This window comes from Shewanella xiamenensis (assembly GCF_024971755.1).
GTDB lineage: Bacteria > Pseudomonadota > Gammaproteobacteria > Enterobacterales > Shewanellaceae > Shewanella > Shewanella xiamenensis.
In genome coordinates this window covers 3,402,615-3,633,300 of record NZ_CP079718.1, presented here as the reverse complement: position 1 = coordinate 3,633,300, position 230,686 = coordinate 3,402,615, and the positions used below count along the sequence as shown (strand labels likewise).

General features: G+C 47.0%; 176 protein-coding genes and 1 pseudogene (2 of these 177 only partly in view). 105 read left to right on the top strand and 72 right to left on the bottom strand.

Annotated elements, in window-relative coordinates:
• The 9 genes from malQ to KXJ80_RS17060 all read left to right on the top strand — a co-directional run.
• Window positions 1-2,174, top strand: partial view of a 4-alpha-glucanotransferase gene (gene malQ, locus KXJ80_RS17100; RefSeq protein WP_218738240.1) — the 3' portion only. It extends 232 nt beyond the left edge of the window; only the last 2,174 of its 2,406 coding nucleotides appear in the window; the start codon falls outside the window, past its left edge; its stop codon occupies window positions 2,172-2,174.
• 17 nt (window positions 2,175-2,191) lie between these two features.
• Window positions 2,192-4,429: a 1,4-alpha-glucan branching protein GlgB gene (gene glgB / locus KXJ80_RS17095; RefSeq protein ID WP_218738241.1), complete on the top strand. Its 2,238-nt coding sequence runs from the start codon at window positions 2,192-2,194 to the stop codon at window positions 4,427-4,429.
• Window positions 4,426-6,684, top strand: coding sequence for a glycogen debranching protein GlgX (gene glgX / locus KXJ80_RS17090; protein ID WP_218738242.1), 2,259 nt, complete (start codon window positions 4,426-4,428; stop codon window positions 6,682-6,684). Before glgB ends, glgX begins: the two co-directional genes overlap by 4 nt.
• A gap of 2 nt (window positions 6,685-6,686) precedes the next feature.
• Window positions 6,687-9,200, top strand: a complete 2,514-nt coding sequence (locus tag KXJ80_RS17085) for a glycogen/starch/alpha-glucan phosphorylase (protein ID WP_218738243.1) — start codon at window positions 6,687-6,689, stop codon at window positions 9,198-9,200.
• 118 nt (window positions 9,201-9,318) lie between these two features.
• Entirely contained in the window at window positions 9,319-10,581 is a 1,263-nt protein-coding gene (glgC, locus tag KXJ80_RS17080) for a glucose-1-phosphate adenylyltransferase (protein WP_011717793.1), read from the top strand.
• Window positions 10,582-10,648: 67 nt separating this feature from the next.
• Complete coding sequence (locus tag KXJ80_RS17075) at window positions 10,649-12,238, top strand: glycogen/starch synthase (RefSeq protein ID WP_218738615.1); 1,590 nt, start codon at window positions 10,649-10,651, stop codon at window positions 12,236-12,238.
• A 108-nt stretch (window positions 12,239-12,346) separates the two neighbouring features.
• Window positions 12,347-15,370 (top strand): EAL domain-containing protein, encoded by a 3,024-nt coding sequence (locus tag KXJ80_RS17070; RefSeq protein WP_218738244.1) that lies wholly within the window; start codon window positions 12,347-12,349, stop codon window positions 15,368-15,370.
• A 201-nt stretch (window positions 15,371-15,571) separates the two neighbouring features.
• The gene (locus KXJ80_RS17065; protein WP_055648007.1) at window positions 15,572-16,942 is read left to right on the top strand and encodes a DEAD/DEAH box helicase; all 1,371 of its coding nucleotides are present in this window, start codon (window positions 15,572-15,574) and stop codon (window positions 16,940-16,942) included.
• A 106-nt stretch (window positions 16,943-17,048) separates the two neighbouring features.
• On the top strand, window positions 17,049-18,152 hold the full coding sequence (locus KXJ80_RS17060) for a CobW family GTP-binding protein (protein ID WP_218738245.1): 1,104 nt from the start codon (window positions 17,049-17,051) through the stop codon (window positions 18,150-18,152).
• A gap of 10 nt (window positions 18,153-18,162) precedes the next feature.
• On the opposite strand, the gene KXJ80_RS17055 is transcribed toward KXJ80_RS17060, so the two are convergent.
• Entirely contained in the window at window positions 18,163-18,939 is a 777-nt protein-coding gene (locus KXJ80_RS17055; protein ID WP_069454558.1) for a substrate-binding periplasmic protein, read from the bottom strand.
• 342 nt (window positions 18,940-19,281) lie between these two features.
• On the opposite strand from KXJ80_RS17055, the gene KXJ80_RS17050 reads away from it, so the two are divergent.
• The gene (locus KXJ80_RS17050) at window positions 19,282-19,803 is read left to right on the top strand and encodes a DUF3087 domain-containing protein (RefSeq protein ID WP_218738246.1); all 522 of its coding nucleotides are present in this window, start codon (window positions 19,282-19,284) and stop codon (window positions 19,801-19,803) included.
• A gap of 114 nt (window positions 19,804-19,917) precedes the next feature.
• On the opposite strand, the gene KXJ80_RS17045 is transcribed toward KXJ80_RS17050, so the two are convergent.
• A complete protein-coding gene (locus tag KXJ80_RS17045) occupies window positions 19,918-21,462 on the bottom strand; it encodes an MFS transporter (protein ID WP_218738247.1) in 1,545 nt (514 codons plus the stop codon).
• A gap of 422 nt (window positions 21,463-21,884) precedes the next feature.
• On the opposite strand from KXJ80_RS17045, the gene KXJ80_RS17040 reads away from it, so the two are divergent.
• From KXJ80_RS17040 to KXJ80_RS17030, 3 genes are all read left to right on the top strand, one after another.
• Window positions 21,885-23,231, top strand: coding sequence for an MATE family efflux transporter (locus KXJ80_RS17040; protein WP_169547025.1), 1,347 nt, complete (start codon window positions 21,885-21,887; stop codon window positions 23,229-23,231).
• A 229-nt stretch (window positions 23,232-23,460) separates the two neighbouring features.
• Complete coding sequence (gene bdpA / locus KXJ80_RS17035) at window positions 23,461-24,972, top strand: BAR domain-like protein A BdpA (protein WP_037416051.1); 1,512 nt, start codon at window positions 23,461-23,463, stop codon at window positions 24,970-24,972.
• Between the two features lie 352 nt (window positions 24,973-25,324).
• Complete coding sequence (locus KXJ80_RS17030; protein ID WP_218738248.1) at window positions 25,325-25,834, top strand: hypothetical protein; 510 nt, start codon at window positions 25,325-25,327, stop codon at window positions 25,832-25,834.
• A 243-nt stretch (window positions 25,835-26,077) separates the two neighbouring features.
• Here KXJ80_RS17030 and KXJ80_RS17025 read toward each other — a convergent pair whose 3' ends face one another.
• The 7 genes from KXJ80_RS17025 to nadK form a co-directional block, all read right to left on the bottom strand.
• Window positions 26,078-27,256 carry an AAA family ATPase gene (locus KXJ80_RS17025; protein ID WP_218738249.1) on the bottom strand — a complete coding sequence of 393 codons (1,179 nt, stop codon included), beginning with the start codon at window positions 27,254-27,256 and terminating at the stop codon, window positions 26,078-26,080.
• Between the two features lie 523 nt (window positions 27,257-27,779).
• Window positions 27,780-28,349, bottom strand: a complete 570-nt coding sequence (locus tag KXJ80_RS17020) for a LutC/YkgG family protein (RefSeq protein WP_144375517.1) — start codon at window positions 28,347-28,349, stop codon at window positions 27,780-27,782.
• A gap of 1 nt (window position 28,350) precedes the next feature.
• Window positions 28,351-29,745: a lactate utilization protein B gene (locus tag KXJ80_RS17015; RefSeq protein ID WP_218738250.1), complete on the bottom strand. Its 1,395-nt coding sequence runs from the start codon at window positions 29,743-29,745 to the stop codon at window positions 28,351-28,353.
• Between the two features lie 10 nt (window positions 29,746-29,755).
• Window positions 29,756-30,499 carry a (Fe-S)-binding protein gene (locus tag KXJ80_RS17010; protein WP_218738251.1) on the bottom strand — a complete coding sequence of 248 codons (744 nt, stop codon included), beginning with the start codon at window positions 30,497-30,499 and terminating at the stop codon, window positions 29,756-29,758.
• Window positions 30,500-30,800: 301 nt separating this feature from the next.
• Window positions 30,801-33,605: an FAD-binding and (Fe-S)-binding domain-containing protein gene (locus tag KXJ80_RS17005; protein ID WP_069454564.1), complete on the bottom strand. Its 2,805-nt coding sequence runs from the start codon at window positions 33,603-33,605 to the stop codon at window positions 30,801-30,803.
• 66 nt (window positions 33,606-33,671) lie between these two features.
• Window positions 33,672-35,315, bottom strand: coding sequence for an L-lactate permease (locus KXJ80_RS17000; protein ID WP_047535865.1), 1,644 nt, complete (start codon window positions 35,313-35,315; stop codon window positions 33,672-33,674).
• 750 nt (window positions 35,316-36,065) lie between these two features.
• Entirely contained in the window at window positions 36,066-36,944 is an 879-nt protein-coding gene (gene nadK / locus KXJ80_RS16995) for an NAD(+) kinase (RefSeq protein ID WP_086023973.1), read from the bottom strand.
• 99 nt (window positions 36,945-37,043) lie between these two features.
• Here nadK and grpE point away from each other — a divergent pair, with 99 nt between their 5' ends.
• Window positions 37,044-37,664, top strand: coding sequence for a nucleotide exchange factor GrpE (gene grpE, locus KXJ80_RS16990; RefSeq protein WP_037416074.1), 621 nt, complete (start codon window positions 37,044-37,046; stop codon window positions 37,662-37,664).
• A 120-nt stretch (window positions 37,665-37,784) separates the two neighbouring features.
• On the opposite strand, the gene dxs is transcribed toward grpE, so the two are convergent.
• From dxs to xseB, 3 genes are read right to left on the bottom strand one after another with little or no spacing between them, the layout of a single operon-like run.
• Window positions 37,785-39,653: a 1-deoxy-D-xylulose-5-phosphate synthase gene (dxs, locus tag KXJ80_RS16985; protein WP_218738252.1), complete on the bottom strand. Its 1,869-nt coding sequence runs from the start codon at window positions 39,651-39,653 to the stop codon at window positions 37,785-37,787.
• A 21-nt stretch (window positions 39,654-39,674) separates the two neighbouring features.
• Entirely contained in the window at window positions 39,675-40,556 is an 882-nt protein-coding gene (ispA, locus tag KXJ80_RS16980; protein WP_037425840.1) for a (2E,6E)-farnesyl diphosphate synthase, read from the bottom strand.
• 2 nt (window positions 40,557-40,558) lie between these two features.
• Window positions 40,559-40,798, bottom strand: a complete 240-nt coding sequence (xseB, locus tag KXJ80_RS16975) for an exodeoxyribonuclease VII small subunit (RefSeq protein ID WP_011623480.1) — start codon at window positions 40,796-40,798, stop codon at window positions 40,559-40,561.
• Between the two features lie 314 nt (window positions 40,799-41,112).
• Here xseB and pomA point away from each other — a divergent pair, with 314 nt between their 5' ends.
• From pomA to thiI, 3 genes are all read left to right on the top strand, one after another.
• Window positions 41,113-41,880 (top strand): flagellar motor protein PomA, encoded by a 768-nt coding sequence (pomA, locus tag KXJ80_RS16970; protein WP_047535853.1) that lies wholly within the window; start codon window positions 41,113-41,115, stop codon window positions 41,878-41,880.
• A 3-nt stretch (window positions 41,881-41,883) separates the two neighbouring features.
• A complete protein-coding gene (locus KXJ80_RS16965) occupies window positions 41,884-42,804 on the top strand; it encodes a flagellar motor protein MotB (protein WP_037425837.1) in 921 nt (306 codons plus the stop codon).
• Window positions 42,805-43,020: 216 nt separating this feature from the next.
• Window positions 43,021-44,475, top strand: a complete 1,455-nt coding sequence (thiI, locus tag KXJ80_RS16960) for a tRNA uracil 4-sulfurtransferase ThiI (RefSeq protein WP_055647997.1) — start codon at window positions 43,021-43,023, stop codon at window positions 44,473-44,475.
• A gap of 130 nt (window positions 44,476-44,605) precedes the next feature.
• Here the strand turns inward: thiI and KXJ80_RS16955 are convergent, their stop codons facing one another.
• Window positions 44,606-44,839, bottom strand: a complete 234-nt coding sequence (locus KXJ80_RS16955) for a hypothetical protein (RefSeq protein WP_037416521.1) — start codon at window positions 44,837-44,839, stop codon at window positions 44,606-44,608.
• 176 nt (window positions 44,840-45,015) lie between these two features.
• Between KXJ80_RS16955 and KXJ80_RS16950 the strand changes: the two genes are divergently transcribed.
• From KXJ80_RS16950 to rlmM, 4 genes are all read left to right on the top strand, one after another.
• Window positions 45,016-45,927: a transcriptional regulator GcvA gene (locus KXJ80_RS16950; protein ID WP_037416523.1), complete on the top strand. Its 912-nt coding sequence runs from the start codon at window positions 45,016-45,018 to the stop codon at window positions 45,925-45,927.
• Window positions 45,908-46,573, top strand: a complete 666-nt coding sequence (locus tag KXJ80_RS16945; protein ID WP_218738253.1) for an alpha/beta fold hydrolase — start codon at window positions 45,908-45,910, stop codon at window positions 46,571-46,573. Before KXJ80_RS16950 ends, KXJ80_RS16945 begins: the two co-directional genes overlap by 20 nt.
• A 93-nt stretch (window positions 46,574-46,666) precedes the next feature.
• Window positions 46,667-47,059, top strand: a complete 393-nt coding sequence (locus KXJ80_RS16940; RefSeq protein ID WP_037416529.1) for a DUF423 domain-containing protein — start codon at window positions 46,667-46,669, stop codon at window positions 47,057-47,059.
• A 153-nt stretch (window positions 47,060-47,212) separates the two neighbouring features.
• Window positions 47,213-48,298: a 23S rRNA (cytidine(2498)-2'-O)-methyltransferase RlmM gene (rlmM, locus tag KXJ80_RS16935; protein ID WP_037416532.1), complete on the top strand. Its 1,086-nt coding sequence runs from the start codon at window positions 47,213-47,215 to the stop codon at window positions 48,296-48,298.
• A gap of 413 nt (window positions 48,299-48,711) precedes the next feature.
• Here the strand turns inward: rlmM and KXJ80_RS16930 are convergent, their stop codons facing one another.
• Complete coding sequence (locus KXJ80_RS16930; protein WP_037416541.1) at window positions 48,712-49,722, bottom strand: isocitrate dehydrogenase; 1,011 nt, start codon at window positions 49,720-49,722, stop codon at window positions 48,712-48,714.
• Between the two features lie 254 nt (window positions 49,723-49,976).
• Between KXJ80_RS16930 and KXJ80_RS16925 the strand changes: the two genes are divergently transcribed.
• Window positions 49,977-52,793 carry a S9 family peptidase gene (locus KXJ80_RS16925; protein WP_218738254.1) on the top strand — a complete coding sequence of 939 codons (2,817 nt, stop codon included), beginning with the start codon at window positions 49,977-49,979 and terminating at the stop codon, window positions 52,791-52,793.
• 461 nt (window positions 52,794-53,254) lie between these two features.
• Here the strand turns inward: KXJ80_RS16925 and KXJ80_RS16920 are convergent, their stop codons facing one another.
• From KXJ80_RS16920 to KXJ80_RS16895, 6 genes are all read right to left on the bottom strand, one after another.
• On the bottom strand, window positions 53,255-53,704 hold the full coding sequence (locus KXJ80_RS16920; RefSeq protein ID WP_218738255.1) for a hypothetical protein: 450 nt from the start codon (window positions 53,702-53,704) through the stop codon (window positions 53,255-53,257).
• A gap of 1,315 nt (window positions 53,705-55,019) precedes the next feature.
• Window positions 55,020-55,448: a DUF3192 domain-containing protein gene (locus tag KXJ80_RS16915; RefSeq protein ID WP_037416564.1), complete on the bottom strand. Its 429-nt coding sequence runs from the start codon at window positions 55,446-55,448 to the stop codon at window positions 55,020-55,022.
• 110 nt (window positions 55,449-55,558) lie between these two features.
• Complete coding sequence (xni, locus tag KXJ80_RS16910) at window positions 55,559-56,341, bottom strand: flap endonuclease Xni (protein ID WP_144375540.1); 783 nt, start codon at window positions 56,339-56,341, stop codon at window positions 55,559-55,561.
• Between the two features lie 14 nt (window positions 56,342-56,355).
• Window positions 56,356-57,711, bottom strand: coding sequence for a nucleotide 5'-monophosphate nucleosidase PpnN (gene ppnN / locus KXJ80_RS16905; RefSeq protein WP_218738256.1), 1,356 nt, complete (start codon window positions 57,709-57,711; stop codon window positions 56,356-56,358).
• A gap of 56 nt (window positions 57,712-57,767) precedes the next feature.
• A complete protein-coding gene (locus KXJ80_RS16900; RefSeq protein WP_218738257.1) occupies window positions 57,768-59,324 on the bottom strand; it encodes a GGDEF domain-containing protein in 1,557 nt (518 codons plus the stop codon).
• A gap of 149 nt (window positions 59,325-59,473) precedes the next feature.
• Entirely contained in the window at window positions 59,474-61,636 is a 2,163-nt protein-coding gene (locus tag KXJ80_RS16895) for a tetratricopeptide repeat protein (protein ID WP_218738258.1), read from the bottom strand.
• Between the two features lie 140 nt (window positions 61,637-61,776).
• Between KXJ80_RS16895 and KXJ80_RS16890 the strand changes: the two genes are divergently transcribed.
• Window positions 61,777-63,588, top strand: a complete 1,812-nt coding sequence (locus KXJ80_RS16890) for a M61 family metallopeptidase (RefSeq protein WP_047538682.1) — start codon at window positions 61,777-61,779, stop codon at window positions 63,586-63,588.
• A 181-nt stretch (window positions 63,589-63,769) separates the two neighbouring features.
• Here KXJ80_RS16890 and rdgC read toward each other — a convergent pair whose 3' ends face one another.
• Complete coding sequence (rdgC, locus tag KXJ80_RS16885) at window positions 63,770-64,684, bottom strand: recombination-associated protein RdgC (protein ID WP_218738259.1); 915 nt, start codon at window positions 64,682-64,684, stop codon at window positions 63,770-63,772.
• Window positions 64,685-64,976: 292 nt separating this feature from the next.
• On the opposite strand from rdgC, the gene KXJ80_RS16880 reads away from it, so the two are divergent.
• The 5 genes from KXJ80_RS16880 (at window position 64,977) to KXJ80_RS16860 (ending at window position 71,719) form a co-directional block, all read left to right on the top strand.
• Window positions 64,977-65,945, top strand: a complete 969-nt coding sequence (locus tag KXJ80_RS16880; protein ID WP_037416585.1) for a porin — start codon at window positions 64,977-64,979, stop codon at window positions 65,943-65,945.
• Between the two features lie 185 nt (window positions 65,946-66,130).
• Window positions 66,131-66,820: a phosphate regulon transcriptional regulator PhoB gene (phoB, locus tag KXJ80_RS16875; RefSeq protein WP_011071727.1), complete on the top strand. Its 690-nt coding sequence runs from the start codon at window positions 66,131-66,133 to the stop codon at window positions 66,818-66,820.
• 80 nt (window positions 66,821-66,900) lie between these two features.
• Window positions 66,901-68,199 carry a phosphate regulon sensor histidine kinase PhoR gene (gene phoR / locus KXJ80_RS16870; RefSeq protein WP_218738260.1) on the top strand — a complete coding sequence of 433 codons (1,299 nt, stop codon included), beginning with the start codon at window positions 66,901-66,903 and terminating at the stop codon, window positions 68,197-68,199.
• Between the two features lie 219 nt (window positions 68,200-68,418).
• Complete coding sequence (locus KXJ80_RS16865; protein ID WP_011623458.1) at window positions 68,419-69,390, top strand: PstS family phosphate ABC transporter substrate-binding protein; 972 nt, start codon at window positions 68,419-68,421, stop codon at window positions 69,388-69,390.
• A 511-nt stretch (window positions 69,391-69,901) separates the two neighbouring features.
• Window positions 69,902-71,719, top strand: coding sequence for a M1 family metallopeptidase (locus KXJ80_RS16860; RefSeq protein WP_218738616.1), 1,818 nt, complete (start codon window positions 69,902-69,904; stop codon window positions 71,717-71,719).
• A gap of 597 nt (window positions 71,720-72,316) precedes the next feature.
• On the opposite strand, the gene KXJ80_RS16855 is transcribed toward KXJ80_RS16860, so the two are convergent.
• On the bottom strand, window positions 72,317-72,802 hold the full coding sequence (locus tag KXJ80_RS16855; protein ID WP_037425797.1) for a glutathione peroxidase: 486 nt from the start codon (window positions 72,800-72,802) through the stop codon (window positions 72,317-72,319).
• Between the two features lie 147 nt (window positions 72,803-72,949).
• Between KXJ80_RS16855 and KXJ80_RS16850 the strand changes: the two genes are divergently transcribed.
• From KXJ80_RS16850 to KXJ80_RS16840, 3 genes are all read left to right on the top strand, one after another.
• Window positions 72,950-74,320, top strand: a complete 1,371-nt coding sequence (locus KXJ80_RS16850) for a magnesium transporter (protein WP_037416602.1) — start codon at window positions 72,950-72,952, stop codon at window positions 74,318-74,320.
• A gap of 28 nt (window positions 74,321-74,348) precedes the next feature.
• Entirely contained in the window at window positions 74,349-74,858 is a 510-nt protein-coding gene (locus KXJ80_RS16845) for a GNAT family N-acetyltransferase (RefSeq protein ID WP_037416604.1), read from the top strand.
• Between the two features lie 162 nt (window positions 74,859-75,020).
• Window positions 75,021-75,560 carry a YfaZ family protein gene (locus tag KXJ80_RS16840; protein WP_037416607.1) on the top strand — a complete coding sequence of 180 codons (540 nt, stop codon included), beginning with the start codon at window positions 75,021-75,023 and terminating at the stop codon, window positions 75,558-75,560.
• Window positions 75,561-75,617: 57 nt separating this feature from the next.
• Here KXJ80_RS16840 and KXJ80_RS16835 read toward each other — a convergent pair whose 3' ends face one another.
• A complete protein-coding gene (locus KXJ80_RS16835; protein ID WP_218738261.1) occupies window positions 75,618-76,469 on the bottom strand; it encodes a DMT family transporter in 852 nt (283 codons plus the stop codon).
• A gap of 197 nt (window positions 76,470-76,666) precedes the next feature.
• Between KXJ80_RS16835 and KXJ80_RS16830 the strand changes: the two genes are divergently transcribed.
• Window positions 76,667-78,334, top strand: coding sequence for a diguanylate cyclase (locus KXJ80_RS16830; protein WP_218738262.1), 1,668 nt, complete (start codon window positions 76,667-76,669; stop codon window positions 78,332-78,334).
• A 58-nt stretch (window positions 78,335-78,392) separates the two neighbouring features.
• On the opposite strand, the gene KXJ80_RS16825 is transcribed toward KXJ80_RS16830, so the two are convergent.
• The 5 genes from KXJ80_RS16825 to KXJ80_RS16805 all read right to left on the bottom strand — a co-directional run bounded on the left by KXJ80_RS16825 (window position 78,393) and on the right by KXJ80_RS16805 (window position 85,398).
• A complete protein-coding gene (locus KXJ80_RS16825; RefSeq protein WP_218738263.1) occupies window positions 78,393-81,518 on the bottom strand; it encodes an NAD(P)-binding protein in 3,126 nt (1,041 codons plus the stop codon).
• A gap of 239 nt (window positions 81,519-81,757) precedes the next feature.
• On the bottom strand, window positions 81,758-81,916 hold the full coding sequence (locus KXJ80_RS16820) for a small highly charged protein (RefSeq protein WP_037416614.1): 159 nt from the start codon (window positions 81,914-81,916) through the stop codon (window positions 81,758-81,760).
• Window positions 81,917-82,484: 568 nt separating this feature from the next.
• Window positions 82,485-83,861: an RsmB/NOP family class I SAM-dependent RNA methyltransferase gene (locus KXJ80_RS16815; RefSeq protein WP_218738264.1), complete on the bottom strand. Its 1,377-nt coding sequence runs from the start codon at window positions 83,859-83,861 to the stop codon at window positions 82,485-82,487.
• A gap of 180 nt (window positions 83,862-84,041) precedes the next feature.
• Window positions 84,042-84,710, bottom strand: a complete 669-nt coding sequence (locus KXJ80_RS16810; RefSeq protein WP_037416621.1) for a glutathione S-transferase family protein — start codon at window positions 84,708-84,710, stop codon at window positions 84,042-84,044.
• Window positions 84,711-84,771: 61 nt separating this feature from the next.
• On the bottom strand, window positions 84,772-85,398 hold the full coding sequence (locus tag KXJ80_RS16805) for a glutathione S-transferase (protein ID WP_037425779.1): 627 nt from the start codon (window positions 85,396-85,398) through the stop codon (window positions 84,772-84,774).
• 154 nt (window positions 85,399-85,552) lie between these two features.
• Between KXJ80_RS16805 and KXJ80_RS16800 the strand changes: the two genes are divergently transcribed.
• The gene (locus KXJ80_RS16800) at window positions 85,553-86,164 is read left to right on the top strand and encodes a TetR/AcrR family transcriptional regulator (RefSeq protein ID WP_203431982.1); all 612 of its coding nucleotides are present in this window, start codon (window positions 85,553-85,555) and stop codon (window positions 86,162-86,164) included.
• Between the two features lie 73 nt (window positions 86,165-86,237).
• Here the strand turns inward: KXJ80_RS16800 and KXJ80_RS16795 are convergent, their stop codons facing one another.
• Complete coding sequence (locus tag KXJ80_RS16795; RefSeq protein WP_156143189.1) at window positions 86,238-86,945, bottom strand: DUF2461 domain-containing protein; 708 nt, start codon at window positions 86,943-86,945, stop codon at window positions 86,238-86,240.
• Window positions 86,946-87,175: 230 nt separating this feature from the next.
• Here KXJ80_RS16795 and KXJ80_RS16790 point away from each other — a divergent pair, with 230 nt between their 5' ends.
• The 4 genes from KXJ80_RS16790 to KXJ80_RS16775 all read left to right on the top strand — a co-directional run bounded on the left by KXJ80_RS16790 (window position 87,176) and on the right by KXJ80_RS16775 (window position 91,884).
• Window positions 87,176-89,389 (top strand): TonB-dependent receptor domain-containing protein, encoded by a 2,214-nt coding sequence (locus tag KXJ80_RS16790; protein WP_261737564.1) that lies wholly within the window; start codon window positions 87,176-87,178, stop codon window positions 89,387-89,389.
• A gap of 134 nt (window positions 89,390-89,523) precedes the next feature.
• Window positions 89,524-90,087 (top strand): PhnA domain-containing protein, encoded by a 564-nt coding sequence (locus KXJ80_RS16785; RefSeq protein ID WP_037416634.1) that lies wholly within the window; start codon window positions 89,524-89,526, stop codon window positions 90,085-90,087.
• Between the two features lie 174 nt (window positions 90,088-90,261).
• Window positions 90,262-90,801, top strand: a complete 540-nt coding sequence (locus KXJ80_RS16780; protein ID WP_037416635.1) for a MarR family winged helix-turn-helix transcriptional regulator — start codon at window positions 90,262-90,264, stop codon at window positions 90,799-90,801.
• A gap of 69 nt (window positions 90,802-90,870) precedes the next feature.
• Window positions 90,871-91,884 (top strand): succinylglutamate desuccinylase/aspartoacylase family protein, encoded by a 1,014-nt coding sequence (locus tag KXJ80_RS16775; protein ID WP_047533440.1) that lies wholly within the window; start codon window positions 90,871-90,873, stop codon window positions 91,882-91,884.
• Window positions 91,885-92,003: 119 nt separating this feature from the next.
• On the opposite strand, the gene KXJ80_RS16770 is transcribed toward KXJ80_RS16775, so the two are convergent.
• Window positions 92,004-94,031 (bottom strand): methyl-accepting chemotaxis protein, encoded by a 2,028-nt coding sequence (locus KXJ80_RS16770; protein WP_047533443.1) that lies wholly within the window; start codon window positions 94,029-94,031, stop codon window positions 92,004-92,006.
• Between the two features lie 208 nt (window positions 94,032-94,239).
• Here KXJ80_RS16770 and KXJ80_RS16765 point away from each other — a divergent pair, with 208 nt between their 5' ends.
• From KXJ80_RS16765 to KXJ80_RS16755, 3 genes are all read left to right on the top strand, one after another.
• The gene (locus KXJ80_RS16765; RefSeq protein ID WP_037425761.1) at window positions 94,240-94,866 is read left to right on the top strand and encodes a fumarylacetoacetate hydrolase family protein; all 627 of its coding nucleotides are present in this window, start codon (window positions 94,240-94,242) and stop codon (window positions 94,864-94,866) included.
• Window positions 94,867-94,872: 6 nt separating this feature from the next.
• The gene (locus KXJ80_RS16760) at window positions 94,873-95,475 is read left to right on the top strand and encodes a Crp/Fnr family transcriptional regulator (protein ID WP_047536293.1); all 603 of its coding nucleotides are present in this window, start codon (window positions 94,873-94,875) and stop codon (window positions 95,473-95,475) included.
• A gap of 136 nt (window positions 95,476-95,611) precedes the next feature.
• On the top strand, window positions 95,612-96,118 hold the full coding sequence (locus KXJ80_RS16755; RefSeq protein WP_047536295.1) for a YgjV family protein: 507 nt from the start codon (window positions 95,612-95,614) through the stop codon (window positions 96,116-96,118).
• Window positions 96,119-96,133: 15 nt separating this feature from the next.
• Here the strand turns inward: KXJ80_RS16755 and KXJ80_RS16750 are convergent, their stop codons facing one another.
• Entirely contained in the window at window positions 96,134-96,376 is a 243-nt protein-coding gene (locus KXJ80_RS16750) for a hypothetical protein (RefSeq protein WP_037416640.1), read from the bottom strand.
• A 262-nt stretch (window positions 96,377-96,638) separates the two neighbouring features.
• Here KXJ80_RS16750 and KXJ80_RS16745 point away from each other — a divergent pair, with 262 nt between their 5' ends.
• Window positions 96,639-97,448, top strand: coding sequence for a hypothetical protein (locus KXJ80_RS16745; protein ID WP_047536297.1), 810 nt, complete (start codon window positions 96,639-96,641; stop codon window positions 97,446-97,448).
• 123 nt (window positions 97,449-97,571) lie between these two features.
• Window positions 97,572-97,982 carry a DUF3224 domain-containing protein gene (locus tag KXJ80_RS16740; RefSeq protein ID WP_047536299.1) on the top strand — a complete coding sequence of 137 codons (411 nt, stop codon included), beginning with the start codon at window positions 97,572-97,574 and terminating at the stop codon, window positions 97,980-97,982.
• Window positions 97,983-98,124: 142 nt separating this feature from the next.
• Here the strand turns inward: KXJ80_RS16740 and KXJ80_RS16735 are convergent, their stop codons facing one another.
• Both KXJ80_RS16735 and KXJ80_RS16730 read right to left on the bottom strand, forming a co-directional pair.
• A complete protein-coding gene (locus KXJ80_RS16735) occupies window positions 98,125-98,673 on the bottom strand; it encodes a BON domain-containing protein (protein ID WP_037425750.1) in 549 nt (182 codons plus the stop codon).
• A gap of 271 nt (window positions 98,674-98,944) precedes the next feature.
• Window positions 98,945-99,409, bottom strand: coding sequence for a hypothetical protein (locus tag KXJ80_RS16730; protein ID WP_047536301.1), 465 nt, complete (start codon window positions 99,407-99,409; stop codon window positions 98,945-98,947).
• Window positions 99,410-99,662: 253 nt separating this feature from the next.
• Between KXJ80_RS16730 and KXJ80_RS16725 the strand changes: the two genes are divergently transcribed.
• The 3 genes from KXJ80_RS16725 to KXJ80_RS16715 all read left to right on the top strand — a co-directional run bounded on the left by KXJ80_RS16725 (window position 99,663) and on the right by KXJ80_RS16715 (window position 103,089).
• On the top strand, window positions 99,663-101,036 hold the full coding sequence (locus KXJ80_RS16725) for a sigma-54 interaction domain-containing protein (protein WP_047536303.1): 1,374 nt from the start codon (window positions 99,663-99,665) through the stop codon (window positions 101,034-101,036).
• A gap of 107 nt (window positions 101,037-101,143) precedes the next feature.
• Complete coding sequence (locus KXJ80_RS16720) at window positions 101,144-102,220, top strand: L-dopachrome tautomerase-related protein (RefSeq protein WP_172591388.1); 1,077 nt, start codon at window positions 101,144-101,146, stop codon at window positions 102,218-102,220.
• Window positions 102,221-102,432: 212 nt separating this feature from the next.
• On the top strand, window positions 102,433-103,089 hold the full coding sequence (locus tag KXJ80_RS16715; RefSeq protein ID WP_047536305.1) for a hypothetical protein: 657 nt from the start codon (window positions 102,433-102,435) through the stop codon (window positions 103,087-103,089).
• Here the strand turns inward: KXJ80_RS16715 and KXJ80_RS16710 are convergent.
• From KXJ80_RS16710 to KXJ80_RS16700, 3 genes are all read right to left on the bottom strand, one after another.
• Window positions 103,082-104,776 (bottom strand): diacylglycerol kinase family protein, encoded by a 1,695-nt coding sequence (locus KXJ80_RS16710; protein WP_047536307.1) that lies wholly within the window; start codon window positions 104,774-104,776, stop codon window positions 103,082-103,084. The genes KXJ80_RS16715 and KXJ80_RS16710 overlap by 8 nt on opposite strands.
• 154 nt (window positions 104,777-104,930) lie before the next feature.
• Window positions 104,931-105,125 (bottom strand): hypothetical protein, encoded by a 195-nt coding sequence (locus KXJ80_RS16705; RefSeq protein WP_023267356.1) that lies wholly within the window; start codon window positions 105,123-105,125, stop codon window positions 104,931-104,933.
• Between the two features lie 22 nt (window positions 105,126-105,147).
• Complete coding sequence (locus KXJ80_RS16700; protein ID WP_011626732.1) at window positions 105,148-105,324, bottom strand: DUF1328 domain-containing protein; 177 nt, start codon at window positions 105,322-105,324, stop codon at window positions 105,148-105,150.
• A gap of 759 nt (window positions 105,325-106,083) precedes the next feature.
• Between KXJ80_RS16700 and KXJ80_RS16695 the strand changes: the two genes are divergently transcribed.
• Window positions 106,084-107,244 carry a hypothetical protein gene (locus KXJ80_RS16695; protein WP_047536310.1) on the top strand — a complete coding sequence of 387 codons (1,161 nt, stop codon included), beginning with the start codon at window positions 106,084-106,086 and terminating at the stop codon, window positions 107,242-107,244.
• 342 nt (window positions 107,245-107,586) lie between these two features.
• On the opposite strand, the gene pfaD is transcribed toward KXJ80_RS16695, so the two are convergent.
• The 5 genes from pfaD to KXJ80_RS16670 form a co-directional block, all read right to left on the bottom strand.
• Window positions 107,587-109,254 carry an eicosapentaenoate synthase subunit PfaD gene (gene pfaD / locus KXJ80_RS16690; protein ID WP_047536312.1) on the bottom strand — a complete coding sequence of 556 codons (1,668 nt, stop codon included), beginning with the start codon at window positions 109,252-109,254 and terminating at the stop codon, window positions 107,587-107,589.
• A gap of 128 nt (window positions 109,255-109,382) precedes the next feature.
• Window positions 109,383-115,310, bottom strand: a complete 5,928-nt coding sequence (locus KXJ80_RS16685) for a hotdog fold thioesterase (protein ID WP_173944745.1) — start codon at window positions 115,308-115,310, stop codon at window positions 109,383-109,385.
• 8 nt (window positions 115,311-115,318) lie between these two features.
• Window positions 115,319-117,583: a PfaB family protein gene (locus KXJ80_RS16680; RefSeq protein WP_445772416.1), complete on the bottom strand. Its 2,265-nt coding sequence runs from the start codon at window positions 117,581-117,583 to the stop codon at window positions 115,319-115,321.
• 104 nt (window positions 117,584-117,687) lie between these two features.
• Window positions 117,688-125,601 carry a type I polyketide synthase gene (locus KXJ80_RS16675; protein ID WP_241406837.1) on the bottom strand — a complete coding sequence of 2,638 codons (7,914 nt, stop codon included), beginning with the start codon at window positions 125,599-125,601 and terminating at the stop codon, window positions 117,688-117,690.
• Window positions 125,598-126,467, bottom strand: coding sequence for a transcriptional regulator (locus KXJ80_RS16670; RefSeq protein WP_047540437.1), 870 nt, complete (start codon window positions 126,465-126,467; stop codon window positions 125,598-125,600). Before KXJ80_RS16670 ends, KXJ80_RS16675 begins: the two co-directional genes overlap by 4 nt.
• 369 nt (window positions 126,468-126,836) lie before the next feature.
• Here KXJ80_RS16670 and KXJ80_RS16665 point away from each other — a divergent pair, with 369 nt between their 5' ends.
• Both KXJ80_RS16665 and KXJ80_RS16660 read left to right on the top strand, forming a co-directional pair.
• Window positions 126,837-127,835 carry a 4'-phosphopantetheinyl transferase family protein gene (locus KXJ80_RS16665; RefSeq protein WP_172590986.1) on the top strand — a complete coding sequence of 333 codons (999 nt, stop codon included), beginning with the start codon at window positions 126,837-126,839 and terminating at the stop codon, window positions 127,833-127,835.
• 159 nt (window positions 127,836-127,994) lie between these two features.
• Window positions 127,995-128,540, top strand: a complete 546-nt coding sequence (locus tag KXJ80_RS16660; RefSeq protein ID WP_047537003.1) for a hypothetical protein — start codon at window positions 127,995-127,997, stop codon at window positions 128,538-128,540.
• A gap of 64 nt (window positions 128,541-128,604) precedes the next feature.
• On the opposite strand, the gene KXJ80_RS16655 is transcribed toward KXJ80_RS16660, so the two are convergent.
• Complete coding sequence (locus tag KXJ80_RS16655; protein WP_172590990.1) at window positions 128,605-130,596, bottom strand: alkyl/aryl-sulfatase; 1,992 nt, start codon at window positions 130,594-130,596, stop codon at window positions 128,605-128,607.
• A 122-nt stretch (window positions 130,597-130,718) separates the two neighbouring features.
• Here KXJ80_RS16655 and KXJ80_RS16650 point away from each other — a divergent pair, with 122 nt between their 5' ends.
• On the top strand, window positions 130,719-131,663 hold the full coding sequence (locus tag KXJ80_RS16650; protein WP_047537009.1) for a LysR family transcriptional regulator: 945 nt from the start codon (window positions 130,719-130,721) through the stop codon (window positions 131,661-131,663).
• A gap of 47 nt (window positions 131,664-131,710) precedes the next feature.
• Here the strand turns inward: KXJ80_RS16650 and queF are convergent, their stop codons facing one another.
• Complete coding sequence (gene queF / locus KXJ80_RS16645) at window positions 131,711-132,571, bottom strand: NADPH-dependent 7-cyano-7-deazaguanine reductase QueF (RefSeq protein WP_037416675.1); 861 nt, start codon at window positions 132,569-132,571, stop codon at window positions 131,711-131,713.
• 59 nt (window positions 132,572-132,630) lie between these two features.
• Here queF and syd point away from each other — a divergent pair, with 59 nt between their 5' ends.
• Window positions 132,631-133,281, top strand: a complete 651-nt coding sequence (syd, locus tag KXJ80_RS16640) for a SecY-interacting protein (protein ID WP_047537012.1) — start codon at window positions 132,631-132,633, stop codon at window positions 133,279-133,281.
• Between the two features lie 85 nt (window positions 133,282-133,366).
• Here syd and KXJ80_RS16635 read toward each other — a convergent pair whose 3' ends face one another.
• Together KXJ80_RS16635 and KXJ80_RS16630 are read right to left on the bottom strand one after the other, a co-directional pair.
• Entirely contained in the window at window positions 133,367-134,140 is a 774-nt protein-coding gene (locus KXJ80_RS16635) for a Zn-ribbon-containing protein (protein ID WP_047537015.1), read from the bottom strand.
• Entirely contained in the window at window positions 134,140-134,523 is a 384-nt protein-coding gene (locus KXJ80_RS16630) for a hypothetical protein (protein ID WP_172588835.1), read from the bottom strand. The genes KXJ80_RS16635 and KXJ80_RS16630 overlap by 1 nt, the downstream gene beginning before the upstream one ends.
• Window positions 134,524-134,670: 147 nt before the next feature.
• Between KXJ80_RS16630 and KXJ80_RS16625 the strand changes: the two genes are divergently transcribed.
• The gene (locus KXJ80_RS16625; protein WP_047534614.1) at window positions 134,671-135,069 is read left to right on the top strand and encodes a DUF3192 domain-containing protein; all 399 of its coding nucleotides are present in this window, start codon (window positions 134,671-134,673) and stop codon (window positions 135,067-135,069) included.
• A gap of 39 nt (window positions 135,070-135,108) precedes the next feature.
• Here the strand turns inward: KXJ80_RS16625 and KXJ80_RS16620 are convergent, their stop codons facing one another.
• The gene (locus KXJ80_RS16620; protein WP_037416690.1) at window positions 135,109-135,342 is read right to left on the bottom strand and encodes a DUF2789 domain-containing protein; all 234 of its coding nucleotides are present in this window, start codon (window positions 135,340-135,342) and stop codon (window positions 135,109-135,111) included.
• A 145-nt stretch (window positions 135,343-135,487) separates the two neighbouring features.
• Here KXJ80_RS16620 and KXJ80_RS16615 point away from each other — a divergent pair, with 145 nt between their 5' ends.
• Together KXJ80_RS16615 and KXJ80_RS16610 are read left to right on the top strand one after the other, a co-directional pair.
• Entirely contained in the window at window positions 135,488-136,126 is a 639-nt protein-coding gene (locus KXJ80_RS16615; RefSeq protein ID WP_037416694.1) for a GNAT family N-acetyltransferase, read from the top strand.
• On the top strand, window positions 136,119-136,424 hold the full coding sequence (locus KXJ80_RS16610) for an Mpo1-like protein (protein ID WP_037416696.1): 306 nt from the start codon (window positions 136,119-136,121) through the stop codon (window positions 136,422-136,424). Before KXJ80_RS16615 ends, KXJ80_RS16610 begins: the two co-directional genes overlap by 8 nt.
• A gap of 1,831 nt (window positions 136,425-138,255) precedes the next feature.
• Here KXJ80_RS16610 and KXJ80_RS16605 read toward each other — a convergent pair.
• Both KXJ80_RS16605 and KXJ80_RS16600 read right to left on the bottom strand, forming a co-directional pair.
• Entirely contained in the window at window positions 138,256-138,642 is a 387-nt protein-coding gene (locus tag KXJ80_RS16605; protein WP_047534621.1) for a DUF3301 domain-containing protein, read from the bottom strand.
• On the bottom strand, window positions 138,639-139,652 hold the full coding sequence (locus KXJ80_RS16600) for a DUF3549 family protein (protein ID WP_037416706.1): 1,014 nt from the start codon (window positions 139,650-139,652) through the stop codon (window positions 138,639-138,641). Before KXJ80_RS16600 ends, KXJ80_RS16605 begins: the two co-directional genes overlap by 4 nt.
• A gap of 147 nt (window positions 139,653-139,799) precedes the next feature.
• Here KXJ80_RS16600 and KXJ80_RS16595 point away from each other — a divergent pair, with 147 nt between their 5' ends.
• Both KXJ80_RS16595 and truC read left to right on the top strand, forming a co-directional pair.
• Window positions 139,800-140,120: a YqcC family protein gene (locus tag KXJ80_RS16595; protein ID WP_047534624.1), complete on the top strand. Its 321-nt coding sequence runs from the start codon at window positions 139,800-139,802 to the stop codon at window positions 140,118-140,120.
• Window positions 140,107-140,943: a tRNA pseudouridine(65) synthase TruC gene (truC, locus tag KXJ80_RS16590; RefSeq protein ID WP_047534626.1), complete on the top strand. Its 837-nt coding sequence runs from the start codon at window positions 140,107-140,109 to the stop codon at window positions 140,941-140,943. The genes KXJ80_RS16595 and truC overlap by 14 nt, the downstream gene beginning before the upstream one ends.
• Window positions 140,944-141,031: 88 nt before the next feature.
• Here truC and KXJ80_RS16585 read toward each other — a convergent pair whose 3' ends face one another.
• The gene (locus KXJ80_RS16585; protein ID WP_052183963.1) at window positions 141,032-141,205 is read right to left on the bottom strand and encodes a hypothetical protein; all 174 of its coding nucleotides are present in this window, start codon (window positions 141,203-141,205) and stop codon (window positions 141,032-141,034) included.
• Between the two features lie 127 nt (window positions 141,206-141,332).
• On the opposite strand from KXJ80_RS16585, the gene KXJ80_RS16580 reads away from it, so the two are divergent.
• The 4 genes from KXJ80_RS16580 to KXJ80_RS16565 all read left to right on the top strand — a co-directional run bounded on the left by KXJ80_RS16580 (window position 141,333) and on the right by KXJ80_RS16565 (window position 146,378).
• Window positions 141,333-141,797 carry a flavodoxin gene (locus KXJ80_RS16580; protein WP_099457816.1) on the top strand — a complete coding sequence of 155 codons (465 nt, stop codon included), beginning with the start codon at window positions 141,333-141,335 and terminating at the stop codon, window positions 141,795-141,797.
• Window positions 141,749-143,230 carry a PTS transporter subunit EIIC gene (locus tag KXJ80_RS16575; RefSeq protein ID WP_099457817.1) on the top strand — a complete coding sequence of 494 codons (1,482 nt, stop codon included), beginning with the start codon at window positions 141,749-141,751 and terminating at the stop codon, window positions 143,228-143,230. The genes KXJ80_RS16580 and KXJ80_RS16575 overlap by 49 nt, the downstream gene beginning before the upstream one ends.
• 213 nt (window positions 143,231-143,443) lie before the next feature.
• Complete coding sequence (gene purU / locus KXJ80_RS16570) at window positions 143,444-144,259, top strand: formyltetrahydrofolate deformylase (protein WP_037416965.1); 816 nt, start codon at window positions 143,444-143,446, stop codon at window positions 144,257-144,259.
• Window positions 144,260-144,449: 190 nt separating this feature from the next.
• Window positions 144,450-146,378 (top strand): HD domain-containing phosphohydrolase, encoded by a 1,929-nt coding sequence (locus KXJ80_RS16565; protein ID WP_047534633.1) that lies wholly within the window; start codon window positions 144,450-144,452, stop codon window positions 146,376-146,378.
• A gap of 71 nt (window positions 146,379-146,449) precedes the next feature.
• Here KXJ80_RS16565 and dapD read toward each other — a convergent pair whose 3' ends face one another.
• The 3 genes from dapD to map all read right to left on the bottom strand — a co-directional run bounded on the left by dapD (window position 146,450) and on the right by map (window position 150,758).
• Window positions 146,450-147,274: a 2,3,4,5-tetrahydropyridine-2,6-dicarboxylate N-succinyltransferase gene (dapD, locus tag KXJ80_RS16560; protein ID WP_055648601.1), complete on the bottom strand. Its 825-nt coding sequence runs from the start codon at window positions 147,272-147,274 to the stop codon at window positions 146,450-146,452.
• Between the two features lie 18 nt (window positions 147,275-147,292).
• Entirely contained in the window at window positions 147,293-149,878 is a 2,586-nt protein-coding gene (gene glnD, locus KXJ80_RS16555; protein WP_099457818.1) for a bifunctional uridylyltransferase/uridylyl-removing protein GlnD, read from the bottom strand.
• Between the two features lie 82 nt (window positions 149,879-149,960).
• On the bottom strand, window positions 149,961-150,758 hold the full coding sequence (map, locus tag KXJ80_RS16550) for a type I methionyl aminopeptidase (protein WP_037416730.1): 798 nt from the start codon (window positions 150,756-150,758) through the stop codon (window positions 149,961-149,963).
• Between the two features lie 309 nt (window positions 150,759-151,067).
• Here map and rpsB point away from each other — a divergent pair, with 309 nt between their 5' ends.
• From rpsB to tilS, 17 genes are all read left to right on the top strand, one after another.
• Complete coding sequence (gene rpsB, locus KXJ80_RS16545; RefSeq protein WP_011071784.1) at window positions 151,068-151,796, top strand: 30S ribosomal protein S2; 729 nt, start codon at window positions 151,068-151,070, stop codon at window positions 151,794-151,796.
• A gap of 119 nt (window positions 151,797-151,915) precedes the next feature.
• Window positions 151,916-152,767 (top strand): translation elongation factor Ts, encoded by an 852-nt coding sequence (tsf, locus tag KXJ80_RS16540; RefSeq protein ID WP_037429566.1) that lies wholly within the window; start codon window positions 151,916-151,918, stop codon window positions 152,765-152,767.
• 70 nt (window positions 152,768-152,837) lie between these two features.
• The gene (gene pyrH, locus KXJ80_RS16535; protein ID WP_037416734.1) at window positions 152,838-153,566 is read left to right on the top strand and encodes a UMP kinase; all 729 of its coding nucleotides are present in this window, start codon (window positions 152,838-152,840) and stop codon (window positions 153,564-153,566) included.
• Window positions 153,567-153,596: 30 nt separating this feature from the next.
• On the top strand, window positions 153,597-154,154 hold the full coding sequence (gene frr / locus KXJ80_RS16530) for a ribosome recycling factor (protein ID WP_037416738.1): 558 nt from the start codon (window positions 153,597-153,599) through the stop codon (window positions 154,152-154,154).
• A gap of 82 nt (window positions 154,155-154,236) precedes the next feature.
• Complete coding sequence (gene uppS, locus KXJ80_RS16525; protein ID WP_037416741.1) at window positions 154,237-155,064, top strand: polyprenyl diphosphate synthase; 828 nt, start codon at window positions 154,237-154,239, stop codon at window positions 155,062-155,064.
• A gap of 20 nt (window positions 155,065-155,084) precedes the next feature.
• Entirely contained in the window at window positions 155,085-155,942 is an 858-nt protein-coding gene (locus tag KXJ80_RS16520; RefSeq protein WP_037416744.1) for a phosphatidate cytidylyltransferase, read from the top strand.
• Between the two features lie 4 nt (window positions 155,943-155,946).
• Window positions 155,947-157,137, top strand: coding sequence for a 1-deoxy-D-xylulose-5-phosphate reductoisomerase (ispC, locus tag KXJ80_RS16515; protein ID WP_218738285.1), 1,191 nt, complete (start codon window positions 155,947-155,949; stop codon window positions 157,135-157,137).
• A gap of 51 nt (window positions 157,138-157,188) precedes the next feature.
• Window positions 157,189-158,559: a sigma E protease regulator RseP gene (gene rseP / locus KXJ80_RS16510; protein WP_144375578.1), complete on the top strand. Its 1,371-nt coding sequence runs from the start codon at window positions 157,189-157,191 to the stop codon at window positions 158,557-158,559.
• A 31-nt stretch (window positions 158,560-158,590) separates the two neighbouring features.
• Window positions 158,591-161,071, top strand: coding sequence for an outer membrane protein assembly factor BamA (gene bamA / locus KXJ80_RS16505; RefSeq protein WP_218738286.1), 2,481 nt, complete (start codon window positions 158,591-158,593; stop codon window positions 161,069-161,071).
• 65 nt (window positions 161,072-161,136) lie between these two features.
• A complete protein-coding gene (locus KXJ80_RS16500; protein WP_037416754.1) occupies window positions 161,137-161,634 on the top strand; it encodes an OmpH family outer membrane protein in 498 nt (165 codons plus the stop codon).
• Between the two features lie 3 nt (window positions 161,635-161,637).
• Window positions 161,638-162,663 (top strand): UDP-3-O-(3-hydroxymyristoyl)glucosamine N-acyltransferase, encoded by a 1,026-nt coding sequence (lpxD, locus tag KXJ80_RS16495; RefSeq protein ID WP_047534654.1) that lies wholly within the window; start codon window positions 161,638-161,640, stop codon window positions 162,661-162,663.
• Between the two features lie 32 nt (window positions 162,664-162,695).
• Entirely contained in the window at window positions 162,696-163,160 is a 465-nt protein-coding gene (gene fabZ / locus KXJ80_RS16490) for a 3-hydroxyacyl-ACP dehydratase FabZ (RefSeq protein ID WP_037416758.1), read from the top strand.
• On the top strand, window positions 163,157-163,927 hold the full coding sequence (lpxA, locus tag KXJ80_RS16485; protein WP_037416761.1) for an acyl-ACP--UDP-N-acetylglucosamine O-acyltransferase: 771 nt from the start codon (window positions 163,157-163,159) through the stop codon (window positions 163,925-163,927). The genes fabZ and lpxA overlap by 4 nt, the downstream gene beginning before the upstream one ends.
• A gap of 133 nt (window positions 163,928-164,060) precedes the next feature.
• Window positions 164,061-165,218: a lipid-A-disaccharide synthase gene (gene lpxB, locus KXJ80_RS16480; protein ID WP_099457821.1), complete on the top strand. Its 1,158-nt coding sequence runs from the start codon at window positions 164,061-164,063 to the stop codon at window positions 165,216-165,218.
• The gene (rnhB, locus tag KXJ80_RS16475) at window positions 165,218-165,847 is read left to right on the top strand and encodes a ribonuclease HII (RefSeq protein ID WP_037416766.1); all 630 of its coding nucleotides are present in this window, start codon (window positions 165,218-165,220) and stop codon (window positions 165,845-165,847) included. The genes lpxB and rnhB overlap by 1 nt, the downstream gene beginning before the upstream one ends.
• Before the next feature lie 117 nt (window positions 165,848-165,964).
• Window positions 165,965-169,444, top strand: a complete 3,480-nt coding sequence (gene dnaE / locus KXJ80_RS16470) for a DNA polymerase III subunit alpha (RefSeq protein WP_218738287.1) — start codon at window positions 165,965-165,967, stop codon at window positions 169,442-169,444.
• A 57-nt stretch (window positions 169,445-169,501) separates the two neighbouring features.
• The gene (gene tilS, locus KXJ80_RS16465) at window positions 169,502-170,899 is read left to right on the top strand and encodes a tRNA lysidine(34) synthetase TilS (protein WP_218738288.1); all 1,398 of its coding nucleotides are present in this window, start codon (window positions 169,502-169,504) and stop codon (window positions 170,897-170,899) included.
• 50 nt (window positions 170,900-170,949) lie between these two features.
• On the opposite strand, the gene dgcS is transcribed toward tilS, so the two are convergent.
• Window positions 170,950-171,840 (bottom strand): diguanylate cyclase DgcS, encoded by an 891-nt coding sequence (gene dgcS, locus KXJ80_RS16460; RefSeq protein ID WP_069454614.1) that lies wholly within the window; start codon window positions 171,838-171,840, stop codon window positions 170,950-170,952.
• A gap of 171 nt (window positions 171,841-172,011) precedes the next feature.
• On the opposite strand from dgcS, the gene KXJ80_RS16455 reads away from it, so the two are divergent.
• Window positions 172,012-173,958, top strand: coding sequence for a monovalent cation:proton antiporter family protein (locus tag KXJ80_RS16455; RefSeq protein WP_069454615.1), 1,947 nt, complete (start codon window positions 172,012-172,014; stop codon window positions 173,956-173,958).
• A 115-nt stretch (window positions 173,959-174,073) separates the two neighbouring features.
• Here the strand turns inward: KXJ80_RS16455 and cspE are convergent, their stop codons facing one another.
• Window positions 174,074-174,283, bottom strand: a complete 210-nt coding sequence (gene cspE, locus KXJ80_RS16450) for a transcription antiterminator/RNA stability regulator CspE (protein ID WP_011071803.1) — start codon at window positions 174,281-174,283, stop codon at window positions 174,074-174,076.
• Between the two features lie 526 nt (window positions 174,284-174,809).
• On the opposite strand from cspE, the gene KXJ80_RS16445 reads away from it, so the two are divergent.
• The 8 genes from KXJ80_RS16445 to KXJ80_RS16410 all read left to right on the top strand — a co-directional run bounded on the left by KXJ80_RS16445 (window position 174,810) and on the right by KXJ80_RS16410 (window position 185,775).
• Window positions 174,810-176,633 (top strand): DUF885 domain-containing protein, encoded by a 1,824-nt coding sequence (locus KXJ80_RS16445; protein WP_218738289.1) that lies wholly within the window; start codon window positions 174,810-174,812, stop codon window positions 176,631-176,633.
• Between the two features lie 191 nt (window positions 176,634-176,824).
• Window positions 176,825-180,100: a DEAD/DEAH box helicase gene (locus KXJ80_RS16440; protein ID WP_218738290.1), complete on the top strand. Its 3,276-nt coding sequence runs from the start codon at window positions 176,825-176,827 to the stop codon at window positions 180,098-180,100.
• 121 nt (window positions 180,101-180,221) lie between these two features.
• The gene (locus KXJ80_RS16435) at window positions 180,222-180,980 is read left to right on the top strand and encodes a phosphatase (RefSeq protein ID WP_218738291.1); all 759 of its coding nucleotides are present in this window, start codon (window positions 180,222-180,224) and stop codon (window positions 180,978-180,980) included.
• A gap of 37 nt (window positions 180,981-181,017) precedes the next feature.
• Window positions 181,018-182,097, top strand: coding sequence for an SDR family oxidoreductase (locus tag KXJ80_RS16430; protein ID WP_218738620.1), 1,080 nt, complete (start codon window positions 181,018-181,020; stop codon window positions 182,095-182,097).
• Window positions 182,098-182,443: 346 nt separating this feature from the next.
• Window positions 182,444-183,250 carry a 3'(2'),5'-bisphosphate nucleotidase CysQ gene (gene cysQ, locus KXJ80_RS16425; protein WP_218738292.1) on the top strand — a complete coding sequence of 269 codons (807 nt, stop codon included), beginning with the start codon at window positions 182,444-182,446 and terminating at the stop codon, window positions 183,248-183,250.
• A 62-nt stretch (window positions 183,251-183,312) separates the two neighbouring features.
• Entirely contained in the window at window positions 183,313-184,233 is a 921-nt protein-coding gene (mak, locus tag KXJ80_RS16420) for a fructokinase (protein WP_037416796.1), read from the top strand.
• A gap of 107 nt (window positions 184,234-184,340) precedes the next feature.
• Window positions 184,341-185,075 carry a YdcF family protein gene (locus tag KXJ80_RS16415; RefSeq protein ID WP_256931077.1) on the top strand — a complete coding sequence of 245 codons (735 nt, stop codon included), beginning with the start codon at window positions 184,341-184,343 and terminating at the stop codon, window positions 185,073-185,075.
• A gap of 4 nt (window positions 185,076-185,079) precedes the next feature.
• On the top strand, window positions 185,080-185,775 hold the full coding sequence (locus KXJ80_RS16410; RefSeq protein ID WP_037416799.1) for a DUF2982 domain-containing protein: 696 nt from the start codon (window positions 185,080-185,082) through the stop codon (window positions 185,773-185,775).
• 92 nt (window positions 185,776-185,867) lie between these two features.
• Here KXJ80_RS16410 and KXJ80_RS16405 read toward each other — a convergent pair whose 3' ends face one another.
• The 6 genes from KXJ80_RS16405 to galU all read right to left on the bottom strand — a co-directional run bounded on the left by KXJ80_RS16405 (window position 185,868) and on the right by galU (window position 192,951).
• Window positions 185,868-188,165 carry an OmcA/MtrC family decaheme c-type cytochrome gene (locus KXJ80_RS16405; RefSeq protein ID WP_218738293.1) on the bottom strand — a complete coding sequence of 766 codons (2,298 nt, stop codon included), beginning with the start codon at window positions 188,163-188,165 and terminating at the stop codon, window positions 185,868-185,870.
• A 421-nt stretch (window positions 188,166-188,586) separates the two neighbouring features.
• Window positions 188,587-189,576: a LysR family transcriptional regulator gene (locus KXJ80_RS16400; protein ID WP_259474466.1), complete on the bottom strand. Its 990-nt coding sequence runs from the start codon at window positions 189,574-189,576 to the stop codon at window positions 188,587-188,589.
• 391 nt (window positions 189,577-189,967) lie between these two features.
• Window positions 189,968-190,393: a bactofilin family protein gene (locus KXJ80_RS16395; RefSeq protein WP_047539190.1), complete on the bottom strand. Its 426-nt coding sequence runs from the start codon at window positions 190,391-190,393 to the stop codon at window positions 189,968-189,970.
• A 74-nt stretch (window positions 190,394-190,467) separates the two neighbouring features.
• Window positions 190,468-190,953: a ferredoxin-type protein NapF gene (gene napF, locus KXJ80_RS16390; protein ID WP_144375587.1), complete on the bottom strand. Its 486-nt coding sequence runs from the start codon at window positions 190,951-190,953 to the stop codon at window positions 190,468-190,470.
• A gap of 76 nt (window positions 190,954-191,029) precedes the next feature.
• A complete protein-coding gene (galE, locus tag KXJ80_RS16385; RefSeq protein ID WP_037416814.1) occupies window positions 191,030-192,043 on the bottom strand; it encodes a UDP-glucose 4-epimerase GalE in 1,014 nt (337 codons plus the stop codon).
• Complete coding sequence (gene galU, locus KXJ80_RS16380) at window positions 192,043-192,951, bottom strand: UTP--glucose-1-phosphate uridylyltransferase GalU (RefSeq protein WP_037416817.1); 909 nt, start codon at window positions 192,949-192,951, stop codon at window positions 192,043-192,045. The genes galE and galU overlap by 1 nt, the downstream gene beginning before the upstream one ends.
• Before the next feature lie 137 nt (window positions 192,952-193,088).
• Here galU and phhA point away from each other — a divergent pair, with 137 nt between their 5' ends.
• The 7 genes from phhA to ompW all read left to right on the top strand — a co-directional run bounded on the left by phhA (window position 193,089) and on the right by ompW (window position 200,172).
• On the top strand, window positions 193,089-194,087 hold the full coding sequence (gene phhA, locus KXJ80_RS16375; protein WP_308219579.1) for a phenylalanine 4-monooxygenase: 999 nt from the start codon (window positions 193,089-193,091) through the stop codon (window positions 194,085-194,087).
• Between the two features lie 85 nt (window positions 194,088-194,172).
• On the top strand, window positions 194,173-194,511 hold the full coding sequence (locus KXJ80_RS16370; protein WP_037416823.1) for a 4a-hydroxytetrahydrobiopterin dehydratase: 339 nt from the start codon (window positions 194,173-194,175) through the stop codon (window positions 194,509-194,511).
• 260 nt (window positions 194,512-194,771) lie between these two features.
• Window positions 194,772-196,310: a transcriptional regulator TyrR gene (gene tyrR / locus KXJ80_RS16365; RefSeq protein ID WP_011071819.1), complete on the top strand. Its 1,539-nt coding sequence runs from the start codon at window positions 194,772-194,774 to the stop codon at window positions 196,308-196,310.
• Window positions 196,311-196,652: 342 nt separating this feature from the next.
• Window positions 196,653-197,639: a fumarylacetoacetate hydrolase family protein gene (locus KXJ80_RS16360; RefSeq protein WP_218738295.1), complete on the top strand. Its 987-nt coding sequence runs from the start codon at window positions 196,653-196,655 to the stop codon at window positions 197,637-197,639.
• A gap of 83 nt (window positions 197,640-197,722) precedes the next feature.
• Window positions 197,723-198,373, top strand: a complete 651-nt coding sequence (gene maiA / locus KXJ80_RS16355) for a maleylacetoacetate isomerase (protein ID WP_037416829.1) — start codon at window positions 197,723-197,725, stop codon at window positions 198,371-198,373.
• Window positions 198,374-198,473: 100 nt separating this feature from the next.
• Window positions 198,474-199,061, top strand: a complete 588-nt coding sequence (locus KXJ80_RS16350; RefSeq protein WP_218738296.1) for a nucleotidyltransferase family protein — start codon at window positions 198,474-198,476, stop codon at window positions 199,059-199,061.
• Window positions 199,062-199,524: 463 nt separating this feature from the next.
• Entirely contained in the window at window positions 199,525-200,172 is a 648-nt protein-coding gene (gene ompW, locus KXJ80_RS16345) for an outer membrane protein OmpW (protein WP_218738297.1), read from the top strand.
• 85 nt (window positions 200,173-200,257) lie between these two features.
• Here the strand turns inward: ompW and KXJ80_RS16340 are convergent, their stop codons facing one another.
• Entirely contained in the window at window positions 200,258-201,001 is a 744-nt protein-coding gene (locus KXJ80_RS16340) for an SDR family NAD(P)-dependent oxidoreductase (RefSeq protein ID WP_218738298.1), read from the bottom strand.
• A 117-nt stretch (window positions 201,002-201,118) separates the two neighbouring features.
• Between KXJ80_RS16340 and KXJ80_RS16335 the strand changes: the two genes are divergently transcribed.
• From KXJ80_RS16335 to KXJ80_RS16285, 11 genes are all read left to right on the top strand, one after another.
• The gene (locus KXJ80_RS16335; protein WP_172588860.1) at window positions 201,119-201,553 is read left to right on the top strand and encodes a YbaY family lipoprotein; all 435 of its coding nucleotides are present in this window, start codon (window positions 201,119-201,121) and stop codon (window positions 201,551-201,553) included.
• 70 nt (window positions 201,554-201,623) lie between these two features.
• Window positions 201,624-202,565, top strand: a complete 942-nt coding sequence (gene metA, locus KXJ80_RS16330) for a homoserine O-acetyltransferase MetA (protein WP_218738299.1) — start codon at window positions 201,624-201,626, stop codon at window positions 202,563-202,565.
• Between the two features lie 696 nt (window positions 202,566-203,261).
• The gene (locus tag KXJ80_RS16325) at window positions 203,262-204,452 is read left to right on the top strand and encodes a thiolase family protein (RefSeq protein ID WP_218738300.1); all 1,191 of its coding nucleotides are present in this window, start codon (window positions 203,262-203,264) and stop codon (window positions 204,450-204,452) included.
• Window positions 204,453-204,584: 132 nt separating this feature from the next.
• The gene (locus tag KXJ80_RS16320; RefSeq protein ID WP_218738301.1) at window positions 204,585-206,084 is read left to right on the top strand and encodes a CoA-acylating methylmalonate-semialdehyde dehydrogenase; all 1,500 of its coding nucleotides are present in this window, start codon (window positions 204,585-204,587) and stop codon (window positions 206,082-206,084) included.
• Between the two features lie 160 nt (window positions 206,085-206,244).
• Window positions 206,245-207,402: an acyl-CoA dehydrogenase family protein gene (locus tag KXJ80_RS16315; RefSeq protein WP_218738302.1), complete on the top strand. Its 1,158-nt coding sequence runs from the start codon at window positions 206,245-206,247 to the stop codon at window positions 207,400-207,402.
• Window positions 207,403-207,466: 64 nt separating this feature from the next.
• Entirely contained in the window at window positions 207,467-208,240 is a 774-nt protein-coding gene (locus tag KXJ80_RS16310; RefSeq protein ID WP_037416854.1) for an enoyl-CoA hydratase, read from the top strand.
• The gene (locus tag KXJ80_RS16305; RefSeq protein ID WP_218738303.1) at window positions 208,240-209,391 is read left to right on the top strand and encodes an enoyl-CoA hydratase/isomerase family protein; all 1,152 of its coding nucleotides are present in this window, start codon (window positions 208,240-208,242) and stop codon (window positions 209,389-209,391) included. Before KXJ80_RS16310 ends, KXJ80_RS16305 begins: the two co-directional genes overlap by 1 nt.
• Before the next feature lie 99 nt (window positions 209,392-209,490).
• On the top strand, window positions 209,491-210,393 hold the full coding sequence (mmsB, locus tag KXJ80_RS16300) for a 3-hydroxyisobutyrate dehydrogenase (protein ID WP_144375600.1): 903 nt from the start codon (window positions 209,491-209,493) through the stop codon (window positions 210,391-210,393).
• Window positions 210,394-210,412: 19 nt separating this feature from the next.
• Window positions 210,413-211,171, top strand: a complete 759-nt coding sequence (locus KXJ80_RS16295; protein WP_055647775.1) for an SDR family oxidoreductase — start codon at window positions 210,413-210,415, stop codon at window positions 211,169-211,171.
• A gap of 207 nt (window positions 211,172-211,378) precedes the next feature.
• A complete protein-coding gene (locus tag KXJ80_RS16290) occupies window positions 211,379-211,621 on the top strand; it encodes a hypothetical protein (protein WP_037416867.1) in 243 nt (80 codons plus the stop codon).
• Window positions 211,622-211,680: 59 nt separating this feature from the next.
• Window positions 211,681-213,717: a S9 family peptidase gene (locus tag KXJ80_RS16285; RefSeq protein ID WP_218738305.1), complete on the top strand. Its 2,037-nt coding sequence runs from the start codon at window positions 211,681-211,683 to the stop codon at window positions 213,715-213,717.
• An 86-nt stretch (window positions 213,718-213,803) separates the two neighbouring features.
• Here the strand turns inward: KXJ80_RS16285 and KXJ80_RS16280 are convergent, their stop codons facing one another.
• A complete protein-coding gene (locus KXJ80_RS16280; protein WP_011717642.1) occupies window positions 213,804-214,193 on the bottom strand; it encodes a MerR family DNA-binding protein in 390 nt (129 codons plus the stop codon).
• A gap of 137 nt (window positions 214,194-214,330) precedes the next feature.
• On the opposite strand from KXJ80_RS16280, the gene KXJ80_RS16275 reads away from it, so the two are divergent.
• Together KXJ80_RS16275 and KXJ80_RS16270 are read left to right on the top strand one after the other, a co-directional pair.
• On the top strand, window positions 214,331-216,592 hold the full coding sequence (locus KXJ80_RS16275) for a heavy metal translocating P-type ATPase (RefSeq protein WP_218738306.1): 2,262 nt from the start codon (window positions 214,331-214,333) through the stop codon (window positions 216,590-216,592).
• A gap of 356 nt (window positions 216,593-216,948) precedes the next feature.
• On the top strand, window positions 216,949-218,541 hold the full coding sequence (locus tag KXJ80_RS16270) for an ABC-F family ATPase (protein ID WP_203431939.1): 1,593 nt from the start codon (window positions 216,949-216,951) through the stop codon (window positions 218,539-218,541).
• Between the two features lie 104 nt (window positions 218,542-218,645).
• On the opposite strand, the gene KXJ80_RS16265 is transcribed toward KXJ80_RS16270, so the two are convergent.
• The 10 genes and pseudogenes from KXJ80_RS16265 to KXJ80_RS16220 all read right to left on the bottom strand — a co-directional run.
• Entirely contained in the window at window positions 218,646-219,176 is a 531-nt protein-coding gene (locus KXJ80_RS16265; protein ID WP_088585804.1) for a lipocalin family protein, read from the bottom strand.
• Window positions 219,177-219,218: 42 nt separating this feature from the next.
• Window positions 219,219-220,124 (bottom strand): DMT family transporter, encoded by a 906-nt coding sequence (locus KXJ80_RS16260; RefSeq protein ID WP_203431938.1) that lies wholly within the window; start codon window positions 220,122-220,124, stop codon window positions 219,219-219,221.
• A 323-nt stretch (window positions 220,125-220,447) separates the two neighbouring features.
• Complete coding sequence (locus KXJ80_RS16255; protein ID WP_203431937.1) at window positions 220,448-221,458, bottom strand: LamG-like jellyroll fold domain-containing protein; 1,011 nt, start codon at window positions 221,456-221,458, stop codon at window positions 220,448-220,450.
• A gap of 61 nt (window positions 221,459-221,519) precedes the next feature.
• On the bottom strand, window positions 221,520-222,539 hold the full coding sequence (locus KXJ80_RS16250; RefSeq protein WP_188871745.1) for a sensor domain-containing diguanylate cyclase: 1,020 nt from the start codon (window positions 222,537-222,539) through the stop codon (window positions 221,520-221,522).
• Between the two features lie 266 nt (window positions 222,540-222,805).
• The gene (locus KXJ80_RS16245; RefSeq protein WP_203431936.1) at window positions 222,806-223,855 is read right to left on the bottom strand and encodes a transposase; all 1,050 of its coding nucleotides are present in this window, start codon (window positions 223,853-223,855) and stop codon (window positions 222,806-222,808) included.
• Between the two features lie 88 nt (window positions 223,856-223,943).
• Window positions 223,944-224,189 (bottom strand): annotated as a pseudogene (locus tag KXJ80_RS16240) (transposase); the annotation flags it as partial.
• Window positions 224,190-224,556: 367 nt separating this feature from the next.
• Entirely contained in the window at window positions 224,557-224,934 is a 378-nt protein-coding gene (locus KXJ80_RS16235; RefSeq protein WP_099457853.1) for a DP-EP family protein, read from the bottom strand.
• Between the two features lie 21 nt (window positions 224,935-224,955).
• Window positions 224,956-228,207 carry an nSTAND1 domain-containing NTPase gene (locus KXJ80_RS16230; RefSeq protein WP_218738308.1) on the bottom strand — a complete coding sequence of 1,084 codons (3,252 nt, stop codon included), beginning with the start codon at window positions 228,205-228,207 and terminating at the stop codon, window positions 224,956-224,958.
• A gap of 368 nt (window positions 228,208-228,575) precedes the next feature.
• Window positions 228,576-229,904, bottom strand: coding sequence for a DUF4785 domain-containing protein (locus KXJ80_RS16225; protein WP_172590977.1), 1,329 nt, complete (start codon window positions 229,902-229,904; stop codon window positions 228,576-228,578).
• A 10-nt stretch (window positions 229,905-229,914) separates the two neighbouring features.
• Window positions 229,915-230,686 carry the 3' portion of a lipase family protein gene (locus tag KXJ80_RS16220; RefSeq protein WP_037431013.1) on the bottom strand. The gene runs 86 nt beyond the window's last position, so the window shows 772 of its 858 coding nt (coding positions 87-858); the start codon falls outside the window, past its right edge; the stop codon is at window positions 229,915-229,917.

The following is a 230,686-nucleotide window of genomic DNA, read 5'->3' as shown; positions in this document are numbered from 1 at the left end:
TGTTGCCGGCGTTTCATTGGTGCTATGTCGACGAACCTTGGGTCTGCCTGTATTTACCTCAATCTTACCGTGGCGATCTGCTGCTCACCTTTACCTGTGAAAAAGGGGACAGGGTTATCCTCGAGGTACCGTTTTCGGCGCTAAAACCGATCGGGGATTATCGTATTCAGGCGCAGGAGTTGGCGAAATTTGGCACTAGCCCCTTTGCCAATGAGTGTCAGTTCCTGCAATACCGCCTTGACCTCTTAGGCCATGAGTTTTATTGCCGTGATGTGGACGATACCAGTGAGCCATATATCGATTCAGAGACTCGCCGTTCATGGGAAAATGTTAGCACCGCGCCAAATACATCTGACAATAAAGACAACTTAAGTGATTTATCTTGCCTGGGGCTTGGGTATCACACCCTGAGCGTCAGTTTGCTTGGGCTGGTAGATGCTCAGCAAGGCCTTGCATCGGCAAGCACTTCAGCAGCAAGCAACTCATCAGCAAGCATTTCTGCTGCAAGTAAGGCGACTGAGTTCCATGGCACTTTTATGGTGGCGCCTAGAACCGCCTATCAAGGGGTGATGAGCGCTGTGGCTCAAGGAAAGCGCCATAAACCTTGGGGCGTGAGTCTTCAGCTGTATAGCCTGCGCAGCGAAAGCCAATGGGGGATCGGCGACTTTGGCGATTTAGAGCAACTTATTGGTTTAGTGGCCGAGTATGGCGCCGATTTTATTCAACTCAATCCATTACATGCCTTAGATATTGCCGCGCCGGAACATCCGAGTCCCTATAGTCCCTGCGATCGTCGAAGGCTTAATCCGCTGTATATTCATTTACCTAGCGTGCCTGAATTTGAGTCATTAAAGACGGAGTTTGCGGCGAAGGAATGGCAAGAAGCCATCGCCCTACTCAATGCGGAGAACTGGCTCGATTATCCCAAGGTGAGTGAACTTAAATACCGCGCCTTTGCACGTTTATACGCTGTCTTTTGCGAACACCATTTACAGCCAAACACCCCCAGAGCGCAGCGTTTTGAGGATTTTGTGGCAGAGCAGGGGGCGCCGCTTAGGGAATTTGCCCAAGCAGAATCGCTACGCAGTCCAAGGGCCATCGCACAGGATGAAGGCTTTTATTTGTACCTGCAGTTTGTGGCCGAAGATCAACTGCAATTGTGCCAACTCAAAGCCAAAGAAGCGGGAATGGGCATAGGGCTTATCCGCGATTTGGCCGTGGGCGCCGCGTTGCAAGGCGTTGAGGTTCAAGCCAATTCGCAGCAGTTCTGCTTAAACTCCAGCATAGGTGCACCGCCAGATCCCTTCGCGCCGCAGGGACAAAACTGGGGTCTTACGCCCCTCGACCCCGTCAAGCTAAAACAGCATCAATATCGTCATTTTATTGAGCTTATCCGCGCCAACATGACCCACTGCGGTGCGCTGCGAATCGACCATGTGATGGGACTGTTGCGGCTCTGGTGGTGGCCACTGGATAAGCGCCTCGGCCATGGCGCCTATGTGTATTACCCCGTCGAAACCCTGTTGGCGATTCTCTGCCTTGAGAGTCAACGTGCCCGCTGTGTGGTGATTGGTGAGGATTTAGGCCTAGTGCCGCCCGATATTATTCATCGCCTGTATCAGGCGGGGATCTATTCCAACGAGTTGTTCTACTTCTGCAAAGACCATCAGGGCTTTAAACCGCCGAGCCAGTATAAGTTCCAGAGTTTGATGATGCTGGCAAATCACGATGTGCCGACCTTAGTCGCCTGGTGGACGGGCAGCGATTTGCACCTGAGGCGACAACTCGAACTGCTCAATACCGACGAGCAATTAGGTGAGGCCTTAGCCGGACGTGAGCAGGAAAAACACCAGCTCGCGCAGTGCTTAATCTCCCAGGGCTTATTGCCGGAGACAGATATTCAACAGATTGATATTGAAGATTTATTAACGGCGTGGATGCCCTTTGGCGCCTCGGGCAACAGCGCACTTTACAGCGTGCAGTGGTGCGATCTGCTCGGGGATCGCCATGCGGTGAATATTCCCGGCACTTGGCTCGAGTACCCGAATTGGCAGCGGCGATTGCCCATCAGCCTAAGCGAAGCTGCAGCTAGGCCTGCGCTGGCTGAGCGTTTGCAACGCATTGCTGCGGCAAGACATTTGCCAGAGACGGCTGCGCATACAGATACCCTTTGACTAAAAATGGAAGCCAAATGATGACTCAAGCCCAGACTTACTTCTATGACGGTAGCGATGTCGCGCTGTTAAACGGTCAATATACGGATGTGTTTTCCCTGCTTGGTATGCACAGTATCAACGAGGGCAAGGCCTTGGTGGTGCGCTGTTTTTTACGCAATGCCCAAAAGGTTGATGTGATAAGTCTTAAGGATGGCCGCAAGGTGGCGAGCCTTGAGCGCGTCAATGAGGCGGGGCTATTTGCGGGTACGCTTGGCAGACGGGTTAAGCCCTTTTTGTATGCGCTACGGGTGACTTATCCCCTCTGTGAGCTGGATATTATCGACCCCTATCAGTTTGGCTCCCTCCTCGATAGTCAGGACTTATATCTCTTCGGTGAGGGAAGTTCTGAACAGGCTTATCGTTTTTTAGGTGCCAACTGGCGCCAAGTTGATAGCGTTGAAGGCGTGCATTTTTGCGTATGGGCCCCCAATGCTAAACGAGTCTCTGTGGTGGGGGATTTTAACCACTGGGACGATACTCGCCATGTGATGCGCCAGCATCTGGCCAACGGCTTGTGGGAGATTTTCCTGCCTGATGTTGCCGAAGGCGTGCACTATAAGTTTGATTTGATTTATCAAAATGGCGAGCGCCACGCCAAATCCGACCCCATGGCGACCCAAATGGAATGTGCGCCGCACAATGCCTCCATAGTGCCGAAAAAACACCAACATCCTTGGGCAGATACACAATGGATGGACAAACGGGCGACCACGGCTTGGCATCGCGCCGCTATGTCTATCTACGAAGTGCAGTTAGGCTCTTGGCGCCGAAAAGGCGAGTTTGGTGAGCAATATTTTGATTATCAAGACTTAATCGAGCAGTTGATCCCCTATGTGAAGGAGCAAGGCTTTACCCATATCGAGTTGATGCCGATCAGTGAGTATCCCTTCGACGGCTCTTGGGGGTATCAACCCGTTGGCCTGTACGCGCCGACCCATCGTTTTGGTGATGCCAATGGCTTAAAGGCCTTTATCGATGCCTGCCATCAGGCCGACATTGGCGTGTTACTCGATTGGGTCGCGGCGCATTTCCCTAAGGATCCCCACGGCCTTGTGCGTTTCGATGGCACTTGCCTCTATGAACATGAAGACCCGCGCAAAGGCACGCACCCCGATTGGGATACGCTGATCTATAACTACGACCGTGGTGAGGTGCGCAGTTTTCTGCTCAGCAATGCCTGTTATTGGCTGCGGGAATTTCACCTCGATGGCCTAAGGCTCGATGCGGTGTCATCCATGTTGTACCTCGACTACAGCCGCGAACCCGGGCAATGGCTGCCCAATGCCTATGGCGGACGGGAGAATCTAGAGGCGATTCATTTTCTGCAAATGTTGAATCAACGCTTGTATCAAGCCTTCCCCGGCATTTGCATGATAGCCGAAGAGTCAACCGCCTTTGCAGGCGTGACTAAGCCGACGGATAGCGGCGGGCTGGGGTTTGGTTTTAAGTGGAATATGGGTTGGATGAACGACAGCCTAAGTTACTTGGGCCGCGATCCCATCTATCGCCAATATCACCATAACCAGCTGACCTTTAGCCTGATGTATGCCTATTCGGAGCAATTTATGCTGTCGATAAGCCACGATGAAGTAGTGCACGGCAAGGGCTCTTTACTGCATAAAATCCCCGGCGATGATTGGCAAAAATTCGCTACCCTCAGGGCCTATTACGGCTTTATGTGGGGGCATCCGGGCAAAAAACTACTGTTTATGGGCAGCGAGTTCGCCCAGCGCGACGAATGGAACCATAACCATAGCCTCGATTGGCATTTGCTCGCCTTCGAGCCTCACCAAGGCGTGCAGCGCTGGCTTCGGGATTTGAATCAGCTCTATCGCCAATTCCCCGCCTTATCCGTGCTCGACTATGACTCGCAGGGTTTTCGCTGGCTCGATTGTGACAATGGCCGCGACAGTATTTTTAGCTTTGTTCGCTATGGCGAGGGCAGTGATGTGCCCTTAGTGTTTGTGGTGAATATGACACCAACCCTGCACCAAGGATTTCGTATTGGCTTGCCCCAAGGCGGGGATTTCTGTGAGTACCTCAATAGCGACAGCCATCTCTATGGCGGCAGTAATCAGGGTAATGCGGGCAAGGTGATTGCCGAAGATTTACCTTGGCAGGGTATGGCATCGAGCGCGTTGATCACTGTGCCGCCTCTGGGTTGCTTGATCCTCGGGCCTGCGACAGAGGCGCCAAGAGATACCAGCCTATGACGAATCCTGTGCCTGTAAATGCTGATGGCTCAACCGCCTTTAACCTAAGTGTGGGGCAGCCTTTTCCCTTAGGGGCGACGGTCGATGATGGCGGGGTGAATTTCGCCCTGTTTTCGGCCCATGCCACTGGGGTGGAGTTATGTCTGTTTGATGCCCAAGGCGAGGTGGAAATTCAGCGCATCGCCTTGACGGAGCAAACCCAGCAAATCTGGCATTTGTATGTGCATGGGCTGAGTGCCGGCCAGCTGTATGGCTACCGTGTCTATGGTCCCTACGAGCCGCAATTAGGCCACAGATTTAATCCGCATAAGTTGTTATTAGACCCTTACGCACGCCAGCTTGTGGGGCGTTATCACCACCATATCGCCAACTTTGGCTATGAGATAGATAGTCCTAATGAAGACTTATCTTTCAGCACCTTAGATAACGCGGCTTTTGTCCCCAAATGCAAAGTGGTCGATACTCGCCCTCTTTTTAATGCCGCTAAGGCGCATACTATTCGGCCTCTCTCGAGTAAGCGTGAGCCACTACCGCTTGAGCAGTGCATTATCTATGAGATGCACATAAAGGGTTTTACCGCACTGCACCCTGAGATAGATGCACCGCTGCGGGGCACCTTTGCAGGGCTCTCCTCCCAAGCCGCGATAGATTACTTAGTTAATCTCGGCGTAAATTGCGTCGAGTTACTGCCAGTTCAGGCATTTTTCTCCGAGCCTTTTTTACTTGAAAAACAGCTATCTAACTATTGGGGTTACAACAGCATTGGCTTTTTTGCGCCTGAGCCGAGTTATCTCTCGAGTGAGGATATTGCTGAGTTTCGTAACATGGTGGATGCGCTGCATGGCGCGGGTATCGAAGTCATACTCGATGTGGTCTATAACCACAGCGCCGAGGGCAGTCGCCTCGGGCCGACCTTTAGCTTTCGTGGTATCGACAATCTGAGTTATTACCGCCTGCATCCAAATGATAAACGCTTTTATATCAATGATACTGGCTGCGGTAATACCTTAAACCTCAACCATCCGCGCATGTTGCAGTTGGTGTTAGATTCGCTGCGTTACTGGGTCGAAGTGATGGGCGTCGATGGTTTTCGTTTCGATTTAGCCGCCTGCCTTGGCCGTGAAGCCTATGGATTTGACCCAGGTAGCGGTTTTTTTGATGCGCTGCTGCAAGACCCTGTGTTATGTCGGGTGAAGCTGATTGCCGAGCCTTGGGATATTGGCCCTGGTGGGTATCAGCTCGGCAATTTTCCGGTGGCTTTTAGTGAGTGGAATGACAGATACCGCGACACTATGCGGCGTTTTTGGCGCGGCGATCATGGCATGTTGCCCGAGTTTGCGCGGCGTTTTCATGGCTCGGGGGATTTCTTTGAGCATAGCGGCCGGCCTCCTGCCGCCAGTATCAACTTTTTAACCAGTCACGATGGTTTTACCCTCAAAGATTTAGTGAGTTATTGCGAGCGGCACAATTGGGCCAACGGTGAAGAAAACCGCGACGGCCACCATGAGAACTTCAGCTATCACTATGGGGTAGAGGGCGACACTGAGGATGCCACCATTCTTGCGCTGCGCGCCCGCCAGCAACGCAATCTATTGACCACGCTATTTCTCTCCCAAGGAGTGCCTATGTTACTCAGTGGTGATGAGGCGGGCCGCACCCAAGGCGGGAATAATAACGCCTATTGCCAAGATAACCCCTTGAATTGGTTCGATTGGTCAGCGGATGGCATGGATAGCTCATTGCTGAATTTCACCTCACAGCTCATTGCCTTGCGTAAACGCTTCCCGCTGCTGTGCGCCAAACGTTTTATCCATGAGCAGCTAGTGGCCAATGCCTTCAATTGGTCGCCTGAGGCATCTGCAATCCAAGCGGCAAGCCCTGTCTCAACCCCAACGGGGGTGAGGCTGGATTGGTTTAGTCGTCAAGGGGAGCCCATGAGTAAAAGCCTGTGGAGCGAGTCCATTGGGCGCAGTCTTAGTGTGGTGTTATCAGGCAATTTAACCGCCACTCAGCCGCAGACTCAGGGTGACAACCTTCAAGCACTGCTGTTGATGGTTAATGCTGATGAGCACCCTTTGGCCTTTACCCTGCCGGTTTTTGACGGTTTAGGGCCGTGGCAATGCCTGCTGCATACCCAAACGGACCCACAATTTTTAACTCCCACTGAGCCGCTGGATGCTCAGTCCTCACCGACGCGGTACTTGCTACAGGATCGCAGTCTTATGCTGTTTCATGCTGATTTTATAAGGAATTAACTATGAGTCATAACAGTGAGCTGAGCCCAAATACCAGCGGCGTTACTCCCAAAAAACGTTCAACAAAAGCCGTTGAAACTAAGAAAAAACCAGCACCCGAACCCTGCGAGCCCTGTGATGCCTTGCCCGCTTCGTTTACTCGCCATGTTCGCTATGGATTAAGCCGCGGCGAAGGGGCGCGTGGTGAATTATTTCAAGCGCTGGCTCTCAGCGTAAAAGAGCAAATGTTGGATGATTGGCGTGAGACGCGCATCAAAGATAGCTGCTACGACAACAAACAAGTGGCCTATTTGTCACTCGAGTTTTTAATGGGCAGGACACTGGGCAATGCTTTGTTAAATCTAGAGTTAGAGCAAGATAGCCGCGAGGCGTTAAGCCATTACTCTGTTTCCCTCGAGGAGATAGAAGAGGCCGAACATGACGCGGGCTTAGGCAATGGTGGCCTTGGGCGGCTTGCTGCTTGTTTTCTCGATAGTTGCGCCAGCATGGACTTATCCGTGACTGGCTATGGCATTCGTTATGAATACGGCATGTTCGCCCAAAAGATAGTTGATGGTTATCAGGTTGAGCGCCCTGATCGCTGGTTACGTGAGGGCAATCCTTGGGAGGTGCGTGTTCCGCACCATAATGTGACGGTAAAGTTCTTTGGTCACACCGAATCCTATGTCGATAAACAAGGGCGCAGGCACATGATTTGGGTCGATACCCAAGATGTGCTCGCTGTTGCCTACGATATGCCTGTCCCCGGTTATCGTAATGGTCGCGTGAATAGCTTAAGACTTTGGAAGGCTGAAGCCACCGATGATTTTGACTTAGCAGAATTTAACCAAGGGGATTACACAGAGGCGGTGGCGCGTAAAAACCTCGCCGAGCAGATCACTATGGTGCTTTACCCCAATGATGCCAGCGAGAACGGTAAGGAGCTGCGGCTGCGTCAGCAATATTTTTTGTCTTCCGCTAGCTTACAGGCAATTTTAAAACGTTGGGTACATCACCATGGCAATGATTTCACTCATTTTGCTGAAAAAAATGTGATGCAATTGAATGACACCCACCCAAGTATTGCGGTTCCCGAGTTAATGCGGCTGCTGGTGGATGAATATGGTCTCGAATGGGATGCCGCTTGGTCGATCACCAGTCAAACCATTGCTTATACCAATCATACGCTGCTACCCGAGGCATTAGAGCGCTGGCCTGTGCGTATGATGGCATTGATGCTGCCGCGTATTTTAGAAATCATCTATGAAATCAACGCCAGATACCTCGATTTAGTTGCCCACCACTGGCCGGGGGATGGTGCCAAACTGGCCAGCATGTCGATTATTCAAGATGGCCCCGATCCCCATGTGCGCATGGCCTATTTAGCCATAGTGGCCAGCTTTTCGGTGAACGGTGTCGCTGGATTACATACCCAATTGTTAAAGTCGGGTCTGTTTAAGGATTTTTATAGCCTGTGGCCGGAGAAGTTTAACAATCGCACTAACGGGGTGACACCAAGACGTTGGTTAGCCCACTGCAATCCCGCGCTCGCCAAACTGTTAACCAACCATTTAGGCAAAGGTTGGGTGACGGACTTAAGCCAACTGACGGCGCTCAATGCCTTAACCCAGGACGCCAGCTTTATTCAAAAGTGGCGTGAAGTGAAACAAGCCAACAAGGCGGTGCTGGCCAAGATGATTGCTAAGGAATGTGGCGTCGAGTTTGACCCTTCAATGCTGTTTGATGTGCAGGTCAAGCGGATCCACGAGTACAAGCGTCAGCTACTCAATATTCTGCATGTTATTCATCTTTACCATCAAATCCAGCAGGGGCATACAGAGCATCTGGTGCCACGCTGCGTGCTGATCGGTGGCAAGGCTGCACCCGGTTACTTTATGGCGAAGCTCATCATCAAACTCGCCAGTAATGTTGCCCATATGGTCAATTGCGATCCTGTGGTGGCGCCTTATCTGCGCTTTGCGTTTCTGCCCAATTACAACGTCAGTGCGATGGAAAAAATCTGCCCCGGCACCGATGTCTCCGAACAAATCTCCACCGCGGGTAAGGAGGCCTCTGGCACGGGCAATATGAAGTTTATGATGAACGGGGCACTCACCATAGGCACCTTAGATGGCGCCAATATCGAGATGCTCGAAGAGGTAGGCGAGGATAACTTCTTCCTCTTTGGCCTCAACGCCGAGCAAGTGGCCCAAATGCGCTGTGATTACCAACCTCAGCGCATTATCGCCGAGTCCCACGCCTTATCCGAAGTCATGGCTTTACTCAAGAGCGGCCATTTTAACCTACTGGAACCGGGAATTTTCGACCCGATTATTGCCTCGATTGAAAGCGCGGACGATCAGTGGATGACTGCGGCGGATTTCGATAGTTATCGCCTCGCCCAAGAGGCTGCGGCTAAGGCTTATAAAGATCCGAAAAAGTGGACGCAAATGAGCATTCGCAACACGGCGGCCAGTGGTCGCTTCTCCAGTGATGTGACGATTGCAGGCTATCGGGATGAAATTTGGAAACTGTAAGGGAGTCGTTAATGAGCGAAGGAATACGCAGTTGTATGCAATCCTGCGGCCTTAGGGCGGCAGGGAAGAGTGGTTGTGAAGCAATCGGCACTGATGTGCTATTTGGGGAGTAGAGCCTATGTCTAATGTACGTTATATCAGTAATTTAACTCGTGAAACCTATGCATTGATTCTGGCTGGTGGCCGAGGCTCGCGTTTACATGAACTCACCGACTGGCGTGCTAAACCCGCGCTGTATTTCGGTGGTAAGTTTAGGATCATCGATTTTCCGCTGTCGAATTGCATTAACTCGGGGATCCGCCGCGTTGGGGTGGTGACCCAATATAAGTCGCACTCGTTAATTCGCCACGTGATGCGTGGTTGGGGCCACTTTAAAAAGGAATTAGGTGAGTCGGTAGAAATTCTGCCCGCCTCACAACGTTACTCTGAGAATTGGTATCAAGGCACGGCTGATGCGGTATTCCAAAATATCGACATCATCCGCCATGAGCTGCCCAAGTACGTGATGGTGCTCTCGGGTGACCATGTGTATCGCATGGATTATGCTGGCTTACTGGCCGCCCATGCCGAATCTGGCGCCGATATGACAGTCTCCTGCCTTGAGGTGCCCGTGGCCGAAGCGGCGGGCGCATTTGGGGTGATGGAAGTCGATGACGAGATGCGCATCCTAGGATTTGAAGAAAAGCCCAAGCATCCTAAACACTCCCCAGGTAATCCCGAGAAGTGCCTCGCCTCGATGGGCAACTATGTGTTTAACACTGAGTTTTTGTTCGAACAGTTGAAGAAAGACGCGCAAAACGCCAATTCCGATCGGGATTTTGGCAAAGACATTATTCCCTCGATCATCGAAAAACATAAAGTGTTTGCCTATCCCTTTAAGAGCGCCTTCCCGAATGAGCAAGCCTACTGGCGCGATGTGGGCACCTTGGATTCTTTTTGGCAGGCCAATATGGAATTGCTATCGCCCACGCCCGCCTTAAACCTCTACGATGCCAAATGGCCGATTTGGACCTATCAGGAGCAATTGCCTCCAGCCAAGTTTGTGTTCGACGATGACGATAGACGCGGCATGGCGGTGGATTCGATTATATCCGGCGGCTGTATTATCTCGGGCGCGACCGTGCGCCGCAGCGTATTGTTTAACGAGGTGCGGGTTTGTTCCTACTCCGTGGTTGAGGATTCAGTCGTGCTGCCCGATGTGGTGGTGCTGCGCCACTGCAAGATTAAAAACGCCATCATCGATAGGGGTTGTATTATCCCCGAAGGCACAGTGATCGGTTATAACCACGACCATGACAGGGCAAAAGGCTTTAGGGTGTCCGAGAAAGGCATTACCTTAGTCACCCGCGATATGTTAGGGCTGCCGGTGGGCTACGAGTAAGGTAAACCCATTAATTAGCTTGAATATTAACCCTGTTGGAGTATGAAGTTAGGTGAAACGCATATTAATGGTCGCGGCGGAAAATGGGGCGCTGAAAGGGGCGAAAGTGGGCGGCATGGCGGATGTGATCCGTGACTTGCCCCAAGCGCTGGCGGGGGTTGAGATCCAAGCTGATGTCATTATGCCAAGCTACGGATTTTTAACGGGCTTTGAAGCCAAACTTATCCATGAGTTTGAGGTGAGTTTTGCCGGGCGACAGGAGCCGATTAAGTTGTATTGGCTGGCGCACCCCAAGGTGCTGGGCGCCAATATTTACTTGCTCGAGCATGGGCTCTGGCAATCGAGCCCCGGGCAGATTTATAGCCAAGGCACAAGTGATCGCCCCTTTGCCGATGATGCGACTAAGTTTGCGCTGTTGTGTGCAAGCGTAGCCAAGACCTTAGTGGCAGGGCTTGTGCCTATGCCTGAGCTTTTACATCTGCATGACTGGCACACGGGATGTTTAGCTATGCTGCGAGCGCTGGCGCCTGAGTATCAAGCGTTAAAAAGCATAGAATGTGTGTTTTCGATTCATAATCTTGCCCTGCAGGGCATTAGGCCGCTGAGCCATGATACGTCAAGCTTTGCGGCTTGGTTTCCTCACTTATTTGCCCAGTTGGATGAGGGCCAACGCGCCCAGATTATCGACCCCCGTTATCCCCATTGCATTAATCCGATGCGGATGGGGATTAGGCTGGCGGATAGGGTGCATTTAGTCTCACCTACCTACGCGAAGGAGGTGTTGCTTCCCTCTCGCCCAGAGTTGGGCTTTTTCGGTGGAGAAGGGCTTGAGGCCGATTTGCAACATAAAACTGATCAAGGTCGAGTACTGGGGATTTTAAACGGTTGCGAATACCCAGAGGCTTTAGCTCAAACCTCCCTCGAACGTATGGAATTAACGGATTTTACGAAGCTACTGAGTTGCATCGAGTCAGCTTTAGCCCAGTGGCAGGGTGGGCGAACTCAGGTGAGTGGCGTCGATATGATTGCTTTTACGCGGCTGCAAGCCCTGTGGCGCCAAGCCTCTGTGGGGGAGTTCCCGAACTTTCTGTTGACGTCTGTTGGTCGGCTTACCGATCAAAAAGTATTGATCCTGCGCCATATTTTACCTTCTGGCTTATCGGTATTAGAGACATTACTGCAACAGTTGCAGCTGACGCAGCCCAAGGCGCTATTTGTGCTGCTTGGCAGCGGCGACCCAGAGATAGGGCTGTTTTTTCAAACCCTTGCGGCTAAGTATGCCCATTTTGTATTTCTGCAGGGATACCATGAGGAACTCTCCAGGTGTCTTTATCAAGTGGGTGATTTGTTCCTGATGCCGAGTTCTTTTGAGCCCTGTGGTATTAGCCAAATGCTCGCCATGCGTAGCGGTCAGCCTTGCCTTGTGCATGGTGTGGGCGGATTAAGGGATACGGTCGAGGACAATATCGATGGTTTTGTGTTTTATGGCGAAGATATCAAAAGCCAGGGCGAGGCTATGCTGGCAAAGCTGGCTGAAGCACTCGATAAATTTAATACGCGTGATTGGACGCAATTAAAACGCAAGGCGAAAGCGCGGCGCTTCGATTGGCATAGCATCGCCCTTGATTACCAGAAACAACTTTACAACATTTTGTGAATTACCCCATGTAATTAGATCATGATTTGTAAGCAATTCTGCTACACTTTTGGGGGAGAGTTTTCGTAAGATAGACCATTTCCTCATTTTGGAGTTGCTTCCACATCCATGGATAAAAGCATTTTCTTACCCTTAGTACAAAATGCAGCGTTACTGCTCGCCTTAGTGTTTTTGTACGATGCGATTCCTAAAAAGCATCAGCGGCAGTATTTTTTACTATGGCGGCTGGGGATTGGCTTATTTATCGGTGGCATTGGTGTCGCGATTATGAGCACCCCATGGATGTACGAACCCGGTATTATCTTTGATACCCGCTCTGTGCTGTTATGTGTTTCGGGCCTGTTTTTTGGTGGTTTGCCGACGGCGATTGCCGTTGTTATCACTTCGCTGTACCGACTCAGTATTGGCGGTGTCGCCATGTGGGTTGGCGTTGGCGTAATTATCAGTTCCGGTCTTATCGGTGTGATATGGCGGCATTATCGTAAGTCCTATCTTGCCAATATTTCCGGTAAAGAAGTCTTTGGTTTTGCTTTTTTAGTGCATTTAGTGATGTTGTCATGGTTTTTTCTGCTGCCTAACCAGCTTGCATTGCCCGTATTGTCGAAAATCGCCTTACCAATATTATTGATTTATCCCCTTGCTACCTGGCTGCTAAGTCTTTTGCTATCTCGCCGTTTTGAGCTGGAGCGGGACGAACAAATTCGCCTGCAAGATGATTTTTTATTCCGCAGCCAATTTAACGTCGGCAATATTGGGATTGCCATTACTGGCGTCGATCAAAAGTGGATCAAGGTGAATCCAAGGTTATGCCAGATGCTTAAATACTCAGAGGATGAGTTGCTGCATATGACTTGGAAGCAGCTCACTCACCCCGATGATGTTGAAGCTGATCTATTAAAGTTTGAGCTAATGCTTGAAGGAAAAATTGATAATTACGAATTAGATAAACGCTTTATTGCCAAGGATAACTCGATTGTTTACACCCATATGACTGTGGCCTGTAAGCGAGCAAATCATCAGGTATTATTAGTGATTGCAGGCTTTTTGGATGTCACGGCGCAAACATTAGCTGACATGGAGGTACTCGCCAGTCGTGAGCAACTTGAGTTGGTACTGAGCAGTAGCGATCTTGGGGTATGGGACTGGGATATTCGTAATGACCATATCGAGCGAAATGCCCGAAGCGCCGATATTTTAGGCTGCGATATCGATATGCTCAATGCCAATAGTCGCCAATGGATGGACTCGATAGTGGCTGAGGATAGGCCCAAAGTATTGCATTCTATCGAGGCCCATATTCGTGGCGAAACGCCGCAACATAAGATGGAATATCGCTTAAAAACCCTTAACCGCGACATCCGCTGGATTTTAGATACCGGTAAAGTGGTGAGCCGTGATGCCAATAACAATGCGCTCAGAATGTGCGGTACTTATACCGATATCACCGATGCTAAGTTGATTGAAGAGTCTTTAAAACTTTCTGCGTTAGTCTATAACAATAGCTCCGAAGCCATGAGTGTACTCGATGAAAACGGAGTGATTATTACCGTAAACGCCGCATTTACCGATATCACTGGCTATAGCGAGTCTGAAATTCGTGGACAGCATATTCGTATGATGTATTGCGACCTTAATGGTCACGATTTTTATCAGCGCATGAATCATGACATTCGCGAAAAGGGCGAGTGGCAGGGGGAAATGCGCCAACGGCGTAAGAATAATGAAGAGTATGTCATTTGGCTAACCATTAATACGATTAATAATGCCGAGGGTTTGCCTTATCGTCGTGTTGCGCTTTTTTCTGATATTACCGATAAAAAACAAAGTGAACATTTAATCTGGAAACAAGCCAACTACGATACCTTGACTGGCCTGCCTAATCGACGCATGTTGCTCGAATATTTAAGTGCCGAAATCAAGAATGCCGACCGTAATCGCAATCACTTTGCGCTGATGTTCCTCGATCTCGATTACTTTAAAGAGGTTAACGATACCTTAGGTCACGCCATGGGGGATCAATTACTGATCGAAACCGCCAGTCGCTTAAAATCCTGTGTGCGGGATGCCGATGTGGTGGCGCGACTTGGCGGTGATGAGTTTACCGTAGTATTAAGTGCTATGGCTGATCATAAGGGGATTGAGCGAGTTGCCGAACATATTTTAAGGCGTATTGCCGAGCCCTATCTGCTCGGTGAAGAAACTGCTTATATTAGCGCCAGTATTGGTATCACGCTTTATCCCGATGATTCGACCAGTATTGAAGGTTTACTTAAACATGCGGATCAGGCTATGTATGCGGCCAAAGATCAAGGCCGCAACCGCTTTAACTATTTCACGCCTTCGATGCAGGAATACGCTAAGTACCGCATGCGATTAATTCACGATCTCCGTCAAGCCGTACTGAATAAAGAATTTGAACTGCATTATCAACCGATAGTAGCGATGGCGACAGGGGAAGTGACTAAGGCAGAAGCCTTATTGCGCTGGTTCCATCCGGAGCGCGGCTCTGTATCGCCAGCAGAATTTATTCCCGTTGCTGAAGATACTGGGCTGATTGTTGAAATCGGTAACTGGGTATTTGAACAAGCAGCACGCCAAAGCGCCCAGTGGCGCAAGACGTTGGGCGTGGAAATTCAGATCAGTGTTAACAAATCGCCTATACAGTTCCGTGACGAGGGCACACTGTTACACAATTGGCTTGAATTACTGCAGCAGTTAGATGTCACTGGTACTGGCGTTTGTGTGGAAATTACCGAGGGGCTATTGCTTGATGCTAGCATGGGCGTGACCGAAAAATTGTTAGCCTATCGGGATGCGGGCGTGCAAGTTTCCTTAGATGACTTTGGTACCGGGTATTCATCACTGGCCTATTTGAAGAAATTCGATATCGACTATTTGAAAATAGATCAATCATTTACACGTCATATTGATACGGATGAAAATGACCACACCCTGTGTGAAGCCATCATTGTGATGGCCCATAAATTGGGCATGAAAGTCATCGCCGAAGGGGTTGAAACCGAGGCGCAGCGGCAGGTGTTGCTCAATGCAGGCTGCGACTATGGCCAAGGTTATTTATTCTCTAAACCCGTCAGTGCCAGTGAGTTTGCCAGCAAGTATTTGCTGACATAAACACCTAGGCGAGAAAGGTTTATCAGGCGTGCGACGTTTTGCCTATAAATCCGCCGCGAATTTTGCTAGACTCCGCGGCCCCATTTAAGGGCATGATGCAGAAAATTAATAATGTTGAAGAGTACAACAAGTCATCTCTTCGATTCGTCTCTTTTTTGCTGCGCATTGAGCAATTCCACCGACTAACACCTAAGAGTTCCTATGAAATTTGACACACTCGGCTTATCTTCACCTATTTTGAATGCGATAACTGAGTGTGGCTATCAGCAACTCACTCAAGTGCAACAACAGGTTATTCCTCTCGCCTTAACGGGGAAGGATATTATGGCCTGTGCTCAGACTGGAACAGGTAAAACCGCTTCCTTCGCCTTGCCCGTGCTTGAGCAACTTGCTGCCCAGCTTGCCGATAAACCCTTGCTGCGCGCCTTAGTGATGACGCCAACCCGTGAGTTGGCAATTCAAGTTTGTGCGAATATTCAAAAATATAGCCAGTTTTTGCCCCTTAAAACCTTAGCGGTTTATGGCGGTGCGAATATGAATCCGCAGCGTAAAGGCGTCGAGCAGGGCGTCGATATCCTCGTCGCAACGCCAGGGCGACTATTCGATATTATTGGTCAGTTCAATTTAGACCTGTCCAGTGTAACGACCTTAGTGATCGACGAAGCGGATCGTATGCTCGATTTAGGCTTTGTACGCGACATTGAAAAGGTGAAGCGCCTTATTGCCCCAGTACATCAAACGATGTTGTTTTCAGCCACCTATAGCGATGCGGTGAAGCAACTCTCCCATAAGATGCTCAATCAACCTGAATGGGTAAATGTTGCCGAAAATACCACGGCATCGACCGTAGAACAGTTAGTGTATCGGGTCGATAAGCGCCGCAAAGCAGAGTTATTATCTGAGCTGGTGGGGCGCAATAATTGGCGCCAAGTGTTGGTGTTCGCCAGTACTAAGGAATGCGCTGAGCATTTATTGCAGGAGTTAACACTCGATGGGATCAGCGCGGGCGTGTTTCATGGGGATAAAACCCAAGGGGCGCGTAATCGTGTGCTCGATGATTTTAAAGCCGGAAAACTGCGCGTGTTGGTGGCAACCGATGTGGCGGCCCGCGGGCTTGATATTCAGGCGCTGCCCTTAGTGATAAACCTAGAGTTGCCTTTCCTAGCGGAAGATTATGTCCATCGTATTGGCCGCACTGGCCGTGCGGGCCTGTCAGGTCGAGCGATTTCATTTGTCAGCCCAGCAGATGATGAAATGCTCGCTGAGATTGAAGCTTTAATTGGTCAGCAACTCCCTGTCACCGTGCAGCCTGGTTACGAGGAGGGCACGCCACTGCCTGCACGTTACCGCGATGCTCCCGCGGCAACCACTAAAACTAAATGGAGTTATAAAGCTCCAAAAGATCGCACTATTGGCAAAGTCAGTGCTGCCGGAAAGTCGAGTGAGAGCCAAGCTAGAGCAAGAAAATCTCCTACCCGCGAGGGTAAGTATTCAAAAGATAAGGCTAAATTTAGCCCATTTCAAACTCAGCGTTCTGGTGGTAAGCCGCAGGGCGGCAATAAAGTAAAATAGTGCAGTACTCAGCGCGCCCAAGGCGCGCTTTTTGTTGAGCTTTAACTAGAATATCCCTACACTCGAATGCCCCTAAACGTTGCCCGTTACCCTGCGAGTGTTGTCCATGATCGTCAAAGCCATTCCCACCAATATCATCACAGGTTTTTTAGGTGTCGGTAAAACAACGCTTATAAAACAACTTTTGAAGACTAAACCTGAGGGCGAAACTTGGGCGATATTAGTCAATGAATTTGGTGAAGTCGGTATCGATGCGGGCCTCTTAGAGGCAAACAACAGTGGGGTGCAGATTCGTGAAGTTGCTGGGGGCTGCATGTGCTGCGCGGCGGGCGTACCCACGCAAGTGGCAATCAATCAACTGATCGCCCGTGCTAAGCCTGATCGCTTGCTGATTGAACCTACGGGACTTGGGCATCCTAATGAAATTATTAAAGTCCTCAGTGCGCCCCATTATCAACATGTTATCCGCCTTCAAAGCACTTTATGCCTAATTGATGCCCGTAAATTAATGGATGAACGCTACCGCGGACATGATAATTTTGTGCAGCAGTTGCAAGTAGCCGATGTGATCGTTGCGACCAAAACCGATTTATATCCTGAGTTTGAGGCATTGCAGGGCAGGCAATTAGCTCAGGAATTAACTCATTATCTCAATGCCTTACAACTCGATAATACGCCAGTGGTGGAGCATAGTTTGCCTCAAGGCTTATCGGCTCAATTACTTGAGATCCTTAAGCAACCACACCGTGATTTACCTAAACCGGCCATTAACCTAGCCGCTAGCATTAACGCATTGAGCCAATCTCGCAGTGTGTTGCGTAAGACTGCCGACACTTTGGGTTTGCAGGGGCTGTTTACCGAGGAGGCAAGCGAGCAGGTCTACCAGTTTGATGCGCGTGGCATAGTACGTAAGCAAAATCAGGGGGAGGGCTGTTTTAGCTGCGGCTGGGTTCTTGAACCTATGCAAGAGTTTGATTTTGATAAATTAATGCAATTTATTACCCTCCAGACCCAAACAAATCCTACTTTACTGCGTTTAAAAGCGGTGATGATTACCAGCGATGGTATTGCAGGGATCAATTGGAGCAGTGGGGATATGACTGTCACTGAACTTGATGATTGTGTTGATTCTCGGCTTGAAATGATTGCAACCCAAGAGCTGGATTGGGACCACATTGAACTGGCCTTAATGGAATGTTTAGCTGGTTAATTGAAGGGGATTAATCGGTGAGCATTGAGGTGGGAATGGTGACGCCACGTACTTTTGCCAGTGTAGCCAATTCGCCTGTCTCAACCATATGTTGCATAAATAGATCGAAACGTTGTTGAAGTGGTTGAAATTTTACGTCTTTTGGAAAGGCCATAAAGCCATCTTGGATATCAATTCTGGGCATTATAGGGGTGATTGCCTGTGGAATTTTGATTTGCGCGAGCACTGCTTGAGTATTGCGTATGTTGGTGGCAAGCAAATCGAGATCGCCACGGGATAAGCGTTCAATACCACTTTTGAGATCTGCAAATTCATTAATTGTGAGCGTTTTGGTGCGTTCGTTAAACAAATAGCCGTAACTCCAGCCTTGCATTTTGCCAATTCTTAATCCATGGATACTGGCATAACTACCATCCCAAGGCGTGGGGTGATTGACTCTGGCGTAAAAAACGATTTCATCGCGATAAAAGGGTTGGGCCGAGAAGGCTAAGTGCTTTTGCCGTTCTTCCGAAAAATAGGGACCAATTAAAATATCTGCTTGGCCACGCTCAACCATAGATTGCGCTCGGCGCCAAGGCGCTATTTGATAATGAATGGTCACTTTTTGTTGCTGGGCAAAGCGATTGAGTATATCTACCCCTAAGCCGATGTATTCGCCGTTCGGTTTTTGTTCAAAAATTTGGCTAAAACGAGTCCCCACCGCAAAGAGCTCCTCTGCTTTTATAGGGGCGACTAAGCAAATGAGGGTGAGCAAAACTAACCTTCGCAAGGTGTTCTTTAATGCCATTTCATTCCTGTGATGGTTGCTTCATTCCAAGTGGAATGTGGTGCAAGTAAGGGGAGTTTGTTAAATAAATCGTTACGTACTTTGAATATCAGCAAATTGTACACTGATTTAGATCCCTATCTGCACGTACCTGTCATCAATGCGGATAACCGTGCCTCAATAACCGGAAGATAACTAAATAAAAAGATTGGTAATTTTATAATATAAATTCTTAACCATATTTGTTTCAAATTGTATCCTTTGTGGTTGGTGTGATGGCGGAAGACTTATATTATTCAGGCAAGCTCAAGCAAACTGGGTTATGCTGCGCCGCCAATGCGTATTTTGATTAAAAGAGAACCCATGAAGTTACAGCAAATTGATAAATCCCTTTATCGTAGCAATATGAACCTGTTTATGGTGGCCTTAGTGTTGGCCTTGATCGTTTGCTCCCTTGGCTTTGGGGCTGGATTAATTGCGCTCTTTGGCGTTGAGGCTTTACCCGGTGAGCCTACAGGAAATTTCCACTGGAATTTACTCGGGGTGATTTTGGCGGTATTACTTTGTAGTGCCATTGTCTATCAGCTAAAAACTCAGCCCTTTTTTAAAGAGATTTATTATGTGTGGCAGTTAAAGCAACTGCAAAATCGCATTTATCGCAAGCTGGCTAAAGTCAAAGCAGCTGCGGCGGATAATGATATAAATGCGTTGATTACATTGCTATTTTACTTCACCAGTTTACGCCAGGTGTATTTGCTGGATGATAATACCTTGACCTTATCAGCGGTTGATAAGGAGCTTACACAGTTACAGGCACAATGCGACGTTTTAGGATTAGCGCTATCGGCTGAACAATTTGAGGTCGAACTGTTAGCGGGTTTTTAAGGCTAGATTTAATGACTTAGTCGCGTATCAAGGCCGTTAAATAAAAAGTGAGTGCATGCACACTCACTTTTTAATTGGAATCGATTAGCGGCTTAGATAACGCAGTTAAGGTATTTAGTTCGCTGCCTTCTGCGCACGTTGCAGCGTCAGTAACCACTTACCATAGAAATAAATACCCACCGCCGAAATGGTGCCAATCGCCGCAATAATATACCAAGCCATACCAATGTTGTGGCTGTGGTAAAGCAGCTGAGTCAGATCATGGGCATTTTCACCGGTAAAGCTGACTAGGGTGGTAAAAGCTTCCCCTTGCGGGATGGCATTCACATCCGTTGCGCTCATGCCGCGCTCGAGTAATAAGTCGCGTGAGAACAATTCTTTCGAGGCAAAAATCTCATAGAGTTTTGGGCCAAAATAACCTTCTAAGCCCCAACCAATCCCTTGAGGTAGCATGACAAAACCAAGGTACATGGCTTTTTTACCTTCGGGGGCTATGTTACCCATAAATTCGTTTTTCTTTGGGCTAATCATCATTTCGCCGATGGAGAACATCGCGATGGCGAGCACAATAAACCAAGCCGCATGGAAGGCACCGATAAACACAAAGGCTAAGATACTGAGTAAACAGCCAATCAACATGGCAGTAGTTATGCGGTATTTGGCGGTCAGGGCGGCAATTAAAAAGCAGCTCGTCATAATCAAGCCGGCGTTGAGGTTAAGCATGCCCTCAGGCATCACTTTCGTGCCTTCATTATTTAATCCGAGCCAGAATTGTAAAATACCGTTGCTGGTGCCTTCACTACCAAAGAGCGAAGTGACAATCACACTGGTATCGACCCACTCGGAAATATGAATCGGTAGTACATCAAACAGCGCATTAAACAAGAACCAAAAACCTGAAAATACCAGCATGTAATAGAACACAATTGGCTTTTTAAGCTCATGCCAAGCGTCTCGCCATAGGGACTCTTGTTCGACTTCACCTGATTTAATTTGTTGATTACGGATGAGGCGCTCGGCTTTTCCTGGCTCGGTATATGTCAATAAAAACAGGAAGTTTAGTGAGATAATCGCAGCGCAGGCATAAAACACATTATCCCAAGAAAGTTGACGCATATGCACGGCAACCAATGGGCCTAAGAAGCCACCGATATTCACGACTTGGTAAAATATCCCCCAAGCCATGGAGGTATTATTACGATTGGTGGAGAGCACTAAGGTGCCTTGAATACCGGGTTTAAAGATACCCGTGCCGATGGCGAGTAGCAGTGCCCCCGATAAAAAGCCCCAAAAGGTAGGGAAGAACGCCATAGTCAGGTAGCCCATGATTTTAATCACGGTCGAGCCGAAAATGGTTTCCTTGTAGCCGACTCGGTCGGAAATCCCACCAGTAAACACGGGTACAAATGTCTGCATAATCGCCCAGAGCGAAATAATAATGCCATAGTCGCTGAGGCTGATCCCCAGACCTCCAGCCGATTCTGGCGCTTTGGCGTATAAGCCCGCACTGGCTTTTACGCCGTAATAGGCGATTCGCTCGACCAGCTCCATGCCGCCCACTAACCAAAAAATATAACTTAGGCTAGTGATGGAGGCCCACATACCTAACTGTTTGACTTCGCGCAGATCATTCTCTGCATTTGGACTATTGTGACTCATGTCCTTCCCTTTATTATTGTTATTGACTTTAATTTAACTAATTCATTATTAATTAAATGGTTAGCTAAATTGCAGAGACAAATAATGCCTCGATAATTAACTCATTTCGGGCAATATAAACCTACACTTTACCTAATTAAGGGGTAAATACCAAAAAAGTAGTGAAAAATGATGAGTTTCGCCACATCTGTTATTGAGTAGTGTTTTATTTGTCGTGATGGGTTGGTAAAAGTGTGCCATCAGTAAGATATTGTGTAGATTAGTTTTTGTTATAAATTTATCCTGCTAATCGGGTTTGGTATTAAAGTAAAATTTAGGTACAATCCATTGCCGCATTTTTGTTCATCATTCTATTTATCTAAGTGAATACCGCTAGAACAATCTGAGTGCGCACCCTGCCTTTATTTTTGTGAGATTTGGTTATGACTGCTGTTTCCCATAGCGCAACGGATCAACGCCTGCTGCAAGAGCCGATTTCGAAGCTTTTCTGGCGCTATACCATTCCAACAATCGCTTCCATGCTGGTGACTGGGGTGTATGTCACCATAGATGGTATCTTCGTCGGCCATTATCTCGGTGAAACCGGGCTTGCTGGCATGATGCTGGCTTATCCCGTGGGCGCGATTCTCTACGCCGTCGGTGCCATGATTGGCATGGGCAGCGCAGCTTTAGTCTCGATTAACTTGGGGCAAGGTAATGTCGCCAAGGCGCGTAAATTGCTCGGTAATGCCTTTAGTTTATGCTTACTCGCGGGGGCATTTTTTGCCTTAATCGGCGGGATTTTTTCGCGAGATATTTTAATCGCCCTCGGTGCTGAGGGGGAAATACTCGAAAATGCTAATGAATACCTGTTCTGGTATTTTGCCTTATGTCATTTCCCTATTATCTCAATGACATTTACCACCTTGCTGCGTAACGATGGTCGCCCCTCCATGGTGACCTTTGTGCTGATCTTAGGTGGCGTGCTGAACACCTTTTTAGATTGGCTGTTTATTGTGGTGTTTCCCTTCGGTTTAGCAGGGGCGGCGATTGCTACCATGTTGTCGCAGGCTGTGACTGGCTTGCTCTGCCTGCAGCATTTTTTTGGGGCGCGCACTCAGCTCAAAATCAACCTAGAGCAGATGAAGCTTAAGCTTGATAACTGCATCAACATCGCCCGTGTTGGTTTGCCAAGCTTTTTAATGAATCTGTATCTGTCGATTGTATTGACTCTGCATAACACCGCATTTTTATGGGTTGGTGGCCCTTTGCATGTGGCAGCATACGGGGTGGTCAGTTATACCGAAGCGTTTTTCTACCTGATTTTTGAGGGGATTGCCCTCGGTACTCAGCCGATTTATAGCTTTAATGCGGGAGCAGGGCGCTTCGATAGGGTTAAACAGGCACGCAATATTGCCTTTGGCATGACCCTACTCACCGCCGCACTCGGTCTAGTGTTGATTTATTCCCGCCCTGAATGGTTGGTGTACCTGTTTGCCGGTGATAACCCAAGCCTTACGCCCGTCGCGATTGAAGGCATGCGATGGTATTTCTGGGGCTTGCCGATGGAAGGCCTCATTTTAGTGGGGGCGAGCTTCTTCCAAGCGATTAATTGTTCGAAACAAGCATCGATTCTAACTGGCGCAAAACTCATACTGATTGCTGCGATTATCTACTGTTTTGCTTGGGCTTTTGGCGTGATCGGTGTGTGGATATCGCTCGCGACCTGTAGCACGCTATTGGTCATTTGGATGTTCATTGCCATGCAGCGGCTTAAGATTAAAGCCTAATTTTTGTTTAGTTATTATCTTAGTCTTGAAACCGACTTAATACTGGCGTGTCGGCATGGGCTCTGATACATTTCGCTGGTTTAAACCCCGCTTAAAATGAGCTCAGTCTGTAGTATGAGTGTTGTCGATAAAATACCGTTACCGACTGACAGTAATGCGGGGGGATAGGATAAATTCTGGGCCATTTTGTCTGGCTTTTCGTTTGTTATTTAAGTTTTAAGAGGCTCTTATGCGCACCGCTGCAGTCATCTCTATGCTGTTGTTTGGCGTGTTAACCAGTGTTAACGCCAGCGCCAAGGATAATGAGTTAGTGTTTGCTAGCGATTTTGAGGGTAACCGCTTATCACAACCTTGGTCTTGGATCATGGGGTGCCAATTTGAGGGTGCTGAGCCCCATAGTGGCGAGAGTGCGTTGTTATGTGCAGAAGGCAATAGCAGTATTGTCAGTAAATACCCTGTATCGGAAGCGGGTCTATTAGAGTTTTGGGTGAAAACTCAAAATATCCAAACCCAATACCGGATTAATGTGCTCACATCGCCCGTATTAAAACTGGATGCCCAGTGGCAGCATGTGGCGCTTATCGATGTTACTCCTGGCACAAATGAATATTTAGCCCATCGGGTGTCGATTGATGATCCGAGTCGTCAATATGTTCGCCTCGATATTGAAGCGATTAATGGTCCTATCAGTTTGGATGATTTAACCCTCGATAAAATTCGCTTAGATATTGCCCTGCAAAAAAACGAGCAAAAAATTATCGGCGGCATTTTAGATAAACTTAAAGAAGACAAAAACTACGAGGTTCAGGCTGAATCCTTTAGAACGCTGGGGAAAAACTACGCCGCCCAGCTCGAAAGCCAAAGACAATACCTTGAGTATTCGAACGCGATTTATTCCAGTATCACCTTTGTACTGGCGACCTCTGAGCGCAATAAAATGTCTAACCCTTTGGGTTATAACACCTTTAGGTCGGTGTTAACTGACGCTAAGCGGATTGCGTCGCCGATTCAACAGGCGCGTTTAGGCTCTATGGTCAAGCCCTTTGGTGACTTAGCAACCGCCACCTTAAATGTAGTGAGTGCTGGCGCCTACTCAGCCTTTGCTGAACCTTTTAAATCCTTCCTTGCGGCCACCTTTGACCGCTCAAACTATGACAACAGCGACTTAAGTCGCAGTGATAAAAAGTTTGCTGAGGAAAACGGCCTTAAGATTTACCAGCAGGCCGAGCGCTTTATGTCTGAAATCGAAAAAGAGTTGCAACAGGTGACCGCACTCGATAATGATTTAGTCAGTATGCAGAAGAACTTAGACAATTTCCGCAAGGATTTAGACAAACATCTGCGTAGCTATCTGCAACACGCCAGCATTGCCCGTACGCCCGAAAATTACAGTAAGGTGATGAGTAAAGATGAGCAGACTCGGGCGCAAATCATGGCTGAAGTGAATGCCAATATCAGCGCCAAAGCCGAAGCCTTACTTGCCTCTAATAGTAATGCTGAACTGGTACAGTACATGATTAAAACGACTGAAAAAATGGATGAGTTTCAGGAGTTTAAAGAACGTTTTAATCAAATTACTTCAGCGATGTTAACCTTCTATGACCGCTTTGAGCGCTCGATTGCCGCAGAGCAAAATCCCTTCACCGACCCAAGCGATAGGGCGGTATGGGAACAACATGCTCAAAGTGCACGCAATTATATTCGCCAGTCGAAGGAAGCCTTTACGAAAGCCTTTATGTAGCAGGTTGTTGTAGAAACATAGATTGAGCTTTTTCATCAAAATGGCGGAGAAACAATTTTTCTCTGCCATTTTTATATACGTAATTTACCCAACCGATCGTTTAATAAACCATTTTAATCTGAGCGTGTTGTAGGCAAACCGAAAGTACATTATGTTGTTGATTTAAAATCGCCAGTTGTTTGATTATCTCAGTGATGGAGTCGTGGAGATGGAGTTTCAGACAATCCCAATTATACGGATTTTTGATGAATGCTCAGACTTGTAATAATCAAATTTTATCGCCAGCAGAAGGTGCAGGTGATAACGTCAACCAACTGCGGTGCTTTTCGATCTGAATCTAGGCGTTAATTATATGAATATTAAACGCACCTTTTTCTATTATGAAAGAAACAGAAAACAACAAGCCAAAATGCTCGCTTTTAATATGCTTTTTTTGCCCGTTATCCTTTGGCTTATTTTGATATTCATTCCAAAAAGTGATCCTTTTTATAACGAATTTTTATTTTACGTAAAATATATTGTTGTGGTTTCTGAGCTTGCTCTGTTATCGCTAACAGCATGGTTGCTTACTCATCCTGCGAAATTTTATATCAAGCTGACAAACTCCGAGTTCAGCTCATTTCACCCTACTTTTAAAGAATGGACGTTCAGTGTCAATCCGCAAGACATTATTGAAATTGAGCACAGCACAGATATAGGATCAAACGCTAGCCTTATTTTAGTGAAAATGAATAATGGTTCATCAGTGTTATTGAGCCCTAACTATCCATATAAGCGAAGCGAACTATACGATGCATTGCGGTTAGTTAACCCAAATATAAAAACGCCCAACAACACTGGGTTGTTCCCTTATAAAAAGTAAAAAATCAATTATTGACAGGCTAATCTCAAAAATGGGATGTCATGTCCTGCAACTCACTGTAATCCTGTTTATCTAAACCAATCACTGCTCATTTGTTTTATTGGGTGGGTTAATATTTAAATACACCAATATTTTAATGAGTTAGCTCAATTTCATGTCTCAGCTTTAGCTCGTATAAGTTGTAGACAAACCAAAAGTGCTTATGTTGTTGATCTAAAATGGATAGTCAGATTTTTACTGAAATCACACAGAATTATGGACACTACCATATCTTAACTTCGCTCTGCGATGGAGTTCATAGACTTCACAACCTAACAATGGCTCAGTTCTATTCAGTACTGCGCCAAAACGCTCAAAGTAGTCCTCATTAACTTGCTTTGCACTGATAAGTGGCACTTCAATACTGACATCTACACGACCTTTACGTATCAACGCAGGGTCAAGATGATCGAGATGATTTGTGGTCATTATGACAAGGCAGTCATCAAGAGGAATGACGCCGTCTAACGCGTTGAGTACGCCACCTAAAGTGAGTGGTGGGTTGTCTACGTTGCTTTCAGCTGTACGTGATACCGTAGCCTTTACACAATCACAGTCCTCTATTAACAACATCGCTCCGGGCGCTACTTTTCTAATCGCCTTATGAATAGTGGCATCATTGACAGTCGATAGATTCAATATGTATAGATCGCGATGATACTCAACCGCTAAGGCCCTCGCGATACCCGTCTTACCCGTGCCCGTTTTTCCATGTAGCAGTATGGTTAGCTTACTGACAACCGATTTTCCCCGACTTGCGAAGTTATCAACTTCCCTCATCAAGTCCTGCTTAAACCCTTCATCTAGCACTAAGTCACTAAACCCCGATGATTTTAATGTGCCATAGCGACACCATTCGGTTTCTTCGAAAATATTCACTTTCGGCTCAGTAGAGATGTCTCCACGAGTGTCTTCTAAAAAACTATGTAGTTTATCTTTTGCCCACCATGGTGCTCTTACAGTAATAGAATCGTATGCCATCGTACTATCGACCTTAGTGCGGGTTGCCAACATAAAACAACTATCGTATTTAAACAGGTGCGTACCGTAGCCGATAGATTTAACACTGACACGCCCGTCGTAATTCACACCATAGTCAAAGTACACAGCCTCAGAGATAGAGCGTGAAAAAAACGGAATGGTAGTATTACTGATCAAAAAGGACAGCTTATTGAATATCTCTGTGCGTGCCTGATGGCTATCGTCTATAGTGAGCCGCACAAATAGCAGGCTACTGAGCCAACTTAACAGTTTCGCGGGAACATCTTTTAGTATGTAGCCTATGAGTCCAATTAACGTAAATGTTAATACTCCAACAATGACAGCCGTCAACAAAGGATCACTATTGGTGAGCGCCTTTATTTGTAGTAATACCTCGTTCATTTACTCACCTTTACTATAAATGCCTAATAGATATAGTCGAGAATACGACCAGCCGCGTAGAGGTTACTCGCAAGGCATCCTCAGTATTGCGCTATCGCACTTGGTTAAAGCGACTTGATAAAGATCCCTTACTTATCACTAGCTATTGCTTTGGCTGCGGCACTTATCAAAGAGCAGAACGGCGCGGCCTTACATCCACTGATTGACTTGCACTACATCTGTGTTTAACAGCCCGTTCGCCATCTTATAGGTAGGACGCCTGAATGTCGTGCAATGCAGGGATACGTGAGAACGACCATGGCTCTCGTTCATAAGCTTAGAAATCCTAGATTTCTCTATTCACCGAGTTGGCGGCGAATGCCATGGCAAGCCTGTACCTGTAGGCGAATAACCCTTATAAATCAAATATCTCAAATATTGTTATGCTAAATTTTAAATAAGAAAGCCGCCAATAAAGGTCGGCTTTCATGTTTCGATTGTCCCGTAACCTTTGCGTTTCTTGGTTACATTAAATCTTGAGGCATTACAGCAAGTACACGTTCGAGCTGCAGGCGCCGTGAGCACCGACGACGAGGGCTTGTTCGATATCGGCGGTTTTTGAGGGACCGGCGATAAACACCCCAAACTCACCTGAGGCTAGCGTGATTTCTTTTGCCGCTTGATGCATGTTTGGCACAATCTTATTGGCTGGCAGGGCTAAGATCAGGTTTTCACAGATAAAAGGCGTTACTCTGTGGCCTAAGTTCTTATTGTTTACCCAAATGGCACCATTTTCGGCAACACCAATATCTCCAGGGATCACCGCATAATCGATATCCCTGAGCTCGTGAGCCGTTGGTGGCACATCACGGTTTGCTGTGATGCCCTCAACGAGGGAGATAACCTGTAAGCCTTGGGCGACAAGCTCATCCACTTTGGCTTGCAGTGCCGTGAGGCCGCCTTCACGGTGAAGTGTACCCGCAACGGTTTTCAGATTGGTTTCAAACTGGCCAACCAGATCTTCAACCCTTGGGGCGACATCGATGCTCGGCATAGGATGGTTTGTTAAAGCCGACAGTTTGAGCGCATTGAGAATTTCGTGCTTACTAGACATCTTATAGGCTCCTGTGTTTCTTAAACCAAGCTTCGAAGCTGGAGTTGGGGGCGACTGGCAGTTCACGGTATTTACCCCAGGCACCGCTAAAGGGCTTGAGCAGACTACCGGGCAGAATGCGCAGTGCAGTTCGGGCCGCGCCCATTGAGCAATTGAGCAGAGTAGTGCTTGCCATAAATTTACCCACTAATGGCATATAGCCGTTTTTGCCGTAGGGGAGTTGTCCGGCTTCGGCTTTAAGACGTCTGTGGTGGTGAATAATCTTATCGAGCGGCACCTTGGTCGGGCAGACATAGGTACAGCTACCACACAGGGTACAAGCCCAAGCGATGGAGTTGGTATCGTCATGCTTGGCGCCCACCGCAATCCCAATCGGACCGGGAATGGTGTAGTTGTAGCTGTAACCACCGGAGCGGCGATACACAGGACAAGTATTTAAACAACCGCCGCAACGAATACATTTCAATGATTCGGCAAGGATTTTATCCTTCATCATCTCGGTACGGCCGTTATCGACGATGATCACATGCATCTCTCCATCGACCTGTGGTCCACGGTAGAAGGCGCTATAAGTAGTGACGGGTTGGCCAGTTGCGTTGCGTGCGAGGGTGCGTAGTAACACGGCGGCGCTGTCGATATCGGGGACAATTTTGTCGATCCCCATTGAATGCAACTGCAACTTGGGTAGGTTAGCGCCCATATCGGCGTTACCTTCGTTGGTACAAACGACCACGGCGCCCTTATCGGCAATCGCCATGTTTACCCCTGTCATGGCGGCATCGGCGCTGAGGAATTTTTCACGCAAATGCGCGCGGGCGGCACGGGTTAAATACAAGGGATCTGCTGCCCCCGCTTTAGTGCCGAGTTTCTCATGGAAGAGGTCACCGACTTCTTCTTTTTTCATGTGGATAGCGGGCACCACAATGTGCGAAGGCGGCATTTTCGCGAGCTGAATAATGCGCTCACCTAAGTCGGTGTCGATGACTTCAATTCCACGCTGCTCTAAGTAAGGATTGAGATGACATTCCTCGGTGAGCATAGATTTTGACTTAACTAACTTCTTCACTTTATGGCTAGCTAAGATCTCGTGCACGATACGGTTGTGCTCGGTACCATCTTTAGCCCAATGCACTTTGATGCCGTTGGCAAGACAGTTTTGCTCAAAGGTTTCAAGGTATTGTGCAAGGTTGGTTAAGGTGTGCAGTTTGATTTCAGAACCTAACTGACGCAGTTGCTCCCATTCGGGTAAGCTGCCAGCGGCGCGATCGCGTTTTTCGCGCAGCACCCAAAGGGCTTTAGAGTGCCAGTCAACTCGGGTTTCATCGCGGCAGAAAATATCGGCTTTATGAGCGTGAACCTGTGAACCCGTTGCCTCGTGATTATGTTGATATGCCATAGTGGGTCTCCTAGAGCGCGGCGTTAAGCACTTGCGCTATGTGGCGAATTTCAATTGGCAATTGTTGTCTGCGGATCATGCCATCGAGGTGTAATAGGCATGAAGGGTCGAAGCCAACCACATATTGCGCGCCTGTTGCCGCGTGGGCTTGGGCCTTGTCTTTACCCATCTTGGCGGATACGGCGCCTTCATCAACGGCAAAAGTACCACCAAAGCCACAACATTCATCGCGACGGTCTGGATAGACAATGTCGATTCCGGCGATATTGGCGAGCACGGCTTCAACTTTGTTGAATCGCGGGCCCATTTGCTCGCTTGGCGTGGCAAGGCTGAGCATACGAATGCCGTGACAGCTCAGTTGCAGGCTGATCTTATGGGCAAAAGGCTTGTTAAAGGCGGGAATGGGGGCGATATCGTGGAGGAACTCGGTCAGTTCATAGAGTTTGTCGATAACGGCTTTCGCTTCTGGGCTGCTATCAAACTCGTGGAAATTTTCTTTGGCGGCCACTAAACAAGAGGCAGCAGGGCAAACAATGGCATCACATTCCACACCCTTGAAAGCATTAAGTAATTTCAAGGTAGTACTGCGTGCTGCATCGAAGCAACCCGAGTTGGTCATAGGTTGGCCACAGCAAGTTTGGCCTGCGGGTAGAATCACTTGGTGTCCGAGTTTTTCCAGTAATTCCAGTGTTGCGATTGCGACATCTGGCATCATTTGGTTAACAAGACACGGGATGAAAAGGGCGATTTTCATTGTGCTTTCTCTTTCTTGTTAGTGAACGACATTGCCTTGCACTGTGACCCCAAAGTCCACACAAATGCTAAGGTAGTTGATCCAATATAGGCTTATCTAAAGTAAATAAGTAGCCCTAATTTAGTAAATGATCTACTAGATTTTTGCAAAAATGAGAAGTTTTTAACAATATGATTTTAAATGGTTAATTTGGTTTTTATTTTAAGATTTATTTCGTTAACTTTGCGGAGTTGTCGATAAATGAGAATAGTTTTCTTCTAAAGAAAAACGGGGCTATCTTTAGCCCCGTTTGGTCAGTGTGTTAGCGACTGCACTCTTCGAGCAGATACGCTAAGTGGCGGTAGGAAATACCACTGTGTTGGGTCAAACCGACCTCGCACATACGGTTGGCGTAATAGCCTTCTTTAACCTCAACTGGGATTAACTTCTTAATATTGCGCAGGGCGCTGGCGTTGATTTCTGGCTTATATAAACCTTTTTCACCGGCGTATCCACAACATTCAATACCCGCGGGTTTGAGCACTTGCGCCGAGCAAGCATTGGCAATGGCTTGCATCTTAGGTTCTAACTTCATCTTGCGAGCACTACAACCTAAGTGCAAAGCAACATTGACCTTTTTGTTGATGGTCAGCTTGTCCAGCAGCTTGTCGTGCATAAACTCAACTAGATCCGTTATTTGTACCTTTGGGTTACCCGTGAGGGTGCGATAAGTACAAGATAGGGCATCGACTAACACTGGGATCTTGCCGCCATTGCTCATCTTGCTGAGCACATCGATAAGCTCCTGGCGTTTGGCGTCGGCGTTTTTAAAGTCGCCCTTTGATTCCCACATTTGGCCGCAGCATAAATCGCGGGTCTTTTCTGGCGTGATAACGTTATAGCCCGCGCGCTCTAGTAGGGTTACAACCACTTCTGGCAAGGTGCGATTATCGGGATCCTTAGGTGTTGGACCAAAGGTACGGCCACCACAGGCGGGGAAGTAAACCACGGTTTCTTGGCCTGCTTTGGCGGGTGACGGTTTAGGCAGTTTGCCGCCTTTGGGGAAGTCCGGATTCCAGTAAGGCACTTCTTTAGAAATCAGCCGACCCGTTTTCATCAGCGCATTAGTAATGCCATCGCCAGTGATTTTATGGATAACCCCAAGTACATCAAAGCCCGTACTGATCACTTGGTTTACCGCGCCAAAATGCTTGGCTTGGAAATCCAATACTTTTTGCTCAGTGGTGCTGATATAAGGTGTACGTAGTTTACGGACTAACTGACCCATGCTGTTATCGACTGGGCAGGCGATAGTACAGAGCTGACAGGCGGCGCAGGTATCAATCACATCGTATTTTGCATCGGCGCGCATTTTAGCGGCCGCAGCTTTATCACCGGACTGCTCTAAGCGTTCGATTTCACGCAGAGTAGCGATACGTTGACGTGGCGAGAAGTTAAGTGCTGATGTTGGGCAGGTTTTTTCGCAGAAGCCACATTCAATACATCTATCAACAAAATCATCGACAACAGGGCAGGGCTTAATATTTTTAACGTGGACGTTCGCATCATCGTTAAGAATAACGCCTGGGTTTAGAATACCCTGAGGATCAAATAGTTGTTTGATGCTCTTCATCAAAGTGTAAGCATCTTGTCCCCATTCTTTTTCAACAAACGGTGCCACAGCGCGGCCGGTGCCATGCTCAGCTTTCATTGAGCCGTTGTACTTGTTAATCACCATATCGGCAATATCGTCCATAAAGGCATGGAAGCGGTCGATATCGGCTTGAGTGGAGAAGGTAGGAGTAATAATGAAGTGGAAGTTACCTGCTAGCGCGTGGCCATAAATACAGCCTTCAGGGTAACCATGTTTATGGAAAAGCTCAGTGATATCGTGAGCTGCTGCGGCTAGATGTTCAAGCTCAAAGGCCACGTCTTCGATGATAACTGAGGTTCCTTTTGGACGCTCGCCACCGACAATGGGGAAAAGCCCTTTACGCATCGCCCAATACTTGTCGTAAACCGCGGGATTGGTACTGAATTCCATCGGACGGATGAAGTCAAAACCAGCCAGTTTGGTACTGACATCTTGGGTATAGCGTTCGAGCGTTTGAGCATCATCCGCACGGGATTCAATCAATAGAATCGCCGATAATGCAGGCAGTTCCGACAACCAATCTGGCATGCCTGGCTTGCCGGTTACCGCTTTAATGGATGGCCAGTCAAGGAGTTCGGCTGCAGAAACACTTTCACCATTAATCAGCGGAATGGCGCGTGCAGCATCTTCCATATTATGGAATACAGCCATGGCTGAGGCTTTAAATTTAGCCTCATTTACAGTGTGGTAAGTGACTTCGTTAATGAAAGCTAACGTACCTTCCATCCCGACCATTAAGTGGTTAATGATGTCAAATGGGTCGGTAAAATCGATTAAGGAGTTAATACCGTAGCCAGTGGTATTTTTGATGGAATACTTTTTACGAATGCGCTCGGCCAATACGGTGTTATGGCGTGTCAGATGGGAGAGCTCGCTCAGATCTTGCAGTAATTTCCCGTGGGTCTTAGCAAACTCAGCCTTAGATTTTTCACAGCCAGTATCGAGTTCAGTGCCATCGGCAAACAACAGTTTTGCCGATGCGATGGTTTGGTAACTGTTTTGAGCAGTACCACAGCACATGCCTGAAGCGTTGTTTGCAACAATTCCGCCAATTTTTGCCGAAGCAATTGTCGCTGGATCGGGGCCGATTTTGCGATTCAGTGGCGCAAGCACAGCATTCGCGTCTGAACCAATAACGGCGGCACCTAAGGTAATTTGTTTTGCATCGCTACTGACTTCAATCTTTCTAAAACCATCATGGCCAAGGATAAGTAGTATCCCTTCACCAATCGCTTGGCCAGATAAACTGGTGCCTGCTGCTCTAAATGTGACGGGCGCATTATGCTTGCGGGCAACGGCTAAGGTGAGTTTTACCTGTTCTAAGGTCTCGGCATGGACAACAACTTCGGGCACGATTCTGAAGTAGCTGGCATCGGTAGACCAAGCAAAACGACGGACAGGATCATCCGTCACCGGACGATCACCTAATTGTGTTCTGAGATCATTGATGACCTCTTTGTAGTTAATCGACATAACATCACTCTCTTTATCTTATAGAAGAAAGTCGAAGTCACTCGGCGTGACTTCGAACAAGATGGATTAGAAGCCACCCCAAAGTGTTGCGATAGTGCCTGCAAGTAAGGCGTAGCCAAGGGCAACAGGCATGGTTTTACGAATAATTTCCGACTCTCTACCCGCCATACCTACTACAGTTGCAGCGGCAACCACGTTCATTACGCACATCATGTTACCGGCGTTTGCACCGATACCTTGCAGTGCCAATATCAGCGTATGGTTCATGCCAACATTATCAGCCACACTGTATTGCAGGCTTGAGAACATCATGTTTGAGAACGTCGCTGAACCTGACAGGAAGGCACCAAAAATCCCCACGATAGGCGCCATCCATGCCCATACCGCGCCCATTGAATGGCCCAACATATCGGCTAAGGCCACTGGCATAGAGGCTAGTCCAGCACCATTAGCACCTGAGTTTAAGAAGATTTTCACCATAGGCACTGAAGCACCTAATGAGATAATGGTCGGCAACATCGACTTACATGAAACACCGATGGATTGCTTAATCGCAGGACTTTTCATTTTGAACAGGAAGAAACCGATAATACACACTGCGACGAAGAAGGCGCCAGGGGCGTATAAGGTTGCAAAGCTCGCTTTAAGCTCAGTACCCATCAGGCCTGTCCAGCTAATGTTGAAACTCGATAACCAAGCTTTCAGTGGTGTGACTGTACGAGATAACACTAACAGCGCAGCCATGATGATATAAGGTGTCCAGGCGGCAATTTGTGAAAACTGGGCTTTCGCTTCGATCTTCACACCTTCTTGGTTGTCATTCTCTGCGAAATCATTCCAAGGTGTTTTAGGCAGTAGGTAGCCCTTACGCGCAACAGGGATCACCAGTGCCATACCGATTAATGCACCAATAACCGATGGGAATTCAGGGCCTGCAAGGTAGTTAATAATCCAGGCGGGGACAGTAAAGGCAAGACCTGCGAAAATCGCAAATTTCCAAATGGCTAAGCCTTCTTTAAAGGATTTATTGCGGCCAAAGAACCCGGTCAGCATAGTCACCATAACCAGCGGAATTAATGAACCTGTGATTAAGTCGATAGTGATCATATGCATTACGATATATCGAGCATAACCCGCATAGGTTCCACCATGGGCAGCAAACTGCTCAGCAGCCATACTTACACCACCTTGGATAAGACCCTGTTCCATCCCAAAGAGCACGGGTAAACCAATTGCCCCAAATGATACGCAGGCTGAGTCGGCAATTAAGGCGACTACGGCGGCGGCAACAGGAGGTACTCCCAGTAATACCAGCAGTGGCGCGCCAATGGCGGCTGGCGTACCAAAGCCAGCACTACCTTCGATAAAGGCGCCGAATAACCAACAAATAATAATCACCTGTACACGGGCATCGGCACTGATGTTAGTGAAGCCTGCTCGGATAGTATCCATTGCACCTGAATATTTCAGAGTATTAAGTAGGAATACCGCACCGAAGATGATGGTTAATGGCGTGATCGCTGACAGCAGTCCTTCAAGAACGGATGCGGCCAATAGAGTGGTATCCATTTGCCAAATAAATACGGCGGCGATGGCCGTAACTACCATGGAAATGGGCATAGCTTTTGACGCGGGCATTCTCAGTAATACAAGAAAGATCATTACACTGAGCACTGGCGTCAAGCTGGCGAGGAGTTGGAGTATTGTCATGCTTGCCTCTACATAAAGTGGTCTGTCTTATTTTTTATAGGAATCTTATTGGTGCTTCGATATCAGAACTTATGGTGGATAAATCAGCAGTATTCACTACTAATAATCACTGTTACGACATTCTGTGGTGTGTACTAGACGCTATTCGGGGTTGAACTTATATGATCTAGATCATTTTGACTGCTATATGAAATGCTAATTTACAGTGCTGCGGGAGGCTTCTCTCATAGGATTTCTTCAACTGTGACCAATGTCACCTAAAGAGTGGTTTGTATATTCCTATGCTCAGTAATTAATTTAACTTGTATGCTTTTTAGTTATAAAAAATCAGATCTTCACTAAATTAGCGATCAGTATTGCAATTAACTGATCCATTTATTTCATTAATGGGCACTTAATGAATTTTTAAGACAATATTAAGGTGTGATCTGCGTCACTCAGACTCTCATTAAAAGGAACGGTGGTTTTTAATGATTTATTTTAAATATATGATTTTTATTATTTTATATCATTTTTAGACTGAGACTTTTAGTGTGATCTGACTCACACTTTATCGGGTGGGGAAATTGAGTGTGAGCAATGTCACCTTATGGAATATGAGTTAATCTGAAATTTAATAACGGTTAATAAAGCTGTTTACAGCAATGCAGCTGCACAACTCCATTTTGTTAACAACTATAGTCAGTCATTATCTATATTTTTTATGGTAGGTTGCTTGAGTTAAGCTTCGCATCATCTCATCGTACAAACTCAAAACAACTTACTGCCCCAGCCGAGCTTACTTCGCAACACATGGAAGTAATTATGGCCTTTAGGATGGATAAGCCTAAGTTGCTCAGAGCTGCGGCGCACGATGATCTCATCGCCGGGTAATACTGCTAAATGCACATGGCCATCACAGCTAACCTCAAGGTTTTCGCCATTTTCAGGGGAAACCACCATCTTAATGGTGCTGCAAGCATCGACCACAATAGGGCGGCATGACAAGGTGTGTGGAAACATCGGGACTAAAATTAATGCCTGTAAATTGGGGGTGAGAATCGCCCCACCTGCTGACAGTGCATAGGCGGTTGACCCCGTGGGAGTTGAAACTATCATGCCATCGGCGCGTTGGCTGTACATGAATTGATTGTCAATATAGACCTCAAATTCAATCATGTGAGCGATCTTACCCGGATGCAGCACCGCTTCATTTACCGCGGTATTACTGGCTTTTAGCTGTCCATGGCGATAGACCTCTGCCTCAAGTAAAAAACGGTGTTCGGTATCAAACTCACCATCGAGCACTTTAGCGAGCGCCTCTTCGAATGCATCCGGCGGTAAATCCGTTAAAAAGCCAAGGTTGCCGCGGTTTACACCAATCACGCCCACGTCGAAGCGCGCCAGTACTCTGGCGGCGCCGAGCATATTGCCATCACCGCCAACGACTATCGCTAAATCACAACGCTCGCCAATCTCTAATAAATCAACCGCCACAATTTGTGGGCCTAACTCAGTTGCTACCCGCTCTTCTACGAGGACTTCATAACCTTGCATCGTCAGCCAGTGGTGTAGACGTTTGAGGGTTTGATTTGTCCCTGGATGATGCGGCTTACCAATTAGGCCAATGGTGTGGAACTTTGTGGTCATATTTATGCTAGATCTGGCCTTAGGCCTTGAAACGTCAAAATTGATCCCCATAATATGCCCAGAGTATTTAGAAACAAAGCATTTTTAGCTGGAGTGAAAATGAGCAACGAGTCGATTAAAGCAGAACAGGATCTGATCCAAGAGGGTGTAGAGTCTGAAGTTTCTACCGAAGAAGCAAGTCTGATTGATGAGCTTACCCAAGCCAATTTCCGTATTGAAGAGCTGGAACAGTTACTCGCTGACGCTTTGGCGAAAGTTGATGAGCAAAAAGATTCAGTAATACGTGCAGCTGCCGAAGTGGATAACATTCGTCGTCGCGCTGCGATGGATGTAGAGAAAGCCAATAAGTTTGCTCTGGAAAAATTCGCCAACGAATTGCTGCCAGTGATAGACAATATGGAGCGAGCGCTGCAAGGGACTAATCCGCAGGATGAAACCACTAAAGCTATCTATGAAGGTGTTGAGTTAACACAAAAGAGTTTGTTGACCGCTGTGGCGAAATTTGGTGTAAAACAAATTGATCCTCAAGGACAAGCCTTCAACCCTGATCAACATCAAGCGATTGGTATGCAACCAAGTGCTGAATTCCCAGCCAATACTGTGATGTTAGTGATGCAAAAAGGCTATGAACTGAATAGCCGTTTATTGCGCCCAGCCATGGTGATGGTGTCTCAAGGTGGTCCTAGCCAAGAGTCTGCTTCGATTGATATTGAAGCGTAAGCGATAAAACGTTAAACCAATAAAAAGGACTGCAGATGCAGTCCTTTTTAGTTTAAAACTTTTATTGTAAGTTAATCAGTAGCTTATTTTGTCATAAACAGGAAGCAAGCTCCCTTGAGCTTAATTGGCAAGATAGGCATTAATCTGCACTAACATGCCTTCGGCATCGAGTTGTAAGTCATGGATCACTTCTTCTGGTGATCCATGTTTAATAAACTCATCGGGCAAGCCAATTTGTAGTACAGGTTTAGGCATTTTAAGCTTTTGCAGAAGCTCTAGCACACCTGAGCCAGCGCCGCCCATAATGGCGTTTTCTTCCACTGTGACGAGCACATCGTGGGTTTGCGCCATCTCTTTGACTAAATCCACATCCAGCGGTTTCACAAAGCGCATATCGACCACTGTCGCATCTAAAGTCTCTGCGGCAGTGAGTGCTGCGGCTAAGGTAGTCCCGAAGTTAAGCATCGCGACACGTTTGCCTAAACGCTTAATCACCCCTTTACCAATTGGCAGCGCCGTCATGGCTTCAACTTGAGTCGCACCTGTTGCACTACCTCTTGGATAGCGTACCGCGCTTGGACCTGCATCATAGCAATACCCGGTATACAGCATCTGGCGACATTCATTTTCATCCGATGGCGCCATAATCACCATATTTGGAATACAGCGCATAAAGCTTAAATCGAACGCCCCTTGATGGGTTGGGCCGTCGGCACCGACAATACCTCCACGGTCAATCGCAAATAGTACGGGTAAACGCTGCAATGCGACGTCGTGGATAAGCTGATCATAGCCGCGTTGCAAGAAAGTCGAATAAATGGCGACCACAGGTTTATAGCCCTCACAGGCAAACCCTGCGCCTAAGGTCACCGCATGTTGCTCGGCAATGGCTGCATCAAAATATTGTTTTGGGAAGCGCTGCGAGAACTCCACCATACCCGACCCTTCACGCATGGCAGGGGTAATGCCTAAGACTTTTTCATCCTGCTCAGCGATATCACATAACCATTTGCCAAACACTTGGGAGAAGGTTGGTAGTCCCGGCTTAGTCGCTGGCTTCTTAAACTGTGATGGGTCAAATTTAGGGACGGCGTGCCAACCGATAGGATCTTTTTCTGCTGGCTCATAGCCACGACCTTTTTTGGTCATAATGTGTAGCACTTGTGGCCCCTTTAGATTGCGCATATTGCGCAGGGTTTCCACTAGGGCATCGACATCGTGGCCATCGATAGGGCCGATATAGTTAAAGCCTAACTCTTCAAACAGTGTGCCAGGAACCACCATGCCTTTGAGGTGTTCTTCGGTGCGCTTGGCCATTTCTTTGATAACAGGCATGCCCTTGAGTACTTTCTTGCTGCTTTCACGAATCGTGGTGTAGAAGCGGCCTGACATCAATTGGGCTAAGTGATTGTTGAGTGCGCCGACATTTTCTGAAATCGACATTTCATTATCGTTTAGCACCATCAGCATATCATTGTGCAAATCACCCGCGTGGTTCATTGCCTCGAACACCATGCCGCCTGTCATTGCACCATCGCCAATCACGGCAACCACTTTACGGCCTGCCTGTTCTTTTTCGGCTGCAACGGCCATGGCTAATGCGGCACTGATGGAGGTGCCTGAGTGGCCTACGCTAAAGGTGTCGTATTCACTTTCTTCCCGCCAAGGGAAGGGGTGTAAACCGTTCTTTTGCCTAATGGTGTGCATTCTATCACGGCGACCAGTGAGGATTTTATGGGGATAGGCTTGGTGACCAACATCCCAAATCAAACGGTCAAACGGGGTGTTATAGACATAATGCAGGGCAACAGTCAGCTCGACTGTGCCAAGCCCAGAGGCAAAATGTCCGCTGGACATGCCAACGGACTTAAGAAGGAACTCCCGCAACTCATCGGCCAATTGGGGTAATAGGGCCTGTGGAAGCTGGCGGAGTTCATTAGGTGTGTTGGCCTGTGCCAACACCGGAAACTGAGAAATGTCCAAACTCATAGCGAGATACTTCGTCTCTTTTTATATTCTTCGCTCAATAATATAGCGGGCGAAGTCTGCAATTAACTGGCTATTGTATGGCAATTTAGCCAGCGCTGATAGTGCCTCTTGGATCAGTTGCGCGGCGGTATCTTTTGCGCCTTGCAGTCCAAGTAGTTGCGGAAAAGTACTCTTATTTGACTCGGCATCTGAGCCTTGAGGTTTGCCGAGTTCTTCCGTGGTGGCAATAATGTCCAGAATATCGTCTTGGACTTGGAAGGCAAGTCCTACGGCATGGGCAAATTCCATCATAGTCTGATATTGATCTTTTGGCGCGTTCGCGGCGATCAAGGCTAACTCAACGGCGCAGCTGATCAGCGCCCCTGTTTTCATATTATGCAGTTGAGTTAATGCTTTAAGATCAATGTGCTTATCGGTGGAGGCTAAGTCGATGGCTTGACCGCCGCACATCCCCCGATAACCAGAGGCTTTTGCCAATGCTCTGACCATAGCGATATGTTGCTCGCTGGTAATCCCTGGCACGGCTTCAGTCACAATCTCAAAAGCTAAAGTTTGTAGTGCATCCCCAGCAAGAATTGCGGTGGCTTCATCGAAAGCGATATGCACTGTGGGTTGACCACGGCGAAGTGCATCATCATCCATAGCGGGTAAATCGTCATGGATTAACGAATAGGCGTGGATGCATTCAATCGCGGCGGCGCAGGCATCGAGTTTTTCAAGTGCTACGCCAAACATTTGCCCGACACTGTAAACCAAGAAGGGACGAATGCGTTTTCCTCCTAAAAGGGCGCCATGGGTCATCGCGGCTTTTAACTGAGGAGCTGTATCTTCGAGTGTACTAAAACGTTGTTTTAATTGGTTATCAACTCGTTGTTGATATTCTTTTATTGCATTGACTAACACGCTTATTCGCCCTCAACGGCATAGGGAGAGAGGGGCGCATTTTCATCCTGCTTGAGTAAAATGGCCACTTTTTGCTGAGCTTGTTCAAGTTTTGCCTGGCTGTTACGCACCAGATTGATGCCTCGTTCAAATTGTTTTAACGCATCATCGAGAGAGACATCGCCCTGCTCTAACTCAGCAACGATGCGCTCGAGTTCACCAAGGGATTCTTCAAAACTGAGATTTTCGGGTTTCTTTGCCACGTTAATAATTCCTTTGAAAGAGCGGACACAAGGTATATCAGGGCGGCTCAAGGGTCAAATTCAGTCGATGGATATTTGCTCGATAGCACGCTTTGTTGCTGAATTTTTTTCAGAAAATAGAAATTGCCGCTAAACTTGCTTAGAGCTTGTCCGATAAATGACAATAGTAGCATTATGCTTATAATCATCTTAAGACATCATAAAATAAGGCTTGGGTTAAGACCAAAGTGTTAACCGTTGACGGATGACATTTAGTGTTATTTTGCCAATAGAGTCAGTATCATGTCGTTTATACAGAATATTGAGGAGCCGTTGTGGATTTAGCTACAGTTATTGGACTAGTCGGGAGCTTTGGTTTTATCCTTTGGGCCATGGTAACCAGCGGCGGCATTGCAATTTTTATCGACATTCCTTCCGTCTTTATCGTGTTTGGTGGCTCCTTCTTTGTCGTGATGATGAAATTCAATTTAAAACAGTTTTTAGGTGCGGTAAAAATCGCAGTAAAAGCCTTTATGTTTAAAATTGATAAACCTGAAGATCTTATCGAACAATCAGTGACGATGGCTGATGCGGCGCGTAAAGGTGGATTTCTTGCTCTTGAAGAAGCACAAATTTCCAACAGTTTTATGCAAAAAGCCGTCGATATGTTAGTGGATGGTCATGACGGTGAGGTGGTACGTGCCGCGCTTGAAAAAGATATCGCCCTCACCGAAGAGCGCCATCGCAACGGCATCGCCATTTTCCGGGCTTTTGGTGACGTAGGACCCGCGATGGGGATGATTGGTACCCTAGTGGGCTTGGTGGCGATGTTATCCAATATGTCGGACCCGAAATCGATTGGCCCTTCAATGGCGGTTGCGTTGTTAACTACCCTATATGGTGCGGTAGTGGCTAACATGGTGTGTATTCCTATCGCCGATAAATTAAGCCTTAGAATGGGTGAGGAAATGCTAAACCGTAACTTGATTATGGATGCGGTATTGGCGATTCAAGATGGCCAAAACCCTCGAGTAATTGAAGGCTTTTTGAAGAACTATCTTGCTGAAAAACAGCGGAAAATCGATACAACGGACGGAGAGTAGCCCATGGCTAAGTGCAACTGTCCACCGCCCGGAGCACCACTCTGGTTGGCAACATTTGCCGATTTGATGTCCCTCTTGATGTGTTTCTTCGTGTTGCTGCTGTCATTCTCCGAAATGGATGTGATGAAGTTTAAGCAGATCGCAGGTTCGATGAAGTATGCATTTGGGGTGCAAAACAAAGTCGAAGTTAAAGATATTCCTAAGGGGACCTCGGTGATTGCCCTCGAGTTTCGTCCTGGTCGTCCCGATCCCACGCCGATTGAGATCATCAACCAACAAACCAATGAAATGACCGAACCCACGTTGGATTTCCAAGCGGGGGAAGATGATAGTGCGGGTGGGGTACAACAACAGAACGGTTCGCAGCGAGGTGGTGAAGCAACGGCCACTGCTCAAGAAACCGCTGATGCGGTGAAGGCAGAGGCTGCGGCAGCTCAGGATAAGATCAATCAGCAAGTGAAAAAAATGGCGCAGGAGCTCAATAAAGAGATCACCGATGGGGCGATTGAAATTGAGTCACTTGGACAGCAGATTATTATTCGAATCCGTGAAAAAGGTTCATTTGCCTCAGGCTCTGGTTTCCTACAACCGCGATTTAAACCAGTGGTGCGTTCGGTGGGTGAGTTGCTCAAAGATGTGCCGGGAATTATTACCGTATCGGGTTATACCGACGATATGCAGATAAGTGATGAGCTCTATAGCTCAAACTGGGATCTCTCCAGTAAACGTGCTGTAGCTGTGGCTGATGTGTTATTGCAGGTCAAGGGCTTTGATCCTAAACGGATGAAAGTGGTCGGTATGGCCTCAAATAATCCAATTGTCCTAAATGATTCGCCTGAAAATCGCGCGCGAAATCGTCGAGTTGAGATTGCGATTGAACAAGGTAAAGCAAAAGAATCCGAAGAAATTCAAGTAGGTAAATAGCTTTTAATCCAAATCAGTTATTTGATAAAAACGCCGTGACTTGCTCACGGCTTTTTTATTTGGGCTTTTTTGACTATAAGTTCAACTGTGCGTAAGCGCACGCCACGAGCAGCCCTAGTGTGGAAACAGGTGCGCCAATCGCCGTGAGTTTGTTATAATCCGGCGATTATTCTTTTAACCAATTTTGCTGTTGCCAAAATTGCCCGCGGAAATCCCATGAAGTTTATTGTAAAGCTGTACCCAGAAATCATGATGAAGAGTAAGCCTGTACGCATGCGCTTCACTAAAATGCTTGAAACCAATATCCGTAACGTGCTCAAAAAAGTTGATGAAGATGCTAAAGTGCAACGTCAATGGGACCGTATTTGGGTAAAGGTGCCAAATGATAAACCTGAATTAGCTCAGGCCTTTGGTGAGCGTTTAGCTTGTATCCCTGGGATCGCCCACGTAGTGCAAGTGGATGAATACAGCTTTACGTCAGTTGATGATATCTACCAGCAAGTATTGCCCGTTTATCGCGACCAAATTGCCGGCAAAACCTTCTGTGTACGCGTCAAGCGCACTGGTAATCACGATTTTAACTCTATTGAAGTAGAGCGTTATGTCGGTGGTGGCTTAAACCAGTTTACCGATGCGATTGGCGTGCGCTTAAAGAACCCCGAAGTCACTGTTAACCTCGAAATCGAGGGCGATAAACTGTATATGGTGACTAAGCGTATCGAAGGCTTAGGCGGTTTCCCAATGGCAACGCAGGAAGATGTGTTGTCGTTAATTTCGGGCGGTTTTGACTCGGGCGTGTCGAGCTACCAATTTATTAAGAAGGGCGCTCGTACCCATTACTGTTTCTTCAACCTAGGCGGCGCGCAGCATGAGATTGGCGTTAAGCAGGTTGCTTACCATTTGTGGAAAACCTATGGTGAATCCCACAAGGTGAAGTTTGTGTCCGTGCCGTTTGAGCCTGTGGTGGCCGAGATTTTAGAGAAAATCGACAATGGTCAAATGGGCGTGGTGCTCAAGCGTATGATGATGCGCACCGCGGCACGTATTGCCGAGCGTATGGGCATTCAGGCGATTGTAACAGGTGAAAGCTTGGGTCAAGTGTCGAGCCAAACCTTAACCAACTTAAACGTGATTGATCGTTGCACCGATATGTTGATTTTGCGTCCGCTGATCACTATGGATAAGCAAGATATTATCAATGAATGCCGTCGTATCGGCACCGAAGATTTTGCTAAGTCTATGCCGGAATATTGCGGGGTGATTTCACAAAAGCCGACTGTTAAAGCGGTACTGGCTAAGGTTGAGGCCGAAGAGACCAAATTCTCTGAGGACTTGATTGACCGTATCATAGAGCAAGCCGTGGCTATTGATATCCGGGAGATAGCAGAACAAATGAATACCCGTATCACTGAAACTGAGACCGTTGTTGCTATCGACACCAATGAAGTGGTGATTGATATTCGCGCCCCAGAGGAAGAAGAGAATAAACCGCTGGAGATTGAAGGCGTGGAAATCAAGCGCATTCCTTTCTTCAAATTAGCGACTCAGTTTGCCGATCTCGATAAGCAAAAGACTTACCTGCTGTACTGTGAGCGCGGCGTGATGAGTAAATTACAGGCACTTTACCTGATTGAACAAGGTTATCACAATGTTAAGGTTTACCGCCCTTAAGCGATAGCCAGCAAAGCGTATGCAAGGTCAAGCCTCAGGTTTGACCTTGATATGCAGCAATCTACGGGATTACGAATACAAAAAAGCCGCATTGGAATGCGGCTTTTTTGTTATTGCGAAGCAGTGCAATTTACTCGGTTTTGACCACTTGCTGTGCTGGTAGCACCTCATCGGCAATCAATAAGGTGGGATCTTGCAGCGCTTCTTGGTGCATTTTTTCCATCGTTGCCGTCAGTTCGGCATTGATACTTGTTTGTAAATCACTGGTGTCGATAATAATTTCGGCATTGATAACATTAGCGTAGACATTGGCACTGAGTGCGCTGACTAACACTAACGCAAAAGCAGATTTTAAATTGAACATAGTCGCCTCCGGGCTGACAAAGTATTGCTGTCAGACATTCCCATCACCCGTTCGAGATTGTCCAACTCATGTGTTTCGTTGGCGCAAAATTTAATCAAAAACGCTGGCCTTTACAAACGATTAAATGTAACAATACGGATTAGAAAAACTAATTAAAAATTGAGATAGAGATCACTATGTCAAGACGCTTACCACCACTGAATGCGGTTAAAGCATTTGAGGCCGCCGCACGGCATTTGAGCTTTACTCGAGCGGCTGAAGAATTGTTTGTGACTCAGGCTGCGGTGAGTCATCAAATTAAAGCGCTGGAAGATTTTCTCGGATTAAAATTATTTCGCCGAAAAAATCGTTCACTGCTGCTAACCGAGGAAGGCCAGAGTTATTTTCTCGATATTAAGGACATCTTTATTCAATTGGCAGATGCGACCGATAGGCTGCTCGCACGTAGTGCTATTGGTTCGTTGACCGTGAGCATGTCGCCAAGCTTTGCGATTCAGTGGCTGGTGCCTCGTCTGTCCAAGTTTAGTGAAAAGAATCCTGATATTGACGTACGGATCAAGGCGGTGGACACAGAGGCCAGTTCCTTAACTGACGATGTTGATGTCGCGATCTATTATGGTTTAGGCAATTGGCCTGGGCTGCGGGCCGATAAACTTCGCAATGAAGTGCTTATTCCTGTGTGTTCGCCCATGCTGTTAAATGGCCCTAAGCCGCTGTCAAAGCCGGAAGATTTAAAACACCATACATTGCTACACGATATGAGTCGCCACGATTGGCAGGCGTGGTTTAGACAATGCGGTATTACCGATATCAATGTGAACCAAGGTCCAATTTTCAGTCATTCTTCCCTCGTCTTGCAGGCGGCTGCCCACGGTCAAGGTGTGGCGTTAGGTTATAGCGTGTTGGCTCGGCCCGATATTAAGGCGGGGCGATTGGTATGCCCATTCCAAGAAGTGTTAGTGAGCAAAGATGCTTACTACCTCGTATGCCAACAGAATCATGCCGAGCTGGGTAAAGTGGTCGCGTTTCGTGAGTGGATGTTAGATATGTTTGCCGAGGAGTCACGCAGTGAGTTGTTGCCCGGATAATCCGTTGGTAAATGTTGCACTAAGTGCCCATGTGTTAGAAGGTGAACCCTCAGAGATCTTGATTTTATTTGCCCATGGCGCGGGAGCGAATCGAGACTCAGACTTTATGTGCCAAATGGCAGCAGGTCTTGTCACCAAGGGCTTTCAAGTGATGCGTTTTAACTTCCCTTATATGCAAGCCAATGCTGTGGATGGTAAAAAGCGCCCCCCTGATAGAGCGCCAAAGCTGCTTGCCTGTTTTAGCGAGATGCTCGATGTGGCGCACGCTCAGCCTAAGGTTAAGCGGGTGGTCTTGATGGGCAAATCCATGGGCGGACGCATGGCGGCGTTACTTGCTTGTGATAGCGTACAAGCCAGCCGTATCGATAGGGTTATTTGTTTAGGTTATCCCTTTATTCCGCTTAAGGGCGGTGAGCCTAGGTTGGAACCCCTGAACGACTGCCAAGTGCCCGTGTTAGTGCTGCAAGGGGAGCGGGATAAGTTTGGCGGCAAGATACAAATCCCCACTTGGCCACTTAACAATGATATTCAAATTGAATACTTAGCTGATGGGGATCATAGTTTTGTCCCAAGAAAGTCGTCAGGTACGACTGAAGCGGCTAACCTTGCACTGGCTGTTGATTTATCAGCAAAATTTATTGGCTAATGTTTCTTCTTGATATGACGTAAAGTGCTCAGAGTCTGGATTAACGGCTCGGGCGTCATCCGTTGTAAAGCCTATTGGTTTTTGGAGGTTAAAATGCGTAAAGGATTGTTGTTACTCGCCGCGGTAAGCGGTTTTTTTGCGGTCGCGCTAGGTGCTTTTGGTGCCCACGGTTTAAAAGCCGTGGCGCCCCCAGAGTTGATTGAAGTGTTTAATCTTGGGGTGCAATACCACTTCTACCATACCTTTGCCTTGATTGTGGTTGCTTTTGCGGGGCAGTGGTTAACCTCACGTTTACTCGATTGGGCGGCGTATTTATTTATTGCGGGTATAGTGCTGTTTTCTGGCTCGCTCTACGGTTTGGCGCTGGTCGGCAGCAAATGGTTTGGCCCTATCACGCCGATGGGCGGCGGCTGTTTCCTCTTAGGTTGGTTATTGCTGGCCGCGGCCGTATGGCGCCATAAAGTGGTGGATGGTAACGAGTCATAATGCTTGTATGGCGCAGCTACTGCGCCGTGCGTCCACGCAGCCAATAGCACAAAAGCCCGATAGCAAATCGGGCTTTTGTGTATTGAAATTGCTATACTGGCGCCCAAATCGATAGTCGGCCATGTTTATGGCTTGGATTTCTTAAGGATCTCCATGAAAAACCTATTTTTATTTTGCCGTGCAGGCTATGAGAAAGAATGCGCAGCAGAAATCCAACAGCGAGCGGCTGAGCTCAATGTGGGTGGCTTTGTTAAGGCCAACAATAACGATGCCTATGTGGTATACCAATGTTTTGACGATGATGGCGGCGATACCTTGGCTAAGCAGCTGTCGTTAGATTCGCTGATCTTTGCTCGTCAGATGTTTGCCGCGAGTGAACTGCTAGCCGATTTGCCCGAGTCTGACCGTGTCAGCCCGATTGTGGCAGCGCTCAGTGAGGTGAGTAAAGCGGGCGAGCTGAGGGTTGAAACCCCTGATACCAATGAAGCAAAAGAGCTGTCGGCATTTTGCCGTAAGTTTACTGTGCCTTTGCGCCAGCATTTGAAAAAATCAGGTAGTTTACTGGCGCAGGAAAACCCTAAGCGTCCGATTATTCATGTGTGTTTTGTTGGCCCAGGACGCGCCTACGTTGGTTATTCCTTCAGCAACAACAGCTCACCCTATTTTATGGGGATCCCGCGCCTGAAAATGGCTGCCGATGCACCAAGTCGTTCAAGCCTGAAACTCGATGAAGCATTCGCGCAGTTTGTGCCTAAAGAAGCGCAGGAAGAGCGGGTTCGCAGCGGCATGAATGCGGTGGACTTAGGCGCTTGCCCAGGTGGCTGGACCTATCAGTTAGTGCGTCGTGGCATGATGGTCTCCGCGGTCGATAATGGCCCAATGAACGAAAAACTGATGGAAACCGGACAAGTGAAACATTTCCGTGAGGATGGTTTCCGCTTCGAGCCACAGCGTAAAAACATTTATTGGTTAGTGTGTGACATGGTTGAAAAACCCGCGCGCGTGGCTGAGCTGATTGAGGCTTGGGCCATCAATGGCTGGTTTAAAGAAGCCATTTTCAACCTCAAGCTGCCGATGAAGAGCCGTTATAAAGAAGTGATGGCGATTTTGAATACCATGCAGGAAATCCTCAAGGAAAATGGTATCAACGAATTCCAGTTGCAGTGTAAGCACTTATACCATGACCGCGATGAAGTGACGGTGCACTTATGGCTTAAGCCTAGCCAGCCTTGGAACTAATCTGCGGTTTTTTACCGTTCTGTTAGTGAGTGAAGCCCCAAGTCATGTTTGGGGCTTTTTATTTGGCTGTTCTGCTAGGGCGTGTTGACGTTTCGAGATTAGATTTTGTTCGTTCAGGCAAGCACGTGCTCGCGAAACGAGGAATGATGTGTAGTTATTCTACTCAAATGACGAGCGGCTCTTATGACAGAAAGTAAGAGCAAGGGCTTGCCAGACGAACCCTTCGGGCAGCATTTGGCTGACGTTTCTGCTGCGTTATCGTCCGTTTAGGTAGAATAACTACACTGCACGGACTTTGCCTTGCATAAAAGCCAGCCAGATTGCTGCAAAAATAACCATGAAACGTCAACACGCCCTAATGGCAGCCATAAAAAACGCACCCTAAGGTGCGTTTTTTGTTTCGCGCAAAGCGATTATGACAGACGGTCAAGCACCGCTTGAGTGAAGTCAGTCGTACCGTGGGTGCCGCCTAAATCGCGAGTCGTACGGTCGCCTTCTTCAATCACTGCCGATACGGCTTTACGGATCATGTCGGCTTTATCAGCCATGCCTAAGTATTCCAGCATTTGGATAGAGGCTAAGATCACAGAGGTTGGGTTTGCGAGGTTTTTACCCGCGATATCTGGCGCGCTGCCGTGAACCGCTTCGAAAATCGCTGCATCACGGCCAATGTTGGCGCCGGGTGCCATACCTAAACCACCGACTAAACCGGCACACAGATCCGACAGAATGTCACCAAACAGGTTGGTGGTCACGATGACGTCGAAGTTTTCTGGGTTCATCACTAACTTCATGCAAGTCGCATCGACGATCATTTCTTCGGTTTTGATGTCTGGGTAGCGTTGGCTCACTTCACGGGCCACTTTCAGGAACAGACCTGAAGTTGACTTCATGATGTTTGCTTTGTGCACGATAGTGACTTTCTTGCGGTTTTCTTTACGGGCCAGTTCGTAGGCGAAGGTCGCGATTTGCTCAGCGCCTTGGCGAGTGACGATACTAGTCGCTTCTGCGGTGCTGCCGTCTTCTGACACTTTTTGACCGTGGCCTGAGTACATGCCTTCGGTGTTTTCACGCACTGTGATGATATCAATGTTTTCATAACGGGCTTGAGTGCCTTTGAAAGACAACACTGGGCGCACGTTCGCGTACAGGCCGAATTTCTTACGTAATGTCACGTTGATAGAGGTAAAACCTTCGCCTACAGGCGTAGTCAGCGGGCCTTTTAGGGTGATGCGGTTTTTTTCGATCAGTTCTAAAGTACGCTGCGGAAGTAGTTCGCCTTGCTTCTCGAGAGCGGTTAAGCCGGCATCGGCAAATTCATATTCAAAATCACAACCTGCTTTATCAAGAATTTTTAAGGCTGAATCAATAATACTTGGGCCAATTCCATCACCTGGAATTACGGTTATCGTTCTTTTTGACATGGAGAAGTCCTTCCACGGTTCGTCGTTACTGCAATTGTCCGACCCGGGATCAGCCGGGTAACATGACTATGAATTTGGTGTTTTTTCTCCCTATTATTTTAACCGTCTTTGGTCAAACTTCACAGGAAATAGTGAGCAATATCACGATTTTTTATTGGGTAAAACTTGTAAAAATACTGGGTTATAACGATGATGGAGAGCCAATGGTTAAAAAAGTCTACTTTAGTCTAACAACTACATAAAAGAGGAAGACATTGAAGTTATTACCTATCACATCGCTAGTGCTGTTATCCCTCGGAATATTGCCGCATGCCCATGCTGAAACTAGCACTAAACCGCTTACCCTGACCGACATCATGCATTTTGAGTCCCTCGAAAAGCCCGTTATCGCTGACAATGGTCAGGTGCTGGCGGTTGAGGTGGCGCCGGATCGTGGCGATAGCCATGGTTTAATTAAAAATCTGCAATCAGGAAAAGACTTTCAGATTGAAGGCGGCTCAGATCCTATCGTGAGTCACACTGGCCGTTATGTGGCGATGGCGGTTAAGCCTAGTTTGCTTAAAGTTGAAACCAGCGATGCTAAAGCTAAGAAAAAGCTTAAGGCCGATATGGTGTTGCTCGACACTGAAACGGGCATACAAACCAAATTTGAACGGGTAAAAGAATTTGTCTTTAGTGACGATGGCGCGCATTTAGCCATTTGGTTTGAAGCCGATGAAGAAGCCAAGAAAGACACCAAAGAGAAAACCGAAGGCACTGATGATAAGCCCAAAGCCGAGAAGGTGAAGGTCGATAAGTTTGACCAAGGCCGTCGTTTGAGTTTAGTGAATTTGTCTTCGCCATCGCAGCGGGTGGATCTGGAGCATGTGACCGCCTATCAGTTTGATAAAGACAGTCGCCGCTTGGCTGTCGCTGTCAATGATATCGAGGCGAAACAACATCAACTGCAACTGATTGATTTGAAAGACTACAAAAAATCAACGGTATTTGAATCTCAAACCCAACAAATCGGCGCGCTAGCACTTTCAAAAAATGGTCGCTGGCTGGCCTTTACTCAGGGGGATGCGAGTGAATTACCCTATGGCCGCAGTTATCAGTTAAGCCTAGTCGATATTGCTTCGGGCAAAATTCGCCCTGTGCCAAACACCAAAGAGTGGACGTTAAACCGTTACGCCAGTTTAAACTTTTCATTAGACAGTGAGCGACTTTTCTTTGGCCGAGTGCCTGAGGTGAGCCAGCAGCTTAGCCTGAAGAAAATCGCCGAAGAAAAAGATCTTTACGATAAAGATATTGTGACTGGCCAGCGCAAGCTTAAAGTTTGGCATGGGGAAGATCCGCGGATTAAACCCCATGAAATCAAGCAATATGAAGCAGAGCAAAAGCGTACTTATTTAGCCGTGCTGCATTTAGGCTCTAACAATGTGGTGCAGCTTGGCGATAAAACGGTGCCAGATGTGGCCCTGTCACAGCACAAGCGTTATATGCTGGCAAGCTCTGACTTACCCTATCGCAAGATGATCACTTGGGCTGGGTTCTATCAAGATTATTATTTGGTGGATATCAATACGGGTCGCAAGTTGCCGCTGTTAACCCAACAACCCAGTGATGCTGAGCCAAGCTTATCGGGCGACGGTAAATATGTGGCCTATTATCAGCAAGGTCATGTGTATTTATACGATATTGTCGAAGGTCGCCGCACTAATCTGACCCAGTCTTTAAAGGTGAGTTTTGCCGATGAAGATCATGATTCTCCCTCCAATGCGCCGGGTTATGGTTTTGGCCCTTGGCTTAAGGACGATGCCGGCTTCCTCGTCTACGATAAATTCGATGTGTGGCAGTTTAACACCGCATCGAAAACGGGCTTTGCCTTAACAGCAGGGCAGGGACGCGCTCAAAAAATTCAATATCGTGTTGAAGGTTTAGTCGATAATCCCGATGAGCCAACGACGCTTGCCTACAACGCTACTGTGCTGCTGCATGGTTACAGCGACAAGACTAAGGCCGATGGTTTTTATCAAGCGACCCTTGGCGAAGCGGGCGTTAAGCCCCTGATGGAAGGCGAGTATAAATTAACTGTGCTTGGGCGCAGTAAAGATGCCGATACCTTGGTGTTTTCTAAGGAGCGATTTGATCTCTTCCCCGATTTATACACCGCAAGCTATCAAGCACCACAACAAGCAGTGAAGCAAACCGATTTTGATAAGCAGCGCCAAGCTTTTAATTGGAGCCAAGCTGAATTAGTGCATTGGATCAATGGTGATGGTAAAGCCCTCGATGGTGTGTTGATAAAACCGACCAACTATCAAGCGGGCGAGCGTTATCCTGTGCTGGTGTACTACTATGAATTGATGACCGACAGACTGCATGCCTTTCCGCAAATGAAGGTCAACCATAGACCTAACTTCGCTTGGTATGTGAATAACGGTTATGCGGTATTTTTGCCGGATATTCGTTTCGATATTGGTTATCCCGGTGCCAGCTCAGTACAAACATTGACCTCGGGTGTGCAAAAGCTTATCGATATGGGCGTTGCCGATGCTAACGCCATTGGTTTACAAGGGCATTCTTGGAGTGGTTATCAAACGGCTTTTGCCATCACCCAAACTAAGATGTTCAAAGCCGCGGTGGCTGGTGCGCCAGTGGCGAATATGACCAGCGCCTACAGCGGTATTCGCCATGGCACCGGCATTGCACGCCAATTCCAATACGAAACAGGCCAAAGCCGCATAGGTGCAAGTTTATTTGCAGCGCCACAAAAATACATTGAGAACTCGCCCGTGTTTTATGCCGATCGCATTAAAACGCCGTTGATGATCATGTTTGGCGATAAAGACGATGCAGTGCCTTGGGAGCAAGGTGTTGAAATGTACTTAGCGATGCGCCGTGCGGGTAAAGATGTGGTGTTTTTACAATATGAAGATGAACCACATCATCTGAAGAAATACCCTAATAAGCTCGATTACAGCATTCGGATGATGGAATACTTCGACCATTATCTTAAAGGCAAACCAGCGCCAGCCTGGTTAAGCCAAGGCGAAGCCTATGTCGAATATAAAGCCGATGATGAGTAATCGTCTGTTTTAGGTTTATCTATAAGCAAACGCCACCATAAGGTGGCGTTTTTTATGGCAATAAGGGCGCGAGCTAGCTCATTGAAATAGTCCTTTTATCCCCTTCGAATTACCCTGCTTTAGCAAAGAAGAAGAGGGAGAAATTGAGGTCTAGAAAGACTAAATGACCCGTTGCTAAGTAACTTCAATGCCACCTCTGGTTGATGGGCGAACCATGACATTCACTCAACCGCCCCATCCGTGGAGCGGACGAGCGTCTCGCTAATCGCCATGGCTAGCCTTTTTAGCATTAGCGTAATCTGTAGATCTAATAATCTTACTCAGCACGCTTTGGGACAAAAGCATGTTAGATTCCCAACTCTAATTATTGAGTTTCGGATTAAAATTTCTATGGAGATAACTACCAAAGCAGCGGCGCGCGTTAGCGCGTCCAGCCCGCAGTGCGATGCTGCCTTTGCTTGTTAGTGGTTTTTCACAAATAGCTCGCATTTATAGCCGCCTTCCTCACTTTCCAGGTTTTCACTAACGTAGAGGGTATATTTCCCTGGCTTAGAAAATATCGTCTCATTACCACCTTTGTTATCCCAGCGATACCCAGTCGTGGTTGGGGCTATTTCAATTTCTTTTGCACTTTCAAACTGTTGAGAAGACATTAAAGACTTCATGGTTGATGGCGCTGCGCCAACTACCAAAAATAGCCATAAGTTTTCATCGTGCCTATATAAAGCAAGCTCCTTTCCGTGTTGCCCACTAAGATTAACTCGAAGAACATCGCCACGGCTTAACATGCGTGGAGTGCAAGACAGCATATCATCTGATTCTATCCAGATAGCCTCTGGAGCCTCAGATTCCTCAGCGTTCCCATGCAAGCTAATAAAAGCAAAGATAAAAAGCAGGACTTTATTCATCATTCACCACTAACGCCGCCAACACAGGCGAGCAACTTGTTGCGAGTCCAGCGACAGCTTGCTGGCGCGATTGTGATTGGCCTTGTTAGGCGCATCGAACCCAACTGGACTCATAACGCCTTTTGTATGGCTAGTGCCATTTTCTTCACAGTGGCTCCATCGAGACCCAAAGTGTTTCTGTTCAAGTTGGTATCACTCATACTGCCGATATGGCTCAACCAACCTCGGTAGTAACTCTCGGATCTGTTGATTGTGCTAATACGAGATTTCTGAGTTTTGATCGAATCCCAGTTTTTGTGGGTTGAATCAACATGCCTATGGTATAGATATGAGACGAAAAAAGTGGCGCCAATCGTGGTGAGTTTCTCGCCTCCCTCGAAAGCAAATGCGTGTCTTCCAGATTTTGAATTAGCCATTTTATTCTTCCTCGGAGTCGAATTCACGCCTAACATTTTATTCATGCGCATGCGCGTTTACCTCGTTAGACCAGTGAAAACGCGCACAGTTAACTATCTGTATGCAAAGAACTTATCAGCATTCTATTAAATATACCATCTGGAAAAACGCGCATGCGCGTTTTCCAAACCTATTAACTAAAACTCAGCCTCTATAGTCAATTGATTTTATAGCGTTTTATTTATTGCGCATGGAATTAGTGCGCACTGTTCTTGTCTTAAAATCATACAAAAATACCTAAATTTAAATACGACTGTATACCCATACATTCTTAGCCGATTTCTGGTAAGGCCAAACATAGGCAAATAGATAAGAATTTGTTTGCCAGCAGTAGTGGGAATTTTCGGTTGAGTTAACGAGCCGAAACACACTTTGGGGCAATAGCTTTTTAGCTAAACGAGCAGCGAGAGGGTTAGTTAAGATTGGCATTGTTGCACCTGTGACCTTCTAAAACATGGATGTTTTAGTAGAGCCCTCAGGGATGAGTTTATGGCGTGTCACTGGGGAAACAGTGGCAATGCATATATCGCAATATCCGATTCAGCCGACTTGTTTTGGGGCAATTACTTTTTAGCTGAACAACCGCTAGAGGGATAGTTAGGATTGGCATTGTTGTACCTGTGACCTTTTAAAACATCTAGGTTTTAGTAGAGCCCTTATGGATGCTTCTTGTGAAATAACAGGGTGGCGTGTCACAGGGGAAAATGACAATTCATCCTGCACACCTGACAATAAAGTTATCTCGCTTTTAAGCAGTTCTGTAACAGAAATGGCAATGTATTGATTTACAATGCCATTTTGGGAGATAGCTTAATAAGCTTTGGATATTTAGCTTAGGGATGATGGTGATATCAGAGCAAAATCAATTTTTGCTTGAGCTTTCGACCTCTTTGGCGGTGCGGCTAACAATATCTGTGCCGGCTTCGAGATACTGTTTATAGGTATCATCGCCCCAGGCCACGAGTTTATTATCTTTAAAAATCAGCGGGGTGCATTCTTCTTTGCTGGTCACGCCATCGGATTTTTCATGGTGAGTACGATAAAAGAGCACTTGTAGCTGGCTATCCTTAAGGGATTTTGCCTCTGTAAAATCGGCCTTACCAAATAGGGTTTTGACGGCGGAAATATCTTGCCCGAGTGTTAAATCGTTTAATTTCTGGCTGTTATAGACTTGCCTATCTTCCCAATCCATTTCATCTGGAGTGGGCTCATATACGAGCACCACTACGGCGACGAAGGCGACATAGGCAGCAAATATGCTACCAATAATAACCGAGGTTTTTGATTTCATTGAATCTAATTCCTTTGCATATCCAATGTGTTATTTGGCAAATGAATAAAATACGCCTTTGATGACCTGAGGTAAACGGCTTTATTGCAACTTAGTGTTAACAAGAGGCGCTAGTCGACGGGTGGCGTATGAATAGGGCTATTGACCCGAAAATCTTTTAAGTTGATGTTTAAGGGTAAATCGGTTTGTAGTTGGGCTAACTTATAACTGAGGCGTGCAATATCTCGGCCTTCTGCTAACTTTTTCGCTTGTTTGGCGCCGAGATTGGACAACGAGGAAAACAGTGTCGCTAAGGTTCTAAAGGTTCGGAGTAACTCGGCGGCCGATTTAGGGCCAATACCTGCGATACCGGGGATTTTATTGCCGCTATCACCCGCAAGAGCCATTAAATCGAGAAATTGGCTGCGATCGACTCCCAGTTTTTGTTCAAGCTCAGCGATGTTGAGATATTGCTGATTAAAGTGATCCCACTGGCTGATCCGCGGATGATTGAGTTGGCTAAAACCTTTATCCGTCGACACAATAATGGCTTCACCTTGGGCTTTGGCGGTTTTCATTGCAAGGGTGGCGATAACATCATCGGCCTCAGCAGCGGCATAAATTGATTGGATTTGTAAACTGTTAAGGTGTTCTTGCAATGCCGTTAAGCCCGCCGCCAGTGGCTCAGGCATAGGTTTACGGCCCTTTTTATAATCAGGGTAGAGCTGTTTACGCCAAGAGATCTCATCCCCATCCCAGACGATAGCGACATGGGTTGGGTGGTGAATGCGCAGCAGTTTAGTGCAGGCGACACTCACACGCTCCGTTAAACTGTCCATATCGTTCTCATCTGGGATCGCCGCATAAATCCGGCGGACTAAGTTGAGACCATCAATAATTAAAAACTTATTCATTGGCGGTTTTTGTTTTACTTCACTATTTGATAGCAGGGAACATAAGTGCTTCCCGGCAGTTTCATCCTATGCTGGGCGACAAAGGCACCCAGCAAATTATCCATCAACTCCATTAAATGCGGATCCCCTTTAATGTGGAAGGGACCTAATTGCTCAATTTGCTTGATGGTGTCGGATTTTACATTACCCGCTACGATACCCGAAAAGGCTTTGCGCAGGTTGGCTGCAAGCTCCGCTTTGTTGGTTTGAAAATGTAAATTTAAGTTTGCCATTACCTCATGGGTGGGAGTGAAGGGCAGTTGAAATTCCGGCTCAATTTTTAGCCCCCATTGATATTGGTAAGCATCTCCTGTGGCACGGCGATGGTTTTTCACTTGCTCCATGCCTTGCTTCATCACCCGAGCGACTTCGGCAGGATTATCAATAATGATTTGGTATTTTTGCTGCGCTTCAGGCCCTAAGGTAGCAGCAATAAACTCATCAATTTTAATAAAATAATCTGCGCTTTCGCTGGGGCCAGTTAATACCAGTGGGAAGGGCGTTTGTTGGTTTTCTTTATTGAGCAAAATCCCCAGTATATACAGCAGTTCTTCGGCTGTACCCGCACCGCCGGGGAAGATGATAATGCCGTGACCTAAGCGTACAAACGCTTCTAGGCGTTTTTCGATATCGGGCAAGATCACCAGCTCGTTAACGATTTGGTTAGGCGGCTCGGCGGCGATAATACTTGGCTCAGTGAGACCAATATAACGGGCATTTTTAATCCGTTGTTTAGAGTGACCAATCGCTGCGCCCTTCATCGGGCCTTCCATTGCGCCAGGGCCGCAACCAGTGCAAATATCTAATTCCCTTAGGCCGAGTTGATAACCGACTTCACGGGTATATTGGTATTCGATGGCATTAATGCTGTGTCCGCCCCAGCAGACCACTACATTAGGATCCTTCATGGGCGCAATGGCGCGGGCATTACGCAAAATATCAAACACGACGTTAGTAATGTGGCTAGCATTTGTTAAATTGATATGTTTTAGGGTGTCGTATTTGTCGCTGATGTAGAGAATATCTCTGAGCACCGAAAATAAATGCTCTTGGATCCCAGTGATAATTTGGCCATCAACAAAGGCTTGTTCCGGTGGATTGATAAGCTCGAGCTTAACCCCGCGTTCACGTTGCAGTACATTGATGTCGAAGTCGTGATATTGCTCGAATAGTGCTTTAGAATTGTCTGTCTTTAAACCTGCGGCGAGTACCGCGAGTGAGCAGTTACGATACAGTTGATATAGGGCGCTTTTGGCGCTTTTTTTGAGGCGATCAACTTCAAGTTGTGAAAGCTGATCCATGCTGCCCTTAGGGCTGACTTTTACTATCATTTATCACTCCTTCGTATCGACAGGAGTGATAAGAAACGACGTATAGTCTGACTTAGTTATACGTCAATCACGACCCTGTCTCTGCTTTCATGTTTTGCTTTGTAGAGTGCTGCATCGGCGCGCTCAAAGGTTTCGTGTATGAGCTCATTGCCCATGACTCGTGCAGCCCCTATAGATACTGTAACTGTAATTCGCTGATTTTTAAATTTAAATGGAATATTTTTTACTTTTTCTCTAACTCTGTTTAAAAGTTGAGCGATATCGTTATCGTCAATATCTGGCAAAATGAGCACAAATTCTTCACCGCCGTAGCGGGCGACAAACTCGGTATCCCGTAAAGAATTTTTTAATGCCATGGCGATGACCTGTAGGGTTTTGTCCCCAGTACTGTGGCCAAAACTGTCATTGATGCTCTTAAAGTGATCGATATCTGCAATCGCAATCCATAGCGGAGATTTATAACGTTGGTAATTGCGATACTCAAGCTCCATGCGCTCTTCTAGGGCGGCACGGTTAGGTAATTGAGTTAGGCTGTCCAGCAGATTGAGCTTTTGTTGTTCGAAAAGTCGTTCTTTATAGGTATTGGCCTCGTTGCTCAGCTCGTTAAGCTCTTTGCGCATGGTTTCCATCGATTTACGCAGTAAGGCTTGCTCGCGTTGTTCTAAGGCTTCTTTGCGGGCGAGGGCGGAGCGAATCGAATTGAGCTGTTCGGTTAAACGTGCTTTGAGGTCGACAATATCGTCGGTATCGATAATGGCTTCACCCACATTATCGACTCGAGAATTGATTTCACGATTAAGCTGGGTTTTAAGTTGGAAACTACGCTGGTTGTGATTATAGGATTCACTAACGACTTCCCGCACTGCTGCTAAGGCATCGTTTAAGGCGTAGAGAAATTCCTGAGAGGCGGATTTTTCCCGTGCAATATTATCGAGCAGCAGGGATAAAATCGTTTGATAAGCCTCGAGTAAATTATCGATTTCAATATCGGATGCTAGCATTTCTTTAATGACAAGCACTTGATCGCGTTGATCTTTACGGAATTCAATTTCCGAGATCATTTGTGCCAACTCATGGGCGAGTTGTCTGTGCTTTGGTAACACATCTAACTTTTCAGTTTCATTAAACTGTTGCTGTAGGATGGTGTCGTAGAAGCCGATAATTTGTTTTACTTTAGGAATGTACTCCCACACCGTATGGAACGGTTTAGCGAGATCTTGCTTAAAGTAGTTAATTTCTTTTTTGAGCTTTTCTGGTACAGAGTTAACCCGTTGAATTTGGCGGACGACCTGTGCAAGCCCTGCGCGACTTTCTTCAAGTTGTACCATTACGTGGTGGTATTGGCCTTTTAATAGGCGTTCAACATCGACCAATTCAGGTAGGGCTTCATCGACTCGCTCAAAGGTATTTAAGTTATGGCGAAGTTTGGCAAGCTTATTATCCAATTCTAAGTTTTGACCTTTGCAGGCAAGACTTAAATGACCAATAAATTGGAGTAAAGTTTGTAACTTAGCATTTCTATCTTCATTGACTTCATCGAGGGCAAGTTTTGCCGAATGAAGTTTCTGTTGAAGTAATGCAAGTTGTGTAACAGTCGCGTTGGAATCCTTCATCCGGAGTATTTTCCTAACTCTGCAGGGCTAACAAGCAAGACGTCCTCTGTCCAGATTAGCGTTTAACTCATATGCTTCTAATGTTATAACAATGGTCGTAGAGTGCAAATTGCTTTGCTTGTACGATAGTGATTAATTGTCGATATTGATCAAATATTTTCTAACAAATGCCGATTTTGGTTATTTTCCCAGCAAGGCCATACAATATCTTCCTTTATCGCATTCGTCTCGACTCGGATCAGGCCGCGTTCAATACCTTTCTCTAAGTGCAAAAACAGCGGGTCGGCAAACAGTGTCGGTGGCACAAAATCTAATGCTCTGAGACTCACATAATAGCAAGTGTCATTTGGCAAACTTCGTGCACCAGCGAGCGCCATTTGCACGGTTTCAAACAGCAATTTGGGGGCAATGTTAATCTCCGCTTTGGCAAGCAGGGGCAAATTGATAAAGCCGAGATTGAAACTAGGCGTAAATGCTTGTTTATCGAATTGCTGTTGAAGTTGTGTTAACACTTGCTGTGGTTCTACGGCCTCAGTAAACCTGACCGCAAATAAGCCCTGGCGGATCACATAGACGGGCATAAACAGACTATGGCTAATATGGTTTGTGAGCTGACGGGTCATAGTATTAGCAAAATATTGGCCGTGATTGAGGTCAGTCGATATATGGTCGCGAAATTCAATTAAAGCTAGCGCAGTGGTTTGAGAGCTAGGCGGGTTTAGCGTCAGATCGTTTAATAGTGCAGCATATCCCTTATGATGGGTAAAAGGTTCTTCTAAGCTTAATTGAAGCAGCGATGCGTTTTGCTGTTTGCTCCTGCGTCGTTGATTTAGTAAGAAGATAACTGCTATCACCAACAAGGTTATGATAAGACCACTAAATGCCAGGAATTGATTAGTATCCTTAGCGGTTTGAATGGCATCATTTAACTTGCTTTGAATCATATTGAGTTCTAACTTGAGCTGCTGTTCAGCAAGGACTGAAGCAGTGACGCCAGGATCTTTAGCAGTGTCTTTTAATGAGTTGTTTAACTCAATAATCTTTTTTTGTGTGTTGATCACTTTGGCTTGATCTTGCTGTTTTTCTGCCGAAAGGGCGATTTGTGTCAGTGCTGATTTTTGCTCCTCTGGTAGATTTAAATCTGTCGCCAACACTAAAGCGTTTTCAGCATGCCCCATCATCAACGGCCAATCTTGCTTACCTTGAGCAATTTCACCAATCAGTAATTCGTTATAGACCAAGTAATGATGGCTTTGTTTTTCAGTGAATATTTTATTAGCCATCAACAAATACTTAAGTGCATTCACATCATCATTAAGATGCGAATAAGCTTGACCTAAATTGTGGAAATTAAGCCCTTGAGCGATGTAATTACCGCGTTTAGCATCGAGTTGCTGAGCATTAAGGTAGTAATCAATGGCGCGGTTCCAATCCCCTTGCTCACCATACACCATGGCAATAACTGTCATACAGCTGGAAAGATAAGTATCGTTCCCTAGCTTTTTAAATCCTGCTGCGGCTTCGTGGGCATTTTTTAACGCTTCATCCCATTGTTTTAAATCACGATACACCTTAGCGAGTTGTAACTGAAGATGCGTTTTCATTGACGGATAATTGGAGCGATTTGATAGTCGAATCGCTTCACTATAATGTTGCAATGATTTGGTTAGTTGTTGATTTTTATTATAGTAGTGCCCTAGTTTCGATTCGGCAGCCGCGATGAGGTAGTCGTTTCTGAGCTTATAAGCAATATCGCGATAAGTGTGAAAATGCATTAGTGCAGGTACATCTTGGCGAATAACCAAGTGCAGGCCACCTAAATGTTCATGGATGGTATGTTTTAGCAGCATAGACTCAATATCAACGCTTTCGCTGATCTGTGTCAGTGCTTCGTTATAAAAAGCGATCGCTTCTTGGTATTTTTGTTCGGTGCGGCCGATATAGCGCCCCTTTAGCATGGCGACGGTGGCTTGCTCGAAGGGCGTTTGCGCTATGCTTGCCAGAAGTTCGATTAAGTTGTTTGCGTCTTGAAAACCCACCTTGGTTTTGACATTGGGTTCCAGATTTAACCGTGCGAGGAGTTGCAGTATGTGCTCAAACTCATCACTGCTGTAGCCCTGTTCTTGGGCTGCTCGTTCGAATTGTTCACGGTTCTTAAAGGTGATTGGAAAAGAAATCGACTGATTAAGCCTGTCATACATTTTTTGTGGCGTTTCACGCAATTCTATTTCTTCAGCCTCAAGATCGACCGCCAAGGTTTGAAAAGAAATAGATATTAACAAGGTCACGAAAATAACAATGAGTTTATGCATGTGTAGGTGGCCCTATATTCCCTAAGTCAAGGAACTTATTTTGTTAGCTTTTGTTAGCGCCTAATGAGGATGCTACATCGACTTGTTATACTTGGAAAAAATATAAGAAGCATAATAACAGAAGACGGAAGGAAGTCAGAGTGAAACCCAATAGATTATCTATTTTGGCATTAAGTGTATTAGGGTCGGCTAACGTATTTGCCGATGTGGATTACAAAATTGATTTAAGCCAACCCCAACATCATCTTGCACAGGTGAGTGTAACGTTTCCCGAAGCTAAAGCAGGTGAGTTAACGGTTAATCTTCCTGTGTGGCGTACGGGTAAATACCAAGTGTTACCACTCTCTGATGGCGTGCGTTTATTCACGGCAAAAGACAGTAAGGGCAATCCACTCCCATGGAAACGCAGTGCTAGTGGCGAGTGGAAAATTGCCTTAGATAATCCAACCAATGTAACCGTGAGTTATCAACTTTACGCCAATGAATTAGGCCAGCGCGTGCGTCATATTGATTCAAGCCATGCTTATCTCGATGCCAGTGGCGTATTAATGTATAGCCCGCAATTTCGAGAAGACCCAGTAGCAGTACAATTAACCGTGCCCGAAAACTGGCAGAGTTATTCGGGCATGTCGTCAGGCAAAATGGCGCATTCCTTTATTGCACCTAATTATGATGTGCTAATTGACTCCCCCATTGAAACAGGGGTGAGTACTCACAAAAAATTTAGTGCTAATGGCAAAGACTATGAATTAGTGTTTTGGGGTGAAGGCAACTACGATGCCGATAAGGTGGTGAAAGACTTAACCGCATTGAGTGGCCAAGCCAAAGCGATCTGGGATGATTATCCTTTTGATCGTTATGTGTATATGGTGCATGCCACCAGCGGGGCGGGCGGCGCGACCGAGCACTTAAACTCGACGGTTATCCAACTACCACGCTTTAGTTTTCGTGAGCGTAAGGATTACCTGCGCTTTATTAGCACGGCGTCCCATGAGTTTATTCATACTTGGAACGTTAAAGCTTATCGTCCGGCGGGTCTTGTTCCCTACGATTATCAGCATGAAAATATGACTGAACTGTTGTGGATTGCCGAGGGATCAACTAGTTATTTCCAAGGGCAATTGTTGCTGCGCGCAGGTGTAATGACGCCTAAGGAATTTTTAGAAGACCTCGCCAAACGCATCGAGAAGAGTGAGCTTACACCGGGGCGCGAAATTCAATCCGTTGCCGAAGCCAGTTTAGGCGAGTGGAGCAGCACGGGCGGCGATTATGCCATTAACCACAGTGTGAATATTTACTCCGAAGGTTATTTAGCCTCACTGGCGCTGGATTTCTCTCTGCTGACGGACTCGAATCTTGCCCATTCATACCGCGACGTGCATCGTAAACTCTATCAGGATTACCGCGTTCCTAAGGGGTACACTGTGGCCGATGTGCAGCAAATTCTGAAGGACTTATCGGGTAAGGACTATGGCCCATGGTGGCAAAGTCATGTGAATAGTCCACTGAGCCTTGAGTTTTCAAGCCTGTTGTCTCAGGCGGGATTAGTGATGTCCTACGGTAAAGACGCTAAAGCTGAGCCTTTCACTGGCATGACCTTAAGCAGCGAATATGGTTCTTTGGTGCTTGCCCAAGTATTGCGTAATAGCCCCGCCTGGCAGGCTGGTATCATGGCGGGAGACGAGATTATCGCGATTAATGGCTTAAAGGTGACCGCTCAAGGATTTGATAAGCGCATCAAAGACTTTAAAGTGGGTGATAAGGTCGAAATCACCTTATTTAACAACGACAAAATCAAGCAAGTGGCGTTAACCTTAGGTGAGAAACAAAGCGGCAAGCTAGTGCTCAAAGGCGATGTGAAGGCGACTAAACAGCAAAAAGCCTTCTTCAAGGCTTGGCTGGGCATCGATTGGCCGTTTGATAATAAGGGTGAGCTGCTGACGAAAAGTTAACTTGTTTGCGATTTGAGTGAGTGGGCTTTAGGTTGGCTTATTCGAATCACTACCAATGTGTTACTTCAGTCATAGATACTAAAAAGGCGCCGCAGTGAACTGAGTCCAACTGCGGCGCCTTTTACTTTTCTAATACTGGCTAGGAAGGAGCCTTGGCCAAATACGATCAGCGTTTTAAGCGTTAAGCTTTAGTCTCTTCAATGCCACCCAATGCAGAAACCAGGGCGTGCATTAGTGCGACTAATTCACTGCCCATTAAGGCAAAGTCAGCATCGAGGCGCGCCATCGGATCTTCATTACCCAACTCATCATTACCCGCTCTAAATTCTTCGGAGAATTTTAAGCGTTTCACACTGGCATCGGATTGCAGCAATAGCGCAATCGATTGGCCAAAGTGCAGGGCGAGCTTATGCACTTCTTTGCCGGTTTCTAGGTGGGCAAGTACTTCGTCTTCTTTTAGATCTTGCTGCTTAAAGCGTACTATGCCGCCTTCATCTGCGGCAGATTTCAGCTCAGCTTCATCTTGCATTTCAAAAGGTAAGGGGGCGCTGCCATTTTTAAGCCATTCAGTTAATTGGCTTTCAATCGGTGCTTTAAAGCTTAATGGGATCACTGGCAAGCTACCTAAGGCCTTGCGTAATAAGGCTAATAATTCTTCTGCCTTAGTGGCGCTTGAGCTGTCGACGAGGATCATTTCTAGCTCAGGTAAAATCAGTGCGCGTGTTTGGCTGCGGCGCGAAAAAGCGCGTGGCAATAGGCTAGTGATGATTTCATCTTTTAGCGCATCTTTTTCTTTTTTGGCGAGTTTACGATTTTCTTCGTCTTCAATTTGTGCCACTTTTTCTTCTAATGATTCTTTAATTACTTGACCAGGAAGAATTTTTTCTTCTTTAGTGACACAGATTAGATGACGATTGTTGGCGCTGTGCACTAAGGTGCTGCCCTGTTTACCTAAGGCATTGGAAAACCCAAATTTGCTGATGTCTTGGCTGCCGCACGGGGAAAATGTGAAATCGGCAAGTGCGGTTTCAAGTGCTTCTGTCTCGATGGAAAAAGGTTTATTGAAACGATAAAGAGTAAGATTTTTAAACCACATAAGATGCGCTCATTGGAAAAATAAAGTCGCAGTTTACGGCATAGTTGCGGCGGGGTAAACCTACCTGAAATCGTTAAATTTTGCCTTGGTTGCAGAATTCATCAAAATGTAACATTGAGAAAAACTCAGCTATAACCCTTGGTGTTAATGGGTTTTGTCTTTTGTAGGTGGTGCGGTTTTATGGTGGTAGTCCTAAGTTGTCACAATTGAAATAAAACTGAAACAGATTCATTGCAAACTTTCGGTCGTTCCAAACCAATAACCAAGACGAACATAACGTCGAAAGGATTAAATGATGAACGTTTTTTGTAAAACTCTACTTGCTTCTGCGCTAGCTTCTGCAACTCTGGCTTCTGCTTATGCCGCTGAGCCACTGACTGTTTATGGTAAGTTGAATGTTACCGCTCAATCAAACGATGAGAAAGGTGACGCTACAACAACTATTCAAAGTAATGCTTCTCGTTTTGGTGTGAAGGGTGATTTCGAATTATCAAGTTCACTTACTGCTTTTTATACTGTTGAGTATCAAGTAGATACTGGCAATGCATCAAGCGACAACTTTACTGCGCGTAATCAATTTGTTGGTTTAAAAGGCGACTTTGGTTCGTTCTCTGTTGGTCGTAACGATACTTTGCTGAAGATTTCTCAAGGTGATGTTGACCAATTTAACGATCTTTCTGGCGACTTAACAAAATTATTTAAAGGTGAAGTTCGTGCTGCGCAAACGGCAACTTACTTAACCCCTTCCTTTGGTGACTTCGTGTTTGGTGTCACTTATGTTGCGGAAGGTAATGATGTTAAAAGTCAATTTGCTCAAGATGGTTTCAGTGCTGCCGCCATGTATGGTGACGCTAAGTTAAAGAAAACCGCTGTCTATGCAGCCCTTGCGTACGATTCTGATGTGTCTGGATATGAAATCGTGCGTGCTAGCTTACAAGCCAAGTTAGCTGGCATCAAGTTGGGTGGTATGTATCAGCAGCAGGAACAAACGTACAAATACAATGCAACAACGGGCGAACCAGTTGAGGTGTCTGCAGACAGTGCGACTGGCTACCTGTTAAGTGCTGCTTATGATATCAATGCTGTGACATTAAAAGCACAATATCAAGACATGGAAGACTTAGGTGATTCATGGTCAGTGGGTGCGGATTACAGCTTAGGCAAGCCGACTAAAGTATTTGCTTTCTATACCAATCGCTCTTTAGAAGCGAATACAGATGATGATAAATACATCGGTGTTGGTTTAGAACACAAGTTCTAATCTCAGTATTAAGATTGAATTAAGGAGGCTTCGGCCTCCTTTTTTATTGCGATAAACAAACAGTTATATAAACTTAATATGACAATTATCGCTACTATATAGCTTGTGCGGCACACTTATTCATAAATCTGTAATAAAAATGACTAATAATAGCCGTGTTGACATTCACTGACAGAAAATCACCTATGACTGCAAGGATATTGATAGTAGAAGACGAGTTAGCCATCCGCGAGATGCTGACTTTTGTAATGGAACAGCATGGGTTTACCACCTCTGCGGCAGAAGATTTTGATTCGGCCATTGCGCTGCTAAAGGAGCCTTACCCCGATCTGATTTTGTTGGATTGGATGTTTCCTGGAGGAAGCGGTATTCAATTGGCTAAACGCCTCAAGCAGGATGAGTTTACCCGTCAGATCCCCATTATTATGCTCACCGCCCGTGGAGAAGAGGAAGATAAGGTTAAGGGCCTCGAAGTGGGCGCCGATGACTATATCACTAAACCTTTCTCACCCAAGGAGTTGGTGGCACGTATCAAAGCGGTGCTACGCCGTAGCGCGCCGACCCGTCTTGAAGAAACGATTGACGTACAAGGATTGTTACTCGACCCCGTGAGTCACAGGGTGAGTGTTGGTGATACTGTACTCGATATGGGACCCACAGAATTTCGATTGTTACACTTTTTTATGACACACCCAGAACGCGTCTATAGCCGCGAACAGCTGCTTGATAATGTGTGGGGCACAAACGTATATGTCGAAGACCGAACCGTAGATGTTCATATCCGTCGTTTACGTAAAGCGGTTGAAGAGTCGGGCCATGATCGTCTCATTCAAACGGTTCGTGGCGCGGGTTATCGTTTCTCAACACGTAGTTAGTGCCAAATAAGAGATAGGCACAGGTTAGCTTTTCGGCTATCTTGTGCTCCTCTTATTTAGCCTGATGTTTGGGTTTATTTATGTTCGACTCTTATTCAGGGTACCGGTTGTTTACGCGCTTAGCCGTATTTTTACTGCTTTGTTTGCTCATTGGTTTATTGGTAGGGAAACCCCTCTGGATACTGATCATTGGATTGCTAGGGCTAGTGTTCTGGCATTACCGTCAGTTAGCGCGACTTAATTTTTGGTTATGGCGAGATAGAAAATTAACGCCTCCCCAAGGTACTGGCAGTTGGGAAGGCGTATTTAATGGTATTTACCGCCTGCAAGGTAAAAATCGTCGCCGAGTCGGTCAATTGGCGGCTCTACTTGGGCGTTTCCGTCAAGGCGCTGAAGCCTTACCCGATGCAGCAGTCGTGCTCGACTCAGAGCATAATATCTTATGGTGTAATAAATTAGCTCAGCTGATGTTGGGATTCGTTTGGCCACAGGATAATGGTCAACGAATCGATAATTTAATTCGTCATCCCGATTTTTCTGCCTATATCAAAGCGGCTGAATATAAGGAACCCTTAGAGCTGGCTTCGCCCGTATCGGAGCGGCGTTTACTCGAAATTCGTATCATGGCCTATGGCGATCGGCAGTTACTGTTGATTGCCCGCGATATTACACGGATAAGACAACTCGAAGGCATGCGTAAAGAATTTGTCGCCAATGTGTCACACGAACTCAAAACCCCGCTCACTGTATTGCAGGGCTATTTAGAGATGATGCAAAGCATGGCGGAACCCGATTCGATGAACGCTAAGCCCTTAGCCTTAATGCAGCAGCAGACTCGGCGAATGCAGTCGATGGTCGAACAATTACTGGTGTTATCGCGTATCGAAGATGCGGTGGATATTAATCTTGAGAACACGGTAAACATGTCGCAGCTAATGGAAGCTTTAAAGGAAGAAGCTAAAGCATTAGCGCAGGATAAATATGAGTTAAGTTTCCATTGTGAGCCGGGATTAGATTCCCATGGCAATGAGCTACAGCTTAGAAGTGCTTGCTCTAACCTGATTTCTAATGCGATTCGTTACACTGAACCTGGTGGCAAGATTACGGTGCAGTGGCGTAGCGTTGCTACTGGCGGTCTCTTCAGTGTGACAGATACTGGGGAAGGGATTGCACCGCAGCATATCAATCGCTTAACCGAGCGTTTTTATCGAGTTGACAGCGCGCGCTCACGGCAAACGGGGGGCAGCGGCCTTGGTTTAGCCATTGTGAAACATGCGTTAAGTCATCATCACAGTGAGCTTAATATCAGCAGTGAATTAGGAAAGGGTAGCACTTTCAGCTTTGTGATCCCGCAGCATTTGATTGAACGTAAAAAATAATTGCTATTTAATGTAACGTTATTTTTTATATATTAAAAACAGGTCATTATGGCCTGTTTTGTTTTTTATCGGGTTTGAATCGGCGGATTTTTTATAAAAAGGTGTTTTGTCATCTAAGTGTCATATCTTAGACATAGAATTGTCATTGTAGCGATTGATACTGGCTGCGTCTGAAGAAACTTAAGTTACAAATTAGTTAGCTTATTACTGGAGCACATAATGAAACTGAAAAAGCTTGTCGGCGCGATGACTCTTACTGCCGCTGGTGTATTCTCTGCCACTGCAATGGCATCTGTTGATCAATCTCTGCCAACTTACGAGAAAGCAAGTGGGGTATCGGGCAACCTTTCCTCTGTAGGTTCAGATACTTTAGCCAATATGATGACACTGTGGGCTGAAGAATTTAAACAGATGTACCCTAACGTAAATATCCAAATTCAAGCAGCTGGTTCTTCTACTGCGCCACCAGCATTAACTGAAGGTACTTCACAATTTGGCCCAATGAGCCGCAAGATGAAGCCTAATGAAGAAGAAGCCTTCGAAAAACACTACGGTTACAAGCCAACTGCAGTTCGTGTTGCGATTGACGCTTTAGCGGTGTTCGTACACAAAGATAACCCAATCAAAGGCTTAACTGTCGAACAAGTTGACGGTATTTTCTCCTCTACTCACAAATGTGGTAGCAGCGACATCCAACGTTGGGGCGATTTAGGCCTTGACGGTAACTGGTCAGCTAAAGACGTACAGTTATATGGCCGTAACTCAGTATCTGGTACTTACGGTTACTTTAAAGAGCACGCTCTGTGTAAAGGTGACTTCAAGGCCAACGTAAACGAGCAACCAGGTTCTGCTTCTGTAGTTCAGTCAGTGTCTCAATCACTGAACGCTATCGGTTACTCAGGTATCGGTTACAAAACTGCTGGTGTGAAAGCCGTTGCCATCGCGAAGAAAGGTAACGAGTTTATCGAAGCGACTGCAGAAAACGCCGCTAACGGTACTTACCCATTATCACGTTACTTATATGTGTACGTGAACAAGCAGCCAAACAAAGACTTAGCACCAATGGAAAAAGAATTCATCCGTTACGTGCTGTCTAAGCAAGGTCAGCAAGTGGTAGAAAAAGACGGTTATGTGACTCTGCCTAAGAGCGTCGTTGCTAAAGATTTAGAACAGTTAGGCATCCGCCTCTAATGCTAAATCGCTAAACCTTAAGGGTCTCTTCGGAGGCCCTTTTTGTTTTGGGGACTTAAACCACCAACGTCAGTATGGGGTTATCATGCTAGGTGATTACTAGTTGGCGCTTACGACTGAAAAATGGGCATAAAAAAAAGCAACCTAATTAGGTTGCTGTAAATTCCAATTCGGAATCTGGGGACGGTCGCGCTAGAAACCATCGAAAGGAGAATGATGATGAACGAAGAAACTCATTGCAAAGATTCGGTCCATAATATCTGACTCAAGGGCGCGAAATTAGTTCAGCAAAAATAGAAAATTTTTGAAAATATTTTTACTATTTTTCTTTATGCATTGAAAAATATGTAAATTTTATTTTTATGAGTTAACTAAAGTCGATTATGGCAAAACTTGGATTCAAGCATTGTTACAAAATGCTGATGCGAGGACAGTTTATTCGATTGCGCGTCGGTAAATCTGCGTCCGATAATATGATTAGATAATTTACCGTTCACAGGTTAGCTAAGTGATGTCATCAGAAAGCCAGCAAATGCCAATCGCTCCCGCAGCATGGGATTTAACTCGGGATTACCATTCCTTTGCCAATAGCGACCAAGTGCAGGTCACACACTTATCCCTCGCGTTGAAAATCGACTTTGCGACTCGCACTTTGCTCGGGGAAGCGATTCTGTCACTTCGCTACTTTGAACCACAGACTAGCGAGTTATGGCTCGATAGCCGTGATTTACATATTTTATCGGTCACGACTGATACTCAAGAGCCCCTTGAGTTTGTGCTTGAAGTGCCAAATGAAATCCTCGGGCAGAAATTGGTGATCCAGCTACCTGCTGAAAAGTGTGAGCGAGTCTGTATTCACTATCGCACCTCGCCAGAAGCTGAAGGGTTGCAGTGGCTTATGCCTGAGCAAACGGCCGGCAAACAGTTACCTTATCTCTTTAGTCAATCTCAGCCCATTAATGCCCGCAGTTGGATCCCCTTGCAGGATACGCCAAAGGCGCGGATAACCTTCGATGCGAAAGTCCAAGTGCCCAAGGGAATGCGTGCAGTGATGAGTGCGATGAATCATCCAGATACACCGCTTGAAGGGATATTTACGTTTGAGATGGAGAAACCAATCCCAACCCATTTGCTGGCATTAGCGGTAGGCGATTTGGCATTTCAAGCTATAGGCCCGCGCAGCGGCGTGTATACAGAACCTTGCATGTTGGCCGCCGCAGCAACTGAGTTTGCCGATACCGAACATATGCTAGATGTGGCGCAATCGCTATTAGGCCCCTATGCCTGGGGGCGTTATGACATGATCATCTTGCCGCCGAGCTTTCCGTTTGGTGGCATGGAAAATCCCCGTTTAGCTTTTTTAACTCCAACCTTGATTGCGGGAGATAAGAGCCTTGTGTCAACGGTTGCCCATGAGTTGGCACACTCGTGGACGGGCAATTTGGTGAGCAATGCCACATGGCGTGATCTCTGGTTAAATGAAGGTTTTACGACCTATTTCACCAATCGAATTGTCGAGGAAGTCTATGGCAAGGAGCAGGCTGAGCTAGAATGGGTTATTGAATTTGGTCGACTAAAAGAAGAAATGGCCGTTTTACCGCGCCATAGGCAAACGCTACCCGCCAATGTACAACAGGCCGATCCTAATCTGGCCTTTAACCGCTTTACCTATGATAAGGCGTCGATGTTCGTCCATGAATTAGAGCATCGACTTGGCCGCACCGAATTCGATAAGTTTCTGTTTGCCTATGTGCAGCACTTTGCTTTTAAGGCAATTACCACTGAAGAGTTTGTCAAATACGCCAAAGTCGCTTTAGTTGAAGCCTATTCCGATAAGATAAGCGAAGCCGAATTGCTGGAATGGATTTATGGCGAAGGGCTACCTCAAGGTTATGTTGGGCCCACATCGCGAAGTTTAGATAAGGTCGATAGCGCCTTGGAGGACTTTCTAAAGGGCAAAGCGGCTAGTGAGCTTAAGGTGCAAGGCTGGCGTGTCCATCACTGGCAATACTTTTTGACCCAATTGCCTGAAGTCTTGTCTCAGGTGCAATTAATGGATTTGGACGATACCTTTAAGTTAACCGAGTCGACCAATGCCGAAATTGCCTGCGATTGGTTTAGGGTCGCTATCCGCAATCATTACGATCCCGTGCTGCCCGCTTTAAGCGCTTATTTACAGCGTATTGGCCGCGGCAAGTTTGTCCGTCCGCTTTACGCTGAGTTAAAGATTGCGGGTTATCATGCTGAGTTACAACAGATTTATGCAAGCGCACGCGCAGGTTATCACCCATCCATTCAAGTGCAGTTAGATAGGATGTTTAACTCGTAAAAACAGATAAAAAAAATGGCAACCAAAGGTTGCCATAAGAAAATCAAGCTAGGAGACAAAGGAATTCAGTGCGCTAGCGTGTATTCGATTGCTTCCCAAAAGGGAGATGATGATGAACGACCAACCAATTCGACTCTATGCAATAACTTGAAACTGTTCCATTGAATTAAACGGCATGTTTTATCCATTTAATCCTTTGCTAAACTTTTCATTTAGCAATCAATTGTGCATTAAAGCGGATTTGTTAATCCTTACATATAGTCAGACTAAGGCCTTTTCATAAAGTTCAGTTTGCGGCTAAAAATTTTTGAAATTATTTTCGACCATGCCGACATGCTAAATATAGAAGTCAGTGGGTGACTACATTTATTTTACAAATAAAACATAGACATAAAAAAAGGCAACCAATTGGTTGCCTAGTGACCTCTTCCTAGGTCAAGGGGGCCGCGCTAGAAGCCCCTGGGAGAATGATGAACATGAAAAAGACATTCGCTGTTCAATATGTTTGAGGGGCTTATAGGGTTAAAGTTCCATCGAAAATAAAAAATAACTTAACTTTTTATTTAATAGAAAAGTTTCAACGGGATAGCTCGCTGATTACTTTAAAAGCGTTTCTATTTTGTCGCTAATGTCTTCTGGTTTTGTGGTTGGCGCAAAGCGAGCGACCACTTCTCCCTGACGATTCACTAAGAATTTAGTGAAATTCCACTTAATCCGTTCTGTGCCCAATAGGCCCGGCGCTGCTTTTTTAAGATACTGATATAAAGGGTGAGTATGCTCACCGTTTACCTCGATTTTTGAAAATAGGGGAAAACTCACGCCAAAGTTGAGTTCACAAAAGCTTTGGATGCCTTTCTCATCGGCTTTTTCTTGGGCACCAAACTGATTGCATGGGAAGCCTAAAACCACAAATCCTTGTGCTTTATATTTTTGATAAAGCGCCTCTAAGCCTTTGTACTGTGGTGTAAAACCGCACTCACTGGCGGTATTTACAATTAAAATTACTTTGCCTTGATATTGTGCCAGTGCCGTTGGATTGCCTTGAATGTCGTTTGCGCTGTGGCTATAGATAGTCGATGTCATCATTACCTCCTTAGGTGTGATGATTAGCATAAATAATAGTTAAGTTGTTATCAATCAATTTGTGTGCAATTTATTCTGTGTGTTTGCCAATCTTCTTCAATATCAATATAGTTACGCTAATTTTTATCTCAGCAGAAGGGCGTTTATGTGACTGAACATGAAGCCGAATACGAAACAAACACACAGGCCGATGTCGGGCAGGTTGTTCAGCAACTCACTGAAGTTGAAGGTGAAGAACAGGCTGAAGTGTTCAGTGAAATCTTAAATGAAGCAGAGCCTGGTACTATTGCATTAGCACTGGAGTCTTTACCCTTAGACGAGCGTTACGAGCGTTGGCAACAGGTTGAGTTTAGTGACCGTGTAACAGTGCTGAGTTTAATGCGTGCCGATCCGCGTATGGGTATCCTAAAGCAGATGCCCGACAATGAGGTGGATCTGCTATTCGCGCAGCTTAGTCCTGAGGATTTGATTGAGTGGAGTGATTATCTCCCCGAAAGTTTTACCGACCGCGCCTTGGCGCAGATGGGCGAGCGTCAGCGGCAGCGTTTCGAGTTGTATGACCAATATTCGGAAAACGAAATTGGTCGTTATACCGATCATCAAATGTTAGTGCTCAGCGATAAGGCGACTGTGGCTCAGGCGCAGCGGTTTTTCAGGCGAATTGAACTCGACTGTAACGACAACTTATTTATCGTCGATGAGGCGGATAAATACCTAGGTACGGTCAGACGTTATGATATTTTCAAGCATGATCCCTCTGAGCCGCTGATTTCACTGTTATCGGAAGACAGTCGTGCATTAACTGCGGATACGACGCTACTCGATGCCGCCGAGGCGATAGAACATAGCCGCGAAATTGAGTTACCCGTGATCGATGAGGCTGGGGAGCTGATTGGCCGTGTCACCCTGAGGGCCGCGACTGCCTTAGTGCGTGAACATTACGAAGCGCAATTAATGGCGACCGCGGGTATGGATGAGTCCGACGACTTATTCGCCCCAATCATCAAAGGTGCGCAGCGCCGCGCCGTGTGGTTAGGGATTAACTTACTCACCGCATTTTTGGCCTCGGCAACCATTGGATTGTTTGAAAACGTCTTATCTCAAGTGGTTGCACTTGCGGTACTTATGCCGATAGTGGCGTCCATGGGCGGGATTGCGGGGAGTCAGTCGCTCACCTTGATGATCCGCGGTATGGCGATGGGGCAGATCTCTGCGGGTAACTTATTCTCGTTAATGAAGAACGAGTTAGGGATTGGTTTAGTCAATGGTACTCTGTGGGCGATTGTTATTGGACTGGTATCGGGCTGGTGGTTTGCCGACAGCACCATAGGCATAGTGATAGGTTGTGCGATTTTAATCAATATGGCGGTCGCGGCTTTAGCTGGGGTGATTGTGCCTATGGTCTTGCAGCGATTTAACCAAGATGCGGCGCTCTCTGGCTCGGTGATTTTAACCACTGTGACCGATGTGGTGGGCTTTTTCACTTTCCTCGGTATGGCGACGATACTTTATCTTTAAGTGGATTTAGGTTGTTTAACTCATTTGTATGAATCAAAACGATATTCAATTTGTTCTTTGTCAAAACGCGGCCGAATTAGCGGCTGCGGCGTCATTAATTGACCTGCGCGATGACAACGCGCATCCCCTCGACCATCAGGCTTTTGCTCTGTCCCGCGCCGTGATATTGGCGAAGACTCTCGAAGGCGAGATAGTCGGCTGCGCAGCGATTAAGGCCGGTTCTGGCCCTGTGGGGGAACTCGGTTATCTGGTGGTCTCGCCTTTATATCGCCGCCGAGGCATCGCCCAAGGGCTTACCCTTATGCGGATTGAAGTGGCTAAAGCACAGGGAATCGCCCTGTTATTTGCCACTATTCGAGATGAAAACAACGCCAGCAGAGTGAATTTACTCAAGGCCGGATTTCACTTTTGGCGTAACTATTTGAGCATTAGAGGAACGGGGAATACCGTGGGTTGGTATTACTTAACCTTATGTGATGAGATTGATATTGAAGGAACGATGCAAACCTTAGTGGGAAATCGTATACCAGCACCTTAATGTGTAAAAAATGTTTTATTTAGGTTTTGCTGGTGTTTATGGCTGGTTTTTATTTGGTTTTAAATTCAAAAATATCGGCACCAAAATCCTAAATATGCAGATTTTCTTTTTTTATTCGGTATGATCCGCGCTATTACCCACAGTCATTATTGAGGTGTTTTTATGGCTAAATTCAGAGTAGCAAGTGTCTTATTATTGAGTGCAGCCGCGCTGCAAGTGAATGCGTCAGAATTTAATCTTGGCTTAAACAACGATGTGGTTTCTACTGAGTTAGAGCTGCAAGTGAATAAAGATACTAATGCAGTATTAGGATATATTTATTCGGACGATAGCGGTCATATTGCTCAAGGTGCAATGCACATGACCCACGATGCGGGAGTGCATCATTTTGAAGTGGGCGCTAAGTTAAGCCAGTTATGGGCAGACGATGCGCCAAATGGCAGTACTGTGTCTGTCGGTGGTCGTTATGCGTTAGCCTTAGGGCCAAATATTTCTATACATGCTGCCGCTTACTACGCGCCATCGGTATTGTCTTTCGGTAATGTCGATGGTCAGTATGAATTGGATTCCAAAGTGCAATACAACATCAACCCAAATATGGCACTGTACGTCGGTTATCGTAAAATTGCCTTTGAATACGATAATGCTCGTGATTTTACCTTTGAAGATGGTGCGTACATCGGCGGTAAATTCCGCTTCTAATCGAACCAGTAAATTGGCGACCTAAATGTGTCGCCTCGAATTTAAAGCCGGCCAAGGTTAACTTCGCCGGCTTTTCAATTTGGCTTTCAGTTCACTGTAGCTTGGCAGGATGGAGGAGAAGATCACAAGTCCTATGCCAATACACACTACAATGCTTAAGTGCTCATCCAAAAACCACCAACCAAACAATGCGGCAAAAATAAGGCCAGTGTATTCCACTGGCGCCATTTGGCTAGCATCGGCGCGCCGATAGGCGTGGATGATGAGGTAGGTCATACCGATATAAAACAGCCCTAAGGTCAGGCCAACCTGTGCGACGGGGAGACTAAAGTCGGCGCCTTCGTACCAAGTTGCCGGTATCAGAAAAACCATCGCAAAGGCATTAGACCAAAAGAGTGTTGAAAAGGGATGCTCATGGGTTGAATATGCCTTCAAAATCAGGCTGTTTGTTGCCGAAGTCATGGCACCAAAAAAGGCCAAGCCAATGTAGAGGTTAAATTCTGTCGGTTGGCTTATCAGCAAAATGCCCGTAAAACCAATAATCCCCGCAACGGTGCGACGATAACCAATACGCTCATTTAAAAAGAAAGCGGACAATAACAACAGTAATAATGGTGAGGTATAAATGACCGCGGTGACTGTTGCCAGGGGCAGATGCAATACCGCCAACATAAAGATGGCATTGCCTAAGCCGATTAACAGCGCTCGACTTAAATGCACCTTGTAAAAGGGACTTAATTTGAGATTGCCCTGTAAACGCCAGACAAAGGGAAGCACCAAAAGCGTGGCAAATAATTGGCGATAAAGCACAAGTTGAAATACGGGCGCATTAGTTTCAAGTAATTTTACCAATAGGTTGCCGCTGGCAATCAATAATTGTGCAGCTAAAATCATCAATAATGGTGCCATAGGTATCCAAGTGAACGTCTGATATTGAGGCTAAGGTGTTGTCCCTTAAGTTAACGACTAAAATATCATCATTAGGCACCCAATTGCCGACTAATTTAGTCTAATCAATTGTAAAAAATAAAATGTAGTCATAAAGTTAACACTTTAAATTGATTTTCTGCGTGGAACTAAACGCGGGTATATAAACCAAGATACCAATGAGCAAAACTAACGTGCATAATTTCTGGTGCTTTTTGTTGCTGTTTTGGACATTTAGTCCATTTGCCCTTAGCGCTGAAATTGCGTTGGACTCCCCTTATTTATTCCATGCAGAAGATAAGCAGCTCCCGCCTGCCGATTTTAATGAGGTAACTCAATGGATGAGCCGACTCAAAGAAGCTAGCTCTGTGAGTCTGGCTGGTGGCGACTATTGGATGGTGTCTCCTGTGATGGTTAATAGCCGTCAAACTCGTTGGGTAGTCGATGCCAGTAATTCTATTGTTGAATCGGTCGATTATTGGTTACTTGGTAGTGATGGCTCAGTGCAAACTGCCCACAGTGGTTACTATGCACCCTATGAATTTTTATTCGATTACGGTCGCAAGGTTCAACTGAATATTGGGACTGATTATTGGTTGGTGACTCGACTGAGTAGCCGCTATTATTCCTCCGCCCCAGAGCTGGCTTTAACGTCAGAAGAGGTGCATCAGTTAACCAACGACCGTGTGGCCATGGCGATACTGATTTGTTTAGGGGGATTGCTCTTTATCGCTCTATACAATCTACTGATTTACATATCAATTTTAGATAAGGCATTTTTATATTATGGTCTTTATGTATTGACCTATTTTGGTGGCTGGGCACTGACCTTCCATTTACCAGCGCATCTATTTAACTTCCATCAGCTTGAATTACATCATCTGTTTTTTATCAGCTTGCCGATATTTAACATCATGTTCTACAAGCACTTCTTACAGTTGCCTAGCTATTCGCCCCGATTATGGAGGCTGAGCCAATACTTATTAGTTGCGTGTGTTTTAGCCTTGCCGACTAGTATTTGGTTATTGCCCTATACCGCGATTATTGCCTCAGTCTTAATCATGCTGTGGATTGCGCTAGCGATCACCTGTGGCAATGTGTGCTTGATGAAAGGCTTTGCCCCCGCGCGCTATTTCATCATGGCCTTTAGTTGTTTGCTGTTGCCTGCGGTGATTATCTTACCGGGCAATATGGGGATCACCCCTGATTTTATTGAGCATGCTGAATTTGCTACTTTGCTCGGCGGCACTGTAGATGCCTTACTGTTATCCCTTGCCTTGGCTAATAAACTTAAACTCCTTTCTGAAGAACGTAAGGCGCATATCGAAGAGTTAGGGATCGCTTGGGAAAAAGCAAGGCTTGATGGCTTAACGCGAGTCGGTAACCGTTATGCCTTTGATGAGTTTATGAATTCTCAATTGGCCTTTTCCAATAAGGTGGTTAACCCTATGGCGTTGGTGCTGCTGAATGTCGACAATCTCAAGATGGTAAATGATACCTTGGGACATCAAGAAGGGGATCGTTTACTACAAAGACTTGTGCAGTTTTTGCAAGCGACCAATATTGCTCAACTCAAAATCTACCGTATTAGTGGCGATGAGTTTGTCGTTATTCTGCCTGCGAGTAGCGTGACAAATTTAGTGAATAGTTTGCGAGAATTAACTGCGCAAGTTGCCGCTGAAGGCTTAAAGGATTGTCATTTTAGTTTTGGCATCGCGATGAATACCGACGTAGCCGAACCCCATGAGTGGCTGCGCTGTGCAGATAGTCGTTTGTATCAGTCTAGGATGGAAAAACGGCGTCAGGAATATGCCGATAGCCGCGTGGGTGAGATCGCTTCCTTTTAAGCTTGAGAACAACTTATAAAACAAATAGAAAGGGCTGCACAATGCAGCCCTTTGGCATTTAGGCGAAGTCTTTTTCGCCTTTGATAATGGCCGGATGACCGCAGATGGCTTTAGCGGTATGCATCCCCGCCATGGTAGCGGCCTCGACACAACCGGCATTGAGGCCGGTTTTAATCCAGTCACCCGTCATATACAGATTGTCGATACCTGTGCCATCGGTGTTGATCCGATATTGTGAGCTGCCTTTAACCGACAAGACATAACGTTCCGAAGGATCCACATTGGCGCGCCAATATTGGCTATCGAATCGCGCTTCGCCTTGGCGGTTTTGTTCATCGTGCAACCATTCCCAGGGGAAACTATCGCCAACATGTTGCCACAGCTTATGAATTTCCATATTGAGCTGATTAATGGCGCCAGCCTTGGCTTCGGCGGTTTTGCGCTGTTGGAAACCGATATCCGTACGTGGTGGATAGGCATCCACGGGCAACGCCGAGCAGAAATAACTGGCATTTTTGGGCTCAAGGTCGCGCCAGTCTTCTTTATCGAGCAATTGATCCATTGATGCCCATGTATCGAAAGGCTCGGTAAAGCCTGATAAGACAGGCTGCTCGCCATCCTCAGAATAATTGGGCCAGCCAATACCATTAAGATCTTGATTCATCCAAAGTTGATAGGCTTGGGTCGCGACGGTCTGCACTTTATCTACACAGGTTTTGAGCGCCGGACTCTGCGCCATGACTTCGCTAGCGACATGGGGGACCGAACCTAGTGACAGACCAAAAATCACTTTGTCGAAGTCCACGCCTTTTTGCAGACGTTTTTTCGGAAGCGCCTGACCAAATTGCGCCTCGTATAGATTGTCCCAATCGCTCCAGAAGTGCTCAAGATTAATATCATGGGCTTTTAGCAATGCGGCTTGCTCAGGCTCGAGCTGATCGTAATTGGGGGTACTTGGCCAGCAGGCTAAGCCTTTCACATCCACGAGTGGATTATATTCTTTGACCGAAGGTGCCAGAGCAACTTGCTCAGTGATTTCAATCGCTTGAATGCTGTTATTGCGACATTCTAAATTATCGACACGATTGAAAAAGTGGAAATTAACCCCGCGCCGTTTCAACACTTCATAGTAGGGGGTAAAGACCACATCTCCCATGCCAGCTTGCATTTTCCACATAATCCCGCCTTGATAACACAGTGCGATACGCAGCATAGAGCGGATAATGGTGCCTGCTTCGACATTCGGTTTGTCAAAATTGCCTTTTTCGTAGGCAAACACCAGATCATAAAAACCGCGTACTGGCGCGCTGTCGACCGTGTATTTTTGACTTGCACCGTGTTTGATTAACCATTCGCGGTAATCGTAGTCGTTGATGGCATCGAAGCCCTTTTCAAACACATCGTCGACAAACATCCCTTTTAAGATGGTTAAGCCTAAATCGACGGCGATATACAGATGACGCAAATCATCGTTAGTGTCTAAATGGTCGCTAAAGCGTTTAACCAGCCTTTGGTGCAGGGCATCGACGGCGGACTCGACCAAACCATCGTCACTCTCGCTGTGGACATGCTCATCGCATTCGCGGCCAATCATTTGATTAAAATGGCATTCTAGCTTGTCACCCAGGGCGTCGAGGGATTCCATCGCATCTTCTACCGAATCCTCTAACTTATCCTTAAGTCGTTCAAACCAGCTGGTATCGAGCCAGTTTTTCGGTGTCGCCATGGCTTTTTCATCGGCCTCCAGCAGGGAGTCCATGTCCTTTAGCCATTCTTTTATCCAAGCAAAGGCGGCCTTAACTACCTTCCAGAAGGTTAAAGTTTCGGTGCCATCCCCAGGGATCCCTGGCAGTGTCGGAAAGGTAATCGGCCAGCAAACGGAGCGACCATTAATTTCTTCCTGTAGCACAATAAAATTATGGGGTTTAAAGGCATCGAAGAAGGTGGCCAGCGGTGCTTCGGGCGGGCGGTTTAATTCTTCATAGGCTTTACGCATCAAGGCGCAGGCATTTTGATAAAAACCAAACCAGATATGCAGGCCATGCTCTTCAATCCGCTGCCCCATCGCGGCATTGCGGCCACTTGCGCCCTTGCCGCCGATTCGCCAGCCTAATTGATAGACATCAATTTCATATTGGTTCTGCCAACCGAGTCTGTCGGTGAGATAACAGGCGGCGGTCATGGCGGCGACACCTCCGCCGAGAATGGCAATTTTTTGTTTTTTGATTTCAGAGTTATCGACCAGCACTTCGCCCGGCGGTACTTCAAAGTCAAAGTTCACATGGTAGGGCAGTAATACATGCTGCTCGCCAACCTCGACGCCTAGGGTTTCTTTGAGTGGGAAGCTGGCGTTATCAAAAATGGTGGCGACAGAGTCATTTTCTAACAGGGCAACACTGTGCACTTTGTTGACCTTAGCGGGCGATGCAGTAATCGCCTGATAAACCGCTTTTTGGCCTGAAGCGTCCGGAAACTGCTTTAAAAACACTTGGTCGATAGCGGGCTTAAACAGCAAATGAAACAGTTGCTCCTCACCTAGCTTATCCAGCTCTGGAATAAAATCCGTTTGTTCTTTAAAGAGTTGCCAGGTTTGGGCTATGGCTTCTAGCGTGGTGAGCTGCGCCTCAGGCTTGGCATTGCAATTCACCTCAATCAGCGGGTGCATGGCAAGCTCAGTGTCAGGGCTAAAGTGTAAGAAGCTCTTTGTGGCCAAGGATAGACGGGTTAATGGCTCTCCGACCGCGGGCATAGTGTATTCACACAAATACTTGGGATAACCGAATAACTCACGGCCATTGATCAGGGCCATCGCATCATTCACCCAAATATGCAGTGGCTGAAAATACACATGACTGATGGCTGTGCTGTTGCTATTGTCTTGGCGACCGACCATGACCCAAGTGATGATGTCGGTTTCTTGGATCCAACCTTTAGCCCTGTCGGTTGGGTCTTCTGAATAGGCTTTCTCGATTTGAGTAAAAGTTGTCAGTACGTAGGGCGATAGCACTTTAAAGTACATGGCACTTCCGGCCACTTGGTTGAGCGTTTTATCGATAGAGCGCTGTAGGTTGGCAAGTTTTCCCTTGAGAAAAAAACCGTACATATCGGCTTTATTCAATACTAAGGGGGAGTGCATTAACATACTGCCTGGGGGATAGATAAAATCGGGGCGTTGTTTTTCCATGGGATCATCCTTTAAACCCGTAAAGATGTGTAAGGTAGTTTTTGTCGACAAAAAAGCATGAGTAAACCCTAAAGAGCATAGGGTAAATAGGTCAATTAGCCTATTGATTTTACAATTGAATTAAAAGATGAATAGAGGGAAAAACTTAGATTAACTAGCAAGTTGGATTAACTCCAACTTGCTGGGATTTGACTGCTTATAAAGCTCGAATTTGCTAAGGCAAACGGGTCGTAGTTCAGTTACTTCGATTTATGCTGATAGAAATCCACCTCTGCATCATCAGAATAACGGCGCTTAGTATCCCTGCGACGTTGTTTTACGCGTTTGTTTTTTTGCTTACCTTTGACGTTTTCGCCCCATGGCGCATCATCGTCGTCAAATTCATAGGAGTGTGACATGGTCAAAATTCCAAAAATACCTGTGCCATTCTCAGCACTCGATCTTTTTACCCAAAGGCGAGATTAAGCTAAAGCGAAATATTTAATCACTGATGGTGAAAAGTTTTGTCCAAGAAGGGGTGATACGTCTCGATGGAATTGCATTGGCGATTTTAGCCCGCACTCTAGGGTTTATCTTGATGATTATTAAATGAATAGATAAAAAGCGCATTGATATTGTGCGGAGGCAAAAAGAATGGCACTCAGAGAAAGAGTGCCAAGTTCTTATAAAAAATAAGGAGTTAGTGCTAGGGCGTGTTGACGTTTCGAGATTAGATTTTGTTCGTTCTGGCAAGCACGTGCTCGCGAAACGAGGAATGATGTGTAGTCATTCTACTCAAATGACGAGCGGCTCTTATGACAGAAAGTAAGAGCAAGTGTTTGCCAGACGAGCCCTTCGGGCAGCATTTTGCTGGCGTTTCTGCTGCGTTATCGTCCGTTTATGTAGAATAACTACACTGCACGGACTTTGCCTTGCATAAAATCCAGCCAAATTGCTGCAAAAACAACCCTGAAACGTCAACACGCCCTAGAGATTGCGCTGCATGCACGCCACAAACATTCCATCTGTGTTGGCTTCGAAGGGCCACACGGTCAACATTTCTGTTTGTTCGCCGGTAAAGGGGTGGCGGATCGGCACTAGGTTGAACTCGGGATGTTGTTGTAAAAAGGCGGAAACTACTTGCTCATTTTCAACCGGTGACAGTGAGCAAGTGGCGTAGACTAAGCTTCCGCCCCGTTTTACCGCCTTACTGCTGCGGCTTAATATATCCAGTTGCAGTGCTGCTTTATCTGTGACGGCATCGAGGCTGTCGAGCCAGCGCATATCTGGGTTACGGCGCCACGTGCCCGTGCAGCTACAGGGTGCGTCGACTAATACCCCGTCAAAATGGTTGGCGTCGACCGGCAGTGCATCACTGCGCCAGCGAGCAATGCTTATGCCGTCAAACTTTGCCCGTTGGGCGCGTTTGCTGAGTTCTTCTAAGGCGTGGGCGCGAATATCTGATGACACAATTGAGCCGACAAACGGACTGTGCTGCTTAGCTGCGGCAGTTTGCATCAGTGCGCGCAATTGCAGGGTTTTTCCGCCTGCGCCGCTGCAGGCATCCCACCAGTGTTGCCAAGGCTCTGGTGCACAAATTTGACCTATCACTTGCGAAGCTAAATCCTGGATCTCAATTTTGCCCTCTTTATAGAGTGATATTTCATTGAGATTCATGCTCTTAGTGCCAAGGTTTATGGCATCTTCAAAATAGGGGCTGAGGCTCGCATCAATCTCTAGCGCTTGTAGTTGCTTAACAGCTGTTTGGCTGTTGATTCCCTGTGCACGTCCCCAAATCGGTGGCCGGCTAGACATAGCTTCGATGAGATTTGGGCGCAGCTCTGGGGCAATTGGGCAGACCTGCCAAAACCATTCAGGCAATAAATCCGCGAGTTCGAAGGACGCTTCGGGAAATTGCTGCCATACCAGTGCCAATTTATCCGTTAAGCTATTAACGCTAAGGGATTGAAGCTGTTGATAATCAGCCGGCGATTGGGCGAGCTCATGCCAGGCTTGGGCAATATCTTGCCATGGATGGGCTTCGATTAAGGCGCTCGCGCTCAGCATTGCAAAAAAGTGATCCGCCTGCTGATGATCGGCCGTGGCTTTAAACCAGCCCCACCAACGGAACAGGCTAAATAAGGATTCGCGGATGACCTTGCGATCCTTGGAGCCGTGCTTTTTATGTTCCCTAAAGTAGTTCGCGAGCACTCGGTCGGCGGGTTGCTTGGTATTTAAAATCTCATCGAACAATAACTTAATGGTATTGGCATAACTTAATCCGCGTTTTTGCGCGAGGGTTTGCGGTTCGATATTCACTGTAGATGCCATGGTTGCTGATGATAAGCCGTTTGGATTGCCCATAAAGTTAGCCTGAAAAGTGGCTCGGCCAAGTGACATCCATCCGGTGGGATGAATATGGCCAAGCAAATCAATAAGTGGCGCAGAGTGTAGCAGTTTTACGTATCACTAGCAGTAAAAAAGCCCCAATGCTGAGTTGGGGCTTGATGGGAAAAACGAATGCGCGCGTGAGGAAAGGATGACTTACTTAGTCACCATCTTCTGGATTTGTTTAGCACGCTCTTCATCACTCAATACTGAGGGCGGAGGTGTCACTATGCCTTTTTGGCAAGCGGGTCTTAGGGCTAACTCGTCTAGCCAACGTTGTAAGTGAGTGAGTCCTTCCATATTGATACCGCTCCATTCATGGATGCGCACCCAAGGCCAAGTCGCGATATCCGCAATGGTGTACTCATCACCGGCCAGATACTGATGCTTGGCTAATTGGGTATTCATCACCTCAAACAAACGTCTGCCTTCTTTTTGGTAACGTTCAATAGCCGCAGGGATTTTCTCGGGGAAGTAACGGTAAAACACGTTAGCTTGACCCATCATTGGGCCGACACCGCTCATTTGGAACATGAGCCATTGAATGACCTGTGAGCGCTTTTTAGGATCGGCTGGTAAGAACTTACCGGTTTTTTCCGCCAGATACAGAAGAATTGCGCCGGACTCGAACACTACAAAGTCCTCGTTATCTCGGTCGATAATGGCTGGAATACGGCCATTAGGGTTAATGGCGAGAAACTCAGGCTGCTTCTGTTCGTTAGTATTGAAATCTAACTTATGCACTCGATAGTCGAGACCCATTTCTTCGAGCGCGATGGAAATTTTAAAACCGTTCGGGGTCGCGGCGGTATATAAATCAATCATAGTTATCCCTTAAGTCTTAACTGGTTAATGCTTAACTTGGGTGCCCAATAGGGCATCGCTGCTAGTTTTTTGGGGTAAGCGACACTATCGCAGGGCGCTGGGCCACTGTCGCAAACCATGCCTGAATGTGGGGCAAGGTGTCATCCACTAGAATATCTAAGTTTTTAATAAAGCTAATAAAAACGTATGCAGAAATATCGGCAATCGTAAAGTTATCGCTCGCCACATAGCTTGATTTGGCTAATTGTTGGTCTAAGGTCGGCAGGAAGTCAATGACCCGTTGGCGTGATTCTGCGCCCCAGGCTTCGACGCAATTTTCCCTGTCTTTGTAAATACCCGTCAGGTTTCTAAAGGCTTGAAAGCCGACCATCAACCCTTGTAGCTCGATGATGCGCTGCCACATTTCGACTTGGGCACGCTCTAGCGGGCTGTTGCCAAATAAGGACGTTTCACTGGGATAGATTTCTTCTAAATAGCGGCAAATAGCCACGGATTCACATAGGTAGCTACCATCGTCGAGTTCGAGCAGGGGGATGCGTCCGTTTAAGCTTTTGGCTTTAAATTCAGGGCTGAGATTTTCACCGCCGCGAATATCAACATTCACACGTGGGATATCGATGCCTTTTTCGGCGAGGAAAATACTCACGCGTCTTGCGCTTGGCGTAGGGGCTAATTCATAAAGCTTCATGCTCTTTCCTTCTGTTAATCTTTAAGTTTGGCTAAATAGAGCTTTAACGGAACGATCGGTTAGGATAAAATTTACGCCATATCTAAACGGTCAGTCAAGAATGTTTTGCCATATAGCACTCCGTTTAATACAGGCATCAATCTAGGTTTGAACCATGGCACGTAGTTGTAATTTTGATAGACAAGAAAAGCTCATTCAGGCGATGGAGTTATTTTGGCAGAAGGGATTTGCCGAGACATCGATTGCCGATCTGGTCGAACACTTAGGGATTAATCGCTTCAGCTTGTATAACAGTTTTGGTGATAAACAGAGTTTATATCGTGAATGTTTACGTTTTTATCTCGACCATTATTCCTTTGGGGCGAAGGAGAAAATCCTGCATGCACAGGCGGGATTAAATGAGATCTTGACCTATTTAGCGCGATTTGTGGCCTTGCAGCGCGAGCAAGAGTATGGCTGCTTTATGCAGAATGCAGTATTAGAAAAATGTCTCGATGATGACTGCGTGCAGCAAGAGTGCCAGCGCTTATTTGCCCAGTTGCAGACTCACTTCACCGGTGTATTACGCTACAGTCAGCGACAGGGTGAGTTATCTCAATCGGTTCAGCCTGAGTCGCTAGCGGCTTTTTTAGTGCTTCAATTACAAGGGATTAGAGTGTTAGGTAAGGCGAAGGAATACACCCTGTTGGATAATGCATTTACGGTATTAAGCGAATATCTTAAGAGTCTCGCGCTGACGCCACTTAAGCCCGTCTATGTGAAATAGGGCGTAGGTTAAACCGATAAGCATGAGGCCAAGCGCATGCTTGGCCTCGTGAACAGCAAAACTGATGCAAAAACTAAAAGTCCAACTCGAGGGCAAAGCACAAGTAGGCCATTAATTGGCTACAGTGGGCGAATTGTTCGGCGCAGTAGCGGGCGGCATCGGCTTGGCAGAGCCTTTCAAAGGGTATGGGTTTTAGCGCGATAAAGTCCTTACGTTTGAGCTCGGTTAGCATGGGGTGGTGTTTATCGAATCCTTTTGGCGGGCGCGTCAAGCTATCACCATCCATCATAAATCCATGGTCTATTAAGGTTTGCAGCGCCTTTTTGTAACCATTGGGATTTTCATCAATACAAGTCCGAATCGCATTGAGCGCCTTCGACTCGGGGTGCCAAATACCCGCGGCAATAAAACATCCATCCTCGGCAATGTGTAAATACAGCCCTGGTGCATGCACATCTTTACCCTGAAAATGCCGAAATTGGATCCCCACATTAGTTTTGTAGGGTGTCTTATCGTTGCTAAAACGGCTATCGCGCTGCGGGCGCATTAAGCTGCCACCGACTTTTTTGGCTACCGCGGTCAATCTTGGTGAAATCGCAATAATATGAGGCTGAATTTGTTCGATAAAACGCAGTGCGGGCGTTCTGACGTTATCTTCATATTCATCCTGATGAGCTTTAAACCAGTCGCGGGAATTATTGAGCGAAAGCCGTTTGAGAAAATCCAAGCTGGCAGCGGTAAATGCCAACTCGGTTTGAGGTTGTGCGGTGAGCTTAGTCATATCCATAAAACCTTTGAGGTGCTTGAGACTGAGATTCCGACTGTTAGTCAAAACAGGTTAGTGCGAGTTGAACAAATGCGCGTGGATATTGCAAATTCTTCGAGCATTTCTCTGTAGTGACTATCAAGTTGCGATTTACATGTAAAGCTAGGTGAGAATTATTCTCATCTTTAGCTTTGATGCCTATAATGCCGCCCTATTTTTTACACTATGTAACAGGGGATGGGGAGATGGGATATCAACCTAAGAGCAGGATAGCGAAAATAATGATGGGTTGTGCGGGTTTGACGGTATTGCCTGCGTTGCCACTCAATGCCAAGGAAGTATTAGGAGCGCCTAAGGTCGAGCCAATTGAGATATTACAAGTACATGGCCAGCAATACCGCCGAGCGACCACTATGACTAAGCCGGGCGAGGCGATCATCTCGATGGAGCAAATTGAAGAGATGCAAGCGACCACATTTGCTGAAGTTATCGATGATATGGCCGGTGCCCATGTTGATGGTGGTACTCGCAGTGGCGGCGAGCGCATTAACGTATGGGGATTTGGCGAAACCGAAGATTTCAACATTTATGTCGATAACGCCCCCGTGGGATTTGAGCAGTATCGCTATGGGTCGTTCTTCTTAGATCCCGATTTAATCAAGCGAGTCGAAGTGATTAAAGGGGCCCACGATGTCCGCTCAGGTAACGGCGGCTTTGGCGGCTCCATGTATGTTGTGACTAAATCTGCTGATGATTTTTTAAATTACAATCAAAACCTTGGCGCCCGAGTCAAAGCCAGTTACGCCAGTAATAACGACGCCAAAAGCTACACGGGAACGGTTTATGGACGAGCGAATCAACAACTTTCAGGTTTATTGCATGTCACCCGCCGTGATGCGGGGGATGTGACGCTCGCCAATGGTGAAGCATTTGAATACTCTGGTTATGAGCAAAATAATTACCTTGGCAAACTGGATTATGAGCAAGGTGACCATCAACTCATGTTGAGCCTGACCCATTATCTCGACGAAGGCCGAAAGCCTTGGGCCAATCGCCGCGGTCCTATGCCCGCGATTTCTGATTATAACATCCGTAAATATGGCTCCTATGAACTGGCGCTCTATGCCACCACGGCCTACAACACCTATGAAGACAATACCTGGTCGGCGAATTATCGCTATTCCCCAAGTAATCCTTTAATTGATACCCAAATTGTGGTTTCCCATTCTGCCAATGCACGCCATTGGGTCAGGCCGCCAATCGCGTGGGAAAAGATGACAGTCTCCGTCGGCAACTTCGGCCATGAATCTTGGTTGGATTACAAGCGTGACTACATTGACATCAACAACTTAAGTATTGTTGGTAATCATGAAATCACCACTGGATTGCAGTTCCGCAGTCTCGATAGGGATTCAATGGTCTTTAACAAAAGTTATGAGAAAAATCCCGAGAAAAACTACGGTTGGTACACTCCTTACTATCAGCCCGAAGGGCGTCAGGATACCTATGCAGTCTATTTGCGCGATGCGATTAGTGTGACGGATGAGCTGACCATCACTCCTTCGCTACGGTATGACTTTATCTACAGCATTGGTCGCCCCAACATTGCCCCCGATTACAACGATATCGAGGCAGGGCACGACTACAGTTCGACTCACCATTCGGGCTTTTCACCGCGATTGGGTATCGACTACCAGTTAACAGCGAATACTCGAGTGAATTTCGATTACGCCTACAGCTTACAGGCGCCAGTGGTCGATGAAATCTATGCAGTGCAATACGCCAAGGCGAGCATTACTGGCACGAGTCGAGATATCGATGTGGAGCGTCTGCACGCCTTTAAACTGGGCTTAATGACGCAGCAAACGAGTCTTTTTGCCGCCCAAGATACGCTTTCAACCCAAGTGACCCTCTTTGCCAACTTGGGACGGGACGATATTGCTCAGCGCCGCGGTGCAAAGTCCGACCCAAATCAAGCGATTCAAAGTGGTTACACAAATCTCGACGGTTATGACATCTACGGCGCCGATCTCGAGTCCCAATATCGTTATCAGGATTTCTTCAGTGACTTAGCCGTTTCTTGGTTAGAGGGGGAGCACAGGGGATCGCTCAGAGATAGTCAAGGCGAGGACGAATACCTTGCCAACATTGCGCCGCTGGATATTCGCCTGCGTGTGGGTATGTATATTACTGATGACATTTCAGTTGCTTGGCAAGGTACGTGGTACGATGCGCAGGATAATGTGCCTCAGAGTGATATCTTTAACGCTGAGTCTCGAAGTGATAATTACTTCTTACAAAATATATATTTAGCCTACGAGCCTCAAGAAACACTGAAAGGGCTCAGCGTGCGCTTAATGGCAAAAAATCTGACGAACCAGCAAGTGACACCATTTCTGTCGGATGGCATCCCCGCGCCGGGGCGAGATATCAGACTCAGTTTAGCTTATGAATTTTAAGGATTAAATGGCAATTCCAAGGGTGAAGAAATAGATAACTCATATAAAAAATAGGGTTATCTTGCCTTCCCCCCTGCCGTGAAAAGCCAATTTATGGCATAATCCACGTTTTATTACGCATGTAGACAGAAAAAATGACTGAAAATGAATTGCTAACTCGCTGTGGCGGCAAATGTGAACTCTGCGCAAGTGACGTCGAACTCTCTATTTATGACTTACCGGCTTCCGATGGTCATGAAAACGAGATTATGATTTGTGAAAATTGCAGCAGCCAAATCGCAGCGCCGGATACTATGGACATGAACCACTGGCGTTGTCTGAACGACAGCATGTGGAGCCAAGTCCCTGCGGTTCAAGTGATGTCATATCGCATGCTAAAACGCTTAAGCGGTGAAAGCTGGGCGCAGGATCTGCTCGATATGTTGTATCTTGAAGATGATTTACGCGCTTGGGGTGATGCCGAAGCCGCTGCCGCCAGTGATGATACGCCACCGACTTTAGACAGCAACGGTGCCGTGCTTAACGCCGGAGATACCGTGGTCATCATTAAAGATCTTAACGTCAAAGGTACCAGCTTTGTGGCAAAACGTGGCACCGCAGTACGCAATATTTCGTTGACCAACAATCCAGAGCATATCGAAGGTCGTGTGAATGGTACTCGCATTGTGATCCTGACCTGTTTTGTGAAAAAGTCTTAAGTCATTTCGCTTAAACTTGCTTGAACGTAAAACCGCCCAATTTGCATAAATTGGGCGGTTTTTTTATGCAGAATTTACTCTTATCTACCCACTAAAAGTAGCCACATATACAAATCATTAAATTAGGCGATAAAATGGTTAGTATGTGAAGAATCTTTATATAGAGATAAACCTATGGCAAACGACTCGCAACTACTCGACGCAAAGCAAATGTCGGCTTCAGTTGAAGATGGATTAGATAAAATCCTCGGCCAGTGGCGGGCTGAAGGGGTAACAGAGGATTTAGTCCCCATGGCGGTGTTAGGGCGCATCGCAAGGCTGACCAAATATATGGAAAACGCTATCGCCTTATGCCACGGCGAATTTGGCTTAGGTCAGGGGGAGTTTGATGTGCTCGCGACACTCAGACGCTCAGGTAAGCCTTATACTTTATCGCCTTCGCAGCTGTATCAAAGCATGATGTTAAGTTCAGGCGCTATGACCAGTCGTTTAGACCGGCTGGAAAATAAAGGCTTGATTGCCCGTGAGCACTGTAAGGAAGATCGCCGCGCCGTGCATGTTTCGCTCACTTCGGCAGGTAAAGCACTGATTGAGGCTGCGCTCCCCAAACATATCCAATGTCAGAGCGCGCTATTATCGGGGGTCCCGACTGCTGAGCGTGTGGCATTGCAGCAAATTTTAAAACACTGGTTAACCCAGTTTGAAGGCGAATAATAGCTTGGGCGTGTTAAGGCTTAATACTAGAGTTATCACATACAGCGCAATGCAGATCAGGGAGTGACCATGGTTAAAAAACGCGAAGCGTTTGAGATTGAAGGCAAACGAGTCATTGCGGGTACGCAAATGGGGATTAAATTACCCGCTGCCAAGCTTTATACCGATACCCAACTCGATATTCATGTCGAAGTCTTTCACGGCCTCAAATCTGGGCCGACACTCTTGGTCTGTGCTGCTATCCATGGCGATGAGCTCAATGGTATTGAGATCTGTCGGCGGTTACTTGGACGGGTTAACCCTAAAAATTTAGCCGGCACCCTGATTGTGGTGCCCATAGTCAATGTGTTTGGTTTTATTCAACAATCCCGTTATTTACCCGATAGGCGCGATCTCAACCGTTGCTTCCCTGGCTCCAGTAAAGGGGCGTTGGCAAGCCGGTTAGCCAACCTGTTTGCTACTCAGTTATTAGTCCATGCAACCCATGTGATTGATTTACATACGGGGGCTATCCATAGAGATAACTTACCGCAAATCCGTTGCGATACCGGTGATGAAACTATGTTAGCCATGGCGAATGCCTTTGGCGCACCGCTTATTATGCACTCTAAGGCGCGCAGCGTGTCGATGCGTGGTTATGCGAATCAGCAGGGCATTCCCTGTATTTTGTATGAGGCGGGCGAGGCGCTGCGCTTTAGTGAACTGGCGATTAAGTCGGGTCTAAAGGGCGTGCTCAATGTGATGCGTAGCCTTGGTATGCTCAAGGGGCGAGTCAGTAACAAGATTGCGAGTGTCAGTGCGATACGCAGCTATTGGATCCGCAGTGAGTCCGATGGCTTAGTCAATATGAAGCTCAAACTCGGTCAACGGGTTAATAAGGGCTATATTATTGCCCATATTGTCAGTCCGCATGGCGGTGATAGTGTGGCGATCCGCGCGCCAACGGATGGCATTATCATCGGGATCAGTAATATTCCTGTGACGAATGAAGGCGAGGGCATGTTCCATATTGCGCAGTTCGAAGGCGATGAGATCGAAATTGCTAACGAGCAACTCGATGAGTTTTTAATGGAATATGCTTAGGCTGTTATTCTGCCAGTGTTTGCTAAAAAAGCAGCCATCAGTTTACTGATGGCTGTTGTTTTTATGTGGTTATCTCGGCTCTGATACATTTAGCCATATAAGTATCAATGCACTTATTGCTACAGTGTAAAGCGTTCGACAGAGCGGGTGAGCGAGTGGGCTAACTGAGTCACTTGGTCACTGCGTTTTGCCATATCCATTGCCTCATGGGCATTTTGATCTGCCGCGAAGACGACTTCTCCCATACTGGACTCAATATGTCGACTGTAATCGAGTTGTTGGTGGGCTGCTTGGGTAATTTGTAAACTCATCTCATTAATGGCACTGAGTGTGACTTCAATCTGAGCTATGGCATGGTGTAGTGTTTTACTTTGCTCCACACAGTCGTTGGCTTGTGTTTGCCCTGAGCTTATGGCCGTTGAGGCCGTGGTAGTTTCCTGCTGTAACGCTAAGATCATCTGTTGGATTTCGGCGGTTGAGGCTTGTGTCCTTGAGGCTAATGAGCGTACTTCATCGGCAACGACCGCAAAACCTCGACCATGTTCGCCAGCCCTTGCGGCTTCGATGGCGGCATTGAGGGCGAGTAGGTTAGTTTGTTCTGCAATGCTACTAATGGTGGTGAGAATCCCACCAATATCGTGACTGTGTGCACTAAGGCGCGACATGATAGCGACAGAATCACTTAGCTTTGTGCTTAACTCCGCTATTTTGGCTTGATTATCGGCGGCAATAAGCTGGGCTTGTTGGCTATGTTTCGATGCTTGGGTGATTTGTGTTGCCGAACTACTGGCTTGTTCTGCAACAAGGTTAGAGCTGGTAAACATTTGTTCTGTTAAGGCTTTCGTGCCATTGATACGCTCAATTTGTGCGGTAGCTGCATTAGCGATGCCTTGACCTTGCTGATGTGTTTGTGTGGCTGAATTATCTAAAGAGTGGGCGTCATTGCTGATATGGGTTAATAATTTAGCCAGATCATCACAAAGAGTATTCATATTATCAATAAGTACCCCAAATTCATCGTTGTGACGTTTAGGTATTCTCTTGGATAAGTCTCCCCTTGCAATGTTTGCCAGCGCACTATTTGCCAAGGTGAGTGGTACTAACATGGCCCTTAGGGTAAAGAAGGATATTGAACTGACCATAAACACAAACATGGCTGCTAGTACAATGGCCAATGTTTGACCGCGTTGAATATCGTCATTTGCAATGTTTTGCAACAGACTAAAACGTCTGTCAGCTAGGGCTAATAATTTATCTAAGGCAAGGGTATTGGCATTAAATTCTTGTTCCGTATTTTTAAAATGCTGTTCTGCTTGAGTGTGATTATCAACCACTTGCTGTTGTGCCAGATATAGCTCGCCTGGGGTTGAAAGTAACCGATTGAATATGGTGGCTTGTTGCTCAAAAATCTCCAGCAATCCTAGGGTGTTTATCCCCGAAGCTTGTTGTTTTAAAAAGGTAAAGTTAGTACTTAGATTCCCAAGCAATAGGGCTATATCCTGTTTATGCGAGTTTATTGAATGAGTATCCTGAGCATGCGTTAGCTCTGACATTGTGTTGGTTAATGTGTAAAGCATATCGTCAATGCGGGTTCCTGTTCCGATTATCTCCTCCAAAAGTGCCGGATTATCGGGCAATGAGATCGTTTCTAAATCGATCATTGCATTACTTGCTTGCGTTTTTGCCTCAATAAACTGATTAAAAAGTGTTTGATAATGTTGTTTTGCTTGTTCGTTCGCGAGCTTAGCGCTAAACATATCTTGGCTTTGTTGCTGGTAGGCTTGGTAGCGTTTTTGGGCTTCATTCAGTGATGCTTGCATCTGGGGTTGGTCGCTAACCATCTGTTTCAGCTCGTTTTCAATACTTTGATATTTATGCTCTAGCTCATTGAATCCTTTTTGGCTTTGCATGAGCTCTGCGGTGTCATTTTGGCTATGGGCTAAAGTTGCAAGGCGCGACATTTTAACGAGCACAAGTTGTAAGTTATTGCTTTGCTTCTGAACCGGTATGGCGAGTGTCTCGATATTGCTATAACTGATTTGAACTTGATAGAGCGAATAGTAGAAGAAGCTATTGCCAGCTAAGAGCAGGATACTAATTGCGCTGAAGCTTAAGAGCATTTTTTGCTTGATACTGAGTGTTAACATTGAGTCATCGACCTTTTCGTCTATGATGTCAGCCAAATAAGGCGATAACATCGCGTGGACAAGGGAAGAATACGCCGTAGTACAAGTACTTAGTTGCTTGTTTTTATTGGGGTATAAAAATAAGTGTAGCAGAGAGTTGTCAGAGTAAAGTCTTAACGAAGAAGGCTTGGATAATTATGTTGTCCCGCTGATTTTTAAAGGAGCGTTAATGAAAACGGTGATGTTAGAAAATAAGGCTATTGCTCCCAGCAAAATCCTTTGTATTGGGCGTAATTATGTTGACCATATCCATGAGCTTGGCAATGAAATCCCCGATGATATGGTGGTGTTTTTTAAGCCTAATTCGGCCATCAGTACTCAATTAAATACCCAGCACCTTGGTGAGACGCTGCACTATGAAACCGAGCTGTGTTTTTTGTATCAGCAGGGGCGCTTTAGCCATGTGGGCGTGGGGCTGGATCTGACTAAGCGGGAACTACAAAGCAAACTTAAGGCCAAGGGATTACCGTGGGAAAAAGCCAAAGCCTTTGATGGTGCAGCGCTTTTTAGCCCTTTTGTTGCGATTGATGATCCGAGGGCGCAATTTCAATTTAGCTTAAGTATTGATGGGGTGTTAACCCAAGAAGGCGATATTGATTTAATGATCTATCCGCCGCAAACTATTTTGTCGGAGTTGCAACGCTTTACTCGTTTAGAAGATGGCGACATTGTGATGACGGGCACCCCAAAAGGCGTCGGCATCATTCCACCGAATCGCGTCTTTAAGGTGACCTTAGGATTAAAGGATGCGTCACACCAAGCGTCCTTGGTCGAATATGAATGGCAAAGCCAGTAATCAGCAATGACGACGCTATCACCAGATACGCTTAAGGCAACTGAGCAGGCAATCAAACCCCTTTGGCAATATTTGCTCGCTTTAGGGGCAGAGCCTGATCACTTAGCGCTGCTCACCCAAGCAAGAGCGCTTTCATGTCAGCCCGGGGAGTGCTTATTACCCCAAGGCGAGTACCAAACCTTTGCCTACTTTGTGGTGGATGGCATAGTGCGTGCTTGCCACTATACCCAAGAGGGGAGTGAGCGCTGCAAGGAGTTTTACTTCGAAGGAGAGCTTTGTTTCTTATATAGCAGCTGGCTAAAGCAGGATGTTGCGCCCTATCAGTTAGAAACCGTCGGTGCTTGCAGGTTAGTGCAAATACCACTTGCCGTGCTAAATGAGCCATTTATGCAACAGGTACAACTTGCGCTACTTAAACAGCAGTTATTGTATAAAGAACAAAAAGAAGCCTTTTTACTCCTCAATACACCAGAGCAGCGTTACTTACATTTACTCGAATATTTTCCCCTCTGGGTTGAGCGCCTAACCCATGCCCAACTGGCTAATTATATTGGTATTACCGCCATTAGTTTGTCGCGTATCCGTAAGCGTTTACAAGATTCGCCGTAAAATTACCTGCCAGTTAACTTAAGTTAATGCGCCTAAAAGTGATTCCCTTCATGCTCCTTAGCGATTGCTAATCCAAGCAAATCCGTTTGTTGTTGGGCGACGTCTAAGCCTATACCGAACTTTTAAGGAGCCTATTGTGGATGCTTTTACTCTGTCGCAATTGTTGGTGGCCATTGCCATCGTATTTGACGTGATATCGTTTCAATTTAAAGCGCGCGAACGCATTGTCGCTTGCTTATTTATGTCGGGGATCTTGATTTCAATCCACTTTTGCTTGTTAGCGCAATGGACTGCGGCGGGATTGATGGGGATTGCCACAGTGCGTTACCTCACCAGTATTTTTACCACGTCTAAAAAGGCCATGTGGGGTTTTAGTGGGGCAGCGGTACTGATGAGTAGCTTGACCTTCAGCGGGCTTGTGAGTGTGATCAGTTGTATCGGTACACTATTTCAAACCCGTGCGGCATTTTGTCAGCGTGATAAAGACTTGCGGCTACTGATGATAGTCGGCACCAGTTTTTGGTTAGTCCACAATATCTTAGTAGGCTCGCCAGTGGCGGTCTTAATGGAAATGTTGTTTATTGGCAGCAATTTAGTGGGATATTATCGCCATTATTTTCGCGAGAAATTAACCCCATGGTAATGCGAAAGCTGTCGATTAAATCCCCGTCACGGCTTCCATATCGAGTTCGATATCAGTACACCCCTTTGGGCAGAAAATGCCTGCGGCTTGCTCGGCTTTGGCGGTCTCGGGCAAGATGACTTTGAGGGTTTGATTGCAGCTTGGACATTGCACTGGTTTGCCCTTAAAGACGCGCTTAATTAAGTTTTTCTGTTCATTAAACGAGTGTGCCGTGGTTTGGTTTAACACGGCAAATGGGCTAGTAGAGGCATTGGTCATTGGCAATTAAATCCTTAATACTCGATCGTTGTTTAAGACTGCTGGTGTCGTTTAAGCCAAGGAATTATAGCCCGATTGCGAACATTAATGAAAAGGCTGAATCATATATATGCCAGCATGGGTTAACTTGCTGAACTTGTGCTGACTAAAGCAAAAATATGCGATTTTGGCCTTGTAGAAAGAGCGATTTTTTGATGCTATCAGCAAGGCTGGTTTTGCCATCAGCGCAAATGATACAGCACTTAGGCTATTGGGGGAGAAAATGAGTATGTTTGTTAAAGTCACCATCGCGGCGACAGTCCTAGTGCTGAGTATTCTTGCCGTGGGAGTTTATCGCTTTAACATGACCAATGATGATATTTACATGGTCATGGAAGATGGCCAAGTATTGCAATACGATGAGGCCATGGCGCAGGCTGATGCTAAGGCAAAAGCCCAAGAAGCCAAATTATTAAGCAGTGAAGATGCGCTTGAATCTGTGGTACCCAGTGAAGTCAAGCCCGTTGCTAATGCCTCCGAAGTGATGCTTAAGCTGTTTAGCTTAAATACCGCTAATAAATTTGAAGTGAGCTTACCGGACAGCCACAAAGCCGTAGTGTTAACCCACTTTATTAACGTTAAACAAACGGAGTTTGCTATTGGGGATTATCAGGATGGCGAGGCTAAAGGCCGAGTGTTATTAGATTATTTACGAGTTACTCCGCTTAATTTTGACCCCGCTTTAGAGCCTGATACCCAAAGTGATGCGCCATTACAGGATGATCCACAGCAGCAAACCATGCCCTTTGTGGCGCCTTTTATTGTGACTAACCAAGGTTCAGGTGTGTTCTGGTATCTCGGCTTGTTTAGCCTAGATTATGGCCAAAATCGTGTGCAGCACTTAGGCAGTGTATTTATTGGCGATCGTATTGAGGTCGATAATATTGAACCTGTTTATCCCTTTGAATCCCCATTTAAAGTAGCTGTTACTTACCGTGAGAGGGCGGCTGATCAACCCATGACAACACCGCCAACTGTAATTAAAACCCTTAAAATCGGTGTCAGTGAATCAGAAATCAAAGCGCTGCATTAGGTTTAGAGCGGGGCTTATGCTAAGTTAATTTTACCTCAGCTGCGGCTGAGGTATTTATTTCATCTAGCGGCCGGAAAGCGAAGGTTTTGGCATAAAGCATAAAATTAAAACAAGGAGCGTGTTATGGAAATGACCAAAGTCACAGGCAAATTTGATGTTAAGCTCAATCCCGAGAATGCCTATGCCACAGGTGTGGGTGGTGTGAACTTGGGCAGAATGACTTTAGATAAAACCTTTTATGGTGAGCTAGAGGCCCGCAGCCAAGGCGAAATGCTCAGTGCCATGACCGCGGTAAAAGGCTCTGCTGGTTATGTGGCGATTGAACAAGTCGTGGGTAAACTGTGCGGCAGACAGGGCAGTTTTGTGCTGCAACATTTTGGCATTATGACCGATGGACAAAACCGCTTACACCTTGAGGTCGTTCCCCATTCTGGCGCGGGTGAACTCACAGGGCTATATGGCACTATGGCGATAAGCATTGAAAACGGTCAGCATTTTTATGAATTTAGCTTCTGCTTTGAACAGGAAGCCTAAGGCATGATTAACATAACATCGCGCTGATAAAACAAAACCAGCCGAAGCTGGTTTTGTGGTTTTTGCCCGAGTGACTAATACCAACATCTGAGTTATCAAGAGTATCTAGAGCTGAATTAGCAAGGGCTGAATGTTAAGACCATTATGAGGTTTTGACTTTGATCTTATCGACGACCTTTTTCACATCATCGGTATTTTTGGCAATGGTCAGGGCTAATTGACGCTCGGCATCGCTGGCCACTTCACCCTGTAAGGTCACTACGCCATCGGCAACGTCTACATTAATTTGGGTGCCAGAAACGTCGGTCGAGAACAACAGGCGGGTTTTCACCACAGTTGCGACCTTAGAGTCGGTTAAGGTCTTCACTACCTCACTGGTGCTCTCGTTTTCATTCATCACGGTTAATTTGTTTTCAACCCCTTTTACCCCGTCCAAGCTTTTGATCAGCTCCGCTGCGAGCGCCTTATCGACACTGCTCTCCACTTTACCGGTTAAGGTCACATGGCCGTTTTTCACGTCGGTCATAATGTCAAAGGAGTTGAGGTTAGTATTGAGCAACAAAGTCGTTTCGGCCTTGCCATCGAGCCAAGCATCTTTGGCATCGTCTTTCCAATCCTGTGCGGCGGTCACATTTAAGCTGATAGAACCGACAAGTAAGGTGGTTAAGGCTAAAGTTGTCGTGTTTTTCATAATGATATCCTCCGTTGTTATCTCGAAGGGACTAAAGCGTGAATCGTGCCAATATTTTTATCTGATTGATTTTAAGATAATTATATTTGTTTTCGGCTCGTTTCGACTGTTTAATCCAAAAGCAAGCTCGGCGCTTTTTACCGACAAAATGTAAATATTACCGAGGGTGATAAAGCGATTGGGCTTAAGCAAGATAGGCGTTAAGAATCGCCAGATCGCAGGCAACAAAAACGCGGCTCAGTTGGCCGCGTTATTGGCTGGCATTGCTGCCTTACAGGGCTTGGCTACGCAGGTGTAAGGTATCCAAATGGATTTGTAGCCAAGCAATATCCTCGGCCAATTGGCTGATTAACCTTGGGTGATTGGCTTTTTTAATTAACTGTTTGAGGTGGTTAAGGCGCTGACGCTCAAGCTCGCAGAGCACTGTGAGGGCATCGGCGAGTTGCTGTTTAATAAGTAAAGCATCGACATCGGCATAGGGCCGAGTCTGCGACGGCGGCACCGAGTGCGGGCCTATGTACTGTAATGATTGGGCGAGCAGTTGCCTAAATCGCGCCAACATCCCTTGGTATGTGTTGATTTGGGCAATAAAAATGCGTTTTAGGCTGTAGTCATCGACAGTGGTATTGGCCCGAGTATAAAAATCCACGCCGGTTTGCGTCAGCTCGATTAACTCATTAACCAGCTTAATATCGGCGCTCAGCTCGGTCTGATGTTGCGCAACATTAGACGTCATAACGACCTCCTGTGGTAGTTTGGGCAGCTCCGCCGACACGGATTGCCCACATTTTCATGGAAATATCAGTTTCATTCAGCTTCTATGCATATTTCGTTCACTTTTTAATGATAAGTTAATGGTTTGATTTAACTGATGATATTTATCTATTGTCGCCAGTAGGCCGACTATTGTCGGCAACTCTTACCGTTAAGATTGTTAAAGTTTCACAGCTGGCATACAGTGATTCCTTATTCACAGGGAGTGGCACAAGATGATCCGACCAACGCTTTTCTATCATCTACAGGACGTCGAAACCGAGCAGGCATTAGTGAAGCTCGAGGGCGCGCAGACCTACAACAAGCTACGCAGTAGCGATGATTTATCTTGGATTAGTCAGCTGGAGGCCAATCGTATCGATGTGGCGATCATTGAGCTGCCCCGTCTTAGCCGTGAAGATTACTTAGCCTTACTCGAGTCCAGCGCCATTGCGGATGTGGAGTTTATTTTCCTCTCCGACGGCCTGCCGAATCCTCACCTCGATACACTATTGTCCAAATACGCGGGCTACCATTTCCGTAAACCCATCGATATGTCCTTGCTGTGCGAAACCTTAGCCGATTTTGCCCAGCATCTGGTTGCCAATACCTCGACGCGCATTCGTCCCTATGCTAGCGAGTTAGACCAATATGGTTTGCTGGTGGGCTCCTCGTTACCTATGCACCGTTTGTACCGCACTATCCGCCGCGTGTCGGCCGCCGAGAGCAATGTGTTGATTATCGGTGAGAGTGGCGCGGGTAAAGAACTGGTCGCCAATACCATTCACTTAGCCAGCCCGCGGGTGAATAAGCCCTATATTGCGATTAACTGCGGCGCCTTGAGCCCAGAATTGGTCGATAGTGAACTCTTCGGCCATATTAAAGGCGCCTTCACCGGCGCGACTCGCGATCACCAAGGGGTATTTGAGCAGGCCGAAGGCGGCACCTTATTCCTCGATGAAGTCACCGAAATGCCCATCGAGCATCAAGTTAAGCTATTAAGAGTGCTCGAAAATAATGAATATCGTCCCGTCGGCAGCCCTAAGGTTCTCAAGGCCAATGTGCGCATTGTGGCGGCGACAAACCGCGATCCTTTAGTGGCGATTGAGCAAGGGCAACTGCGGGAAGATTTGTACTTTCGTTTAGCGCATTTCCCCATTCAAGTGCCGCCATTGCGGGAGCGCGGGGAAGATATAGTCGGACTTGCGAAGCATTTTCTGGCCTATCGCAATGCGGCGGAAAAACAGAGCAAAGTGTTCTCGTCCTCAAGTTTAGAGGCGATTGCGGCCCACGCTTGGCCGGGGAATGTGCGCGAGTTAAAGCATGCTATTGAGCGCGCTTATATTCTGGCGGACCATGAGATTACCCCTGAGCATTTACAGCTGACGCCCAGTGCGGAAAAAGAGACGACTGCGGAGGAAAATGTGGTGATCCCCCAAGGTATGCGCCTTGAGGAGCTGGAAAAAATCGCCATTTACCAAGCGCTTGAAACGAGTCAGGGCAATAAAACCGACACCGCCGAGCAGCTTGGTATCAGTGTAAAAACCCTCTACAACAAGCTCAGCAAGTACGAGCAACAAGTCGAAGCGGGTGAGCCGACGGCGGAATAGTGCTGATTATCAAATTAATATTGAAACAGAGCCGATTTTTACACTATTTTTTTTGTAAATAATAACTCCTATTCTACAGCCCTTAAACAGAAAAGCGGAGATAGAATATGAAACACTTATTTACGACAGCATTATGGCTTTCTTTGACTGCCAGTAGTTTTGTAAACGCTACCCCAGCGGTAGGAAGTCTTGAAACAGTCGCTGAATTGCCAATACGACCTGGCAATGTCAGTGTCACTGCACAAGGTCGGATTTTTGCCACGGTACATCCACTTGATACGCCGTCAGGTTTACAACTGATTGAAGTTAATCGTGAAACCAATGCTTACAAAGCTTGGCCTTCAATGGATTTACAAAAAGCTTCGACTGCCAATATGACTCAATTTGATACCTTATTAGGGATTGCTCAGGACAAAGCTGGACACCTCTGGACCGCAGATATGGGGTTAGAATTAGGTCAGACGAGGATTTGGGGATTCAACATTAAGGATGGCAGTCTATATAAACAAATTGTCCTACCACAAGCACTCGCGCCCAAAGGCAGCTTTATGCAGGATCTGGTTGTCGATTCACAAAAAGGCTGGATTTATTTAGCCGATATCGCCAACCCAGGCCTCTTAGCAGTGCGTATCGACGATGGTCATACCGTACGTTTTTCAGGTCATAGCTCGCTGCAGGCCGAAGCGGATGCAGTAATGAACATAGATAACAAAACAACATTGTTTAATGGCAAGGTTGCTAGTGTCGCGGTCAATCCCATCAGTTTATCTGCCGATGGAAGTACACTCTATTATGGTGCAATGAATGGTACTCACTGGTATCAGTTATCGACTGCGGCTTTACAAACAGGCAATAATGATAAAATTATCGCGACTGTAAAATTAGTCGGAGCTAAGCCAGTGTCAGATGGCGCAGCAACGTCCAAACAAGGTAATCATTACTTCACCAATTTGAACCACAATGCCATATCTATGTTAGATAACAAAGGTACGCTATCAACAGCGGTCAGTTCTCCACTACTGGATTTTCCCGATAGTGTGCAATTTGGTGAAACGGGCTGGTTATATATTTCAGTGAATCAATTGCATAAAGCAAAAGCCTTTAATGGCGAAGCTGAAACAGCCAAACCACCTTATCGCATCATGCGACTCTGGACTGGTGAGGATACCGCTGCGGGTCAATAACACCTTAGCTGCAACTGCAAAGTTGCAGCTTTTCGTTGCAGTATGAGCGATATCGCAACGGTTATTTCCATTGATGTGAGTCGTTGGTTTAACTCGAAAGGATCTAAAAATAAGTTAGGTGTTGATTGTGTAAACTATCAATGCCTCATATTGTTACTAGCACAGGTCAATTTGAGATGGTGAGATAATTTTTGGAACAAGGAACAAGTTCAGTGACACTTAATCAACCTCCTAAGAGTGCGCTTTATCTCAAGGCGTTGAGTACCCAGTACCGACCTCTACTGTGGTTTTTTGCCGTTGCCTTGTTAGTGCTTGGATTGCTTTGTGCGAGGGCGGCCTGGTTACAACCCGAGCCCGTGTTACGGCTTGTGCTTGGTTGGGTGGCATTTTTTCTGTTGTTCCCTGTACTGCCGCTAGCGTTAGTTCGGCAACAATCTTGGTTAGATACCGAGCGACAGCAATTGTGGCTCGGTAAAGGTGTATTCAATGGGAAGTCGCCTGGATTGTGGCGTTGGCGCGCCTATGCCTTTTCAGATATTAATGCTGTGCAACTCTATCTGCTACAAACAACCCATTGGCACCAGCTCGACCGTAACCGCCAAGCGGAAGATACGGTCGATCACTATCTCGCCTATTTACAAGTGCAGCAGCCTAAAGGGAGTCAATTGAAATTGGCTAACAGCACTGACAAGCAGGAATTACAGCAAGTTTTGCAGCAATGCGCGCAAGCGATAGGCTGTAAGTTTCAGGATTTTAGCAATAGTCCTCAAAAATCCCACCCCAAAGTGAGTGAATTTAATTTTATGCGAGTGCTTATTGCGCTTGCTGTTTTTATCTTAATAAACATCGCGATAGTGTCATTTACGTGATTTTTGGGTCGATAGCATTTTCAGTCGATTCTTGATAAGGCACAAACACCTTCAAAGAGGCGGGCAGGATATCAATATTGAGTTCCTCCGGCTCACAAATCTCGCCATCAATCACATACTTGCATTGGGGCTGACTGCTGATCTTCACCTTTTTCGCGTGGGCATGTTTCACTTTGCCTGTGTTGGCCGAGGTTCCAGAGTCGCTATTGGCGGCCTCTTTAATCCAGCCGGTAAAAGCCAGTTCAGCCAAACTGATAAGCTGTTCATTCGGCTCATTATTTGAATCTAACCAAGTGATATCCAACAAGCCGTCGGTCATATTGGGTTTGCCCTTACCTTGGGCGAGTAAGCTGGTAAAAGGCGCGGCATTGGCAACCACTAGGCTGTGGGTTTGCACTGTCATTGGGGCTTGGTCATCTAAAGTTAGCTGCAACTCGAGGTTGGTGTTGGTGTTCACCGCGCGCCACAAACCATCGAGGTAGGCGAGTTGGCCGAGAGCATTTTTACGCTCGCGGCTCGCCGACTCAATCATTTGCTGCTCAAACCCAATGCCGACCAGCAGCAACACCAGTCGCTCATTGCAACGCGCCGTGTCTATGGTCTGTGTCTGGCCTTGGATAATATTATCAAGGGCTTGGGAGACAGCATTCAGCTTACTGCTTAAACCAAAGAGGGCGTGTGACAGGGCATTGGTGGTGCCTAACGGGATAATGCCTAAGGTGATATCGGTGTCGATAATCTCCGCAGCGACCTCAGTGACTGTGCCATCGCCCCCGCAAGCGATGATGATATCGGCGCCCTGAAGCCGGGCTTTTTTCGCTTGGGTTTGGGCGCTAATCTCTGGCGTGGTGAGCGCTAACTGCACCTCAAAATAGCGTTTCAGTTCAGTACAAATTTGTTCGCCATGGGTCTGCCATTTACCCGCGCCAGAGACGGGATTGGCGATAATCCAGGCTCGCTTATGCAGTTTGATTTCCCCTTGAGTGTACATCTGCTCCAGCGCTTTAAGTTGCCAGCGATTTAACCCTGCGGTTTTACGAATGCTTTTAATCTGTTGCAGCACCTCGGCAAAGCTGAGCTCGGGGCGGCGGCACACAAGATAAGCGGCCAGCACCATTACGGATCGCCCGCGGCCGAGCGCACAGTGGATTAATACCCGCTTTTGGGCGCGTACTTGACGGTGTAACCAGTTAATCGCCTGATTTAATTGGGCGCTAGTCGGCACACTGTGGTCAAGAATAGGGATATTCAGATAGTCGATATGATCCTCATACAGGGACACATCGAGGCCGTCAAATTCGGCGGTGACATCTAAAATGGCGGTAATGCCATAACGATTTAGTTTAGGTAAATCGGCAGCGCTTAAGCGGCTACCCAAGTACAGATATTTATCAATGGCTTGCATTGAAGGCACGCTATCACGGCGCCGCGCCCAGAGATTATAGAGTCGGCATCCTAGTAAAAATGGAATAAAGCCCCAACGAATATACCAAGGGATGGAACCATCCTGACGTTTTCTAAAAATACTGGCGAGATTAAACCAATAGGCCGAGCCGACAAGGGCGAGGGATAGGCTGCTCCATGCCCAAATAAAGGTGAGGATAGGGGAGTGCCCCGTTACGGCGAAATAGCCAAATAACAGCGCTCCGAACAGGTAGAAATACTTAATGTGGATCCTACTCAGCATTGGCATCTCCTCCATCGATAAACGGCGAGCCTCAGGGAAACCCACTTTATCGTAACCAATGACTGTCGCGATAAAGTGGCTCGGTGGTACTCAATTGAACTGTGGTTATCCTGATAGGCTCGTTTGTGGGACTCACTACTCGCTGTCATCCGTTTTAGCAGCGCGTATCTTTCGCTTTAACGCCTTCTTTCAGTTCTTCACAGGCATCTTCAATTGCATTGCCGGTATCAGTGATGGCTTCATCGATTTTTTCGCCTGCATCCTCGGCGTGGTTGTCGCTACAGGCTGACAATCCAAAGGTTAATAATAAGGCTAAAAATGCAGTGGTAATTATGGTCATAGGTTTCATATTGATTCTCCTTTTATCCAATTTAAGCGCGTGGTGCCTTGCCCTTAAGGGCATTGACCAGCAGGGAAATCACAAGTAATACAATAAATAGGAAGAAAATAATCTTTGCGATCCCCGCTGCGGCGCCAGCGATCCCCGTAAATCCAAACAGTCCGGCGATAATGGCCACAACCAGAAACATTAAGGTCCAACCTAACATAGCCGCCTCCTTTGTCTTATTTCGGTTTTTCTGTCTTCTCTCACTCTGCATGTTTACGTCGAGTGAGCTAGTGGAGTTCGTTGTTGAGAGCTAGTGAAGTAAGTTGAATGTGCTAAGTTGCGTCTTACATACCGTTATCACTCAATCCCGCAATAAACTCACAAAGGAGATATTGCGAGCTTAATGCCAACTTTGAAATTCTTGGTTAATCTACTGATTATTAGTGTAATTTTTAAATGTCGTATTGGCGGGAGTATTTGCTGATATAAGCGAGATAGGCAATTTTTACCTGCGATTCGGTAAGAGTTGCCATTAGAAAATTGTGAGAAACAGCATAATGGCTTTGGAGGAGTCCGAGAGGGTATGATGTTGTTGGTTTAGAATGGGTAGTAATATTTTCTGTCCAGAATTTTCACCTTAGCTGATAGCTACTTATTGGTGTTAGTTCGAAAACTATCACTGCTGAGTACCACCCAAGCACTACGGGATGACTTATCTCGTCCGAAACATGCCATTCTTGAATTAAATTAACTCAATTTATTGCCTTGGATACTGTCTCGCGTTCTGATAACTCTCATTCAAGTCATTTAAAGCAAGAGCAATTTGTAGGTGAATTAAAGATTCTACATTTATTTTTTAAAAGATAATTTTTCATCTTCACAGTGGTCGTGATTTTTATACTAATGATGTATTTTATGTACTAAGGCTACATGGCAATATTATATCTTTAATAGAGTTTGGACGAAATTGTAAATGAGGATGTTAAAGTTTTTTCATGGTGTTTTTTTAATTTTTCCGCTTATCAGCTTTTTTTCATATGGTTCCATAACCTCAAAGACTGCAGCATACGTATGTCATAATTGTAGCAATGCAGATTTTATTAGCTTAGTGAAAAAAGAGGCTCTTTCGAATAACTGTAATTTTACAACATCAAAAGGAGGGGCTTCTCAAGACGAAAAGGGTTGTTATAAGCAAAATGAAAAAATGATTGTAGTAAATCCCACTGCAAAAATTGCAAGCAAGTTTATTGTCCAATCCACGGGAAAATTGGGTGGCAGTGAGATAAAGTCATTACCATTAACACAAGGTGAGAAGAATGATTTAGACATATTTTATCAAATTGATAATTCATTCATTCAACTTAGTTCGAAATCAATTGTGACTTATGCTGGAGAATATGATAACAGCAATTTAAATAAGAAAACGCCATCTGCAAAGTTTGATCAAAAGTTTGATTATAATAAAAATGCCCAGTGTAGTATGTCATCTTTCCCAACTGATTTTTTTACATCAAAAGATTATAAACAACGAGTGTTAAATGAGCTTGGTGCTTTAATGAAGGCAAGTTTAAAGGATCTAACTTGGACGCAGTTTGTTGGTGACTTTAAGGATAAAGATCTGACAGGGCTGAATCTAGAGCTTACTGATGTTGATATTATTTTTAATCATAGTAATGCTAGAAAAATATTTGTGCATGTGATTTATGACAAAAATGATTACCGTGTTGCTCCAGATAATAGACTAACTTTTAGTGTTTCATATGTAGGTGAATATTATAGGGAAGGGAATAAAAATATAAGTTTTATTTTTGAATTAGAGCCAGATCTTTCTTATGCTGGAGGTGTTTCAATTAGTGACCTTTTCACACCATCAGGTAGTGATAATTCAGTGCGATTTTATGGGGATAAGGTTGATCCATGCCTAGTGCAATTTTTTGAACTAAACAAAACTCAAGCCACTACACAAACTCCTCTGTCTAATGATGAAATATATGGCCATTGGGCAGGTGTTCTAGATGAGGGCGGTGGGAAAATTTGTCGCTTGCGGACGCCTATACGTGGCTATTCAGGATATGGATGCTTCACAGATAAAAACGAGGTGCAAGATCTGACTTATGAGTATATGGGGTTATGTAATTAAGTTTTTTAGGATTCTAATTCATAAAAAGCTTAGGCACTTAACAAAAAGCTAGGCTTGATGTTATTCATAATGATATGACAGATAGATTCATTTTATATCGATTTAGCTCCATTAAACGCCATAGCTTGCAGGCGAGGATTGTCGCGCTACGTTCTGTGACAGAGTGGGCCATCGGAAAAATGGATTTTTCCGTTGAGCCCCTAGGATGGGTTTACGGCGTGCCACTGAAGTGACAATGCAGAGCGGAAACGGAACTCCAATCGGTTTTAAGCCCAAAAAATGAATGTAAAAAAGCGGGTTAAGTTTTCACTTAACCCGCTCGATAAGGTTTAGCAAAGCGAATTAGCAGCGTTGTAGTGGTTTCCAGCGTTGCAGGCTGACTGGAATACTTATCCCTTGGGATAACAACAGGTTAATCCGTGCTTGGTAGGCGGCGCCTTGCATTAAATGCTTCGCCAAATCCACTGCATTGCGCTCGCGGTAATCATCTAAATAACTGCCTTTTGCCCAAGCATTAAAGGCGCCGAGGGCGGGGCCTGCCCAAATCTGGTAATCCATTTCGCGGCCAACTTCGCCCGTATTCGACCAGCGGCTCGAAAGACCCAAATACCAACGGAAAATCAGTGCCATTTTGCGTTTTGGATTATCCAGCGCGCGTTCAATTTGCTTAGGATCGCGCTCATTAAAGTGCGCCACAGTGCCTGCCCAAATCTCATCTAATGAGGCGCGAAACACTTGCTCTTCAAGCTTTTGTCTTTCCTCTGGCGGAATCGCCTCAATCGAGTCGTAGCGGGTGTAAATCTCGTAGAGTTTATTGGCGCGCATCGGGAATAGGGTGCCGCGCTTAACTACTTGTAACTTAACGCCCATTTCGAACATATCGGCGGCGGGCGCCATAGTCACATCGGCCATTTCGGTGGTGGCGAGTAACTTACGGGTATGTTCGCTGGCACCTGCTTCAACACAGGCTTGGTTGATTGAGCCAGTGACAATATAGGCCGCGCCCATATTGAAGGTCGCCAGCGCCGCATCGGGCGTGCCGATACCACCACCTGCGCCCACTCGGATCGGCGTTTTGTATTGGTACTTGGCTTGAATAGTATCTTTGAGTGCCAAAATGGTCGGCAATAGCGTGACCAGAGGGCGGTTGTCGGTGTGGCCGCCAGAGTCGGCTTCGGCGGTAATGTCATCGGCCATGGGCACAGATTGCGCCATTAGCATTTGGTCTTCGCTGATAAGCCCTTCGTTCACTAATTGTTGCAGCATCTTAACGGGGGCGGGCTCCATAAACTTGGTCGCCACCTCGGTGCGGCTGATTTTAGCTATCACTTTGTTGCCAATCACAATCTCGCCGTTGGCATCGCGACTCAGGCCTGCTGCGCGGTAATAGACGATTTGCGGTGTTAAGCCCAAGAAGGCCGAGGCTTCAACCGTACGTACTTGATGTTTAAGGAAGAGTTCGACACTGCCACGCTCAAGCGCTGGCTCGCTCGGGCTATGAATGAGGTTAAAGGCGTAGGGGCCATTGGGCAATGCTGTTTGAATGCGTTTAATCGCGGCTTCAACGCGCGATGGAATTAACCCCGCCGCGCCAAAGGAGCACAGAATGCCCGCCTGACCTAAGGCGATAACTAACTCTTCCGAGGCGATACCGTTAGCCATGGCGCCCGCGTAGTAGGCGTATTTTACCCCATGCACGCGGCGAAAATTACTGTCGCCCAAGCTTTGGGTGCCAAGGGCGGGGGCGAAGGCACTCACAGGATGCAAACCATTGCTTTTGTGTAAATCATTGCTGGACTGTGGTTCAGCAAGACCGACCACCTCGGCGCTTTGGGCAATGCCTAGGCCTTTTTCGGCATGATTAACTAAGTAACAGGCTTGATTGAGATCTTTAAGTTTTTTGCCAAGGGAATCGATATCGAAGCTGATGGCGGCTTCATCAACCTGCCACGGCCAAGGACTGAGCTTGTTATTATCGAGAGCGTTATTATCGAGTGTGGTATTCGTCATTTGGGCTATTCACTTTTAGGTGTTTGGGGCCTGAATTTGTTTGCCGCAGTGGGGTTATTCCCTTGCACTGCGGCTGTTGTGTGCTGTTTAAGCTAACTTTGGCTAATGCCGCAAGTTAGGCGCTAGCGCTATGCCTCTTCGATGCAGATTGCGATATCGGTTACCTCATAAATGCGCAGGCCATCCTTACTCAGGTTGGCATCGCCCTTGATGATGCGTTTACCGTCTTTATCTTCAATGCTGGTGATATGCACATCCAGCGACATCTGTTTGTTTAATGGATTAATTTGACCACGGTACTTCCATTTAATTTCTGACAGGATCTGGCCAAATTTCGGATTATTGAAGCCTGCGCCTAGGTCTTGGTCTATGGCGTAGGTTTGCAGTAATTCGATGATCGCCTCGACGCCGAGGGAGCCTGGCATCACAGGATCCTGATGGAAATGGAACTGGAAGAACCAATCGCTCGGGTCAATAGTGCGCTCGGCGTACAAGTATCCCAGACCCTTCTTACCGCCAGTTTTTACAATCTCGGCCTTGTCGATAAAGTTCAGCTGACCACCCGCGAGGCGGTAGTGTGGTTTGCCCTGCGGCGCCACAAAACTGCGACCATTTCTATCTAACAGATTGATTTGGCTGTCGGCTTTAATACCGCGCTCAAGATGCCACGCTTGGGTAATTTTACCATTGTCGATACCCAACTGGTTTTTGAGCGCATCGGCCTTAAAGTAACCGAAAACCGCATTGCCACGGTAGAAGGGCTCGCCATCGCAGCTCAGTTCGAAACTAAAGTTTTGAATGATATTGCTGCCAGCTATCACGGTGGACAGTAGGCGCGAATCGTTGACTATGGTTTTACCGCGTAAATCCACTTCGCGCAGTAACTTGCCACTGCCGTCGAGGTTGCGGAAGAATAATTCCTGCCCCGGGAAGCCTAAGGTCGTGCCCATATAACCCGAGATAAAGCCATTGGGCTGCAATGAGATTTCCATCAGCACTGAGTAAGGCATCACACTCGGGTGGCTGTTTTTAGCGTAATACCAAGCATTGCTGGGCACTTCATACTCGGCAATACAGGAGGATGGCTTTTTCAGCTCGCCACGTTTGCCCTCAATGGCCACCACTCGGGTGGTGAGTTGCAGATCGCCGCAGGGCGTACGCGGCGGGATTAAGCCACGGTAAATACTAAAATCGGGGCCGAAGCAGTTTTCAATATCGCCAGTGGCAAACTCAAACAAATGATAAGGCGTAAACGGCAGGCTGTCGGGCACGCGGTTGGCGTACTTAGAGCCTGCTGGCGCAATCGGCGCACTTACATGCTTAAGCGGCACAACGCCTTTATTGACGGGAGCGGCCATATCTGGGATTTGCGCCATCAGCGGCGCTTGTTCCGCTTGGTTGTCGATATTTGCTGCTTGGGTATCACTACTCTGCGAAGAATGGCTTTGCGAATAGCGGGTGCAATCCGCTTCTTCTTTAATCATCACCCCGAGGTTTTGGAAATCCACCACCACTTTACCATTGAGCAGAATATCGATATTCGCCTTGGCATAGGGGCGAGGGCTCATGCCAATTTCGGTGACTTCCATCCGATAGGTGAGCGTGCCAGATTGTGGCAATACTTGACCGCGGCAGCGTACTTTTTGCGATGCGTTTTCAAGGGGTTGGAAACGACCGTTAGTAACCCCAAGGTGCATACCAATATGCAACATAAAGAATTGCAGCAACTGGCCACAACCTTCGGCCATGAGGGAGCCGGCCATCACTTGGTCGCCCTTGAAATGGCAGGGGAAATACCAATGGTCGGGGGCTAATTGCTTGTGACCTTCAATCAAGCCTAAGCCCCAAGCGCCGCCATGCACTTCGAGCTTGCTGACTTGCTCGATCATCAGGAATTTTTCCGAGGCGAAGCACAGTGAAGGCTGGAGACCAAACTTCGCCTGATGGGCCGCATGTTCACCGCCGAAACAGCCGCCAATGTCGGCGCGCAGTAGACGATGGATTTGGCCATAGCTGAAGGCCGTTTGCGCGCAGTTAAGTAGCGGCGCGAAGCGTGGCTGATTGCCGTTTCGGGCATATTCATTGGCCAGTGCAATTTGTGCTTGCTCGCGCTGCTTAATTTCGGCCTCGGTGCGGATCACCCCTTTGCCATCGGCCAGTTCTTTATCGCTAAAGAATCCCGCGCAGCCGCCGTCCATCTTGAGGATCAGCTTATCGCCCACGAAGCATTCGTAGGAGAAGAAAAACAGCAGGGTATCGCCATTGCGGGCAAAGTGGTTGATGGAGATATCGTAGCGCAGGGTATCACCGCCGCGGGGCAGATCCCCAAGGAAGGTGAGGGTGCAGTCGAGCAGGCGATAGACGCGCTCGCCTTTGTTTTCAAAATCGATACCTAAGTAGCTGATCAGCATTAAGTCGCACTGACCCGATTCGACTGCCACCGCCCACGGAATTTGGCCATCGACCAAGAAGGGCGCATCCACGGGAATGTCGTACTCTGTGGTCATAGTGCTCGGCTGATAGCGGTTCATTTGCGCGTTGAGCTTAGTCACCCGCGAGACTAGCAGATAATCCGAAGTTGGCAGACGCACCCGGCGTGCGTAGCTGTCGATGATGGCGTAATCGGCACCAAAGATCTTGGCAATGTCGCCCTCGGCGTATTCCACCAGATCCTGATAGTTCCAAATACAGGGCTTAGCCGCAGGAATGGGTGGCGTATAGGGAGCGACATTCGCGTGATCTGGTTTTAACTCTGGTTTTCGTTCTGGGACGGATACCGCTTGTTGCGCCGCAGCGGGAGCGGCATTGGCGCTGGTGACAACATGGGTTGTAACAGACCCCGTTTGTGTTGTCTGGGATAATTGTGCCTTTAACAGCGCATCGGCCAGTTTGAGCCCTTGCTCACGGCTCTGTAAAAAGGCTAAGTGCGCCTCGCGTGCAAGCTGCTGGTTTTGCAACAATTGCTGGTTTTGTAACAGTGCCGCGCTATCCTGCGACGCCCTATCCTGCGCCAAGGGCGCCGCCGAATATTGGTGTGGTGCGTTAGATGACATACCGCTCTCTACTGCTAATGGTGTGGCAAATGGGGTGGCGTTTTTTGCCGTGATATCAAGTGCTGCTTCTACTATGGGCTTAGTTTGTGTCGCCTGTGGTGCTACAGGCTGTAACAGGCGCATTTTGCCTTGGATGGCGGCAAGTGCGGGCAGTGGCGTATCCACAATATGTTGATAGATATCGCGGCCACCGAGCGTCACTGGTTTGATTAAATGTTTTTGCTCACTCAAGGTTAAATCTTGCGCAAGGCGCTGCTTTAGGTGCGCCGCCTGCGTTGCAGTTTGGCTTAACAACAGCAGTGAGCTCACTCCTTGGCTTTGAGTAGAGATTAATGCCTGCTTATCGACGTTTTTATCCGAACCCGCAGACCCGTTCTTTAGGCTTAACAGGGCACTCAGAAGACTGGCCATACCCGCAGCGCTAAAGTTATGCCCAAGGGTATTGGCGACTCGATTGCATGACGTCCCCATAAGATTAAGCTGCGCTAATAACTGCTCCGCTGGCAGTTGCTCTTCTGGGGCAATACATTGCTCAACCATATGAATGGCAGCTGGCACTGAAGGATTGGCGATAGCCGTTTCGGTTATCAGCGAATCAAGCAGCTTAGGCAGCTGATGATGTGTGCCAAATGCTTGAGCACGAATTTGGCCGTAAGCTGCCTGTGAACTGTTGCTCGCTTGTTGACTGTTGCTCGCTTGCTGGCTGGTCAGCACGATAGCGCCCGCGCCTTCACCCACCTTCCACTGTGGATTCGCGCTGTCGGCATCGAGATCAACGGCGACCTCGGCGTTTTTCAATATCACCTGTTCAATACTGCCGCTTAAATCCACAGCGGCAATCACTACGCCATCGAGGGCCTCTTGGGACAGTAGGTTTTGCGCCACATCGATACAGCGACCGACCGATTGCTCGGCGGCTGAAATGGTAAACGCCGGGCCGTTAAAATCCCACAGCGAGGCGATACGCGACGCCATAATATTGCCAATAAAGCTGGTATATTGATTGAGCTTGGCGGCATCGAGCACGCTGTCCATGGCGATGGCTTCGAGGGCAAGGTATTCATCATTGGAGAGGTGAACGCCTTGTTTCTTTAAGCTATCCGCAAGTTGGGTGTGCAAATTCACGCGGCCACGGAATTGGTGCAGCTCAAGCTCGGTTTCCATTGCCACTAACACCGCGACCTTGCTGCCAGCGGTTAACTTGGCATCGCGAATCGCTTCATCGGCGACTTTGATCAACAACAATTGCTGGGAGATAAGCCTGTCATCCTCATTGGGCGGCACTTTAAAGCGCAGAAAATCAAAATCAAACTGCTCGATATAGGCGCCTTTGGGCGCGCGATTTAGGCCAAACTGATTAAGGATATCGGGGTGTTTATCTAAGCCTTTCCATCGCTTAGCGGGCAGCGGGATAAAGGCATCCGTTTGGTTTAATAGCGCCTTATCCAGCGCATTGATGGAGGCCAAAGGCCCAAAGTGCGACGCCAAGCCGATAACGGTTAATGCTTGCTGCTGATAAACTGGTTTGTTGGCTTGCTTCTCGGCTCTGTGCGCTGTCGGTTGATAGGACTCCAACAACAGATGGGCATTACAGCCACCAAAGCCAAATACAGACACCCCCGCATGGCGACGATCGTTGCCCGCTTTATCGGGCCAAGCCTGACGCTGTGTGGGAAGATTATTACCGCTAAACAGCCCCTTAGGTGATGAAATCGGCGCCGTTAAATTGATACTTGGCGGTAGATGGCCTGAGCGCATGGCGAAGATCATTTTCATGATCCCAGGCATGCCGGCGGCGGTGAGCAAATGCCCAAGGTTGGATTTGGCCGAACCTATCAGCGGCGCCTTAGTGCCGCCGAGTTTATCTTCGAAAAAACGCTCCATCGAGGTGAGCTCAACCTTATCCCCCAGCGGCGTGCCGGTGGCATGGCATTCAATCACTTCGATATTGCTCGGGTGGGTGTTGGCGGCGGCATAGGCACGCTCGAAGGCTTGCACTTGGCCCTTACTGTTGGGGCTTAAGACAAATTGGCCCTTGCCATCGTTCGATAAGCCAATACCACTGACCACGGCATAAATATTATCGCCATCGCGCTCGGCATCCTCTAAACGCTTAAGCACTAATACGCCAGCGCCTTCACCTGCGAATAAGCCTTTGCTATTGCTATCGAAAGGCGCCGAAATCCCATGGTCTGGATAGGCGTGGAAAATCGAGAATCCCATGTTGATAAAGAAGGGATCGGCGCCCGATACGGCGCCCGCGAGCATCATATCGGCTTTGCCCGTGGTTAAATAATCGCAGGCTAATTTGAGGGCATAGACAGAGCTGGCGCAGGCGGCATCGAGACTGAGCTGTGCGCCGCCAAGGCCGAGGGCATCACTTAACAATTTAGACGCAGTGTGGGCAATGGCACCATTGGCGGCTTGTTGCGTGCCCGCCATCGACGCATTGGCGAAGGGCGCGAGGGCAAATTCGGGTTGATTAAGCTTGGTTTTTAATGCCTTTTCAACCGCTTGATGGTAAATCGGTAAAAACAATTCATTGGAGCTTGCGGTCGGGAACGACAGCGTGCCCATTACAATCCCTGTGCGCTCAAGTAATGGTGCCGTTAAATCCACACCCGCATCCAGCAGGGCTTTTTTACTGCAATCTAATGCCCATAAAAAGCTTTCATCGAGCCCTTCAAAGGCCGCTGGCGGCAACTGATAACCCTGTGGGGCAAAACGAAAGTTGCGGATATAGCCGCCCTTGTCGCAATAAAAACGGTCGGCTTGGCCTTGAACACCTTGGTAATCCGCTGGATTGGCATTGAGTTTGACCGCATCGATTTGACTGCGGGAATCTTTTTTATCCAGCAGATTTTGCCAAAACTGCTCCGGTGTGTCGGCATCGGGATACTGGACGGCAAGGCCGACGATGGCAATCTTTGGCATCGCCTTTGAGCTTTGGCGCTGGTCGTTTGGCACAGCGGTGCTGTCTTGCAGAGTCGGGTGAGCATGCATTTGAGAACTCAAAGGGGTTCTCCTTCTTGGAATACGTTTGAATAATGGCCTAATGCGCTGGCAGAATGTGGCGCTATCGTTTTTGCTGTAGCCTTATCCGCCGATTGAGGCATTAGCGGCGCAAGGGAGAGTGGCACTCTATGGCTGATAAGTTGAGCTAAGCATTTGAGTAAACTGGTGATCGTATCGCTGCCCTTGGCATTGCATGCCATGGCAAATATCGGTTGTTCCTGTGTTTGAACGCCATCGGCGCCCAACTCTAGTTGGCGGCCGATTTTATCGATAAGTGTGCTGGTTTGCCGATCGGCGCCCACTTCAACAAATAAGCGCGCACCTTGTTGATACGCGGCGTTAATCAGCGCGGTAAAATTCAGCGGCGCACAAAAGGTGTCGGCGATACTCTTGGCAATGCTTTGGCTGTCGATGCTGACTGTACTTTGCTGCGCTGCGCTAATGAAACGCACCTGAGTCTCACAGGCATTCGCCTTTAAGCCCAAGGTATAAAACCCTTGGATAGCACTGTGCTGTGACTGCGAGGGCGGGGTATGCATGGCGGTGACTTTATTGCTGGCAATGCCACGCTTATTCAGCCTTTTAAGGAGTTGTAAGCAGCTTGCTTCGCAGCCCGCGAGAATACAGGTATCGCCCTGTTCGATGGCTAGATAAACCCGTGGAAAATCAGCCAGTAGGGCATTAATTTCGGCGCGAGAGGCTCGCACTAAAAAGCTATTCCATACTAGCGGTGCATCTTCACTCAACTGCCAATCGCGGCGCACCGCAAGCAGTGGGCCTGAAATCTCCTGATTGAAGATGGCACTGTTTTGGGTGGCGTTAATCAGGGCATGTGGCGTTTGCCAGATATCCAAACTTGCCCACATGGCCGCTTCACCCATGGAATAGCCCAGAGCGAGTTGCGGTTGGATAGTAAAGACTTGAGTCAACAGCTGAGTAAATAGGTAACTCGCGCCAACACCGCTAATCGCAAGCTGACTTAAGCTCATCTCTGCTGCATCTTTTACGCTTACATTAATTGCGGTTTTCGCATAAGCAGCGCCTTGGTAAATCGCCTCGGCCTGCAACATGGCGGCTAAATTCCCTTCGCGTTCAAGCTCGCGATAAAGTTCAGGGAAATAGCCGTGTAAGTCGCTGAACATATTCGGATAAACTGTGCCAACCCCTGGATAGACAAAGGTTAAGCCTTTATCACCAAGGGGCGAGGCCGCAAAATAACTGCCCGCCGGGGTCTTAAAGACTAGATTGGTCGCTGGCGTTTGGGCTGGAGTTGGCGCAGGAGTCTGTTGCGTCTTTTCAATATAAGCGCGCATCGCCTTAGCTTCTTGCATTAACTCCTCAAGGGAGTCCGCCATCAGTACTAAAGCCAATTCATCCTTTGCTTGATAGCGCTTAAACCAATCACGGCCTTGGCTGCAAAGCCAATCTGTATCGGGAAAGTTTGCCGATAAATCTAATGAATCAATCAGTTGTGATAACTGTACCGTTAAAGACTCAAGTGTATTGCCGCTGATGGGAATAAACAGCCTGTTGGCATTGAGTAATTGCTGAGGGATAAGCCGAGTGCCTTGGATCAAGATAAGGCTTTGGGCGGTGCTCGCTTGAGGGGCTTTATCCAAGAGATTACCCAAGGGATTACTCAAGAGATTTAGGCTTAACACCCTTGCCTGATGGGGCTTGGTAAACCAATAGCCGTTCTCCGCGTTTTTTACTGGCTTTTCAGCGTGCTGTTCAGCCAGTTGCGCTGCATTAGTCGCATCAAGCATTGGTTCAATGCCTTTAAGGCTGCGATGACTTAACGCCTCAACCGCTTGAGATAATACATTCAACTGACGGGCAAGATTGCCAACCTCCGCGTAGCCATTAACCGCCTGAGTACAATCGCGTTTCGCCAAGGTAAAAGCGCTGTTTAAGCAGCGCTCGACTGTATTTGTATTGATAGTATTTGTTTCTTCAGCTGTTTCAGCTTGGATTTGCGCTAATGCTGAAATATAAGCCTCGGCATGCAGGTGTAACTGGGCAGCAAGCAGGCCATCGAGCAGGTACAGGCTACGGACTTGCTGCTGATATTCAAAGCGGATTTCAATAAGTTGTTTTTGCGCAATATGGGCGAGTTGCTCTGTGATCAAGGCGACCAGTGTTGGCTCATCAGATGGCTCATTAATTAGTGGCTTATCTTCCACATTGAGCTGAATTCGACAAGCCATCAACTGCTGCAGCTTGCTGACATCGGTTTGTGCATGGCTAAGCACACTCTGTATCCTCCCATCACCAAGCCATACGGCTATTCGCAGTGGCTTGGTATTGGGATGTGGAGTGTTTAGTGCCGCATTGCTTAATGCGGCATTTGCGCTTGGGTCGAGTGTCACTTAACACTTACCTCGGCCGTGCTTTGGACTGCTGCCTGCACTATCGTTTGTTGCTGAGGTTTATTGGCCAAAAACGCTTGGTTAAGCGTCTTGCTGATCGTGACTTTTGCTCGCTTCATCTCGCAGCTTAGACGGCCATCCTGGTGGTAGAGGGCAATATTGGCTTCAAGTGAACGGGACGAATGCTTGAGCACATCCAGCACCAATACCGCCTTCTCGCCAAAACCTAAGGGCGAATAGGACACAAACTCGCCAATGGCACTGGGTAAGCTTGCCGCTTGATATTTAAGGCGTGCCCACACGAGCATGGCCTGCAATAACAGATCTTCGGCAAAGGGTTGTGTGCCTTTATCCTCAAGATTTGGCGCAAACTCACCGCAGTCATCTAAGGCCACCGTTGGCAGTGCTACCTTAGCGATAAGCTGCTGATCATCAAAGGCGAGCACTTCGCTTATACCTTGCAGTCTTGGGCCATGGAACAGTGTGCCATCACTGTAGAGCGACTCACGGTTCGCGATAGCGGGTTGCTGTGCCATCTCCTGCATCAGAGAATGTAACTCGTCAACCTCGAAACGCTGCACGTCTGCCGTATCATCCGTCTGCGCCACTAACACTGCCTGATACTGCGGGCGACCTTCAAAGCTTATCAGCGCGGTTAACGCCTCAGTCGATTGCTGTGTAGCGTCGGCAAGCGGCGTGAGCATTAGTTCGAGCTCAATAGGCGCATCGCGGGCAAGTAGTACCTCATAGAAGATAATTCCCTTGAGTAGTCGATAATCGCTGACACTCACCGCCTTACCTAAATGGGCCTTGGCGGCCTCACGCATCCAATCGATGGCGCATACCGTTGGCAACACCGCATGACCGTTGATGCAATGATCCTCAATAAAGCTCATGCGTTTAGGGTCGAGGCTGCGCATGACGCGAATACTCTGCGGCACCGTTTGGGCCATAGGCTGCGGATCTAACGCCGTGGTTAGATCCGCTTCAGGCTTTTTTGCTGATGCAGCTTCAACAGTATTAGCGGTATTGCCCTGCATATCGGTTCCGACCAACAGCTGCGCTCCCGTATCACTCAATAATTGGCTGGCAAATAACTCGGCACCGGCTTTGAGTGGAATGACATAGACCCCACGGTCGATAAACATCTTTTTCAGCGCAGGATTGACCATGCCGCCATCCCAAGGACCCCAGTCGAAGCTCATCACCTTGGCTTGTGGCAATTGCTGCGCGAGTTGCAGCGCAGCCTTATTGAGAATGTCGTTAGACATGGCGTAGTCGCTCTGGCCGGTATTGCCGTAAAAACCTGCCGCCGAAGAGAACAGGGCGATAAGCGTTAACTGGCTAAGATCCAGTGCCGATAGCAGATTGTTAAGTCCGGTCACCTTAGTGCCATAAACCCGCTCAAGTTCGCTTAAGGTTTTGTCTTGAATATGTTTATCGGCAAGTACACCCGCGCCGTGGATAATCCCCGTGATGGGCGATAGGGCGCTGATAGGTGCAATAATGCTGGCAATGGCGGCAGGATCGTTAACATCCAGGCTTAAGTATTCGGCGCTGGCGCCAACCGCTTCAAAGGCTTGCAAGGCATGGCTGATTTCAAGGCTGCTTTGTACTGGCCAAACTAAGGCATCCACTTGTTTTGGTGTGGGTTTATCACCCAGGCTTTGCAGATGTGCGATGGCAGCGGCTTTGAGTTCGTTGCGATTTTTACCCAGAGCCCAAGCGGGGATCCCCTGATGGGCGCTACGACCCACGAGGATAAAATGTGCCTTGCAGCGTTTCGCTAAACTTAAGGCGCACTCGAAGGTAACACCCTTAGCGCCGCCCGTGACGAGGATTTTGTCCGCAGACGAGAGAGAGGCGCCACTGCGGCGAAGCACAGCATTGCCTGCAACTAAGGTGGTGCGCTCAAGCTCGCTATCAATACCGACTTCGACTGGCGCATCTTGGAGGTAGTATTCCTGCACTACCGCATTGGCGACCGTTTTAGCGTCCAAGTTTGGCGCGATATCCAGCGCGCGGCAGACCACTCCTGGCCACTCGTGATTTAAGGTTTTAGTGAGTCCAGAGAGCGCCGCTTGGTTGAGTTCACTCTGACTGATGAGGGCACCTGCCGACTCATCCATGCCAATATAGCCAAAACCACCGTCGATACGGCTAACAGTGACAAAGCGGCAGTAGTCGCGCTCAGTTAACAGCGGTTGTAAGTGTTTGGCGAACAAGAAGGCTTGCTCGACCGAGGCTTTGGCTTCGTCTGCCAGCACTAGGCCAGCACTTTTATCGGCAACGGACTTATGCTGTGGCTGCAGATGAATAAAACCAGCGATTTGGCCAAGCGCTTCAATCTGATTGATGACCTCACAAATGCTTTCATCATCAATCGCCTTCAGCGTGAAGTTGGCAATATGGCTATCGAGTGGCGATGCGCTGGCCACAACCGTTTTAGGTGAGCGTACAACCGCAACCTTAACCCCTTGGGCGTGAAGCTTTTCGGCAATCACACCCGCGTTGTGGCCATCGTCGCCGATAACGACGTAACTGTTTGCCGTCAGTTGAACATCGCTAGTTGCTATGATGCGCGCTAACTCAGCCGCCGCTGGCAACTTTTTTAGCATCACCTCACTATGGGGCGGCAGGTCGATGGTGTCCTCGACGGTTTCTGCAATTGCCTCTTGAATTGGCGCAGCATGGTTTTGCTGTTGCGCCTCACTTGATGATTGCGAACCAGCATAGAGGGCGACAATTTCACCTAAGGTGCGACATTCGGCTAAATCCTCAGGACTCAGTTCTGGTAGGTTCGGCAGTTGGTCTTGTACCGTGCCTAGAATTTCCACGCGCTTAATAGAATCGATCCCAAGGTCGGCCTCCATATCCATGCTTAGCTCAAGCATCTCAACGGGATAGCCGGTCTTATCGGCCACGACCGCCATCATAGTGCGTTCAATTTCATCATTAGAAACCGCCGCGCTTGCTGCTACTGCACTTGCGAGTACAGCATTTTGTGTCGCATGGCTGACTGGTGCTGCAGCTGTTACGGCTGTCGATACTACAGGAGCTGCTTGGCTAAAAAGCGCCACAATTTCCCCTAGGGTGCGGCACTCGGCGAGATCTTCTGGGCTCAGTTCTGGCAGGTTCGGTAATTCGTCCTGTACTGTGCCTAGAATTTCCACGCGCTTAATGGAGTCGATACCAAGGTCGGCTTCCATATCCATGCTAAGTTCCAGCATTTCAACGGGATAGCCAGTCTTGTCGGCTACGACCGCCATCATAGTGCGTTCAATCTCATCATTTGAAACCGCCGCACTTGCAGCGACTGCACTTTGTGTCGCATGGCTAACAGTGGCGGCAGCTGTTACGGCTGTTGATACTAGAGGAATTGCTTGGCTAAAGAGCGCCACAATTTCGCCTAGGGTGCGGCACTCGGCAAGATCTTCTGGGCTGAGTTCTGGCAGGTTGGGTAACTCGTCCTGTACTGTGCCTAAAATTTCCACGCGCTTGATAGAATCGATACCAAGGTCAGCTTCCATATCCATGCTGAGTTCCAGCATTTCAACGGGATAACCCGTCTTGTCGGCTACCACCGCCATCATAGTGCGTTCAATTTCATCATTAGAAACCACCGCACTTGCGGCAACTGTACTTGCGAGTACTGCATTTTGTGTCGCATGGCTAACTGAGGCTGCAGCTGTTACTGGAGTCGCTTGGCTAAACAGCGCCACGATTTCCCCTAGGGTGCGACACTCGGCGAGATCTTCAGGGCTGAGTTCTGGCAGGTTGGGTAACTCGTCCTGTACCGTGCCTAAAATTTCCACGCGCTTGATAGAATCGATACCCAGATCGGCTTCCATATTCATGCCAAGTTCCAGCATTTCCACGGGATAGCCAGTCTTATCGGCCACGACCGCCATCATAGTGCGCTCAATTTCGTCATGAGAAACCGCCGCGCTTGCAGCTACTGCACTTGCGAGTACTGCATTTGGTGTCGCATGGCTAACTGAGGTTGCAGCTGTTACAGAAGTCGCTTGGCTAAACAGCGCCACAATTTCCCCTAGGGTGCGGCATTCGGCTAAATCCTCAGGGCTCAGTTCTGGCAGGTTGGGTAATTCGTCCTGTACTGTGCCTAGAATTTCCACGCGCTTAATAGAATCGATACCAAGGTCGGCTTCCATATCCATGCCAAGTTCTAACATTTCAACGGGGTAACCCGTTTTATCGGCGACCACAGAGAGCATAGCGTGCTCGATTTGCTGCACAACTGACTTCTCGGAAAGCGCGTTAGTTGCTGTCGCCACAGTTTGCACTTGTGGGTGTGCTACTTGGGGTTGCTGAACTTGGGGCTCACTCACAGGCGCAACACTCGCTTTTGGCTCTGCGGCTAACGCTTGAACCACAGGTGCCTGTGCTGGAACGACAGGCGTTGCCGCTGTAACTGCCACTGGTGCAGCTTGAATGGGGGCTTGAACCTGAGGCGCAGGCATTTGGCCGAGTAGGGCTAATGCCGCTTGGCTGCTGCTGGTCTGCAATTGCATAAATTCAGCATGGCTCTTTAGGGTTTGTGCCTGATGCTGGTGGAACAGCTCCATCGAGCGTTGCAGGCTCTCTGGAATGGCGATGCCAAGGCTTGCCATTTTGGCTTGCTCTGCCATCAGGGCACTGACGGTATCGCCGTATTGCTGCGGGATCGCTAAAAATTGTTGATGTAATTGCGCGGCCTGGGTTTGGGCGGCAAAAAAGGCGCTCAGGGCATCTTGATTCGCCTGTCCAGTGGTAAAGCTGGTTGGCTGTGCAGGCGTTTGCTGTTGAATATTATTGCTATTTTGTGCCACGGGCTTTTCCACTTCGACAACCTTTTCTAGAATTTTTTCGACAATCACTGGTTTTTCAACGACTTTTTCAACCACTTTCTCAACGAGGCGATCCACATACTGCACTTGGCTGGTAATTTTGCCCGATTGCAGCGAATCGACCATTTTGTTGCGGGTCGCTGGGCTGATGTAGTTGGTCGCGTTGAGCTTGATATTCATGGCTGAAGGCGTTGCTGGCGCAATCAATTCGGCTTGATAAGGGTCGATTTCCCCCAGTGTTACCCCCGCAACCGCCAGTTGCACCGCAGCGCTGCGCAGTTGGCTGTCACTATCGCCCTTGGGATTCGGGTTAATGCTGATAAGGCAAAGCTCGTTTAACTGCGCAGCTAAGGTATTTTCTGCCAACTTTTGCAGAATGTTTTTCGGGCCGAACTCGACAAACACCCGTGCGCCTGCGGCATACATAGCCTCTAGCTGCTCGCTAAAGTGCACCGATTGCAACATATGATCTTTAAAGGCCGCTTTGATGGCGTTGGCATCGGTAGGGTGTAGTTGACCAGTGCCATTGGCATACAGGGCAATCTTTGGCGTGTTGAACTGAGCCTTATCAATGGCTTCGCTAAAGGGCTTTTGCGCATGGGCAACCAATGGCGTGTGGAAGGCACCGGAAACGGGTAGGGCAATCGCCTTAAAGCCTAACTCGCTAATGGCCTTAGCCGCCTGTTGGGTGGCGGCACTAGCGCCTGCAATCACCAGCTGAGTGGGTGAGTTGTAGTTGGCAACTTTGACGCCTTCAAACTGCGCAAGGCAACCGTTGATAGCCTCAATATCCTGTTTTTGCTTAAGAATAACAGCATACATGACGCCAGCATCACGACTTGAGTTGGCATCTTGTGGTGACTGCGCCATCGCCTGTCCACGTTCAAAGGCAAGCTTGATGTAGTCATCCATTGAGATCACGCCAGCGGCGCACAGAGCCGAGAGTTCACCAAAACTATGGCCTGCGAGCATATCTGGGGCGAAACCTGCCTGAGTAAATAGGGCGTACTGCGCCATTGAAAGCGCGCCGATGGCGCTTTGGGCATAAAGGGTATTGGTTAACGCACTTTCCTGCGCTTTTCTCGATTCATCATCGAAGGCGGGGATAGGGTACAGCACGCTTGAAAGCGCAACCTCACCACGGTCGCTAAACACTTTATCGCTGGCGTGGATATGGCGGCGAAGCTCGGGGAAGTTGTTGGCAATTTCCAGTCCCATATTCAGGTACTGCGAGCCTTGGCCGGCAAATAAGGCCGCGACCTTGGTTTGCTCATTGACTAAGGCCTTGGCGCGAAAACTTATCCCTGAGGGTAACTGCCAGCTCTCGGCGCTATTGGATTCTAGCTGCGCTATCGCTTGGGTTAACAGAGTCTGTAACTGGGCATAGTCTTTGGCGATAAAGCCAAGACGGGCCGATTGCGGCGCTAGTTCACGCAGGGCGTAGGCTTTTGCAAAGGCAACAAAATGGGCATCAGAAAGTTCTGCTTTGGCCGCAGTTGCTTGCTGCAGCGCGGTTTTTAACTCGCTCAGCAGCGCGGTTTTATCGGCGGCGGCAAACAGCCAGCTTTGTGCCACGCTGCGTTGGCGATAGGCGTCATCGCGCGCGTGCTCGGGGTGATATTCTTCGAGCACTAAATGGAAGTTAGTGCCCCCAAAACCGAAGGAGCTGATCCCTGCGCGGCGCGGCGTATCGTCACTGCGTTGGATCCAAGGGCGCGCCTCGGTATTAAGATAAAAGGGCGAGTGGGTAATGTTTAATTTTGGGTTAGGCTGACTAACGTTAATCGTTGGCGGCAAGACTTTATGGTGCAGCGCCAATGCAGCCTTAATTACACCCGCTGTGCCCGCGGTGGACTTAGTATGACCGACCTGAGATTTAACTGAGCCTAAGGCGATATGCTGTAACTGCTCATTATCCTTAGATAATACTGAGGTTAAGCCATTGAATTCGGCCACATCGCCTGCGGCTGTGCCTGTGCCGTGGGCCTCAATCAAGCCAACGGTGTGCGGCGCAAAGCCAGCGTCATCATAGGCGCGCTCTAATGCCTTGGCTTGGCCTTCGGGGCGCGGCGCATAAATGCTCTTAAATTTACCGTCCGATGATGCGCCAACGCCTTTGATTACCGCATAGATACGGTCGCCATCGCGCTCGGCATCGTCGAGGCGTTTTAAGGCGACCATGCCGATGCCTTCGCCAATCATCATGCCCTTAGAGTCGATATCGAAGGGTTGGATTTGCTCGTTGGTGGTAAAGGCGGGTGTCTTTGAGAAACTCATATACATGTAAGGCGAGTTGTCGGTACAGACACCGCCGGTGATCATCATGTCGCTGCGACCTTCGGTCAGTTCGGTGAGCGCCATACGCATGGCGGCAAGCGAGCCTGCGCAGGCGGCGTCGACGACGCAGTTCATCCCACCTAAATCGAAACGGTTGGCGATGCGTCCGGCAATCACGTTGCCAAGGGAGCCGGGGAAAGAGTTTTCTTCCCAGTGGACATATTGATCTTGGAATTTTTTGATCAGTAGTTCGCTATCTTCATCGTTCAGGCCACTGCTTTTAAATACTTTTTTCAGCACAGGATATTGCAGGCGTGCGTTGAGGCTATGGCTTAGTTTTTGACCGCCGCCAATCCCTAGGGTGATGCCGATGCGGTCACGGTCGTAGTCGTCTGGCAGATTGGCATCCTGTAGGACTTCCTTGGCGACGACCAGTGAGAGCAATTGCGAGCTGTCGGTGAGTTCCAAAATATTAGGCGGCAGACCAAACTCCATCGGATTGAAGTCGACCTCAGGCATAAACCCACCGCGTTTGCAGTAGCTCTTATCGGCCTTGGACTTATCCGCATCGTAATAGTCATCAATCGACCAGTGGGATTCGGGCACGTCGGTGATGGCATCAATCTTGTCGCAAATTAAATCCCAAAACTTATTCAAATAGCGGGAGTTCGCAAAGATACTCGCCATGCCAACGATGGCGATTGGCATATCTTTTAATCGTTTATTCAGTCTCTTATCGGCTTTTTCATCGGTTGATAATTGAGGCTGTGATGGGGTATGGCTCATAAAGAGTCTCCACTGGCAAAGCGGCTGGCTGTTGCCTTATTAAGGGATTTAGCGATGGCTTTTGGGGTTTGCACACCAGGAAAGCGGGCTAAAAATGTGTGGTAGTTGCGCACCAGCAATTTACGCAGATGAAACGGCCCATCCTTCAGCACATAGGCGATGTAGCGATTGGCCGCTTGGGTGTTACTGTCTTGATAAATATCGATATAAATCCAATCTGTCTTGCTATCTATACCAAGGAGCACTGATTTAGGCTCGGCTTCGGTTAATTGCGGTGGCAGCGTTAATGACACCACTTGCACTACGGTGTCGCCATCTGTGCTTGGCAGTGCGAGTGCTTTTGCTAAGGTTTCGGAGTTAACCGTATAGGTTTGTACGTCGCTGCCTTGGGCAATCGGTAATTGATTAAAATACTGTTTAGGGACAAGTTCTTGATCAAACTCATCGAGGCGCGATACCCCGTAACGCTTAAGGCAGCGGGCTAACCCCGAGCGGGACACATTAGGGTTGATAAAGGTTTGCGTCGCTTTAAGTAGCCTATCGAGCGGCAGTTTTAGCTGATACCTCAGTCCCACCACCACATATTCTTCAATTGGAGTGAGGGTGGTATTGAGGTGATGTGGGGTATTCGGGCTGTCGTTCACTGACTCGCGCTTACGCCATTTACGCACTGTGGCTTCGGTAATATTTAAAATTTTGGCAAGCTGACTGACACTCAATTCAGATTGCTGAATAAAGTGGCGCATTTCCGGCGTGGTGGTGGCATTACGGTGCCTTGCCGCGTTATGGCGAGACTTTTTCTCTGTGCTCAATTTCTTTATACGAGCATTATCAGAAACTTGAGTGTCGACTTTTGGAAAACTCATACTTGTTAGTGCGGTCCCATCATTATTATTTTCACCCCACATAATCTATCGGGACTGCATGATATTGCCATTTTAACTGAGTCAACACTCATGCTTAAAAGAGGCTTAAAACCCGTGTTTTTGTGTGTTTTACAGTACACAGTGGTGATGCAGATTACCCTAGGTTTTTGCTCGATACAATCATATGGGACTTGAAATGGTTTTTTAATGATCAAATTGTTTTCGAACAAAGCAGCTAAATGCGATTTCATCAAAAATAGTTTTTAAAATTCAGTTGGTTATTGGTAAGGTTCAGATATTGTTCGTCAGCCGAGCAGAACTGAGTAGAATAGGGCTGCCGTTAAACTCAGGTGTTATTGAGATAACTTAATGAATATTGAGCTTTTTTTTATTCCATTAACCGAAATGGATACGGCCAGCACGAATGCGTGTATGGCGCTCTTAAGTGAGGACGAGCGAGCTAAAGTGGCGCGTTACCGGGCGCCCAAGGCACAAATGAATGGCTTATTGGTGCGAGCGGCGCTGCGCTGCGTCTTATCCCAAGGACTGCAATCTCGCGGTGAATCTTCACCTTACTCCTCCCAACGACTGATTGCGCCGCAGGACTGGTGTTTTGAATACGGTGAAAAGGGCAAACCCGGCCTCAGCCATGAGCAGTTTCTGTGTACTGGCATGGAGTTTAACTTAAGCCACAGTGGTGACTGGTTGTTGATTGCCTTATGGCAAGACGATGACAAGGGCACAGCCGTTATAACAGCGAAGCCCCGTCTAGGCTTGGGAGTGGATATCGAGCGCTCCCGCGCCAGCACTAATATTTACCCGATCCTTAATCATTATTTTTCCCCGATTGAAGCCGAAGGCTTATTAGCCCTTGAGGGCGAGGCGGCGCAGCGGCAGCGCTTTTTTGATCTTTGGGCGCTGAAGGAGTCCTATATCAAGGCTACGGGTTTGGGCCTTTCACAGTCACTGAAATCCTTTGCCTTTGACTTAGCTCCAAACAGTTTGCTGGCGGTTGATGATGGCGCGCTGCAATCTGCCGAACCCCGTCACTGGGTTGAGCTCAAGCTACAAGAGAACTTTGCTTCACCGAGCCAAGCTATGCCCTGTTCTTATCTTCAACTCCCATCGCGTATTCCACTATATTCCAATATTAAGCTACTGATTGAACCTGAAACTGCTCAGGATGCCACAAGCTCCCATGCCCAACATTGGCGGAGTTATTTTGGTCGACTTGATGAGGAATATCGTTTTGGGCTCAGCTTGGTTGATGGTGACAGCTTAGTGCAGGATGACAGGTTGGAGAGGGTGACTATTTCGATGCAGCTAACCAGTATCACCGGATTACTGGCGGCATGCTCAGTCGTCTAATGTACTCAGTGGCGGATAAGGCTTTTGCTTGCAATGAGTCACTTTGAATTTAGATTACGGTTCTTTTAGCTGAGTTTGTTATTCCTTCCTTGATTATTCATTTTAGATTAAACCTCGCTCGCTATAGTCATGTAAGAGAACTCACTGATAAGGTTGTTAATGATGAAATTCAAATGCCTTTTGTCGACTAGCACTTTGCTGCTGCTCGGTGGCTGTGGCTACTTTGGTGGCGATGAAAAACAGCAATTAGAGCAGGCATGGCTTGCTCAAGATCCGCAACTGCAGCAAGTGGTTGAGCAAATTCGTAGCCGCGGACTCGATGTTGTGGCTCAAAGTGCGGCGGCGGGCACAGTGTCGGCCTGCGTGACAGAGAAACTGACGCAAGATCCCTTAGGTAAGTTAGTCAATGTCGAAGGTGCCTTAGTGGAGTCGGCCAAGGTGGCAGAATTACTCGGCGACCTACAGAAGCTAATGGAACAAGAGGTGAGTTTTGATCAAGTGGCAAGCTTGCTGCAAAAGGGCGCCGATGCCGCGGCCTATGCGAAAAACCTTATTGAGCAGCAAGGATTAGATCAAGCAATGCAAAGCCTTAAACAAATGGCACTGGCGAGTGAGCAATTTGCCCAGCAGGATTTAGGCGCGCATTTTCAGCAGTTATTACTGGAGTGTAAAGCTACTCCTGCTGCAACGACTTCTACAAACTAATCTTGTGTGAATTTCACATCCTCATCCTATAAAAACGCCCTGAATATTCAGGGCGTTGAATTATCTACTTGGTAATCGGCGGTAGTGGGACAATTTCAAAGTTGGCATCGAACTGGACTAAGGTTGACATAATTTTACCGAAAGCGGTTTTATCGCCTTCCAGTTTGGCACTGCCGTTAGCCAGCAAGTCTTTAAGGGTCGTTTTACCGAGTAAAATACCGGTAATATAACGCTTATCAATATAAAGATTGGTATCAGCCTCCATCGGCTTATCAACTTGAATATTGCTTAAATTACCATTGCTTAGCTCTACATAGAGCGTTTCTTTAGTGTCAGGATTAATCACATTAAGCCTTAACAGCCCAAGCTCAGCGGCCTTGATGCTATCGACTTTGACGGCGAGAAAGTCAAACAGGGTTGAGATATCCATTTCACCTAAAATATCAGCTGAGGCTGATTTAGGTGCACCGGGCTGGACTCCTGCGCGTAACTCTTGGGCACCCGTCAGATAAATATTGCGCCAGCCAGCGCCTTCGGCTTGATAACCCAGTTGTTCATAGGTATCGGCAAGTAATTGTCTGGCTTCAGTGTTATTAGGTTCTGCCATCACCACTTTATTGAGTGCGGTGGCTACAAAACGGTATTCGCCTTTGGCATAGTCGGTTTTGGCATGTTTAAGCACGGCGTTAGCGCCGCCCATATACTCAACAAATTTGGCGGATTCATCCTTTGTGGGTAGTGGGTTTAAGTTGGCCGGATTCATATCAAAATAGCCTAAATACATGTTGTACACGGCTTTAGCATTGTGGCTATAGGTGCCGTGATAACCATTGGTGTACCAAGTATCGCGCACGGCTTTGGGGATTGTGGTTTGAATCGCATCGCCAATATCTTGAATACCCACCCCATTATTGGCTAAACGCAGGGTTTGATTATGGACTAGGCCATAGTTATCCCTTTGCATTCTTAAGTAGGCGTTGACATCCGTATTACCAAACACGGGCGCGGAGTGGGCTTCAAACAGTACCTGCGCATCATCACCAAAGCGTGTTAGCAATGCATTGATATCTTTAGACCATTTGATGGCATCCCGTACTTTTGCCCCACGTAAGGTGTAAATGTTGTGCATGCCATGGTAGGTGAGTTCAGCCGTCCATAGGGCCTTCATTGAGGGAATATAGGTGGCCATTTCCGACGCAGCTTCGGTGCCCGAGGCGTCCATAAACACCATTTCGATACCATCGATAGTCAGCGTTTCCCATTTATCTTTGCTGTTAAGGGTGATATCGGGTTTTACATAGGTGACTTCGCCTTTGGATAAGCCTTTGGCAAGTGCGGCATCGACAATGCCTTGTTCGTTTCGCTCTAATGTGGCGCCGTATTGATAGGCGGCGCGGCGGCTCATGGCATTTCCTGCGAGGACGTTTTCGTCAACAATTTCTTTGGTGATGTTATGGGAACCATAGACTTTGACGTTTGGAAACATGTCTTTAATGGCGCGGGAACCGCCAAAATGATCTCCATGGCTGTGGGAATAAATCATCGCGACCACAGGTAAATCATTGCCCTCTGGTAAATGTTTAAGCGCAAATTCAAGGGACAACTTTGCCGATTCTTTGGTGAGTAGCACGTCATACAGGATCCAGCCTGTTTTACCGCGGATAAGGGTTAAGTTGGCTAAGTCGGTGCCGCGCACTTGATAGATGCCGTCGGTGACCTTGTATAAGCCGTTAGACACCATATTCAGCTGGGCTTGACGATACAGTGACGGGTTAACTGTGTCAGGAGTTTTATCGCCAATAAAGCTGAAATCGGCCCGTAAAATCGCTGCCGTAGGTTCATCGAGTTCGGCGATAAGATTCTTCGAAAACGCTTCAAAGGCTTTTTTATCGGCAAAGTTAAGGGTGGCTGCTGTGGCCTTGTTCACCTCTATGGTTTGTTTGGTAGCAGGCTTGCCTTGATAGTGCAGGCTGATGTGTTCATGCTCGTGTTCAGCGGCGACTGCGCTTAAGGAGAAGCTGGCGAGAATACTGATTGTCATCAAAGATTTTTGCATCATTTTACCTACCGATAAGTGGGATTGTGTCGTTGATGGTTTGAGTATAGCCAGCTTGTATATTTAGATAACTCGAGTTAGCTTGGGTTGTAATATTTATCTTGTGAATGAGTGTTTTCCCTATGCCGACACAAAAGCCGTTAGATTTAAACTTATTACGTGTGTTTATGGTGGTTTATCGTACACGTTCGTTTACCCAAGCGGCGCAGGAGTTAGATTTAACTCAGTCTTCCGTGAGTAATGCCATTGGCCGATTGAGATCATGGGTAGGAGAGTCGCTGTTTACTCGGGTTGGGCGTGGAATTGAACCAACCGCAGTAGCTCGAGAGATGTATCGCAAGTTTGAGCAACCCATGGCCGATATCGAAACCGTATTACTTGGGTTTGAGCATTTTGATCCCCGCTCAAGCCAGCGGCGCTTTTATGTATATGCCAATGAGTCGGTTATTGAAACGCTGCAAGCAGGTGTGCAAGCTTTATTGTTGGATGCGGATATCGAAGTGATTTTTCGTGAGTCGCCGCCACAGGAGGCTGAGTTATATCGTGATATCTTGCTTGAGCGGGTTGCGGTGGCGATCGATATTAAACCCGCTCAGCAAACTTTGCTCTCAAGCAAATTACTCTTTACTGAAAGTTTAGTCTGTATTGCCAGTAAGCAGCATCCTCGTATTCATGGAGCCATTACTCATCAACAGTATTTTGAGGAGAAACACGTATTTTTAAATTTGCGGCGTTTTAATTTGACGGCGGGGGATTTGTTTACTGAAGGCGTGTTACCAAGGCGCAGGATGTACAGTGAACAGTCCTCTCTATTAAGTATGTTTGCAACCGTAGGTAAAAGTGAGGCGATAGGTATCGCCCCTTTACGTTATGCCAGTCAATACGCTGAAATGTTTGGCCTACAAATACTACCTATGCCACTAAAAACAAGACCAATTGATTTATATATGGTGTGGAGCAGTAAATATACCCAAAACCCGAGTCATCAATGGTTACGAAGCTTATTACTTAGTGCCAGTACCATGACAACAAATGAAAAAGCGCTGGTTCAGGCTCGTAGCGAGTGAATCAGCGCTTTTTGCGTGTTTATCTTATTGTTGTAAGAAGGTATCTATTACTGTCTGGCTAACCTGTGGCTTTCACCCGGATGCTCAAAGTCACTGCGGTAGGGGTTAATGTCTAAGCCGCCACGACGGGTGTAGCGGGCGTATACAGTTAACTTAGCACAGTGACAGTAATGTTTTAGGTCGACAAAAATTCGCTCGACACATTGTTCGTGAAACTCATTATGTTGGCGGAACGAAATCAAATAGCGCAGTAATTTTTCGCGATCGATTTTTGGCCCTTGATAACGGATCATCACACTGCCCCAATCGGGTTGAGAGGTAATTAAGCAGTTTGATTTCAATAGATTAGAATTGAGTGTCTCAGCGACAATCTGTTTTTCATCTGTGCTGTTTTCAAGATAATCAGGATTAAAATCATAATCACTGACTTCAATATCCAGATCGTCAATGCAAGTGCCTGGCAGTTCGACGACACGTTGAATTCCAAAACTTTTAGGCTCAATAATCTTAACGTTAACATCGCCTTGGGCACATTCACTTAGATCTTTAACTAAGGTTTTTTGCACCGCATCGAGATTGTCGAACTTGGTTTGATTAAAACTGTTTAAATACAGTTTGAAGGATTTTGACTCGATCAGATTTTGGCTTGCATGACTTAGCTGAATGTCGGCGATAGCCACCATAGGTTTACCCTTGGCATTTAGCCAAGACAGCTCATAGGCCGTCCAGATATCGGCTCCGTGGAAAGGTAAACTCTCCGCAGTCAGGTTGATAGCGTTACGGTTAAGTGAGCGAGGAACCCCTTGCAGCAGCGATGCATCATACTCGGCTTGGTAATCAGTAGCTTTACCTAAAGTTAAGCTCGCAAGTTCTTTTGCATCACTATAGGGATCGTGATTCTGTGTCATCAATACTGTTTCCATGTCAAAATAGGCGCACATTATACCCGAAATTGGATTGTGCTTAAGTGTCTTGTCTGCCTGCTCTCGATAAATTTTTGCAAAACTATCATCAGTCTTACCTATCAACTTTAGGCGAATTACCGCGATATTACCCGCGAGGTGAGCCATCTTTGTGCATTCAAGGAGAGTTTGATGAATCATCCGATGAGGCGGTGAGCTGGTTACCTGTTAAACGTGAACAAGTAGGCAGCTTTGCGAATGTTGAGCATGCACTTGAACTTAAATTATGGTCTGATATCAATTACTTCTATGGTGAGTATTTTGCGGCGCCCGTGCTATTTGATTCACCATGGGGCACAGGAGAATTACTACAGGTATGGAACGAGGTGGATTTTGACGCGTTGCAGCAAAATATTATCGGTCACTTAATGATGAAGCAAAAACTTAAGCAACCGCCCACCTGGTTTATTGGTTTGCTTGATGAGGGCGATAAGATGCTAACGGTGGATAATGCCGATGGTAGTGTATGGGTGGAAATCCCCGGCGAGCTTCCCTCTACCCAATTGGCGCCGAGTTTAGCGGCGTTTATTGAGGCGTTATCGCCACGTATCGCGCCGCCCGTGAAACATGAAGAATTGCCTATGCCAGCGCTCGAGCATCCTGGGATTTTTGCCAGCTTTAAACGTATGTGGCACAACCTGATTGGTAAGCGTTAAGCGCGTTGAAATGCAGCAAGGCCTAAAGATAGTAAACTCGACATGCATATCTAGCCTGTCGAGTTTACGCTTCAATAAGGCAAGGCTATTGATGATCCCAAGACAAGTTAGACACTATGCGGCAAGGTTCGCAGCGAAAGTGGAACATATCTAATAGCGGTTCATCGAGTTTCCAGTCGTGGCTGCCACAACGCGGGCAGAGGCGTGCCAGCTCAGATTGCAGATCCTGCCCTCCGACGCGATACAAATAATAGTAAGTGGGAATTTTAGTAAGGTATTCGATTCGGCCACGTAAGTCCCAACCTCGTCTAAATAAATCACTGTTTGGGCTCGATAATTCTTCTAGCGCTGCAAACTCTGCCTTAGTGGCGGCCGCCATTTGTAACTCATCACAGGCTTGCCACTCGGTTTGCCAGCGGATAACTCGCTTATGATCGCCATTAAAGGTCGCAGGGATTTGATACAGCGGAATAGGCAATAAGTTATCACCACTACGCAGGGGGGAACACATATGCACATAGCTAGTGTAGAGCAACTGCCAGCTGGGTGGCTCAGTGTTACTGACCTCAGAATTAATATCCTGACCGATAAACTTTTCACGTGGCGCCAGTAGTTTAGCCTCGGTTAATTCCGCCAGCGCTTTTTTCACCCAAGGGCTGTGGTAACGATGGGCCAAACTGTTTTTTTCCGGCGTGAGTAGACGTACTCGAAATTCGCCCTCATTAAAGGCTACGGCAAATTCGCGGCCGAGGATTTGACCATTAGCGCGATAGGCTTCGAGTAATTGATTGATGGCACGTTCTGCCGCACTGATGGTTGTATCGGCAAAGCATTCAAAGCGCAATTCGGTGACAAACATTAAGCGGATTTTCCTTGGGATTCGAGTTGACTGACACGTTGTTTCAGCTCGATAAGTTCATTTCTGAGTTGCATGATCTCGTTGTTTTTTAACGCGAGGGCCTGTTCAATGCCTTGTTGCAACTGGGCTAACTGTTGCGCCAATGTGGCGACTGTGAGTGGCGAAGCTTCGGCTGTATGTGTTTCTTCAACCACGGGCTGTGATTGGGCCGCTAAACGTTCCCGCTCGGCTTTAGGTACCGATTTAAATTGCTGTAATCCTTGGATTAATATTGGCATAGGGATTTTGTTACCGACACGGCTTTTTATCAGGGCAAGGCTTGGTGTTTTACCGCTGGCTTCGAGTGCGCAGGCTGCTGCTAACACTTGGTCAATGGGACTCATAATAAGTGAAATTCCTTAATGTATATCGTGTTTTTCACTAACTTACTGTGATGTGGTTATTTTAGTTCTTATAAATCAATGTATTGCTGTTTGGCATTGATTTTGCTTTTTAACAATTTTTATAACAAGTACACAGGAAGTCATAATATGAACGCAAATATTAATCGCAAACTCATCGCGGTCACGTTTTTAGGGTTAGCAAGCTTAGGTCTTAGCGGTTGTGTGGTCAATGTCGGCGATGGTGAATCTAAGTGGGATAGCAGCGAATCTTGGGAAAAAACACAGGATAAAAACCGCACTAATCTGACTAAGCTCAGCCTTGGCATGAGCAAAGACCAAGTGATGACGCTAATGGGAGCAGCAGACTTTAGCGAGTCCTATTTACAACAAAGCGCAGGACAAGCAGACAAAGAAGTGTTGGTCCTCTTTTATCGCACTCAGCACTCCCATAGCGATGGTAAAACCACTAAGGATGAATGTACGCCTGTAGTGTTGAGTAACCATGTTTTAGTCGGTTGGGGCGACACTGCGTATCAAAAGATTTAACCCCAACTGCCCCAAAATATACTTGAAAGCCCTAAAAAATTAGGGCTTTCTTAACTGAGCATCAAGCTGCTCAATCAGTTCGGTCCATTGTGCATCAGCCTCTAACGCTTCGGTGAGAAAACTCTTTTGCGCTTGTGTCCAAAAAGGCGCTTCAGTTAAGTGTATTTGTGCTGCCAGCTTGTGAGTCGCAATAAATTGCGCAATAGCATTGGGTTGGCTCTCTAATCCCAGTTGTTCAAATAGATGGCTTAAATCAATTGGCGTAGTATCCATTCGATCTCTCCCTTGGTTAGCTTTTTATCTAGGTTATGCATCTCTTTAGGAAATGCAATCGATGATTAAAATTTGCACTTTTTTGTTTCCTTGATACATTGATAAAGACTCATAAGAGTGTGATCTAAATCAAGGAATTCTAACAATGGACAATAAAACCTTGGATGAGTATCGTGCCGTTTATCTCACCGCAGAAGATTTACGCTTGGCCGCTTCAATTATCTACAATGCGTATCATGATGATCCCTTTTTCATTAATGCGTTATCCACCGCGGATAAATTTGCCTACGAACAAAAATTACGCGCCGCAATTCGCGAAGAACTCAATACTCTATGGCAACAAAAGCAGGCCTTAATCGGACTCTTCGATGGTGCTCATTTAGTGGGGGTTGCTTGCGTTGTCACCCAAGAAGTGCCACTCGGAGAAGGTCGCTATTGGCACTGGCGGCTCAAAATGTTGCTGGGTACGGGGTGGCAATCGACCCAAGCTATGATGAAAAAGGAATCGATTATTTTGGAACTGTTACCCAGCCAGCGTTGTGGGATTTTGCAATTTATTGCCTTAGCGCCAAACGAGCAAGGTAAAGGGCTGGGCCATCAACTTGTTCAAGCGGTAGTGAGTTGGTGCGATGAGCAGCCAAATCTTGAAGGTATTGGGGTATTCACCTCGCAGGAAGCTCATATGCATTTATTTAAACAACATGATTTTGTTTTCTTGGGTGAATTGACTATTGGTGGTGTGGCTGGGCAATTACTTTTTTATACAGGCCAACAAGATGAATAAACGTTATCGCTCTTTCGCTGAGTTTTATCCTTTCTATCTCTCCCAGCATCAAGACAGTCGTTGTCGGCGGCTACATTTTATTGGAAGTATTCTGGTATTGTTTTTATTAGGGGCTGCATTTATCACTGCCGCATGGTGGTTGTTGATGCTGATCCCGCTTGTGGGATATGGATTTGCTTGGGTTGGTCATTTTGTCTTTGAGCGTAATCGACCTGCGACCTTTCAATATCCTTTGTACAGCTTGATGGGGGATTGGGTGATGTTTGTCCAAATTCTTTTGGGAAAAGTAAAGTATTGAATCTGATATTCCGGTAAGAAGCTGACAAGCGTGTGAGAGATCGCTTACAAAGCCTGTAAGACAATATGTTTTCTTTTTGATTGTTTTATAATCTGTAGTTTTAAAAGTTATTTAATTTCAATTTGTTATAAATTCCACTTTGCTGGTTGAATGAGATTTTCCCGGGTTGTTGTTCTTATGGGGGAACAACAAAGACAGAATTCACGTAGAATTTATTTGTCGCCAAAACACATGGATAGCACGGATTGCAATACGGGCGAAACGGACGCAAGAAGCAACTAATTTAGGTTCTTGGATTTGAACCTCTGGCGGTAGGAAAACTGTCATAAACCAAGGATAGGCTAAGGAAAAGCAGGATAGCTTTGTCAAGGATGATACAGGATATAATACTTGTTAGGACGACAGGTTTCAGGATGATAAAGTACAAGCTTAAGGATTAAGCATGTACTCGGTGCAGGATGTATCGAGTTAAGGGATAAGTATAAGGGTGAACAGCTTGTACTCGTCTATGGAAGGCATTGAGCAGGATGCATTATGGAATGAGTCATAGGATGTGACTGGTGCCGGAATAGGATTTCCGGGTCAAAGGATTGAGTGTTATGGTTAAGCCATAACACAGGGAGGATTAGGGATACAGGGATGCTGTAGGATGCACGTAAACGCATGGATGGTGCAGGGAGCACAAATAAGCAGGATGGCTTACAGAGAATAAATGGGGCGTACACAGTACGCCCTTTTCTTTTTTGTCTTTTGAAGCTGCAGCTTGTATCTAGGCATCTTATAAATATTGAATTGCAAATCCGTCCAATCACCCAGTTCACAGCTTATCAAGATTGTAATATCAACCCGCTTATACATTGATAACAATGCGCAATGATACTTTTGAGTTGCTTGGTTCTAGAGGTTGATACTAACCAAAGTATATGGAACTTGGCGTCGCTTAGAGGCTGTTCATAATTCTGTGTCAAAATGTCCATTTTTATAATTTTAACGGTAGTGGGATAAAAGAGATTGTCGATTATTGCTCCTTTATGCGGCGATTTACAGCTTGGTTGGTTCTGAGTCTTTCTTGGCAAGCAAACTAAATTAGTTGAGAGGATTAAAATTGCCAGTTTCTTTGTGAGATATGTCTCACAAGTATGTAAGTAATTTGTAAGTTTTTTGACTGATAAAAACCGTCATATTCCATCAAATATAGTTTAATCAGTGTGTTAGCTTTTGCTTTTAATTATGTCGTTATTATTGCGGTTTATCTTTTTATTTTAACTAGCGCAAATTTCATCATGACTATCCTAAGATTCATTTGCAGAGGGAGCGAGAGACAACAGGATGTTAGCGGTCAGGATGGCCGGACAGTGTTTAATGGATTAACACTCACGGAATGGTAAGGAAAGACTTTCAGGATGAAAGCGTTACGAACCACGGAAGGATAGACTATCACGGATAGATAGCCTAGTTGCACAGGATTGCGATGGCACAAGGAGTGCAGCAGAAAGGAGGCAACTTAACCTATTTCATGGATGATGCTGGAACCGCTCAGGAAAGAGCAAGCTTGGTAAAAGGAACGCCAAGAAATAGGGATGTACTTGAGTACAGGGAGATATCAAGGATTGAACAGGGATGATGCAGGATGCAAGTTGACGCATGGATGGTGCAGGGAGCACGAAAATAGCGGGATAGCTTAACAAAGAACAGAAGGGCGTGATCTTAGGATCACGCCCTTTCTTTTTGGTATTCATACAGATGATGCAGATGTTGAGCCGCGCTATGGCTGAGTGTTATCAATACGGCTTGGCGTTATCAATTCAGCTCAAAGGTCAACGGCAGTGACTTAATGACACTTGCCCGAGCTACAACTACTTTGGCTCCCACAGCCACCAAATTTACCTTTCGTCGTCGGTGCTTCTTGCCATTCGGGTTCTGGGAATATAGGCCATTCAATCTTTTGAATTTTTTTACCTAGCATCCATATATGGCCACGATATTGATTTATACCATCTGTGCTGAACTCGAACAGATACTTTGCCTTCCAACAGATCCCGGTAGTGCCGCCAAGGCTAGGACGAGCGGTTTCCATTGCGATCGCCAATAGTTGTACTTTTTGTCTACAGCATTCTTTTTCAGCAAAAATACGGCTTAATTCTGCCATTTGACGAAGTTGCCAAAAGAAAGCGGCAACGACAATCAGCGCAATAATTAACAGAAGATCTGACATCATTTACTTGCAGCCTTAAACAAGCCACCAATGGCTTGTGATAGTTGAACACTACGATTGGGATTTCGTAATTCACGCAGTAAGTGATTGCGTAAATTAGGAATAGCCACAATATCAGCAAAGACCTGATTAAAAAAGGCTTGCGGCTGAAGTGCAAGTGCTTCTAAGTAAATACTGCGACTCAGCTCTTGCTTTAGTATCGACCAATTTCGACCTGCAATACTGATGAGGGCGTTTGCATCAAGCTGGTCTGTATGCTGTAAGTGGGCTAAGGCTTGTTGGCTTAATTCAGACTGTGATGCTAATGCTCGCATGTAATAGGATTGGTACTCATTAGGTGCCTTGATGAACTTACTAAAGATCTTCTCCGCAATAGCCTCAGTCAACTGTAGATGTTCGAGGCACTGGCATAGAGCGATTTGCACTTCAATGGCGGCATGGTCAAAACTGGCAAGGATATGTTGCTCATGATCTAATTCATTGAGACGGACACAAACATCACTCAAACCTTGCAGGCCAATATGTTGCCATTCACTCGGAGCAATTTGGCCTGATAAGTATTGCATGGCAAATTCATATTGGATTGATGCCTTTAACCCTAATTGCTTACGCACTAAGGCGTTGAATAACGCTAGTTTCTCTTGGCTAGGTTTAAAACTAAATGGATTATTGGCGAGGCGATCCTGCTGTTCATCGGTTAATGGCTGAGTTGGATCTTGTCCCAGTGCCGTGAGCACCATTTCAATAAATTGTGAACGGGGTGCAGGCGAGAGTAGACCTTGCTCATCTAAAGGAAGCTTGAGGAACCAAATAAAATGCTGCTGGCTTTCATTCCAAAAAACAATGGCAAACTGTGCATGGCCTTGAATAGGGTAGGGATAAGGTGTGGCTAGAGATTCGATTTGATGGAAGGCCAACATATCGATGTGCTGTACCCTTCGACCCAGTTCATAGACTTGGAATTGGGTTTTGGCTGTCGTTAAAAATTGGCTAAGCGTAGTAATTTCAGTCATTTGGCTGCTATATCAATCAAAAAGGCTCAATAAATTGGCGACATTATAGGGGGAAGTTGTTCACGATGGTATGATTGCCACACTTTTATCGCCCCCTGTCGCTGAGTGTTATCTTCTATTGACCGCGAGCTAAAGGACGTTACATTGATGCTTTACAGCCAAACTCAAATAAAATTAGCCCAAATTATTCACGAGCTCCAACGTGTTGGACTTTGGTCGGCCAATGCGCCAAGTGATAAAGCGATGGCCAGTACTGCGCCGTTTGCCTGCGATCTTATGTCGTTTGAACAATGGCTGCAGTTTATCTTTATCCCGCGAATGCAAGCATTGATCGATGCTGGACAACCCTTGCCTAGCCAAATTGCCATTGCGCCTATGGCTGAACATGTGTGGTCTGAGCAGGCGACATTAGCACCCTTAATCGGTGTCTTAAATGAATTGGATATATTGTTAAATGAACCAAGATGATATCTGGTTAGATATGCCAGAGAGTAAGCAATTGAATACCGATAGTGATGATGTAGAAGCCGCGCCTGAACTGCACATTTTATATCAAGACGATCATCTCGTTGCTATCCACAAACCTGCGGGATTGCTGGTACATCGCAGTTATTTGGCACGCCGTGAACGTTTTTTTGCGATGCAATTAACACGCGATCTGGTGGGGTGTCATGTGTTTCCGGTACATCGTTTAGATAGACCGACCTCTGGCGTGTTGTTATTTGCCAAAAATAGTGAAGTGGCTAACGCGCTTTGCGAACAATTTGCCGACCATAGTATCGAAAAACAGTACCTAGCGTTGGTGCGTGGCAATATGCACGAGAGTGGTGTATTGGATTATGCGCTCAAGGTTGAATTGGATGAAGTGGCGGATAAGTTCTCAAATCAAGATAAAGCAGCCCAAGAAGCGGTGACTCAATATGAACCGCTACTCAATGCTGAAATCCCCTATCCGTCAGGACGTTATGCAACGAGTCGATTTGCTTTAGTTAAACTGAGTCCTAAAACGGGGCGCAAGCATCAACTAAGACGCCATATGGCGCACTTACGTCATCCGATTATTGGTGATACCACCCATGGTGATGGTAAGCAAAATGCATTTTTTAGAACCCATTTTGACATCAATCGACTATGGTTGATTGCGAAAAAATTAACCTTCACTCACCCGATAACCCATGAGCGCTTAAGCATTGAAACAGAGCTTGAGCCAGAATGGGAAACCGTTTTTGCTCGCCTAGGTTGGGATGATAGCGCATTATCTTCCACACCCAGCATATTGATTGCGGGTTAAGCTGAAATGTATTAGGTCGCCACGTGTTTATTTGCGTGACTAAGATCGTGTGGCCTGTTTACTTGCTGTTGGCCCTGATGTTAACAGCTTAACGACTCGCTAGCTTTAGTTGTTGCATTAAGGTGACTAAGCTTGAAAATCCCGTGGTGGGCTTAAGTGGCGTTTGCAGGTTTTGCTGGGCGGCATGAAAGTAATGTTTACGTCTAATTTGAGTGCTTTTATGTTGGTGCTTGAGGTGTTTTTGCCTATTGCTCTGTCGCATCAGTTTAGTTCCTCATGCTCAATAACTTGATTTAATTTATAAAATTTTACCTTGTTGCTTGCCCTAAAGCATAACAATAAAGTAACTTCAGCTGAGTTGCGTTTACGCATGTGGGACGGAGTATATCATGAAAAAAGTTAATCTGATCTTTGGCACTGTGTATGGTAGCGCACAATTTACCGCCGAAACCTTAGAAAAAGCGCTGACAGAACTTGGTTATGAAGCCAGATTGTGGCAACCGAATGAAATTAGCCAATTTACACCACCACAGGATGAGCTGTTAGTGGTTGTCACCTCAACCACCGGGCAGGGGGATTTACCCGATGATATCCAGCCTTGGTTTTATCATCTCCAAATAACAGCGCCCTATTTGCCAGAGCTGAAATACAGTGTTATTGCGCTGGGAGATTCAAGTTACGATACCTTTTGTGGTGCAGGCAAGTCAGTGGATGCATTGCTGAGTGAATTAGGCGCAAAAGCCGTTGTGGAGCGTCTCGATATTGACGCCTGTGAAACCATGGAACCTGAGGTCGAAGCGATAAAATGGCTGCAAAGCTGGAACCAAATCGTCAAATCCGAGCGCGCCGCTTAGGCCATTTGGTCACTCAGCAGTGGTTTAAATTTGCTCAGCGCTTAAGCCAAGCGCTGTTAATCCCTATTGCCATTTTACCCGCGGCTGGGGTTATGTTGGGGTTGACGGTAAGCCCAATCCCCTTTATGCCTGAAGTACTTAATGTATTAATGCTGGCTGTGGGTAAGCTGATCTTCGCGATTATGCCGATTTTGTTTGCGGTGGCGGTGGCGATTGGTTTTTGTCGAGATCAAGGGATTGCTGCATTTACCGCGGTGTTTGGCTATGGGGTGTTGACAGCAACCTTGGCTGCTTTAGCTGACCTATACCAATTGCCAACTCAGTTAGTTCTTGGCATGGATACCTTAGATACTGGGATTGCTGGCGGCATGCTGATTGGCGGCGTGACTTGCTTTGCGGTGCGTTGGAGCCAATATATTCGCCTGCCAGCGATTTTTTCCTTTTTCGAAGGGCGGCGTAGCGCCTCTTTATTGATCATTCCGTTGGCTATGGGGTTAGGTTATGTACTCGCCCATGCATGGCCATCAATCTCCTTATTGATTGAGCGAGTCTCTGATTGGGCTGTATACCAAAAGCCTGCAATTGCGTTTGGTGTTTATGGTGCGCTTGAGCGTTTACTCATTCCCTTAGGGCTACATCATATTTGGAATGCACCATTTTATTTAGAAGTTGGCCAATATCAGTTGCAGGACGCAGAAGTGGTACGCGGTGAAGTGGCGCGTTATTTAGCGGGTGATCCGCAAGCTGGGAATTTAGCGGGGGGCTACCTGATTAAAATGTGGGGATTACCAGCAGCTGCACTGGCCATTTGGCGCTGCGCTGATGCCTCGGAGCGAAATCGTGTGGCGGGTATTATGCTTTCCGCTGCGGCAGCCAGTTGGTTAACAGGTGTGACTGAGCCAATTGAGTTTGCCTTTATGTTTGTGGCGCCGATCTTGTTTCTTATCCATGTCATGCTGGCGGGCTTGGCTTACTCTGTCTGCATTATGCTTGATATTCACCATAGTATTGTATTTTCCCACGGACTGGTTGACTTCACTTTGCTATTTTCCTTGTCCCGCAATACAGGATGGTTTGCAGTCTTAGGGCCGCTTACGGCGGTGATTTATTACATTTTGTTTAGGGGAAGTATTCTGGCATTTAATTTAAAAACGCCAGGGCGGCTTGAATCCTATGACGCCAATCGCTCCAAAGAGAGCTTAAGAGCAATTATTGCGGCATTAGGTGGTCGCGATAACATCGTTGAACTCAATGCCTGTTTAACGCGATTACGTTTGAGTGTGCATAGCCCTGAGTTAGTTAATAAAGTTCGACTCAGTCAGCTAGGCGCGAAGGGAGTGATTGTGATGGGGAAAGGTGTGCAAGTGGTCTATGGCACTAAGGCTGAAACTCTGCGTAAAGTGTTGCAGCGTTATTTAGATACACGGCGTTAGCATTGCAGCTTATTAAAATTAATCACTGATTTATTGTGTTTAATAAAGTTAACTCACAATAAATTCACTTTTTAACACAAAAAGTTAGCTTTTCATGCTGTATCAGTGGATTGGCTATGGCACACTCAAGTGAGGGACCATAGAGGAGATCAGATTTTGCAGTCACAGCATGTAGTATCCAACGCACAACCCGCCTTAGCACGTAAAATCCTGATGACAGATTGCGCCGATGCCCAAGGGCTTATCGCCAAAATCACCAGTGTTTGCTTTAACCATCAGCTTAACATCATCAAAAACAGTGAATTTGTGGATAATGCGCAGGGACGATTTTTTATGCGCACTGAGCTTGAGGGGCACTTTAACAGCGAGCAATTATTGCAGGATCTGCGTCAAGTATTACCCGTTCCAAATCATATGACCTTAGTGAGTGCGGGTAAGAAACGCATTGTTATTTTAGTCACTAAAGAAGCACATTGTCTCGGCGACCTCTTGATGAAAGCGTATTATGGCGGTTTAAATGTTGAGATTGCCGCCGTAGTGGGCAACCACGATGTACTTAAAGAACTTGTTGAAAAGTTTGATATTCCTTTTCATCTCGTCAGTCATGAAGGACTCGACAGAATTCAACATGAGCAGGCGTTGTTGGCCGCGGTGTCGCAATACGCGCCAGACTATCTGGTGCTTGCCAAGTATATGCGGGTGCTGACGCCGGATTTTGTTGCCGAATATCCAAACCGTATCATCAATATCCATCACTCTTTCTTACCAGCCTTTATTGGTGCAGCTCCTTACCGCCAAGCCTGGGAACGTGGGGTGAAAATTATCGGTGCGACGGCGCATTTTGTGAATAATTGCCTCGATGAAGGGCCGATTATCAAACAGGATGTGATCCCCGTTGATCATAGTTACAGTGCACTCGAAATGGCCAAAGCGGGCCGAGACGTTGAAAAAAGTGTTCTCAGCAAGGCGTTGCAATTAGTGTTAAATGAGCAAGTGGTGGTTTACGGCAATAAAACCATAGTGTTTTAGGGTGTAAAATTTGATTTGAGTATCCCCAACATACTCCCGCGCATACCGTGATGGGGATCTTATGTTTCAGTTTTAGTCTGCGGCTTATATTCGCTTTGCTATCCTTATGTTTAATAGGATTTTTACTTTGTTTATGTCCTAATGAGTTTTTGAGTCTACATTCCTATTTTTAATCAAGGATGGAGGTTGGATGTCAACAAATCGCGGTCTAATTGTCGGAACGATGGATCTCCCCGATGGTTTGCATTTGTCTTGGGCACAACTCGATAAAGAGTTTCGTGTTCAGAAAATGAGCCAAGCCTTTTATGAGCGCTGTAACCGCTCAGCAGCGCAAATCATTAATAAACCTATTTGCCAGTTATTCAGTGCTTTTGATACTGATTTATGTGCAGATATTGAGCATCGTAGCGGTGGCTATATAGGCTTCCAGTTACAGGACAATAATGGCGCAAATGTGCATTTCGCTTTGCATGCAGTTCCTGAAAATGGATGGTACTTGATCTTATCTGAGATAAATTTTAAAGATCCCAAAATTAAAGAATTGCACGTAGATTATCGCCGTGTAATCCAAGCGAGCGATGTTTGGTTGCAGCATATTGAAGAAGTGATTAGGTCTTCACCTGAGGATGTTTTCCGGGTTGCGGTAGCCAAATCTGTCGCACTCAGCAGTAGTCGGTATGGGTTTATTCTTTTACATAACGAAAAATCGAAATTGCTTAGCTTGGCGGCCAGAACCCAATATCCTCAATCTAAGATTGACCTGCCAGAAATTGTCGAAGAAGAGACTCAAGCTCCTGAAACTGAAAGTCTTGTCTGGCTTGAATGCGCTCAAAACTTTAAGCCCATCATTAAAAATAGCCTAGGTAGGCCCGCGAATGCTCAGGGAGTATTCGATAAATTACTGCTTGAGGAACGCTATTTAGCGGTGCCCATTTTATTTCGAAATCGGTTGATGGGAATTATTTGCGTCGTTGGGCGAAGTGACCCCTACAGTCGTCAAGATGCCCGCTCATTGCTCACTTTTGCGAGTATTTTATGGCATTCGATTGAGCTTCCCCGCAGTTTACGGGCAGTATCGCGGCAGTCCAAAATTATTAAGGCGCAAAAGGAGCAATTATCCCAATCGTTAACCCAGCTTATCAGCGCCATTTCCGAGGCATTAGAACTTAAGGATGCCTATACCGCGGGGCATCAAAAGTCGGTGGCCCAATTAAGCTATCTTATAGGTGAAAAGCTCGGGCTTGAGCCGCAGCGTTTAGAGGGGCTAAAAATTGGTGCACTGGTGCATGACATAGGAAAGCTTGCAATACCATCACAGATTTTGACTAAACCTTCAAAATTATCCAAAGAAGAATACGCCTTAATTCAAACTCATCCACAACATGGAGCGGAAATTGTAGAGGATGTCGAATTTCCCTGGCCGATTAAACAAATGATATTACAGCATCATGAGCGGCTTGATGGATCGGGTTATCCCTTGGGATTAAAGGATAAAGCGATTCTCTATGAGGCTAAAATTATTGCCGTTGCCGATGTTGCTGATTCAATCCTATCACACCGACCCTATCGTCCTTCATTGGGATTGGCGAAGATGACAGAAGTGCTTCGGGCGGGTAAAGGGACCTTATTTGATCCTGATATAGTTGAAACCTGTTTAGAGGTACTTATTAACCGTGAAATTAGTATTAGCGATCATATCGGTTCTGCCGCGCTAGACCCGGTAGTGACAGTCACTTTGGACCATGAGTTAGCCGACATTAAACGACTACTTGCTCACGCCCATGCTAAGGTGGCGGTTGTACAGGATGAAGAACATCACCTCATTGGCGTTATCACCCAAAGATTATTGGACTACTGGCTCAGCCCCCTCATTGGCAGTGCAGCCGAGCGAGAACAGGATAGGGCTTTTTTGCGTAAAAAAGCTCATCAAATCATGGAGCATTCTGTTCCTTTAATTAGTGATGTGGCGACTTCAGAAGATGCGCTGCAGCAACTTAATGAGTCTGACTCTGAGTTTTTGGTGGTTGTGAATAAGGCGCAACATGCAATAGGCGTAATCGGCTGGCGTGCAATAGCAATGGCGAATAAGTTACGCCAGGATGTCGAGCGTTTAATTTAACGGAACTCAGTAGATAAAAAATGCCAAGCAGGCTGCTTGGCATTTTGTTATCCCGCAATGTAGCGAAACGATTAATCGACGATACGTAACAGTTCGTTGATCCCCACTTTGCCGCGGGTTTTTGCATCCACTTTCTTGACGATAATCGCAGCGTATAGGCTGTATTTGCCACATGCTGAGGGCAGGTTACCTGATACGACTACAGAGCCAGCTGGTACGCGGCCATAGTGGATTTCGCCCGTTTCACGGTCATAAATACGGGTACTTTGGCCGATATAAACGCCCATGGATATCACCGAGCCTTCTTCTACCACAACGCCTTCGACAATTTCAGAGCGTGCGCCGATAAAGCAGTTATCTTCGATAATAGTCGGGCCAGCTTGCAGCGGCTCCAATACCCCACCAATGCCTACACCACCCGATAAGTGTACGTTTTTACCAATTTGCGCGCATGAGCCCACAGTCGCCCAAGTATCGACCATAGTGCCTTCGTCAACGTAGGCGCCAAGGTTGACGTAAGAGGGCATTAATACGGTGTTTTTACCGATGAACGAGCCTTTACGAACAGTGGCTGAAGGCACCACGCGGATTGCTTCGGCTTTAAAGCGGGCCTCGTCATACTCGGCAAACTTTAACGGCACTTTGTCAAAATATTTGGTTTCGGCGCCATCGATAACGGCGTTATCAAAAATACGGAATGACAGTAACACCGCCTTTTTCAACCATTGATGAACATGCCATTGGCCGTCGATTTTTTCAGCGACGCGCAGTTCACCCTTGTCGAGCATATTGATGACATGTTGCACATCGTTACGCACGCTTGCGTCAACAGTGCTTGGTGTGATGTCGGCACGCGTTTCAAAAGCGGCCTCAATACGTTGGCGTAAAGCCTCCATTTACTTCTCCCGTTGTGGTTAATTGGTTGACTCTGAGTTGATGGCGCTCAGTGCGCTAATCAAGGCTTCCTTGAGCGTATGCTCTTGGGTTTCATTGAGTTGCAAGCCATCATTGGTTTGCAAAATAAAAAAGTCTTCCGCTCGCTCGCCGATGGTTGTGATCTTGGCGGAGAGCAACGTCGTGTTGCAGCGATAAAAAATATCGCCCACTTTAGCTAATAATCCCGGCGTATCCAAGGCAATGAGTTCCATCATACTTGTACCATGACGGTTACTCTCAAGGAAACTCACCTGAGTGGGAACATTAAAAGGTTTCATCTTGCGCGACAGTTTTCTAAAGCGTGGCAGTTTAGGGTTATCACTGGCGAGCGCTTTTTCAAGGGCTTTACGGATACTTTGTATGCGCGAGAGTTGGCTGACGGGCTCGCCGTCTTGCTCGAGGATAACAAAGGTGTCTAGAGCGTAATTGTCCTTTGATGTCATGATGTTAGCGTCGTGGACGTTAATGTTTTTATTATCAAGCACCGCCATTACGGTAGCAAATAACTTAGGTCTGTCCTGACAATAAACAAACAGCTCTGTGCCGCCGCGGGTCGTATGTTTTGAAACGAGCACTAAGGGCTCATCCAATTGCTTATGCTTGAGGATGGCCTCAGCATGCCAAGCGACTTGATTGGGCTGGTGGCGCAAAAAGTAGTCGGCCTTAAAGCGTTGCCAAAGGGTATCTAAATCTTTTTCTTTTATGCCGCGTCGCAGTAGTTCTTTTTTCGCCTTGGCTTGGTATTCGCGTACTCGGGCCCGAATATCAACGGGCTTTTCTTTGCCGCGAGCGAGCACCCTTTGGGTGGAAAAATATAAGTCGCGCAGCAGTGAGCCTTTCCAGTTATTCCAAGTCTTTTCGTTGGTGGCGCAGATATCGGCCACGGTTAAACAGTACAAATAACTTAAATGCACCGCATCGCGCACCTTGCTGGCAAAGTCGGCCACCACATCGGGGTCGGAAATATCGCGGCGCTGGGCCGTTACCGACATCACTAAGTGATTTTCAACTAACCAAGCGACTAGGCGGCCATCGTGGTCGTTCAAGCCATGAAGTTTACAGAAGGCGAGGGCATCGCTTGAGCCCAGTTTGCTGTGATCGCCGCCGCGGCCCTTGGCGATATCATGGAAAATTGCGCCGAGTACCAACAAACCTTTTTTCGGTAACTGATTGATAAGCACTGAGCCTAAAGGAAACTCTTCTTTCTGTTCTGGCTGCGAGAAGCGCTCGATATTGAGGAGCAATCTGTGGGTGTGTTCATCCACCGTATAGGCGTGGAACAGGTCAAACTGCATTTGGCCCTCGATATTGCGCCACGCAGGTAAATAAGCCGAGAGCACCCCGTGTTTATGCATCAGCGATAAGGCTGCAATACCGCGTGGATGTTTTAAGATCTCCATAAAGGCTTGGCGGCACTGAGGATTTTCTTGCAAGGGTTGCTGCTGTGCTCGGCGTGCACGCCTCAGTGAGCGTAGGGTAGGCGCATAAATGCCTTTAATATTAGAGTTTTTCGCGACATGGACAAACAAACGTACAATTTCTTCACCGCTGTCGAATAAATCGTCACTTAGGGCCTCGATAAAGGCACCACGGCGCTGATAGTTATTGTCAATCGCTTGAATTTCTAAAGCTTTCGTTTGACCAAGAGTTGCCCGCTTAAATAGTTGCAGCAGCATTTCGTTGAGTTCCATCACGCGGCGCACCGTGCGATAGTAACGTTTCATCATCTGCTCAACAGCAAGTTGGGTCGCGTCTTCGTATCCCATCAACTCAGCCACTTGGCGCTGGACATCGAACAGCAGGCGGTTTTCATCACGCCCGACAGTCATGTGCAGGGCAAAACGCAACTTCCACAGAAAGTGCTGACACTCGAGCAGCTCTTCTAATTCGGCGGGTTCTAAAAATTCGTATTGCACCAGTTCTTCTAAGCGTGAGGCGCCAAAGTGGCGCATGGCAACCCAGGCGATGGTTTGAATGTCCCGAAGGCCACCAGGGCAACTTTTGATATTGGGCTCAAGATCGAAGGCACTCGCCTTGGCATGGCGGGCCGTTTGTTCATCGCGCTTAGCGATAAAGAACTGACTGGAGGTCCAAAAATCGCTTTGACGAATGGCATCGTAGAGCTGGTCAAACAGACTTTCAGGCCCTGAAAGCAAGCGCGCTTCAAGCAAATTAGTGGCGATGGTAATGTCGTCTCGCCCAAGGCGTAGCGTATCATCAAGGGTGCGGACGCTATGACCAATCTCAAGACTAGCATCCCACAAAAAGGCGATAAATTCGCTGAGCGCGGCTTTCGCTACCGCAGCTAACTCGCCCTCGAAGAGGAATAGCAAATCGACATCAGAGTGCGGATGTAACTCACCGCGACCATAGCCACCAACGGCAATCAGGGCGATGGGGTATTGATCTAGGCAGTGTTGTAACCACGCCTGTTTTATAAGGGAGTCGACGAACTGACAGCGCTGAGTCACTAGCTCTTCAATCGGGGTTTTGGCTTTGAACCTTGCTAAAAGCGTTTGATTCTGTTCGATTAATGATTGTTTAGCTAGCAGCGCTGTATTCATCGAGTCCCTTGTTTGGATGCGTTAAAATATTTGCTACCCACCAAGTTCCAATATGACCTGATGGATAGTTTAACAATTGTCATTAGTGATTAATGATCCGCGGAAAATCTTCCTCATCGCGCAGCGTCAGCACTTCAACACCGGTTTCGGTCACTAATAATGTGTGTTCCCACTGGGCTGAGTTTTTACCATCGGAAGTGGTCACCGTCCAATTATCATCGCGATCTAGCACAGTGGTGTGGCGACCGGCGTTGATCATCGGTTCAATGGTAAAGCACATACCTGGGCGTAAAATGGTGTTGTCACCATTACGGTAGTGCATCACTTGGGGTTCTTCATGGAAACCCGCGCCAATACCGTGGCCACAATAATCTTGCACGATGGAATATTTCTCAAGGCCTGTTTTGCTGGCTTTGATGAATTTTTCAATAGTATTGCCGATTTCACCTAATTTTAATCCCGGACGCACTTTACGGATTGCAAGATAGAGACTTTCTTGAGCGATGCGGCACAGACGTTTGTCCTTAGGGCTGACTTCACCGATTAAGAACATTTTAGAGGTATCGCCGTGGTAACCGTCTTTAATGACGGTGATATCGATATTGAGAATATCGCCATCCTTGAGAACGCGATCGCTCGGAATACCGTGGCAAATGACGTTGTTTAACGAAGTACAAATCGACTTAGGAAAACCATGGTAGTTGAGCGGGGCAGAAATCGCGCCTTGCTCTTCGGTATATTTGGCGCAGATATCGTTTAATTCATTAGTGGTGACCCCCGCCTTAACATAAGGGGCGATCATTTCTAATACTTGTGCAGCCAGTTTACCTGCCGCGCGCATTTTCTCGATTTCTTCTGCTGTCTTAATGACTATACTCATTGCGTTTTCTCTTGTGTCTTCAGTGTCTATTGGCGCGATGAACCTAATGCAAAAATTTGTGCTTTAGGGCTATTTATGGTATAAAGCGCGCCGTTATGTTTAAGTCTTGATGAATTACCCAAGCTCAGCTTTATCTGCTTTTGGGCGATAGCAAAACTAAAGATGGCGGCCATTATACATGGCAATTTATCTAAATACTAAATCACACACGTGTCGACACATTCTTCGGGGTGCCCTCAGCTGTTAACTGCGGGGTCGAAGACATGGGATACGTGGAGGTCTAACCCCCTAAATTTTAAGGTAATAGAAATGACTACAGTTTCAATGCGCGATATGCTCCAGGCCGGTGTCCACTTCGGTCACCAAACCCGTTACTGGAACCCAAAAATGAAGCCATTCATTTTCGGTGCTCGCAACGGCGTTCACATCATCAACCTTGAGCATACTGTGCCAATGTTCAATGAAGCACTGGCTTTCATCAGCAACGTTGCTTCAAAGAAAGGTAAAGTATTATTCGTTGGTACTAAACGTGCTGCTGGCGAAGCGATCAAAGAAGCTGCTATTTCTTGTGATCAGTACTATGTTGATCACCGTTGGTTAGGCGGTATGCTGACTAACTGGAAAACCGTTCGTCAGTCAATCAAACGTCTGAAAGAACTGGAAAGCCAATCAGTAGATGGTACTTTCGACAAGCTGACCAAAAAAGAAGCGCTGATGCGTACTCGTGAGCTTGAAAAGCTGGAAAAATCTTTAGGCGGTATTAAGAACATGGGCGGCCTGCCAGACGTATTATTCGTTATCGGCGCTGACCACGAGCATATCGCTATTAAAGAAGCTAACAACCTGGGTATCCCTGTTGTTGCAGTTGTTGATACTAACTCTGCGCCAGATGGTGTTAACTACATCGTTCCTGGTAACGACGACGCGATGCGTGCTATTCGCCTGTACACTACTTCTGTTGCTGCAGCAGCTAACGCTGGCCGTGGTCAAGATTTAGCTGTTCAAGCTGAGCAAGACGGTTTCGTAGAAGCCGAATAATAATAAGGCGGGATGAGTTTCATCACCCTTATTAACCAAGATTTTGATTGGTTAACAGGGGCCATTCGGCCCCTGTTTTATATCTGCAAATTAGTCGATTTTTTAGAGAGGATTTAACAATGGCAATTTCTGCTGCCCAAGTTAAAGAACTGCGCGAGCGTACTGGCGCAGGCATGATGGATTGTAAAAAAGCGTTAGAAGAAACCAACGGCGACATGGAGTTAGCAATTGACAACATGCGTAAGTCTGGTGCTGCTAAAGCTGCTAAGAAAGCAGGTAACATCGCTGCTGACGGTACTATCCTGATCAAAAACGGTGAAGGTTTCGCAGTACTGTTAGAAGTAAACTGCCAAACTGACTTCGTTGCTAAAGATGCAAACTTCTTAGGTTTTGCTAACGCTGTTTTAGACGTTGCTGCAGCGTCTAAAGTGACTTTAGAAGACTTAAAAGCCCAATTTGAAGAAGCCCGTGTTGCGCTAGTTGCTAAAATCGGTGAAAACATCAACGTTCGTCGCGTTGAGTACATCGACGGCACTAAATTAGCTTCTTACCGTCACGGTGAGCGTATCGGTGTAGTGGTAACTGGTGACGCTGATGACGAAACTCTGAAGCACCTCGCAATGCACGTTGCCGCTTCTAAGCCAGAATACGTTAACCCAGAAGACGTTCCAGCTGACGTAGTCGCTCGTGAACAAGCTCTGCAAATCGAAATCTCTATGAATGAAGGCAAACCTGCTGAAATCGCAGAGAAAATGGTTGTTGGTCGTATGAAGAAGTTTACTGGTGAGATTTCTCTGACTGGTCAAGCTTACATCATGGAACCAAAGAAAACTGTTGGCGAATTCTTGAAAGAGAAAGGCGCGAAAGTCACTAACTTCATTCGTTTAGAAGTGGGTGAAGGTATTGAGAAGAAAGAAGAAGATTTCGCAGCTGAAGTTGCTGCTCAAATCGCTGCTTCTAAAAAGGCTTAATCGCCAACGCTAAATACCCCCAAGACCGCAGCAATGGCTGCGGTCTTGTTATGACCAGGATATAAAAATTATGAGCACCAATCCAAAACCTGCATTTAGACGCATTCTTCTAAAATTAAGTGGCGAAGCACTGATGGGCGACGAAGGCTTCGGCATCGATCCTAAAGTGTTAGATCGCATGGCTCAAGAAGTCAAAGAGCTGGTAGAGTTAGGCATTCAGGTGGGTGTGGTCATTGGTGGTGGTAATCTATTTCGCGGTGAAGGCTTAGCAAAAGCGGGCATGAATCGTGTGGTGGGCGATCACATGGGTATGCTGGCAACGGTTATGAACGGCTTGGCCATGCGTGATGCCCTGCACCGTGCCTATGTTAATGCTCGTCTGATGTCGGCTATCCCATTAAAAGGGGTGTGTGACGACTACAATTGGGCTGAGGCGATCAGCTTATTAAAATCAGGCCGTGTGGTGATTTTTGCTGCGGGTACTGGTAATCCATTCTGCACTACCGATTCTGCTGCTTGCTTACGCGGCATTGAAATCGAAGCAGAAGTCGTGCTAAAAGGCACTAAAGTTGACGGCGTTTATTCTGACGACCCGATGAAAAATCCAGAAGCAGTGAAGTACGATGACTTAACGTACACTGAAGTACTGGATAAAGAATTAAAAGTAATGGACTTAGCAGCCTTTACTATGGCGCGTGACCATGACATGCCAATCCTAGTATTCAACATGAATAAACCTGGCGCCCTGCGCCGAGTGGTCATGGGTGAAGAAGAAGGCACAATGATCAAAGCGAAATAAGTTATTCAATGACCAAGAAGGACATTTAACGTGATTGCAGATATTAAAAAAGATGCTCAAGAGCGCATGGGTAAATGCGTTGACGCGACCAAAAACCAAATGGCTAAAGTACGTACTGGTCGTGCACACCCAAGCTTACTGGACTCAATCCAAGTATCTTACTATGGCACTATGACACCACTGAACCAAGTGGCGAACGTGGGTGTTGAAGATGCACGTACTCTGTCAGTAACCGTATTTGACCGTAGTGCAATCCAAGCGGTTGAGAAAGCGATCATGAGCTCTGATTTAGGGTTGAACCCTATGTCAGCGGGGGCAACCTTACGCATTCCATTACCCGCACTGACGGAAGAGCGTCGTAAAGACTTTATCAAAGTAGTACGTGCTGAGGCCGAAGGTGGTCGTGTGGCGATTCGTAACGTACGTCGCGATGCGATTTCTGACGTGAAGAAACTCGAAAAAGCTAAAGAATGCACTGAAGATGATGTTCGCCGCTTCGAAGAGGAAGTACAAAAGTTCACCGATGCTCACATTAAGAAGGTCGATGAGATTTTAGCGGCCAAAGAAATTGAGTTGATGGAAGTCTAATCTCAAGCGCTATAAGCTAGAGTTGCTACGCCGTGTAGGGGTATACTACACGGCGTTTGTCTATTTTAAAGGGTTGTATTAGATGTCATCCACAGTGGAATTTGATCCGCAATCTAGGCCGACTGAGGCGGATGCTTGTGCTCAGACAAGCTTACCGGAGATATTACCCGAACTCGTTAAACAGTCATTACCTAAGCATGTTGCGATTATTATGGATGGTAATGGACGTTGGGCCCAAATCCAGGGCAAGCCACGAGTGATGGGGCATAAGGCTGGGGTTAAAGCGGTGAGACGTGCGGTGAGCGCGGCCAGCCAGTTAGGGATACAATCGCTGACGCTATTTGCGTTTTCTAGCGAAAATTGGCGTAGACCCGATAAAGAAGTCAGCTTATTGATGGAACTGTTTTTTACCGTATTGCAGCGGGAAATTAAGTTACTCGATAAAAACCAGGTCAAATTGAATATCATCGGCGATATCAGTCGCTTTTCTGCGCGTTTACAAAAGCAAATTCGTGCCGCAGAAGCGAAAACTGCGAGCAATACGGGATTGATATTGAATGTGGCGGCCAATTACGGCGGTCGTTGGGACATACTGCAAGCTGCGCAAAAGTTAGCTGAAAAGGTTGAAACTGGCGAAATGACCAGCAGTCAGTTCACTGAAGAAGCCTTGAGTGAACATTTGTGCATGCAAAATCAGAGTGAAGTTGATTTAATGATCCGTACGGGTGGGGATTACCGGATCAGCAATTTTGTACTCTGGCAGGCTGCCTATGCTGAGTTGGTGTTTTTGGACACCCTTTGGCCTGATTTTGATGAACAGGCTTTTCATGAAGCGATTGCCACGTTTGCCAGTCGCCAGCGCCGTTTTGGTTTGACCGGAAGTCAAATTGATGAGATGCGCGCATTGTAAAACGTCATGAGGGATTTTTTTTGCTAAAACAACGTATAATAACAGCAATTTGGTTGATTCCATTAGTTTTGGGAGCAATCTATTTACTCCCCGTTGAGTACTTTGCTTGGGCCTTGATCGCCGTGTTTCTGATCGCCGCTAAGGAGTGGGGCAGGATCATCGATAGTCAATGTGATGTCACCCAATGGAGTTTTACTTGCACGGTCGGTATTTTACTGATCGCTCTTAATTTAATTGTTCCCGCCGACACCATTTGGCTTAGGGGGCAAATTCATCCCATTTATCTTGCCGTGGTTACCATAGGTACTTTGTGGTGGATGGTGTCACTGCTGCTGGTGGTCACTTATCCTAAAAGTGCCAAATTGTGGCAAAAGAGTCCGATGCTAAAGTCCATGTTTGGACAATTGACTTTAGTGCCTTGCTTTGTAGCACTGATTGCCCTTAAATCGATTAGTTCGCAAATATCGCCTTACTATGGGGCATCGCTAGTATTATTGGTGATGTTGATCGTTTGGGCTGCGGATTCTGGGGCGTATTTTGTGGGCAAAGCTGTCGGTAAAACTAAGCTTATGCCCGCAGTTAGCCCAGCTAAAACCTTAGAGGGTTTGCTCGGTGGTTTAGTCACTACACTAATTGTTGTTGCTGGTGTTATGTATATTTCACCTGAGCAGGAGTTAGGCTTAGTGGTTGCGGTGACCATTTTTGTGGCACTGATTTCAGCCCTTGGCGATTTATCTGAGAGTATGTTTAAACGCGCTGCGTGCATTAAAGATTCGGGCACGATTTTGCCTGGACATGGCGGCGTGCTCGACCGCATCGACAGTCTGACAGCAGCCTTGCCGGTGTTTACCCTAATCTACATTGCATTTTGGATGTAACGCTATGCAAAATATGGTGATTTTGGGTGCGACAGGCTCGATTGGTGCCAGTACCTTAAGTGTGATTTCGGCCAACCCTTCAGCCTATCGAGTGTATGCTTTAGTGGCAAATGCGAGTGTCGACAAGATGCTCGCCCTGTGTTTAGCCCATCGCCCGCAGGTCGCCCATATGGTCGATCCTAATGCTGCATTAGCACTCAAGACGCAATTACCCGCGACGCTTAATATCCAAGTCACAAGTGGCGAGGATGAGCTTATTGCCTTAGTCACTTCCTCAGTGGTTGATACCGTGATGGCTGCGATTGTCGGCGCGGCGGGTTTAGTCCCGACGCTGGCGGCGGTGAAGGTGGGTAAGCGGGTATTACTCGCCAATAAAGAGGCGCTGGTGATGTCCGGCGAGCTGTTTATTGAGGCAACGAAACTCTCTGGCGCCACGTTGTTGCCGGTTGACAGTGAACACAATGCGATTTTCCAATGCTTACCCGAAGAAGTGCAGGCTAATTTAGGGCGCTGTGATTTAGCGGCGTCAGGTATTTCCCATATTTTGCTCACCGGTTCTGGTGGTCCATTTTTAACCGCCGAGCTGTCAAGTCTTGCGGCAATGACGCCAGCACAGGCTTGCAAACATCCAAACTGGTCAATGGGTCCGAAAATCTCGGTCGACTCCGCCACGATGATGAATAAGGGCTTGGAGTTTATCGAAGCGCGCTGGTTGTTCAATACCCAAAAAGATCAACTAAAGGTGGTTATTCATCCGCAAAGTGTTATTCATTCTATGGTGCAATACCGCGATGGCAGTGTGATCGCGCAGATGGGCAACCCGGATATGCGTACACCGATTGCGCATTGTATGTCCTATCCGCAAAGAATTCGCTCCGGTGTTGAACCTTTGGATTTTTTCAAAGTCGGACAGTTAAGCTTTTGTGAGCCAGACTTTAATCGCTTCCCCTGTTTGGCTTTAGCGATTGCCGCTTGTGCCCAAGGGCAAGAAGCGACTACGGTACTCAATGCGGCCAATGAAATCGCCGTGGAGGCGTTTTTACAAGGCAAGATTGGGTTTACCCATATCGCCAAGGTGAACGAAGCCTGCTTATCGTCGGTGCCTAAACGGGCGATGACCAGCATCGAAGATATCATTGCCCTCGATGCACAAACACGGATATATGCCCGTGAATTACTAGCGAAATTTGCTTAGGCCTCTTGTTGACGAGGCTTGAGTGGATTTACTGATGACGTAAGGAGTGGAATGTTAGATTTTTTGTGGAACTTAGGTTCTTTTATCGTAGCACTTGGGCTGTTAATTACTGCCCACGAATACGGCCATTTCTATGTTGCGCGCCGCTGTGGTGTGAAAGTTGAGCGTTTTTCGATTGGTTTTGGTAAGGCGATTTGGCGCAAAGTCGGTCAAGATGGTACTGAATATGTTATTGCCATGATCCCGCTGGGTGGCTATGTCAAAATGCTCGATGAGCGTGTTGAAGATGTCCCCGATAACTTAAAAGATCAGGCCTTTAACCGTAAAAGCGTGTGGCAACGTATAGCAATTGTGGCGGCTGGCCCCATTGCGAACTTTATTTTTGCGATTATCGCACTGTATTTTATGTATTTAATTGGTGTGCCATCGCTAAAGCCAGTCATTACCTCAACGACACCTGGCACTGCGGCGGCACAAATCCAAGTCACTGAGCCGATGCAAGTCACGGCGATTTCAGGCCAGCCGGTACGGAATTGGGAAGAAGTCAATTTGGCGCTTGTTGGCCATATTGGTGATGACAGTTTAACACTATCCCTTGCGCCCCTTAACGGTTTACAGGGACTTGATACCGATACTCGTACTTACACTTTAGACACCCGTCAATGGCGTTTCGACCCTGAGAAAGAGTCACCGATCACGGCACTGGGCTTGGGCGTGTATCGCCCTGCGATTGAGCCACAAATTGCGCTTATCAGTGAAGGCAGTGCCGCGGCTAAGAGTGATCTGAAGGTCGGTGATACCTTAGTGGCTATCAATGGCCAGCAATATACCGATTGGCAAGCTTTTGTTGACATTATTCAGCATTCTGCCAATGTGCCTGTGGAGTTAACCGTGCGCCGTAATGGTGAGCAATTTGCCATCTCTGTGACACCAGCAAGTGTTAAAAATAGTGATGGTAAAGATATCGGCGTGCTTGGGGTGAGCCCGGCTCAGGCACAATGGCCTGAGAATATGCGATTACAGCTGGAATATGGGCCAATCGAATCTTTTGCTATCGCAGCCGATAAAACATGGCAACTTGTTGTCGTGAGCTTTAAGATGATTGGCAAATTATTTACTGGCGATGTGTCAGTGAAAAACTTAAGTGGACCTATCTCAATCGCACAGGGTGCGGGCAATAGTGCAAACTATGGCTTGGTTTACTTTCTCGGTTTCCTCGCGCTTATCAGTGTCAATTTAGGCATCATTAACTTGCTGCCATTGCCTGTGCTCGATGGGGGACACCTGCTGTATTACTTCGTTGAAGTAATAACTGGTAAGCCTGTATCTGAAAAGGTACAGGAAATAGGATTCAGATTTGGGGCAGCATTACTGCTGATGTTGATGAGCATTGCGCTCTTCAATGATTTTGCCCGACTCTGAGCAAGGACAGACTAATAATTAGAAGTGCTCTATGAGATTGAATAAACTTTTTGCCTCGATGTTATTCGTCGGTGCGTCGTTTTCAGGGACTGTGTTGGCGGATACTTTCCAATCCTTTGAAGTGACCGACATCCAAGTTGAAGGTTTGCAGCGAGTCGCACTGGGTGCTGCCTTGTTAAGCTTGCCAGTGAAAGTGGGCGACACTGTAGATCAGTTAAAAATTCAGCAAGCCATTAAAAGCCTATATGCATCGACTAACTTTGAGAATATCTCAATCAGTCATGATGGCGGCGTGTTGATTGTCAAAGTCACCGAAAGACCAACCATCAGTGCCGTGACGTTTGAAGGCAACAAAGACATTAAAGATGAGCAGTTACAGGAAAGTCTGGACGGCTCAGGCGTTAAAGTCGGCGAATCTTTAGACCGTACTATGCTCACAGGCATTGAAAAGGGTCTGCAAGACTTTTACTACGGCGTGGGTAAGTATGGCGCTAAAGTTGAAGCACAAGTGATTAATTTGCCTCGTAACCGTGTCGAACTTAAGTTCAAATTTACTGAAGGTTTAGCGGCCGAAATCCGCCAAATTAACGTGGTCGGTAATCATGAGTTCACCGATGCTGAGCTTATCGGCATGTTAGAACTGAAAGATTATGTGGCTTGGTGGGATCTGTTTGGTGAGCGTCGCTATCAGAAGCAAAAGCTTCAAGCCGACCTTGAGACGATTAAAACCTATTACCACAACAAGGGTTATATTCGCTTTGAAGTTACCTCGACTCAAGTGGCGATGACCCCAGACCGTAAAGGCTTGTACATCACTATAAACGTCAATGAAGGTGAGAAGTACAAGGTAAAAGGCGTTAACCTCACGGGCGATCTGATGGGTCGTGAAGAGTTGATGAAATCGATTCTGCCTATCAAGGCGGGCGATATGTACAACGGCGGTGATGTGACCTTCACTGAAGAGATGTACAGCAAATACTTAGGCCGTTTCGGTTACGCTTACCCTGAAGTGAAAACCTACCCTGAAATTGATGATAAGACCAAGGAAGTGACCTTAAACATCAATATCAAACCTGGTAAGCGAGTGTATGTTCGCTCCATCAACTTTACCGGTAATACTGTCACTAAAGATGAAGTGATGCGTCGCGAACTGCGTCAGATGGAAGGTGCTTGGTTAAACTCTGCGCAGGTTGAGCAATCTAAAGCCCGTTTGAACCGTTTAGGCTTCTTCGAGACCGTCGATACCGAGACCATTCAAGTGCCCGGTACTGACGATTTAGTCGATGTAGCGGTTAAGGTGAAAGAGCAGCCTTCTGGCTCATTTAACGCCGGTGTCGGTTATGGTACTGAATCAGGTCTAAGCCTACAGTTTGGCGTGCAGCAAAATAACTTCCTCGGCACGGGTAACCAAGCGGGTGTGAGTTTAAGTACCAACAAGTACTCTAAAAACGTCAACTTATCTTACACCGATCCGTATTGGACTAAAGATGGTGTGAGCTTAGGCGGTAGTGTTTACTGGAACGAGTTCGATGCGAACGAAGCCAACCTTGAACGCTATAAAAACAGCTCCTATGGGGTAGCGCTAAACTCTGGTTTCCCGATTAACGAATACAACCGTATCAACGGCGGTATTGGTTATCGTCATAACACGATTTCAGAAATCTCTGCCTATGAACAGGCGCTGCGTTTCTACAATATTTACCGTGAAGATGATCCAAATGCAGACTTAAGTTTTGATAACTTTGAGCTGAGTTTAGGTTGGTATCGCAGTACCTTAAACCGAGGAACCTTCCCAACAGACGGTTCATCACAGCGTTTAAGCGGTAAGATGACTGTACCTGGATCAGATCTGCAGTACTTCAAGACTGACTTCGATACCAACTACTATTTCCCTCTCAACCGCAGTCAAAGTTTTGTGGTCTTGGCACGTGGTCGTTTAGGCTATGGTAATGGTTATGGTCAATTTAACGATAATGACCAGATCCTTCCATTCTGGGAAAACTATTACTCAGGCGGTAGCACCTCACTGCGTGGCTTTAAGTCTAACTCCGTAGGTCCGCGTTCCTTCTATCTTTTCCGTGGAAGTGAACCCTGTGCGCCGGATCCATCGGGCGATGGTTGTAGTTTACCGGGCGATCCAAACAGTATTCAGGTAAGCTCTGGCCGTTCAATCGGTGGTAACGCTATCGCAACTGCGAGTTTAGAGTTTATTGTACCGACGCCATTCTTGGATGAGGCTTATACCAACTCTGTACGTACCAGCTTCTTCCTCGATGCCGGTAACGTGTGGGATACCGAGTTTGACTTTGCGAAATATCAAACCTTACCCGCTGAAGAGTTTGATAAGTTACAAGACTACAGTGACCCTGCGCGTATAAGAGCATCTTGGGGGGTAAGCTTACAGTGGTTATCACCAATGGGCCCTATGGTATTCAGCTTGGCATGGCCGATTAAAGAGTACGAAGGCGATCAAACAGAGATCTTCTCGTTCAATATTGGCAAAACTTTTTAAAAGGCATACACTCGGCAAGTTTTGCTGAATATAACAAAGGTAACAAGGAGTCTATTTTGAACAAGATGGTAAACCGTGCCCTGGTGACGTTAGCTTTATTAGGTGCACCTTTAGCTGCGCAGGCGGAAAATATTGCTGTAGTTGATATGGGCGCTGTGTTTGAGCAGTTACCTCAACGTGAGCAAATCATGCAGTCTCTGAAGTCAGAGTTTGGTGATCGCATGTCTGAAGTTCAGAAAATGCAAGAAGAAATGCGCTCTCTAATGGAGAAGCAGCAACGTGATGGCGCGTTAATGAATGACACGCAAAAAACTGAGCTGGTTCGTAAAATGGAAGCGCTAAAATCTGAATATCAGTTGAAAGGTAAGGCGTTGGATGAGGACTTACGTCGTCGCCAAGGCGAAGAGCAAAACAAACTGTTAGTTAAGGTTCAAAAAGCCATTAACACTATCGCTGAAAAAGAAAAATACGATTTAGTTTTACAGCGTGGTGCAGTCATTTATGTTAAGCCAAATGCTGACATCAGTGGCAAAGTGGTTGAAGCCTTAAGCAAAGGCAAGTAATTGATGAAAAGTGTGACTTTAAAAGAGCTAAGCCTGATATTAGATGGCGTTGTCCAAGGCGATGAAACCTTAGTGATCAACAGTGTTGCAACGCTTGAACATGCCACAGCGGGACAAATCTCTTTTTTAGCCAACAGCAAATACCGTGCTCAGCTTGAGTCAACTCAAGCGAGCGCGGTGTTATTGTCGGCTAAAGATGCGCAGGACTATCCTGGCACTGCGTTAGTTGTAAAAGATCCCTATGTGGGGTTTGCTCGTGTGGCGCAGTTGTTAGATACCACGCCCAAGGCAGCGATGGGTATTCATCCCTCAGCGCAAATTGACCCTTCTGCCCAGTTAGGTGAAGGCGTGGCAATTGGTGCTAATGTGGTGATTGGTGCCAATGTTATCCTCGGTGAAAATGTACAAATTGGTGCGGGTACTGTGATTGGACAAGACTCCATCATAGGCTCAAATAGCCGTTTATGGGCCAATGTCACCCTGTATCACAATGTCCATTTAGGCCAAGACTGTATTATTCATTCCGGTGCCGTTATTGGCTCTGATGGATTTGGTTACGCTAATGAGCGCGGACAGTGGGTTAAGATCCCTCAAACTGGCGGTGTGCGCATTGGTGATCGCGTCGAAATCGGTGCTAATTCAACGATTGACCGCGGTGCATTAGGCCATACCGAAATCCACAATGGTGTGATTATCGACAACCAAGTGCAGGTCGCCCATAACGATATTATTGGTGAAAATACAGCTATCGCAGGCAGTACCACGATTGCGGGCAGTGTCACTATTGGTAAGTACTGCATTATTGGTGGAAATTGTGCCATTGCTGGCCATTTATCCATTGCCGATGGTGTGCATATTTCTGGCGCGACCAACATTACTGGTAATATGCGTGAGCCTGGTTTGTATTCATCAGCCACGGTTGCTATGGATAACAAAACGTGGCGTAAAAACACAGTTCGCTTCCGTCAATTGGATGAACTGTTCCAGCGCGTGAAGACGTTGGAAAAAAATTTAAATACACCAGAGTAATTGCCCTAAGGCAATTTTGAGGAACTAGGTTCGTGTCTAATCAAATGAACACTATGGATATTTCGGAGATCCTTAAGTATCTGCCCCATAGATATCCATTCCTATTAATCGATCGCGTACTGGATTTCACCCCCGGTGAGAGTCTCCATGCGATTAAAAACGTGACGATTAATGAGCCCTTCTTTCAGGGGCATTTCCCGATCCAGCCTGTGATGCCCGGCGTGCTGATTTTAGAAGCCATGGCGCAGGCCACTGGTCTGCTTGCTTTTAAGACCATGAGTGACGATGTGCCACCACCTGGTGTGTTGTATTATTTTGCGGGTATCGATAATGCACGTTTTAGACGTGTAGTCGAACCCGGTGATCAAATCCATTTTGAAGTCAAAATGATTAAAGAGCGCCGCGGGATTGGCGTTTTCTATGGTGAGGCCAAAGTGGATGGTGAAGTGGTTTGTTCCGCTGAAATCATGTGTGCCCGCAGAGAGATTAATCAGTGATAGATACATTAGCGTTTGTGCATCCCGATGCAAAAATTGGTAAAAATGTCACCATAGGTCCATGGAGTTATGTGGGCGCGGGTGTCGAGATTGGCGACGATTGTTGGTTAAGCTCCCACGTGGTGGTGAAGGGGCCAACGGTGATAGGTAAAGGCAACCGTATTTTTCAATTCGCCTCTGTGGGTGAAGAATGCCAAGATAAAAAATACGCAGGTGAGCCTACACGCCTTATCATTGGCGATAACAATGTTATCCGTGAGCATGTCACTATTCACCGTGGAACCGTTCAAGACAATAGCGAAACCCGTATTGGTTCAAACAACCTGTTTATGAACTACGTGCACATTGCTCACGACTGTGTGGTCGGCAATAACGTAATTATGGCCAATAATGCGTCTATCGCAGGCCATGTGCATGTCGGTGACTGGGCGATTCTCGGTGGCATGACTGGCGTTCACCAGTTTGTGCATATTGGTGCCCACGCCTTTACTGCGGGATGTTCGTTATTATTACAAGATGTGCCACCCTTTGTGATGGCTGCGGGACAACCAGCTATACCTCGCGGCTTAAACAGCGAAGGTATGAAGCGCCGAGGTTTCTCTAAGGAAACTCAATTAGCGGTGCGCCGCGCTTATAAAACCTTATATCGTAGCAGCCTGACGGTTGAAGAAGCGGTTGAGGCACTTGCCGAAGATGCACAAAATGACGCGCAAGTTAAGTTGCTCGTTGAGTTTGTCAAATCTTCGGGTCGCGGCATTATTCGTTAGCGGCATGATGCGTTAAGAGTTTCGACTCTAGACTATGCCATTCATAGGCACTGCTCGTGACATTCTGCGTTAGAAAATGCCATGGCAGAGGTTATCGCTGCGGTGCCATTCACTTGTCAGATATGATTGGTTTATGAGCAAAAAATCTCAATTAGTGTTTGCAATGGTCGCCGGAGAACTCTCCGGCGATATTTTAGGTGCGGGTTTGATGGCCGCGCTGCAAAAAGCACATCCCAATGCCCGTTTTGTTGGTATTGGTGGACCTCGTATGGAAGCCTTAGGCTTCGAATCCCTGTTCGCGATGGAAGAATTAGCCGTGATGGGGATAGTTGAAGTGCTATCGCGTCTGCCACGCCTGCTCCATGTCCGAGCTTCGTTAATTAAGTCCATCACCGAGCTTAAGCCTGATTGCTTTATCGGTATTGATGCGCCGGATTTCAATATTGGTCTCGAGCTTAAATTAAAGGCTCAGGGGATTAAAACCGTTCACTATGTGAGTCCTTCGGTGTGGGCATGGCGGCCTAAGCGGATCTTTAAAATCGCCAAGGCCACTAATATGGTACTGTCATTATTGCCCTTCGAGAAAGCCTTCTACGATAAGCATCAAGTGCCTTGTACCTTTGTCGGTCATACCTTAGCCGACGACATTCCGCTTGAGAGTGATAAAGCAAGTGCGCGTCAATTGCTGGAGTTAGATCCTGAGGCTGAATATCTCGCGATTTTACCTGGTTCGCGCGGCGGTGAGCTAAAGCAATTGGCTGAGCCCTTTGTGAAGGCGGCGCTACTTATCAAGCAGCAATTTCCCGATATTCGCTTTGTGACGCCTTTAGTGAATCAACAGCGCCGTGAGCAGTTTGAACAAGCGTTAAAAGATTATGCGCCGGATTTAGAAATTCACATGGTGGAAGGCAAGTCACGCGAAGTGATGGCCGCTGCCGATGGTATTTTACTCGCCTCGGGTACAGCGACGTTAGAGGCCATGCTGATTAAACGCCCAATGGTGGTGGCGTACCGCGTGAGTCCACTGACCTATCGTATTGCCAAGAGCATGATGCAGGTGAATCGTTTCTCGCTGCCAAATTTATTAGCGGGGCGAGATGTGGTACCAGAGCTTATTCAGCATGATTGCACGCCAGAGAAAATAGCTGCCGCGGTTGGCGTTGAACTTAACCGCGACTTTGCACCAATTAAAGCCGAGTTTGAACGTTTGCATCAACTGCTGCGTTGTAATGCCAGCCAGAAGGCGGCCGAGGCGGTTTTGGCTCTGGTTGATGTTAAGGATATGAACTAATGGCGGTATTTAAGACGCTGAACGACACCGATATCGCGGCTTTTGCATCGGTGTTAGTGGCTGGTGTCGATGAGGTTGGTCGTGGTCCACTCGTTGGCGATGTCGTCACCGCTGCGGTGATCCTCGATCCTAATCGACCTATTTTGGGCTTAAATGACTCTAAAAAGCTCAGCGAGAAGCGCCGCGAGGCATTATTCGATGAGATTTGTGAAAAAGCCTTAAGCTTTCATGTGGGGCGGGCAAGTCCTGCGGAAATTGATGAGCTGAATATCCTGCATGCCACTATGCTTGCCATGCAGCGCGCGGTGGCAGGGCTTGCACGTGCGCCCGAGTTAGTTTTAGTCGATGGTAATCGCAGTCCGGCGTTTACTCACCAAGGGCTGTCTTTGGCGAGCCATAGCATAGTCAAGGGGGATGGCCTGATTGCCAGCATCAGTGCAGCCTCGATTATTGCCAAAGTGACCCGCGATCGGGAGATGGATGCCCTCGATGCCGCTTATCCACAGTATGGATTTGCTAAGCATAAGGGCTATCCAACTAAGGCGCATTTTGACGCCATCGCCGAGCATGGTGTGTTCGATCAATATCGTAAAAGTTTCAAACCCGTCAAGGCATTACTGGAGCGTTAACACCGATTGGGTGTTTTCACTTCAGCTTGAGAGCAAAGTCACTAGCCCAAGAGCGGTGACTTTGCTAGTCTGCTTTTTTAGTGATTGTTAACCTGCTATTCAAAGATAATTCTAATTATGTCCGATCCTCGTTTTGTGCATCTGCGTGTCCACAGTGACTTTTCTATGTCCGATGGTGTGGCTAAGGTCAAGTCAATCCTTGCTCAAGTTGAAGCGCATGGGATGGCGGCGGTGGCTTTAACAGATCAAAATAACTTCTGTGGTCTAGTGAAGTTTTACGGCGGTTGCCATGGCGCAGGGATCAAGCCGATTATCGGCGCGGACTTTTGGATGCAAGTGCCTGGTTTTGATGGCGAGTTTTGCGCATTAACCATTATTGCGATGAATAATGAGGGCTATCAAAACCTCACCCAAATCATCAGTCAAGCCTATTTACGCGGGCATGTTCAAGGTCGCGTAGTGATTGACCAAGAGTGGTTGGTCACATATAACCAAGGCATTTTGCTGCTGTCTGGGGGCAAAGAAGGGGATGTGGGTAAGGCGCTGCTGAAGGGCAACAATACTCAGGTTGAGTCGTTATGCGAGTTCTATCAGCAGCATTTTGAGGGACGTTATTTCCTTGAGTTGTTACGCACCGGACGCCCCGATGAAGAGCGTTATCTGCACATGGCGGTGGGATTAGCGCAGGAAAAGGGTATTCCTGTGGTGGCTACAAATCAGGTGGTGTTTTTAAAGCCAGAGGACTTCGAAGCCCATGAAATACGGGTCGCGATTCACGATGGTTTTACGCTCGCCGATCCACGCCGTCCTAAAAAGTACAGTGAGCAGCAGTACCTTCGCAGTGAAGAGGAAATGTGTGAGCTGTTTGCTGACATCCCCGCAGCCCTTGCCAATACCGTTGAAATTGCTAAGCGTTGTAACGTCACTATTCGTTTAAACGAATACTTCTTACCTAACTTCCCCACTGGCGATATGTCGATTGAGGATTATTTGGTTGATCGCTCTAAGAAGGGGCTCGAAGAGCGCTTAGCATTCTTATTCCCCGACCCACAGGTGCGCGCCGAGCGTCGCGGTGAGTACGATGAGCGCCTCGACATCGAGCTTCAAGTGATTAACCAAATGGGCTTTCCTGGTTACTTCTTGATCGTGATGGAGTTTATTCAGTGGGGTAAGGACAACGGGATTCCCGTTGGTCCTGGCCGTGGTTCGGGCGCGGGTTCGCTTGTGGCCTATGCCCTTAAGATTACCGACTTAGACCCCCTCGAATTTGACCTGCTGTTCGAACGTTTTTTGAACCCAGAACGGGTGTCGATGCCCGACTTCGACGTTGACTTCTGTATGGATCGACGCGACGAGGTCATTGACCACGTGGCTGAGTTGTACGGCCGTGAAGCGGTATCGCAGATTATTACTTTCGGTACAATGGCGGCTAAGGCGGTTATCCGAGACGTCGGCCGTGTACTGGGACATCCCTATGGCTTTGTCGATCGCATTTCAAAGCTTATCCCACCCGAGCCAGGGATGACACTGGCTAAAGCTTTTGAAGTGGAACCTGCATTGCAGGAATCCTACGATGCCGATGAAGATGTCAAAGATCTTATCGACATGTGCCGCAAACTTGAGGGCGTCACTCGAAACGCGGGTAAGCACGCGGGGGGCGTGGTGATTGCGCCCACCAAGATCACCGACTTTTCGCCGCTATACTGCGACGCTGAAGGTAAAAACCCGGTAACCCAGTTCGATAAGAACGACGTGGAAACCGCAGGGTTAGTTAAATTCGACTTCTTGGGGTTAAGAACGCTCACTATCGTCGATTGGGCGCTAGAGATGATCAACAAGGTGGAGGTTAAAAATGGCCGTCCACCAATACGCATTGAAGCGATTCCGCTAGACGACCCAGCCTCGTTTAGATTGCTGCAACGTTATGAAACCACTGCGGTATTCCAGCTCGAATCCCGTGGTATGAAGGACTTAATTAAACGTCTACAGCCCGACTGCTTCGAAGATATGATCGCTCTGGTGGCATTGTTTCGCCCAGGGCCGTTGCAATCGGGCATGGTGGATAACTTTATCGAGCGTAAGCATGGCCGTGAAGAGGTGTCTTACCCCGATTCTCAATACCAGCATGAATCCTTAAAAGAACTGCTTTCGCCCACCTACGGCATTATTTTGTACCAAGAGCAGGTGATGCAGATTGCACAGGTATTGTCAGGTTATACCTTGGGCGGCGCTGACATGTTACGCCGTGCTATGGGTAAGAAAAAGCCTGAGGAGATGGCCAAACAGCGGAGTATTTTTAAAGAGGGCGCGATTAAAAACGGTGTCGACGGCGAACTGTCGATGAAAATCTTCGACCTTGTGGAAAAGTTCGCTGGTTACGGTTTTAACAAGTCTCACTCAGCGGCCTATGCGTTAGTTTCCTATCAAACGCTGTGGTTGAAGACCCATTTTCCATCGCAATTTATGGCGGCTGTAATGTCTGCCGATATGGATAACACCGATAAAATTGTGACCTTAGTGGATGAATGCGAGCGGATGGGGCTCACCATCATTCCGCCGGATGTGAATAAGGGATTATTTAAGTTTACCGTTGATGATGATCTGCGGATTGTCTACGGCATTGGTGCGATCAAAGGCGTGGGTGAGGGGCCAGTTGAGTCAATTTTAGAGGCGCGTAAAGATGGTCCCTTTGTTGATTTATTCGATTTCTGTGCCCGTATCGACCTAAAAAAGCTCAATAAACGGGTTATAGAAAAGCTTATTTGTGCGGGAGCGTTAGATTCCCTCGGACCGCACCGCGCGTCGATGATGGCAACCTTACCCGAGGCCATTAGCGCAGCAGACCAACATGCGAAGGCTGAGGCTATTGGTCAGCATGATATGTTTGGTTTGCTCAATAGTGATCCCGAGGATAGCAAGCAACAGTTTGTGGAATGTACCCCATGGCCGGATAAAATTTGGCTTGAGGGCGAGCGCGAAACATTAGGGTTGTATTTAACGGGGCACCCAATAAATCAATACCTTAAAGAGCTTAAGCATTACACCTCAGGGCGCTTGAAGGATGTGCATCCTACCGAACGGGGCAAAACCGTCAAGGCTGCGGGCCTCGTCGTGGCGACCCGGGTGATGCTCACTAAACGCGGCTCAAAAATGGGCTTACTGACCTTAGATGATAAGAGCGCTCGGCTTGAGGTGATGCTGTTTACTGAAGCCTTTGAGAAGTTTAATCACCTGCTGGAAAAGGATCGGATCCTGATCTGTGAAGGTGAGGTGAGTTTTGATGATTTTGCCGGTGGAAACCGGATGACGGCGCGCAATATCATCGATATCAGTGAGGCGCGTAGCCATTTTGCCAGTGCATTGGAAATCGATTTAGAGGCATCGCAGCTGACCCCAAATATGCTCGAGGGCATTGAGCAGGCAATCAGTCCATGGCGTAATGGCGCTGTGCCAATGCTGATTAACTACAGCCAAGCTCAAGCCAAGGGGCAGTTTAGATTGGCCGAAACCTGGCGAGTTAACCCAAGTGATGAGTTGGTCTTTGCCTTGGAAAGTTTACTCGGCCCGAACAAAGTGCGGATTGTATTTCCATCGTAATATCTGTCTTAAGTCGAACCAAGCTTAGGTTTCTGTTGTTTTTGAGTGGGGAAGAGGATGGCTGCGCAGGATTTGAGTGTTCATATAGCGCGATTTTTAGATAGCTTACCCTTTCAAGCGGGGAGCAAGTTAGTCCTCGCTTACAGTGGCGGAGTCGATTCCGAAGTGCTCGCCTACGGCTTAAGTGAATATGCTAAACAGCGTCCTGATTTACGCTATCAATTGATTTATGTACACCATGGCTTGAGCCCCAATGCCGATGCTTGGGCCAAGCATTGTCAAGAACGCGCGGCCCTGTATGGTTTACCTGTGACGGTAGAACGGGTGCAACTCGAGCTTGGTCCTCGGGTGAGCGTTGAGGCTGCAGCGCGAAAAGCGCGTTATCAGGCGATTTTAGCGCATCTTAATCCGCAGGATATCTTACTAACCGCTCACCATGAAGATGATCAACTCGAGACAATTCTGTTAGCCCTTAAACGCGGCCAAGGTCCTAAGGGTTTAGCGGCCATGGGGCACATTCAGTCACTCTCATTAGCAGGCGAAGGGGAGTGCTTACAAGTGCGTCCTTTGCTTGATATTAGCCGCGAGATGATTGAAGCCTTTGCCAAAGCGCAACATTTAGTCCATATCGATGATGAGAGTAATCAAGATGATAAGTACGATCGTAACTTTCTTCGCCTCGAGATTATCCCACGCCTAAAAGCGCGCTGGCCAAGTATCGCCAGCACCGCCAGTCGCAGTGCCCAGCTTTGTGCCGAGCAGCAAGCCATAGTAGAAACTGAGGTCAGTGAGCGTTTACCTAAGCTGTTAACCAAGGCGGCTGTTACTGAGCAAACTGTACTCAATCTGACGGAGTTAGCATCGCAACCGATTGAATGGCAAGGGATACTGCTGCGGGGCTTTATTGAGTCCCAAGGATTTTCACTGCCATCCTACGTGCAGTTGCAGCAAATGTTGCAGCAATTAATCCACGCTAAAGAGGATGCTAAGGTCCATATCCGCATTAATGACTGTGTACTGCGCCGCTTTGCCGGGATGCTTTATCTGGATAGTGGAGAAACCCTATCTACTGCGCCCCACATTACAGAGCGCGACCTACATCAAGAGATTCTGACCTTATTGACTCAAGCATCAGCAATGGTTGAAGACAAGATTGCGCCATTTGCGTTGGTTACAACAGGCCCTCGGCTGCGTTTACCTAACGCCGATGAAGTGGTGAGTCTACGTTATGGCTTGCCTGGGCAATTTCGCTGTCAGCCGCATTTTCGCGATAAGGGACGCGAGCTGAAAAAGTTATGGCAAGAATGCGCTGTGCCGCCATGGTTACGTACTGAGGTAGGATTCGTGTTCTACAACGATAAGCTGGTGATGGCCTTTGGTCTCTGGGTCGAAAAGGCATTTTGTGCCCAAGGGGATGATATCGGGCTTAAGTTTGATGGGCAGGCAATCGGATAGCAAAGTCTATTTGCCATGCTTTATCGCCAGTGAGCAGCATCCATGCTCGATTAAGACAGTTGGGCTGGGCTTAACTTGTAGCAATTACGCCCCGAGGCTTTGGCTTGATACAAAGTTTTATCAGCCTGCTCATAGAGTTGTTCGGCTTCCATCGTGTCGCTCGCCTCAGCCGCCCCAAGGCTACTGCTCACGCCAAATTGATGGAAGTTAGTATTGGCATTGGTTGCAGTGACGATACGCTCACACAGTAAACCCGCTGCATGAATATTACCTTGTACTATGACCACAAACTCATCGCCGCCGATGCGGAAAGCCTGATCTGTACTACGGATACTGCTACGGATAATGTCACCAAACTCCTTCAAAATATAGTCACCGCATTTGTGACCATACTTATCGTTAAGCTGCTTAAAATTATCCAAATCCAACACAATAAGTGACACCGTTCCCTGTTTTCTGTGAGCCCTGGCCACCGCGTTTTTCAGGCTTTGGCTGTAATAGTGACGATTTCCAAGACCCGTTAGGGAGTCAAACATCGCCTGCATCGACATTTCTTGGTACTGCATGGCATTCAGCAATGGTTGTAACAAAAGCGGCTCTATTTCTTGCAAGCTGATGCTCTGTGAGGGCGTTAGCGGCGTTAACAGTTGATACTGCAGTGTAACTGGTGTCCCGCCGCAAATGATCTGCCGTTTAAGGCTAATCCCATAACGTTTACCCCAGCTTAATTTATATTGCTCAGATTGTAGTCGAACCCCTTGTATAGGCAGATGTTGTCCCAGCACTTTGCCGTAGCAGGCAAAGACTGTCCGCGGATCTAAACTAGCATGCAGTTGCTGGATAACTTGCACCAGATCCAACGGCGCGGATGTCGGGCTATATGCCTCTGTTTGATAGTTATATTCATCGGGATATAACGTGGTCGCTAAGCCAAAGTCCATTATGATTACCCCAGCAAATGAAATGGCGATAAAAACTGTTACCTTGGTTAAGCAATATGTGTGCCGTTATATTTGCCAATTAAATTTGTCTTTACTTGTCACTCAGTTAAGCTTAAAGCTCATCGTTATAATTTTTAACATGCCAGTAATTTGACAGGAGCTAGTGCGTCTATGGAACATGGTTTCTTGATTCAAATTCTGCTGATGTTAGTCATTGCGATCGTTGCGATTGCGCTACTTAGGCGTATCGGTTTGCCAGCTATTTTGGCGTATTTGTTAACAGGAGTACTTAGTGGGCCGAGTGGCTTTCATTGGTTTACTCAGCAGCAAATGCAGTCTGTCGCCGAGCTTGGGGTAGTGCTGTTGATGTTTACCCTAGGGCTTGAGTTTTCGGTACCCCGCTTATGGGCGATGCGCAGAACCGTGTTTGGTTTAGGCAGTGCCCAGGTGCTCGTCACCACTGTCTTGACTATGCTAGTGGCGTTAGCCTGTGGGTTGAATTGGATTGAATCCCTCGTTATCGGCGCTGCAATTGCGCTTTCATCTACCGCCATAGTGCTTAAACTGCTCAATGAGCAGGGCTGGCTGAGGCGTCGTCATGGCGAATTATCTGTCAGTGTATTGTTATTTCAGGATTTAGCGGTAGTGCCGCTGCTGATTCTACTGCCATTACTCGGACAGAGTGATGAACCCTTAATGTTAGCCTCTATCGCTTGGGCGTTACTCAAGGGGATTCTCGCCTTCTTTTTCTTAATGGCTTTGGGGAAGTGGGCTTTACCCAGGCTGTTTGATGAGGTGGCAAGGTCGCGCTCAAATGAACTCTTTGTTCTTTCAACATTAGTGGTCGCCTTGGTCACGGGCGCATTTACCCAGTGGTTAGGATTATCGATGGCCTTAGGGGCATTTATGGCGGGGATGCTGCTTGGTGAGAGTCAATATCGTCGTCAGCTCGAGGCGGATATTCGCCCCTTTCGCGATCTATTAATGGGGCTGTTTTTTATTTCTATCGGCATGATGCTGGATTTTGGATTGGTTATTCAGTTTTGGTGGCAAATTCTATTGGTGCTGCTCGCAGTTGTGTTTGGTAAGGCACTTATTATCCATGGATTATTACGTTTAGTGGGCGAGCCCTTTAGGATTGCGATTAGCACGGCTTTAAGCTTGGCGCAGGTGGGGGAATTTAGTTTTGTGGTACTCGCGCTCGCCGTTAGCTATGGGTTACTGAGTAATGAGACCAGTACTATGCTGGTGATGGTGGCGGTATTATCGATGAGTATCGCTCCTTGGTTGGTGCGTCACAGTGTGGATATTGCAAAGTGGTTATTAGGGATCCGCCAGTCAGCGCATGTAGACGATGTGGTTCCTGTGATAAGCGACGACCATGATTTAGTGGTGATTTTGGGGTATGGGCGCGTAGGGCAAACCATTGCGCGTTTTTTAAAGACCGAAGCCGTGCCTTATGTGGTGCTCGATCTTGATCCCACAAGGGTTTCTGAGGCGCGTCGAGCTGGGGAGCCAATTTACTTTGGTGATGTGTGTAAGCGGGCCATTCTCAAACAGATTGGTATTAAGCATGCCAAAATGATAGTGATCACCTTTAGCGAATCCCGCAGTTTAGAAGACGCCTTACCCTTATGCCGGCAACTGGCTCCTGAAGCTAACATTTTGGTCAGAACCCGCGATGACAGCGAGTTAGACTTATTGCAAAAGGCGGGAGCCAATCAAGTCATCCCAGAAACCTTAGAAGGAAGTTTGATGTTAGTTTCGCAGGTTTTGCATCAATGCGGAGTGCCATTAGCGCGGATCCTCAAGCGGTTAGAGTCGGAGCGGCGTAATCATTATCAATTTTTACATGGCTTTTTCTCGGGTACAGAGACGGATTTCACTTTAGAATCTTTGCATGCAGTGCTGCTGCACCGCGGTGCAAATGCCGTTGGTAAGCAAGTGGCGGATATTGATTGGGAATCACTGCGGGTAGAGTTGAGGGCTATACGTCGTAATGGTCAAGAAATTGAGCATCCTGCATCGGATTGGGTATTTCGAGCGGGGGATATTCTCCTCATCGTCGGCAAACCGAGAAGAGTAGAAAATGCAGAAGCGAAATTACTGCAGGGCTAGTTGGTTTAATGAGAACATCAATCAATAGGATAAAACGCACCAATAAAAAATGCCGACACTGAGTCGGCATTTTGTCTGTAAACTTGTTGTTAATTAATCCCTTGCGGGAAGTTAATTACAGAACAACAACGTTCGCAGCTTGAGGACCTTTTTGGCCTTGTTCGACTTCGTAAGAAACCTTTTGACCTTCAGCAAGGGTTTTAAAGCCATCAGATACGATTGCGCGGAAGTGAACGAATGCGTCAGCGCCACCGTTATCAGGGGAAATAAAACCAAAACCTTTGTCTTCGTTAAACCATTTTACTACACCAGTAGTTTTAGACATGAATGTCTCCAAAATTTTCAAAAAAATAATTCGCAACAATGCGTGAAATTAGCCAGAAATAGAATTATTTACATTGATGATAAGTTATGAGTGGAAAGCTTCATGACAGCAAACAAATACCGGGTGCAGCGAAGGTTTTCAAATACATAATATTGCTTATAAATAGGTCTGACTCACAGGCCAGGACGCAGAATAGCATACTCCCACTTTTTGTATAGCTTTATTTTTAACTAGGGCATATCTATTAGGGGTTTTTAGTTCGAATATTTGATGGGGATAATTTTTTATTGTTTTTATTCATATGGATAGTGTTTGATTGTGTCACTGAAGCCAGATTGAAATAATTATTCCTGTAAGTTTACTCGCACTATAAAAAGTGGTGCTAAACATTTAGAAGGTGGCTTATTTATTTGTCACTTTTCGTTACGTTATTAAATTGTTGCTTATTTGTGATGGTGGTATTGTTTTTCGTATTGGGAAGTTTTCCCATCGAACTTTGACAATAATGACCTGTGGAGCATCAATATTGAAAACAGTATTAAAACGCATTGGGCTTGGCATTTTAGCCATATTGCTATTGTTGATGGCAGTTGCCGCCCATGAATGGTTTGCCAAAAAGCCATTTTTCTTTCGCGCATTTTTAGATAGAAGCGTCGTAAAAATGGCCTTTGAAAGTCCTGAGACGTTAACATCCTTAGGATTTTTAGAATCTGTTGGGATTACGGGGCATAACGCCCTGCTCGACGATGATAGCCCTGAAGCCATGGACAAAACCTTTACTCAAGTCCGTGCGTTAAGAGACACATTACTGAGTTACCAAGACGCTGATCTCGATGATAATCAGCGTATTTCGAAGGATATTGCATTGTATCTGGCGGATTTTGCCCTCGCGGCCGAACCCTATCGCTATCATAACTATCCGGTGAATCAGTTGTTTGGTGTGCAAAATGGTTACCCAAGCTTTATGCAGGCGCAGCATCAAATCCATTCGGTTGATGATGCTGAAAATTACCTCTCGCGCTTAATTGCGGTGAAGACTAAGTTTGGACAAACCTTAGAAGGGCTCAAACTTCGAGAAGCTAAGGGCATTATTCCGCCTAAGTTTGTGATTGAGCGGGTGCTTACTGAAATGAATGACTTTATCAGTGCGCCAGTTGAAGACAATATTCTCTACAGCTCCTTTAAAACCAAATTAGCAGAAACTCAGATTAGCAGTGATGAACAGGCGCGTTTGCTTGCCACGGCAAAAACCAATATCGAAGCTTACGTGCAGCCAGCGTATCGACTCTTCATTGATTATTTTACTGAGTTACAGACTAAAGCAGGCACGGATGATGGTTATTGGGCTTTGCCTAATGGGAATGTCGCCTATGAACAGCTGTTGAAGTTCTTTACTACGACAAATTACACCGCCGATGAGATCCATGCTAAAGGATTGGCCGAGGTGAGCCGTATCCAAGGTGAAATCATGACCATCTTGTCTGCACAAGGGTACGATACAAGCCAAGGATTTTCGGTGGCGATTGAGGCCTTGGCCGCCGATCCTAAATTTTACTATGAAGACACCGATGCTGGCAGAGCGCAGATCCTAGTGGATTATCAAAAAATCCTCGACGAGATCAATGCCGGACTCGACAACGCATTTCGTATCCGTCCAAAGGCGGGAATGGAAGTGGTGCGTATTCCTGAATTTAAAGAGAAAACGGCTCCTGGCGCTTATTATCAGCAACCAGCGATTGACGGCAGCCGCCCAGGACGTTTTTATGCCAACCTCTTTGATATCAAAGCAACACCTAAATACGGCATGCGTACCTTAGCCTACCATGAGGGGATCCCCGGACATCATTTTCAGGTTGCAGTTGCAATGGAACTTGAAGGGCAACCACTTATTCGTAAGATGGCACCTTTTACCGCTTATATTGAAGGCTGGGCACTTTATAGTGAGCGTTTAGCTTGGGAACTCGGTTTCCAACAAGATCCCTTTGATAATATTGGTCGCTTGCAGGCGGAATTGTTTAGAGCTGTGCGCCTCGTTGTTGATACGGGTATTCACCATAGCCGCTGGACGCGGGAGCAAGCCATTGACTATATGAAAAAAAATACCGGAATGTCAGACCGCGATGTGACCGCTGAAATTGAGCGTTATATTGTGATGCCTGGCCAAGCGACAGCCTATAAGGTGGGGATGATAAAGATCCTCGAACTGCGGGAAAAGGCGAAACAAGCTCTTGGGGACAAATTTGATTTGCGCGATTTTCACGATGTGCTGCTTAAAAATGGCGCTGTTCCCTTAGATATTTTAGAAAAATTGGTTGACCGTTATATTGCTGATAAGCGTCGTCAAGCCTAAGTTGAGGTGACTTTAGTTGGCACATCCCCGCAGGAATGGTCTGCGGGGATATATCCCGCTCACGTAAGTGATTCGTCTTCTGGCTTTCCCCATCCGGTTTCAATACAATTCCCCCTTACACGTTGATAAATGCCTTTGACAATTATGGTTTATTGTCCGTAAAGGTATTTTTGAGTTTCAAGGTTTTGCTGATGAATCGCTTCCCCCTCCAAGAGCCCATTCAATTGACTCAAACGGCAATTGAGTCCTTATTCACGCCGCCGACCTTGATGCGTGCCCGTGATTATGTGATGCAGGGGAAGGTGTTAAGCGCAAAAGCCAATGCCGATTTTCGCCATATTGAAGGTTCGGTAGCGGGTAGTGAAACCTCGCCCTATCGTCAAGATATACGTTTAGTCAGCGTCAATCATAAGCTCATCATGAACGGTTTTTGCTCTTGTCCCGCCACGGGACATTGCAAGCATATGGCTGCGGTACTGTATAGCTTGCTCACCGATAAAACGGTTGAGGATCAACGCATCGCCCAATGGTTACATCTACTCGATGATGCCGATGATCCTCGTTTGAATGATGTTGAGTCCCTCTACGATGATCGGGTGCTGTATATCCTCTCAAAGGACGATAATGGGGTGTTTATCGAGCTTAGGCGCGGCAAGGTTGGGAAGAAGGGCGGTTATAACAAGGGTTCCAAAATTGCACTCTCGGATGTGCAATATTATATGCCTGCATGGATTGGTGCCGAGGATGTGCTGATCATCAATCTGATAATGTCTACGAGGCGCCATGGTGCATCGCGGCTCTATCTTAAGGCGCAGTTAGGTGCGGTTGCGCTCGAGAAAATGCTCGCGACCGAACGTTGTTTTTGGGAGGAAAGTCGCCTCGCATTGACCGCGGGCGATGCCATTACGCCACAGTTTATTTGGCAGGATATTGATAGTGAACACAAGCAAATGCGCCTTGTTTTGCCCAAGCGAGATAATTGGGAGCTTGTGCCAACCGAGCCTGCGTATTATATCGAACTCGATTACTTTCAAATTGGTCTTATCGACACCGATATCAGTATTGAAAAATTGCACCTACTAAGCCAAATGCCACCCGTGCCTCGCACGCAGGTTGAGGTGGTGAGTCATAAACTGATTAAACATTTTTCAGCGCGCACAGTGCCGCTACCAAGTGCCATCAATTTTGTCGAACTACGGGATAAACTTCGGGTTCGGTTGAGCCTAAATATGCTTTCGGCGGCATCGACTCATGCCAATGCTACTCTACCTAATACGACCCAACTCAAGACAACAACGCCACATATTCAAGCTGTTGATATCAATCAGCCCTATGTGACCTTGGCATTTATCTACGGTGATGTCGTTTTGAGTGGTAATGCAGCTAAAGAAGCCTTAACCCTTGTGACCCAAGGCGGAACGACCTATCAAATTAACCGTGCTTTGGACGAAGAGCAAACGGCGGTTGAGGCTCTGCAAACGCTTGGATTTACTCGTTTTGTATTTGATCTTAGCAGTTTAGCCTGCCACTGGCGCTTAGGTGTGTTGCCCGAGGCGATTAAGGAGTGGTTGCACTTTATCGAGGAAGACGTGCCAAGATTACAAGCCCAAGGTATTGAGGTGTTATTGGCGCCCGAGTTTAGCCTTAAGGTAGTCGACACGCCGTTAACCGTTGAGCTGGATGACAGTAAAGAGGGCTGGTTTTCCCTGTCTTTGCATGCGGATATCAATGGGCAGCGGTTACCCATGTTGCCGCTGGTGGCCACTTGGCTTAAACAACATGGTGAGCCCGCCGATGATGCAGAGCTATTGCTACCAAGCCCAAATGGTGAGTGGCTTAAAATTAAAGCCAGTGTTATCAAACCCTTGATGAGCATTATTTTAGAGCTGTTTGAACAGCATCGCGGCAACAGTATCGCCTTACCTAAATATCGGGCACATTTACTCAATGAGTTAGCCCAGAGTGATATCAACTTGCTCAATGGTGAGCGGGTGCGACAACTTGCTGCCAAATTAGAACAATTTACCGGTGTTGTTGCGGTTACTGCGCCAACCCAATTACAGGCAGAGCTGCGTCCCTATCAGCAACAGGGCTTAAATTGGTTATGTTTTTTAAAGGAATATCAGCTAGGTGGCATTTTAGCCGACGATATGGGATTGGGTAAAACCATTCAAACTTTGGCATTCCTGTTGAAGCAAAAACAGCTTAAATCCGCGGCAGCCCCTCATCTACCCAGTTTAATTATTTGCCCCACCAGTTTGGTCGGAAACTGGGCAAAGGAGGCGGCAAAATTTGCGCCTTCGTTAACACTGGCGGTGATCCATGGCGCACAGCGCGGGCCGCTTTTGGCACGGTTAAGTGAGTTTGATGTGGTTGTTACTACCTATCCGTTAATGGTGAGGGATAACGATTTTTACCAAGCACAACCTTTTGAGCACATAGTGCTTGATGAAGCACAGCAGATTAAAAATGCTCAAGCTAAAGTCAGTCAGATGATTAAAGCGCTGCAGGCGCCTTTTAAACTCTGCCTTACGGGGACGCCCCTTGAAAATCATTTAGGTGAACTCAAATCCTTAATGGATTTTTGTTTGCCAGGACTCCTTGGGACAACGGCTTATTTTAATAAGGCATTTCGTTATCGGATTGAGCGTTACGGCGATAGCGAGCAGGCAAAAGTGTTGAGTCAACGCATTGCGCCCTTTGTGCTCAGACGAACTAAGACGGAGGTAGTGACTGAGCTTCCGCCTAAAACCGAAATTTATCAAAGCCTTGAGCTTGAGAAAGATCAACGCAATCTGTACGAGAGTATTCGCTTAAGTATGGAGAAAAAAATTCGAGAATTGTTTGCAAGCCAAGGCGTGGCGGGCAGCCATATCGAGTTTTTAGATGCCTTGCTCAAATTGCGCCAAGCCTGCTGCGATCCGCGATTAGTAAAACTCGAACAGGCACAAAAAGTTAAAAATAACGCCAAGCTTAACTGGCTTAGCCAAAACTTGCCGGAAATGGTGCAGGAAGGACGCAAAATTTTAATCTTCAGCCAATTTACTAGCATGCTGATTTTGATTGAAGAATTGCTGCAATCCTTAGAGATCAACTACAGCAAACTGACTGGGCAAACTCGGCTGCGTCAGGGGCAGATTGATCAATTCCAAGAAGGCGATACGCCAGTGTTTTTAATTAGTTTAAAGGCGGGCGGAACCGGGCTTAATTTGACTGCTGCTGATACGGTTATTCATTACGATCCTTGGTGGAATCCTGCGGCCGAAAGGCAAGCTACTGACAGAGCACACCGTATTGGCCAAGAAAATCCGGTGTTTGTCTATAAGCTTATTGCCGAGGGAACGGTCGAAGAAAAAATCCAAGAGATGCAGCAGCATAAACAGGGTTTAGCCGATAGTATTCTTGAAGGTAAGGGCAGTGGCGCATGGCAAGGTAGCGCCGATGAACTGCTCTCTTTATTCCACTAAGGCATTGTTGCATATCACTGCCTGTGGTTGTTGACTTGGCGACTCTTGTACAAGCAGAGCGGTAACAGATTGATGTTTAAAAATTCTTTTTAAAATGCGAGTTAAAAGACAGAGGTGACCCATGCAGTACCCAGTCGATACCCATACCCATACCGTGGCATCCTCCCATGCCTATAGTACTATCCACGATTATTTGGCGGTGGCGAAGCAAAAGGGGATCCGTCTGTTTGCCACTACCGACCATGGCCCGGCGATGGCTGATGCACCGCATTTTTGGCATTTTGTGAATTTACGTGTGCTCCCGCGTATGGTCGATGGCGTGGGGATTTTACGCGGCATCGAAGCGAACATTAAAAACCGCGAAGGTGAAATCGATTACTTTGGCGATTATCTGTCGCAGCTCGATATTGTGTTGGCAGGGTTCCATGAACCAGTATTTCCGCCCTCGGATAAGGCCACCCATACCGAGGCGATGATCAACGCCATTAAAAGCGGCAAGGTCGATATTATTACCCACCCGGGTAATCCTGCTTATCCCATTGATATTGAAGCTGTAGCCGCAGCTGCCGCCGAATATGGGGTGGCGCTTGAAATCAATAATTCCTCCTTTGAAGTCTCTCGCAAGGGCAGCGAAGCTAACTGCACCGCGATTGCCAAAGCGGCAAAAGAATTGGGGGCCACCTTAGTGATGGGCTCGGATTCCCATGTAGCTTTTAGTCTCGGCGGGTTTGACCGTGCCTTAAGTATTATTGAAGCGGTTGATTATCCAAAGGATAAGCTGCTCAACCGCTCGCCGATGGCACTGCTTAACTTCTTAACTCAGCGGGGGCATCAAAGCGTTGCCGATTTAATGCCGCTATTTAGCGACGATATCGCTTAAGGCGCCGACGTTAAGAATGCGAAAGGATAACAAGGCGATGTATGCGCCTAATGGCGAGCCAGAATCGACAACAACAGTATTGTTAACTGGCGCAGATAGCCAACTCGCTAAGGCTTTATTACGAGTGCTTGCCAAGGCGGCATATAGATTCGATGGCCGTGTCTTTCGTGTGCACGCGCTTAGCCATGCCCAGTTAGACATCGGTGATAAACAAAGTGTTGCCGCTGCCTTTACCCGCTTTAAACCTGAGTGGGTGATCAACTGCGCCGCCTACAATGCGGTCGATAGGGCGGAAATGGCGGCCGATGAGGCTTATCGTGTCAATAGCCTTGGGCCAGAGTTATTGGCAAGCGAATGTGCGCTCACGGGCGCGTGTTTGGTGCATCTCTCCAGCGATTATGTCTTTAGTGGCGAGCCTGAGAAGGCTTCTGAACTGACATTAAATCAGAGCGGGATAACCCATAGTGGCTTAATTGAAAGTGGCTTAATTGAAGGCGGGTTAACCGAAAACGCCACGCCTGCGCCCTTATCTATCTATGGCCAGAGTAAACTAGCGGGAGAGCAAGCGGTGCTGCGCATCTTGGTTGAGCGCGCGATTGTTATTCGCACCGCATGGCTCTACGGTGTCGATGGGCATAATTTTGTGAAAACCATGCTGAGGTTGATGGCCACTGCGTCAGATGGTCAGCCACTCACAGTGATAAACGACCAAATAGGTTCGCCAACATGGGTAGATGCGCTCGCACATTTTATTTGGCAGTTGATCGCGAGTCCGTTAAGCGTCGGTTGCGGAACTGGATTATTCCACTATGCCGGGCAGGGGCAATGCAGTTGGTATGAATTTTCCCTCGAAATCCAGCGCCAAGCCTTGGCACTGAAGTTATTAGATAAAGCCGTGCCGATTAGCGCCATAGATAGCCTAAGTTATGCGGCAAAAGCGCTTGAGAAAGGCAATAAACTGGCATCAAGACCCAGTTACAGCGCGTTAAATAGCGATAAAGTACGCCAGTGCTTAACTGGGCAAAATATGGCATTAACCCATTGCCCCGAGCTGTGGCGTGACTGGCGGTGGCAGCTTAAGGCCATGCTTGAAGATTATGCCGCAAAAGGCCTTTAGCCATTATCTCTATCATAAGTGGTTGTGAATGACGTTCAGATCTTTTGAATACAAGATAAGTTGTATGCCCGAAGCACTTCATCCAAGCTACTGATTTATTTCTCCAACCTGTTTTATTTTCTAGGCTGTGAATACGAATGCAGCCTAGGCAATGACTCTTTTCAGCGTATCCTGCTTGGCTTAGACTCGACTTATTTAGCATTTATGCTCGTTGCGTAAGCCTTGCGCCTGAGTGAATTCGTCAGTGCCTTAGTCGATTTTGCTCGATGTATGATGAATTTGTTCTTAATTATCAATTGCTGCCGATGGCATAATGCCGAAAAGCAAATCGAATACAGGTGGCTAAGTGACAGATAATACAGCGATGGCAGCGCATTTTTCGAAGGCAGATTTACAACGGGTGGTAAAGATTGCCCATGCGGCAGGCGACGCCATCATGGCGATTTATGCTCAAGAGGATTTTGCCGTTACGCAAAAGCATGATGAGAGCCCGGTAACGGCGGCCGATTTGGCGGCTCACAAAGTTATCTTAGCCCAGCTTACCGAGCAATTTGCGGGTATTCCCGTCATGTCGGAAGAAGCGGCGGATATAGCCTGGGATGAACGTCGGCACTGGCAGACCTATTGGCTGATTGACCCTTTGGATGGCACTAAGGAATTTATTAAGCGAAATGGTGAGTTTACCGTCAATATTGCGCTTATCCATCAAGGTGTGGCTATTGCTGGTGTGGTTTATGCGCCCGTACTCAAAACTGTCTATTTTGGCGCCAAACACTTAGGCGCTTGGCGACAAGACGGGCAGCAAGAGCAAGTGCTACAGGGGGGTAATACGCCAAGACAAGTACCGATAGTGGTGGGCAGTCGTTCGCACTTAAGTCCTGATGTGGCGGACTATTTAAAGGATTTCGGTCAACATGAAATGTTAAGCGTGGGCAGCTCGCTGAAGTTTTGTATGTTGGCAGAGGGCAAGGCCGATCTCTACCCAAGATTGGGGCCTACCAGCGAATGGGACACCGCGGCAGCGCAGGCTGTACTTGAAAGCGCAGGCGGAAAAGTCGTGTGTTATGACTCAGGTTTACCCTTAACCTACAATCAAAAACCTGACATATTAAACCCTTATTTTATTGCCACAGCGCCTGGCTGGGCAAAATAACGAGCAATCACAAGCGAGTCTGCGCGGACTCCTTGGCAGAACAATAGCGGAGAAGCTTATTCATGATACGCATGGGCATCGATTTAGGCGGCACAAAAATAGAACTCGTCGCCTTAAATGACGAAGGAAATGAGGTTTTTCGTAAGCGTATCAATACCCCTCGGGATTATCAGGGCACGCTTAACGCGATCGTCGATTTAGTTAATGAGGCTGAAGCGACCTTAGGTGAAAAAGGCTCTGTTGGCGTGGGGATCCCGGGAGTCATTTCTCCCTATTCAGGATTAGTCAAAAATGCCAACTCGACTTGGATCAACGGTCATCCCTTGGATGTGCATTTAGGGGAGCTGCTCGGCCGTGAAGTGCGGGTTGCTAACGATGCCAACTGTTTTGCGGTATCTGAAGCCGTCGATGGTGCTGCTGCGGGTAAATCTGTGGTGTTTGGGGTGATCATTGGCACGGGCTGCGGCGCGGGTGTGGCCATTAACGGTAAAGTGCATGCGGGTGGTAATGGCATTGGTGGCGAATGGGGCCATAATCCGCTGCCGTGGATGACCAAGGAGGAGTTTAATACTACCCGTTGTTTTTGCGGTAATCCTGATTGTATCGAAACCTTTATTTCAGGCACTGGCTTTGTTCGTGATTACAATGAGGCGCTCAGTCGCGCAGCAAGCGTCCAACGTGTGCCCGCTAAATCTGGTTCAGAGATCATGAGCTTAGTCGACGATGGAGATGAGATAGCTATATTGGCATTTGACCGCTATATGGATAGACTCGCGCGCTCACTGGCTCATGTGATTAATCTACTTGATCCTGATGCGATTGTGTTAGGTGGCGGCATGTCGAATGTTGAGGCTATTTACCCAAGATTACCTGCATTATTAAGCCATTATGTTGTAGGGCGCGAATGCCGAACACCAGTTGTACAGAATCTTTATGGTTGTTCTTCGGGCGTGCGCGGCGCCGCTTGGTTATGGGAAAAATAACCCAGTAATCTTAAGTTTTCACTCGTGACAACGCATCGCCGAGGCGATGCGTTTTGCTTTCTTTTGATGTTATGATTGCGCTCCTTTGGATTATTGGGCGCTAGCGCATGTTTTGGATTAAGAAAGTTGTCTCTCAGGTAATTATGCCTGTTCCATTTATCCTGTTGTTATTGCTGCTATCTTTGTTTATTTGGCGCAAACCGCGGTTAGCAAAATGGGCGATTGCCAGTGCTTTTACCCTTCTATTGTTATTAAGCAGTCAATTTAGTGTCGATTATCTCGTGAAACCGCTTGAGACCCAATATCCCATTAATACCACTCCCATTGCGGATACCTGTGTGGTGATGGTGCTGGGCTCTGCTCACTCGGATATTGAAGGTGCTACGGCGGTACAGTCCTTATCGGCTGTGGCATTGGCAAGATTAACGGAAGGGCTTCGGCAGCTTAAGTTAGGTCAAGATTGTAGTTTAGTCGTTAGTGGTTGGGGCGGCGAGCTAACCCAACATCCCCACGCTGAAGTGATGGCTAAGGCAGCGGTTGAACTTGGCATCGATGCGTCACGTATTATTGAATTTCCGCTCGCGCGCGACACCCTTGAAGAAGCGCACTATTTTAAAGAGAGCTTTGGCAATCAGCCTGTGCGATTAGTCACCTCGGCCTCCCATATGCCACGGGCGATGGCCATTTTTAGTGGTAAAGGATTAACCGCAAGTGCGGCGCCGACGGATTTTAGGGCCAGAGACGATTTTTATTGGCGTTTTACTGCGGATAACTTACTCGCCTCGCAACGTGCGCTACATGAATACATTGGCCGTTTATGGCTTTGGGTAAAACAGGAATAAAAATATGGCCTTAGAGTCTGATATTGTCTCGGTTCGTCCACTCTCTAAACGTAATGGTTTGACTTTAACTATTGTAGGTGCCTGTGCCTTTGTGTTGGGCTTTGGCTTGTTTGTGATACTACCTGAGCTATTTGCAGTGGGCTTAGTGTTTTTCAGCTTGGGTGCGATCGCATTGATATTGGGCCTTGCAAAGGTTTTCGAGCCTGACACCACATTGACTATGGATGAGCAGGGGCTGACTTATTTTCATCGCCGCGGCAAGGTGTCGATAAACTGGGATAATATTCAGCGGGTTGACATTCCAAGGGTGACTCAGGGTGTTGATACTATTGAGCTTTCCTATATTGGTATTAAGCTAAAGCAGTTAAATCCGATACTCGATAATATTTCATTACGGCTTGCAGCGGGATTATTGACTGAGCAGCGGCCGTTACTGGTTACCGCCGCATCACAGCAAGAAGATTTAGCGACCTTAGAAACTTATCTTGGTGCTGAATTTAGCCCTTTGGTGGTTGATGGTGACAGATACCGCGGCGTATTGGCGATGTTTGGACATCGCTGCGTGATGCTCAACACTCACCTTGGCTATCATCTTTATATTCCCCATGACAGTTTAGATCGTGAGCCGCGGGAATTTATTAAACTGTTAAGGCAACGCATCGCGCAGAGTTCGACGCAAATCGATGCTACAACAAATTAACACTACTGATAAAAAAGGGGCCCCGATGGGGCCCCAATAAGTTGCAGAGAGGAAGTTTGGGTTGTGCAGGGGGCAACCCAAAGGTACTAGTACTAGTGTGCTACCTCTGCGTGTACCTTATCTATGCCATAAGTTTTACCTTCAGCATGGCAGGTCGCGCATGATTCTACTGGTAGGTTAGGATCAGTCACTGCATCCGCTTCTACAATCGCACCGTTACTTCTAAAGTGAGCTACTGCTGCTGCATCTGAGTGAGCGTGACAGCTGCGGCATGATTCAGCTACTGGGCTAATATAGTAGCTACCCACTTTGATAGAGCGTTTTTCAGAAGTCAAACCACCGTCAGTTGCAAACAGTTTAGCGCCGTCTTTATGACATGCAGAACATGCTGTTTCTGGTGATGGGTAACCGAGCAATTCACCTTTATCGTCACGGAAGATGCCTGTGATAGAGTCAAAGTTACCACTGTGGAAACGGTGGGCAACGGTGAATAGGTCTTTGTTGTTGAAGGTGACGTCTGGATTCACTACTTTGCTTCCATCAGCGCCTTTGTAAACAACCGTTTTGTGACCTGAAGCACCCGTTGTATCGTTATGACAGTTCATACATTGAGTGAAGGTGTAAGTACCGTGTCTTGTTCCTTTAACATAGTCTAAGGTACCGTGACAGGCATTACATTTGGCTTCTTCAACAGTGATACGAGTTGGGTCAGACATACGAGCAGTGCTGACTGTGCTACCATCTAAGCTGAAGAATTTAACAGGAGAGCTGTTGCCAATAGGGTTAGTTGGCCCAAATTCAAGTCCTGTTGTATTACAGCTTGCTACTGCACCAGCCTTGATACAAACGTTAGCTTCTGAACTGACATACATAGTTCCAACTGCTTGTGCATCTGGAATATCTTTAACAAAAGTCAATACACCACCAGAAAGCGTACCGCTTGCAAGGTTTAAGCTGATAGCTGTAGGTTTAACATCTCGCCACGCATAAACAGTACCATCGGTAGCAACATTACCCAGCAATAAACCGTTAGCAACTAACTTTCCTGTTGGATTAGTGGTCGCATTATAGGTTGCAAGGCTTGTTCCATCGGCAATGGGTGTACCATTGATGGTCACATTAGCCTTGATGGTTAATGTTTTCATACCTAAGGTGGCTGACGGTACAACTGCTGCACTTGTAAAGTCCACTTTAAATAAGTTGGCGTATTCAGCGCGTTTACCAACACTATGAACAGCTTCTGGTGTTAGGCTACCACTACCGTGACAAGATTTACATTGAGTGTCGTCGGCTTGAGCTAAACCAAATTCTGAGTGGTTTTCACCAGTTGCGAAGTTGACATTGATATGGCAACCCACGCAAGCCTTAGCGTAGATATTGGTGTTATAACTTGGTGCACCATCGTGACAGGATTTACATTCTTTCAAGTCAGATGGGAAACCAATTTCACCAAAGTATTCTTTGGCTTCACCAGACAGATACGCTGCATTATGTTCACCGGCATGGATACGGTGGATCATTGGAGCAAAATCAAAGACCCAACCTTCAGCAAGTTGTGCATCGCTGGGTACTAGATCTGGGTTATGGCAAGTTACGCAGTTTTTAACGTCTTGATAATTATGGTGAGCTTCGATCTTAGCGATATGGCCATCAGTTTCACCGTGACAGTTTTTACATGCTGCACTCGATACTGTGTCTTTGCCTGATGCGGCTAACTCGTCGGTCGCTGGGATAAAATCAACAGGTACTGAAAGTACTTTATCTGCTAAGGCAACGCCTTGGCTATTGGCGATATTGTATGCGCGTAAAAATACTCTGTGTACTGCATTAGGGTTATCATTTGGATTAATGATCGGTGCAGCACCATCGTAAGTCCAAGTGGCAGTGTATGTACCAGGGTTTGCTGTATCTTCAGTTAATTTACAAGCATTCTTAGTACCGTTAAGGCCGTTTAGAGTACAAGTTAATGAGCTACCCGCTTTGTTTGCCGTAGCATTGTTTTGCCATTGAATTGGCGCACCAGTGCCTGACGTATTGTCATTTGCCGTTAAAGAGTAGATCGCAATTTTATCGAGTCCCATAAAAGGAACATCTTTGCCTGCGCTCTTTCCGGTTAAGCTGAACTTAACACTGAAGCCTTCGCTGCTGGTGACTTTGATATCAGCTGGGCTAAGAGTAAATTTCAGATCGGTTATAGATTCTGCGGTTTTAGCAAAAGAACCAGCGGGTAACCCTGGTGTACCAGGCGTACCCGGTGTTCCAGGGGTACCAGGTGTTCCGGGCGTGCCGGGTGCACCATCTTGCCCGTCTTCTCCGTCCCCGCAGGCGGTTAAACACAAGGCACTAGTGAGAGCTAGTGCCAGTAGAGATTTATTGTAGTTTTTCATCATCGCGTCCCTTTTTCTTTCTATAAGACTGCGTGTGCAGTGACTCTACTATAGGTCGAACAATCTACTTATAAAGTGGTATTTGCAAGTTTGTATCTGATATGTGAACAGTGATTTAACACATCAAAATGGAAATTCTAAAATGTGAAATTAAGTATTTCGCAAATTAGAATCTGGCGGTAAAAGTGAGATGTGGATTGCAGAATGTTATTTTTGTTTTTAACAATTTGTTGAGATTAATTTTCAATTAATTTTACTTAAAGATACTGATGAAACGTTTATCAAATGCTTTTTTACAGTGAAAAATAAAACAAAAACAACTATTGAGAATCATAGTGTACAGAGGGAGAATGCGCTGTATTTACTTAAATTTAACATTTGAAGCTTTTGTAAATAGTGGCACAAGCATCCATGCTTTTGGGGATTATTGACTGACTCGCGTATTGAAAGGCGTGAGGGCGGTTAATAATGAACTGACGACAAGTTCGCATTGTGTTTGACTGTAGCGTCGATGGCTTCGTGGCTTTTCTACGAGAAAATACTGTGGTGGCATAATCGTTTCATGTAGACGATGTAACTCTGCGATGGGAAGCGGCGCTAGTTTTAATCCCGGCATATGTTTTACGGTATGCATATCAATACTCGAACAAAATGCCACACTTTGCATGGTGAGAAGGTGGGCATACCATTCTTCCCGATCCGTGACTCTTTCAATCGAGGGTAACAACAGCCCTTGGCGCTGACAGAACAGTTCTAGTGGGTCAATTCTGCTGTTAAAGCCCTTCAGTTCAATGCATAGAAATGAATAACGGCATATGTGCTCAAGGCTGATTTCAAGTTGGCTTTCCCAAAGGGAATGATGTTTCGAGGCAACGACATAGACATTTGAAATACAGCCTAAGCGTGTAACACTAAGCTCTTTGGATTCGGTCGGCTCTATTGTGATCCCAAAACCTAATTCACCTGCATGTATCAGTTCCGCACTATTGTCTTGCCACTTGTGTAGTCTTATTTGGCCTAATTCACTTATCACATCGGGTGAGCTGAGCTGTGGTGCTAAGAAACTTAATAATCCATTACTTGCGGCTATATGGAGCGGTAATTCAACGTGACTCGCTGCATTTTGCAGCTGCATTGCAGATTGTTCTAGGTGATAAACCGAATCGGTGAATTGGCAAATAGCGACATACAGACTTTCAGCAAGAGGTGTGGGTTTGAGCCCCTGTTGGCGCCGATAAAATAGTTCATCATTAAAGGTTAACCGTAGCGCATTGAGACAGCGGCTAATTTTGGGAGCCGACACATTTAACGCTTTAGCTGCACTATTTGCATGTCCGTTATCAAAAATACTTTTAAATACAAGTAAGGTGAATACATCAAGTTCGCAGATTTGTTTTAATAATTGAGTGCTCATTTGGTCTCGCCTTGCGATGAGTCTGAGTCTGCAGTCACACAGTTTTGCCTAAGCATATCGATACCATTGATTAAGCAGCAAACCGTATGCACAAAATGCATTGTTGGTGGATTAGGTTAGCAGTTGTCGTACGGCTTAACTGTGATCTCAATCTTTAATTTAACAATTGTTTAACTAACAATGCTAGCCATTGGATTATATGGTGTTTATTTAGGCGATTTTGGGCTGGAGGAGTAATCTAGCGAGCTCATCATCTTCATCAGAGTCGCTCGTAGTTGGTTAGAACAACGACACATCACTCGCGTGACGTAGGCTAGAATTTAGCGGCGCAAATAAAGTTTAATCTCTAAACGTCGACACACCCTCGCTCTTTTATGGGCTGAAATGTGGATTAGTCATTTTGACTCTGCGATAACAATACGTTTGTCGATGTTGCAGAGGGCAGGCTATGTGCGTGGATTGTCTGGTGATCTTCCTTAATCCTTAAACCAATAAACTGGCCGCCTTCATTGACTTGCATTGAAGTACAAGCAACATCACCGTCGACAATCCCATGTGCTTGGATGACTAAGCGCTCGCAAATCAATCGGCCTTTGAAATAACCATCAATAATTAATTCTCGACACTTTACCTCGCAGTGAAGACTTCCCGTTTGCTCAACAATCACATTCGCCTGTGACAGTATTTGACCTTGAACTTCACCACCAATCAACACATCGCCAGCAAATTCAATATTGCCAGTCAGCCTAGTGCCTTTAGCAATAAAACTGAGCGCGGGGGACGATTTGCGGGTAAACAGGAGATTTTTGCCAAACATGGTGATGAGAAACCTAATACATTGGGAATGAAATACTAACGTAAATACAGGGACAAGCCTAGGGCGCTCAATGGCTATTCTGCTTGCTTAATACTAATCGCTTGATTTGGGCACGGAGCGACACAGGCGCCACAACCCGTACATAGGCTCGTATCAATTTTAGGCATAGGCGCTTTGCCTACACTTAGGGTGAAACTGATGGCGCGGGGCTCACAAGCATCCTTACAACTTTGGCACCAAATACCTTGAAAGGTTAAGCAGTTATTTTGAATCTCCGCGATGTGTTGCCATGGCGTTTGGGTCAAATCAAACAACTTTTGCTCAGGACAGACAGTGGCGCATTGAGTACAAAAAGTGCATTCATTGTCCTTAAACGAGACTTCAGGAAAGCCGCCATCCCCTTTGAAAATTATCTTAGTTTCACAGGCGGTGATACAGGCTGAGCAGCGAGTACAGATATCGGTAAATTCTACCCCCTCGCGCACCCAAGGCGGCCTAATCGCCAAGGACTTTCGGCGACTAAAAAGACTACGGCGACTGTGATTAATGCTTTCTGTCATAGGTGTTTAATGGATAACAATCTTTATTAATCGAGAAGAAAAATGGCTTGGGAATTACCACAAGCCATTTAGATGATTAGCTTTTATAACCATTGGGATTGGTTGATTGCCAATGCCAACTGCTATTTGCCATATCCTCAAGACTATGGGTCGCCTGCCAGCCCAAATCGGTTCTAGCATGCTCTGGGTTTGCATAACAGGCGGCAATATCTCCTGGGCGGCGTGGTGCAATCTGATAGGCAATCGATTTACCACAGGCCTTCTCGAAGGCTTTAACCATATCGAGCACGCTGTAACCTTGGCCTGTACCTAGATTGTAGGTGACAAGCCCTGGTTTTGTGGCGAGTTTCTCAAGGGCTTTAAGGTGACCAATAGCTAAATCCACAACATGGATATAATCACGAACGCCAGTTCCATCGTGGGTTGGGTAATCATTGCCGAACACACTGAGGGCCTCGCGTTTACCCACGGCGACTTGGGCGATAAATGGCATCAAGTTATTCGGAATATCGTTAGGATCTTCGCCAATCAAACCACTGGCATGGGCACCAACGGGGTTGAAGTAACGTAAACGAGCGATATTCCAACTTGGGTCGCTATGGTGTAAATCCGCCAGAATATGCTCAACCATCAATTTAGATTGACCATAGGGGTTAGTGGCACCCGTTGGAAAATCTTCGGTAATGGGCAGGCTAGCAGGATCACCATACACAGTTGCCGAGGAACTAAAGACGAGATTTTTCACCTTAAACTCTGCCATCACTTGGCAAAGAATTAAGGTGCCAGTCACGTTATTCTCATAGTATTTCAGTGGCTTAGCTACTGACTCACCGACGGCCTTTAATCCAGCAAAGTGGATAACGGCATCGATGTTATGGTCGCTAAAGACTTTCTGTAGTAAGGCCTTATTGAGAATATCGCCTTGGTAGAATGTGACCGATTTACCGGTAATGCGCTCGACACGGTTTAGTGCTTCGATACTTGAATTAGACAGGTTGTCTAATACAATCACTTCGCTTCCCGCATTAAGTAATTCCACTACGGTATGAGTGCCAATATAACCAGCACCGCCGGTCACTAAAATCGTCATTATTTAATTCCCTTTACAACTGTTTTTAAGTAGTGGGCAAAATCTTCACCGATTTCGCTGTGGCGCAGAGCGTATTCTACGTTAGCGCGCATATAGCCTTGTTTGTTACCGCAGTCGTGACTCTTACCTTGCATATAGTAAGCGTTTACGGTTTCTTGCTTCATTAACATCGCAATGGCGTCTGTTAATTGGATTTCATCACCTGCGCCCGCAGGCGTTTTGGCCAGCAATGGCCAAATTGCTGCGGGTAACACGTAACGGCCAACAACGGCTAAGTTAGATGGCGCTTCATCAACTGGAGGTTTTTCAACGAGTTCGACTAATGGCTCTGATTCACCAGGCTGCAAATCGTGGCCGTTCACATCGGCAATACCATATTGATTGACTAAATGATGTGGTACGCCTTCAACCATGATTTGACCCACTTGGGTTTCATCAAACAGGCTTACCATTGCGGCAAGGTTATCGGTTTTTAAGTCGCAACTGGCGTCATCGATAATCACATCCGGCAGCAATACGGCAAAAGGTGCATCACCTACTACGGATTTAGCGCATAAAATCGCGTGACCTAAGCCTTTAGCTTGGGATTGACGTACGCTGATCACCGTCACGTCTTTCGGGCAAATGGATTGCACCGCTTCGAGTAATTGACGTTTTACGCGGCGCTCTAATTGCGCTTCTAATTCAAAACTGGTGTCGAAATGGTTTTCGATAGAGTTTTTACTGGCGTGGGTTACGAGCACAATTTCTTTGATACCCGCAGCAATAGCTTCACTAACGACATATTGGATCAGTGGCTTATCTACAACAGGGAGCATTTCCTTAGGGATAGCTTTGGTCGCAGGAAGCATACGAGTGCCAAGTCCGGCGACAGGAATAACGGCTTTACGAATTTGATGTTGTTTCATTGCGAACCTTCAGATTAAGGAGAGGCGATTATTGGGCAATATTGTAAATGACCTACGCAGAAAAGCCATTTGCAAACGCCGAATTTTGTCGGTTTTTCTGCATATTATCTGTTTATCGTCGTCATTTTTACGTTTGAATGTCAAGGATTGATACCCGTCTGAGTGAGTCTGTATGTATATTGCCCATGCCTTTTAAACGACTTGTAATATTTGCTTTACGTTTACGTCACATTGACGCGCAAACAATAAACTGTGAGGGAGTTAACAAAAATCGAGGCTTAGATCACTATGGAGGCATTAGTGTCAGCCATGAAGTGAATTTTATGACTAAAGAAATTGCGCACACTGCGCCCTATGTTGCGAGAAGTGCAGATGATTCAGGGTATATCCATTACCCACAGGAAGAACATGAGATTTGGAGCCAATTGTATGCTCGCCAAGCGGTGAACCTGCCTGGGCGTGCCTGTAAGGAGTATCTGCAGGGACTTGATGCCTTGGCGATGCCCAAGGATCGCATCCCACAATTGGCGGAGATAGACAAAGTGCTACAGGCCACTACGGGCTGGAAAACCGCGGCCGTGCCAGCCTTGATTTCCTTTGGTCGATTCTTTGAGCTATTGGCTAACAAGGAGTTTCCGGTCGCGACTTTTATCCGCCGTAAGGAAGAGTTTGATTACCTGCAAGAGCCAGATATTTTCCATGAGATTTTTGGTCATTGCCCCTTGTTGACCAATCCATCTTTTGCCCATTTCTCGCATATGTATGGTCAATTAGGCTTAAATGCCAGCAAGGAAGACCGAGTATTTTTGGCACGTTTGTATTGGTTTACCGTCGAGTTTGGTTTGCTCAAGCCTCAGGAGGGTGAACTGTGTATTTATGGCGGTGGTATTTTGAGTTCTCCCGGCGAAACCTTATATGCGATGGAAAGCCAAGTGCCTGAACGTAAACCGTTCGATCTTTTAGATGTGCTACGCACGCCTTATCGTATCGATATTATGCAGCCAATTTACTATGTGATTGAACATATTGATGTATTAGATGAAATCGCCAAAATGGACATTATGGCCTATGTGGCTAAGGCGCGGCAGCTCGGCTTGTTTGCCCCTAAATATCCGCCCAAGGCCAAGGCAAGTTAATGACCGACTCTAAGTAATAAACGAATTAAATAAAGCGTAATAAGAGCAACGGATTGAACCTGTGATGTTGCCAATAGGAGTATGTATGACCGCGTTAACCCAAATGAAATGTGAAGCTTGCCAAGCCGATGCACCGAAAGTGACCGATGAAGAATTGGCCGAGCTTATCCGCATGATCCCCGATTGGGGCGTGCAAGTGCGTGACGGCATCATGCAATTGGAACGGGTGTACAAGTTTAAAAACTTTAAACTAGCAATGGCATTTACCAATAAGTTGGCGGAATTGGCCGAGGAAGAATTCCACCATCCTGGTATTTTAACCGAGTGGGGCAAGGTGACCGTGACTTGGTGGTCACACTCAATTAAGGGCCTGCATAAGAATGACTTCATTATGGCGGCCAAGACCGACCAGTTATTAGATTAAAAAGTTAATATTTTAAATCAGCATCTTAATGCAATTTTGATGCTGATTTTTTCTTCCTGTTACAAATGCACTGTAAACTAGGCTTGCCACTTTGAGCGTAACCTTCTAACGTATACACGCCCAGCTATTTATCTAGCCCTTTACGTTTGCGTAAACTGAGCGTGTTTCGTCAAACGCATGTCTTACGAAGGTCACCTCAGGGACAATAGCTCGCATGTTTTATTCCAAAATTCGAATCAAAAAAGGGAATATCAGTCATTATGCGCTTGGAAGTTAGCTGTCAAGATCGCGTGGGTTTAGCGAAAGACATCTTAGTCGTGTTAGAACGTTATGGCATTAATCTCATTGCCATTGATGCCAGTAACCAAGGTTTTCTTTACCTGCAATTTGCTGAAGTCAGTTTTGAAACCTTAAGCGCCTTGATGCCGCAGATCCGCAAAGTGGAGAGCGTCCACGATGTACGAACGGTGTCATTTATGCCGTCGGAGCAAGAACACTACGCCTTAAAAACCCTACTTAAAACTCTCCCAGACTCTGTGTTTTCCATCGACGTGAAGGCGCGTATTCGCATTGTGAACGAATCGGCGCTGCTCAATATGGGCATGGGTGAACACGAAGTGCTTGATGAATCCTTAAACCATTGGGTACAAGGGTTTAACTTCAGCCGCTGGCTCAGTGAGGGCCAAGTGCTGCCGCAGGCGGCGCGGGTGAATATCGGCCAAAACGAATATCTGGCTGAAATGTTACCGATTTATTTACCCGATGAGGACGAGAAAACTATCCTCGTCGGTGCGGTGGTGTCGCTTAAATCGCCTGCGCGGGTGGGTAAACAATTTAATGCGCTGCAAAATCAAACCACAGGCTTTGAAAATGTATTGGCCAGCAGTGACAAGATGAAAGAAGTGCTAAAACAAGCCCGCCGCATGGCGCAGCTCGATGCGCCATTACTGATCACGGGCGAAACTGGCACCGGTAAAGAATTAATGGCCAGAGCCAGCCATGATGCCAGCATGCGCCGCGAAAAGCCGTTTATTGCCATTAACTGTGCGGCATTGCCCGATAGCGCCGCCGAAGAAGAACTGTTTGGCTACGTTAGCCAAGGTAAAGTCATTAAACGTGGTTTTTTTGAAGAGGCGAAGGGCGGCACTGTATTTCTTGATGAAGTGGCGGAAATGTCCAAGGCGGCACAGGTTAAATTGCTGCGGTTATTACAGGATGGCACCTTTAGACGTATCGGTGGCGACGAAGAAGTCCGCGCCGATGTACGGATTATCTGCTCGACCCAGAAAAACTTAGCCGAGCTATGCCAAACCGGTGAGTTTAGAGAAGATTTGTACTATCGCATCCATGTACTTAGCTACCACATTCCGTCACTGCGCGAGCGCAAAGTTGATATTATTCCGCTGACGGAGATGTTCCTCGAGCACTACAGCCAGCAACTTTCTAGCCCTGTGAGACGGATTTCGGCTCAATGTCGCGATCATCTCTTAACCTATGCCTGGCCGGGTAACGTGCGTCAGCTTAAAAATGCGGTTTTCAGAGCCGTATCCATGTGGGATGGTTCAGGCGAGCTGACCGTTGAGCAACTTAAGTTACCATCCTACGCCGAAGGTTTTGGTTATTTCGATAATGCCTTCGAAGGTAATCTCGATGATGCGATGAAGCAATTTGAGGCTAGCTTACTGCGCCGCTTGTATCCTGCTTACCCTAGTACTCGCCAATTGGCGAAGAAATTGGGCGTGTCTCATACGGCTATCGCCAATAAACTTAGGGAATATAAGATCGCCAAGCCAAAGTAATCTTGCTTTAAGCTTAGGATGTAACAGTATCGTTCCACTTTGTTGTCGACTTTTTCACCATATCGTTCAGCGAAATAGTGACAAGCGGCAACAGGGTAGGAAACGTAATGATTAGTTTACAAAATGTGAAAAAATAAGCTGAAATGTGATTTTGCTCACGCTATAGGAATCCGTCGTCGCTTCGGGTATTTCTACGCGCAGCAAACCCTAATACCGAGTCAATATAGGTTTTTATTCACCTATGTTCTCGTCAGCAAAAAATTCGCGTTAGCTGATATTGTCGGTTAACTATAACGAGATAAAAAGCGCAGTACGCCGAGCCGTAGAAGCACAGGAGCAGATATGAAACTTGCCAGTTATAACAATGGTCGCCGCGATGGTCAGTTAATGTTAGTGAGCCGCGATCTTACTCAAACGGTGGCTGTGCCAGCGATTGCCCATACGATGCAACAATTACTCGATGGTTGGGAATTGCTCAAACCGCAATTACAAGAATTGTATGATGCGCTCAACGAAGGCAAATTACCGAACGCGCAAGCCTTCGATGAGGCCAAATGTTTATCACCCTTACCACGCGCTTATCAGTGGGCCGATGGTAGTGCCTACGTTAACCATGTGGAATTAGTACGTAAGGCGCGCGGCGCAGAAATGCCAGAAACCTTCTGGACTGATCCGCTGTTTTACCAAGGCGGCTCTGACAGCTTTATCGCGCCCAAGGCGGATATCCCGCTGGCGAGCGAAGACTGGGGCATCGATTTCGAATCCGAAATCGCTGTGATCACTGATGATGTACCTATGGGCGTGAGTGCTGAAAATGCAGCGAAACACATCAAACTGCTGATGTTAGTCAATGATGTGTCACTGCGTAATTTGATCCCGGCCGAACTCGCCAAAGGTTTTGGTTTCTTCCAATCTAAACCTTCGAGCAGCTTCTCGCCGGTAGCCATTACGCCAGATGAATTAGGCGCACGTTGGGAAGATTCAAAGGTGCACCTACCGCTTATCACATACTTAAACGGTGAGTTATTTGGCCGCCCGAATGCGGGTGTCGATATGACCTTTAACTTCAGCCAGTTAATTAGCCATGTTGTCAAAACCCGTCCATTGGGTGCGGGGGCCATTATCGGGTCTGGTACGATTTCTAACTATGACCGTAGTGCTGGCTCAAGCTGTTTGGCCGAGAAACGTATGCTTGAAGTGATTAGCGACGGCAAAGCTAGCACACCGTTTATGCGTTTTGGCGACACAGTACGCATCGAAATGCTCGATGATAATGGCGCCTCTATTTTTGGCGCTATCGATCAAAAAGTGGTTGAGTACAAGGCGTAAGGCTTTTTTATTTGAAAAGTGATAGATAATATCGACGGGGCTTTTAGCCCCGTTTTTTCAGCATGACAAAAGGACAGCGTGAGATGAAACTATACGGTTATTGGCGCTCTAGCGCCGCCTATCGTGTGCGTATTGCCCTCAATCTTAAAGGCGTGAGCGCCGAGCAGTTATCGGTGCATTTAGTGCGTGATGGTGGTGAGCAGCACAAGGCGGACTATATCGCGCTAAACCCGCAGGAGCTAGTCCCCACTTTGGTGGTGGATGATGAGCAGGATGGGGATGCGTTATCCCAATCTTTAGCCATTATTGAGTATCTAGATGAACTCTATCCAAAGACACCGCTATTACCCGCATCAGCCCTTGAGCGTGCCCATGTTCGCGCCATGGCATTAACCATCGCCTGTGAAATTCATCCACTCAATAACCTGCGAGTATTGCAGTATTTAACTCAGAAGCTGAACGTCGACGAAGAAGCTAAAACCGCTTGGTATCACCATTGGGTAGCAACGGGATTTGCGGCGCTTGAGACCCAACTGGCGCGCCATAGTGGCCGATATTGCTTTGGGGATAAGGTGACTATCGCAGATTTGTGTTTAGTGCCGCAGGTGTACAACGCGCAGCGTTTTAATGTGGATTTAACGCCGTACCCCAATATTATGCGAGTATGGGCTGAATGTAATTTATTGCCAGCCTTTGCGGATGCGGCGCCCGAGCGCCAAGCCGATGCAGTTTAACCTATCATTAACTGCTCATTAAGTGCGATGAAATCGATGATGAAGTGGCGTGAGTCGATGTCACTTCTGTGTTTCTAACTTATTAAAGCGGATATTGGCCATGACTGAAGCCGAATTAAATGCATTGTTATGCGCATGGCTAAGCCAAGATAAACAGCGGTTAAGGGCACTTGAATTAGCGCAGCAATGTGCCCAGGTTTATGATATTCCGCAGTGGTGCTTGGCGGCGGGGTTTGTCCGTAACTTGGTTTGGGATAAGTTGCATGATTTTAAACTGCGCCCACTAAACGATATCGATCTGATTTACTATTGTCCCTTGGATACTCTTCCTGAGCGAGATAGGGCGATAGAAGCCTACCTACAAACACTGGCGCCAGACTTACCTTGGTCAGTAAAAAATCAGGCGCGAATGCACCTTAAGCATCTCGACAATCCCTATCAATCGACACTGGATGCAATGTGTTATTGGCCCGAAATCGAAACTGCTGTCGGTGTGTCGCTTGAACAGACGCTTAAGTTTTCTGCTCCAGCCATTGAAGGCTTACATATTATCGCCCCCTTTGGCTTAGCCTCATTATTTGCCTTACAACTAACGCCCAATCCACGGCGTCCCTTAGCGTTATTTCAGCAACGGTTAGCTGCAAAGTCTTGGCTTAAACATTATCCGCGACTAGCTATAGCCTATTGAGCCATTTGGTTAAGATGAGTTTAGAGGCTTATTCTTTTATTCGCAGATGAGTGAGTGTAAACCGAAATAAGCACCTTCTAGGTCGATTCTTAATTCCTGTCTTTGCCTGCTTTTGGATTCTTTCGCGTTTTTTCTACTGAATATCGTCGAATTTCATCGGATTTTAATTTCAATCTATGTTGATTAAATGTAAATGGCGAAATTGGCAATTTTCCTCCTATTACCTCTTCTGGAGGTGATTAGTGACAGCTAATTAATGCGGTTGGTCACAAAAAATGAACCGGTATTGTCAATAAATGTTTAGATAACGTGACTTGTATCTCATGGTTTATACCTCGAAATAAGTATCGCCGCTTAATCTTGATTTAGATCAATAAGGTGAATAATTTTATCTGGCAGTGTAAGCGTCAATTGTTAAGGATGTAATGTAAAACAAAAACCTATGTTGTACATATGGAGTATGATGATGAATAAAACTACTGTTTCTACACTGATCGCTGCCACCCTGTTAGCCGCTGGTTTCTCTGCTTCTGTTTCTGCCCATCAAGCGGGCGATATTATTGTTCGTGCTGGTGCTGTGGTTGTTGCGCCAAATGAATCGAGTGATGATGTTGCGGGCAATGGTGAATTCCAAATTAGTAATAACACTCAACTAGGCTTGAACTTCGGTTATATGTTGACTGATAACTTCGGCGTAGAGTTATTAGCTGCGACTCCATTTAGCCACGATGTGTCTTTAAAAGGCGTAGGTAAAATTGCAGAAACTAAGCATTTACCACCAACTTTAGTTGCTCAATATTATTTCGGTGATGCCCAATCTGCATTACGTCCCTATGTGGGCGTTGGTGTGAACTACACTAACTTCTTCGACAATGAATTCACCAACGATTTAAATGGTGCCTTAACTGACTTAAGCATGAGCACCTCTTGGGGCCTAGCGGCGCAAGTGGGTTTAGACTACCAAGTGAATAAAAACTGGTTAGTAAACGCCTCTGTGTGGTACGCGCAAATTAGCAGCGATGTGAAGTTTAAATTAGCGGGTGATACAGTGGTTATCGATACCGATATTAACCCATGGGTTTATATGGTCAGCGTGGGTTATACTTTCTAATTATCTGATTTTAAAGTAACAAAAAAGGAGCCTGAGGCTCCTTTTTTGTTTTTCGCAGTGTAATAAAGCTAAACACGGAACAACACTACTTTTTAGCCTTTTTCGGCTTCCAGTGGCGTGTATTATAGATAAACTCAGGCAGTAATTTAGTTAGCCAAGCGACTAAGCGCCAACGCTTGGTCACATATACGCGGCGTTTACCTTGCTGCATAGCCTTAATGATCTGCGCCGCCACTTGCGGGAGCGGGGCAAGCCATAGCGTGCTTTGCTGCATGGCGGCCTTATCCAGTAAACCAAGTTGAATATCGGTAATAGTAATGGGTAATTTAAGCCGCTGGGCATGCATGCTTAAGCCTTCTAAATAGTTTTGCGCAAAGGCTTTAGAGGCATGGTAAGCCACACTTGGGCCGCCGCGCAGACCAGCAATCGAGTTGATGGCGGCAAGCTGGCCATAACCCTGCTCGCGAAATAATCTAAATGCGGTATTGCAGATAGCGGCAAAGCCCCGCACATTGACATCGATAATGTCCTGCTCAGGTAGCCATGGCAGCTCAGGATCGTAGCTATTGAGTCCGGTATTCACTAAGACTAAGTGGGCGCCGCCGAGACTTTGCCAGACGTTTTCAAGCTGTTCAATGATGATGCTTGGCTGTTCAATTTGCAATGAAAATACTTGTACCTTGGTAGGTAAGGTCGAGGCGAACTCGCGCAGCGATTCAACATCCTGTGCAAAAAGTGCTAATTCAACTTGCTGTTCGGCCAATTGTTTGGCAAGTTCGCGGCTTAAATGTGAGCTAGCGCCCACAATTATCGCAGTTGCTTGGGTCATAAATTTTTCGGCAACGAAATGGTGGCTTATCATAGGAAGATATGCCCAGCATGACAAGATTTATAGCTTGGGCGTATAGACATCCAGAAGTCTTTATGTATGATTAGGAGAAATGAAATGACACATGGGTTAAGGATTAGCGGACTGACATCTGCATGGCAAAAATGGGCGGCAATGGTATTACTCACTGTGACGACGATGATGACAGGTTGTGCAACACCAAATGCGGTTGTTGAGATTAAAGGTGAGGCCATGTATCGCGAACGTATCGCACTGCCTGCCGAAGCCAAGTTGATTGTGCAGTTGCTTGATGTCTCTAAGATGGATGTGCCTGCTGTGGTGATGGCAGAGCGTGAGAGTCAAGGCGCTAAAACCCCTACGCCATTTAGTTTTACTATAGGGCGCGATCAGTTTGAAGCAGGGCATACCTATGCCATTGGTGCAAGGATAATGCTCGGTGATAAGTTATTGTTTATTAATACTCAAGCCTATCATGTCGATCTCAATTCGACTGAGCCTATGACGATACTGCTTGAGAAAGTCGGCCGCTAATTTGTTTGCTCTTTGCTGAGTGGCATACGCGCGCCGGAACCCTTGATTGTTTGAACAGAAGAGGCGCGGTATGCCAGTTAAAATTCCAGATCATCTGCCAGCAGCAGGGATTTTAGAATCTGAAAATATTTTCGTAATGTCCGAAACCCGGGCCGCCAATCAGGATATCAGACCGATGAAGGTACTGATCCTGAACTTGATGCCCAATAAAATTGAGACCGAAACCCAGCTTCTACGCCTTTTAGGCAACACGCCCTTGCAGGTGGATGTGGATTTACTGCGTATTCACGATAAAGAGTCGAAGCATACTTCTATCGATCATATGAATACCTTCTACCGTGATTTTGAGGATGTGCGCCATAAAAACTACGACGGCCTTATCATCACTGGCGCGCCGTTAGGGCAAATTGATTTTGAAGATGTGACTTATTGGGACCATATCCGTGAAATTATCGATTGGTCACAGCAGCATGTTACCTCGGTGCTCTTCCTTTGTTGGGCTGCTCACGCTGGGCTTTACCATCTCTATGGATTAAATCGTAAAATTCTTGAGCAAAAGCGCTCAGGGGTGTTTGTCCATCGCCGCACCTGCCAGCATTTTCCGCTGCTACGCGGATTTGATGATGAGTTCTTTGCACCGCATTCCCGCTTTGCCGAGATGGATATTGAGGAGCTTAAGCGACATCCTAAACTACAAGTACTGGCAGAGTCCGAGGAAGCAGGAGCCTATTTGGTCCTCAGTCGCAATAATCGCAACCTGTTTGTCATGGGTCACCCTGAGTATCAAAAATCCACCCTAAACGATGAATATCATCGGGATTTGGCGCAGGGCTTAAACCCAAATGTGCCACAAAACTATTACCGTAACGATGATCCTAAGGCCGATGCCATTGCCCGTTGGCACAGCCATGGTAGCCTGCTAGTTAGCAACTGGCTTAACTATTACGTTTACCAATTAACGCCTTACGACCTGAGTGATATGACAGCGATGACACCATGGGAATCGCAGTAGGGACGTTGTTTTAGTTTGTCAGGCATTGACGGTTTCTTAAGCTCAATGCCTGTCAAATCACCTCGCTATGCTGTTTCTGTTTGCTTGAATTATTTGAACTGACTAGGGCGTGTTGACGTTTCAGGGTTATTTTTGCAGCAATTTGGCTGGCTTTTATGCAAGGCAAAGTCCGTGCAGTGTAGTTATTCTACATAAACGGACGATAACGCAGCAGAAAAGCCAGCCAAATGCTGCCCGAAGGGTTCGTCTGGCAAGCCCTTGCTCTTTGTCGCTCGTCATTTGAGTAGAATAACTACACATCATTCCTCGTTTCGCGAGCACGAACTTGCCAGAACGAACAAAATCTAATCTCGAAACGTCAACACGCCCTAATAAATTTACCATTCACTTAGCCACTGTTTGCTCGCCTGTTAACCTCATTTGTCTTTGCGCTGTTCAACCTCAGCAGGTATGGTTTGTGTTACTGCTGCAAGGCAAGCGCTTTTATTGAGTCACTTCCTCCTCGTTACCATTTCAAATGCCGTTAAGGCCTCTCGACTGTAAATTCTGACTGACAATCTGGCGTGGATAAAATCGATACATTAGACCAAGGAATACTTGCTTTACGTTCGCGTAAACGTCAGAGTGGTTTCATTGTTACTATTTATCCGCCGCTGGCGAGTGTTACCGTCATGGCACATTTAGCTTGGAGTCCCCATGAGTACTGAACAATTTAACCAAGAGATCGTTATTGTTGCCGCTAAACGCACCCCAATGGGTGGCTTTCAAGGCAGTTTGTCTGGCGTAACGTCTCCGAGCTTAGCGGCCACCGCCATCAAAGCCCTGTTAGCCGATACCCAAGTTGCGCCTGACAAGGTCGATGAAGTGTTAATGGGCTGCGTATTGCCAGCGGGTCTGGGTCAAGCACCTGCGCGTCAGGCAACCTTAGGTGCAGGTTTACCGCTGTCTGTTGGCGCGACGACCGTAAACAAAGTCTGTGGCTCTGGGATGAAAACCGTGATGCTTGCCCACGATTTACTCAAAGCGGGCAGTGCTAAGTTGGTGGTTGCGGGTGGTATGGAAAGCATGAGCCAAGCCCCTTACTTGCTAGATAAAGCGCGCTCTGGCATGCGTATGGGCCATGGCAAAGTATTAGATCATATGTTCCTCGATGGTTTAGAAGATGCCTACACCGGCGGCGCCATGGGCACATTCGCCCAGAAAACCGCCGATGAATTTGGTATCACTCGCGAGCAAATGGATGCGTTTGCTTTAAGCTCACTGGAAAAAGCCAATGCGGCTATTACTTCTGGCGCCTTCAAGGCGGAAATTGTACCTGTGACTGTGAGCGATCGCCGTGGTGATGTGACTATCGATACCGATGAGCAGCCAGGCAATGCCCGCCCTGAAAAAATCCCTGCACTGCGCCCAGCCTTTGCTAAAGACGGCACTATTACTGCGGCAAACTCAAGCTCGATTTCCGATGGTGCAGCGGCGCTGATGTTAACCACGCGTGCCAATGCCGAGCAGTTAGGCTTAACTGTGCTTGCCACTATTAAGGGTCACACAACACATGCCCAGGAGCCATCACTCTTTACCACTGCGCCCGTTGGCGCGATGGCAAAACTGTTGAGCAATGTCGGCTGGTCTAAGGATGAGGTTGACCTGTTCGAAATCAACGAAGCCTTTGCCATGGTGACTATGCTGGCCGTTTCTGAATTAGGTTTAGACATGGCAAAAGTAAACGTGAATGGCGGTGCCTGTGCCTTAGGTCATCCTATCGGTTGCTCGGGCGCACGTTTGCTGGTGACCTTAATTCATGCACTTAAAGCCCGTGGGCTTAAGCGCGGCGTAGCCTCACTCTGTATCGGTGGCGGCGAAGCAACCGCTATGGCTATCGAAGTCTAAGCAAAGGCTTAATCGCGAATAACTGCTAAATCAACAAGACCAAGACTGAGCTGGCAAGGGCAAACATCCCGCTGAGGATAAACATAATATCACACCGCCAGCTCGACCCTAAACAAGGAAAAGGATTGCAACATGACCACACAAGTTAAGCATTACATCGATGGCGAATTCACCACAGGCACAGGAACATCACAAATCGTGGTGACCAATCCCGCCAATAACGAGCCAATCGCCGTTATCAATAGCGCCACAACCGATGAAGTCCATGCGGCCATTGCCAGTGCCAAGGCGGCTTTTAAGACGTGGAAAGAAGTGCCAGTGTCTGAGCGTGCCCGTGTCATGTTGCGCTACCAACACCTACTTAAAGAACACCACGACGAACTGGCGACTATCCTTGCCAAAGAAACCGGCAAAACATTTGAAGATGCTAAGGGCGATGTGTGGCGCGGAATTGAAGTGGCAGAACATGCCTGCAACATTGCTTCATTATTGATGGGCGAAACCGTTGAGAACGTCGCACGTTCTATCGATACCTACAGTTACACTCAGCCTCTGGGTGTGTGTGCGGGCATCACGCCGTTTAACTTCCCAGCGATGATCCCCCTGTGGATGTTCCCACTGGCGATTGCCTGCGGTAACACATTTATCCTTAAACCATCTGAGCAAGACCCAATGACGCCGCAGCGCTTAGTTGAGCTGTTTGTCGAAGCGGGCGCGCCAAAAGGCGTGTTACAACTGATCCATGGTGATAAAACGGCGGTAGATATTCTGCTGGCTGATCCTGCGGTTAAGGCTATTTCCTTCGTCGGCTCTGTGGCTGTAGGTCAATACATCTACAAAACAGGTACCGATAACTTAAAACGCGTGCAAGCCTTTGCTGGGGCGAAAAACCACTGCGTGATCATGCCCGATGCGAATAAGCAGCAAGTGATCAACAACTTGGTTGGTGCTTCTGTCGGCGCGGCGGGGCAGCGTTGTATGGCGATTTCGGTCGCGGTATTTGTCGGCGCGGCCAAAGAGTGGATCCCAGAGCTCAAAGAAGCACTGGCGAAGGTTCGTCCAGGTTTATGGGACGATAAAGAAGCCGGTTACGGCCCGCTGATCAGCCCAGCCGCTAAAGCGCGCGTGCTCAAACTTATCGCCCAAGGTAAGGAAGAGGGCGCAGAGTGTTTACTCGATGGCAGTGACTTTAGCGTGGCGGGCTATGAGTCAGGCAACTGGGTTGGACCGACCATGTTCACTAAGGTCACGACCGATATGAGCATCTATAAAGAAGAAATCTTTGGCCCTGTGCTCTGCTGTATGGAATCCGATTCATTAGAAGAGGCCATCGAACTCGTTAACGCCAGCCCGTACGGCAATGGTACTTCTATCTTTACCGCAAGTGGCGCCGCAGCCCGTAAATATCAACACGAAATCGAAGTTGGCCAAGTCGGTATTAACGTGCCTATCCCAGTGCCATTACCTTTCTTCTCATTCACGGGTTGGAAGGGCAGTTTCTATGGCGACCAACACGCTTACGGTAAGCAAGCGGTTCGTTTCTACACTGAAACTAAAACCATAACCGCTCGCTGGTTCGAGTCGGACATTGCCGTGGCCGCAGGCCCAAATATGAGCATTAACTTGCGCTAAGCGGTTTAAATAACAGTTTAAACGCATTGTGAAACAGCAGGTGATTCAGTCTAAATGTGGCGCAATTGGCACCCATTGATGATAAGCCTGCTGATAAATTCACTGTGCATTACGCAAAAAATTTACGAAAGAAATGGCCAAAGAGTCATAGGAGAGCCAAATGGATTTTAATTTCAACGAAGACCAACGCCAATTTGCCGATCTAGCCCGCCAGTTCGCCGCGGATGAACTCGCCCCCTTTGCCGCCAAATGGGACGAAGAACATCATTTCCCGAAGGATGTGATCCAAAAAGCCGGTGAGCTGGGTTTCTGCTCCCTGTATTCCCCCGAATCGGAAGGCGGCATGGGCTTGTCGCGCTTAGATGCCTCGATTATTTTCGAAGAGCTATCGAAAGGCTGTACAGCCACAACGGCCATGCTGACGATTCACAATATGGCCACTTGGATGGTCACCACCTGGGGCACAGAGACTTTGCGTCAAGCTTGGTCAGAGCCTTTGACCACGGGCCAAATGCTGGCGTCTTACTGCTTAACGGAGCCAGGTGCGGGCTCGGATGCGGCTTCACTGCAAACCAAAGCGGTACGTGATGGTGATGAGTATGTGATTTCGGGCTCGAAAATGTTTATATCGGGCGCGGGCGCAACTGAATTGCTGGTGGTGATGTGCCGCACGGGTCAAGCCGGGCCAAAGGGGATTTCGGCTATTGCCATTCCTGCCGACAGTGAAGGCATTATCTACGGTAAAGCTGAAGATAAAATGGGCTGGAACGCGCAGCCGACGCGCTTAGTCACCTTTGATAACGTGCGCGTGCCGGTTGCAAACCTACTCGGTGAAGAAGGCCAAGGTTTTACCTTTGCGATGAAAGGCTTAGACGGTGGCCGTATCAATATCGCTACTTGCTCTGTCGGTACGGCGCAGGCGGCTCTAGAGCGTGCAACCCAGTATATGAACGAGCGTCAGCAATTCGGTAAGCCGCTGGCAGCCTTCCAAGCGCTGCAATTTAAGCTTGCCGATATGGCGACCGAATTAGTGGCCGCGCGTCAAATGGTGCGTCTGGCCGCCTTTAAACTCGACAGTGGCGATCCAGAAGCGACCGCCTATTGTGCGATGGCGAAGCGCTTTGCTACTGATGTGGGCTTTCAAGTTTGCGATGCGGCGCTGCAAATTCATGGCGGATATGGTTATATCAGGGAGTATCCGTTAGAGCGTCACTTCCGTGATGTTCGTGTACACCAGATTTTAGAGGGCACAAACGAAATTATGCGCCTCATTATCGCCCGTCGTTTACTCGACGAAAATGCCGGACAAATCCTTTAAGCTGCCCTAATTGGACTGTAGGATTTGGCGATAACAGATTGGAAATATAAGGGAGCCGAAACAGATGGACTATTTAGTTGAGCGTATTGAAGGCCACACGGCCATTCTGACGATGAACAATCCGCCGGCCAATACTTGGACCGCCCAGAGTTTGCAGGCGCTCAAGGCCAAAGTGCTGGAGCTTAATGCTAACAAGGACATTTACGCGCTGGTGTTAACTGGCGAGGGCAACAAGTTTTTCTCCGCGGGTGCCGATTTAAAACTGTTTAGCGACGGTGATAAGGGCAATGCGGCGAGCATGGCAAAACACTTTGGCGAAGCATTTGAAACCTTAAGCCAGTTCCGCGGCGTGTCGATTGCCGCCATTAACGGTTATGCCATGGGCGGCGGCTTAGAAGTCGCGCTGGCCTGTGATATTCGTATCGCCGAAACCCAAGCCGTGATGGCGCTGCCTGAGGCGACCGTTGGCCTGCTGCCCTGTGCGGGCGGTACCCAAAACCTCACTGCTTTAGTGGGCGAAGGTTGGGCAAAACGCATGATCCTCTGCGGTGAGCGGGTGAATGCCGCCCAAGCGCTGAATTTGCGTTTAGTCGAGGAAGTGGTTGAAACTGGTGAGGCCTTAAATGCGGCCATTGCACTGGCCGCCAAAGTGGCGAATCAGAGCCCAAGCAGCGTCACCGCCTGTAAGACATTAATCCAAGCTGGGCGCCAAATGCCGCGTAGCCAAGCCTTACCGATAGAGCGTGAACTGTTTGTCGGTTTGTTCGATACTGAAGATCAGGCCGAAGGCGTGAACGCGTTTTTGGAAAAACGTAAAGCTGATTGGAAGAACCGCTAATGACAAATTTAGTAGATAAGGCTGCACACACGTCCACCACACAAAATGTGGTTTTTCAAACTTTAGCCACCGCCTCAGGTAAATTAGTTGGGGTGGTGACGCTCAATGTTGAAAAAGCCCTCAACGCCTTGGATCTCGATATGGTTCGAGCCATGACGGTGCAGCTCAATTTGTGGAAAAAAGATCCGTTAATCGCCTGTGTGGTACTCGATGGCAGCGGAGAAAAGGCGTTTTGTGCGGGTGGCGATGTGCGGGCGTTATATCACGCCTCAGTTGCTGCTAAGGGACAGGTGACTGAGGTCGCTAAAGTATTCTTTGAAGAAGAATATCGTCTCGATTATCTACTACATACCTTTGGCAAACCTGTGCTGGTATGGGGTGATGGCATAGTGATGGGCGGTGGTCTCGGCCTGATGGCGGGCGCGAGTCATAGAGTGGTGACAGAAACCTCTCGTATCGCTATGCCTGAAGTCACCATCGGGCTTTATCCCGATGTGGGCGGCAGTTATTTCCTCAACCGCATGCCGGGCAAAATGGGGCTGTTTTTAGGCTTAACGGCCTATCAAATGAACGCCGCCGATGCCTGTTACGTTGGCCTTGCCGATCATTATCTAAATCGTGACGACAAAGAGCTGATGTTCGATGCCATGGCGACTCTAGATTGGAGCGACACGCCAGCGCTGAACCATCAACGACTCGACTCGATGATCAACGAACTGTCGAACCAAGTTGATATTCCTAAAGGCGATAGTTTACTGGCCGAGAGCCAAGAGATTATCGATAGGCTGATGGCGGGCAGCTTGACGGATATCGTCAGCCGTATGTCAACCTTAAGCACTGATGAAGCCTGGTTAAATAAAGCCTGCTCGACCATGCTTGCTGGCAGTCCTATCAGTTGGCATTTGGCGTATATCCAAACCCAACTCGGCACCAAACTCAGCCTAGCACAATGTTTTAAATGGGAATTAACCGTCAGCGTGAACACCTGCGCTAAGGGCGATTTCTGTGAAGGCGTACGGGCACTGCTGATTGATAAAGACAGACAGCCCAAATGGCAATTTGCCGATGTGCAATCAGTGCCAAACAGCGTTATCGAGGACATGTTGACCTCACCTTGGGGAGAAGAACATCCCTTAAGCCAATTAAGCTAAGCCAATCGATGGCAGGTAAAGCGAGTGCTTTGCCTGCCATTTTGTCTGGAATAACAACTATCTGGAATAATAAAGACACCAGAACACAGGAGTGATGGCATGAGTACAGTAGCATTTATCGGTTTAGGTAATATGGGCGGCCCAATGGCGGCCAATTTATTAAAAGCGGGCATGACGGTACGTGTCTTCGACTTAGTGCCTGCCGCCATGCAAGCCTTGGCCGACCAAGGCGCTTTAGTATCGAGCACGGCATGCGGCGCCGCGGCAGGCGCCAATGTGGTGATCACTATGCTGCCTGCGGGTAAGCATGTTAGAAATTTATATTTAGGTAATGGCAGCGAGAAAGGCCTACTCGAGGTAGTCGCTGGCGATACCTTGCTGATTGATTGCTCGACCATTGATGCCCAAAGCGCTCAATTGGTGGCGGCCGAAGCGGCCAAGAGCGGTATCGAGTTTATCGATGCGCCAGTCTCGGGCGGCACGGCGGGGGCGGCAGCAGGCACCTTGACCTTTATCTGTGGTGGCTCGGATATCGCCTTCGAACGCGCGCAACCCGTACTCAATGCCATGGGCAAGAATATCTTCCATGCGGGCGGTGCCGGTGCCGGTCAGGTCGCTAAAATCTGTAATAACATGCTGTTATCTGTGCTGATGGTCGGTACTTCTGAGGCGTTGCAAATGGGGATTGACCATGGTCTCGACCCTAAAGTGCTGTCGGACATTATGAAGGTCAGCAGCGGCGGTAACTGGACCTTAGAGAAGTACAATCCTTGCCCGGGTGTGATGGAGAATGTGCCTTCTTCTAAGGGCTATCAGGGCGGCTTTATGGTAGATTTGATGGTTAAAGATCTCGGCCTCTCCCAAGAAGCCGCATTATTGAGCAATTCGAGTACACCCATGGGCTCACTCGCACGCAGCTTGTATGTGAATCATGCACGACAAGGCAATGGTCGCCGAGACTTCTCCAGTATTTTTGAACAATTTTCACCACTTAAAAAATAGATAAACAAGGGATAACCAGATGGATTTAAAAGATAAGGTTGTCGTCATCACTGGCGGCGCGGGTGGTTTAGGCTTAGCGATGGCGCACAATTTTGCGCAGGCGGGTGCTAAGTTGGCACTTATCGATGTGGATCAAGAAAAGTTAGAACGCGCCTGTGCCGATTTAGGCTCATCCACAGAAGTCCAAGGTTATGCGTTAGATATTACCGACGAAGAAGATGTGGTCGCAGGCTTTGCTTACATATTGGAAGATTTTGGCAAAATCAACGTATTAGTGAATAACGCCGGCATCCTGCGTGATGGTATGTTAGTCAAAGCCAAAGACGGCAAAGTGACTGACCGTATGTCATTCGACCAATTCCAATCGGTGATCAATGTTAACCTCACTGGCACCTTCCTCTGTGGCCGTGAGGCGGCTGCGGCGATGATCGAGTCGGGTCAAGCAGGGGTGATTGTCAACATTTCTAGCCTAGCTAAAGCGGGTAACGTAGGACAATCTAACTACGCGGCCTCTAAAGCGGGTGTCGCGGCGATGTCTGTGGGCTGGGCAAAAGAGCTGGCGCGTTACAATATCCGTAGCGCGGCGGTAGCACCCGGGGTGATTGCCACCGAAATGACAGCGGCAATGAAACCTGAAGCCTTAGAGCGTTTAGAGAAGCTTGTGCCCGTTGGCCGTTTAGGCCAAGCGGAGGAGATAGCCTCTACCGTACGCTTTATTATCGAAAACGATTATGTAAATGGTCGTGTCTTTGAAGTGGATGGCGGTATCCGCTTATAAAAGATTATCTTATTGATAATAAACAAAACCGAGCTTTTGCTCGGTTTTTTGTTGGCTAAAGTTAGCTCTCTTTTTTTAGTCTGTTCGCTTGGGTAAGAGTTGTTCGGAGGTTGACATTTACTGGCTATCCTTCAACAATCGCACGCTACTTTTTTACATAACTTTACAAATAGAGTTGACATTATCGTATTGGAGTTGATTATCTGAATGTCATGGCAGGATAAAGCCCTTTGGCTGGAAAAAATTACCAAGCGGATGATGCTGATTGTCGGTGCCTTAGGAGTCATAGTGATTTACGGAGGCTTCTTTTTTCTTCTCTTCAGTGGTCGTTCGGTCGCCGTGATCCCGTGGTTTTTTCTGTTATCACCTTGGATTTGTATTTACTTTGGTCTGACGCAAGTACAACAAGCTAGCGTACTGAAATGGTTTGTTAAAAAAGTCAAAAAATAAGCCCTTAAGGGGATTTGCATATTTACGGTTTGTTTTAGTTTGCAAACTTGGGGAACACAATGGGGTTAGGACGCTATTTTCCATTCTTGCTAAGTGCAGTGTTACTGCTACTCGGCGGGTGTGAGCGTACGGATACAAAAGATCAATCTGCCAAGGAAAGCGGCGACATTAAAGTTGCACCCTATGGCAGCTGGCAATCACCTTTGTCTGCTGCTGAGGTTTTTGAACGAACCGATGATATTGCTGAACTACAAAGTGTAGGTAATGCGATTTATTTTGCAGAATCGAGCGGACGTGCCCAAGGCAAAGTTGGTATCAAGCTTCTCGATGATCTTGGCAAGGTCACTGAAGTGGTTCCTCCAGATTTTAATGTTAAATCTACTGTGCATGAGTATGGCGGTGCGGCGTTTTTGGGCATAGGTCAGAGCCTATTTGCCACTAAATTGCAGGATCAGCTGTTTTACCGTTTTGCGCCTAATCAGCCACCATTGCCGTTAACTCCCAATGGTACCCGTCATGCCGATTGTGTGGCATATCCTAAGGGCTCACGGATTATTTGCGTGCGTGAAGATCACCGTCAGGGTGGCGAACCGAAAGCGAGCCTGGTGACTATCAATCTTAACTTTGCTGGTGAAGGCGATACCTTTGTTACGGGTCATGATTTTATTTCTTCTCCGACTATTTCACCCGATAACACCCAATTGGCGTGGATCACTTGGGAACATCCTTATATGCCTTGGGATAAGAGTGTGCTCTGGCTTGGGGATCTTGACCGCAAAGGTCAATTAAAAAATATTCGCAAGGTGAGTACGCCAGAGGACTCTTCGGTGACTCAGCCACTATTTGGCCCCGACGGTAAATTATATGTGGTGTCCGATCTCAGTAACTGGTGGAACATTTACCGCGTCACCCCTAGGGAAACCCTAGAGCCTGTGTTGAGTAAAAATGCCGAGTTTGCGGTGCCGGATTGGCGTTTAGGTAACCATAATTATGCCTTTGAAAATGCTTCGACTCTCATCGCGAGCTACGTTGAAGGCAATCGAGCCGCATTGCTGCGTATGCACTTAGATTCCGGATTGACCGAATCCCTTGCCGTTGATTTTGCTGAGATCACTCAGGTGGTAAAGGGTGAGGATGGTGTTTATTTTGTTGGCGCTAAGGCAACACCAGAGAAAGGTATTTATCGCGTTGTTGGGCGTGGCACTGAGCTTGTGTATGCCCCAGCGCTCGCGAATCTTGATCCCAACTATGTCTCGCGGGCGAAAAATATAGCCTTCGCTACCGGTAAAAATCAGCAGGCCTATGGTTATTTTTACAGCCCTGTGAACCCTAATTACGTGGCGCCCCACGACACAAGGCCGCCGCTTATCGTGATGCTACATGGCGGGCCGACGGCGCGGGCTTCACTGGCCTATCGCAGTGAAATCCAGTTTTGGACCAGTCGCGGGTTTGCGGTGCTGGATTTAAACTTTCGCGGCAGCAGTGGTTTTGGCCGCGCCTATCGCCAAAGCCTTTATGGCAAATGGGGTGAAAGCGATGTAGAGGATGCGGTTAATGCCGCAAAGTATTTAGTGGTTAAGGGCTGGGTAGACGCCAATAAGTTAGCGATTCGCGGCATCAGCGCCGGTGGCTTAACTGTGATGTCTTCACTAGCGTTTTATGATGTGTTTCAAGCGGGTGTGAGCTATGAGGGTATCAGCGATTTTGAGCAGCTCGCTAAGGGAACCCATAAGTTTGAGTCGGGTTATTTAGACCAACTTATCGGCCCCTATCCGGAGAAGAAGGAACGCTATCGCGAGTTATCGCCACTCAATCACTTAGATGGCTTAAATGAGCCTTTGCTGATTTTTCAAGGCTTGAGAAACAAGATTGTACCAACGGCGCAGTCGCGGCAAATCTATGATGCCCTTAAAGCCAAAGGTGTGCCGACGGCCTATATCGATTATGGCGATGACGCAAGTGATGGACGCACACCAGAACATAAAGCGGCGGGATTAGAAACCGAGTTAGCCTTTTATGGGCAAGTGTTTTCATTTACACCAGCGGGTAAATTGCCAGCGTTGCAGCTAGATAATGTGGCTGCGCTAAAGCGCTAACACTTTGGTATGAGTGACAACCCCATAAACAAGCCTGCATCCAAGCAGGCTTTTTTATGGCTGGGTTAATGCGGGTGATGGCGGATTTAATGCTGGTGGTTAAGACTATCAATAATGGCACAGTGGGGCTGTTCGCCGCCTTGGCACTCGCTCACCATTTGTTGTAACTGGCTGCGAAGATTCTGCAATTTACCAATTTGCTCTTCAACATAGGCTAAATGGTTGCGGGTGAGTTGCTTCACATCTTCGGCGTTGCGGCTATCGTTATTGCGAAGGCCAAGCAGGAGTTTGCAATCCTCGAGGCTAAAACCTAAGTCGCGGCACTGGTGGACAAATTTGAGCGACTCGATATCCCGATGGCGATACACCCTGTATCCCGCCTCGTTACGCTCGCCACAGACAAGGCCGATATCGTGGTAATAGCGTATGCTTTTGACGCTTAACCCTGTGTGCTTCGCGACTTCACCAATTTTCATACTGACCTCAGTTCTTATCTGTTCTAAAGACTCGTGCAGACAAGTGTGATACTTGCCACAAAAACACCCTTGACTCTCCCGTGATGGGAGACTTTATCTTAACCCTATAGCGGTTAAGTTCAAGTGAGGGATCTTCCATGTCGCAGATAAAACTCTATGTCGCCACCATGAATTGTGCGGGATGTGTGGCCAAAATTGAAAAGGCCTTTGCGGCCGAACCGAATGTGAGTGCCCGTATCAATCTCGCCGATAAGCAAGTGACTGTCGATGGCAAGATGAGCAGTGATGCGGCGCTGGCTGTTATGGACAAGGCGGGTTATCCCGCTCAATTGATCGTGGACGCAAAGGCGGCCGCAGAGGAAAAGCGGGTCGAAGATGCGGTGGAGTATCGCCTGCGGATGCGTCAGGCTATCGCCGCACTCGCGGTTGGTATCCCTATGATGTTATGGGGATTACTGGGCGGTGAAATGATGATTAATCGCCCTAGCATGCAGCTTGGCTGGGGCATTATGGGCTTAGTCACTTTAGCACTTTTAGTCGGTACCGGGCGCCATTTCTATCAGGGAATGTGGCGCGCGCTTAAAGCCAAAACTACCAATATGGATACCTTAATCGTGTTAGGTACCAGCACGGCATGGCTCTATTCCATGCTGGTGGTGCTTATCCCGAGTGCGTTTCCAATGGACACTCGCCACGTGTACTTTGAGGCGAGCGTGATGATCTTAGGCTTGATTAACTTAGGCCATGCCCTCGAACTCAAAGCTCGGGGCAAAACTAGCGAAGCGGTGCAGCGCTTACTCGGCCTGCAATCTTCTACCGCGATTCGTATTGGCGACAATGGCGATGAAGAGGTGGAAATCAGTCAGCTTAAATTAGGCGATAAACTCAGACTTCGCCCCGGCGACAGGGTCGCACTCGATGGCGTGGTGGAGTCCGGCCAGTCATTACTCGATGAGGCCATGCTAACGGGCGAACCTATTCCTGTGCCAAAGCATGTTGGGGATAATCTCAGTGCGGGTACAGTTAATGGTAACTGCAGTTTAGTCTACCGAGTGACCGCAGGGCAGCAGGATACGCGCCTTGCCAAAATTATCGCACTGGTGCAGGAGGCGCAAACCTCAAAGATGCCGATTGGTCGTCTGGCCGATAACATTTCGGCGGTATTTGTGCCAACGGTCGTGGTTATCGCCTTACTCGCGGCGGCGATTTGGTATCTTGTTGGGCCAGAACCCGCGCTTAGTCATGCGCTTGTGGTGCTCACCAGCGTGCTGATCATCGCCTGTCCCTGCGCCTTAGGCTTAGCGACACCTATGTCTATCATGGTATCCGTTGGCCGCGCTGCTCAAATGGGCGTCTTGGTTAAAAATGGTGAAGCACTGCAAAGCGCCAGCAAGGTTGATTGCGTGGTGCTGGATAAAACCGGCACAGTGACTCAGGGTAAACCCCAAGTGACTGATATCCATTGGATTGAAGGTAATGACCAAGCACTTAGTGATGAAGACAAGCACGTACTACTTGGCGCTATCGCCAGTCTTGAGCAGCATTCAGAGCATCCGCTGGCCAGCGCAATGGTCAGCTATGTTAAGCAAGCCTCGATTCCATTGCCCGCAACCGAGATTTTTACCAATCATCAGGGTAAGGGCATTGAAGGGCGAGTCGATGGCGCCGACTTTTTAGTGGGGAATCAAGCCTTAATGGCGGCATTTGATGTGCAGTCAGGGGAGGGCGTGACAGGCAACCACTCAGGCTTTGCGATAGAAGCCGCCGCGCAATTTGCCAAACAGGGCAAAACGCCGATTTATGTCGCTAAGGCGGGCAAGTTAGTGGCCACTATCGCCATTGCCGACCCGATAAAAGCCGATGCGAAAGAAGCGATTAGTGCAATACGCTCACAGGGCATTCGAGTAGTGCTGCTGACTGGAGATAATCCACAAACGGCGCAGGCGGTGGCAGCTCAAGTAGGCATAGAGGAAGTGATTGCGGGTGTGTTACCCGAACAAAAGCAGCAGCATATTAAAGCCTTACAGCAGCAAGGCCATGTGGTTGCCATGGTGGGGGACGGTATCAACGATGCGCCCGCCTTGATGAGCGCCGATGTGGGGATCGCTATGGGATCGGGTACAGAGGTGGCGATCGAAAGCGCGGATATGACACTGTTGTCACATCAGCTGATAGTGATTGCTAACTTATTGGCACTTTCCCGCGCGACCATTAGCAACATTAAACAGAACCTGTTTGGGGCCTTTATCTACAACAGTTTAGGTATCCCAGTGGCGGCGGGCGTGCTTTATCCGCTCACAGGGATGCTGTTAAGCCCTGTGATTGCCGGGGCAGCGATGGCGCTGTCTTCTTTAACTGTGGTCACCAATGCGAACCGTTTAAGACAGCAAAAACTGTAACGTATTGGTATTGTTTATCGGCCCGCGAGTGAGCGGGGGCTTACAAATACCGCCCAGTTCAGTGGGCGGTATTTGGATTGTCTGGCTAAAAATGCAATGTTAATTCAGTTGTCATCCAATAGGATTATCTTGGGTTGTATTTGTAAAAATTCAGGTTAAATAAACAGTTATCTTTGGGTTACATGGCTCAGAATCGCTTAAGCATTCGCGGCTAACGGGGCCTTTTTAGTTGATAATTTAACCCAAACTGCTATAGTGCCACGTTTATTTTTACCCCCTCAGGCTGGTGGAAATTGGTTTATGCTTATATGCACTGCCAATAGTCTGGCCAACATTACTCGATTTGGAAGTTCATTTTGATCACAACAGCGAATATCACCATGCAGTTTGGCGCTAAGCCACTGTTTGAAAACATCTCAGTTAAATTCGGCGGCGGTAACCGTTACGGTCTTATCGGTGCGAACGGCTGCGGTAAATCAACCTTCATGAAGATCCTTTGCGGTGATCTAGAGCCGAGCAGCGGTAACGTATCTTTAGACGTCAATGAGCGTCTGGGTAAACTCAGCCAGAACCAATTCGGTTACGAGGAATACACGCTGATTGACACCGTTATCATGGGCCACCGTGAACTGTGGAAGGTCAAGCAAGAGCGTGACCGTATCTATTCTTTACCTGAAATGAGCGAAGAAGACGGCATTGCCGTGGCAAACCTTGAGATGGAATTTGCCGAAATGGACGGTTACACCGCTGAATCTCGCGCTGGTGAACTGCTACTTGGCGTAGGTATCGGTATTGAAAGCCATTTCGGTTTAATGTCTGAAATCGCCCCTGGTTTAAAGCTGCGGGTATTATTGGCGCAGGCTCTGTTCTCGGATCCTGATGTATTGCTGCTCGACGAACCCACCAACAACTTGGACATCGACACTATCCGCTGGTTACAGGACGTGTTGAACCAACGCGACAGCACCATGATCATCATTTCGCACGACCGTTACTTCTTAAACTCAGTCTGTACCCATATGGCTGACTTAGACTACGGTGAACTGCGTGTTTACCCAGGTAACTACGACGAATATATGCAAGCAGCGACTCAGGCCCGTGAGCGTCTGCTGGCTGACAACGCCAAGAAGAAAGCGCAAATTTCTGAGCTACAAACCTTCGTGGCGCGCTTCTCTGCCAACGCCTCTAAGGCAAAACAAGCAACTTCTCGTGCCCGTCAAATCGATAAGATCAAGCTGGATGAGGTTAAAGCCTCGAGCCGTGTTAACCCATTCATTCGTTTCGAGCAGGAAAAGAAACTGTTCCGTAATGCGTTAGTGGTTGAGAATTTGGCTAAAGGTTACGACAAGCCACTGTTTAAAAACTTAAACCTGATTGTCGAAGTAGGCGAGCGTATCGCTATCCTCGGTGAGAACGGTGTGGGTAAAACCACGCTGCTGCGTACATTAATCCATGATATTCCTCAGGATGAAGGCCATATCCAATGGTCTGAAAACAGCAATATCGGTTATTACGCGCAGGATCACGAGTCTGATTTTGCTAACGACATGACGCTTTTTGAGTGGATGAGCCAGTGGCGTAAACCTGAAGATGACGACCAAGCGGTACGCGGTATTTTAGGCCGTATGCTGTTTAGCGCCGACGACATTAAAAAGTCCGTAAAAGTGCTCTCGGGTGGTGAAAAGGGCCGGATGTTATTTGGCAAGCTGATTATGCAAAAGCCAAATATCCTGATGCTGGACGAACCGACCAACCACATGGACATGGAATCGATTGAATCCTTAAACAATGCGCTTGAAAAATACGAAGGCACCTTGTTGTTTGTGAGTCACGACCGTGCATTCGTATCGTCATTGGCAAACCGTATCCTTGAAATTACTCCTAACGGCGTGAATGACTTCAAGGGCACCTATGATGAGTTCCTCGCGAGCAAGGGTATCGAAGGCTAATTACTTGTTTTAAATAGCCTTAAGTGATCAGATAAAAAACGCCGCTTATTGAGCGGCGTTTTTGTTTATGGTGTTTACCTTGAGTGTTAGCCTCGGCTTAGCGGTTATTGTTTTGCCTCGGCTTGTTGTTCGACATAAATCAAGCTGTCAGTGTCAAAGCCGCGGGCGCTCGCCATGTCGACAAATTGCTTAATCACCTCAGGGGACACGGTTGGAGTTCGGGCTAGTAGCCATAAATAATCCGTATCTGGCCCCGAGATAAAGGCGTATTGATAATTTTGTTGGTCGAGCCCAAAGACTACATACGAACCATAAAACGGCCCGAAAAAGGAGACTTTTAAGTAGGCTTCGTTCTCTCCATTCACAAAATAGGCTTTACCTTCGGCTTCTTTCCATTCCTGTTTGGCGGCAGAATAGCCCCGATTAATGACTTTAACGCCGCCATCGGGCTTAAGGCTGTATTCGGCAGAAACTTGGGTTAATCCGCGCTCGAAGGAGTGGTCAAGCCTCGCAATCTCGTACCATTTGCCTAAATAGCGGTCGAGTTTAAAATCTTTAACGGGTTCGACGTAGTTAGGCATTCCTAGACAGCCTGTCAGGACCAAAGCACTGATCATTAAGAGTAGTTTTTTCAAGTGATGCTCCTATCAAAAAGATTTAGTTTATATTTTACTCATTTATTCATGGTGGCAAACAGAGGGATTTTCAGAGCTTTTTAGGGCTTTGTATTGGCTTAACCAACCTTGTGCTATACCCGCCAGCATTATCAGTGCCACACCTATCAATTGCTGTGCGGTTAATGTTTCATTAAATAACCACCACGCCAGAGTGACCACCACCACAGGTTCCACATAGGAGAGTGTGCCGTAGGTGATTGATGGCAATTGATTTAGAGCTTTTACTGCAAACAGAATAGCTAAAAATCCCGGAAAGAACCCAATTGCCAGCAGCCAAGCAAATTGATTCAGGCTGGGTACTAAGGGTGTGGTTAACACTAAGGGAAGTAGGCATAAAGCGCCAACACCTAACTGTACCAGCGTACTTTGATAGGGCGAGGCGGCACTCGGTTTGCGGTTGATTAAGATAAAGCCACTATAGGTCAGTAACGACAATAATGCATAAAAATATCCCAATATTTCATAATCATATAGCGACTGGCTCGATGTGATGGGCAGCATTAATATAAAGCCTGCTAAGGCGAGTACCACACTTGCCATACTGAATCGGTTGAGTCTTTCATTAAACACAAAGTGCGCAAATACCGAAGACACCACAGGCGCGAGGTAGATGATCATAATCACGGTTGCCATTTGAGTGTATTGAATGGCCTCAATATAAAAAGCCATAAATCCGGCGAGCATAGCGCCATTTATCAAGGTGCGTTTGCTCGGTTTATGGCGAATTTGCTGTCTTTTTCCCGTTAACAGCATATAGGCCATTAAAAATAGCGCGCCGAGTAGCAGGCGGTAAAAGGTAATATGTTCGGCTGGCAGAGCTGCAAAGCGTGCGAATACGCCAATCGTGCCCATTAAGGTGGCAGCCAATAGGGCAAAGAGCAAGGCCAAAGTAGGAGGTGGATTCATGTGTCACCTTTAGCGTACAGTCCAGTACTGTAGAAACAGTCCAACGGGTAAGGACGCTGAGTTTGCCCTAAAATATCTTGCTAGGCTAGCGAGGTATTCGACTGTGCTTTGGGTATCGTGCAAACTAGCTGTTTCGAAGGGGGAGCATTTTATTGGGATTAGACGATCCTGATATCGCATACTTAGACGCAGGTATTTAGGATAAAAGGTCGCTGTATTGCAAATGGTAAGGGGCTTTTTATGAACCACGCTATAACGGGGATCGCTTCAGTCTTTAAGTGCTCATCCGCTTGTCGGAGCGAGCAACGCTCAATCCTAGGATTTTAATAATCCTTAATAAAGCGCAGAGCATGTTTGGCTAGCGTAAAATCGATATTTTCACTGATACGAATTTCGGCGATTAATCGACTCGAAGTAGATTGACTGATAAAGCAATCAAATGTCAGTTCGTTGGTAAGCTGCAAATGAACACGGGAACGATTAGGTGTGAGAGATTTTAATATATCAAAATTTAACGCAATATCGGGATCCTCTTCGTAAAAATAATTAGCATGATAAATAAAGTGTGGCCAATTTTGATTATTTGATTCAATTATATAAGCACAACGATCATTGGCTGGAATAATATTAGATAGCTGTTTTTTGAAATTATTTGTGGTTAGATTGTTTTTAATGAATTTATATTTCGTATCATTAAAAATAACTAGCATCACATCTTGCCTTGTTGAGTTAAGTGGGTTTGAATGAATGTTTTTTAGGGAATGTTTATCTTGTGCAGTATAAATATTGTTTTCGGTGATAGATGACTGACTATCAGGTTGCAGATAATAATTTAGGATTTGATAGTCTGTTAAGTAGTGTTCAATTAAACTGATGTTAGTCATTTCTCCTTCAAAAGATAATGCGTTATTGGACATAGCCTTTAATACACGGTTATCTGTTAAAGGGATAATTTGCTGTTGAACTTCGATTTCATCGCCATCGATATAACATTTTAGCTTATGATATTGGTAGCTGATGGATAATAAATGCCAATAATCATCATTTAAATCACCTGACATCGAAGCCATTTCAATCGATAATAATCGGCTATTAACAACCGATTCAATATTGCCAAGTGCATTTATCTTCACAATAAAGCCCGTATGATTAAACTCACAACAATATTGAAATACTAGTCCTCCATGTTGGTTTTTTATCCAAGCTTGCCAAGTGAAAATATCGAGTGTTTTCGAGCCTAATAAAACGACTTTAGCCGTATTTTCTGATGTTTCTTGAGCGAGGTCTTGAACTAAGTTATTCGAGCTAAAACAGATATTTTTTGAGGTTTTCATGGGTGACATCCTTGTGGTTATGTCATGCATAAACCTTTGGTTTTATTTCAGACAAATATCATCACAGCGAGGTATTAATTCTATCGCGACCATCGGCCTTGGCGCGGTAAAGCGCGGTATCGGCGGCGCATACCATGGCGAGTGAGGTACGGAACTGGCCATTGACTTCACTGGCAATCCCTTGGCTGGCGCTTACCGAGACATAATCCCTGAGCCCTTGGTCGGTAAAGCGAATATTATTAATCCCTTGCTGAATTTTTTGCGCTATGGTCAGCGCCATTTTGGCATTGTGATTAGGCAGGATCAGCGCAAATTCTTCGCCGCCATAACGGGCTGCAAGACCGATTTCGATAGGCACAATGGTGGCGATCACTTTGGCAATTTTTCTAAGGCATTCATCACCTTGGATATGACCAAACTGATCATTAAACACCTTAAAATAATCCACATCGATAATCACTACGCTGATAGGGCGCAGTTTAGCGGTGCATTCATCCCAATGTTGTTGCAGCATTTCATCAAAATAACGTCGGTTCGCCAGTTGGGTGAGGGAGTCGGTGGCGGCCAACTTACGCAGTTTTTGGTTTTCTGCTTTATGGTGAGTTAAATCGTGCATCACCATCACAAACACAGGTTCATGGCTGGGAATATAAGAGATAGACAATTCAACATCTTTGGCCTTACCAGAGGCGCAGATCAGCGTGGTTTCCTGCGCTGGGTGCTGAACGGGGTGACCACAATTGGTGCCTAATTGCACATCGTGGCTCAGGAGATTGTCATAGCGCGCTTGATGATGTTCGGTCAAAAAATTGCGCCAGTCTTGGCCCTTTAAACTCGCCTGCGGGCAATCGAGCAGCTCGGCACTACGTTGATTGCATGAACGGATAAAGCCATTGGCATTCACTAGGATCACTGGCTCGGTTAAATGTTGAATAAAGAGTTCAATGGTCTCGAGGGAAGAATGCTCGAAAAAGTTCAGCGGTAGCTCGGCAGCCTTTGCATGCTGAGTTGCGGGCAATACAGCCTCATCGACAATGGATAAGGCGGGTTGTTGGCGTGCCAGTTTCGGTGAGTTTGTCATTGTTATCTTTCTCCGTGAACTTTAATCATCTGCGCTAGGCGCTTTTCTGAGGATGACTTTATTCTGGTGGAAGAAAAGATACCTTCTGCTTACCTTCTGGTATAATCATATGATTTTAAATGTTTTATTTTTTTACCTTCTGAGTCGTTTTGTCTGCGATTAGGGCGTGGTTGGCTGGGTGCTTGCTTACATCTCGCAAAATTTGGGTTAAATAGCCCCTAATCTGAGGCCTCAAGATTGAGTCGTATACTTGTTATTGGGTCAATTTAATGCAATGTAAGTCCATTAGTTTGCTCGGGATGTAGTGCTTGGCTATGGGATTTTCCTCGACACCATTTGCCACCTTGCTTGTGTTTAAATGCACACATTGCATCCCATCGACCGCTTATGCCACTGTACTGTCGGCGAAACTCCTTGGCTGAAAGTAACCAGGCATCGGATGCTATGCCTAATTCATTAAGTAACTTAGGTCGCTGATTATCAATAAAGCCCTTTTTATCATGGCGGATAGCGCGGCCGGTCCAATCGATAAGCTCAAGATAATCGGCAAAATGAAAGGGGATGCCCGTTTGCTGATGGAGATGCGTTGCACCATCAAATTTTACGAGGGGTTTATGTGGTAATGGCTGAGTGTTATCTACAGGGGGTTGGGTTGACAGTGGTGTGACGCTGTTAGATGAAAGCGCATTCAGGCGCTCTTGAATCGATGTAAAATCAGAGGATTGCAAAGAGTCGGCAATGCCAGCTCGAATAGGATTTAAATCCACGTACATCATGCAGGCTAGTAAGGCTTGTTCATCTAGCAAAGCTTGGGATTTAAAACGACCTTCCCAGAAGGCGCCTTTGCACTCATCTTCTCGATTGGCTTTACGGGCAATCTCTTCATTTAGGCATCGCATAAACCAAGATATGCTGGATAAGCGTTCATGCCATTCGACAATTAAGGCATCGAGTAACATGCGTTCTCCGTCGATTAATGCATCACCATTCATATACTTAGTGGCAATGGCATGGCCTTTAGTGATTTGGCACCAGCGACTGATAATATCTTTTTGCGTTAACGATTTAGCCTTCTCGATGTCAATTTTAAGCACTAAATGGTAATGGTTGTTCATCACTGCATAGGCGCAAATGTCGATACAAAAGATGGTGGATAATGCTTTGATTTTATCGACAATCCAGCCACGTCTATGCTCATAACTGCGGCCAGTGAGTTTATCCTCACCGCACAGAAAAGCCCTTCTGACACAGCGATTAATCACATGATAGAAGGGTGTTGTATTGGCATCGATAAGCATTCTTCTGGCCGAGGTCATGACTCGCTCCAAACAGACAAGGTGAAGATAATCTAAAGACTAGTAGAAGAGGGGACAAAGCACAAAAAGACATGGCTGTCCTCGCTTTTTTCTCGACATCAATTTTAAGCACTAAATGGTAATGGTTGTTCATCACTGCATAGGCGCAAATGTCGATACAAAAGATGGTGGATAATGCTTTGATTTTATCGACAATCCAGCCACGTCTATGCTCATAACTGCGGCCAGTGAGTTTATCCTCACCGCACAGAAAAGCCCTTCTGACACAGCGATTAATCACATGATAGAAGGGTGTTGTATTGGCATCGATAAGCATTCTTCTGGCCGAGGTCATGACTCGCTCCAAACAGACAAGGTGAAGATAATTTAAAGACTAGTAGAAGAGGGGACAAAGCACAAAAAGACATGGCTGTCCCTACTTATTCTATTCTTCTGGCCGAGGTCATGACTCGCTCCAAACAGACAAGGTGAAGATAATTTAAAGACTAGTAGAAGAGGGGACAAAGCACAAAAAGACATGGCTGTCCCTACTTATTCTCCAAACAGACAAGGTGAAGATAATTTAAAGACTAGTAGAAGAGGGGACAAAGCACAAAAAGACATGGCTGTCCTCGCTTTTCCTCGCTTTTGCTCGGTGGCAAGTAGAGGCGGCCTGGAAGGGGGAGAAAAGGGGACTGCTAAGCAGTCCCTTTCAATGGAGATTAGTTTTCAGGACGGTTAACCACTTCTGGATCAGGACTCAATAACATTAGTGTGTTTGTCGTGTTTGTTAATACAAACTGAAACTTTGTTGTACCCGCTGTGTGGTCCAAATCTACAAGTTGTACCAACTGTCCATCACTACTAATTGTTACGGCGTCAATAATTTCATCAAAAGGAGTGATGAAACCAACGCCAGCAAATTTTAATCCTTTTCCAGTATTATCCACTAATTGATAAGTGATAGTGCTTGCCTCTGTAATTGTTACATCACCTTGGCACGGCTCACCAGTCGTGTCGACATAGCTAAAAACGGGTTCATTATTATCTAAGTTAACAATCACCTTGATAAAGTGAGCTTGACCTTGTACATTTTGCATTTATTACTCCTTTTTTATTGATTAAAATTCAAGATTATTAATTTTTGATTTAGTAAGAATCTCAATTAATTCTATTCCAGTATTTTTATCATTTAAGCATTTCAATGATTTTATATATGGGATTGTAATTCCTGGACTTTTGTTTTTACTTACAAAAGGTGCTAGTAAGGACTTTATATCTTTACATACTTCAATGTAATTATCGTTTTCATTTAAATTTTTTAATGAGGATGCTTCTATTAATAAGCTTTCTGAAAAGGGTATAATATTGTCTTGAGAGTTTGTGCTATCTTCTTGTAAGGACATGAAGATAGCCTTTGATTTTTTAGAGAAGTCTAGGCTGTCTTTGTAGTTTTTTATTTTATCCATATGCTTTGCAAGAGCTAGATAGTATTTTGCTAATAATTCTTTATCCTTTTTTGATGCTGTTTTATTGATTTTTATTTGTTCAATTGAGCGCTCGAGTTTAAGCTTTTCATCTTGATTGAAATCACCATATCCAAGGCTTATTAGATTTAAGTATGAATAATTTTTCTGCATTTTAATTATTCTATTTTCGGAGTCTTTGTCTGATGCTTTTTTTATAGTTAAAAAACTAAGTTTAGCCTTTTCAACTGCTAATTTAGTATCATTTTTATAATTAATCAAAGTTGATGATAGCTGATAGCTACTTGAAAGCCTTTCAAGAAGATAGGGTTGTTGCTCTAATTTTTCATTCGAAAGTTCAGTTTGTATTTTTTCATGAATATTAATTGCAGAAGTAACTTCACCTAATGAGGTTAAGGAACTGGCTAACCAAGATCGTGCATTTACTACATCAGATAAAAGTTGTGTATTACTAGGATCTGTTTCTAGAGCACTAAGTTTTAATGTCAGAGACTCCTGAAATCCATTCTTTGCTTCAACGAATTGTTGTCGTTGCATAGAAAGCGAACCTAGGGAGTTATATGCATATGATAGTTCCATCAATGCATCCTTATCATCCGGCGCTAAGGAATACATCTTTTGACTGTATTGCAAATACAGTTCAAAAAAGGGTTCGACCGATTCCCACTTTCTATCATCGTATTCAATTTGACCCAACCAAAAGGCATTGGCGCCTAAGGTTTTTAGCAGGGCTAAGTTGTCTGGCTGCAACTTAAGTAGCGGCAGCATTTTTTCCTGCGCGGCGAGTAGGGCGCTGCGGGCTTCATCGATTTTATTGCGTGAATAGGCGACTTCGCCCATGGCCTCTAAGGTTTGCCCATGCTGGAAGCGGGCGTCGAAGCTTAAGTACTTTTCATCGTCTTGGCTGGAGAAATCCGTGAAATATTCCAAGGCCTTATTACTGATGCCGTCGAGTAAGTCCATCCGGCCGATGCCGCGCATCTTATCGGCGAAGTCACCCACCATAAACCCGAGCAGATCTTCGGCGGCGAGGCGTTTTTGCTGGGCAAGCTTTTCGGCTTCGATACTGCGAACGCTCATAATGACCGAGGTTAAGGTGAGTACGCACAGCAGGGCGACGGTAATGCGCCTCGTCCAGCGCAGCATAGTGGCGCGTTTGCTGGAGGCGGCAATAAAGTCGGTTTCCCGCTCGTCTAAGTCAAATAAGGGATTTTGCCTAAGGCTTTGGGCCTCTTTTAAGGGTTTACCCTCGGCCAGCAAATAGGCGCTGTGTTTGGCTTCGCTGAGCCAGCGCTGGGATAAATGCTGTAGTCGGCTCTTAATGCTGAGGCTGTCGTTATGTTCGCTGATCCACGCCGTTGCCCTTGGCCAGCGGCGCAGCAGGGCTTCGTGGGCGATGCTAAAACAGGGCTCACCATTTTGCAGATGGGACACAAATAAGCGGCTATCGACCATAGCCTGCACTAGGGCGGTTTCAGCCGCGCTTTGTAACTGCGACCAGCGGGCGGTGCGGCTGGTGATGGATTTTTCATCCTCACGCAGGGTGACTAACAGGGATAAAATCCGCGGCAGACTGGCCTTTTCGGCCTCGCTTAAATGGGAGATGGCCTGCTCGGCATTTTTACCGATAGCGCCTTCGATGCCGCCCAAGGTGCGATATACAGAGACCAATAGTTTGTCATCGTCGCTGCGTTGTAAATACAGCGCCTGCAAGGTGTATTGCAACATGGGCAGCGCGTCTGGGTTGCTGGCCGCATCGCTACAGAGCATTTCATCGAGCGGCATGGCAGTGTCGCTGTCAATGTCCCAAGTTAAATTGGCGGCAATCGCCGGCAGGCGGATCATCTGCAACAGCTCGGTGCGAGTGGGCGGCGCTAAGTCGAAATGGGCGCCGCGCGCCTTGCCCGCCATCAGGCTGGGGTAATTGACCAACAACGGATAAAAGTCATTACGACAGGCACTTAGAATCAACACCGCATGGGAAGTGGCAAGGCGCTCTAATAGCTCGATAAAGGCGCTGCGCTCGGCGTCGCTAAACAGCGGCGATGATAATAAGACTTCTAATCGATCGATAAATAAGGCAAAGCGTGGTGTAGCATAGGTCTGATTTTTAAGGCTTTGTTTACATATATCGACAATGCTTTGTGGATCTTGTTCAAGCTTGGCGGCAAGCGTATCGGCGCTCATTCCCTCAAAGACTGGGCTGTCGTTTAGCTCCCAGTCGAGCATGGCACTGGCCAGATCGGTGAGCAGTTGTCCCTTGCTGACATCGGCAAAATCGAGGCTGCTGTAGGCCACAACCCCAACGCCATTAAAGCCATTGGCGGCCATAAGGTTAGGTAATACACCGGCATTGATTAAGGAGGATTTACCGCTACCACTCGGGCCTAAAATTAAGCAGAAGGCACGGCCAAACTGGATTTGTTGGCTAATGCGATTTAACAGCGTGCTAATTTGCTCGCTGCGGCCGAAGAATACGTCGGCATAGTTGGCGCTGTAGGCTTGCAGGCCCGGAAACGGCGAGCCGCCTTGCCAGGTTTGTGGCGTGGCGCTGGCCTCATGGCCGACGGGAAAGCGAACCTCGGCTAAGGTGCGATAGCCGCGTTTGCGAATGGTCTCAATGTAACGGGATTCGGTGGCACTATCGCCTAAGGCGCGACGTAACTGGTTGATAATTTTGTGCAGTGGATTATCACCCGTGTCGACTCCCGGCCAGCAATGGCTGACAATCTCGTCGCTGCTGACCACTTCACCGGCGTTTTGGCAGAGAAATAACAACACATCCATCGCCTTAGGTTCAAGTTGTTTAACTTGTTTACCAAGGAGTAGGCTGTTGGCGCTGGGATTGACTTGCCATTCACCAAAAAAAAATGTGCTGTCACTCATAGGATTTCCATTGCTTGAGCATCGACTAAGGCGGAGGAATCGCGGTGCCGTTAGCCATTGTTATTTTTATATTCCATTTGCATATGTTGCTATGGGGTTTTGCGTCAAAACATTGGCATTATGCCTAGACTCCTTGTTATTTAAAAGAAGTAAGCTTTTATAATCAATGTAAATTTTATCTTGAAATTGTGACAGCATCTTGTACTGAGACCCATGTGTTGTCACAGGGTTGTGGGATTGCGCGATAATTGCACTTTCGCTTGGGTAAACGCTTGGCTTGGCAGCATAAACTCGGATGACGGGAAAAAAAAGAGTGCCCAAGGTGGGCACTCAAAGCGGTTGGGAAGGGAGAAATGGGTTAAATTGAGTTAGCGCGTAAGCACCAGTGCGTTGGCCTGAAAACTTAACCGTGCCATTTGCCCTTGGTCTTGCAGCTCTAGCTCGTTGAGTTCAAAGGGCGGTTGTAGACCGGAGGCTTGGATAAGTTTGGGGTCAAACATCAGCTTGAGTTTGGGGGATTCAGGCGTTAACCAAGTCGCCGCTTGGGTGCGCATGATCGCGACCTTTTGGCCCTCGGCATTGGTGCCCGTGAGCACGCCACTCAAACCAAAGCGTCCCGCCTCGGCGACAGTTAGCTCAAAGTTGACTTGATTTGGCACGCCTTTATCCCAGATGGTCAATACTTCTGGTTTGATGCTGGCGGAATTGACATAGGACTTAAAGGCGGTTTTCACCGTGCGCAGCACTGGGCGGCCATCGACTTGAGTCTGGACTGTAACTTCGATTTCACTCAGCCCCGCATTGCTGCTGGCGAGGGGCAAGTCTGCGGGCACTAAAGCCTGCCATTCATCCCCCTGTTTCACCATGGCCAGCGCTTGCTCTGTACCATCGGCTTGTTTGAGTTTGGCCTTAGGCGCAAATTGATTATCGCTTTGGCTTAAGGCGAGTTTTACCCCAACCGTTTGGGCATCGGCTGCAATTGCGCTGGGCGCCTTGATGCTTAGTTGATAGGGCGAACCTTTTTCCTTCACGTTGACCAGATAGTTGGCCTTAGCGACCAAGGGCTGGCTGACTTGTAGGCGATATGCTCCGGCCGTGGCTTTTTCAGACATTTGCAGGGCGCTGGAGTCATCGGCTAAGCCTGCGCTGGCTAAGGCGTCGGCACTCACCAGCGATTTAACCAAGGATTCCGTGGCTTGCGGGCTGGCGTTTTTCCCCTGCGGCGTTTGGCCTATCCGCTGAATTTGCACTCGCTCGGGGGCAACGGCATCGGCATGCATTAAGGCGCCTGTGCTGACATCGCCACGGGGCGCAATTCGCACTAAGCTACCCGCTTGGCTCAAGTTAAGCTGCACGCCAGCATTTAGCTCGGCGCCGGTGACATTAAGCCAATACTCATCACTTTGGCTTGCCTGCTCAAGCACGGGTTGACTGGCTTGGTATTCGCCATAGAGCGGAGTGATAAAGCTGACGTAATCGGTACTGGTATTAATCGGCGCGAGAGTTGGCGAGGCGATATTAGTATCGACAAGGTCGCTCTGCGTCGGCGCGGCTAAGGTTAAGCCCTTGGCATACATTGGGCTGGCTTCTTTTTGTGGCTCAGGCGTGGGTGACTCATCCTGACAGGCACCGAGCAGGCTAGCTAATATGGCCAAGCTGACCGCTTTGCTTAAGGTGCGGAGTGTAAAAGGTTGCATGTTAGGCTCCTTAAATATGATTGCGGATCAGCGTGTCTAAGTTAAAGCAGGCACGGCGACTCTGCTGATGGCTTAACGGTTCTTGGCCTCGGGTCTTTTGTTTATCGGTAAACCAGACTGTGCCTGCGGCTTTTTGGGAGCTGCAATTTAAGAAGCCGTCGGAGCAGCTATCGAGCCAGTTTTGGGTGGTTTCGAGGGCGACCTGATATTGATAGCCAGCGCAGTAGCTGTCGCTGTCCCAAATGGCGGAATCCACATCCGAGCCGACAACCACCTCGAAGGGTTTACCTAAACTCGGGCGACCCGAGGTGCCATAGAGCCAAGTGTTGTTGTAGTTTGCCATCCAGCCGACTTGCTGCTGTTTGACTGCATTGCTGCCATAGCCTAAGAGCCAACCTAGAGTCGTTTCGAACACATTGCCTTGATTGACTGCATCGGCCAGCGGCGTGCCGCCACTCGATGGCGCGAGGGCGATGACTCTGGAGGTGGCTTTGATCACCGCAGGATAACGGCTGTCCCAGGTGGGGTTTGATAAAATCCAGCGCACCACATTACCGCCATTAGAGTGGGTGAGCAGGATTAAATCATCAATATTCTTCGCTTGAATAAAGCTATTGAGCTGAGTGGCGAGGCAACCCGCGGCGGCTTCTTCCCACATATATTGGTCGAAGTCACAGTTGATGACAGTGTAATTATTGGGGACGGGTATCCCTTGGCGCACTGAGTTAACAAATTCCGAAGTCCAATAGTCGGCTAACGCATTGGTTTGTTTTCCGGTTCCG

Excerpts from the sequence above, each read along its gene's own strand:
- KXJ80_RS16670 (WP_047540437.1), bottom strand. The coding sequence starts at position 126,467 with ATGAGTTTTCCAAAAGTCGACACTCAAGTTTCTGATAATGCTCGTATA.
- rlmM (WP_037416532.1), top strand. The coding sequence starts at position 47,213 with ATGAAAAACCTATTTTTATTTTGCCGTGCAGGCTATGAGAAAGAATGC.
- KXJ80_RS17010 (WP_218738251.1), bottom strand. The coding sequence starts at position 30,499 with ATGAAAATCGCCCTTTTCATCCCGTGTCTTGTTAACCAAATGATGCCA.
- KXJ80_RS16865 (WP_011623458.1), top strand. The coding sequence starts at position 68,419 with ATGAAACTGAAAAAGCTTGTCGGCGCGATGACTCTTACTGCCGCTGGT.
- glnD (WP_099457818.1), bottom strand. The coding sequence starts at position 149,878 with ATGAATACAGCGCTGCTAGCTAAACAATCATTAATCGAACAGAATCAA.
- KXJ80_RS17040 (WP_169547025.1), top strand. The coding sequence starts at position 21,885 with ATGACTGCTGTTTCCCATAGCGCAACGGATCAACGCCTGCTGCAAGAG.
- KXJ80_RS16325 (WP_218738300.1), top strand. The coding sequence starts at position 203,262 with ATGAGTACTGAACAATTTAACCAAGAGATCGTTATTGTTGCCGCTAAA.
- KXJ80_RS16225 (WP_172590977.1), bottom strand. The coding sequence starts at position 229,904 with ATGCAACCTTTTACACTCCGCACCTTAAGCAAAGCGGTCAGCTTGGCC.
- KXJ80_RS16350 (WP_218738296.1), top strand. The coding sequence starts at position 198,474 with ATGACTGAAGCCGAATTAAATGCATTGTTATGCGCATGGCTAAGCCAA.
- KXJ80_RS16950 (WP_037416523.1), top strand. The coding sequence starts at position 45,016 with ATGTCAAGACGCTTACCACCACTGAATGCGGTTAAAGCATTTGAGGCC.
- KXJ80_RS16955 (WP_037416521.1), bottom strand. The coding sequence starts at position 44,839 with ATGTTCAATTTAAAATCTGCTTTTGCGTTAGTGTTAGTCAGCGCACTC.
- KXJ80_RS16780 (WP_037416635.1), top strand. The coding sequence starts at position 90,262 with ATGGCAAACGACTCGCAACTACTCGACGCAAAGCAAATGTCGGCTTCA.
- rpsB (WP_011071784.1), top strand. The coding sequence starts at position 151,068 with ATGACTACAGTTTCAATGCGCGATATGCTCCAGGCCGGTGTCCACTTC.
- KXJ80_RS16920 (WP_218738255.1), bottom strand. The coding sequence starts at position 53,704 with ATGATGAATAAAGTCCTGCTTTTTATCTTTGCTTTTATTAGCTTGCAT.
- glgC (WP_011717793.1), top strand. The coding sequence starts at position 9,319 with ATGTCTAATGTACGTTATATCAGTAATTTAACTCGTGAAACCTATGCA.
- KXJ80_RS16895 (WP_218738258.1), bottom strand. The coding sequence starts at position 61,636 with ATGCATAAACTCATTGTTATTTTCGTGACCTTGTTAATATCTATTTCT.
- ispC (WP_218738285.1), top strand. The coding sequence starts at position 155,947 with ATGCAAAATATGGTGATTTTGGGTGCGACAGGCTCGATTGGTGCCAGT.
- galU (WP_037416817.1), bottom strand. The coding sequence starts at position 192,951 with ATGAAACAACATCAAATTCGTAAAGCCGTTATTCCTGTCGCCGGACTT.
- KXJ80_RS16770 (WP_047533443.1), bottom strand. The coding sequence starts at position 94,031 with ATGTTAACACTCAGTATCAAGCAAAAAATGCTCTTAAGCTTCAGCGCA.
- KXJ80_RS16695 (WP_047536310.1), top strand. The coding sequence starts at position 106,084 with ATGTTAAAGTTTTTTCATGGTGTTTTTTTAATTTTTCCGCTTATCAGC.
- KXJ80_RS16660 (WP_047537003.1), top strand. The coding sequence starts at position 127,995 with ATGATGAAATTCAAATGCCTTTTGTCGACTAGCACTTTGCTGCTGCTC.
- xni (WP_144375540.1), bottom strand. The coding sequence starts at position 56,341 with ATGAATAAGTTTTTAATTATTGATGGTCTCAACTTAGTCCGCCGGATT.
- ompW (WP_218738297.1), top strand. The coding sequence starts at position 199,525 with ATGATGAATAAAACTACTGTTTCTACACTGATCGCTGCCACCCTGTTA.
- dapD (WP_055648601.1), bottom strand. The coding sequence starts at position 147,274 with ATGGAGGCTTTACGCCAACGTATTGAGGCCGCTTTTGAAACGCGTGCC.
- KXJ80_RS16285 (WP_218738305.1), top strand. The coding sequence starts at position 211,681 with ATGGGGTTAGGACGCTATTTTCCATTCTTGCTAAGTGCAGTGTTACTG.
- rnhB (WP_037416766.1), top strand. The coding sequence starts at position 165,218 with ATGGCGGTATTTAAGACGCTGAACGACACCGATATCGCGGCTTTTGCA.
- nadK (WP_086023973.1), bottom strand. The coding sequence starts at position 36,944 with ATGACCACAAAGTTCCACACCATTGGCCTAATTGGTAAGCCGCATCAT.
- KXJ80_RS17070 (WP_218738244.1), top strand. The coding sequence starts at position 12,347 with ATGGATAAAAGCATTTTCTTACCCTTAGTACAAAATGCAGCGTTACTG.
- tyrR (WP_011071819.1), top strand. The coding sequence starts at position 194,772 with ATGCGCTTGGAAGTTAGCTGTCAAGATCGCGTGGGTTTAGCGAAAGAC.
- KXJ80_RS16700 (WP_011626732.1), bottom strand. The coding sequence starts at position 105,324 with ATGTTAGGTTGGACCTTAATGTTTCTGGTTGTGGCCATTATCGCCGGA.
- KXJ80_RS17085 (WP_218738243.1), top strand. The coding sequence starts at position 6,687 with ATGAGTCATAACAGTGAGCTGAGCCCAAATACCAGCGGCGTTACTCCC.
- KXJ80_RS16600 (WP_037416706.1), bottom strand. The coding sequence starts at position 139,652 with ATGACTGAAATTACTACGCTTAGCCAATTTTTAACGACAGCCAAAACC.
- KXJ80_RS16790 (WP_261737564.1), top strand. The coding sequence starts at position 87,176 with ATGGGATATCAACCTAAGAGCAGGATAGCGAAAATAATGATGGGTTGT.
- KXJ80_RS16280 (WP_011717642.1), bottom strand. The coding sequence starts at position 214,193 with ATGAAAATTGGTGAAGTCGCGAAGCACACAGGGTTAAGCGTCAAAAGC.
- napF (WP_144375587.1), bottom strand. The coding sequence starts at position 190,953 with ATGACAGAAAGCATTAATCACAGTCGCCGTAGTCTTTTTAGTCGCCGA.
- rdgC (WP_218738259.1), bottom strand. The coding sequence starts at position 64,684 with ATGTGGTTTAAAAATCTTACTCTTTATCGTTTCAATAAACCTTTTTCC.
- KXJ80_RS16725 (WP_047536303.1), top strand. The coding sequence starts at position 99,663 with ATGATCCGACCAACGCTTTTCTATCATCTACAGGACGTCGAAACCGAG.
- KXJ80_RS16415 (WP_256931077.1), top strand. The coding sequence starts at position 184,341 with ATGTTTTGGATTAAGAAAGTTGTCTCTCAGGTAATTATGCCTGTTCCA.
- metA (WP_218738299.1), top strand. The coding sequence starts at position 201,624 with ATGCCAGTTAAAATTCCAGATCATCTGCCAGCAGCAGGGATTTTAGAA.
- KXJ80_RS16295 (WP_055647775.1), top strand. The coding sequence starts at position 210,413 with ATGGATTTAAAAGATAAGGTTGTCGTCATCACTGGCGGCGCGGGTGGT.
- KXJ80_RS17025 (WP_218738249.1), bottom strand. The coding sequence starts at position 27,256 with ATGAACGAGGTATTACTACAAATAAAGGCGCTCACCAATAGTGATCCT.
- KXJ80_RS16410 (WP_037416799.1), top strand. The coding sequence starts at position 185,080 with ATGGCCTTAGAGTCTGATATTGTCTCGGTTCGTCCACTCTCTAAACGT.
- KXJ80_RS16340 (WP_218738298.1), bottom strand. The coding sequence starts at position 201,001 with ATGACCCAAGCAACTGCGATAATTGTGGGCGCTAGCTCACATTTAAGC.
- dgcS (WP_069454614.1), bottom strand. The coding sequence starts at position 171,840 with ATGGACTTTGGCTTAGCGACCACGTTATATCCCGATGAATATAACTAT.
- tsf (WP_037429566.1), top strand. The coding sequence starts at position 151,916 with ATGGCAATTTCTGCTGCCCAAGTTAAAGAACTGCGCGAGCGTACTGGC.
- tilS (WP_218738288.1), top strand. The coding sequence starts at position 169,502 with ATGGCTGCGCAGGATTTGAGTGTTCATATAGCGCGATTTTTAGATAGC.
- KXJ80_RS16655 (WP_172590990.1), bottom strand. The coding sequence starts at position 130,596 with ATGCAAAAATCTTTGATGACAATCAGTATTCTCGCCAGCTTCTCCTTA.
- dnaE (WP_218738287.1), top strand. The coding sequence starts at position 165,965 with ATGTCCGATCCTCGTTTTGTGCATCTGCGTGTCCACAGTGACTTTTCT.
- KXJ80_RS16745 (WP_047536297.1), top strand. The coding sequence starts at position 96,639 with ATGAGTATGTTTGTTAAAGTCACCATCGCGGCGACAGTCCTAGTGCTG.
- KXJ80_RS16625 (WP_047534614.1), top strand. The coding sequence starts at position 134,671 with ATGAACGCAAATATTAATCGCAAACTCATCGCGGTCACGTTTTTAGGG.
- KXJ80_RS17050 (WP_218738246.1), top strand. The coding sequence starts at position 19,282 with ATGAAGTTACAGCAAATTGATAAATCCCTTTATCGTAGCAATATGAAC.
- KXJ80_RS17030 (WP_218738248.1), top strand. The coding sequence starts at position 25,325 with ATGAATATTAAACGCACCTTTTTCTATTATGAAAGAAACAGAAAACAA.
- KXJ80_RS16775 (WP_047533440.1), top strand. The coding sequence starts at position 90,871 with ATGGTTAAAAAACGCGAAGCGTTTGAGATTGAAGGCAAACGAGTCATT.
- KXJ80_RS16400 (WP_259474466.1), bottom strand. The coding sequence starts at position 189,576 with ATGAGCACTCAATTATTAAAACAAATCTGCGAACTTGATGTATTCACC.
- KXJ80_RS16565 (WP_047534633.1), top strand. The coding sequence starts at position 144,450 with ATGTCAACAAATCGCGGTCTAATTGTCGGAACGATGGATCTCCCCGAT.
- KXJ80_RS17005 (WP_069454564.1), bottom strand. The coding sequence starts at position 33,605 with ATGTCGATTAACTACAAAGAGGTCATCAATGATCTCAGAACACAATTA.
- thiI (WP_055647997.1), top strand. The coding sequence starts at position 43,021 with ATGAAGTTTATTGTAAAGCTGTACCCAGAAATCATGATGAAGAGTAAG.
- KXJ80_RS16395 (WP_047539190.1), bottom strand. The coding sequence starts at position 190,393 with ATGTTTGGCAAAAATCTCCTGTTTACCCGCAAATCGTCCCCCGCGCTC.
- KXJ80_RS16595 (WP_047534624.1), top strand. The coding sequence starts at position 139,800 with ATGCTTTACAGCCAAACTCAAATAAAATTAGCCCAAATTATTCACGAG.
- KXJ80_RS16730 (WP_047536301.1), bottom strand. The coding sequence starts at position 99,409 with ATGACGTCTAATGTTGCGCAACATCAGACCGAGCTGAGCGCCGATATT.
- dxs (WP_218738252.1), bottom strand. The coding sequence starts at position 39,653 with ATGAGTTTGGACATTTCTCAGTTTCCGGTGTTGGCACAGGCCAACACA.
- purU (WP_037416965.1), top strand. The coding sequence starts at position 143,444 with ATGACAGATTGCGCCGATGCCCAAGGGCTTATCGCCAAAATCACCAGT.
- KXJ80_RS16880 (WP_037416585.1), top strand. The coding sequence starts at position 64,977 with ATGATGAACGTTTTTTGTAAAACTCTACTTGCTTCTGCGCTAGCTTCT.
- KXJ80_RS17020 (WP_144375517.1), bottom strand. The coding sequence starts at position 28,349 with ATGTCTAGTAAGCACGAAATTCTCAATGCGCTCAAACTGTCGGCTTTA.
- mak (WP_037416796.1), top strand. The coding sequence starts at position 183,313 with ATGATACGCATGGGCATCGATTTAGGCGGCACAAAAATAGAACTCGTC.
- KXJ80_RS16650 (WP_047537009.1), top strand. The coding sequence starts at position 130,719 with ATGCCGACACAAAAGCCGTTAGATTTAAACTTATTACGTGTGTTTATG.
- KXJ80_RS16310 (WP_037416854.1), top strand. The coding sequence starts at position 207,467 with ATGGACTATTTAGTTGAGCGTATTGAAGGCCACACGGCCATTCTGACG.
- KXJ80_RS16245 (WP_203431936.1), bottom strand. The coding sequence starts at position 223,855 with ATGACCTCGGCCAGAAGAATGCTTATCGATGCCAATACAACACCCTTC.
- truC (WP_047534626.1), top strand. The coding sequence starts at position 140,107 with ATGAACCAAGATGATATCTGGTTAGATATGCCAGAGAGTAAGCAATTG.
- grpE (WP_037416074.1), top strand. The coding sequence starts at position 37,044 with ATGAGCAACGAGTCGATTAAAGCAGAACAGGATCTGATCCAAGAGGGT.
- phhA (WP_308219579.1), top strand. The coding sequence starts at position 193,089 with ATGTCAAGGATTGATACCCGTCTGAGTGAGTCTGTATGTATATTGCCC.
- KXJ80_RS16630 (WP_172588835.1), bottom strand. The coding sequence starts at position 134,523 with ATGAGTCCCATTGACCAAGTGTTAGCAGCAGCCTGCGCACTCGAAGCC.
- glgB (WP_218738241.1), top strand. The coding sequence starts at position 2,192 with ATGATGACTCAAGCCCAGACTTACTTCTATGACGGTAGCGATGTCGCG.
- KXJ80_RS17065 (WP_055648007.1), top strand. The coding sequence starts at position 15,572 with ATGAAATTTGACACACTCGGCTTATCTTCACCTATTTTGAATGCGATA.
- phoB (WP_011071727.1), top strand. The coding sequence starts at position 66,131 with ATGACTGCAAGGATATTGATAGTAGAAGACGAGTTAGCCATCCGCGAG.
- KXJ80_RS16580 (WP_099457816.1), top strand. The coding sequence starts at position 141,333 with ATGAAAAAAGTTAATCTGATCTTTGGCACTGTGTATGGTAGCGCACAA.
- KXJ80_RS16940 (WP_037416529.1), top strand. The coding sequence starts at position 46,667 with ATGCGTAAAGGATTGTTGTTACTCGCCGCGGTAAGCGGTTTTTTTGCG.
- KXJ80_RS17055 (WP_069454558.1), bottom strand. The coding sequence starts at position 18,939 with ATGGCATTAAAGAACACCTTGCGAAGGTTAGTTTTGCTCACCCTCATT.
- KXJ80_RS16840 (WP_037416607.1), top strand. The coding sequence starts at position 75,021 with ATGGCTAAATTCAGAGTAGCAAGTGTCTTATTATTGAGTGCAGCCGCG.
- map (WP_037416730.1), bottom strand. The coding sequence starts at position 150,758 with ATGAGTATAGTCATTAAGACAGCAGAAGAAATCGAGAAAATGCGCGCG.
- KXJ80_RS16765 (WP_037425761.1), top strand. The coding sequence starts at position 94,240 with ATGAAAACGGTGATGTTAGAAAATAAGGCTATTGCTCCCAGCAAAATC.
- KXJ80_RS16275 (WP_218738306.1), top strand. The coding sequence starts at position 214,331 with ATGTCGCAGATAAAACTCTATGTCGCCACCATGAATTGTGCGGGATGT.
- KXJ80_RS16805 (WP_037425779.1), bottom strand. The coding sequence starts at position 85,398 with ATGAAGCTTTATGAATTAGCCCCTACGCCAAGCGCAAGACGCGTGAGT.
- KXJ80_RS17015 (WP_218738250.1), bottom strand. The coding sequence starts at position 29,745 with ATGGCATATCAACATAATCACGAGGCAACGGGTTCACAGGTTCACGCT.
- glgX (WP_218738242.1), top strand. The coding sequence starts at position 4,426 with ATGACGAATCCTGTGCCTGTAAATGCTGATGGCTCAACCGCCTTTAAC.
- KXJ80_RS16305 (WP_218738303.1), top strand. The coding sequence starts at position 208,240 with ATGACAAATTTAGTAGATAAGGCTGCACACACGTCCACCACACAAAAT.
- queF (WP_037416675.1), bottom strand. The coding sequence starts at position 132,571 with ATGACACAGAATCACGATCCCTATAGTGATGCAAAAGAACTTGCGAGC.
- rseP (WP_144375578.1), top strand. The coding sequence starts at position 157,189 with ATGTTAGATTTTTTGTGGAACTTAGGTTCTTTTATCGTAGCACTTGGG.
- KXJ80_RS16685 (WP_173944745.1), bottom strand. The coding sequence starts at position 115,310 with ATGCATGCTCACCCGACTCTGCAAGACAGCACCGCTGTGCCAAACGAC.
- pyrH (WP_037416734.1), top strand. The coding sequence starts at position 152,838 with ATGAGCACCAATCCAAAACCTGCATTTAGACGCATTCTTCTAAAATTA.
- bdpA (WP_037416051.1), top strand. The coding sequence starts at position 23,461 with ATGCGCACCGCTGCAGTCATCTCTATGCTGTTGTTTGGCGTGTTAACC.
- KXJ80_RS17060 (WP_218738245.1), top strand. The coding sequence starts at position 17,049 with ATGATCGTCAAAGCCATTCCCACCAATATCATCACAGGTTTTTTAGGT.
- KXJ80_RS16815 (WP_218738264.1), bottom strand. The coding sequence starts at position 83,861 with ATGGGCAATCCAAACGGCTTATCATCAGCAACCATGGCATCTACAGTG.
- KXJ80_RS16230 (WP_218738308.1), bottom strand. The coding sequence starts at position 228,207 with ATGAGTGACAGCACATTTTTTTTTGGTGAATGGCAAGTCAATCCCAGC.
- KXJ80_RS17045 (WP_218738247.1), bottom strand. The coding sequence starts at position 21,462 with ATGAGTCACAATAGTCCAAATGCAGAGAATGATCTGCGCGAAGTCAAA.
- KXJ80_RS16800 (WP_203431982.1), top strand. The coding sequence starts at position 85,553 with ATGGCACGTAGTTGTAATTTTGATAGACAAGAAAAGCTCATTCAGGCG.
- uppS (WP_037416741.1), top strand. The coding sequence starts at position 154,237 with ATGTCATCCACAGTGGAATTTGATCCGCAATCTAGGCCGACTGAGGCG.
- KXJ80_RS16965 (WP_037425837.1), top strand. The coding sequence starts at position 41,884 with ATGGCTAAGTGCAACTGTCCACCGCCCGGAGCACCACTCTGGTTGGCA.
- cspE (WP_011071803.1), bottom strand. The coding sequence starts at position 174,283 with ATGTCTAAAACTACTGGTGTAGTAAAATGGTTTAACGAAGACAAAGGT.
- mmsB (WP_144375600.1), top strand. The coding sequence starts at position 209,491 with ATGAGTACAGTAGCATTTATCGGTTTAGGTAATATGGGCGGCCCAATG.
- ppnN (WP_218738256.1), bottom strand. The coding sequence starts at position 57,711 with ATGATAGTAAAAGTCAGCCCTAAGGGCAGCATGGATCAGCTTTCACAA.
- KXJ80_RS16900 (WP_218738257.1), bottom strand. The coding sequence starts at position 59,324 with ATGAAGGATTCCAACGCGACTGTTACACAACTTGCATTACTTCAACAG.
- KXJ80_RS16435 (WP_218738291.1), top strand. The coding sequence starts at position 180,222 with ATGCAGTACCCAGTCGATACCCATACCCATACCGTGGCATCCTCCCAT.
- KXJ80_RS16720 (WP_172591388.1), top strand. The coding sequence starts at position 101,144 with ATGAAACACTTATTTACGACAGCATTATGGCTTTCTTTGACTGCCAGT.
- KXJ80_RS16500 (WP_037416754.1), top strand. The coding sequence starts at position 161,137 with ATGGTAAACCGTGCCCTGGTGACGTTAGCTTTATTAGGTGCACCTTTA.
- KXJ80_RS16440 (WP_218738290.1), top strand. The coding sequence starts at position 176,825 with ATGAATCGCTTCCCCCTCCAAGAGCCCATTCAATTGACTCAAACGGCA.
- KXJ80_RS16255 (WP_203431937.1), bottom strand. The coding sequence starts at position 221,458 with ATGAAAACCTCAAAAAATATCTGTTTTAGCTCGAATAACTTAGTTCAA.
- KXJ80_RS16620 (WP_037416690.1), bottom strand. The coding sequence starts at position 135,342 with ATGGATACTACGCCAATTGATTTAAGCCATCTATTTGAACAACTGGGA.
- KXJ80_RS16845 (WP_037416604.1), top strand. The coding sequence starts at position 74,349 with ATGAATCAAAACGATATTCAATTTGTTCTTTGTCAAAACGCGGCCGAA.
- KXJ80_RS17000 (WP_047535865.1), bottom strand. The coding sequence starts at position 35,315 with ATGACAATACTCCAACTCCTCGCCAGCTTGACGCCAGTGCTCAGTGTA.
- KXJ80_RS16635 (WP_047537015.1), bottom strand. The coding sequence starts at position 134,140 with ATGTTTGTCACCGAATTGCGCTTTGAATGCTTTGCCGATACAACCATC.
- KXJ80_RS16710 (WP_047536307.1), bottom strand. The coding sequence starts at position 104,776 with ATGCTGAGTAGGATCCACATTAAGTATTTCTACCTGTTCGGAGCGCTG.
- KXJ80_RS16430 (WP_218738620.1), top strand. The coding sequence starts at position 181,018 with ATGTATGCGCCTAATGGCGAGCCAGAATCGACAACAACAGTATTGTTA.
- KXJ80_RS16615 (WP_037416694.1), top strand. The coding sequence starts at position 135,488 with ATGGACAATAAAACCTTGGATGAGTATCGTGCCGTTTATCTCACCGCA.
- lpxD (WP_047534654.1), top strand. The coding sequence starts at position 161,638 with ATGAAAAGTGTGACTTTAAAAGAGCTAAGCCTGATATTAGATGGCGTT.
- phoR (WP_218738260.1), top strand. The coding sequence starts at position 66,901 with ATGTTCGACTCTTATTCAGGGTACCGGTTGTTTACGCGCTTAGCCGTA.
- KXJ80_RS16320 (WP_218738301.1), top strand. The coding sequence starts at position 204,585 with ATGACCACACAAGTTAAGCATTACATCGATGGCGAATTCACCACAGGC.
- bamA (WP_218738286.1), top strand. The coding sequence starts at position 158,591 with ATGAGATTGAATAAACTTTTTGCCTCGATGTTATTCGTCGGTGCGTCG.
- KXJ80_RS16235 (WP_099457853.1), bottom strand. The coding sequence starts at position 224,934 with ATGCAAAATGTACAAGGTCAAGCTCACTTTATCAAGGTGATTGTTAAC.
- KXJ80_RS16810 (WP_037416621.1), bottom strand. The coding sequence starts at position 84,710 with ATGATTGATTTATATACCGCCGCGACCCCGAACGGTTTTAAAATTTCC.
- KXJ80_RS16835 (WP_218738261.1), bottom strand. The coding sequence starts at position 76,469 with ATGGCACCATTATTGATGATTTTAGCTGCACAATTATTGATTGCCAGC.
- KXJ80_RS16795 (WP_156143189.1), bottom strand. The coding sequence starts at position 86,945 with ATGACTAAGCTCACCGCACAACCTCAAACCGAGTTGGCATTTACCGCT.
- KXJ80_RS17075 (WP_218738615.1), top strand. The coding sequence starts at position 10,649 with ATGGTCGCGGCGGAAAATGGGGCGCTGAAAGGGGCGAAAGTGGGCGGC.
- KXJ80_RS16820 (WP_037416614.1), bottom strand. The coding sequence starts at position 81,916 with ATGTCACACTCCTATGAATTTGACGACGATGATGCGCCATGGGGCGAA.
- pfaD (WP_047536312.1), bottom strand. The coding sequence starts at position 109,254 with ATGACGAATACCACACTCGATAATAACGCTCTCGATAATAACAAGCTC.
- KXJ80_RS16370 (WP_037416823.1), top strand. The coding sequence starts at position 194,173 with ATGACCGCGTTAACCCAAATGAAATGTGAAGCTTGCCAAGCCGATGCA.
- KXJ80_RS16610 (WP_037416696.1), top strand. The coding sequence starts at position 136,119 with ATGAATAAACGTTATCGCTCTTTCGCTGAGTTTTATCCTTTCTATCTC.
- KXJ80_RS16825 (WP_218738263.1), bottom strand. The coding sequence starts at position 81,518 with ATGGAAAAACAACGCCCCGATTTTATCTATCCCCCAGGCAGTATGTTA.
- KXJ80_RS16335 (WP_172588860.1), top strand. The coding sequence starts at position 201,119 with ATGACACATGGGTTAAGGATTAGCGGACTGACATCTGCATGGCAAAAA.
- KXJ80_RS16740 (WP_047536299.1), top strand. The coding sequence starts at position 97,572 with ATGGAAATGACCAAAGTCACAGGCAAATTTGATGTTAAGCTCAATCCC.
- KXJ80_RS16915 (WP_037416564.1), bottom strand. The coding sequence starts at position 55,448 with ATGAAATCAAAAACCTCGGTTATTATTGGTAGCATATTTGCTGCCTAT.
- KXJ80_RS16405 (WP_218738293.1), bottom strand. The coding sequence starts at position 188,165 with ATGATGAAAAACTACAATAAATCTCTACTGGCACTAGCTCTCACTAGT.
- KXJ80_RS16675 (WP_241406837.1), bottom strand. The coding sequence starts at position 125,601 with ATGAGCCATACCCCATCACAGCCTCAATTATCAACCGATGAAAAAGCC.
- KXJ80_RS16785 (WP_037416634.1), top strand. The coding sequence starts at position 89,524 with ATGACTGAAAATGAATTGCTAACTCGCTGTGGCGGCAAATGTGAACTC.
- galE (WP_037416814.1), bottom strand. The coding sequence starts at position 192,043 with ATGACGATTTTAGTGACCGGCGGTGCTGGTTATATTGGCACTCATACC.
- KXJ80_RS16750 (WP_037416640.1), bottom strand. The coding sequence starts at position 96,376 with ATGACCAATGCCTCTACTAGCCCATTTGCCGTGTTAAACCAAACCACG.
- KXJ80_RS16360 (WP_218738295.1), top strand. The coding sequence starts at position 196,653 with ATGAAACTTGCCAGTTATAACAATGGTCGCCGCGATGGTCAGTTAATG.
- KXJ80_RS16760 (WP_047536293.1), top strand. The coding sequence starts at position 94,873 with ATGACGACGCTATCACCAGATACGCTTAAGGCAACTGAGCAGGCAATC.
- KXJ80_RS16705 (WP_023267356.1), bottom strand. The coding sequence starts at position 105,125 with ATGAAACCTATGACCATAATTACCACTGCATTTTTAGCCTTATTATTA.
- KXJ80_RS16585 (WP_052183963.1), bottom strand. The coding sequence starts at position 141,205 with ATGCGACAGAGCAATAGGCAAAAACACCTCAAGCACCAACATAAAAGC.
- KXJ80_RS16260 (WP_203431938.1), bottom strand. The coding sequence starts at position 220,124 with ATGAATCCACCTCCTACTTTGGCCTTGCTCTTTGCCCTATTGGCTGCC.
- KXJ80_RS16455 (WP_069454615.1), top strand. The coding sequence starts at position 172,012 with ATGGAACATGGTTTCTTGATTCAAATTCTGCTGATGTTAGTCATTGCG.
- KXJ80_RS16930 (WP_037416541.1), bottom strand. The coding sequence starts at position 49,722 with ATGTCAAAAAGAACGATAACCGTAATTCCAGGTGATGGAATTGGCCCA.
- KXJ80_RS16665 (WP_172590986.1), top strand. The coding sequence starts at position 126,837 with ATGAATATTGAGCTTTTTTTTATTCCATTAACCGAAATGGATACGGCC.
- KXJ80_RS16735 (WP_037425750.1), bottom strand. The coding sequence starts at position 98,673 with ATGAAAAACACGACAACTTTAGCCTTAACCACCTTACTTGTCGGTTCT.
- maiA (WP_037416829.1), top strand. The coding sequence starts at position 197,723 with ATGAAACTATACGGTTATTGGCGCTCTAGCGCCGCCTATCGTGTGCGT.
- lpxB (WP_099457821.1), top strand. The coding sequence starts at position 164,061 with ATGAGCAAAAAATCTCAATTAGTGTTTGCAATGGTCGCCGGAGAACTC.
- KXJ80_RS16605 (WP_047534621.1), bottom strand. The coding sequence starts at position 138,642 with ATGATGTCAGATCTTCTGTTAATTATTGCGCTGATTGTCGTTGCCGCT.
- KXJ80_RS16290 (WP_037416867.1), top strand. The coding sequence starts at position 211,379 with ATGTCATGGCAGGATAAAGCCCTTTGGCTGGAAAAAATTACCAAGCGG.
- KXJ80_RS16860 (WP_218738616.1), top strand. The coding sequence starts at position 69,902 with ATGTCATCAGAAAGCCAGCAAATGCCAATCGCTCCCGCAGCATGGGAT.
- KXJ80_RS16575 (WP_099457817.1), top strand. The coding sequence starts at position 141,749 with ATGGCTGCAAAGCTGGAACCAAATCGTCAAATCCGAGCGCGCCGCTTA.
- KXJ80_RS16855 (WP_037425797.1), bottom strand. The coding sequence starts at position 72,802 with ATGACATCGACTATCTATAGCCACAGCGCAAACGACATTCAAGGCAAT.
- KXJ80_RS16830 (WP_218738262.1), top strand. The coding sequence starts at position 76,667 with ATGAGCAAAACTAACGTGCATAATTTCTGGTGCTTTTTGTTGCTGTTT.
- KXJ80_RS16315 (WP_218738302.1), top strand. The coding sequence starts at position 206,245 with ATGGATTTTAATTTCAACGAAGACCAACGCCAATTTGCCGATCTAGCC.
- KXJ80_RS16250 (WP_188871745.1), bottom strand. The coding sequence starts at position 222,539 with ATGACAAACTCACCGAAACTGGCACGCCAACAACCCGCCTTATCCATT.